The sequence below is a fragment of the Pseudoblastomonas marina genome (assembly GCF_014641655.1).
GTDB classification, from domain to species: Bacteria; Pseudomonadota; Alphaproteobacteria; order Sphingomonadales; family Sphingomonadaceae; genus Alteriqipengyuania_A; species Alteriqipengyuania_A marina.
Window position 1 is genome coordinate 1,328,349 of record NZ_BMID01000001.1, and the last position, 225,643, is coordinate 1,553,991.

215 protein-coding genes, 3 tRNA genes, 1 other RNA gene and 1 pseudogene (2 of these 220 only partly in view) are annotated in these 225,643 nt (G+C 65.4%); 73 read left to right on the forward strand and 147 right to left on the reverse strand.

Annotated features, from left to right (window positions below; translation table 11 throughout):
* The 10 genes from bioB to IEW49_RS06480 form a co-directional block, all read right to left on the reverse strand.
* Positions 1-368, reverse strand: the start of a protein-coding gene (gene bioB, locus IEW49_RS06435; protein WP_188641901.1) for a biotin synthase BioB. 646 nt of this gene lie to the left of the window's left edge; 368 of the gene's 1,014 nt are visible here — the first part of the coding sequence; it begins with the start codon at positions 366-368; the stop codon falls past the left edge of the window.
* A 317-nt stretch (positions 369-685) separates the two neighbouring features.
* On the reverse strand, positions 686-2,845 hold the full coding sequence (gene scpA, locus IEW49_RS06440) for a methylmalonyl-CoA mutase (RefSeq protein ID WP_188641902.1): 2,160 nt from the start codon (positions 2,843-2,845) through the stop codon (positions 686-688).
* Positions 2,846-2,882: 37 nt separating this feature from the next.
* The gene (locus IEW49_RS06445) at positions 2,883-3,668 is read right to left on the reverse strand and encodes an enoyl-CoA hydratase-related protein (RefSeq protein WP_188641903.1); all 786 of its coding nucleotides are present in this window, start codon (positions 3,666-3,668) and stop codon (positions 2,883-2,885) included.
* 47 nt (positions 3,669-3,715) lie between these two features.
* Positions 3,716-4,171 (reverse strand): methylmalonyl-CoA epimerase, encoded by a 456-nt coding sequence (mce, locus tag IEW49_RS06450; protein ID WP_188641904.1) that lies wholly within the window; start codon positions 4,169-4,171, stop codon positions 3,716-3,718.
* On the reverse strand, positions 4,168-4,641 hold the full coding sequence (locus IEW49_RS06455) for a hypothetical protein (RefSeq protein WP_188641905.1): 474 nt from the start codon (positions 4,639-4,641) through the stop codon (positions 4,168-4,170). Before IEW49_RS06455 ends, mce begins: the two co-directional genes overlap by 4 nt.
* Positions 4,638-6,170 (reverse strand): acyl-CoA carboxylase subunit beta, encoded by a 1,533-nt coding sequence (locus tag IEW49_RS06460; RefSeq protein ID WP_188641906.1) that lies wholly within the window; start codon positions 6,168-6,170, stop codon positions 4,638-4,640. The genes IEW49_RS06455 and IEW49_RS06460 overlap by 4 nt, the downstream gene beginning before the upstream one ends.
* A 59-nt stretch (positions 6,171-6,229) precedes the next feature.
* Positions 6,230-7,252, reverse strand: a complete 1,023-nt coding sequence (locus tag IEW49_RS06465; RefSeq protein WP_188641907.1) for an NAD-dependent epimerase/dehydratase family protein — start codon at positions 7,250-7,252, stop codon at positions 6,230-6,232.
* 43 nt (positions 7,253-7,295) lie between these two features.
* Complete coding sequence (gene gorA, locus IEW49_RS06470) at positions 7,296-8,648, reverse strand: glutathione-disulfide reductase (RefSeq protein WP_188641908.1); 1,353 nt, start codon at positions 8,646-8,648, stop codon at positions 7,296-7,298.
* 10 nt (positions 8,649-8,658) lie between these two features.
* The gene (locus IEW49_RS06475; protein ID WP_188641909.1) at positions 8,659-9,645 is read right to left on the reverse strand and encodes a calcium/sodium antiporter; all 987 of its coding nucleotides are present in this window, start codon (positions 9,643-9,645) and stop codon (positions 8,659-8,661) included.
* 61 nt (positions 9,646-9,706) lie between these two features.
* Positions 9,707-11,089 (reverse strand): DEAD/DEAH box helicase, encoded by a 1,383-nt coding sequence (locus IEW49_RS06480; protein WP_188641910.1) that lies wholly within the window; start codon positions 11,087-11,089, stop codon positions 9,707-9,709.
* Between the two features lie 377 nt (positions 11,090-11,466).
* Here IEW49_RS06480 and IEW49_RS06485 point away from each other — a divergent pair, with 377 nt between their 5' ends.
* On the forward strand, positions 11,467-11,652 hold the full coding sequence (locus IEW49_RS06485; protein ID WP_188641911.1) for a hypothetical protein: 186 nt from the start codon (positions 11,467-11,469) through the stop codon (positions 11,650-11,652).
* 192 nt (positions 11,653-11,844) lie between these two features.
* On the opposite strand, the gene pgi is transcribed toward IEW49_RS06485, so the two are convergent.
* Entirely contained in the window at positions 11,845-13,368 is a 1,524-nt protein-coding gene (pgi, locus tag IEW49_RS06490; RefSeq protein WP_188641912.1) for a glucose-6-phosphate isomerase, read from the reverse strand.
* Positions 13,369-13,490: 122 nt separating this feature from the next.
* Here pgi and lepB point away from each other — a divergent pair, with 122 nt between their 5' ends.
* From lepB to IEW49_RS06510, 4 genes are read left to right on the forward strand one after another with little or no spacing between them, the layout of a single operon-like run.
* Positions 13,491-14,324, forward strand: coding sequence for a signal peptidase I (gene lepB, locus IEW49_RS06495; RefSeq protein WP_188641913.1), 834 nt, complete (start codon positions 13,491-13,493; stop codon positions 14,322-14,324).
* Complete coding sequence (rnc, locus tag IEW49_RS06500) at positions 14,279-15,001, forward strand: ribonuclease III (RefSeq protein ID WP_373282520.1); 723 nt, start codon at positions 14,279-14,281, stop codon at positions 14,999-15,001. The genes lepB and rnc overlap by 46 nt, the downstream gene beginning before the upstream one ends.
* Positions 14,994-15,911, forward strand: a complete 918-nt coding sequence (era, locus tag IEW49_RS06505; protein ID WP_188641914.1) for a GTPase Era — start codon at positions 14,994-14,996, stop codon at positions 15,909-15,911. The genes rnc and era overlap by 8 nt, the downstream gene beginning before the upstream one ends.
* Positions 15,908-17,407 carry an ArnT family glycosyltransferase gene (locus tag IEW49_RS06510; protein ID WP_188641915.1) on the forward strand — a complete coding sequence of 500 codons (1,500 nt, stop codon included), beginning with the start codon at positions 15,908-15,910 and terminating at the stop codon, positions 17,405-17,407. The genes era and IEW49_RS06510 overlap by 4 nt, the downstream gene beginning before the upstream one ends.
* On the opposite strand, the gene IEW49_RS06515 is transcribed toward IEW49_RS06510, so the two are convergent.
* From IEW49_RS06515 to plsY, 4 genes are all read right to left on the reverse strand, one after another.
* Positions 17,404-17,586 (reverse strand): hypothetical protein, encoded by a 183-nt coding sequence (locus tag IEW49_RS06515; protein WP_188641916.1) that lies wholly within the window; start codon positions 17,584-17,586, stop codon positions 17,404-17,406. The genes IEW49_RS06510 and IEW49_RS06515 overlap by 4 nt on opposite strands.
* Positions 17,583-20,153 (reverse strand): type I DNA topoisomerase, encoded by a 2,571-nt coding sequence (topA, locus tag IEW49_RS06520; RefSeq protein ID WP_188641917.1) that lies wholly within the window; start codon positions 20,151-20,153, stop codon positions 17,583-17,585. The genes IEW49_RS06515 and topA overlap by 4 nt, the downstream gene beginning before the upstream one ends.
* Positions 20,154-20,568: 415 nt before the next feature.
* Positions 20,569-21,663, reverse strand: coding sequence for a DNA-processing protein DprA (gene dprA / locus IEW49_RS06525; protein WP_188641918.1), 1,095 nt, complete (start codon positions 21,661-21,663; stop codon positions 20,569-20,571).
* Positions 21,660-22,259, reverse strand: a complete 600-nt coding sequence (plsY, locus tag IEW49_RS06530) for a glycerol-3-phosphate 1-O-acyltransferase PlsY (protein ID WP_188641919.1) — start codon at positions 22,257-22,259, stop codon at positions 21,660-21,662. The genes dprA and plsY overlap by 4 nt, the downstream gene beginning before the upstream one ends.
* Before the next feature lie 104 nt (positions 22,260-22,363).
* Here plsY and murI point away from each other — a divergent pair, with 104 nt between their 5' ends.
* From murI to IEW49_RS06550, 4 genes are all read left to right on the forward strand, one after another.
* Positions 22,364-23,176 (forward strand): glutamate racemase, encoded by an 813-nt coding sequence (gene murI, locus IEW49_RS06535; protein WP_229658108.1) that lies wholly within the window; start codon positions 22,364-22,366, stop codon positions 23,174-23,176.
* Positions 23,177-23,259: 83 nt separating this feature from the next.
* Positions 23,260-24,480: a 5-aminolevulinate synthase gene (gene hemA, locus IEW49_RS06540; RefSeq protein ID WP_188641921.1), complete on the forward strand. Its 1,221-nt coding sequence runs from the start codon at positions 23,260-23,262 to the stop codon at positions 24,478-24,480.
* Positions 24,481-24,483: 3 nt separating this feature from the next.
* Positions 24,484-24,762 carry a YdeI/OmpD-associated family protein gene (locus IEW49_RS06545; protein WP_188641922.1) on the forward strand — a complete coding sequence of 93 codons (279 nt, stop codon included), beginning with the start codon at positions 24,484-24,486 and terminating at the stop codon, positions 24,760-24,762.
* 107 nt (positions 24,763-24,869) lie between these two features.
* A complete protein-coding gene (locus IEW49_RS06550; protein WP_188641923.1) occupies positions 24,870-27,086 on the forward strand; it encodes a putative bifunctional diguanylate cyclase/phosphodiesterase in 2,217 nt (738 codons plus the stop codon).
* A gap of 1 nt (position 27,087) precedes the next feature.
* Here the strand turns inward: IEW49_RS06550 and IEW49_RS06555 are convergent, their stop codons facing one another.
* From IEW49_RS06555 to IEW49_RS06580, 6 genes are all read right to left on the reverse strand, one after another.
* Positions 27,088-27,327: a hypothetical protein gene (locus IEW49_RS06555; protein ID WP_188641924.1), complete on the reverse strand. Its 240-nt coding sequence runs from the start codon at positions 27,325-27,327 to the stop codon at positions 27,088-27,090.
* Positions 27,328-27,423: 96 nt separating this feature from the next.
* Positions 27,424-28,230 (reverse strand): universal stress protein, encoded by an 807-nt coding sequence (locus tag IEW49_RS06560; protein ID WP_188641925.1) that lies wholly within the window; start codon positions 28,228-28,230, stop codon positions 27,424-27,426.
* A gap of 70 nt (positions 28,231-28,300) precedes the next feature.
* Entirely contained in the window at positions 28,301-29,515 is a 1,215-nt protein-coding gene (locus IEW49_RS06565; RefSeq protein WP_188641926.1) for a type III PLP-dependent enzyme domain-containing protein, read from the reverse strand.
* Positions 29,516-29,691: 176 nt separating this feature from the next.
* Positions 29,692-30,864, reverse strand: coding sequence for a carboxynorspermidine decarboxylase (locus IEW49_RS06570; RefSeq protein ID WP_188641927.1), 1,173 nt, complete (start codon positions 30,862-30,864; stop codon positions 29,692-29,694).
* On the reverse strand, positions 30,864-31,388 hold the full coding sequence (locus tag IEW49_RS06575) for an O-acetyl-ADP-ribose deacetylase (RefSeq protein ID WP_229658109.1): 525 nt from the start codon (positions 31,386-31,388) through the stop codon (positions 30,864-30,866). The genes IEW49_RS06570 and IEW49_RS06575 overlap by 1 nt, the downstream gene beginning before the upstream one ends.
* Before the next feature lie 4 nt (positions 31,389-31,392).
* On the reverse strand, positions 31,393-32,604 hold the full coding sequence (locus IEW49_RS06580) for a saccharopine dehydrogenase family protein (protein WP_188641928.1): 1,212 nt from the start codon (positions 32,602-32,604) through the stop codon (positions 31,393-31,395).
* Positions 32,605-32,829: 225 nt separating this feature from the next.
* Here IEW49_RS06580 and IEW49_RS06585 point away from each other — a divergent pair, with 225 nt between their 5' ends.
* The 3 genes from IEW49_RS06585 to IEW49_RS06595 are packed head-to-tail and all read left to right on the forward strand — an operon-like array spanning position 32,830 to position 34,721.
* Entirely contained in the window at positions 32,830-33,783 is a 954-nt protein-coding gene (locus IEW49_RS06585; protein ID WP_188641929.1) for a threonine ammonia-lyase, read from the forward strand.
* A gap of 57 nt (positions 33,784-33,840) precedes the next feature.
* Positions 33,841-34,290, forward strand: coding sequence for an MAPEG family protein (locus IEW49_RS06590; RefSeq protein WP_188641930.1), 450 nt, complete (start codon positions 33,841-33,843; stop codon positions 34,288-34,290).
* A gap of 5 nt (positions 34,291-34,295) precedes the next feature.
* Complete coding sequence (locus IEW49_RS06595; RefSeq protein WP_188643122.1) at positions 34,296-34,721, forward strand: MAPEG family protein; 426 nt, start codon at positions 34,296-34,298, stop codon at positions 34,719-34,721.
* 8 nt (positions 34,722-34,729) lie between these two features.
* Here the strand turns inward: IEW49_RS06595 and IEW49_RS06600 are convergent, their stop codons facing one another.
* Genes IEW49_RS06600 through IEW49_RS06625 form a run of 6 tightly spaced genes read right to left on the reverse strand, consistent with a single transcriptional unit; the run spans position 34,730 to position 40,872 of the window.
* Positions 34,730-35,935: a class I SAM-dependent RNA methyltransferase gene (locus tag IEW49_RS06600; protein ID WP_188641931.1), complete on the reverse strand. Its 1,206-nt coding sequence runs from the start codon at positions 35,933-35,935 to the stop codon at positions 34,730-34,732.
* Positions 35,932-37,344 carry an NAD(P)H-hydrate dehydratase gene (locus IEW49_RS06605; protein WP_188641932.1) on the reverse strand — a complete coding sequence of 471 codons (1,413 nt, stop codon included), beginning with the start codon at positions 37,342-37,344 and terminating at the stop codon, positions 35,932-35,934. The genes IEW49_RS06600 and IEW49_RS06605 overlap by 4 nt, the downstream gene beginning before the upstream one ends.
* On the reverse strand, positions 37,337-37,696 hold the full coding sequence (locus IEW49_RS06610; RefSeq protein WP_188641933.1) for a hypothetical protein: 360 nt from the start codon (positions 37,694-37,696) through the stop codon (positions 37,337-37,339). The genes IEW49_RS06605 and IEW49_RS06610 overlap by 8 nt, the downstream gene beginning before the upstream one ends.
* Positions 37,693-38,409, reverse strand: coding sequence for an N-formylglutamate amidohydrolase (locus IEW49_RS06615; RefSeq protein WP_188641934.1), 717 nt, complete (start codon positions 38,407-38,409; stop codon positions 37,693-37,695). The genes IEW49_RS06610 and IEW49_RS06615 overlap by 4 nt, the downstream gene beginning before the upstream one ends.
* Positions 38,406-39,218 carry a 4-(cytidine 5'-diphospho)-2-C-methyl-D-erythritol kinase gene (locus IEW49_RS06620; RefSeq protein WP_188641935.1) on the reverse strand — a complete coding sequence of 271 codons (813 nt, stop codon included), beginning with the start codon at positions 39,216-39,218 and terminating at the stop codon, positions 38,406-38,408. The genes IEW49_RS06615 and IEW49_RS06620 overlap by 4 nt, the downstream gene beginning before the upstream one ends.
* 7 nt (positions 39,219-39,225) lie before the next feature.
* Entirely contained in the window at positions 39,226-40,872 is a 1,647-nt protein-coding gene (locus IEW49_RS06625; RefSeq protein WP_188641936.1) for an electron transfer flavoprotein-ubiquinone oxidoreductase, read from the reverse strand.
* Between the two features lie 85 nt (positions 40,873-40,957).
* On the opposite strand from IEW49_RS06625, the gene IEW49_RS06630 reads away from it, so the two are divergent.
* Positions 40,958-41,719, forward strand: a complete 762-nt coding sequence (locus IEW49_RS06630; RefSeq protein ID WP_188641937.1) for a uracil-DNA glycosylase family protein — start codon at positions 40,958-40,960, stop codon at positions 41,717-41,719.
* A 6-nt stretch (positions 41,720-41,725) separates the two neighbouring features.
* Positions 41,726-43,489, forward strand: coding sequence for a transglycosylase SLT domain-containing protein (locus IEW49_RS06635; RefSeq protein WP_229658110.1), 1,764 nt, complete (start codon positions 41,726-41,728; stop codon positions 43,487-43,489).
* Positions 43,490-43,548: 59 nt separating this feature from the next.
* Here the strand turns inward: IEW49_RS06635 and greA are convergent, their stop codons facing one another.
* The 3 genes from greA to carA all read right to left on the reverse strand — a co-directional run bounded on the left by greA (position 43,549) and on the right by carA (position 48,617).
* Positions 43,549-44,016: a transcription elongation factor GreA gene (gene greA, locus IEW49_RS06640; protein WP_188641938.1), complete on the reverse strand. Its 468-nt coding sequence runs from the start codon at positions 44,014-44,016 to the stop codon at positions 43,549-43,551.
* Positions 44,017-44,118: 102 nt separating this feature from the next.
* The gene (gene carB, locus IEW49_RS06645; protein ID WP_188641939.1) at positions 44,119-47,451 is read right to left on the reverse strand and encodes a carbamoyl-phosphate synthase large subunit; all 3,333 of its coding nucleotides are present in this window, start codon (positions 47,449-47,451) and stop codon (positions 44,119-44,121) included.
* Positions 47,451-48,617, reverse strand: coding sequence for a glutamine-hydrolyzing carbamoyl-phosphate synthase small subunit (gene carA / locus IEW49_RS06650; RefSeq protein ID WP_188641940.1), 1,167 nt, complete (start codon positions 48,615-48,617; stop codon positions 47,451-47,453). Before carA ends, carB begins: the two co-directional genes overlap by 1 nt.
* 158 nt (positions 48,618-48,775) lie before the next feature.
* Between carA and IEW49_RS06655 the strand changes: the two genes are divergently transcribed.
* The 6 genes from IEW49_RS06655 to IEW49_RS06680 all read left to right on the forward strand — a co-directional run bounded on the left by IEW49_RS06655 (position 48,776) and on the right by IEW49_RS06680 (position 55,891).
* A complete protein-coding gene (locus IEW49_RS06655) occupies positions 48,776-49,228 on the forward strand; it encodes a GatB/YqeY domain-containing protein (protein WP_188641941.1) in 453 nt (150 codons plus the stop codon).
* A gap of 54 nt (positions 49,229-49,282) precedes the next feature.
* Positions 49,283-50,023: a hypothetical protein gene (locus tag IEW49_RS06660; protein WP_188641942.1), complete on the forward strand. Its 741-nt coding sequence runs from the start codon at positions 49,283-49,285 to the stop codon at positions 50,021-50,023.
* A gap of 49 nt (positions 50,024-50,072) precedes the next feature.
* The gene (dnaG, locus tag IEW49_RS06665; protein WP_188641943.1) at positions 50,073-51,989 is read left to right on the forward strand and encodes a DNA primase; all 1,917 of its coding nucleotides are present in this window, start codon (positions 50,073-50,075) and stop codon (positions 51,987-51,989) included.
* Positions 51,955-53,973, forward strand: coding sequence for an RNA polymerase sigma factor RpoD (rpoD, locus tag IEW49_RS06670; RefSeq protein WP_188641944.1), 2,019 nt, complete (start codon positions 51,955-51,957; stop codon positions 53,971-53,973). The genes dnaG and rpoD overlap by 35 nt, the downstream gene beginning before the upstream one ends.
* Before the next feature lie 155 nt (positions 53,974-54,128).
* Positions 54,129-55,544, forward strand: a complete 1,416-nt coding sequence (locus IEW49_RS06675; RefSeq protein WP_188641945.1) for a PAS domain-containing protein — start codon at positions 54,129-54,131, stop codon at positions 55,542-55,544.
* Between the two features lie 17 nt (positions 55,545-55,561).
* The gene (locus IEW49_RS06680; protein ID WP_229658111.1) at positions 55,562-55,891 is read left to right on the forward strand and encodes a response regulator; all 330 of its coding nucleotides are present in this window, start codon (positions 55,562-55,564) and stop codon (positions 55,889-55,891) included.
* A gap of 29 nt (positions 55,892-55,920) precedes the next feature.
* On the opposite strand, the gene IEW49_RS06685 is transcribed toward IEW49_RS06680, so the two are convergent.
* Together IEW49_RS06685 and IEW49_RS06690 are read right to left on the reverse strand one after the other, a co-directional pair.
* Positions 55,921-57,177, reverse strand: a complete 1,257-nt coding sequence (locus IEW49_RS06685) for a sensor domain-containing phosphodiesterase (RefSeq protein WP_188641947.1) — start codon at positions 57,175-57,177, stop codon at positions 55,921-55,923.
* Between the two features lie 120 nt (positions 57,178-57,297).
* Complete coding sequence (locus IEW49_RS06690; protein ID WP_188641948.1) at positions 57,298-59,004, reverse strand: M20/M25/M40 family metallo-hydrolase; 1,707 nt, start codon at positions 59,002-59,004, stop codon at positions 57,298-57,300.
* A gap of 115 nt (positions 59,005-59,119) precedes the next feature.
* Between IEW49_RS06690 and rpiB the strand changes: the two genes are divergently transcribed.
* The 7 genes from rpiB (at position 59,120) to IEW49_RS06725 (ending at position 63,201) form a co-directional block, all read left to right on the forward strand.
* Entirely contained in the window at positions 59,120-59,554 is a 435-nt protein-coding gene (gene rpiB / locus IEW49_RS06695; RefSeq protein ID WP_188641949.1) for a ribose 5-phosphate isomerase B, read from the forward strand.
* A complete protein-coding gene (gene glyA / locus IEW49_RS06700; protein ID WP_188641950.1) occupies positions 59,551-60,855 on the forward strand; it encodes a serine hydroxymethyltransferase in 1,305 nt (434 codons plus the stop codon). The genes rpiB and glyA overlap by 4 nt, the downstream gene beginning before the upstream one ends.
* A 2-nt stretch (positions 60,856-60,857) precedes the next feature.
* Positions 60,858-61,091, forward strand: coding sequence for a hypothetical protein (locus IEW49_RS06705; protein ID WP_188641951.1), 234 nt, complete (start codon positions 60,858-60,860; stop codon positions 61,089-61,091).
* Complete coding sequence (nrdR, locus tag IEW49_RS06710; RefSeq protein ID WP_188641952.1) at positions 61,092-61,568, forward strand: transcriptional regulator NrdR; 477 nt, start codon at positions 61,092-61,094, stop codon at positions 61,566-61,568.
* Positions 61,552-62,289, forward strand: coding sequence for an RNA methyltransferase (locus IEW49_RS06715; protein ID WP_188641953.1), 738 nt, complete (start codon positions 61,552-61,554; stop codon positions 62,287-62,289). Before nrdR ends, IEW49_RS06715 begins: the two co-directional genes overlap by 17 nt.
* A gap of 59 nt (positions 62,290-62,348) precedes the next feature.
* Entirely contained in the window at positions 62,349-62,636 is a 288-nt protein-coding gene (locus IEW49_RS06720; protein WP_188641954.1) for a hypothetical protein, read from the forward strand.
* Positions 62,637-62,754: 118 nt separating this feature from the next.
* The gene (locus IEW49_RS06725) at positions 62,755-63,201 is read left to right on the forward strand and encodes a hypothetical protein (protein ID WP_188641955.1); all 447 of its coding nucleotides are present in this window, start codon (positions 62,755-62,757) and stop codon (positions 63,199-63,201) included.
* A gap of 36 nt (positions 63,202-63,237) precedes the next feature.
* Here the strand turns inward: IEW49_RS06725 and IEW49_RS06730 are convergent, their stop codons facing one another.
* A complete protein-coding gene (locus IEW49_RS06730) occupies positions 63,238-63,552 on the reverse strand; it encodes a chorismate mutase (RefSeq protein ID WP_188641956.1) in 315 nt (104 codons plus the stop codon).
* 230 nt (positions 63,553-63,782) lie between these two features.
* On the opposite strand from IEW49_RS06730, the gene rpsD reads away from it, so the two are divergent.
* A complete protein-coding gene (rpsD, locus tag IEW49_RS06735; protein ID WP_188641957.1) occupies positions 63,783-64,397 on the forward strand; it encodes a 30S ribosomal protein S4 in 615 nt (204 codons plus the stop codon).
* Positions 64,398-64,550: 153 nt separating this feature from the next.
* A complete protein-coding gene (locus IEW49_RS06740; protein ID WP_188641958.1) occupies positions 64,551-65,636 on the forward strand; it encodes a hypothetical protein in 1,086 nt (361 codons plus the stop codon).
* A gap of 2 nt (positions 65,637-65,638) precedes the next feature.
* Here the strand turns inward: IEW49_RS06740 and IEW49_RS06745 are convergent, their stop codons facing one another.
* From IEW49_RS06745 to IEW49_RS06775, 7 genes are all read right to left on the reverse strand, one after another.
* Positions 65,639-67,624, reverse strand: coding sequence for an alpha/beta hydrolase family protein (locus IEW49_RS06745; RefSeq protein ID WP_188641959.1), 1,986 nt, complete (start codon positions 67,622-67,624; stop codon positions 65,639-65,641).
* 125 nt (positions 67,625-67,749) lie between these two features.
* Positions 67,750-68,466, reverse strand: a complete 717-nt coding sequence (locus IEW49_RS06750) for a M50 family metallopeptidase (RefSeq protein WP_229658112.1) — start codon at positions 68,464-68,466, stop codon at positions 67,750-67,752.
* Positions 68,463-69,584 carry a tRNA guanosine(34) transglycosylase Tgt gene (gene tgt / locus IEW49_RS06755; RefSeq protein ID WP_188641960.1) on the reverse strand — a complete coding sequence of 374 codons (1,122 nt, stop codon included), beginning with the start codon at positions 69,582-69,584 and terminating at the stop codon, positions 68,463-68,465. Before tgt ends, IEW49_RS06750 begins: the two co-directional genes overlap by 4 nt.
* A gap of 21 nt (positions 69,585-69,605) precedes the next feature.
* The gene (locus IEW49_RS06760) at positions 69,606-70,370 is read right to left on the reverse strand and encodes an ABC transporter permease (RefSeq protein WP_188641961.1); all 765 of its coding nucleotides are present in this window, start codon (positions 70,368-70,370) and stop codon (positions 69,606-69,608) included.
* Positions 70,367-71,305, reverse strand: coding sequence for an ABC transporter ATP-binding protein (locus tag IEW49_RS06765; RefSeq protein WP_188641962.1), 939 nt, complete (start codon positions 71,303-71,305; stop codon positions 70,367-70,369). Before IEW49_RS06765 ends, IEW49_RS06760 begins: the two co-directional genes overlap by 4 nt.
* A gap of 47 nt (positions 71,306-71,352) precedes the next feature.
* The gene (locus IEW49_RS06770) at positions 71,353-72,273 is read right to left on the reverse strand and encodes a DUF481 domain-containing protein (protein ID WP_188641963.1); all 921 of its coding nucleotides are present in this window, start codon (positions 72,271-72,273) and stop codon (positions 71,353-71,355) included.
* Between the two features lie 42 nt (positions 72,274-72,315).
* A complete protein-coding gene (locus IEW49_RS06775) occupies positions 72,316-73,707 on the reverse strand; it encodes a cryptochrome/photolyase family protein (RefSeq protein ID WP_188641964.1) in 1,392 nt (463 codons plus the stop codon).
* Between the two features lie 41 nt (positions 73,708-73,748).
* Between IEW49_RS06775 and IEW49_RS06780 the strand changes: the two genes are divergently transcribed.
* Positions 73,749-74,516, forward strand: a complete 768-nt coding sequence (locus IEW49_RS06780; protein ID WP_188641965.1) for a phosphatase PAP2 family protein — start codon at positions 73,749-73,751, stop codon at positions 74,514-74,516.
* Here the strand turns inward: IEW49_RS06780 and IEW49_RS06785 are convergent.
* From IEW49_RS06785 to IEW49_RS06800, 4 genes are read right to left on the reverse strand one after another with little or no spacing between them, the layout of a single operon-like run.
* Positions 74,491-75,462: a metal-dependent hydrolase gene (locus tag IEW49_RS06785; protein ID WP_188641966.1), complete on the reverse strand. Its 972-nt coding sequence runs from the start codon at positions 75,460-75,462 to the stop codon at positions 74,491-74,493. The genes IEW49_RS06780 and IEW49_RS06785 overlap by 26 nt on opposite strands.
* Before the next feature lie 18 nt (positions 75,463-75,480).
* Complete coding sequence (locus tag IEW49_RS06790) at positions 75,481-76,515, reverse strand: 2-oxoacid:ferredoxin oxidoreductase subunit beta (RefSeq protein WP_188641967.1); 1,035 nt, start codon at positions 76,513-76,515, stop codon at positions 75,481-75,483.
* Positions 76,499-76,909 carry a hypothetical protein gene (locus IEW49_RS06795; RefSeq protein ID WP_188641968.1) on the reverse strand — a complete coding sequence of 137 codons (411 nt, stop codon included), beginning with the start codon at positions 76,907-76,909 and terminating at the stop codon, positions 76,499-76,501. Before IEW49_RS06795 ends, IEW49_RS06790 begins: the two co-directional genes overlap by 17 nt.
* Positions 76,909-78,843 (reverse strand): 2-oxoacid:acceptor oxidoreductase subunit alpha, encoded by a 1,935-nt coding sequence (locus IEW49_RS06800; RefSeq protein ID WP_188641969.1) that lies wholly within the window; start codon positions 78,841-78,843, stop codon positions 76,909-76,911. Before IEW49_RS06800 ends, IEW49_RS06795 begins: the two co-directional genes overlap by 1 nt.
* 119 nt (positions 78,844-78,962) lie before the next feature.
* Here IEW49_RS06800 and IEW49_RS06805 point away from each other — a divergent pair, with 119 nt between their 5' ends.
* Complete coding sequence (locus IEW49_RS06805) at positions 78,963-79,922, forward strand: alpha/beta hydrolase (protein WP_229658113.1); 960 nt, start codon at positions 78,963-78,965, stop codon at positions 79,920-79,922.
* Positions 79,919-80,404, forward strand: coding sequence for an RNA pyrophosphohydrolase (locus IEW49_RS06810; RefSeq protein ID WP_188641971.1), 486 nt, complete (start codon positions 79,919-79,921; stop codon positions 80,402-80,404). Before IEW49_RS06805 ends, IEW49_RS06810 begins: the two co-directional genes overlap by 4 nt.
* Before the next feature lie 46 nt (positions 80,405-80,450).
* Here IEW49_RS06810 and IEW49_RS06815 read toward each other — a convergent pair whose 3' ends face one another.
* The 6 genes from IEW49_RS06815 to IEW49_RS06840 form a co-directional block, all read right to left on the reverse strand.
* Positions 80,451-80,978 carry a hypothetical protein gene (locus tag IEW49_RS06815; RefSeq protein ID WP_188641972.1) on the reverse strand — a complete coding sequence of 176 codons (528 nt, stop codon included), beginning with the start codon at positions 80,976-80,978 and terminating at the stop codon, positions 80,451-80,453.
* 1 nt (position 80,979) lies between these two features.
* On the reverse strand, positions 80,980-81,477 hold the full coding sequence (locus IEW49_RS06820) for a tetratricopeptide repeat protein (RefSeq protein ID WP_188641973.1): 498 nt from the start codon (positions 81,475-81,477) through the stop codon (positions 80,980-80,982).
* 59 nt (positions 81,478-81,536) lie between these two features.
* The gene (locus IEW49_RS06825) at positions 81,537-82,715 is read right to left on the reverse strand and encodes an RsmB/NOP family class I SAM-dependent RNA methyltransferase (protein ID WP_188641974.1); all 1,179 of its coding nucleotides are present in this window, start codon (positions 82,713-82,715) and stop codon (positions 81,537-81,539) included.
* 3 nt (positions 82,716-82,718) lie between these two features.
* On the reverse strand, positions 82,719-84,176 hold the full coding sequence (gene guaB, locus IEW49_RS06830) for an IMP dehydrogenase (RefSeq protein WP_188643125.1): 1,458 nt from the start codon (positions 84,174-84,176) through the stop codon (positions 82,719-82,721).
* 96 nt (positions 84,177-84,272) lie between these two features.
* On the reverse strand, positions 84,273-85,736 hold the full coding sequence (locus IEW49_RS06835) for a M20/M25/M40 family metallo-hydrolase (RefSeq protein ID WP_188641975.1): 1,464 nt from the start codon (positions 85,734-85,736) through the stop codon (positions 84,273-84,275).
* Positions 85,737-85,750: 14 nt separating this feature from the next.
* The gene (locus IEW49_RS06840) at positions 85,751-86,506 is read right to left on the reverse strand and encodes a 3-hydroxybutyrate dehydrogenase (protein WP_188641976.1); all 756 of its coding nucleotides are present in this window, start codon (positions 86,504-86,506) and stop codon (positions 85,751-85,753) included.
* Positions 86,507-86,597: 91 nt separating this feature from the next.
* On the opposite strand from IEW49_RS06840, the gene ypfJ reads away from it, so the two are divergent.
* Entirely contained in the window at positions 86,598-87,443 is an 846-nt protein-coding gene (gene ypfJ, locus IEW49_RS06845) for a KPN_02809 family neutral zinc metallopeptidase (RefSeq protein ID WP_188641977.1), read from the forward strand.
* A gap of 39 nt (positions 87,444-87,482) precedes the next feature.
* Here ypfJ and IEW49_RS06850 read toward each other — a convergent pair whose 3' ends face one another.
* A complete protein-coding gene (locus IEW49_RS06850; RefSeq protein ID WP_188641978.1) occupies positions 87,483-90,002 on the reverse strand; it encodes a penicillin-binding protein 1A in 2,520 nt (839 codons plus the stop codon).
* Between the two features lie 62 nt (positions 90,003-90,064).
* Positions 90,065-90,940 (reverse strand): N-acetylmuramoyl-L-alanine amidase family protein, encoded by an 876-nt coding sequence (locus IEW49_RS06855; RefSeq protein ID WP_188641979.1) that lies wholly within the window; start codon positions 90,938-90,940, stop codon positions 90,065-90,067.
* A gap of 441 nt (positions 90,941-91,381) precedes the next feature.
* Between IEW49_RS06855 and IEW49_RS06860 the strand changes: the two genes are divergently transcribed.
* Positions 91,382-94,102 (forward strand): Rne/Rng family ribonuclease, encoded by a 2,721-nt coding sequence (locus IEW49_RS06860; RefSeq protein WP_188641980.1) that lies wholly within the window; start codon positions 91,382-91,384, stop codon positions 94,100-94,102.
* A 39-nt stretch (positions 94,103-94,141) separates the two neighbouring features.
* Here IEW49_RS06860 and IEW49_RS06865 read toward each other — a convergent pair whose 3' ends face one another.
* Positions 94,142-94,840, reverse strand: coding sequence for an SDR family NAD(P)-dependent oxidoreductase (locus tag IEW49_RS06865; RefSeq protein WP_188641981.1), 699 nt, complete (start codon positions 94,838-94,840; stop codon positions 94,142-94,144).
* 229 nt (positions 94,841-95,069) lie between these two features.
* Here IEW49_RS06865 and IEW49_RS06870 point away from each other — a divergent pair, with 229 nt between their 5' ends.
* From IEW49_RS06870 to IEW49_RS06885, 4 genes are all read left to right on the forward strand, one after another.
* Complete coding sequence (locus tag IEW49_RS06870) at positions 95,070-95,852, forward strand: succinate dehydrogenase iron-sulfur subunit (protein WP_188641982.1); 783 nt, start codon at positions 95,070-95,072, stop codon at positions 95,850-95,852.
* Positions 95,853-96,326, forward strand: a complete 474-nt coding sequence (locus IEW49_RS06875) for a PaaI family thioesterase (protein ID WP_229658114.1) — start codon at positions 95,853-95,855, stop codon at positions 96,324-96,326.
* Positions 96,323-97,435 carry a cell division protein ZapE gene (zapE, locus tag IEW49_RS06880; RefSeq protein WP_188641983.1) on the forward strand — a complete coding sequence of 371 codons (1,113 nt, stop codon included), beginning with the start codon at positions 96,323-96,325 and terminating at the stop codon, positions 97,433-97,435. Before IEW49_RS06875 ends, zapE begins: the two co-directional genes overlap by 4 nt.
* Positions 97,436-97,515: 80 nt before the next feature.
* On the forward strand, positions 97,516-98,214 hold the full coding sequence (locus IEW49_RS06885) for a pirin family protein (protein ID WP_188641984.1): 699 nt from the start codon (positions 97,516-97,518) through the stop codon (positions 98,212-98,214).
* 11 nt (positions 98,215-98,225) lie between these two features.
* Here IEW49_RS06885 and IEW49_RS06890 read toward each other — a convergent pair whose 3' ends face one another.
* The 13 genes from IEW49_RS06890 to IEW49_RS06950 all read right to left on the reverse strand — a co-directional run bounded on the left by IEW49_RS06890 (position 98,226) and on the right by IEW49_RS06950 (position 115,037).
* A complete protein-coding gene (locus tag IEW49_RS06890) occupies positions 98,226-99,155 on the reverse strand; it encodes a crotonase/enoyl-CoA hydratase family protein (RefSeq protein ID WP_188641985.1) in 930 nt (309 codons plus the stop codon).
* Between the two features lie 182 nt (positions 99,156-99,337).
* Positions 99,338-101,233, reverse strand: a complete 1,896-nt coding sequence (locus IEW49_RS06895; RefSeq protein ID WP_188641986.1) for an XrtA/PEP-CTERM system amidotransferase — start codon at positions 101,231-101,233, stop codon at positions 99,338-99,340.
* A 10-nt stretch (positions 101,234-101,243) separates the two neighbouring features.
* Positions 101,244-102,791, reverse strand: coding sequence for an exosortase A (gene xrtA / locus IEW49_RS06900; RefSeq protein ID WP_188641987.1), 1,548 nt, complete (start codon positions 102,789-102,791; stop codon positions 101,244-101,246).
* Positions 102,788-103,984, reverse strand: a complete 1,197-nt coding sequence (locus IEW49_RS06905) for a TIGR03087 family PEP-CTERM/XrtA system glycosyltransferase (protein WP_188641988.1) — start codon at positions 103,982-103,984, stop codon at positions 102,788-102,790. The genes xrtA and IEW49_RS06905 overlap by 4 nt, the downstream gene beginning before the upstream one ends.
* Before the next feature lie 4 nt (positions 103,985-103,988).
* Positions 103,989-105,053: a FemAB family XrtA/PEP-CTERM system-associated protein gene (locus tag IEW49_RS06910; protein ID WP_373282483.1), complete on the reverse strand. Its 1,065-nt coding sequence runs from the start codon at positions 105,051-105,053 to the stop codon at positions 103,989-103,991.
* Complete coding sequence (locus tag IEW49_RS06915) at positions 105,050-105,937, reverse strand: XrtA system polysaccharide deacetylase (RefSeq protein ID WP_188641989.1); 888 nt, start codon at positions 105,935-105,937, stop codon at positions 105,050-105,052. Before IEW49_RS06915 ends, IEW49_RS06910 begins: the two co-directional genes overlap by 4 nt.
* A 19-nt stretch (positions 105,938-105,956) precedes the next feature.
* Positions 105,957-107,192, reverse strand: coding sequence for an XrtA/PEP-CTERM system-associated ATPase (locus IEW49_RS06920; protein WP_188641990.1), 1,236 nt, complete (start codon positions 107,190-107,192; stop codon positions 105,957-105,959).
* A 17-nt stretch (positions 107,193-107,209) separates the two neighbouring features.
* Positions 107,210-108,886: a preprotein translocase subunit YajC gene (locus IEW49_RS06925; RefSeq protein ID WP_188641991.1), complete on the reverse strand. Its 1,677-nt coding sequence runs from the start codon at positions 108,884-108,886 to the stop codon at positions 107,210-107,212.
* Between the two features lie 2 nt (positions 108,887-108,888).
* Positions 108,889-109,920, reverse strand: coding sequence for an AAA family ATPase (locus IEW49_RS06930; protein WP_188641992.1), 1,032 nt, complete (start codon positions 109,918-109,920; stop codon positions 108,889-108,891).
* 14 nt (positions 109,921-109,934) lie between these two features.
* Positions 109,935-111,461 carry an XrtA system polysaccharide chain length determinant gene (locus tag IEW49_RS06935; RefSeq protein WP_188641993.1) on the reverse strand — a complete coding sequence of 509 codons (1,527 nt, stop codon included), beginning with the start codon at positions 111,459-111,461 and terminating at the stop codon, positions 109,935-109,937.
* A gap of 37 nt (positions 111,462-111,498) precedes the next feature.
* Complete coding sequence (locus tag IEW49_RS06940) at positions 111,499-112,143, reverse strand: XrtA/PEP-CTERM system exopolysaccharide export protein (RefSeq protein ID WP_188641994.1); 645 nt, start codon at positions 112,141-112,143, stop codon at positions 111,499-111,501.
* Between the two features lie 174 nt (positions 112,144-112,317).
* Positions 112,318-113,538: a pyridoxal-dependent decarboxylase, exosortase A system-associated gene (locus tag IEW49_RS06945; RefSeq protein WP_188641995.1), complete on the reverse strand. Its 1,221-nt coding sequence runs from the start codon at positions 113,536-113,538 to the stop codon at positions 112,318-112,320.
* Entirely contained in the window at positions 113,535-115,037 is a 1,503-nt protein-coding gene (locus IEW49_RS06950) for an acyl-CoA ligase (AMP-forming), exosortase A system-associated (protein WP_268235646.1), read from the reverse strand. The genes IEW49_RS06945 and IEW49_RS06950 overlap by 4 nt, the downstream gene beginning before the upstream one ends.
* Positions 115,038-115,061: 24 nt before the next feature.
* Here IEW49_RS06950 and IEW49_RS06955 point away from each other — a divergent pair.
* The 4 genes and pseudogenes from IEW49_RS06955 to IEW49_RS06970 all read left to right on the forward strand — a co-directional run.
* Positions 115,062-115,937 (forward strand): annotated as a pseudogene (locus IEW49_RS06955) (GNAT family N-acetyltransferase); the annotation flags it as partial.
* A gap of 171 nt (positions 115,938-116,108) precedes the next feature.
* Complete coding sequence (locus tag IEW49_RS06960; RefSeq protein WP_188643128.1) at positions 116,109-116,417, forward strand: acyl carrier protein; 309 nt, start codon at positions 116,109-116,111, stop codon at positions 116,415-116,417.
* On the forward strand, positions 116,414-117,082 hold the full coding sequence (locus IEW49_RS06965; RefSeq protein ID WP_229658115.1) for an alpha/beta hydrolase family protein: 669 nt from the start codon (positions 116,414-116,416) through the stop codon (positions 117,080-117,082). Before IEW49_RS06960 ends, IEW49_RS06965 begins: the two co-directional genes overlap by 4 nt.
* A complete protein-coding gene (locus IEW49_RS06970) occupies positions 117,079-117,855 on the forward strand; it encodes a hydrolase 1, exosortase A system-associated (protein WP_188641998.1) in 777 nt (258 codons plus the stop codon). Before IEW49_RS06965 ends, IEW49_RS06970 begins: the two co-directional genes overlap by 4 nt.
* 4 nt (positions 117,856-117,859) lie before the next feature.
* Here IEW49_RS06970 and trxB read toward each other — a convergent pair whose 3' ends face one another.
* From trxB to IEW49_RS07050, 16 genes are all read right to left on the reverse strand, one after another.
* Positions 117,860-118,819 carry a thioredoxin-disulfide reductase gene (trxB, locus tag IEW49_RS06975; protein ID WP_188641999.1) on the reverse strand — a complete coding sequence of 320 codons (960 nt, stop codon included), beginning with the start codon at positions 118,817-118,819 and terminating at the stop codon, positions 117,860-117,862.
* A 71-nt stretch (positions 118,820-118,890) separates the two neighbouring features.
* Entirely contained in the window at positions 118,891-119,667 is a 777-nt protein-coding gene (locus IEW49_RS06980; RefSeq protein WP_188642000.1) for a tyrosine-protein phosphatase, read from the reverse strand.
* A gap of 135 nt (positions 119,668-119,802) precedes the next feature.
* A complete protein-coding gene (locus IEW49_RS06985; RefSeq protein ID WP_229658116.1) occupies positions 119,803-120,078 on the reverse strand; it encodes a DUF2254 domain-containing protein in 276 nt (91 codons plus the stop codon).
* Between the two features lie 19 nt (positions 120,079-120,097).
* Positions 120,098-121,411: a radical SAM protein gene (locus tag IEW49_RS06990; RefSeq protein WP_188643130.1), complete on the reverse strand. Its 1,314-nt coding sequence runs from the start codon at positions 121,409-121,411 to the stop codon at positions 120,098-120,100.
* A 32-nt stretch (positions 121,412-121,443) separates the two neighbouring features.
* The gene (locus tag IEW49_RS06995) at positions 121,444-121,662 is read right to left on the reverse strand and encodes a hypothetical protein (RefSeq protein ID WP_188642001.1); all 219 of its coding nucleotides are present in this window, start codon (positions 121,660-121,662) and stop codon (positions 121,444-121,446) included.
* Positions 121,659-121,832: a cbb3-type cytochrome oxidase assembly protein CcoS gene (gene ccoS / locus IEW49_RS07000; RefSeq protein WP_188642002.1), complete on the reverse strand. Its 174-nt coding sequence runs from the start codon at positions 121,830-121,832 to the stop codon at positions 121,659-121,661. Before ccoS ends, IEW49_RS06995 begins: the two co-directional genes overlap by 4 nt.
* Complete coding sequence (locus IEW49_RS07005; protein ID WP_188642003.1) at positions 121,829-123,964, reverse strand: heavy metal translocating P-type ATPase; 2,136 nt, start codon at positions 123,962-123,964, stop codon at positions 121,829-121,831. The genes ccoS and IEW49_RS07005 overlap by 4 nt, the downstream gene beginning before the upstream one ends.
* On the reverse strand, positions 123,961-124,407 hold the full coding sequence (locus IEW49_RS07010) for a FixH family protein (protein WP_188642004.1): 447 nt from the start codon (positions 124,405-124,407) through the stop codon (positions 123,961-123,963). Before IEW49_RS07010 ends, IEW49_RS07005 begins: the two co-directional genes overlap by 4 nt.
* Positions 124,404-125,990, reverse strand: a complete 1,587-nt coding sequence (gene ccoG / locus IEW49_RS07015) for a cytochrome c oxidase accessory protein CcoG (RefSeq protein ID WP_188642005.1) — start codon at positions 125,988-125,990, stop codon at positions 124,404-124,406. Before ccoG ends, IEW49_RS07010 begins: the two co-directional genes overlap by 4 nt.
* Positions 125,977-126,888, reverse strand: a complete 912-nt coding sequence (gene ccoP / locus IEW49_RS07020) for a cytochrome-c oxidase, cbb3-type subunit III (RefSeq protein ID WP_188642006.1) — start codon at positions 126,886-126,888, stop codon at positions 125,977-125,979. Before ccoP ends, ccoG begins: the two co-directional genes overlap by 14 nt.
* Positions 126,878-127,042, reverse strand: a complete 165-nt coding sequence (locus tag IEW49_RS07025) for a cbb3-type cytochrome c oxidase subunit 3 (protein WP_188642007.1) — start codon at positions 127,040-127,042, stop codon at positions 126,878-126,880. The genes ccoP and IEW49_RS07025 overlap by 11 nt, the downstream gene beginning before the upstream one ends.
* The gene (gene ccoO, locus IEW49_RS07030) at positions 127,039-127,791 is read right to left on the reverse strand and encodes a cytochrome-c oxidase, cbb3-type subunit II (protein ID WP_188642008.1); all 753 of its coding nucleotides are present in this window, start codon (positions 127,789-127,791) and stop codon (positions 127,039-127,041) included. Before ccoO ends, IEW49_RS07025 begins: the two co-directional genes overlap by 4 nt.
* A gap of 10 nt (positions 127,792-127,801) precedes the next feature.
* Complete coding sequence (ccoN, locus tag IEW49_RS07035) at positions 127,802-129,412, reverse strand: cytochrome-c oxidase, cbb3-type subunit I (protein ID WP_188642009.1); 1,611 nt, start codon at positions 129,410-129,412, stop codon at positions 127,802-127,804.
* Between the two features lie 142 nt (positions 129,413-129,554).
* Positions 129,555-130,328 (reverse strand): helix-turn-helix domain-containing protein, encoded by a 774-nt coding sequence (locus tag IEW49_RS07040; RefSeq protein ID WP_188642010.1) that lies wholly within the window; start codon positions 130,326-130,328, stop codon positions 129,555-129,557.
* A gap of 83 nt (positions 130,329-130,411) precedes the next feature.
* Positions 130,412-132,388: a putative bifunctional diguanylate cyclase/phosphodiesterase gene (locus IEW49_RS07045; protein WP_188642011.1), complete on the reverse strand. Its 1,977-nt coding sequence runs from the start codon at positions 132,386-132,388 to the stop codon at positions 130,412-130,414.
* Positions 132,389-132,554: 166 nt separating this feature from the next.
* A complete protein-coding gene (locus tag IEW49_RS07050; protein ID WP_229658117.1) occupies positions 132,555-133,208 on the reverse strand; it encodes a GNAT family N-acetyltransferase in 654 nt (217 codons plus the stop codon).
* Positions 133,209-133,359: 151 nt separating this feature from the next.
* Between IEW49_RS07050 and IEW49_RS07055 the strand changes: the two genes are divergently transcribed.
* On the forward strand, positions 133,360-133,962 hold the full coding sequence (locus IEW49_RS07055) for an SDR family oxidoreductase (protein WP_188642012.1): 603 nt from the start codon (positions 133,360-133,362) through the stop codon (positions 133,960-133,962).
* 111 nt (positions 133,963-134,073) lie between these two features.
* On the opposite strand, the gene cueR is transcribed toward IEW49_RS07055, so the two are convergent.
* Positions 134,074-134,466: a Cu(I)-responsive transcriptional regulator gene (gene cueR / locus IEW49_RS07060; protein WP_188642013.1), complete on the reverse strand. Its 393-nt coding sequence runs from the start codon at positions 134,464-134,466 to the stop codon at positions 134,074-134,076.
* Positions 134,463-136,817 (reverse strand): heavy metal translocating P-type ATPase, encoded by a 2,355-nt coding sequence (locus IEW49_RS07065; RefSeq protein ID WP_268235622.1) that lies wholly within the window; start codon positions 136,815-136,817, stop codon positions 134,463-134,465. Before IEW49_RS07065 ends, cueR begins: the two co-directional genes overlap by 4 nt.
* A 205-nt stretch (positions 136,818-137,022) precedes the next feature.
* On the opposite strand from IEW49_RS07065, the gene IEW49_RS07070 reads away from it, so the two are divergent.
* From IEW49_RS07070 to IEW49_RS07080, 3 genes are all read left to right on the forward strand, one after another.
* Complete coding sequence (locus IEW49_RS07070; RefSeq protein ID WP_188642015.1) at positions 137,023-137,733, forward strand: VV20781 family protein; 711 nt, start codon at positions 137,023-137,025, stop codon at positions 137,731-137,733.
* Between the two features lie 114 nt (positions 137,734-137,847).
* Entirely contained in the window at positions 137,848-138,900 is a 1,053-nt protein-coding gene (locus IEW49_RS07075) for a sensor histidine kinase (RefSeq protein WP_188642016.1), read from the forward strand.
* Complete coding sequence (locus IEW49_RS07080) at positions 138,897-139,646, forward strand: LytR/AlgR family response regulator transcription factor (protein WP_229658118.1); 750 nt, start codon at positions 138,897-138,899, stop codon at positions 139,644-139,646. Before IEW49_RS07075 ends, IEW49_RS07080 begins: the two co-directional genes overlap by 4 nt.
* A 96-nt stretch (positions 139,647-139,742) precedes the next feature.
* On the opposite strand, the gene IEW49_RS07085 is transcribed toward IEW49_RS07080, so the two are convergent.
* From IEW49_RS07085 to IEW49_RS07120, 8 genes are all read right to left on the reverse strand, one after another.
* Positions 139,743-140,348, reverse strand: a complete 606-nt coding sequence (locus IEW49_RS07085; protein WP_188642017.1) for an outer membrane protein — start codon at positions 140,346-140,348, stop codon at positions 139,743-139,745.
* 222 nt (positions 140,349-140,570) lie between these two features.
* Complete coding sequence (locus tag IEW49_RS07090) at positions 140,571-142,088, reverse strand: pepsin/retropepsin-like aspartic protease family protein (protein ID WP_188642018.1); 1,518 nt, start codon at positions 142,086-142,088, stop codon at positions 140,571-140,573.
* Between the two features lie 186 nt (positions 142,089-142,274).
* On the reverse strand, positions 142,275-144,062 hold the full coding sequence (locus tag IEW49_RS07095; protein WP_188642019.1) for a tetratricopeptide repeat protein: 1,788 nt from the start codon (positions 144,060-144,062) through the stop codon (positions 142,275-142,277).
* Between the two features lie 1,020 nt (positions 144,063-145,082).
* Positions 145,083-145,159 (reverse strand) — tRNA-Met (locus tag IEW49_RS07100).
* A 78-nt stretch (positions 145,160-145,237) separates the two neighbouring features.
* Positions 145,238-145,768: a 2'-5' RNA ligase family protein gene (locus tag IEW49_RS07105; RefSeq protein ID WP_229658119.1), complete on the reverse strand. Its 531-nt coding sequence runs from the start codon at positions 145,766-145,768 to the stop codon at positions 145,238-145,240.
* Positions 145,755-146,726: an endolytic transglycosylase MltG gene (mltG, locus tag IEW49_RS07110; RefSeq protein ID WP_188642021.1), complete on the reverse strand. Its 972-nt coding sequence runs from the start codon at positions 146,724-146,726 to the stop codon at positions 145,755-145,757. Before mltG ends, IEW49_RS07105 begins: the two co-directional genes overlap by 14 nt.
* A gap of 4 nt (positions 146,727-146,730) precedes the next feature.
* Positions 146,731-147,993: a beta-ketoacyl-ACP synthase II gene (fabF, locus tag IEW49_RS07115; protein WP_188642022.1), complete on the reverse strand. Its 1,263-nt coding sequence runs from the start codon at positions 147,991-147,993 to the stop codon at positions 146,731-146,733.
* Between the two features lie 97 nt (positions 147,994-148,090).
* The gene (locus tag IEW49_RS07120; protein ID WP_006834437.1) at positions 148,091-148,327 is read right to left on the reverse strand and encodes an acyl carrier protein; all 237 of its coding nucleotides are present in this window, start codon (positions 148,325-148,327) and stop codon (positions 148,091-148,093) included.
* A gap of 152 nt (positions 148,328-148,479) precedes the next feature.
* Between IEW49_RS07120 and IEW49_RS07125 the strand changes: the two genes are divergently transcribed.
* The gene (locus IEW49_RS07125) at positions 148,480-150,459 is read left to right on the forward strand and encodes a serine hydrolase domain-containing protein (protein WP_188642023.1); all 1,980 of its coding nucleotides are present in this window, start codon (positions 148,480-148,482) and stop codon (positions 150,457-150,459) included.
* Between the two features lie 96 nt (positions 150,460-150,555).
* A complete protein-coding gene (locus IEW49_RS07130; protein ID WP_188642024.1) occupies positions 150,556-150,987 on the forward strand; it encodes a ferritin-like domain-containing protein in 432 nt (143 codons plus the stop codon).
* Positions 150,988-151,069: 82 nt separating this feature from the next.
* Here the strand turns inward: IEW49_RS07130 and aspS are convergent, their stop codons facing one another.
* Positions 151,070-152,887, reverse strand: coding sequence for an aspartate--tRNA ligase (gene aspS, locus IEW49_RS07135; protein WP_188643133.1), 1,818 nt, complete (start codon positions 152,885-152,887; stop codon positions 151,070-151,072).
* Positions 152,888-153,048: 161 nt separating this feature from the next.
* On the opposite strand from aspS, the gene rnd reads away from it, so the two are divergent.
* From rnd to IEW49_RS07150, 3 genes are all read left to right on the forward strand, one after another.
* Positions 153,049-154,239, forward strand: a complete 1,191-nt coding sequence (gene rnd, locus IEW49_RS07140) for a ribonuclease D (protein WP_188642025.1) — start codon at positions 153,049-153,051, stop codon at positions 154,237-154,239.
* Positions 154,240-154,319: 80 nt separating this feature from the next.
* Entirely contained in the window at positions 154,320-155,216 is an 897-nt protein-coding gene (locus IEW49_RS07145) for a hydrogen peroxide-inducible genes activator (protein ID WP_188642026.1), read from the forward strand.
* A 529-nt stretch (positions 155,217-155,745) separates the two neighbouring features.
* On the forward strand, positions 155,746-156,156 hold the full coding sequence (locus tag IEW49_RS07150; RefSeq protein WP_229658120.1) for a response regulator: 411 nt from the start codon (positions 155,746-155,748) through the stop codon (positions 156,154-156,156).
* Here IEW49_RS07150 and IEW49_RS07155 read toward each other — a convergent pair.
* Complete coding sequence (locus IEW49_RS07155) at positions 156,153-157,232, reverse strand: sensor histidine kinase (protein ID WP_188642028.1); 1,080 nt, start codon at positions 157,230-157,232, stop codon at positions 156,153-156,155. The genes IEW49_RS07150 and IEW49_RS07155 overlap by 4 nt on opposite strands.
* A 490-nt stretch (positions 157,233-157,722) precedes the next feature.
* Between IEW49_RS07155 and IEW49_RS07160 the strand changes: the two genes are divergently transcribed.
* The 3 genes from IEW49_RS07160 (at position 157,723) to IEW49_RS07170 (ending at position 160,508) form a co-directional block, all read left to right on the forward strand.
* A complete protein-coding gene (locus IEW49_RS07160) occupies positions 157,723-158,634 on the forward strand; it encodes an ATP-grasp domain-containing protein (RefSeq protein ID WP_188642029.1) in 912 nt (303 codons plus the stop codon).
* 17 nt (positions 158,635-158,651) lie between these two features.
* Complete coding sequence (locus tag IEW49_RS07165) at positions 158,652-159,653, forward strand: LLM class flavin-dependent oxidoreductase (protein ID WP_229658121.1); 1,002 nt, start codon at positions 158,652-158,654, stop codon at positions 159,651-159,653.
* A gap of 231 nt (positions 159,654-159,884) precedes the next feature.
* Complete coding sequence (locus IEW49_RS07170) at positions 159,885-160,508, forward strand: cation efflux transmembrane domain-containing protein (protein ID WP_188642031.1); 624 nt, start codon at positions 159,885-159,887, stop codon at positions 160,506-160,508.
* A 249-nt stretch (positions 160,509-160,757) separates the two neighbouring features.
* Here IEW49_RS07170 and pgsA read toward each other — a convergent pair whose 3' ends face one another.
* Positions 160,758-161,351 (reverse strand): CDP-diacylglycerol--glycerol-3-phosphate 3-phosphatidyltransferase, encoded by a 594-nt coding sequence (pgsA, locus tag IEW49_RS07175; RefSeq protein WP_188642032.1) that lies wholly within the window; start codon positions 161,349-161,351, stop codon positions 160,758-160,760.
* 125 nt (positions 161,352-161,476) lie between these two features.
* On the opposite strand from pgsA, the gene IEW49_RS07180 reads away from it, so the two are divergent.
* A complete protein-coding gene (locus tag IEW49_RS07180) occupies positions 161,477-162,802 on the forward strand; it encodes an MFS transporter (RefSeq protein WP_188642033.1) in 1,326 nt (441 codons plus the stop codon).
* On the opposite strand, the gene IEW49_RS07185 is transcribed toward IEW49_RS07180, so the two are convergent.
* The gene (locus tag IEW49_RS07185) at positions 162,790-162,984 is read right to left on the reverse strand and encodes a hypothetical protein (protein ID WP_188642034.1); all 195 of its coding nucleotides are present in this window, start codon (positions 162,982-162,984) and stop codon (positions 162,790-162,792) included. The two genes, IEW49_RS07180 and IEW49_RS07185, sit on opposite strands and share 13 nt — an antisense overlap.
* Before the next feature lie 128 nt (positions 162,985-163,112).
* Between IEW49_RS07185 and IEW49_RS07190 the strand changes: the two genes are divergently transcribed.
* On the forward strand, positions 163,113-164,777 hold the full coding sequence (locus tag IEW49_RS07190; RefSeq protein WP_188642035.1) for a thiamine pyrophosphate-dependent enzyme: 1,665 nt from the start codon (positions 163,113-163,115) through the stop codon (positions 164,775-164,777).
* 52 nt (positions 164,778-164,829) lie between these two features.
* On the opposite strand, the gene IEW49_RS07195 is transcribed toward IEW49_RS07190, so the two are convergent.
* Together IEW49_RS07195 and IEW49_RS07200 are read right to left on the reverse strand one after the other, a co-directional pair.
* Positions 164,830-165,000 (reverse strand): CsbD family protein, encoded by a 171-nt coding sequence (locus IEW49_RS07195; protein ID WP_188642036.1) that lies wholly within the window; start codon positions 164,998-165,000, stop codon positions 164,830-164,832.
* Positions 165,001-165,115: 115 nt separating this feature from the next.
* Positions 165,116-165,544: an EVE domain-containing protein gene (locus IEW49_RS07200; RefSeq protein ID WP_229658122.1), complete on the reverse strand. Its 429-nt coding sequence runs from the start codon at positions 165,542-165,544 to the stop codon at positions 165,116-165,118.
* A 59-nt stretch (positions 165,545-165,603) separates the two neighbouring features.
* Here IEW49_RS07200 and IEW49_RS07205 point away from each other — a divergent pair, with 59 nt between their 5' ends.
* From IEW49_RS07205 to IEW49_RS07230, 6 genes are all read left to right on the forward strand, one after another.
* Positions 165,604-166,542, forward strand: coding sequence for an isopenicillin N synthase family dioxygenase (locus IEW49_RS07205; RefSeq protein WP_188642037.1), 939 nt, complete (start codon positions 165,604-165,606; stop codon positions 166,540-166,542).
* A gap of 79 nt (positions 166,543-166,621) precedes the next feature.
* A complete protein-coding gene (locus tag IEW49_RS07210) occupies positions 166,622-168,292 on the forward strand; it encodes a putative bifunctional diguanylate cyclase/phosphodiesterase (RefSeq protein WP_229658123.1) in 1,671 nt (556 codons plus the stop codon).
* 60 nt (positions 168,293-168,352) lie between these two features.
* Positions 168,353-169,168, forward strand: coding sequence for a diaminopimelate epimerase (dapF, locus tag IEW49_RS07215; protein ID WP_188642038.1), 816 nt, complete (start codon positions 168,353-168,355; stop codon positions 169,166-169,168).
* On the forward strand, positions 169,168-170,349 hold the full coding sequence (locus IEW49_RS07220) for a MiaB/RimO family radical SAM methylthiotransferase (RefSeq protein WP_188642039.1): 1,182 nt from the start codon (positions 169,168-169,170) through the stop codon (positions 170,347-170,349). The genes dapF and IEW49_RS07220 overlap by 1 nt, the downstream gene beginning before the upstream one ends.
* On the forward strand, positions 170,346-171,266 hold the full coding sequence (gene ftsY / locus IEW49_RS07225) for a signal recognition particle-docking protein FtsY (RefSeq protein WP_188642040.1): 921 nt from the start codon (positions 170,346-170,348) through the stop codon (positions 171,264-171,266). Before IEW49_RS07220 ends, ftsY begins: the two co-directional genes overlap by 4 nt.
* Complete coding sequence (locus tag IEW49_RS07230) at positions 171,266-171,910, forward strand: inner membrane-spanning protein YciB (protein WP_188642041.1); 645 nt, start codon at positions 171,266-171,268, stop codon at positions 171,908-171,910. Before ftsY ends, IEW49_RS07230 begins: the two co-directional genes overlap by 1 nt.
* Before the next feature lie 10 nt (positions 171,911-171,920).
* Here the strand turns inward: IEW49_RS07230 and IEW49_RS07235 are convergent, their stop codons facing one another.
* The 10 genes from IEW49_RS07235 to IEW49_RS07280 form a co-directional block, all read right to left on the reverse strand.
* Positions 171,921-173,882, reverse strand: coding sequence for a potassium transporter Kup (locus tag IEW49_RS07235; protein ID WP_188642042.1), 1,962 nt, complete (start codon positions 173,880-173,882; stop codon positions 171,921-171,923).
* A gap of 103 nt (positions 173,883-173,985) precedes the next feature.
* A complete protein-coding gene (locus IEW49_RS07240; protein ID WP_188642043.1) occupies positions 173,986-174,645 on the reverse strand; it encodes a tetratricopeptide repeat protein in 660 nt (219 codons plus the stop codon).
* On the reverse strand, positions 174,645-175,055 hold the full coding sequence (locus IEW49_RS07245) for a cytochrome c-type biogenesis protein (protein WP_188642044.1): 411 nt from the start codon (positions 175,053-175,055) through the stop codon (positions 174,645-174,647). The genes IEW49_RS07240 and IEW49_RS07245 overlap by 1 nt, the downstream gene beginning before the upstream one ends.
* Complete coding sequence (locus IEW49_RS07250; RefSeq protein ID WP_188642045.1) at positions 175,052-175,582, reverse strand: DsbE family thiol:disulfide interchange protein; 531 nt, start codon at positions 175,580-175,582, stop codon at positions 175,052-175,054. Before IEW49_RS07250 ends, IEW49_RS07245 begins: the two co-directional genes overlap by 4 nt.
* Complete coding sequence (locus IEW49_RS07255) at positions 175,582-177,519, reverse strand: heme lyase CcmF/NrfE family subunit (protein ID WP_188642046.1); 1,938 nt, start codon at positions 177,517-177,519, stop codon at positions 175,582-175,584. Before IEW49_RS07255 ends, IEW49_RS07250 begins: the two co-directional genes overlap by 1 nt.
* Positions 177,516-177,971 (reverse strand): cytochrome c maturation protein CcmE, encoded by a 456-nt coding sequence (gene ccmE, locus IEW49_RS07260; protein ID WP_188642047.1) that lies wholly within the window; start codon positions 177,969-177,971, stop codon positions 177,516-177,518. Before ccmE ends, IEW49_RS07255 begins: the two co-directional genes overlap by 4 nt.
* Positions 177,968-178,111 carry a heme exporter protein CcmD gene (ccmD, locus tag IEW49_RS07265; RefSeq protein WP_308419697.1) on the reverse strand — a complete coding sequence of 48 codons (144 nt, stop codon included), beginning with the start codon at positions 178,109-178,111 and terminating at the stop codon, positions 177,968-177,970. Before ccmD ends, ccmE begins: the two co-directional genes overlap by 4 nt.
* Complete coding sequence (ccmC, locus tag IEW49_RS07270; protein WP_188642048.1) at positions 178,108-178,827, reverse strand: heme ABC transporter permease CcmC; 720 nt, start codon at positions 178,825-178,827, stop codon at positions 178,108-178,110. The genes ccmD and ccmC overlap by 4 nt, the downstream gene beginning before the upstream one ends.
* Positions 178,828-178,865: 38 nt before the next feature.
* Positions 178,866-179,930 carry a Leu/Phe/Val dehydrogenase gene (locus IEW49_RS07275; RefSeq protein WP_188642049.1) on the reverse strand — a complete coding sequence of 355 codons (1,065 nt, stop codon included), beginning with the start codon at positions 179,928-179,930 and terminating at the stop codon, positions 178,866-178,868.
* Positions 179,931-179,974: 44 nt separating this feature from the next.
* A tRNA-His gene (locus tag IEW49_RS07280) sits at positions 179,975-180,051 on the reverse strand.
* A gap of 205 nt (positions 180,052-180,256) precedes the next feature.
* On the opposite strand from IEW49_RS07280, the gene IEW49_RS07285 reads away from it, so the two are divergent.
* Positions 180,257-180,889, forward strand: a complete 633-nt coding sequence (locus IEW49_RS07285; protein ID WP_188642050.1) for a prolyl hydroxylase family protein — start codon at positions 180,257-180,259, stop codon at positions 180,887-180,889.
* Positions 180,886-181,203, forward strand: coding sequence for a TraR/DksA family transcriptional regulator (locus IEW49_RS07290; protein ID WP_188642051.1), 318 nt, complete (start codon positions 180,886-180,888; stop codon positions 181,201-181,203). The genes IEW49_RS07285 and IEW49_RS07290 overlap by 4 nt, the downstream gene beginning before the upstream one ends.
* 90 nt (positions 181,204-181,293) lie before the next feature.
* On the opposite strand, the gene rpmE is transcribed toward IEW49_RS07290, so the two are convergent.
* From rpmE to pyrH, 10 genes are all read right to left on the reverse strand, one after another.
* Entirely contained in the window at positions 181,294-181,524 is a 231-nt protein-coding gene (rpmE, locus tag IEW49_RS07295) for a 50S ribosomal protein L31 (RefSeq protein ID WP_188642052.1), read from the reverse strand.
* A gap of 97 nt (positions 181,525-181,621) precedes the next feature.
* Positions 181,622-182,077, reverse strand: a complete 456-nt coding sequence (fabZ, locus tag IEW49_RS07300; RefSeq protein WP_188642053.1) for a 3-hydroxyacyl-ACP dehydratase FabZ — start codon at positions 182,075-182,077, stop codon at positions 181,622-181,624.
* Positions 182,078-182,139: 62 nt separating this feature from the next.
* Positions 182,140-182,814, reverse strand: coding sequence for an OmpH family outer membrane protein (locus IEW49_RS07305; RefSeq protein WP_188642054.1), 675 nt, complete (start codon positions 182,812-182,814; stop codon positions 182,140-182,142).
* Positions 182,814-185,528, reverse strand: a complete 2,715-nt coding sequence (gene bamA / locus IEW49_RS07310; RefSeq protein ID WP_188642055.1) for an outer membrane protein assembly factor BamA — start codon at positions 185,526-185,528, stop codon at positions 182,814-182,816. Before bamA ends, IEW49_RS07305 begins: the two co-directional genes overlap by 1 nt.
* A 166-nt stretch (positions 185,529-185,694) precedes the next feature.
* Positions 185,695-186,834, reverse strand: a complete 1,140-nt coding sequence (gene rseP, locus IEW49_RS07315; RefSeq protein WP_229658124.1) for an RIP metalloprotease RseP — start codon at positions 186,832-186,834, stop codon at positions 185,695-185,697.
* Between the two features lie 3 nt (positions 186,835-186,837).
* On the reverse strand, positions 186,838-187,995 hold the full coding sequence (dxr, locus tag IEW49_RS07320; RefSeq protein ID WP_188642056.1) for a 1-deoxy-D-xylulose-5-phosphate reductoisomerase: 1,158 nt from the start codon (positions 187,993-187,995) through the stop codon (positions 186,838-186,840).
* Positions 187,992-188,681 carry a phosphatidate cytidylyltransferase gene (locus IEW49_RS07325; protein WP_229658125.1) on the reverse strand — a complete coding sequence of 230 codons (690 nt, stop codon included), beginning with the start codon at positions 188,679-188,681 and terminating at the stop codon, positions 187,992-187,994. Before IEW49_RS07325 ends, dxr begins: the two co-directional genes overlap by 4 nt.
* The gene (gene uppS, locus IEW49_RS07330; protein WP_229658215.1) at positions 188,671-189,312 is read right to left on the reverse strand and encodes a polyprenyl diphosphate synthase; all 642 of its coding nucleotides are present in this window, start codon (positions 189,310-189,312) and stop codon (positions 188,671-188,673) included. The genes IEW49_RS07325 and uppS overlap by 11 nt, the downstream gene beginning before the upstream one ends.
* Positions 189,313-189,463: 151 nt before the next feature.
* On the reverse strand, positions 189,464-190,021 hold the full coding sequence (gene frr / locus IEW49_RS07335; RefSeq protein ID WP_188642058.1) for a ribosome recycling factor: 558 nt from the start codon (positions 190,019-190,021) through the stop codon (positions 189,464-189,466).
* Between the two features lie 3 nt (positions 190,022-190,024).
* A complete protein-coding gene (gene pyrH / locus IEW49_RS07340; RefSeq protein ID WP_188642059.1) occupies positions 190,025-190,750 on the reverse strand; it encodes a UMP kinase in 726 nt (241 codons plus the stop codon).
* 148 nt (positions 190,751-190,898) lie between these two features.
* On the opposite strand from pyrH, the gene IEW49_RS07345 reads away from it, so the two are divergent.
* Positions 190,899-192,128: an MFS transporter gene (locus IEW49_RS07345; protein WP_188642060.1), complete on the forward strand. Its 1,230-nt coding sequence runs from the start codon at positions 190,899-190,901 to the stop codon at positions 192,126-192,128.
* Positions 192,129-192,210: 82 nt separating this feature from the next.
* Here IEW49_RS07345 and tsf read toward each other — a convergent pair whose 3' ends face one another.
* Both tsf and rpsB read right to left on the reverse strand, forming a co-directional pair.
* Positions 192,211-193,134 carry a translation elongation factor Ts gene (gene tsf / locus IEW49_RS07350; RefSeq protein WP_188642061.1) on the reverse strand — a complete coding sequence of 308 codons (924 nt, stop codon included), beginning with the start codon at positions 193,132-193,134 and terminating at the stop codon, positions 192,211-192,213.
* Between the two features lie 125 nt (positions 193,135-193,259).
* Positions 193,260-194,003 (reverse strand): 30S ribosomal protein S2, encoded by a 744-nt coding sequence (gene rpsB, locus IEW49_RS07355; RefSeq protein ID WP_188642062.1) that lies wholly within the window; start codon positions 194,001-194,003, stop codon positions 193,260-193,262.
* 353 nt (positions 194,004-194,356) lie between these two features.
* On the opposite strand from rpsB, the gene IEW49_RS07360 reads away from it, so the two are divergent.
* Entirely contained in the window at positions 194,357-194,596 is a 240-nt protein-coding gene (locus IEW49_RS07360) for a hypothetical protein (RefSeq protein ID WP_188642063.1), read from the forward strand.
* On the opposite strand, the gene pssA is transcribed toward IEW49_RS07360, so the two are convergent.
* The 7 genes from pssA to IEW49_RS07395 all read right to left on the reverse strand — a co-directional run bounded on the left by pssA (position 194,538) and on the right by IEW49_RS07395 (position 199,059).
* Positions 194,538-195,326, reverse strand: coding sequence for a CDP-diacylglycerol--serine O-phosphatidyltransferase (gene pssA / locus IEW49_RS07365; RefSeq protein ID WP_188643139.1), 789 nt, complete (start codon positions 195,324-195,326; stop codon positions 194,538-194,540). The two genes, IEW49_RS07360 and pssA, sit on opposite strands and share 59 nt — an antisense overlap.
* A gap of 28 nt (positions 195,327-195,354) precedes the next feature.
* A complete protein-coding gene (locus tag IEW49_RS07370; RefSeq protein WP_188642064.1) occupies positions 195,355-196,104 on the reverse strand; it encodes a phosphatidylserine decarboxylase in 750 nt (249 codons plus the stop codon).
* 100 nt (positions 196,105-196,204) lie between these two features.
* Positions 196,205-196,987, reverse strand: coding sequence for a sulfite exporter TauE/SafE family protein (locus tag IEW49_RS07375; protein WP_188642065.1), 783 nt, complete (start codon positions 196,985-196,987; stop codon positions 196,205-196,207).
* Between the two features lie 6 nt (positions 196,988-196,993).
* A complete protein-coding gene (locus IEW49_RS07380; RefSeq protein ID WP_188642066.1) occupies positions 196,994-197,410 on the reverse strand; it encodes a DUF6691 family protein in 417 nt (138 codons plus the stop codon).
* Positions 197,410-197,856, reverse strand: coding sequence for a YeeE/YedE family protein (locus IEW49_RS07385; protein ID WP_188642067.1), 447 nt, complete (start codon positions 197,854-197,856; stop codon positions 197,410-197,412). Before IEW49_RS07385 ends, IEW49_RS07380 begins: the two co-directional genes overlap by 1 nt.
* On the reverse strand, positions 197,853-198,779 hold the full coding sequence (locus IEW49_RS07390) for an MBL fold metallo-hydrolase (protein ID WP_188642068.1): 927 nt from the start codon (positions 198,777-198,779) through the stop codon (positions 197,853-197,855). The genes IEW49_RS07385 and IEW49_RS07390 overlap by 4 nt, the downstream gene beginning before the upstream one ends.
* A gap of 194 nt (positions 198,780-198,973) precedes the next feature.
* Positions 198,974-199,059 (reverse strand) — tRNA-Tyr (locus IEW49_RS07395).
* A 200-nt stretch (positions 199,060-199,259) separates the two neighbouring features.
* Between IEW49_RS07395 and IEW49_RS07400 the strand changes: the two genes are divergently transcribed.
* Positions 199,260-200,000 carry a TrmH family RNA methyltransferase gene (locus IEW49_RS07400; protein ID WP_188643140.1) on the forward strand — a complete coding sequence of 247 codons (741 nt, stop codon included), beginning with the start codon at positions 199,260-199,262 and terminating at the stop codon, positions 199,998-200,000.
* 70 nt (positions 200,001-200,070) lie between these two features.
* Here IEW49_RS07400 and IEW49_RS07405 read toward each other — a convergent pair whose 3' ends face one another.
* The 8 genes from IEW49_RS07405 to hrpB form a co-directional block, all read right to left on the reverse strand.
* A complete protein-coding gene (locus IEW49_RS07405; RefSeq protein WP_188642069.1) occupies positions 200,071-200,343 on the reverse strand; it encodes an HU family DNA-binding protein in 273 nt (90 codons plus the stop codon).
* A 159-nt stretch (positions 200,344-200,502) separates the two neighbouring features.
* A complete protein-coding gene (gene lon / locus IEW49_RS07410; protein ID WP_188642070.1) occupies positions 200,503-202,893 on the reverse strand; it encodes an endopeptidase La in 2,391 nt (796 codons plus the stop codon).
* Between the two features lie 227 nt (positions 202,894-203,120).
* Positions 203,121-203,546: a hypothetical protein gene (locus tag IEW49_RS07415; RefSeq protein WP_188642071.1), complete on the reverse strand. Its 426-nt coding sequence runs from the start codon at positions 203,544-203,546 to the stop codon at positions 203,121-203,123.
* 79 nt (positions 203,547-203,625) lie between these two features.
* Complete coding sequence (locus tag IEW49_RS07420; RefSeq protein WP_188642072.1) at positions 203,626-203,964, reverse strand: YbaB/EbfC family nucleoid-associated protein; 339 nt, start codon at positions 203,962-203,964, stop codon at positions 203,626-203,628.
* A 4-nt stretch (positions 203,965-203,968) separates the two neighbouring features.
* Positions 203,969-205,801, reverse strand: coding sequence for a DNA polymerase III subunit gamma/tau (locus IEW49_RS07425; protein ID WP_229658127.1), 1,833 nt, complete (start codon positions 205,799-205,801; stop codon positions 203,969-203,971).
* A 64-nt stretch (positions 205,802-205,865) separates the two neighbouring features.
* An RNA gene (ffs, locus tag IEW49_RS07430) (signal recognition particle sRNA small type) lies at positions 205,866-205,960 on the reverse strand.
* A gap of 42 nt (positions 205,961-206,002) precedes the next feature.
* Entirely contained in the window at positions 206,003-206,281 is a 279-nt protein-coding gene (locus IEW49_RS07435) for an ETC complex I subunit (RefSeq protein WP_188642073.1), read from the reverse strand.
* Between the two features lie 14 nt (positions 206,282-206,295).
* Complete coding sequence (gene hrpB / locus IEW49_RS07440) at positions 206,296-208,728, reverse strand: ATP-dependent helicase HrpB (protein ID WP_188642074.1); 2,433 nt, start codon at positions 208,726-208,728, stop codon at positions 206,296-206,298.
* Positions 208,729-208,796: 68 nt separating this feature from the next.
* Between hrpB and IEW49_RS07445 the strand changes: the two genes are divergently transcribed.
* Positions 208,797-208,955 (forward strand): hypothetical protein, encoded by a 159-nt coding sequence (locus IEW49_RS07445; protein ID WP_188642075.1) that lies wholly within the window; start codon positions 208,797-208,799, stop codon positions 208,953-208,955.
* Here the strand turns inward: IEW49_RS07445 and IEW49_RS07450 are convergent.
* The 7 genes from IEW49_RS07450 to IEW49_RS07480 all read right to left on the reverse strand — a co-directional run bounded on the left by IEW49_RS07450 (position 208,952) and on the right by IEW49_RS07480 (position 216,162).
* Positions 208,952-209,965 (reverse strand): polyprenyl synthetase family protein, encoded by a 1,014-nt coding sequence (locus IEW49_RS07450; RefSeq protein ID WP_188642076.1) that lies wholly within the window; start codon positions 209,963-209,965, stop codon positions 208,952-208,954. The two genes, IEW49_RS07445 and IEW49_RS07450, sit on opposite strands and share 4 nt — an antisense overlap.
* Positions 209,966-210,035: 70 nt before the next feature.
* The gene (locus IEW49_RS07455; RefSeq protein WP_188642077.1) at positions 210,036-210,821 is read right to left on the reverse strand and encodes a hypothetical protein; all 786 of its coding nucleotides are present in this window, start codon (positions 210,819-210,821) and stop codon (positions 210,036-210,038) included.
* A 119-nt stretch (positions 210,822-210,940) separates the two neighbouring features.
* A complete protein-coding gene (locus tag IEW49_RS07460) occupies positions 210,941-212,770 on the reverse strand; it encodes a hypothetical protein (protein WP_188642078.1) in 1,830 nt (609 codons plus the stop codon).
* A 43-nt stretch (positions 212,771-212,813) separates the two neighbouring features.
* Positions 212,814-214,325, reverse strand: a complete 1,512-nt coding sequence (locus tag IEW49_RS07465; RefSeq protein WP_373282488.1) for a sensor histidine kinase — start codon at positions 214,323-214,325, stop codon at positions 212,814-212,816.
* Entirely contained in the window at positions 214,273-214,953 is a 681-nt protein-coding gene (locus tag IEW49_RS07470) for a response regulator transcription factor (protein ID WP_188642079.1), read from the reverse strand. Before IEW49_RS07470 ends, IEW49_RS07465 begins: the two co-directional genes overlap by 53 nt.
* A 100-nt stretch (positions 214,954-215,053) precedes the next feature.
* Entirely contained in the window at positions 215,054-215,353 is a 300-nt protein-coding gene (locus IEW49_RS07475; RefSeq protein ID WP_188642080.1) for a PepSY domain-containing protein, read from the reverse strand.
* Positions 215,354-215,430: 77 nt separating this feature from the next.
* The gene (locus IEW49_RS07480) at positions 215,431-216,162 is read right to left on the reverse strand and encodes an SIMPL domain-containing protein (RefSeq protein ID WP_188642081.1); all 732 of its coding nucleotides are present in this window, start codon (positions 216,160-216,162) and stop codon (positions 215,431-215,433) included.
* A gap of 109 nt (positions 216,163-216,271) precedes the next feature.
* Between IEW49_RS07480 and IEW49_RS07485 the strand changes: the two genes are divergently transcribed.
* Both IEW49_RS07485 and IEW49_RS07490 read left to right on the forward strand, forming a co-directional pair.
* Complete coding sequence (locus tag IEW49_RS07485; RefSeq protein WP_188642082.1) at positions 216,272-217,852, forward strand: amidohydrolase family protein; 1,581 nt, start codon at positions 216,272-216,274, stop codon at positions 217,850-217,852.
* A 44-nt stretch (positions 217,853-217,896) separates the two neighbouring features.
* Positions 217,897-219,696, forward strand: a complete 1,800-nt coding sequence (locus tag IEW49_RS07490) for an ABC-F family ATP-binding cassette domain-containing protein (protein WP_188642083.1) — start codon at positions 217,897-217,899, stop codon at positions 219,694-219,696.
* 3 nt (positions 219,697-219,699) lie between these two features.
* On the opposite strand, the gene IEW49_RS07495 is transcribed toward IEW49_RS07490, so the two are convergent.
* Entirely contained in the window at positions 219,700-219,960 is a 261-nt protein-coding gene (locus tag IEW49_RS07495) for a hypothetical protein (protein WP_188642084.1), read from the reverse strand.
* Between the two features lie 75 nt (positions 219,961-220,035).
* On the opposite strand from IEW49_RS07495, the gene IEW49_RS07500 reads away from it, so the two are divergent.
* On the forward strand, positions 220,036-220,749 hold the full coding sequence (locus tag IEW49_RS07500; protein ID WP_188642085.1) for a CDP-alcohol phosphatidyltransferase family protein: 714 nt from the start codon (positions 220,036-220,038) through the stop codon (positions 220,747-220,749).
* On the opposite strand, the gene IEW49_RS07505 is transcribed toward IEW49_RS07500, so the two are convergent.
* The 3 genes from IEW49_RS07505 to IEW49_RS07515 all read right to left on the reverse strand — a co-directional run bounded on the left by IEW49_RS07505 (position 220,734) and on the right by IEW49_RS07515 (position 223,028).
* Positions 220,734-221,207 (reverse strand): DUF6456 domain-containing protein, encoded by a 474-nt coding sequence (locus IEW49_RS07505; protein WP_188642086.1) that lies wholly within the window; start codon positions 221,205-221,207, stop codon positions 220,734-220,736. The two genes, IEW49_RS07500 and IEW49_RS07505, sit on opposite strands and share 16 nt — an antisense overlap.
* 757 nt (positions 221,208-221,964) lie before the next feature.
* The gene (locus tag IEW49_RS07510) at positions 221,965-222,111 is read right to left on the reverse strand and encodes a hypothetical protein (protein ID WP_188642087.1); all 147 of its coding nucleotides are present in this window, start codon (positions 222,109-222,111) and stop codon (positions 221,965-221,967) included.
* Complete coding sequence (locus tag IEW49_RS07515; RefSeq protein ID WP_188642088.1) at positions 222,111-223,028, reverse strand: IS1595 family transposase; 918 nt, start codon at positions 223,026-223,028, stop codon at positions 222,111-222,113. Before IEW49_RS07515 ends, IEW49_RS07510 begins: the two co-directional genes overlap by 1 nt.
* 99 nt (positions 223,029-223,127) lie before the next feature.
* On the opposite strand from IEW49_RS07515, the gene IEW49_RS07520 reads away from it, so the two are divergent.
* Both IEW49_RS07520 and IEW49_RS07525 read left to right on the forward strand, forming a co-directional pair.
* Entirely contained in the window at positions 223,128-223,700 is a 573-nt protein-coding gene (locus tag IEW49_RS07520; protein WP_188642089.1) for a helix-turn-helix domain-containing protein, read from the forward strand.
* On the forward strand, positions 223,697-224,884 hold the full coding sequence (locus IEW49_RS07525; RefSeq protein ID WP_188642090.1) for a glycosyltransferase: 1,188 nt from the start codon (positions 223,697-223,699) through the stop codon (positions 224,882-224,884). The genes IEW49_RS07520 and IEW49_RS07525 overlap by 4 nt, the downstream gene beginning before the upstream one ends.
* Here IEW49_RS07525 and secF read toward each other — a convergent pair.
* Positions 224,881-225,643, reverse strand: the 3' portion of a protein-coding gene (gene secF / locus IEW49_RS07530; RefSeq protein ID WP_188642091.1) for a protein translocase subunit SecF. 215 nt of this gene lie beyond the right edge of the window; the window shows 763 of its 978 coding nt (coding positions 216-978); its start codon lies off the right edge, out of view; it ends in the stop codon at positions 224,881-224,883. The two genes, IEW49_RS07525 and secF, sit on opposite strands and share 4 nt — an antisense overlap.

Here is a 225,643-nt window from a genome sequence, read left to right on the forward strand (position 1 = left end):
CGCACGCCCTTCACGATCTCGACGATCTTGGGCATGTCGCGGTCCTTGGGATTGCGCCAGGCGGCGCCCATGCAGAACCGCTGCGAGCCTGCATCCTTCGCCTGCGCCGCCGATTGCAGCACGCGCTGCACGTCCATCAGCTTGGTCGCCTCGACGCCGCTATCGGCCTTCACCGACTGCGAGCAGTAGCCGCAATCCTCCGGACACCCGCCGGTCTTGATCGAGAGCAGCGTGCAGAGCTGCACCTGCTCGGGCGGATGGAACTCCCGGTGGACCGTGGCCGCGCGAAACAACAGCTCGGTGAAAGGGAGGTCGAAAAGGTCCGCGATTTCCTCGCGGGTCCAGTCGGTGCGGATGTCAGCGGGCATTATCGCCTCATTTTCTTGAAGTAATGGTGGACCATGAGTGACCACGTCCCCAGCGAAACGCAAATCAGGACGATTCTTGGCCATATCGGTGGCTCCGCCGTGGCAGATGGATTGGAAAAACTAATCAGTGCATATACCAGCACGGTAACCACGAACCACACCAGCGTCCCGCCAACGATATTTGCCCAAGCAACGAAAGGCTTCATTTCTCATTCCAATTGTCATTGCGAGCATAGCGACGCAATCCAGGGCGACTAAGCGCCGATCCTGGATGCCGCAGCGACTTCGTCACTTCCCAATGATGAAACCTGAAAGAGTCACTCCGCCGCCTCGTCCAGATCCTCACCCGCTGGCGGCATATTGTGGCCGAGCAGGCGCAGCACGTCCGCCGCGCATTCGACCACGTTGCTGCCCGGGCCGTAGATGCCCTGCACGCCTGCATCGCGGAGGAAGTCGTAATCCTTCTGCGGGATCACGCCGCCGGCGATCACCTTGATGTCGGCGCGGCCCGCATCCTTCAGCAGGCCGATCAGTTCGGGGATCAGCGTCTTGTGACCCGCCGCGAGGCTGCTCGCGCCGATCGCGTCGACCTCGTTTGCGATCGCCATGTCGCGGGTTTCCTCGGGCGTCTGGAACAGCGGGCCGGAGACGACCTCGAAGCCCATGTCGGCGAAGGCGGATGCAATCACGTTGGCGCCGCGATCGTGGCCGTCCTGGCCCATCTTGGCGACCATCAGCTTGGGCGCGCGGCCCAGGCGGCGCTCGACCGCCTTCACGCCCGCGACCACCTGCGCATAGCGATCGTCGTCGGCATAAGCCTCGGAATAGACTCCGCGCACCGGGGTCGGGCTGGTGTCGTAGCGCCCGAAAGCGTCTTCCATCGCCTCGCTGATCTCGCCCAGGGTTGCGTCGTGCCGCGCGGCCTCGACCGCGAGCGCGAGGAGGTTGCCCTCGCGCTGGGCGGCGCCGCGCGCCAGCGCATCGAGCGCGGCCTTGCAGGCGAAATCGTCGCGCGCTGCACGCACCTTCTCGAGCCGCGCGATCTGGCTCTGGCGGACCTTGTGGTTGTCGATATCGAGCGTGTCGATCTCGTCTTCCTTGTCGCGGCGGTACTTGTTCACGCCCACGATGACGGTCTCGCCCCGATCGACGCTCGCCTGCTTGGCGGCGGCGGCTTCCTCGATCGCCGCCTTGGGCTTCCCGCTGGCGACGTATTCGGTCATGCCGCCCGCAGCCTCGACCTCGTCGAGCATTGTCTTCGCCTCGGTCACCAGCGCATCGGTGAGGCTCTCGATGTAGTACGAACCACCCAGCGGATCGGCGACATTGGTGATGCCGGTCTCTTCCTGGATCACCAGCTGCGTGTTGCGCGCGATGCGGGCGGAGAAATCGGTCGGCAGCGCGATCGCCTCGTCGAGCGCGTTGGTGTGGAGCGACTGCGTACCGCCGAGCACCGCCGCCATCGCCTCGATCGTGGTGCGGATGACGTTGTTGTAGGGATCCTGCTCCTGCAGCGAGACGCCGCTGGTCTGGCAGTGCGTGCGGAGCATCTTCGACTTGGGGTCCTGCGCCCCCAGCCCTTCCATGACATCGTGCCACAGGTGCCGCGCGGCGCGCATCTTGGCGATCTCCATGAAGAAATTCATGCCGATGCCCCAGAAGAAGCTGAGGCGCGGCGCGAAGGCATCGATGTCGAGCCCCGCATCCATCGCGCGCTGGGCGTATTCCTTGCCGTCGGCGATGGTGAAGGCGAGCTCCTGCACCGCGGTCGCCCCGGCCTCGTGCATGTGATAGCCACTGATCGAGATCGAGTTGAAACGGGGCATGTGCTTAGAGGTGTAGGCGATGATGTCGCGCACGATCCGCATGCTCGGCTCGGGCGGGTAGATGTAGGTGTTGCGGACCATGAACTCCTTGAGAATGTCGTTCTGGATGGTCCCCGAAAGTTTCTCCTGGCTGACCCCGCTGCGCTCGGCCGCGACGATATAGAACGCCATCACCGGGATCACCGCGCCGTTCATCGTCATGCTGACCGACATCTCGTCGAGCGGGATCTGGTCGAACAGGATCTCCATGTCGCGCACGGTGTCGATCGCCACCCCAGCCTTGCCGACATCGCCGACCACGCGCGGGTGGTCGCTGTCGTAGCCGCGATGGGTCGCAAGGTCGAAGGCGACCGACAGGCCCTTCTGACCCGCGGCGAGGTTGCGACGATAGAAGGCGTTCGATTCCTCGGCGGTCGAGAAGCCCGCATATTGCCGGATCGTCCACGGCCGACCGGTATACATCGAGGCGTAGGGCCCGCGGGTGAATGGCGCCATGCCGGGCACGCCGGGATCGAGTCCCTCGGTATCTTCGGAGGTGTAGAGCGGCTTGACGTCGATCCCCTCGGGCGTGTGCCAGGTGAGATCGCGGCCCTTCACTTCCTTGTCGGCCTTGGCTTTCCAGTCGTCGTAGGTCGGTGTCTTGTCGGTCATGCCACGCCCTTAAGCACAAAGGTCGCGCGCGGGAAAGCTACTCCCCCTTGAACTCGGGCTTGCGCTTCTGGAGGAAGGCCATGCCGCCCTCGATCGCGTCCTTGCTGTCGCCCGCGCGGTGCTGGCCGAGCGCTTCCTGGTGGAGCGCGCTGGGCAAATCGTGCTGCAAGGCGTGCATGATGTTGGCGCGCATCTGGCCGAGCGCGAGCGTCGGGCCGTTGGCGAGCCGCGCGGCGAGCGCGCTCGCCTCGTCGATCAGCGCATCGTCGGCGACCGCCTTGTAGATCAGGCCCCAGTTTTCGGCCTTTTCGGCGCCGATCTTCTCGCCGAGCATCATCATCTCGGTCGCCCGCGCCTTGCCGACGAGGCGCGGGAGCATCCAGCTCGCCCCGCCATCGGGCACGAGGCCGATATTGACGAAGGCCTGGAGGAAATACGCGCTCGCACCCGCGATCACGAAATCCGCCGCCAGCGCGACCGAACAGCCGATCCCAGCCGCAGGCCCGTTGACCGCCGCGACGATCGGCACGCGGCACTGCGCCATCTGCACCATCAGCGGGTTGTAGCTCATCGCGAGGCTGTCATAGGCGCCGCGCCCGCCCGAGACCGGCCGGTCGCGCTTGGCCGCGAGATCGGCGCCCGAACAGAAGGCCCTCCCCTCGCCCGTGATCAGCACGCAGCGCGCCGCGCCCGGATCGGCCAGCACGTCGCGCAATTCGACCGCCATTTCGGGCGGCATCGCATTGAGCCGCTCGGGCCGGTTGAGCGTGATCGTGGTGACGGGTCCGTCTGCTTCGACGCGGATATGTTCGTAATCGGGCATGTTCTCTCCTGAGTCCCTCTCCCCGGGCGGGGTGAGGAGCGCTTCGATCAGTTCGACCAGTGCGCGTCGCCCTTGGGCGTTTCCATGATCTCGGTCAGCTGGCCCATCATGTCCTTCGGGTGGAGGAAGAAGATCGGCGTGCCGTGCGCGCCGATGCGCGTGGGGCCGAGGATGCGCTTGCCCATCTCCTCGAACCACTTGCGCGCGTCCTCGATATCCTCGACCTCGTAGCAGACGTGGTGCTGCGCCCCGGCGGGGTTCTTCTCGAGGAACTTGGCGATCGGCGAGTCCTCGCCCAGCGGCTCGATCAGCTCGATCTGCGTGCCCTTGCCGAGTTCGCCCGCGGCATCGGGCGTATCGACGAAGCAGACCTTCACCCCCTGCGCCTCGAGATCGAACGGCTCGTGGAACTTCGTCGCGCCCATCACCTCACGGTAATAGCGGATCGATTCCGCGATCGAGGGCGTCGCGACGCCGATATGGTTGAGACGGCCGAGTTTCATAAGATATTATCCCAAGCATTAAGCGCCAGAAACAAAGTTAAGCCACTGATAAGAATGTTCCAAATCATCGAGGCCACAAAACGTCGAGGCTGCTTTTTATAGACGTACGGCCCAAAGGCCATGCTCATCAAAGGCAATACTTTCCCTGTTATCGCCCCTCGAACCGTGATCAAAAGCGCGAGTGGAAAAAACGCTGCAATCAGAAATGGGACAAACTTTGGGGAACGTGCAATTCTCTCAGCCCACGGTGTCCACAAGAATGCGGCCATTAAAAACGCAGCAACCCCAAGCAGTACCGCAGCAGAGTTCTGCCATCTTTTTCCTAGATCCTCACAGTCTGCAACCGAAGGTTCACCATCTGCCACTCTTGCATCGTGTCCGGAAGTTCGTTGAATCAAAATGTAACCGATAAACAGCAACGCAATCGTTATCGCGACCTTCGCGACTGGGAATTCGATCGTATCAATCACAACGGAATATTATCGTGCTTTTTCCACGGGTTCTCGAGCTGCTTCCCGCGTAGCTTCCTCAGCCCCAGCGCAATCCGTTTGCGGGTCGAGTGCGGGTAGATCACCTCGTCGATATAGCCGCGGCTCGCCGCGACGAAGGGGTTGGCGAAGCGGTCTTCGTACTCCTTGGTCTTTTCGGCGATCTTTTCGGGATCGTCGCGGTCCTGGCGGAAGATGATCTCGACCGCGCCCTTCGCGCCCATCACCGCGATCTCGGCGGTGGGCCAGGCGTAGTTGAGATCGCCGCGCAAATGCTTCGACGCCATCACGTCGTAGGCGCCGCCATAGGCCTTGCGGGTGATCACGGTGATCTTGGGCACGGTCGCCTCGGCATAGGCGAACAGCAGCTTGGCGCCGTGCTTGATGATGCCGTTGTGCTCCTGGCTCGTGCCGGGGAGGAAGCCGGGCACGTCGACGAAGGTCAGGATCGGGATGTCGAAGGCGTCGCAGAAGCGCACGAAGCGCGCGGCCTTCTTCGACGAATTGATGTCGAGCACGCCGGCGAGCACCATCGGCTGGTTCGCGACCACGCCCACGGTGCGCCCTTCCATGCGGCCAAAGCCGCACAGGATGTTCGCTGCGTGCGCGGGCTGGATCTCGAAGAAGTCGCCCTCGTCGAGCACCTTCCGGATCACCTCGTGCATGTCGTAGGGCTGGTTGGCGTTGTCGGGGATCAGCGTGTCGAGGCTGGGTTCCTCGCGCTCGATCGGATCGGCGGTGGGGCGCTCGGGCACCTCTTGGCGGTTCGACAGCGGCAGGTAATCGATGAAATCGCGCGCCGCGAGCAGTGCCTCGATATCGTTTTCATAGGCGATATCGGCCACGCTGGTCTTGGTCGTGTGGGTCACCGCGCCGCCCAGTTCTTCCTGCGTCACCTCCTCGTTGGTGACGGTCTTCACCACCTCGGGCCCGGTGACGAACATGTAGGAGCTGTCCTTCACCATGAAGATGAAGTCGGTCATCGCCGGGGAATAGACCGCCCCGCCCGCACACGGGCCCATGATGAGGCTGAGCTGCGGCACCACGCCCGAGGCGAGCACGTTGCGCTGGAACACCTCGGCATAACCGCCGAGCGAGGCGACGCCTTCTTGGATGCGCGCGCCGCCCGAGTCATTCAGGCCGATGACGGGCGCGCCGACCTTCATCGCCATGTCCATCACCTTGCAGATCTTTTCCGCGTGGCGTTTCGACAGCGAGCCACCGAAGACGGTGAAATCCTGCGAATAGACGAAGACCAGCCGCCCGTTGATCGTGCCGCTGCCGGTGACCACGGCGTCACCGGGGATCTTGCTGTCCTGCATCCCGAAATCGACGCAGTCGTGTTCGTCATAGGTGTCGAGTTCCTCGAACGAGCCCTCGTCGAGCAGCACGTCGAGCCGCTCGCGCGCGGTCAGCTTGCCCTTGGCGTGCTGCGCGTCGATCCGCTTCTGTCCCCCGCCCATCCGGGCGGCTTCACGGCGGCGTTCCATTTCGGCGATATTGGCGGACATGCGCTCTCCCTTGTTCGCTGCGGAGCGGTTAGAGCGAGGACCCGCCGCAGGTCAACTCGTCAGAGCTTCACCACCCCGTGCGAAATCAGGCTTTGCGCGCAATCGACGATGGTCTCCTCGACCGGGCGGGTTTCCCAGCCGAGCTCGTCCCTGGCGTGGCTCGTATCGAGGTCGCGGGTCTTGCCCAGCTCGTTCATGATCGAGCGCAGCCCCGGGTTCACGAGCGCGATCGCCTTCACCATCCAGTTGGGCATCACGCGCTTGGGGACCTTTTTCGTGTGCTCGGCAGGCAGCCTGGCGCGGAGCACATCGGCGATCTCGATCAGTTTCATGAACCTGCCCGAGGCGATGAAGCGCTCGTTGGCGAGACCCGGCTCCATCAGGCAGCGCACGTGCAGGTCGGCACAATCGCGCAAATCGACCACCCCGAAACCGAGATCGGGCGCCATCGGCATCGATCCGTCGAGCACCTGCTTCATCGCCACCACCGAGGGCGAGAAATCGGGCGTCTCGATCGGTCCCAGCACCAGCGCGGGATTGACCGAGACGAATTCCATCGTCCCGCCATTGGCGAACATCCAGTCGCGCGCGGCGCGCTCGGCGATCGTCTTCGACTTGGCATAGGGCGTGACGTCGGGGTGGGTGATGTCGGTCCAGGCGCTCTCGTCGACGCGATAGGACTTTTCGTCGCGGCCATAGGCGATCGCGGCGACCGAGCTGGTCTGGACGAACCGTCTGACTCCCGCCTGCTTGGCAAAGCGCAAGGCGCGGATCGTGCCTTCGCGCGCGGGGACGATCATCTCGTCCTCGTGCCTGGGCGTGCGGGTCGAGATCGGCGAAGCGACATGGGCGACCGCGTCGCAATCCGCATTCGCCTCGGCCCAGCCGGCATCGTCCATCAAATCGGCCTGGAAGATCTTGAACTTGGCCGCACCGACATCGAAGCGATCGCGCAATCCGTCCTCGCTCTTCCTGCGATCGCGCACCGTGGTATGGACCACGTGCCCGGCCTCGAGCAGCTGGTCGATGATCTCGCCGGCGATATAGCCTGTGCCGCCGGTGACGAGGATGGTCTTGGGCATGTCGGGTCCTCCGTGTGCGCCCCCGTCTAGCACCGATCCGCCCTCACCGCATCAGCACGAGTTCCTCGGCCATCGTCGGGTGGATCGCGGTGGTCGCGTCGAAATCGGCCTTGGTCAGCTTGGCCTTCACCGCGATCGCCGCCGCCTGCATCATCTCGGGCGCTTCGGGCGCGATCATGTGGATCCCGACGATCCGGTCGTCCTCCGCGTCGCATATCATCTTGAACAGAGAGCGTTCGTTGCGACCCGCGAGCACGTTTTTCATAGGGCGGAAATCGGACTGGTAGACCTTGACCCCTCCGAGCTTGTTGCGCGCTTCGCCCTCGGTCATCCCGACCGCGGCGATCGGCGGGTGGCTGAACACCGCGCTGGCGACGCAATCGTGATCGACCGCGCTGGGCTTGTCGCCGAACACCGTGTCGGCGAAGGCCTGGCCCTCGCGGATCGCCACCGGGGTCAACTGGATTCGGTCGGTGCAGTCGCCGACCGCATAGACATGATCGAGATTGGTCTTCGAGAAGCGATCGACCAGCACTTCGCCGTGATCGCCCAGTTCGACGCCAATCTCCTGCAGCCCGAGATCCTTGGTGTGCGGCACGCGCCCGGTGGCGAAAAGGACGCAATCGACCTCGAGATCGTCGTGGTTTGTCATCGAGACGCACAGCGCACCGTCATCGGTCTTCTCGATCCCGCGGAACTCGGCGTTGAAGCGGAAATCGATGCCCTTCATCATGCTGATCTGCAGCAGCCGGTCGCGCACCGCCTCGTCGTATCCGCGCAGGATCACGTCGGTGCGGTTGATGATCGTGACCTTGCTTCCGAACTCGTTGAAGATCCCGGCGAACTCGTTGGCGATGTATCCCCCGCCCGCGATCAGCACGCGCCTGGGCATCTCGTCGAGATGGAATGCCTCGTTGCTGGTGATGCCGAGTTCGTGCCCGGGGCAATCGGGAATGCGCGGGGTGGCACCGGTGGCGATCAGGATATGCTTCGCGGTGACGACCTTGCCGCTCGCGAGCGTGATCTCGTGCTCGCCGGTCAGCCTCGCCTTCTCGTGGAACAGTTCGACATCGTGGTTCTCGAGCGTTTCCGTGTAGAGGCCGTTCAACCGGTCGACATCGGCGAGCACCGCGTCGCGCAGCTTGACCCAGTCGAAGCTCTTGCCCTCGATGCTCCAGCCGAACTTTTCGCAATCCTCGAGGTCCTCGGCGAAATGCGCGCCGTAGACGAGCATCTTCTTGGGCACGCAGCCGCGGATCACGCAGGTCCCGCCAATCCGGTATTCCTCCGCCAGCGCGACCTTCGCGCCATGTGCCGCCGCGACGCGGCTCGCACGCACGCCGCCCGAGCCGCCGCCGATGGTAAAAAGATCGTAGTCGTAGTCGGTGTCGGACATGTGAGCCTTCCTAGAACCGGAGCAAGCCGGCAGTGAAGAGGATGAAAAGCACGTAGGAGGCGAGCAGCACGCCGCCTTCGCGCCTGCCGAGCCTGCCGCCGGTATAGGCGAAGACGATCGCGGCGACGGCAGCGGCCAGCAGGATCCACAGATCGGTCTGCAGGATGCCGCCGGGGATCGGCCCCGGCGCGACGAGGCCGGTAATCCCGCCGATGAAGAAGATGTTGAAGATGTTCGAACCCAGCACGTTGCCCAGCGCGATATCCCCCTGCTTGCGGATCGCGGCGATGATCGTGGTGGCGAGTTCGGGCAGCGAAGTCCCGGCGGCGACGATGGTCAGCCCGATCACCGTGTCCGACACACCGAGCCGTCCGGCGATATCGACCGCTGCGTCGACCAGCACCACCCCGCCCGCGACGATCAGCGCCATCCCCACGAGGAAGAATCCGCCCGCGCTCCACAGCGAACCGCTCGGCTCGTCATGCGGCAGCAGCGCGGGGTCGGCGCCCTCGACGGCCAGCGCGCGGTCGCCCGCGGCGCCGTGGACCCCGGTCGCCTCCTGCTTGAAGGCAAGCCAGAGATAGGCCGCGAGGACCACCAAGAATCCCGCACCGGCCCAGCGATCGAGCCCGATCGTCTGCCCCGCGAGCATCAGCAGCAGCACCCCGCCGACCCCGACCATCCCGTCGCGCCACAGCACGCTGTGCGACATCACGGCCGGCGCGATCAGCGCGGCCGCGCCGAGGATCATGAGCGTGTTGGCGATGTTCGAGCCGACGATATTGCCGAGCGCGATCCCCGGCGAACCGGCGAGTGCGGCCTGCACGCTGGCGGCGAGTTCGGGCGTCGAGGTACCGAGACCGACGATGGTCAGCCCGATCAGCATCGGCGACAGGCCGAGCCGTTCGGCGATCCGCACCGCGCCGCGCACCAGCAATTCGCCACCTCCCACCAGCAGGACGAAGCCGAGCAGCAGGAACAGGATGGTGGCGGTCATTGCTTATCGCTCTCCGGGCTTGTTGGCGCGGGTCAGCGCCTGACAAGCCGGCTAGGGCGGGTCAAGTATTGTTGCGACCGCCGCGACGGTTGCGGCGACGGTTTCCGCCTCCGCCCTGTCCACCCGAGCGCTGGCCACCCGAGCGCTGTCCGCTGCTCTGGCCCTGCGGCTTGCCGCCACGACCGCCGCCGGGCTTGCGCTGTCCGCCGCCCTGGCGCGGCTTGACGTTCGCACGCGGGGCGCGCTGGCCCGGAGGGGCGCGCTTGGTCGGGCCGACGCCTTCGACCACCGCGCGGAAATTCTCCGGCAGGTCGAGCCGTTCGAATTCGGCATCGGTCGTCTTGCGGATGTCCTTCAGATAGGCGCGTTCGTCTTCGGCGCACATCGCGATCGCGATCCCGTCCGCCCCGGCGCGCGCGGTGCGGCCGATGCGGTGGACATATTGTTCGGGCACGTTGGGCAGCTCGTAATTGATCACGTGGCTGACGCCCGGGATGTCGATCCCGCGTGCGGCGACATCGGTCGCGATCAGGATCGGCGTCTTGGCACTCTTGAACTCACCCAGCGCACGCTCGCGCTGCGGCTGGCTCTTGTTGCCGTGGATCGCATTGGACGGGATGCCGCACTGAGAGAGCTTCTTCACCATCCGGTCGCAGCCATGCTTGGTCCGCGCAAAGATCAGCACGCGCTCGAACTTGCCGGGCACCGGATGTCGCTCGGACAGGATCATCTCGAGCAGCGTCTGCTTCTCGTCCTGCTGGACCATGAAGAGGTACTGGTCGATGCGTTCCGCGGTGGTGGCCGCAGGCGTAACCGACACGGTGACGGGGTTGTTGCAATATTTGCCGACCAATTCCTTGATCGCGGTCGGCATGGTGGCGCTGAAGAACAGGGTCTGGCGGTCCTGCGGAACCAGCTGGCTGATCTTGCGAAGCGCGTGGATGAAGCCGAGGTCGAGCATCTGGTCGGCTTCGTCGAGGACGAGGATTTCCACGCCGGAAAGGTTGAAGGCCTTCTGGTCGATCAGGTCGAGCAGGCGGCCCGGCGTGGCGACGAGGATATCGGTGCCGCGATGCAGCTTGTTGCGATCCTTGTTGACCGAGGTGCCGCCGACGATGCTGTGCACCTTGAGCCCGGCGAGCGCGCCGTAATCCTTGGCGGATTCGGCGATCTGCCCGGCAAGTTCACGCGTCGGCGCGAGCACCAGCATGCGGCAGGACTTGAACGGCGTCTGGTTGTCCGCCTCGCGCAGCCGGTCGATGCTCGGGAGCATGAACGCGGCGGTCTTGCCGGTGCCGGTCTGGGCGATGCCCAGCAGGTCGCGCCCTTCGAGCACGGGCGGGATCGCCTGCGCCTGGATCGGGGTGGGTTCGGAATAGCCCTTGAGATCGAGCGCCTGGAGGACGGGCTGCGAGAGCCCGAGTTGGTCGAATGTAGTGGTCATGTAGAGTTTTTAACTCGCAATATATGCGACGCGCAGAGACACAGCTCGCGCGGCGCGGGGGTAAAAAACCGCCCGCGTGAAAAGGGAAGTCTGGGAGATAGGACCGAAGCGCGCCGGGGCTCGCCATAAAGGCCGCCGCTTCACGCTGGCTGGCGCTTCGATGGGAGCCATGTGGTGCAGTGCAGCACGAAAGTCAATCTCTATTGCCTTTGTGCAATGCACAACAGGCTTGGCGAAAGGGCGCCGATGCACTAGCGTCAGCAATATTCCGGCCACCGAAACGCGCTGCCGGAACTGAGAGACGATACCGCGCTCCCGCATGAAGGAGCCGCCATGTCGCCGCAATTTGTCCGCCATTCTGCAAGAACGCGATCGTCATGACGGTCCGGCTCATGATCGCCTATGCGCTGATCGCATTGCTGGTAGCCTTTGCAGGCGTGGTGATCTGGAATATCCGGCAACATTCGCCGCGCCAGACCCGCCTGCGAATGCGCGAGCGCCAGAAGGAACAGACGCGCAAGGCACGCGAGCGGCGGGAGGCGGGCGAAGGTGGCGATGCCTGATCCCGAAACCCGCGGCGCCGCCATCGAATGCGCCCGCACCGCCAAGGCGCTTGCGCTCTACGCGAAGCTCCCGGGCACGCTCGCTCGACCGATCCGGCCGCAACCGATTTCCCGGGTAACGAACGAGGCTCGCTCCTTCTCTTCGTAGGCGATAAGCTCGACGAAGATCTTCTTTCAAAATCGAACCGTGGCTTACCCCAATCCCGCCGCATCGAGCAGCGCGCTCGTACTCGCATCGAAATCCCCCTCGTCCTCTTCCATCGCGCGGGCGATCTGCTTGCCGAGTTCGACGCCGAACTGGTCGAAGGGGTTGATGCCGAGCAGCACGGCACTGGCGAAGGTGCGGTGTTCGTGGAAGGCGATCAGCGCGCCGAGCGTGGCGGGGTTCAATGCATCGCACAGGATCGTCGCGCTGGGGCGGTCGCCGGGATAGGCGCGCGCGCCCCCCAAATCTTCATCGTCGCTTTCCTTGCCCGCCATCAGCGCCGCGCCCTGCGCGAAGCAGTTCATCAGCAGGATCTCGTGATGCGCGGGGTCGAGATCGTGGCCGGGCGCGATGCTGGCGATGAAATCGACCGGCACGAGGTGCGTGCCCTGGTGCAATAGCTGGAACACCGCGTGCTGCGCGTCGGTGCCCGTCCCGCCCCATGTGATCGGCGCCGTGGGACCGTGGACCGGCTTGCCCTCGGCGGTGACGCGCTTGCCGTTGCTCTCCATCTCGAGCTGCTGGAGATAGTCGGGCAACAGCCGCAGCCGCTCGTCATAGGCGAAGACGGCGCGGGTCTGGCTGCCGCGCAGATGGGTGTAGTAAAGATCGGCGAAGGCGGCGCGCAGCGGCAAATTCTCCAGCCCATCGACCTCGCGGAAATGCGCATCCATCGCGCCTGCGCCTTCGAGCATCGCGGCGAAGCCCTCCCAGCCCAGCGCGAGCGCGACCGGGAAGCCGATCGAGCTCCACACCGAATAGCGCCCGCCGACCGTGTCGCTGAAGGGCAGGATCCGCGTCTCGTCGACGCCCCAATCGAGTGCGGCCTCGGGATTGGCGGTGAGCGCGACGACGCGGCCCTGCGGGTCGGACACGCCGCCCTCGCCCATCCAGTCGAGCACCGACTGCGCATTGGTCATCGTCTCGATCGTGGTGAAGGTCTTCGAGGCGATCGCGAGCATCGTGGTTCCCGGGTCGCAGGCCTTGAACGCCGCCTTCAGCGCATTGCCGTCGACGTTCGAGACGACATGCACGTCGACCTTCGCATCGTCTCTTGCCAGCGCATCGAGCGCCAGAGCCGGACCGAGCGCCGAGCCGCCGATCCCGACATGGATCAGGTGCTTCACCTCGCCGAACGCGCCGGCATGGATCGCCTCGACCAGCCCGCGCATCCGCATGTGCAGCGCATCGGCCAGCGCCACGGCCTCGTCCGCCCCGTGCCCGCGCTCGGCCGTGTGTTCGGCGGCGCGTTCCTCGGTCGGGTTGACCACTTCGCCCGCAAACAGCGCGCGGCGCTTGTCGGCAAAGCCCATCGCCTTGGCGAGCTTGGCGAAAGCTTCGCCATGCGCGTCGTCGAGATGGGTCTTCGACCAGTCGAACCGGATCCTCCCGCCCGGCAGGTCGAGCGCCTGCGACCAGTCCTCGACGCGTCCCTTCTCCTCGAACAGCGAAGCCAGCTTGGGCTTGTCGAGAAGGGTCAGTTCTTTCCAGATGGCTTGGGGATCGCTCACGCACAGGGCTCCGTTCGAGTGGACACGCCCCAACGCCTAGTGGCGTGCGCCGGTCGAATAAAGGCCTCATTCACGGCGCGCATGCTTGATTTTCGCGCGCAATGGCGACACGGCAGCGCGCGATGAACGAGACCGCCAAAACCCCCGTCGAAACGGAAGCCGATACGCCCGAAAAGCCCGAGAAGAAGGAAGACAGCCTCTTCGTCTTCGTGCTCAAGCTCGCGCTCGTCGTGTTCATATTCCGCAGCTTCTTCTTCGCCTCGCATTCGATCCCGAGCGAATCCATGCTGCCCAAGCTGTGGAACGGCGATTACCTCGCGGCGAGCAAGTGGTCCTACGGCTACACGCGCTATTCGCTGCTGTTCGAACCGCCGGTGGGCGACTGGCGCATCTTCGGCAGCGAGCCCGAGCGCGGCGATATCGCGGTGTTCAAGCACCCGGTCAGCTACGAGGACTACATCAAGCGCGTGATCGGCCTGCCGGGCGACCAGATCCAGATGCAGGGCGGCGCGCTCTACATCAATGGCGAGGCGGTAAAGCGCGAGAAGGTCGGCGAATTCATCCAGCCGATGTCGGGGAACACGACCTGCGCGGGCGCGCAATTCCGCAGCACCGGCGACGATGGATCGCGCATCTGCCGCTACGAGCAATACCGCGAGACGCTGCCCAACGGCGTCACCTACATGACGCTCGATTTCGGTCGCTCGCGCTATGACGACACGCAGGTCTTTGTCGTGCCCGAAGGCCACGTCTTCATGATGGGCGACAACCGCGACAATTCACTGGACAGCCGCGCACCGGCGGTCCCGGGCGGCGGGGTCGGCTTCGTGCCGGTCGAGCTGCTGCTGGGCAAGGCGCAGGCGCGGATCTGGTCGACCGACGGCAGCGCCGAATACGTCCTGCCGTGGACCTGGTTCACCGCTGCAAGGTGGGACCGCATCGGAGACGGGCTCTGACCCGCCCCGCCCTGTCCGACGAGACGCGCGATTACCTGCGCGCGCTGGCGGGTGGCGAGCTGGGTGACGAGGACGTCTGGATCGACGCGCTGACCCATGGATCGACCGGGCAGAAGCGCGATTACGAACGGCTCGAATTCCTCGGCGATCGCGTGCTCGGCCTCGCCGTCGCGCACTGGCTCTACGTCCACGACCACCAGGCCGAGGGCAAGCTCGCCCAGCGTCTCGCCGCACTGGTCAGCCGCGGGACCTGCGCCGATATCGCCCGCGCCTGCGGCCTTGCCGACCATATCCGCCTCGGCAAGCAGGCGCGCGACGATGGCGGGGCGGACAGCGACAACATCCTCGGCGACGTAATGGAATCGGTCATCGGCGCGGCGTTCGTGACCGGCGATTTCACCCGCGCCAGCGCGATGGTCGAACGGCTGTGGGCCGATACGCTGTCGGGCAAGACCGGGCGTTCGAAACACCCCAAGAGCGCGCTACAGGAATGGGCCGCGGGCAACCAGAAGCGCCCGCCGCGTTATTCGGTGGTGGACACGTCGGGTCCCGACCATTCGCGCAGCTTCACGGTGCGCGTCGAAATCCACGGAGTCGGCTCGATCGAGGCGACCTCCAACAGCAAGCAGGACGCCGAAACCCAGGCGGCGAGAAAGTTCATCGAGACCCATGGCTGACGACAAGAACCAGAGCGGGCAGAGCAAGTGCGGCGTCGTCGCCGTGATCGGTGCGCCCAATGCGGGCAAATCCACGCTGGTCAACCAGCTGGTCGGTCAGAAGGTCGCGATCGTCTCGCCCAAGGCGCAGACCACCCGCACGCGGCTGATGGGCATCGCGCTGCACGGACCGACCCAGATCATGCTGGTCGACACGCCCGGCATCTTCGCCCCGCGCCGCCGGCTCGACCGGGCGATGGTCTCCGCAGCATGGGAAGGCGCCGAGGAGGCCGATGCCGTCCTGCTGCTGGTCGACCCGATCAAGCAGCGCCGACACGAGCTGATGCCGCTGCTCGAACAGCTGAAGGACCGCAAGGAGCGGAAAATCCTGGTGCTCAACAAGGTCGACAAGGCGGTCAAGGAACCGCTGCTGGCGCTGGCGCAGGAACTGACCGGCATGGTCGATTTCGACGAGGTGTTCTTCGTTTCCGCGCTTTCCGGCGACGGCGTGCCCGAGCTGAAGGAAGAACTCGCCAAGGCGATGCCCGAGGGCCCGTGGCATTATCCCGAGGACCAGGTCTCCGACGCGAGCGAGCGCCTGCTCGCCACCGAAGTCACCCGCGAACAGCTCTACAAGCAGCTGCGCGAGGAACTGCCCTATGACAGCATGGTCCGCCCCGAAAGCTACACCCATCGCGAAGACGGCAGCGTCGAAATCCGCCAGCAGATCCTCGTCCAGCGCGACAACCAACGTTCGATCGTGCTCGGCAAGGGCGGCAGCATGATCAAGTCGATCGGCGAAGCCGCGCGCAAGGAGCTGTCCGAGATCCTCGGCCAGAAGGTCCACCTCTTCCTCCATGTGAAAACACAGGAAGGCTGGGACGAGGATCGCGAATTCTACGAGGAAATGGGGCTGGACTGGTCGAAGTGACCGCCGCACCCGCCGATCGCGCGCACCATGCCGCGCCGAACCTGCCGCGGCCTTGGTATGCCGACGGGCGGGTGTTCCTGATCCTGCTGCTCATCACCGCGCTGACCCGTGCGGCCAGCTTCGGGAACCCGGTGCTCTACAATGACGAGCAGTTTTACCTGCTCGTCGGTAGCCGGATGCTCGAGGGCGCGCTCCCCTATGTCGAGCTGTGGGATCGCAAGCCGATCGGACTGTTCTTCATCTATGCGGCCACCAGCGCGCTCGGTCCTTGGGACGTGCTGCAATACCAGGTGGTCGCCGGCCTGTTCGCGGGCACGACCGCGTGGGTGATCTATCGGATCGCACGGATGATCGCGCCGCCCGACGGCGCCTTCATCGCCGCCGCCTGTTACCCGATCTACCTCGCCGGGTTCAGCCTCGTCGGCGGACAGGCACCGGTGTTCTACAACCTCTTCGTCGCGCTCACCGCATGGTGGCTCGCGCGGCGCTATCGCGACGGCAACGTGCACAAGCTGTTCTTCGGCGGTTGCCTCGCCATGCTCGCGCTCGGCAGCGCGATGCAGGTAAAGTACACGGTGGTGTTCGAGGGCATCTATTTCGGCCTCGCGCTGCTGTGGCTGGCTCACCGCGTCGGCCTCCACCGCTGGAGCATCCTGCCGATGGCGCTCGGCTGGGTCGGCTGCGCGCTGGTGCCGACCGCGATCGCGCTCGGCTGGTACGCCCATCACGGCGACATGGAAGCCTATTTCTACGCCAATTTCGTCTCGATCTTCGAGCGCGAGAGCGGCATTTCAGGCCCGCTGATCCGGCTGCCGGTGCTATTGTTCTTCCTCAGCCCGCTATGGCTGCTGATGCTGTGGGCGCCACAGAAGCTCGGGCTCAAATACCACGGCACGCCGGTGCTCGATTTCGTCACCGGCTGGGCGATCGCCGCGTTTGCCGGGTTCATGATCATCGGGACCTATTACGACCATTATGTCGGCCCGTTGCTGGTCCCGTTCTTCGTGCTCGGCGCGCGCGCGCTCGGTCTGCATGGCCTGCGCCGCAAGCTCGCGATCGGGGTAGTGGTGTTCGGGGTGGCCTGCACCATCCTCCACACCGTGATCCGCGTCCAGATCGACGGCTCGCGGGAGGAATTCGCGGCGGTCCGCGACACGGTGGCCGAGGCGATCGCGCCGGACGACTGCATCTACGTCTACGAAGGCGACGTCGCGCTCTATCACGCCACCGGCGCCTGCACGGTGACGCCCTACGTCTTCCCGACGCACCTCAACAGCTTCAAGGAAGAACACGCGCTCGGCATCGACACCATCGCCGAGATGGAACGCATCGTAGCCGCGCGCCCCAAGGTGATCGTCAAGATGGCCGAGCCGTACAACGATCCCGACAATGCTCGCACCCGCGCGGTGCTCGAGGAGGCGCTGGCGGCGAGATACGAGCGCACCGCCGCCCTGCCCCGCGGCACCCGCGAAGTGGAGATCTGGGTCCGCCGCTAGCGCTTCTTCGCGATCGCGACCTTGTTCTTCTTGGCGAAATCGCGGGTCGATTCCTCGCTCCGGCCCAGCGCCTTGGCAATCTGCTTGAGCCCCTGCCCCTTCCCGGCCAGCACTCGCAGCTGGCCGGCCTCGTCGGGGCGCCAGGGCTGTTTGTGGCGCTCGAACCGCTCCTTGCTCATTTCTCGGCCGCCTTCTTTTTTGCCGGAGCCTTTTTCTTGGCTGCAGCCTTTTTCTTGGCCGGTGCCTTCTTCTTCGCCGGGGCCTTCTTGCGGCCCTTCTTCTTGGCCGGCCCCTTGGCGACGCGCTCGTCGATCAGGCGGATGGCGTCTGCCTCGGTCACGTCCTCGGGCTTCATGTCGCGCGGGATCGTGGCGTTGGTGGTGCCGTCGGTGACATAGGGACCGTAGCGACCCGGCAGGACCTTCATCTCGGCCTCGGACACCGGGTGCTTGCCGAAGGTCTTGATCGGCTCGGCCTTGGCGCGCCCGCCGCCCTTGCGATTGGCGGCTTCGGCCAGCAGCGTGACCGCGGCGTTCATGCCGGTGTCGAAGACATCGCGGGTCGATTGCAGCTTCGCATACTTGCCATCGTGCCTGAGGTAAGGCCCGTAACGGCCTATGCTTGCTTCGATATCATTGCCTGTCTCGGGATGCTGGCCGATCACGCGCGGCAGCGAGAGCAGCTTCAGCGCCCATTCGAGATCGAAGTCGTCGAGGTCCTTGGGAATCGAGGCGCGCTTGGCGTCCTTGCCCTCACCCAGCTGGATGTAGGGTCCGAATCGCCCGGTCTTGCGCTCGACCTCGAGACCGGTCTCGGGATCCTTGCCCATGATGGTATCTTCGGCCGGATCTTCGCCATCGGCGCCCGGCTGGGCGAAACGGCGGGTGAACTTGCATTCGGGATAGTTCGAGCAGGCGACGAATGCACCGTACTTGCCACCGCGCAGCGCGAGCCGCCCGTCCTGGCAGCGCGGGCACAGGCGCGGATCGGTCCCGTCCTCGCGCGGGGGGAACAGGTAATCCTCGAGGAAGCCATCGAGCACCTCGGTGACTTCGGAGGGCTTGCGCTCCATCACCTCGTCGCTCTTGGGCTTGAAGTCGCGCCAGAAGGCTTCGAGCACCTTCTTCCACTCGGCGCGCCCGCCCGAGACCTCGTCGAGTTCGTCCTCCATCCCGGCGGTGAAATCGAACGCCACGTAACGCGTGAAGAAGCGTTCGAGAAAGGCGGTCAACAGGCGCCCGCTTTCCTCAGCGTGGAAGCGGTTCTTCTCCATCCGCACGTAATCGCGATCGCGCAGCGTCTGGATCGTCGAGGCGTAGGTCGAGGGACGCCCGATGCCGAGCTCCTCGAGCCGCTTGACCAGCGAGGCCTCGGAAAAGCGCGGCGGTGGCTGGGTGAAGTGCTGGGTCGCGATCACCTCGCGCTTCGCGGGCGCATCGCCCTCGCGCAGGAAGGGCAGCAACCCGTCCTCGTCCTCTTCGTCGCCCCGCTTGTCGATGCCTTCCTCGTAAAGCGCGAGGAAGCCGGGGAACTTCACCACCTGGCCGTTGGCGCGCAGGCCGTGCTGGCCGGTCGCATCTTCGAAATGGACGGTCGTGCGTTCCAATCGCGCCGAGGCCATCTGGCTTGCCAGAGCGCGCGTCCAGATCAGCTTGTAGAGCTTTTCCTCGTCGCCGCGCCCGGCCTTTTCCTTGATGAAATCGGTCGGCCGGATCGCTTCGTGCGCTTCCTGAGCATTCTTGGCCTTGGTCTTGTACTGGCGCGGTTTTTCGGGGAGGTAATGTCCGTCGTAACGGCGCGTGATGGCCTTGCGCGCACTGGCGATCGCGCTGCCTTCCATCGAGACGCCGTCGGTACGCATGTAGGTGATCGCGCCCGCCTCGTAGAGCGACTGCGCGAGCCGCATCGTGTGGCTGGCCGAAAAGCCGAGTTTTCGCGCGGCCTCCTGCTGCAGCGTGGAGGTCGTGAAGGGCGGAGCGGGGCTGCGCTGCAACGGCTTGGTATCCACGCCGACGACGCGGAATTCGCTCTCTTCGACCGCCGTCTTGGCCTTGCCCGCAATGCCCTCATTGCCGAGCGAGAGCTTTTCGAGCTTCTCGCCCTCGAACTTGACCAGCCGCGCGTCGAAGCCGGTGCCGTCCTGCTCCATCTTGGCGACGACCGACCAGTATTCGTCGGACTTGAACGCCTCGATCTCGCGCTCGCGATCGACGATCAGCCGCAATGCGACCGATTGCACGCGGCCCGCCGATTTCGCGCCGGGCAGCTTGCGCCACAGCACGGGCGAAAGCGTGAAGCCGAACAGGTAATCGAGCGCGCGGCGGCCGAAATACGCGTCGATCAGGTCCTGGTCGAGCTGGCGCGGATGCTCCATCGCATTGGTCACCGCCTGCTTGGTGATCGCGTTGAAGGTCACCCGCTCTACCTCGGCGGGCAGCGCCTTACGCTTCTTCAGCAGGTCGAGCACGTGCCAGCTGATCGCCTCCCCCTCGCGATCGGGGTCGGTAGCGAGGATCAGGCGGTCGGCCTTCTTGGCCGCATCGGCGATCGCCTTGACCTGCGAGCGGTTGCGCTGGTCGGCATAGACCTCCCAGTCCATTGCGAAATCCTCGTCCGGGCGCACGCTGCCATCCTTGGGCGGCAGGTCGCGGACATGGCCGTAGCTGGCGAGGACCTTGTAGTCCTTGCCGAGGTATTTCTCGATGGTCTTCGCCTTGGCCGGCGATTCGACGATAACAAGCTGCATTGGAGTTCGGGCAGTCCCTTACGTGTGTACGTGTACGTACGCGCGATGGTCAGGTGGCGGGATGATTCGTCAAGCGCGGAAATTGATACTATGCCGCGTTCTGCATGGTTCGGGATCAAAAAAAGGCGACGAGTCAGAGGGCTCGCTCCGTACTCAGTCGGGCCCTTCCACTGCTCGCGTCCATCCCATTTGGGGCGGCGCTGATCATTCAGACATGGTTTCTAACTGCTGAGAAATTCAGAGAGTGTAGCCAGACGCGGACGATCATCGTCCAGCTTCGCGGTGCCACTGCCTGCCTTTCCGAATTCGAGCACTCGATCTATCAATCGACACAAGCGGGAATCGCGGTGATCGCAGTCCTAGCGGCATTCTACATCATCAAAATTCGCAGGAGATTTCGTACTAACTCCAGCGATTAATTCCGAAGACTAATTTTACCCCCCGCATGCCTCTCCAGTCTGCCCGCAAGCTCCAGCTCCAGCAGCGCCAGTTGCACCGCCGCAGCCCCCTCGCCCGACTGACGAATCAACTCGTCGACCGCCACAGGGGCGGTGGTGAGCCAGTCGGCGAGTTCGGCGGGTTCGGCTTCGGATAGGTCCTCGGCCGGCTCCCACATCGCTCCGCTGGCCTCGCGGAAGGTGCTGCGCGGGTTGCCGTCGAAGCCGGAGAGCAGTTCGATCACGTCCTCGGGCGTCTGAACCAGCACGCCGCCTTCGCGGATGAGCTGGTTGCAACCGTGGCTGCGCGCGTCGAGCGGGCTACCGGGGATCGCCATCACCTCACGCCCCGCCTCGCCCGCCAACCGCGCGGTGATCAGCGAACCCGATTTGGGAGCGGCCTCGACCACCAGCGTGCCCGCGGCCAGCCCGGCGATGATGCGGTTGCGCGAGGGGAAGTGCCGCCCGCGCGGCTCGGTACCGGGGGGCTGTTCGGCAATCAGCAGGCCCTCGTTGGCGATCCGTTCCTGCAGTTCTGCGTGCTGCGGCGGATAGGCGATATCGATTCCGCTCGCGATGACCCCGATAGTAGAGGGCATGGCGCCTTCGTGGCTCGCCCCGTCGATCCCGCGCGCGAGGCCCGAAACGACGGTCCAACCCTCGGCCGCCAACTTCGCCGCGAAATCGCGTGCCAGCTTGACCGCCGCCGCACTGGCATTGCGTGCGCCGACCATCGCCACGCAGGGCTTCGCCGCCAGTGCCGGATCGCCGCGATAGGTCAGGATCGGCGGCGCGCTGTCGAGCTCGGCCAATAGCGGCGGGTAATCGGGCTGGTCGTGGAACAGGTATCGCGCGCCGGCCTTCTTAACCGCCGCGATCTCTCCCTCGACCTTGCCGACCGGCGTGGGGGTAATTCTTCGCCCGCCGCGCTGCGCCAGATCGGGCAGTCCCTCGATCGCCCTGGCAGCGGTGCCGAAGCGCTGGAGCAATTGCCGGTAGCCCACCGGACCGACATTGGGCGAGCGCAGCAGGCGGATGCGTGCGAAAGCCTCGTCACGGGTGAGCGCGCTCACGTCTTCGAACCGACCTTAGGTTCCTCACCCTTGAGCAGCCGCCCGATATTCGCGCGGTGGAGCCACAGAACGAGCACCGCGATCACCGCCAGCGCGATGAACGCTTCGGTCTCGCCCGCGAACCACGCGGCCACCGCCGTGACCACCACCGCCGTCATTCCCGCCAGCGAGCTGATCCGCGTCACCGCGAGGACGCCGAGCCAGGCGATCGCGTATACCGCACCCAGCATCCACGCGAGACCGAAGGCGACGCCGGCATTGGTCGCCACGCCCTTCCCGCCCCTGAAGCCGAGCCAGACCGGGAAACAATGGCCCAAAACGGCGGCGACGGCGGCATAGGGCACCGTATCCTCTCCGAACGCGAAGCGCGCGATCAGCACGCCCGCCAGCCCCTTGAGCAGGTCGAGCAGCAAGGTCGCCGCGCCGAGCTTCTTGCCCCCGGCGCGCAACACGTTGGTCGCGCCGATATTGCCCGAGCCCTGCGCGCGGACGTCGCCCAACCCCGCCGCCTTGGTCAGCAGCAGGCCGAACGGGATCGAACCGACGAGGTAGGCGGCGAGCATCGCTAGCCCGGTTTCGGTGTTGAATTCGAACATCTTGGCCTCCCCGTGCGCCCCGAGCTTGTCGAAGCGCGGCTGTCCTGCTTATGCGCAACGCTAGTAGAAACAACTGTCCTTCGACAAGCTCAGGACGAACGGAATTGGACATTTCACAAGCGACCGCGCCCATCCTGCTGTTCGATTCCGGCGTCGGCGGATTGTCGGTGCTCGAGGCCGTGCGCCGCGAACTGCCCGATGCACCGGTGGTCTATGCCGCGGACAATGCGGGCTATCCCTACGGCACCAAGAGCGAGGCGCAGATCGCGACGCGGATCCCGGCGCTGCTCGGGCGGCTGGTCGAACGCTACCGCCCCCGCCTCGTCGTGATCGCCTGCAACACAGCCTCGACCATCGCGCTGGAAGACGTCCGCGCCGCGCTCGACCTGCCGGTGGTCGGCACAGTGCCCGCGATCAAACCCGCCGCCAAGCTGACCGAGAGCGGCGTGATCGGCCTGCTCGGCACCGAGGCGACCGTGCGCCAGGCTTATGTCGATGCCCTGGCGCAGGATTTCGCCAATGGCTGCATCCTGCTGCGCCACGGCTCGGCCGAGCTGGTGGCGGCGGCGGAGGAAAAACTCCACGGCGGCACCCCCGACCCGGCGGTGTTCGAACGCATCGCCAGCGCCTTCCGCCAGCAGCCCGGAGGCGAGCGGATGGACACGGTGGTGCTCGCATGCACCCATTTCCCGCTGGTCGAGGACGAATTGCGCGCCGCGCTGGGCCCTGATCCTCGGCGCATGCGCTTCGTCCACGGGGCCGAAGGGATCGCCCGGCGGGTCGCCCACCTGCTCGAAGGCCAATCATTCACCCGCGACCGCCCCGACCGGCTTGTCCTGACCGCGCCCGACGAACGTTTCTCCGCGCTCGAACCCGCGCTCGCCCGCTACGGCCTCGAGGCGTGCGAAACCCTCTGAATTCTTGCGAGTCGTTCGCAAAGACAATCCTTCTAATCGGCGGGTTACGGCGCTAGTGCACCGCGCACGGAATCGATGCACCGATGAACTACCAGCATATCTTCGACCAGGCGATCGAACGCCTCCACGAGGAAGGGCGCTACCGCGTCTTCATCGACATCCTGCGCAACAAGGGCGCCTTCCCCAACGCACGCTGCTTCGCCGGGCATAACGGCCCGAAACCGATCACCGTGTGGTGTTCGAACGACTACCTCGCGATGGGCCAGCACCCCAAGGTGATCGAGGCGATGGAAGAGGCGCTGCACGATGTCGGCGCGGGTTCGGGCGGCACGCGCAATATCGGCGGCAACACCCACTACCATGTCGAGCTCGAGCACGAGCTGGCCGACCTCCACGGCAAGGAAGGCGCGCTGCTCTTCACCAGCGGCTACGTCTCCAACGACGCGACCCTGTCGACGCTTGCCAAGCTCCTGCCGGGCTGCGTGATCTTTTCCGACGAATTGAACCATGCGAGCATGATCGCCGGGATCCGCAATTCGGGCTGCGACAAGCGGGTGTTCCGTCACAACGATCTCGACCATCTCGAGCAATTGCTCGCCGCCGAGGATCGTGACGCGCCCAAGCTGATTGCGTTCGAAAGCGTTTATTCGATGGATGGCGACGTCGCCCCGGTCCACGCAATCTGCGACCTCGCCGAGAAATACAACGCGCTGACCTATGTCGACGAGGTCCACGCGGTCGGCATGTACGGCAAGCGCGGCGGCGGGATCACCGAGCGCGACGAGGCCGCGCACCGGATCGACATCATCGAGGGCACGCTGGGCAAGGCGTTCGGCGTGATGGGCGGCTACATCGCGGCCGACAAGAAGATCATCGACTGCATCCGCAGCTACGCCCCGGGCTTCATCTTCACCACCTCGCTCTCCCCGGTGCTGGTCGCGGGCGTGCTGGCCTCGGTCAAACACCTCAAGGCTTCCAGCGAGGAGCGCGACGCGCAGCAACTCGCCGCCGCCCGGCTCAAGGCGCTGATGGCCGAAGCCAACCTGCCGGTGATGGACAGCACCACGCATATCGTCCCGCTTATGGTCGGCGATCCGGTGCGCGCGAAGAAGATCTCGGACATCCTGCTCGCCGAATACGGCGTCTACGTGCAGCCGATCAATTTCCCGACCGTGCCGCGCGGCACCGAGCGCCTGCGCTTCACCCCCGGCCCCGCGCACAGCGAGGAAATGATGCGCGAACTCGTCGCCGCGCTGGTCGAGATCTGGGACCGGCTCGACCTGGAACTGCGCCAGGCCGCCTGATCCGTGCTTGCGGTTGCCGACTCCGACTTTCGCCACCGTACACCTCCCGAACTCAAGGTCATGCTCGACGCCAGCCCCGAACTGGCCGAAAAATGGCACGCGCTGACCGCGCTGGCGCGCAACGAATGGATCTGCTGGACGATCTCGGCAAAGCAGGAGGCGACGCGCGAAAAGCGCCGTGCGCGGCTGCGCGAGGAGATACTCGAGGGCAAGAAGCGCCCCTGCTGCTGGCCGGGATGCCCGCACCGCCGCGAATCCGCGAGAAAATTCGTCGATGCCTGACACGATCTCGGCGCGACAAAGCGAAAATCGTTAGGCGAATGGAAACCTTACCGTGACATTGCCTTGGGGCGGTGCGCGTAAAAGGACGCCCCCGCACAGGGACGACGATGGCATTTTTCCGAAATCGAGGCAGCGCTGCCGAGGTTCCGACGCATGCGGATGCGGGCGGTCCCGAGTTTGCGGATGCGGCTGGTTTCACCGATGCGAAGGCGCGGCTCGAAGTGCTCGACGATTTCGAGCGCACTGGAATTGCGTGGATCTGGGCGACCGACGGCGACGGCAAGCTGATCTACCTGTCGCCCGGCGCGGCAGAGCATCTCGGCGTCGATCCGTCGCAATTGTTGGCGCAGCCCTTCGCCTCCCTGTTCGAAACCGATCCCGACGATCCCGACGGCCGCTCCTCGCGCCCGCTCAAATTCCAGATCAAGGCGCGGGGCAAGCTGACCGACGCCGTGGTGCGTTGTATGCTTCCGGAAACCAAAACCGGAACGCAGAAATGGTGGCAGGTCTCGGCCCACCCCAAACTCGACCCCGAGGGCAACTTCCTCGGCTATCGCGGCGCGGCGAAGGACGTGACGGTCGAATACAACCGCAAGCTCGAGGACAGCCGCCTCGCCGAATACGATTCGCTCACCGGCCTGTTCAACCGCCACCGGATGAGCCGCCGGATCGACAGCGTGCTCGCCGCGTTCAAGACGGCCAAGCGCAATTGCGCGCTGATGATGCTCGACCTCGACAAGTTCAAGCAGGTCAACGACACGATGGGCCACCAGGCCGGCGACGAGCTGCTCAAGACCGTCGCCGAGCGCCTGACCTCAATCGTCGGCGATCGCGGCGAGATCGGGCGGCTGGGCGGCGACGAATTCCAGATCATCCTGCCCGATATCGACGATCGCGGGAAACTTGGCGAGCTGGCCGACAAGATCATCCAGATCGTCTCGCAACCCTATCCGATCGACGGCAAGCGCGCTGTCATCGGGACCTCGGTCGGGATCGCGATCGCGCCCTATGACGCGCTTGAGAGCGAGGACTTGATCCATGCCTCCGACCTCGCGCTCTATGCCGCCAAGCACGGTGGGCGCGGCCAGTTCCGCTTCTACTCGGCCGATCTCAAGGACGAGGAGGAGGAACGCCAGGAGCTGCTCGACGATTTGCGGATCGCGCTCAACGAAGACCAGCTCGAGCTGCATTACCAGCCGGTCGTCCAGTGCGACAATTCGATGGTCGTCGGTTTCGAGGCACTGATGCGGTGGGAGCATCCCGAGCGCGGTCCGGTGCCGCCATCCGCTTTCATTCCGGTCGCCGAAAGCAGTGCACTGATCAACCAGCTCGGCGAATGGGCGCTGCGGCGCGCCTGCGAGGATGCCAAGGCCTGGCCGAAATCGGTCCGCGTCGCGGTCAACGTCTCGGCCAAGCAGTTCGCGCAGAAGGGTTTCGTCAGCCTCGTCACCAACGCGCTCGCGGCGAGCGAGCTCGATCCCGATCGGCTCGAACTCGAACTGACCGAGAGCGTGTTCATGGGCGATAGCGAGACGGTCGAGGAAACCTTCGACCAGCTGAAGAAACTCGGCGTGCGCATCGCGCTCGACGATTTCGGCACCGGCTATTCCTCGCTCAGCTATCTGCGCGCCGCGCCGTTCGACAAGCTCAAGGTCGACAAGAGCTTCGTCGACTCCTGCACCCTGCAAGACCAGAACAGCGCCAAGATCATCGCCGCGATCATCGGCCTGTCCGACGCGCTGGGCATGGATGTGACGGTCGAGGGCGTCGAGGCGTTCGACCAGCTCGAACTGGTCAAGTCGAAGGGTGCAAAATATATCCAGGGCTGGCTCTACTCCAAGGCGATGCCCGCCGCCGAGATCGCCGAGCTGATCGAGGCCGACGAGTTGCGGATCGAACCCGACGGCCCGGAGACCCACCGGCCCGATCGTCGCTCGGTCTATCGCCGCATAGGCGTGATCCACGAGGATCATCGCTACACGGCGGTGATGCGCGACCTCTCGACCACCGGCGCGCTGGTCGAAGGACTGGTCGGGGTGCCGGAGGGCGAGCCGATCGTGCTCGATCTGGGCGGCGGCCAGCTCGCCGTCGGTGTGGTCAAGCATTCCAAGGAAGAAAAATTCGGGGTCGAGTTCGAGGCACCGCTGGTGTCGGACGGTGCGGGGGGCCTGTGCACCCGCCACCGGATCAGCCCCTATGCCCTCGCCGCCGCCGGCATGCCGCTCGAAGCGTTGCCGCAGGGTGCGGAGACCAAGGGTATCGTGCCCGAACAGCCGAAAACCCCGCGCCGCTTCATGGAAGTGGTCGTCGGCGGGGCCGGATAGGTCAGGTCCACTCCGTGCAGGTGATGCTCGGGCTGTAACCTTCCCACAGCTTGCAATATCGGACCGCCCCGTTCGAGGCGTGCAGGAAATAGGTGTAGGTCTCGTCCTTCCGCAGCACGGTGATCGTGTCTCCGCCGGCCGCATCCTGGCGCTGCGCCTGCGCCGCCCCCATAGCGGTGCCCGACACAACGAGGACAGCGATCGCCGCGACGGTATTGCGGCCCAGCCTCTTCAAATCCACGGCAGACTCCTTCGCAGATGCCCACCGCTCGAATAGGACGGGCGAGAAGCGATGAAAACGGTCCGATTCTGACGCGCTCGCGGCGCGGCCGCCGCGCTAGGCGTCCTTCGCGGGCGGAAAGACCAACACGTCGGCATCGAGTTCACGCAGGAGGTCGCTGGTGGTGCTGCCGAGCAGCGCCTGGCGGAAGCCGCTGTGACCGTGCGAACCGATCGCGATCAGCTGGCAATCGTGCCGCTCGAGCGCGCGTGCGATCACCCGCCCGGTCTCGCCCTCGACCGTCTCTCCCTCGAGGTGGTCGTGGTCGCGGGTGAATTTCGCCATCTCGGAGTCGACGTGCTCGCGCAGTTCGTCGCGGATATATTCGGCCTTCTGCCAGCCGTCGAAGGGGACGTGATAGGCGTGCACGGCATGGAAATCTGCCTCGGGCAGCAGCGCCTGCGCCTGGTCGAGCACCTGCCGCGAGGCCTCGGAAAAATCGGTGCCGACGAGGACGCGCCGATACGGCCCGGATGCACGCCGCTTGACCACCAGCGTCGGGATTTCGCTGTACCGCAGCACGTGATCGACCGCGGTGCCGAGGAAGTAGTCGCCGACCGAATTGTAGCGCGCGACGCCCATCACCAGCAGCGATGCGCCCGAATCGCGCACCGCGCCGATGATCGCCTCGGGCACGGTCCCGCTCGGACACAGCAGCTCGACCTCGCAATCGGCGTCGCGGACGAGCTCGCGCAATTGCCGTTCGAGTCGCTTGCGATCGGCCTGCGAATTCTCCGACAATTCGGTCGCGTGAATTACCTTGAGCGGGCGCGAGAGCTGCTCGGCGAGCAGGATCGCACGATCGACCGCGCGGTCCGAACGGGCGCTGAAATCGGTGGCGACGACGATGGGGCCTGCGGTCATCTGCTGTCCTCCTGGAATCGAAGATCGGACATCAGGCTAGAAAACCGCGCTGTCGCGCACAAGGGGACTATCAGCGCAGGCTCACCACGTTGTCGCGACGCACGATCTCGCGATCGTCGCGATAGAGGCTGGCCATCGGTTCGTCGGTCGCGGTCACCACGGTCGCGCCGCCGAAGCCGTTGAAGCCCGTCTTCATCGTCGCACCATAGGCGCCGATCATGCCGATCTCGATATAGTCGCCGGCACCGATATCCTCGGGCAGCAGGAACGGGCCGGCCATGTAGTCGGCATCGTCGCAGGTCGGGCCGTAGAACGCGAATTCGCGATAGGTCTCGGCATCCGTCGGAGTGCCGTCGTCGCCCAGTCGGCGGACGGGGAAGCGCCAACCGACATGCGCGGCGTCGAACAGCGCGCCATAGGCGCCGTCATTGATGTAGAGCTCGTCGCCGCGGCGACGGTCGACCCGCACGATCAGCGAATTGTACTCGGCCGACAGCGCGCGGCCGGGCTCGCACCACAATTCGGACGAATAGGAGATCGGGAGCGATTCGTTGGCATTGTGGATCGCGCCGAAGAAGTCTTCGAGCGGCGGCGGCTCCATGCCGGGGTAGACGCTCGGGAACCCCCCGCCGACATCGATCACGTCGACCGTGACCGAGGCCGCGACGATCGCCGCGCGCACGCGCTCCATCGCCTGCACGTAGGCGAAGGGCGTCATCGCCTGGCTGCCGACGTGGAAGCAGATGCCGAAGGTGTCGGCGACCTGCCGGGTCGCCTGCAGTAGCCCGGTGGCGTCCGCGAGGTCGATCCCGAACTTGCTCGCGAGCGAGAGCTGCGCGTGCTCGGACGAGACCCGCAGCCGCACCAGCAGCGCGAGATCGGCGGCGTCGTTGCCGGCCTCGTCGCGGGTCGCTGCGACGATCTTGTCGAGCTCCTCGCGGCAATCGAGACTGAACACCTTCACGCCGTGCTCGTGATAGGCCTCGGCCACTGCGCGCGCGGTCTTGACGGGGTGCATGAAGCACAGCGTTGCCTGCGGCAGGATCGAGCGCACGAGGCGCACCTCGGCGATCGAGGCGACGTCGTAATGCGTCACCCCGGCATCCCACAGGACGCGCAGCAGGTCGGGCGAAGGATTGGCCTTCACCGCGTAAAGCGACTTGCCGGGGAACTTCTCGACGAAGAAACGCGCCGCGCGCCGGGCCGCGTGCGGCCGGTCGAGGATCACGGGCTCGTCGGGCTCGAGGGCGTCGACTACAGCCTTGGCGTCAGGGAAATGGTGCAATTCAAGGGACCCCCAAAACGGTTTGTTAAACCATGAAACGACAAGCTGCCTTGCGGTTAGGAAGTCCCCTTGGGGCAGCGGAAGCGCGCATATAGAGCCGTTGCGCGCAGATGCAAGCGCGAAACATGCAGGTTCGTACGGTCAATGGCGTCGCGCGGCCATGCGTTCCGAGATCGTCAGCTCAGCCGATCGCGGAAATCGCGATAACCGAACTTGCGGATCTGCTCGAGCTGGTCGGTCTGGCTGTCCCACAGCCAGATCGAGGGCAGCGGCACGCCGTTGAAGGTCGTGGTCTTGACCATCGAGTAATGCGCCTGGTCGAGAAAGGCGAAGCGCGCACCCGGCTCGCATTTGCCGGGCATGACGTAATCCCCGATCACGTCGCCCGCGAGGCAGGACGGACCGCCGAAGCGGACCGGGCTCCCCTCCCCCTGCTCGCCCAGCATGGCGGGGCGATAGGGTGCCTCGATGACGTCGGGCATGTGGCAGGTGGCGGAGACGTCGGTGATCGCCAGCGGGATTTCGTTGACGTGGGTGTCGAGCACGGTGCCGACGAGGATACCCGCATCGAGCGCCACCGCCTCGCCCGGTTCGAGATAGATCTCGCAGCCAGTGTCTTCCTTGGCGTCCTTGAGGAATTCGATCAGTTCCTCGCGCTGGTAATCGGCGCGGGTGATGTGGTGCCCGCCGCCCATGTTGATCCAGTCGAGCTGGTCGAAATAGGGTTCGATGGCGTCGAACACCTTGTCCCAGGTGCGGTGGAGCGGCTCGAAATCCTGCTCGCAGAGCGTGTGGAAGTGGATCCCGTTGACCCCCTCCATGTGCTCATCGGTCAGCTGGTCGAGCGGGAAGCCGAGCCGAGAATGCGGCGCGCACGGATCGTAGCGCGGCACTTCGCCCTCGGGCGATTGCGGGTTGATCCGCAGGCCCACGTCGAAATCGTTGCCCTGCGAGCGCGCCTGCTCGAGGATCAGCGCCGCGCGCGCGATCTGCTGCGGCGAGTTGAAGATCACGTGGTCGGACAGGCGGCAGACCTCGGGAATGTCTTCGGGCTTGTAGGCCGCGCTGTAGGTCGCGATCTCGCCGTCATAGTGTTCGGAGGCGAGCAGCGCTTCCCACAGGCCCGAGGTGCACACGCCGTCGAGATATTCCCCGAGCAGAGGCGCAACGCTCCACATGCTGAACGCCTTCAAGGCCGCCAGCACCTTGATGTCGGCCTCGTCGCGGATTTCGGCGAGGATCCGGCAATTGTCGCGCAGCTTGGCCGCGTCGATCACGAAGGAGGGGCTGTCGACCCGCGACAGGTCGAATTGGCGGAAGGCGCCCGGATCGCCTGCTCTGGTTTCCATCAGTATTCCTCCAATGCCGTGTCGAAGGCCGACTTGGCGTCATCGTCGAAGCAGACCAGCGCGATACGCTCGAAGCAGTCGGTCCGTTCTTCCAAAAAACCTGCAATCGATTCCACCGCGACTTCAGCCGCGCGGTCCAGCGGATAGCCGAATATACCGGTCGAAATCGCCGGGATTCCGACTGTCCGCGCCCCCACTTCGACAGCACGCTCGAGCGATTGGCGGTAGCAGCTGGCGAGCAGTTCGGGCTCGCCATTGCCGCCGCCGCGCCAGACGGGGCCGACGGTGTGGATGATATGCTCCGCCGGGAGTCGGTAGCCCTTGGTGGTCTTGGCCTGCCCAGTCTTGCAACCGCCAAGCAGTCGGCATTCGTGGACGAGATCCGGCCCGGCGGCACGATGGATCGCGCCATCGACGCCGCCGCCACCGAGCAATGAGGAATTGGCCGCGTTGACGATAGCGTCGAACTCCATCGTCACGATGTTACCGCGGACGGCCTCGATCAGCGTCGAACCGATCTTCACGCGATCAGAAATCGACCGGGCGGTCGAGTTCCTTCACCTGATAGGGCAGGCCCTGTTCACCGAGCATGTCGAGGAACGGGTCGGGATCCATCTGCTCCATGTTGAACACGCCGTCGCCCTTCCACTTGCCGGTCAGCATCATCGCGCTGCCGACCATGGCGGGGACGCCGGTGGTGTAGGAGACCGCCTGGTTGCCGGTTTCCTCGTACGCCTTTTCGTGGCTGCAGATATTGTTGATGTAGAAGGTCTTCTCGCCCGATCCGTCGAGCGCCTCGCCGGTCGCGATCACCCCGATATTGGTGTTGCCCTTGGTCGTCTCGCCGAGGCTTTCGGGCTTGGGCAGGACTGCGGCGAGGAATTGCAGCGGGATGATTTCCTGGCCCTTGTACTTGATCGGGTCGATGCTCGTCATGCCGACATTCTGCAGCACGGTAAGGTGCTTGATGTACTCGTCGCCAAAGGTCATCCAGAAGCGACCGCGCTCGAGTTCGGGGATGAACTTCGACAGGCTTTCGAGCTCCTCGTGATACATCATGTAGGCCGCGCGCGCGCCCACGCCTTCGAAGTCGAACACCATCCGCTTGCCCATCGCAGGGGTCTCGACGAACTCGCCGTTTTCCCAGTGGCGCGCGGGCGCGGTGACTTCGCGGATATTGATTTCCGGATTGAAATTGGTGGCGAAAGCCTGGCCGTGATCACCGCCATTGCAATCGAGGATGTCGAGCTGGCGGATGGTCTTGAGCTTGTGCTTCTTCAGCCACATCGCGAACACGCTGGTGACGCCCGGATCGAAGCCCGAGCCGAGCAGCGCCATGATGCCCGCCTCCTTGAAGCGGTCGTGATATGCCCACTGCCAGTGATATTCGAACTTGGCCTCGTCCTTGGGCTCGTAATTGGCGGTGTCGAGGTAATCCACGCCGGTTTCGAGGCAGGCGTCCATGATCGGCAGGTCCTGGTACGGCAGCGCGAGATTGACCACGAGCGAAGGCTCGATCTTGCGGATCAAATTGACCATCGCGGGCACTTCCTCGGCGTCGATCTCGTAGGTCGCAACCTCCTGCCCGGTGCGTTCCTTCACGCTCTCGGCGATCGCATCGCACTTGCTCTTGGTGCGGCTGGCAAGGTGGATCTCGCCGAAAATGTCCGCATTCATCGCCATCTTGTGCACGCAGACCGAGCTCACGCCGCCCGCGCCGATCACCAATACCTTGCTCATGTTCGCTCCGTAGATTTCGTATGTGGCGCCCACATAAGGGAATGCGCCGACACCGCAACATGATCCGACGCTTTCCTACCGCGCCGCGAACGGGCAAAAGGTGCGGATGGAAACACTTGCCCTTTCATCGCGAATTCCGAACGCTGGCGCGCTTTCGATCCGGGAAATTTTCTTGCCTGGACAGTGTAACACGCGGTCCATCCGTGGCGCAGGAGCGACGAGCCGATGAGCGGGCAGCGCCAACCCACCCGCGCGGGCGTGCAGGCCGCGGCCGACAAGATCGCCGCCAGGCTGCCACCCACGCCGTTGCTCCCGGTCGAGCACGACGATCTGCGCTTCCACGTCAAGGCAGAGTGCCTGCAGCCGATCGGCGCGTTCAAGATCCGCGGCGGCTGGCACCGGCTGACCGACCTGTCGGCAGAAGAGCGTGCGGCGGGCGTCGTCGGCGTGTCGAGCGGCAACCACGCGCAGGGCGTCGCCTGGGCCGCCCGCGAACTCGGTATCGCGGCGACGATCGTGATGCCGGAGGATGCGCCGCAGGTGAAACTCGACCGCACCCGGGCGCTGGGCGCGGAGGTCGTCACCTACGACCGCATGACCGAGGACCGCGAGGCGATCGCGCGAGGCATCGCCGGCGAGCGCGGCGCGACCTACGTCCACGCCTATGCCGATCCCTGGGTGATCGAGGGCCAAGGCAGCGCCGGCATCGAGATCACCCGCCAGCTCGGCCGCCAACCGTCGAAGCTGGTCGCCTGTTGCGGCGGTGGCGGCCTGTCCGCCGGTCTCGCCCTCGCCTGCCCCGACAGCGCGATCGCGCTGGTCGAACCAGAGGGCTGGGACGATGTCTGCCGCAGCCTCGAGACGGGTGAAATCCAGTCGATCGACGACCCGCCGCCGACCGCCTGCGACGCGCTCCAGACCTTCGCCACGCGCCCCATCAACTTCGACATCCTGCGTGAGCGCGCAAGCGAATGGGCGCGCGCCACCGAGGTCGAGATCCGGACAGCCCAGCGCTTCGCCTTCGCGCACCTCCGGCTGGTGCTCGAACCGGGCGGCGCGGCCGCGCTCGCGGCGGTGCTCGCGGGCAAGATCGCGGTCGACGGGGACGCAGTCGTCCTGCTCACCGGCGGCAACACGGATGCGGCGAGCTTCGCCGCTGTACTGGGGTCGACGGACTAGGTTGCTTTTCGCCACCGCAGACCTAGTCTGCCGGGCAAAACAGGGAAGGGATTTCAAATGCAGGCGCAAATGCTCGCACCGGCCGCGGTGCTCGTCTTCTGGTCGATCATCATGCTGGTCTGGATGGCGGGCACCCGCTTTCCGGCGATGGCGAAGAGCAACGTCGATTTGAAGAATGGCCCTCCGGGTGGGCGCGGACAGGATCTCGAGGCGGTGCTGCCGCGCGAAGTGCAGTGGAAATCGCACAATTACGCGCACCTGATGGAACAGCCGACGATCTTCTACCCGACCGTCATCATCCTCGCGATGATGGGCGCAAACGGCCTCGATGTGGCGCTCGCCTGGGCCTATGTCGCGATCCGCATCCTGCATTCGATCTGGCAGGCGACGGTTAACCGCATCCCGGTGCGCTTCCTGATGTTCCTGCTCTCGACGCTGGCGCTCGCCGTGCTCGCGCTGCGGGCGCTGTCGGTGACGGTGTTCGCCGGCACGGACCTGATCCAGTGACGGGAATGGGAATCCTCCAGCCGGTCGTCGCGCTCGCCGGCTGGACGCTGGTGATGTGGCTGTGGATGTACGCCACCCGCCTGCCCGCGATGAGCAAGGCGGGGATCGCGCCCGACGATGCGCGCGATACCGGCGGGCTCGGAGGTCGTCTGCCCCCGCAGGTCCAGTGGAAGGCGCAGAACTACAACCACCTGCACGAGGCGCCGACCGTGTTCTACGCGGTGGCGATCGTGCTTGTGATCGTCGGTCAGGGCGACGGGTTCAACCTCTGGCTCGGCTGGGCCTACGTGGTGCTGCGCGTGCTGCACTCGCTGGTACAGGCGACGATCAACAAGGTGGCGGTACGCTTTGGCCTGTTCACGCTGTCGACGCTGGTGCTGATCGCGCTCACCTTCCACGCGGCGATCACGGTGTTCGACATCCACTTGTAAAGCCCGCGCTAATCGCGGACGAACAGGCTCGCGAGCTCGATATGGGTCGACCACAGGAACTGCCCCACCGGGCGTAGCTCGGCGCAGCGCCAACCCGCCTCGACCAGCGCCTTGCAATCGCGCGCCCAGCTCGCCGGGTTGCAGCTGACATAGGCGATCCGCGCGAGCTTCGCTGTCGGCGGCACCTGGGCGAGCTGCTCGACCTGTGCCCGCGCCCCGGCGCGCGGCGGATCGAGCACCACCATGTCGCAGCCGGCCACCTCTTCGGGTCGCAGCGGGTTGCGATAGAGATCGCGGTGCAGCGCGTGGACCGCGCGCTTCGACGCGCTTGCCGACGCCTTGCAGGCCAGATGCGCATCGCGCGCCGCCTCGACCGCGAGGACCTTGGCCGAAGCAGCGAGCGGGAAGGTGAAGGTCCCGAGGCCCGCGAACAGGTCGGCGATCACCATGCTGCCCTGCGCCCACTCGACGACCGTGCCGACCAGCGCCGCCTCGCCCTGCGGCGTCGCCTGCAGGAACGCGCCGTGCGGCAGCGCGACAGGTACCCCGCCGAGCGTGATCGTGACCGGCTCGGGCTCCCAGCGGTTCTCGGGCCCCAGCCCGTCATCGATCGCGAGCCGCGCGACACCGTGCTCGCCGGCGAAATCGAGCAGCGCCTCCTCCTGCTTGAGACCCTCGACGCGCAATCCCTTGATCAGGCAGTCGACGCCCTGGTCCGCCAGCGTCAGCGTGATGTCGACCGCGAGCTTGCCCGGGAAGCCTGCCAGCAGGCCGCGCAACGGCTCGACCATCGCGAACAGTGCCGGGTCGAGCACGTGGCACTCGGCGAGATCGATCAGGCGATGCGACTTCTCCTCGCGGAAGCCGATCAGGATACCGCCGCCCGCACGCATCGCGTGCAGCGTCGCGCGGCGCCTTGTGCGCGGCGGTGAGAGCTCGGCGGAACACACTTCGCCGACCGCGATCCCCTGCCCCCCGGCCGCCATCGCCGCGCGTTCGCGCACGAACTGTTCGAGCGCGGCACTGTCGGCCTGCTGCAACTGGCATCCGCCACATTGGGGAAAGTGGCGACATGGAGGCGCAACATGGTGCGGTCCAGGCACGATCGCGCCGTCGCCGGACACGTGATCGCCGGTGACGGCTCCGCGGACATGACGGCCCTCGGCAGTGACGCCTTCGCCCCGCGCGGCGATGCGGACGATCGCCTCGCTCATCGGGCAACCGCCAGCGCCGATCCGAGCGCCGCCGAGACGCGGTCGGCCAGCTCGCCGGCGGCAAACGACGGGCCCGCCAATCGCGCGGCTTCGGCATGCAGCCACACCGCATCGCACGCGGCGTCGAACGCGTCGGGGTCCTCGGACACCGCGCGCCGCGCCAGCGCGATCCCGGCGAGGACGTCGCCCGAACCCGCGACCGACAGCCAGCTGGGCGCGCGTGGTGCGCAGACGCAGTGCCCGTCGGGCGAGGCAATCACGGTGTCGGGGCCCTTGGCGATCACGATCGCGCCGTATGTGTCGGCGACCCGCCGCGCGCGGTCGAGCCTGCTGCCGCGCGCTTCGATCCCGCCATGCTCCTCGAGCGCCTGCAACTCGCCCTCATGGGGGGTGAGGATATTGTCGTCCCATTCGCGCTCGAAGCGGGTCGCGGACGGGGTGATCAGCCGCAACGCGTCCCCGTCGATCACCAGCGGTATCCCGGCCGCCAGCGCGCGCTGCAGCCTCCGCGAGGCGTCCTGGTCGCGACCCAGCCCGGGGCCGACCAAGGCTGCGTCGATCCGCTCGTCCGATAACGCGTGTTCGAGATCGCCGTCGACCTGCACGATATCATGCGGCACCGCTGCCGTCTCGTCGCTCGCCAACTGCACGAAGCCCGCACCCGCACCCTGAGCCGCCCGCGCGGCGAGCAGCGAAGCCCCGGGCATCGCACCCCCGACCACCAGCGCCAACCCGCGCGAATATTTGTGCGCGTCGGCCCGCGGTGCCTCGATCTGCGGTCGATCGAGTGTTTCGGCGCGATGGCGGATATCGCCGAGCCCGATATCGACCGTCCGCAGCGAGCCGATATGCGCCGCCGCCGGCAGGAGGAAATGCGCCGGCTTGAGCGCGCCGAGAGCCAGCGCGAGGTCGTAGGAGGGAATGTCGTCGAACAATGCGCCATCGTCGCTCGACACCCCGCTCGGCAGGTCCACCGCGACCGACTGCCCGTGCCTGTTGGCGAGCCTGTGGACAAGCTGTTGAAGCTCTGCGGACAAACCGCGAGAAAGACCGGTCCCGAACAGCGCGTCGACGAACACGTCGCCGCCGTCCTCGCTCCACTCCTCGGACACCGGATCGCCCCATTCGGCGCGCGCCGAGCGGGCCGCATCGGTCTTCGGCGCGAGCGGGGCGACTACCGAGACCTTCGCGCCAAGCTCGCGCAACCGGCGCGCGATGACATAACCATCGCCGCCATTATTCCCCGGGCCGCACAGCACGGTCGCACTGCGCCCTGCCGACATGCGCCAGATCCAGTCTGCCGCGCCCTCGCCCGCGCGCCGCATCAGCGTGTCGACCGAGGTACCACCCCCGATCGCCGCCCGCTCGGCGTCGCGCATCTCTTCGCCGGTGACGATCGGCTCAGCCATCGTCGTCGGGCACGGCAATGAAGGGTATCCGGTAGCGATCGCCGCCGACGGTCAGGAGCAGCCAGTCGCCTTCGATCCGCTGGCTCGAACTATCGGCGCCATCGGCAGCGACCAGGCCGCCCCCACCCGGGTCGAGCACGAACCTGCGGAAGCCCCCGTCGGGGTGATGCAGGACGACATCGTTACCCTTGCGCTCGACGACGCACTTGCTGTCGAAGCTTTCGCTCCCGCCGAGCGCGCAGGCGATTGTTTCGCCGGTGGGAGCGGCCGCGGGTTCGCCGCTCTCCGCCCCTTCGTTGGGCTGCGAACAGGCGACAACGAGGAGCAACGGAAGAAGGGTCAGGCGTTTCACATCAACTCCATCGCTATGCGGTTGCAGACGCGGTGCAGGCGCTCGGCCCATTCGGCCTGGCCGTCGGCACGGTCGATCAGGTCCTGTCGCACCTCGAGGTAGAGGTAGGGGCGGCCCGGTTCCTCGGCATGGCGCAGGATCGTGGCATTGTACACCGCCCCCGAATAGGGCTGCTGGTCGCCGACGAGAAAGCCTTCCTCTTCCAGCAAGCGCTTCGCGATCATCGCCCCGCGATCGTCATGGTCGTAGAGCACCCCGCATTGCCAAGGCCGCTCGCTGTCGTCGGTAGCCATCCGGGGCGTGAAACTGTGCAGGAACACGGTGAGCGCTGGCGGAGTCGCTTCGAGCTGGCGTTCGAGTTCGCCATGGAACGGGTGGTGATATTCCATCAGCCGCGCCGCGCGGTCGATATCGACATTGCCGGGAATGGCGCGCCCGTCGCTCCTTTCGGGAATCGCAGCGGGATCGTCGGCGCGTCGATTGAGGTCCACCACCAACCGGCTGTATTCGGCGATGAAAGCTGCCGTACCGGGCTTCTCCGCCATCAGTTCGGCGATCTCGGCAACCCCGATATCGTAAGCGATGTGCTGGTTCATGTCGGCCTCTTCGATCCCGAGATCGAGACCTTCGGGCACGCGGCGTCCGCCATGATCGCAGACAACCATTACCCCGCCGAACCTGGGCTCTCCGACAATCCGCGCGAGCTTGCTCATCGCAGGCTTCCCGCCAGCTGCCACCAATCGGGATTCGAGGCAGCGATGGCCGCCGAAGCGGCGTCGCGCGTAGCCGCGTCGTCGAACAGCGCGAAACAGGTCGCGCCCGAGCCCGACATGCGCACGAGCCATGCAGGCGTGTCGCGCAGCACGCCGAGCACATCATCTATCACCGGGCAGAGCGACAGCGCCGGGGCTTCGAGATCGTTTCGCCCCGCAAGCGTAATTTCGCGCGCCGTGCCGCCGGGCAGCGCACCGCGATCCTCGCCGTCCCACGCCGCGAAGACCGGCCCGGTGGCGAGCGGTGTGCGCGGGTTTACGAGCAGTACCGGCGTGCCCTCCAGGTCCTGCGGCCCGGGGTCGAAATCGGCGCCGGTGCCGCGACCGAACGACGTCTCGCTCTTCACGCAAACCGGGACGTCGGCACCGAGCGTGGCGGCGCGCGCCTGCCAGTCGTCGGGCCAGCCATGCATTCGCTCGACCAGTCGGAACACCGCTCCGGCATCGGCCGACCCCCCACCGAGCCCCGCCGCTACGGGCAAGTTCTTCTCGAGCGTCAGCGCCATACCCTCGGCGCGCGGCAGCTTGCCCAGCGCGCGCATCACGAGGTTGTCGAACGGATCGTCGAGCGCCCCGGCGAATTCGCCCATGACTTCGAGACGATCCTCCACCGCGTCGCGGGCGGTCAGCTCGTCGCCCGCATCGACGAAGGCGAACAGCGTCTCGAGTTCATGATAGCCATCCTCGCGCCGCCTGCGGACATGCAGCGCGAGGTTGATCTTGGCATAGGCGGTTTCAGTCAGCGCCACCGGCGCATCACATGTTCGGATAGTTAGGCCCGCCGCCGCCTTCGGGCACGGTCCATTCGATGTTCTGCAGCGGGTCCTTGATGTCGCAGGTCTTGCAGTGGACGCAGTTCTGCGCGTTGATGACGAACTCTGGATTGTTTTCCTCGACCCCGGTGAATTCGTACACCCCTGCGGGGCAATAACGCTGAGACGGCCCGGCATAGACGGGCAGGTTGTAGTTCACGGGGATGTCCGGGTCCTTGAGCACGAGGTGGCTCGGCTGGTCTTCCTCATGATTGGTGTTCGAGAGGAACACCGAGGACAGGCGATCGAAGCTGATCACGCCGTCGGGCTTGGGATAGTCGATCGGCTTGAAGAGGTCGGCGCGCTGCAGAGCCTCGTTGTCCGGATGATGCTTCATCGTGATCGGCAGGCCGATTTTTAGCGTGCGCATCCACAGGTCCGCACCCGCCAGCACCGTGCCCAGCGCGCCGCCGAACTTTGCGACGAGCGGTTCGGCGTTCTGCACCAGCTTCAACTCGGTCGCGATCCAGCTGTCGCGGACCGCTTGGTCGTATTCGGACAGGCTGTCCTGCGCACGCCCGGCCTTGATCGCGGCGGCGGCGGCTTCGGCGGCGAGCATCCCGCTCTTCATCGCGGTGTGGGTGCCCTTGATCCGTGGCACGTTCACGAAGCCAGCCGAACAGCCGATCAGCGCGCCGCCCGGCATGTCGAGTTTGGGCACCGACTGCCAGCCGCCCTCGTTGATCGCGCGCGCGCCGTAGGACACGCGCTTGCCGCCCTCGAGCACCTCGCGGATAGCCGGATGCTGTTTCCAGCGCTGGAATTCCTCGAACGGGTAGAGATAGGGATTCGCATAATCGAGCGCGGTAACGAAGCCCAAGGCGACCTGCCCGTTGGCCTGGTGGTAGAGGAAGCCCCCGCCCCACGCCTCGTTTTCGGACAGTGGCCAGCCCTGCGTGTGGATCACGCGGCCCGGCACGTGCTTGCCCGGCTCGATGTCCCACAATTCCTTGATGCCGAGGCCGTAGGTCTGCGGCTGCGCGTCGGCCCGCAGGTCGAATTTTTCGATCAGGTGCTTGGACAGGTGCCCGCGCACGCCCTCGGCGAAGAAAGTGTACTTGCCGTGCAGTTCCATGCCCTGCTGGTAATCGGGCTTGTGGCTGCCGTCCTTGGCGATGCCCATGTCGCGGGTGGCGACGCCCTTCACATTGCCCTTGTCGTCGAACACGACCTCGGCGGCGGGGAAGCCGGGGAAAATCTCGACCTCGAGCGCCTCGGCCTTTTCGGCGAGCCAGCGGCACAAATTGCCGAGCGAGCCGGTGTAATTGCCGTCGTTGGAGAACAGCGGCGGCATCAAGAGGTGCGGCAGCTCGGTCTTGCCGCCCTTGGTCAGGATCCAGTGCTGGTTGTCGGTGACCGGCACCTCCGCCAGTGGACAGCCGTCGTCCCGCCAGTCGGGCAATAGCTCGTCGAGCGCCTTGGGATCGATCGTCGCGCCCGAGAGGATATGCGCGCCGATCTCCGAGCCTTTCTCGAGGATACAGACCGAAAGGTCCGCATCGACCTGCTTCAGCCGAATCGCCGCCGCCAACCCGGCGGGGCCGCCGCCGACGATGACGACGTCGTATTCCATCGATTCGCGTTCGCTCATGCTTCGCCTCTTGCACGTGTTAAGGTGTGCGGCATGCCTTGACCCGCGAGCCCCCGCGGGGTCAAGGGTGTCGCACGGGAACCCTATGGCCGAACCACGCGAAAATAGCGCCGAAAAGGCGATGGAAGCCGTTATCGGCTGGTGGCGCGAAGCCGGGGTGGACTACGCCTATTCGGACGATGCGAGCGGTTTCCTGGCCGAACCCGAACCCGACGCGGCGGAAGAAGGCGAGCCAGCGCCGGTGCCGGTCCCGCCCAAACGCAAGCCAGAGCCGGAGAAACCCGCCGGGCCTTCGCTGGGCGCGCCCGAGGACTGGCCGACAACGCTGCACGCCTTCCGCGAATGGTGGATCAGGGCTCCCGAGCTCGATGCCGGCGCGACCGGTGGTCGGATAGCGCCCATCGGTGCGGCAAGGCCGGAGCTGATGGTGCTGGTCGGCCAGCCCGAGCGCGAGGACCGCGACAGGCTGTTGTCGGGCCCCGACGGCAAGCTGCTCTCGGCCTTCCTGCGCGCAGCCGGGCTTGACGAGGAAAAGGTCTATCGCGCCGCGATCCTCCCGCGCCACGATCCGGCGCCCGACTGGCAGGCGCGCCACGCCGCCGGTTTTGCAGCCTTGGCATGGCGCCATATCGCGCTGGTGCGGCCCGAGCGCCTGCTGGTCCTCGGACAGAACGTCCGGTCGATTTTGCAGCACGATCCGGCGCAACGCGATGTCGGCTTACGCGGTCTTAACCAAGATGGGCTAGAGGTCCCAATCCTCGCCGGAATGGGCTTGGCTGCGATGCGCAAGGCACCGCGCACCAAGGCGAAGCTCTGGCGGGATTGGTTGGAGTGGACAGGACACTAGGCGTATATGCCCAATCTTCGGCTCGGCACGATCGGCATGGCAGCGGCGGCGGCGATCACGACGATCCCCACCGCGGTTTCGGCCAATACCAGCACCGTCAGTTACTACCAGGCGCTGGCGGAGAGCCCCCGCGTGCCGGCGCTGCTGTCGGCCGAGGACCGCGCCTATTACACCGAGCTGTTCGCCGCGATCCGGCGTGAGGACTGGCCAAGGGTCGAGGAACTGCTCGCCCAAGGCGATCGCGGCCCGATGCACCAGCTCGCAATGGCCGAATACTATCTCCACGCCAATTCGCCTGAAATCCCGCTCGACCGGCTGAACGACTGGCTCGCCCGCGGGACCGATCTCCCCCAGGCCGCACAGATCGGCCGGCTCGCGATCCGGCGCGGGGCCGCGCAATTACCCGACCTGCCGGGAACCCGGCGCTTTTCTTCGACCGGCTACAGCCCGAAGCGGATCAAGCCGCGCTCGGTCGCAGACGGTTCGTTGCCTTCCGACGTCGAAGTGCGCATCCGCGACGCGATCACCAATGACGATCCGGCCGGCGCGCACGCACTGCTCGACGAGGTCGACCCGCAACTGGGGTCCGATGCGCGCGCCGAATGGCGCCAGCGCGTTGCGTGGAGCTATTATATCGAGAATCGCGACACCGAAGCGCTCGCGCTTGCTCGCACGATCGAACAGGATGGCGGCGGCGCATGGGTCGCCGAAGGCTGGTGGGTCGCCGGTCTTGCCGCATGGCGTCTGGGCGATTGCGCCACCGCCGCCGACGCGTTCCAGCGCAGCGCCTATTGGTCGCAGAACGAGGAATTGAGTTCGGCCGCGCTCTACTGGCAGGCGCGCAGCCACATCCGCTGCCGCCAACCCGACCAGGCGCAGGGCCTGCTCCGCGATGCGGCCAATCGCGACGAGACGCTCTACGGCATGATCGCCGCCGCTGCGCTCGGCACCCAGCTGCCCGATCCGCATTACGGCCCCGATTTCTCCGCCGAGGACTGGCGCGAGCTTTCCAGGCTGCCGAACGTCCAGCTGGCGGTGAAGCTGGTCGAGCTCGATCGCGAAGGCCTGGCCGACGAGGTACTGCGCCACCAGGCCAAGATCGGCGACCCAAAGCAGCACCGCGCCCTCACCCGCCTCGCCCGCGAACTTGGCCTGCCGCAGACCCAGATCTGGATGGCCCACAACGCGCCGTCGGGCGGCGGTTACGAACCCGCGGCGCGCTATCCGGTTGTCCGGTGGCAGCCTGTCGGCGGCTGGCGGGTCGACCCTGCCCTCGCTTTCGCCCACGCATTGCAGGAATCGAATTTCCGCACCGCTGTGGTCAGCCCGGCAGACGCCAAGGGCCTGATGCAGATCACCCCGATCACGGTGCGCCAGCACGCCCCCTCACTCGGCATGAACGCCGGTGCCGTCGACCTGACCGATCCGCGGGTCAACCTTGCCTTCGGCCAGCGCAACCTCGAAATGCTGCGCGATACCTCCGCCACACGCGACAACCTGCTCAAGATCATGGCCGCCTATAATGCCGGTCTGACCCCGATCACCCGCTGGAACACCGAGATCGTCGACCAGGGCGATCCGCTGCTGTGGATGGAATCGATCCCCTATTGGGAAACCCGCGCCTACGTCTCGATCGTGCTCAAGAACTACTGGATGTACGAACGCCAGGCGGGCGCATCCTCGGCCAGCCGGATGGCGCTCGCCAATGGCGAATGGCCGCGCTTCCCCGATGCACGCGGATCGGGTGGAGCCAGCGCCGCAAGCCGCTGATGTGAAAAAGGGCGCCCCCTCGCGGGAACGCCCTCCATCGAATTGCGTGATTCAGCGACTCAGACGAAGGCGACTTCGTCGACGAGATAGAACTTGTCGCCCGAAGGCACGGTGACCTCGATCTCGTCGCCCTTGGTCTTGCCGATCAGCGCGCGCGCAAGCGGGCTCGAATAGGTGATCCGGCCCTTCTTGGCGTCTGCCTCGGCCGGGCCGACGATCTGGTATTTGACCGGCTTGTCCTCATCGTCGAGCAGCGTGACGGTCGCGCCGAACACGATCTTGTCGCCCGACAAGGTGGTCGGATCGATGATCTGCGCACGGCTGATCTGGTCCTCGAGCTCGCCGATCTGCGCCTCGACCTGGCCCTGGCGTTCCTTGGCGGCGTGGTATTCGGCATTTTCCGACAAGTCGCCATGCGCGCGGGCTTCCTCGATCGCCTCGACGATCTTGGGGCGTTCGGCACGCAGCGCCTTGAGGTCCGCGGTCAGCTTTTCGTAGCCTTCCGCCAGCATCGGGACTTTATCCATGGTCTTCCGTCCTTCCGGGCGAATTCCGTCAAAAGCCCGCTCTCCGCCCGGTACCGAAGCACTAAGACGGCCGATTGTTGCAGTTTTCGGGAAGTTCGCTCTTTATTCGTCCGGGCTATAATAGTGTTGCAGCGCGCGCACTTCAAGCTCCCGCGAACCAAGCGCCTCGATCGCCTCCACCGCGGCCAGCCCGGCCGAGGCGGTGGTGTAGTAAGGCAACTTCAGTTCGAGCCCCGCTTGGCGGATCGATTGCGAGTCCTTGAGCGATTGCCAGCCCTCGGTGGTGTTGAGGATGAGGGCGATCTCGCGGTCGACGATCGCATCGACGATGTGCGGCCGCCCTTGCGCGACCTTGTTCACGCGTTCGACCGAAAGGCCCGCTTCGGTGAGAAAATCGTGCGTGCCGCCGGTGGCGACCACCTCGAAGCCCAAGGCGAGCAATTTCTTCACCCCGGGCAGGATGATCGGCTTGTCGGTGTCCTTGACCGAGACGAACACCTTGCCGTCCTTCGGCAGCTTCACGCCTGCGCCCATCTGCGACTTGGCGAAGGCCATCGCGAAATCGCGGTCGAGCCCCATCACCTCGCCGGTCGATTTCATCTCGGGCGAAAGCACCGGGTCGGTCCCGGGGAAGCGCGCGAAGGGGAACACCGCTTCCTTGACCGCGATGTAATCCATCTTGCGCCGGATCTTCGGCAGGTCAGCGAGCTTTTCGCCGGCCATCACCCGCGCGGCGAACTTTGCGATCGGCTGTCCGATCGCCTTGGCGACGAAGGGGACGGTGCGGCTTGCGCGCGGGTTGACCTCGATCAGGTAGACCTCGCCGTCCTTGACCGCGAACTGCACGTTCATCAGGCCGACCACGCCGAGCGACATCGCCAAGGCCTCGGCCTGGCGTTCCATCTCCTCGATGATCTCGGCCGGGAGCGAGTGCGGCGGCAGGGTGCACGCGCTGTCGCCCGAATGCACGCCGGCCTCCTCGACGTGCTGCATCACGCCCGCGATCACGACCTGCTCACCGTCGCACAGCGCATCGACATCGCATTCGACCGCATCGCGTAGATACTGGTCGACCAGCACCGGGCTGTCGCCCGAGACGCTGACCGCGGTGCGAATGTAGTCGTCGAGCTGGGCTTCGCTGTCGACCACTTCCATCGCGCGCCCGCCGAGCACGTAGGAGGGGCGCAGCAACACCGGGTAGCCGATCCGCGAGGCCCAGGCGGCGGCCTCGTCGCGGTTGCGCGCGATGCCGTTCATCGGCTGCTTCAATTTCAGCTTGTTGACGAGCTTGGCGAAGCGTTCGCGATCCTCGGCAAGATCGATCGCGTCGGGACTAGTGCCGAGGATCGGGATGCCCGCCTTTTCCAGCGCTCCCGCGAGCTTGAGCGGGGTCTGTCCGCCGAACTGCACGATCACGCCGACGAGTTCGCCGTTCTCCTGCTCCTTGCGCAGGATCTCGAGCACGTCCTCGGCGGTCAGCGGCTCGAAATAGAGCCGGTCGGAGGTATCGTAATCGGTGCTGACCGTCTCCGGGTTGCAATTGACCATGATCGTCTCCAACCCGGCCTCGCTGAGCGCGAAGCAGGCGTGGACGCAGCAATAGTCGAACTCGATCCCCTGCCCGATCCGGTTCGGACCGCCGCCGAGGATCACGATCTTGCGGCGGTCGGATGGTGCGGCCTCGTCCTCGGGCTCGCCGAAGCTCGGAGCCTCGTAGGTCGAATACATGTAGGGCGTGATCGCCTCGAACTCGGCGGCGCAGCTGTCGATCCGCTTGAACACCGGGCGCACGCCGAATTTCTCGCGCAGCTTGCGGACTTCCTCTTCGGAGGTCGCCCCGGCCATCGCGCGCAGGGCGTCGTGAAGCAGGCCAGAGGAACGCGCCTGCGTCTCGGCCATGCCGCCCGCCACGCCGACGCTGCGCACCGCGAGCGTCGCCAGCCGCCGGTCCGAAAAGCCCATCGACTTTATCCGCCGCAATTCTTCGGCGCTGCGCGGCAGGCCCTCATGCGCGATCATGCTCTCTTCGTAGACGATCGCTTCGATCTGGCGGAGGAACCACGGGTCGTAATGCGTGACCTCGTGGACTTCCTCGACGCTCAGCCCCTCGCGGAAGGCCTGCGCAACCTTGAGCAACCTGTCCGGCGTGCGCTGCGAAAGCTCGGCGACGATCCGGTCCTTCGCCATGCCTTCCAAAGGCAGATAGCGGTTGAAGCCGTCGAGATCGGTTTCGAGCCCGCGCAGCGCCTTCTGCATCGATTCCTGGAAGTTGCGGCCGATCGCCATCACCTCGCCGACCGACTTCATCGCGGTCGACAGCGAATTGTCGGCGCCCTTGAACTTCTCGAACGCGAAGCGCGGGATCTTGGTGACGACGTAGTCGATCGTCGGCTCGAAGCTGGCAGGGGTCGCGCCGGTGATCTCGTTGGTCAACTCGTCGAGCGTGTAGCCGACGGCAAGCTTCGCCGCGACGCGCGCGATCGGGAAGCCGGTCGCCTTCGAGGCGAGCGCCGAGGAGCGCGAAACGCGCGGGTTCATCTCGATCACAATCAGGCGGCCATCCTTGGGATTGACCGCGAACTGGACGTTCGAACCGCCGGTCTCCACGCCGATCTCGCGCAGCACCTCGATCGAGGCGGTGCGCATGATCTGGTATTCTTTGTCGGTCAGCGTCAGCGCGGGGGCGACGGTGATGCTGTCCCCGGTATGCACGCCCATCGGATCGACGTTCTCGATCGAGCAGATGATGATGCAATTGTCCGCCCGGTCGCGGACCACCTCCATCTCGAATTCCTTCCAGCCGAGCAGCGATTCCTCGATCAGCACCTCGGTCGTGGGGCTGGCGTCTAGGCCCGAGCGCACGATCCGCTCGAACTCGGCCTTGTTGTAGGCGATGCCACCGCCGGTGCCGCCGAGCGTGAAGCTCGGGCGGATGATGGCCGGAAGCCCGGTGCGTTCGAGCACCTTGAACGCCTCGTCGACCGAATTGGCGATGCCCGAACGGGCGCTTTCGAGACCGATCTTGTCCATCGCCTCGCGGAACAGCTGGCGGTCCTCGGCCTTGTCGATCGCCTTCGCATCGGCACCGATCATCTGGACGCCGAATTTCTCGAGCGTGCCGTCCTTGTTGAGTGAGAGCGCGCAATTGAGCGCTGTCTGCCCGCCCATCGTCGGCAGCACCGCGTCGGGGCGTTCCTTCTCGATGATCTTGGCGACGACCTCGGGGGTGATCGGCTCGATATAGGTCGCATCGGCGAACTCGGGATCGGTCATGATCGTCGCCGGGTTCGAATTGACGAGGACGACGCGATAGCCCTCCTCCTTCAACGCCTTGATCGCCTGCGTGCCCGAATAATCGAACTCGCACGCCTGCCCGATCACGATGGGGCCCGCGCCGATGACGAGGATGGAGGAAATGTCAGTGCGTTTGGGCATTATCCGAGCATCCCAACGAATTTCTCAAAGAGATAAAAACTGTCCTGCGGGCCGGGGCTGGCTTCGGGGTGGTACTGGACGCCGAAGGCGCGCTTGCCCTTGATGGCGATGCCGCAGTTCGAGCCGTCGAACAGCGAGATATGGGTTTCCAGCACGTCGTCGGGCAGCGTGTCGTTATCGACCGCGAAGCCGTGGTTCATGCTGGTTATCTCGACCACGCCTGAATCGAGCCGCTTGACCGGGTGGTTCGCGCCGCGGTGGCCCTGGTGCATCTTGGTCGTCTTCGCCCCCGCCGCGATGGCGAGCATCTGGTGGCCGAGACAGATGCCGAAGATCGGCATGTCCTTGTCGAGCAATTCGCGGATAACCGGCACCGCATATTCGCCCGTTGCCGCCGGATCGCCGGGGCCGTTGGAAAGGAACACGCCGTCGGGCTTCTCCGCCATAACCTGTTCGACGGTTGCGGTTGCGGGTAGCACCGTCACCCTCGCCCCGGCGCGTACGAGGTTGCGGTAGATATTGTCCTTCGAGCCGTAATCGATCGCGACGACGTGGGGCTTGGCATCGCGGGGCGCGCGGCCATAGCCCTTGCCCAGCGTCCAGGCGCCGCCTTCCCAGTTTTCCTGCTTCTCGCGGCTGACGCGCTTGGCGAGGTCCATGCCCTCGAGGCCGGGCCATTCGGCGGCGCGCTTTTCCAGCGCCTTCAGGTCGAACTTGCCGTTGGGCGCATGCGCGATCACCGCGTTGGGCGCGCCCGACTGGCGGATGCGCCGGGTCAGTGCGCGGGTATCGACACCGGCGAGTCCGATCTTGCCGTGGCGCGCCATCCAGGCGGTGAAATCCTCGGCGCTGCGGAAATTGCTGGGCGCGGTGATATCCTCGCGCACAACGCAGCCCAGTGCGGCCTCGACCTTGCTCTCGATATCCTCCTCGTTCGCGCCGACATTGCCGATATGCGGGAAGGTGAAGGTGACGATCTGCTTGGCGTAGGAGGGATCGGTCATCACCTCCTGATAGCCAGTCATCGCGGTGTTGAAGCACACCTCGCCGACCGCCTCGCCGGTGGCGCCGAATCCCTTGCCCCAGATATGGGTGCCATCCGCCAATACGAGGACGCCGGTGGCCCCGGCTGGCGGGCGCGCGTGGCGAAAGGCGGATAGGGCCATGTTTGGGGCGCTCCGTTAAGCAGTTGTCCGGCGATGTCGCTAAGTCGTGACCGCTAGGGAAGCGCCTCCCGCCGGTCAAGCTGTCAAAACGCGTTTCATCGCCTATATCGCCTCCATCCGGCGATCCGCCGCAATATTTCCACAGGAACGAGAGACCCATGATCCGCGAGAACCTCAAAGCCGCCCAGATCGAAGCGATGAAGAACAAGGACAAGGCGCGCCTCGGCGCGATCCGCATGATCCTGGCGAAGGTAAAGGACCGCGATATCGAGCTGCGCACCGCCAGCGAACAGCCCGACGACGACGTGCTCGTCACCGAAGTGCTGATGAAGATGGCCAAGCAGCGCCGCGAATCGATCCAGATGTTCGAAGACGGCGGCCGAGCCGAAAAAGCAGCCGAGGAACAGGCCGAACTCGACGTGATCGAGGACTTTCTGCCCAAGCAGATGGACGAGGGCGAGATGAAGGCCGCGATCGCGCAGGTGAAGACCGATGTCGGTGCCGAGAGCATCAAGGACATGGGCAAGGTCATGGCCGAGCTGAAGACGCGCCATGCCGGGCAGATGGATTTCGGCAAGGCCAGCGGGCTCGTCAAAGCGAGTTTTGGTTAACCGGAACCGCCTTGCTCTCCCGTGAGTCGTAACGGCAAACAGGGGAGAAATCGCATGATCCGCACCGCAATCCCGCTCGCAGCCTGCGCAGCGCTGGCGCTGGCCGCCTGCGCCGAGGACCCGAGTACGGTCGCAGGTACCGACGAGACCGATCTCGACAACGTCGACACCGAGTCCGAGCGCGAGGCCGCAGCGGCTGCGCTCGAAGCGGGCGATTTCGCCAATCTCGAACTCGGCGCGAAGATCGTCGGGCCACAGGGGCCAGAGGTGAAGACCACGCTGTCGAACGACGCCGGTATCTTTGCCGACATCACCTCCTACGTCGCCTGCCCCGCCGAGATGTCGACCTGCGACCCCGCCACCGCACCGCGCGGCACGGTCTACACCTATGTCCACATCGTCTATCCGGGCGAAGACAACGATCCGACCACCGGTGCGGGCGACGGCGCGGATTCGTCCGATGTAGAACGCGCCACGCTGTTCCGCATGAACCGCCCGGCCACCGGATTCACGGGCACCGCCGGGTATGCCAAGGCAGAGGCGCTCGCGGCGATCGGCGAGAAGGCCGATATCGTGATCACCTGCGACGACGGTGCGCTCGCATGGACGATCTCGGCCGGTGACGGCGGCAACCAGTGGGAAGCGAGCGAGCCGCTGACCTTCTATTGGCAATCGACCGTCCCGCCCGCCGGCCCCGCTAGCGCCTACGCGATCGACGCCGACGGTATCCGTGCGACCGGCGACGGCCCCTATCCGGGCGACGGACAAGGCTCGGCCAACGCCTGCCTTGGGTGATCGGACACACTCGACTTTAGCGGGCTGCGGCGGCTAAACGTGGAGGGCAATGCTCTCCCCCCAATGGCTCGATCAACTGCGCAACGCGATCACGCTGTCCACCCTGATCGGGCGGACGGTGAAGCTCCAGCGCGCGGGCCACGAGTTCAAGGCGTGCTGCCCGTTTCATGACGAGAAGACGCCGAGCTTTTACGTCAACGACCAGAAGGGCTTCTACCATTGTTTCGGCTGCGAGGCGCATGGTGATGCGATCCGCTGGATGACCGAGCAACAGGGCCTCCAGTTCATGGACGCGGTGAAGGAGCTGGCGCTGATCGCCGGGATGGACGTGCCCGCGCCCGACCCGCGCACCGCCAAGCGGCAGGAAGAGGCCAAAGGCCTGCGGGATCTGATGGACGCCGCGCAGACCTGGTTCCGCGCCAATCTCGACGGATCGCAGGGGGCCGAGGCGCGCGCCTATCTCGAACGACGCGGCATTTCGGCCAGGACGATCGAAATCTTCGGCTTCGGTTACGCGCCCGAGGATCGCACCTCGCTGGGCAAGGCGCTGAGCGATTATCCCAAGGAGATGCTGGTCGAAGGGGGCCTGCGAATAGAGGTCGAAGGCAAGGAGCCCTACGATCGGTTCCGCGGGAGGCTGATGCTGCCGATCCGCGACCCGCGCGGGCGGGTGATCGCGTTCGGCGGGCGCATCCTGAAGGATGTCGAGGGCGCGCCCAAATACCTCAACTCGCCCGACACGCCGCTGTTCGACAAGGGGCGCAACCTCTACAATTTCGACCGCGCCGGTCCGCTCGCGCGCAAGAGCGGGCGGTTGCTCGTGGTCGAAGGCTACATGGACGCGATCGCCTGCGCGGCGGCGGGGATCGAGGAAGTCGTCGCGCCGCTCGGCACCGCGCTGACCGAGCACCAGCTCGGACTGCTGTGGCGCGTGGTCGACGTGCCGATCCTGTGCCTCGATGGTGACAGTGCTGGCCAGCGCGCGGCGATGCGCGCGGTGAGCCGTGCCCTTCCCCTGCTCGCTCCAGGCAAGAGCCTGCGGATCGCGGTGCTGCCCAAGGGCCAGGACCCCGACGATCTGCTCAGGGCGCGCGGCAAGGGCGCCCTCCTCGAGGTGATCGAACAGGCGCGCCCGATCACCCAAGTGCTGTGGGATCACGAAAGCGCCGCGGGGCCGCTCGACACACCCGAGCAGAAAGCCGGCCTCAAGGCGCGGCTGATGGAGCATGTCGACGCGATCGCGCATCCCGACATCCGTTCGCTCTACAAACGCGAACTGATGGATCGGTTCTCGGCCTATGCCTTCCCGCGCCGCGAGTTCAAGCCGCGCCAGTTTCAGCCGCGCGGCAAGTGGTCCGGCAAGCCCGCACCCGCGAGCCGCCCCTCCGCTTCGAGCGCTTCGCGCCTGTCGGCCGCATCGGGCGGAGGATTGCGCGACCGGCTGGCCAATGCGGTGCTCGCCGGGCTCGAACGTTTCCCCGATGAAATCGACCGCCATGCCGAGGCGATCGCAGGTGTCGAATTCGCTCTGCCCGAACAGCGCGCTACGGCGACTCGCCTTTTGGAGCGCGCCGCGCTTGACACGGAAGGGCAAACGCCCACATTGGGCGAACCGGACCAAGAACCGCCCGCGCAACGAACACAAGCGGGGCTACCCTTGTCCTTCCTGGCCGACGATGCAGACCCCGCACAAGCGGTGAGCGATCTGGCCGAGGCTGTGGCGCTGCTGGTCGAACGACCGGCGCTCGACGCAGCACTCGCCGATGCCGCCGCCCGGTTCGACACCGATCCCGAGGGAGCATTTGCCGATCAGCAGCGTTTGCTGACCAGGAAGCAGGAATTCGAGGAGCGTTTGCGGCAGATATCGGCCGCACGCGCGACGGAGCCGGCTAACGGCTCCGCTGGCGATGAAATTTTATTGCAGGGCGAGCATGGCGACCAAAACCAAGGACAAGAGCGCGAATGAAGACGCGCCCCTGATCGATCTCAACGAGGCGTCGATCAAGAAGCTCATCAGCAAGGCCAAGAAGAAGAGCTACATCACGTATGATGAGCTCAACGAGGCCCTGCCGCAGGACCAGATGACGTCCGAGCAGATCGAGGACGTGATGTCTTCGCTCAGCGAGATGGGCGTGAATATCGTCGAGAGCGACGAGGAGGCCGAGGCCGAGAAGGAGCGCCAGCAGGAGCAGGTCGCGGAGATCTCGGGCGGCGACGACAAGAACAAGCAGAACGTACCCGCGCCCAAGAAGAAGGCCAGCAACGAACGCACCGACGACCCGGTGCGCATGTACCTGCGCGAAATGGGCGCGGTCGAATTGCTCAGCCGCGAGGGCGAGATCGCTATCGCCAAGCGGATCGAATCGGGCCGCGACATGATGATCCTCGGCCTGTGCGAGAGCCCGATCACCTTCCACGCCATCATCCAGTGGTCACAAGCGCTCAACGACGAGGAAATGCAGCTGCGCGAGATCCTCGATCTCGATGCGATGCTTTCGAAAGAACCGCCCGCCGACAAGATGAACGACGATGACGACGGCGACGACGACGGCGAGATCACCGAGGATTCCGCCGGTCCGACCATCGTCGACGACGACGATGACGACGATTCGGACGAGGACGGCGACGACGAGGACGGCGACGGCGAAAACGGCAAGAAGAAGGACGAGGAAGAGGAGGACAACACCCTCTCGCTCGCCCAGATGGAAGCCGCGCTGAAGCCCGAGGCGCTCGAGCGCTTCGGCCGCATCACGGACCTGTTCAAGAAATTCGAGAAGATCCAGGCCGAGCGCGTAGACACCCTCGCCCGCGGCGACGAGTTCTCCGCCGCGAAGGAGAAAAAATACGAAGACCTGCGCGAGCAGCTGACCGCCGAGGTCGAAGCGGTGCAGTTCCACGCCACGAAGATCGAATTCCTGGTCGACAATCTCTATGCCTTCAACCGCCGCCTGATGGCGCTGGGCGGCCAGATCCTGCGCCTCGCCGAGCGGCACAAGATCAAGCGCATCGACTTCATCAAGGCCTATGAGGGCAACGAGCTCGACGAGGGCTGGCTCGCCCAGATGGCGAAGACCGACAAGAAGTGGAAAGCCTTCGCCGAGAAGGAAGAAGCCAATGTCGAGCGCATCCGGTCGGAAATCGCCGATATCGCGGCGAATACTGGCATGGCGCTCCCCGAATTCCGCCGCATCGTCAACATGGTGCAGAAGGGCGAGCGCGAGGCGCGCATCGCCAAGAAGGAAATGGTCGAGGCGAATCTGCGCCTGGTGATTTCCATCGCCAAGAAATACACCAATCGCGGGCTGCAATTCCTCGACCTGATCCAGGAAGGCAACATCGGCCTGATGAAGGCGGTCGACAAGTTCGAATACCGCCGCGGCTACAAGTTCAGCACCTACGCGACGTGGTGGATCCGGCAGGCGATCACCCGTTCGATCGCCGACCAGGCGCGCACGATCCGCATCCCGGTCCACATGATCGAGACGATCAACAAGCTCGTCCGCACCAGCCGCCAGTTCCTGCACGAGGAAGGCCGCGAGCCGACCCCTGAGGAAATGGCCGCGCGCCTTTCGATGCCGCTCGAAAAGGTCCGCAAGGTGATGAAGATCGCCAAGGAACCGATCAGCCTCGAAACGCCGATCGGCGACGAGGAGGATTCGCATCTCGGCGATTTCATCGAGGACAAGAACGCGATCATCCCGGTAGATGCCGCGATCCAGTCCAACCTCAAGGAAACGGTGACGCGCGTTTTGGCGAGCCTCACCCCGCGCGAGGAACGCGTGCTGCGCATGCGCTTCGGCATCGGCATGAACACCGATCACACGCTCGAGGAAGTCGGCCAGCAGTTCAGCGTTACCCGCGAACGTATCCGCCAGATCGAGGCCAAGGCTCTGCGCAAGCTCAAGCACCCGAGCCGCAGCCGCAAGATGCGCAGCTTCCTGGACCAGTAAGCGCTTCGCCAACCAGGCAGGCCTGGCAAATTACCCGCTAGTCGGAACCGCCACTCACCTCGCGGATTGCGAAGGTGCGCCCGAACGAACGTGTCGCACCTGCGCAGCCATGTTGCGCAGATTGGAGGGATCGTCATAGCCATGGTGTTGCTTACGTGACCATCGATTTCGAGAGCCTACTTGCGCACTCGCCGAACCCCTATGTCGTGCTCGCGCCCGATCTCAAGATCGTCTGGGCGAACCACGCCTATCTGCGCGTAACCATGCGTGAACTGGACGATATCGCCGGTCTCTCGATGTTCGAAGCTTTCCCGAGTGAGGGCGAGAGCTACCGCCAGCTAAAGGATTCGTTTGATCGGGTGCTTGCGACCGGTGAACCGGACGAGATCGCCCATATCCGCTATGATATCCCCAACCGCGACGGTTCGACCGAAACCCATTTCTGGAGCGCAACGCACACGCCGATCCTCGATGCCGGAGGCGCGGTCGAACTGATCCTCCAACACACAGTCAACGTTACCGAGCTCAAGGAGCTCCGTCGCCTGCGCGATTCGACCGGTGTGCTCGAACGCGCGCGCACGGTCGAGGAACGGTATCAGGGTGCAGCCGCCGAGCGCGAACGGCTGCGCAACCTGCTCGAACAGGCACCCGGCTTCGTCGCCATCCTGACTGGACCCGAGCATCGCTTTGCCATGGCTAACGCGGCCTACCGCGATCTCGTCGGCAATCGTGAATTGATCGGACTGACGGTAGCCGAAGCGCTGCCAGAGGTCATCGAGCAAGGCTTCGTCGAAACACTGGACCGGGTGCATTCGGAGCAGGAACCCTATTTCGGCAGGCGCGAACCGGTTTCGTTTATCGATCAGCTCGACGGCAAGTCGCACGACGCTTTTCTTGAGTTCATTTTCCAGCCGATCTTCGAGCCCTCGGGCCAGGTCGCTGGCGTGTTCGTGCAAGGGCACAACGTGACCGAGGAGGTCGAAGCCGAAGAACGCCAACGCATCCTGATCAATGAGCTGAACCATCGCGTGAAGAACACGCTCGCCGTGGTCCAGGGGCTCGCCCGCCAGTCGTTCCGCAGCGATGATCGCAACCCCGGGCTGCAAGCGTTCTTCGCGCGGCTCGCTACCTTGGCGGGTGCGCACAACATGCTGACCGAGTCGAACTGGGCGTCGGCCGACATTTCCGACATCGTGGTCAAGTCGCTTGCGGCGAGCGTCGGCAGCGAGACCGAGCGTGTGTCGCTCGACGGGCCGCAGATCACGCTCGATCCTCAAGCCGCGGTCGCGCTCGCCATGGTGGTCCACGAACTCGCCACCAATGCACTCAAATACGGCGCGCTTTCGAGCAGCACGGGCCGTATTTCGATCTCCTGGGACGAAGTCGAGCAAGACGAAAATCGCATGCTGCAATTCGACTGGCATGAAAGCGGCGGACCGTCGGTTGAAAAGCCCGAGCAAACCGGTTTCGGGACGCGGCTCATCGGGCGGGGCCTGGGTGGCCGGCGCGATCACGGATCGATCGACTACAATAGCGAGGGACTGCATTGCAGCATCGAGGCCGAAATATGAAACTCGAGGATCGCCTCATGCTCATCCTCGAAGACGAGCCGATCATTGCTTTCGATCTAGAAGACGCGCTGCTTGCTGAAGGCGCCGAGGTCGCCGTGGCCGCCACCAACGATCAGGCACTTGCAAGCATTGTGGAAAAGGATTTCGGGGGCGCCATCCTCGACGTCAATCTTCACGGCGAGACGAGCTACATCGTCGCCCATGCCTTGCGCGACAAGGGCATCCCCTTCGTCTTCGCCACGGGGTATGGCGACGCAGCACACCCCGCCGAACTGGCGCATGTTCCCACGGTGACGAAGCCCTATTCGATCGATGAGATCAGGCGGGCGTTTGCGGCAATGGCTTGACTTCCTTGGGCTTTAGACCCGGAAGGCGATTAGCTTGCAGCGACAGCGTTGTGCCCGTGAACCGCGAAGTAGGCGGGAATGTCCCCAGCCGGGATCGGCTTGGAAAAATAGTATCCCTGTCCGTAGCTAACGCCGATTTCCTTGAGCATTTCGAGTTCCTGGGCGTTTTCGATCCCTTCGGCGATCACGTCGGCACCGATCGCCTTGGCGAAATGGACGATCGCCTTGGCCATCGCCTGCCGCGCGAGATCGGTGTGAATCTCGCGAGTTAGGCTCATGTCCAGTTTGAGCAGGTCGGGGGCGAGGTCGACGAGGTAGCGCAATCCGGCGTAACCTGCACCGACATCGTCAACCGCGATCCGCGCGTGCTGGCGGATTTCCGCGAGCGCGTCGCGCAGGGCCGCGAAATCGCTGACCTGCTCGTGCTCGGTCAGCTCGATCACGACCTTACGCCCCGAATAATGGCGCAACAGCCGCGCGATCTCGCCGCTCATCACGGTTTCGGGCGACGCGTTGACCGAGATGTAGGCCTCGCTCCCCGCCAGGCTATCGGCATCGAGCGCGCTCTTGATCGCTGCTAGTTCGAGCTCGAGCCCGCGACCGACCGATTTCGCCTCCTCGAACCATTTTTCGGGACTGCGCCGGTCTGCATCTTCGAAGCGTGAAAGACTTTCGACCCCGACGACGCGCAGGCTGGACAAATCGTGGATCGGTTGCTGGTAGGTCGAGATCCCGCCTTCCGCGATGACATCGCAGATCTTGCGGTCGAGCCGGTTCGCTTCCTCGTCCCGTACGAGCGACGTCTCGATCATCTCACCGGCGAGTTTGCCGAAAGCACGCAACACATCCATGTCGCGTTCCGATACGCTCCGGTCGGCGGTCCGGCTGAGACAGCAGAAGCTGCCGAACACTTCGCCATTTGACAGACGAAGCGGAACGTTGAGGTGGCAGCCGACCGGCAGCATTTCGGTGATCGGCAGTGCCTTGGCGAACTCGTGATCGGCGGCATCGCGGATCAGCTCGGGCAATCGACCTTCGAGGATGTGCCAGCAGAAACTCTCTTCGCGCGGCTCGCTGAATCCGGGGCCCATCGGAAGGTCGAGCTCAGTGTCGACATACATCAACTCGCGCCGGTCGCCGTCGATATAGCGGCCGACGAAGGCGATTTCGGCACCCAGGTGGGTCCGGGTTGCCTTGAGGATACGCTGGATCGAGTCGTTCTCGATCGCCTCGAATCGAAGCGGCTGGGCGCCATCCGGCAGGGCTACGTGGAGGTCGCCGTTCATGCGCGTCTCCTAAGCCCAACTGGTAAAGAAAGGATATAGAATGGTTCGTTCAGCCTCGCGGGATTTTCCGATCATTCGTGTCGGTAAACGGGCGATCTGGGGCGGATGTCGCGCGATCTATCATCCCGGCTTCAGCGGGGAATAGGCCGCGACGCTCGGGGGAACGGGATCGAAGCGGACCCACAGCGCCACTGCCGTCGCCCCCAGCAACAGGACAATCGCGACGATATGCGGTTGCGGGATTCGGGGCCAAAGTGGGAGCCAGCAAAGTATGCCGATCGCTGCCGGCAGCATCGCGCCATAGGGCATGGTCGGGCCTACGCCCTGCATCACCTGGAAGCCGAGTGAAAGCATGTATCCGGTCACCAAGGCAGCGACGATGGCGGCAGCCAGCCTGCCCCACCGATCGTCCGCCAGGCTTCGCACGGCTGCGGCGATGCCGATCAGCATCACCGGCACGACGATGACATAGGCTGCCGTCGGGGCCATCGCCTGACCGGCGATCGCCAGCAACGCGATAAGCGTCGCGGCACCCGATCGCTGGGCGAAACCGGTCGTCCCCCTGCCCCACAAGGCGACTGCGAGGCCGAGCACCACGAGCAAGGCCATCGTGGTCAGCTTCGGAATCGCGGCGAGCCGGTCGTAATAGCCCGCGCCCGTCCCGGCCCCCGAAACGAGGTTGAGACCGTACAGCAGCACGCCACCGACGAGGATCAGCGCCGCCATCCGCCCCACTCCGCTGACGAACCCTCTTTCTGTTCGATCGCGCCGCCACCAGGCGAGAGCGTATCCGCCGATCCCAAGCACCAGCATGACCCAGCCGATCCACGGCGAATAGACGATCGTCGCCAGTCCGAACGCATCGAAGAACACCGCATCGCCCGTTTCCCGAGGAAGCGTTGCGGCATTCGCCAATGCGAGCGCGAGGGCGTGGGTCTGGCCGAGCATCTGGTTGAGTGAACCGCGATCGAGGTTCTCGGGCGTCGAGAGCGGCGAGTGGTAAAGCCCAGAGCGACCGATGAAGGCGATATTGAAGGCCGCGTAGCCACCACGGTCGAGCGCCGCGCTCAGGTCCGTATCGTTGGGCAGGACCGAGTAGATATAGGTCGCCAGCGACGAAGTGGACGGATGATCGACCGTTCGGGCGTAGACCCGCGCCACCTCGGCATTTCCGGGCGAGGTTTGGAACATGCTGGCGACACCGCCGCCACCGCGCGCCTCTAGATTGACGATCGCGCCGATCCGCTCCGCCAGCGGGTTCTCGCCGAAGAATTGCCGTGCCCCGACGAGACCGAGTTCTTCGGCGTCGGTCAGCACGACCACGATATCGCGCTCCACCGGGCCCGCCGCAGCGATCGCGCGCACCGTTTCGAGGATCGAGGCAACCCCTGCGGCATCGTCCGACGCGCCGGGCGAACCCCAGACGCTATCGTAATGCGCCATCAGCGCTACCGCCGGCAGCGTGGGATCAGCCCCCGGCAGGACCCCGATCACGTTGACGAATTCGGTCGGCGTTTCGCTGCTTTTGTCGCGCCAGTAATCGAGCTTGGCCTGTCCCGCCTCGTCGAGCGTGCCGCTCACCGTCTCGACCGAGAGTCCCATCGCCTCGAGTTCGCCGACCAGATAGTCGCGGACCACGGCATTGGTCGTGCTGCCGGTCGGATGCGGCTGCGCCGCGATCCGTTCGACATGCGCAAAAGCGCGCTCGGTCGACGGCTCGACGGGATTGCTGGTTGCGGTGTCCGGCGCGGGCGGCGTGGTCGCCATTATCGCCAGCACCACTGCGACGACCATCGCCGCCACGAACCACACGACACGCTGCTTCATCGTCCTCTCCCTGTCGGGCGCACAGGAGACCGAAAAGCACGCCCGCGTCAATGCGTGGTCGAAAAAGGCAGCATCCGGGGTGGAGGGAATCGCCGCGTGCGACTATGTCGGCCCCATGCGTATCGCCATTGCTTCCGACCATGCCGCCATCGAGATGAAAACCCAGCTACGCGAGTGGCTGATCGAGGAAGGGCACGAAGTCGCCGATCTCGGCCCCGACAGCCACGACAGCGTCGATTACCCCGATTTCGGCTACAAGCTCGCCGGTGTCGTCGCCGATGGAACCGCCGAGCGCGGGATCGCGCTGTGCGGCTCGGGCATCGGCATCTCGATGTCGGTCAATCGCAACCCCAAGTGCCGCTGCGCGCTGGTGTCCGAACCGCTCTCGGCCACGCTCGCCCGCGAACACAACGATGCCAATTGCCTCGCCCTCGGCGCGCGGCTGACGGGCCTCGACATGGCAAAAGCCTGCGTCACCGCCTTTCTCACCACCGAATTCGAAGGCGGGCGCCACCAGCGCCGCGTCGATAAGCTGTCGGAGCCCAAATGAACGTCGAACGGACCGCAACGAAGCCCGCTGGCTTCTTCACCGAGAATCTCGAAACCGCCGATCCGGCGGTCCATGCCGCGATCCGCAAGGAATTGGCGCGCCAGCAGGACAAGATCGAGCTGATCGCGAGCGAGAACATCGCCAGCCTCGCCACGCTGCAGGCGACCGGCAGCGTGTTCACCAACAAGTATGCCGAGGGCTATCCGGGCAAACGCTATTACGGCGGCTGTGACTATGCCGACGAGGTCGAGTCGCTCGCGATCGAGCGCGCCAAGGAACTGTTCGGCTGCAAGTTCGCCAACGTCCAGCCCAATAGCGGCAGCCAGATGAACCAGGCGGTGTTTCTCGCGCTGCTCCAGCCCGGCGACACCTTCATGGGGCTCGACCTCAATTCGGGTGGGCATCTGACCCACGGCTCGCCGGTGAACATGAGCGGCAAGTGGTTCAATCCGGTAGCGTACGGCGTGCGCGAGGAAGACGAGCTGATCGACATGGATCAGGTCGCCGCCACGGCCCGCGAGCACAAGCCCAAGCTGATCATCGCCGGCGGCACCGCCTATTCGCGCGTGTGGGACTGGGCACGATTCCGCGAGATCGCCGACGAAGTCGGCGCCTACCTGCTGGTCGACATGAGTCATATCTCGGGCCTGGTCGCGGGCGGCGCGCACCCCTCGCCGATCCCGCATGCGCATGTCGTCACCACCACCACACACAAGTCGCTGCGCGGACCGCGCTCGGGCGTGATCCTGTGGAACGACGAGGAGCTGACCAAGCCGATCAACATGGCGGTCTTCCCCGGCATGCAGGGCGGCCCGCTGATGCATGTCGTCGCGGCCAAGGCGGTGGCGTTCGGCGAAGCGCTGCAGCCCAGCTTCCGCGCCTATGCCGATGCCGTGGTCGCCAATGCCCGCGCGCTCGCCGCGAGCCTCGAAAAGCATGGCCTGCGCGTCGTCTCGGGCGGGACCGACAACCACTCGCTGCTGGTCGATCTCTCGGCAAAGGACGTCACCGGCAAGGACGCGGAGAAGGGCCTCGATCGCGCCTGGCTGACCTGCAACAAGAACGGCATCCCGTTCGACACCCGCAGCCCTTTCGTCACCAGCGGCATCCGCCTCGGCACTCCGGCCGGGACGACGCGCGGTTTCGGTGAACGGGAATTCGAGACCATCGGTCGATTGATCGCTGACGTGGTCGAAGGAATGGCGCATAACGGGGCCGAGGGCGATGCCCAAGTGGAAGAGCGCGTGCGCGGCGAAGTAGCCGCGCTTTGCGCCGCCCACCCGATCTATCCGGAGATGTGACCATGACCGACCGCGACCCCAAGGACCCCCGCCACCAGGATCACGACCTGCTGCCCGATGCCAAGGCCGAGATTTCGGGCATGGCGAAGCAGGGCATGCAGCACCCTTCGACCAAGCCGGTATTGCTCGGCGCGGCCGCCGGAGCCGTCGCGGGCGCGATCCTGCCCGTGATTGGCCCCGTCGTCGGCGGCTTAGCGGGCGCGGGGATAATGCTGTACAAACGGTTGCGTCCATAGATGCGCTGCCCCTTCTGCGCGCATGAAGACAGCCAGGTAAAGGATTCGCGCCCCACAGAGGACAACACCGCGATCCGCCGCCGCCGCCAGTGCAGCCAGTGCGGTGCGCGCTTCACCACCTTCGAGCGCGTGCAGCTGCGTGACATCACCGTGGTCAAGACCGGAGCCGATGGCGAGGAAGGCCGCCGCCAACCCTTCGACCGTTCGAAAATCGAGCATTCGGTGCTGCTTGCCTGCCGCAAGCGCGACGTCTCGCGCGAAAAGATCGACCAGCTCGTCTCGGGCATCCAGCGTCAGGTCGAAACCGCCGGCGACAGCGAGATTTCCTCGCAGCGCATCGGCGAAATGGTGATGGACGGGCTGCGCCAGCTCGACAGCGTCGCCTATATCCGCTTCGCCAGCGTCTATCGGGATTTCAGCGAAGCGCGCGATTTCGAGGAATTCGCCAGTACGGTCCGCGATGTCGGCGGCGAATAATCAGCCCGTAATCGTGCTCGTCCGGCCACAACTGGGCGAGAATATCGGCAAGGCCGCGCGCGCCATGCGCAATTTCGGCCTCACCGAGATGCGGCTCGTCGCCCCGCGCGACGGTTGGCCCAATCCGGCCGCTGGCCCCGCCGCTTCGGGCGCCGACGACGTGCTCGAAGGAGCGAGGGTGTTCGACAGCCTTGGCGAGGCTGTGAGCGATTGTGCGCATGTCTATGCCACCACGGTGCGCAAGCGCGGGGTGACCAAGCCGGTCGTCACGCCAGAAGAGGCTGCGCACGCGATCCATGCCGACAGCGGGCGCAGCGCGCTGGTGTTCGGACCCGAGCGTTCGGGGCTCGAGACCGACGACGTTGCGCTCGCCCGGACGATCCTGACCGTGCCGATCGACCCCGAGTTCGGTTCGCTCAACCTCGCGCAGGCCGTGATCCTGTGCGCCTACGAATGGTCCAAGAACGCCGAAGGCCTGGTGCAGCCGACACATGAAGACGCCCTGCCCCCGGCCTCGCAGGAAGAGTTCGACGGTATGTTCGAGCAACTGGCCGCGATGCTCGAGCCGCGCGGCTATTTCCTCCCGCCCTCGCGCGCCGATGCGACCCGGCGGACCTTGCGCACGATGCTGACCAAGCCGGGCTGGAACCATCTCGAGGTGCGGACCATGCGTGGTGTTTTGTCCTCACTTTCCAAAGATAAACGCCCAACCGACGGGTGAAGGTTTGACGCTCGATCGCCGAGCCTCCACACCATCACCCTGAGTTCAAGGAGTCGCAAATGTCCAAGCTTTCCCTCGCCGTAGCCGCATTCGTTTTCGCTGCGAGCCCCGCTGCGTTCGCCGCGCAGGCCAACCCCGAACAGGAAAGCGAGCAGGAAGTCGCCGCTACCAAGGAAAAGCAGGACTCCGAGAAGCGCGAGGCCGACGAGGCGGACCAGAAGAAGATCTGCAAGCGGATCAAGAACATGGGGAGCCGGTTCAGCCAGAAGGTCTGCATGACGCGGGCCGAATGGGACGCCGAACGTCGCGGCACGCAGGATTCGATTCGCGATAGCAAGCGCGACTGATCGCGGGACTTTGCGGGATCAAGCGCTCCATGCGCGAATTCGTCATCAATTGACGGGACGATGCTATAAGCGCATCATTAAAGGGAATTAACCGGAGATTTTGTCACTGGAGATTCCCATGCGCCAATTCCGCCTCCCCGTTCCCGCCCTTCTCTTCGCCACCCTGCCTGCGCTGGTGGCGGCGCCAGTCGCCGCATTTCAGAGCGCACCGCAGGATGCTCCCGCCGCAGAAGAAAGCCAGCCGTCGACGACGGTAGCCGGAGAGGAGCCGACGGAGACCGAGGCTGTCGCGCAGGCCGACGGTGACACGGCGACCAAGCCGGATCAGAAGCTTGTCGTGTCGGGCGAGAAGGAAAAGACGGTCTGCCGCAACGTGACCGCGGTCGGATCGCGCGTCCCGCAGCGCGTCTGCCGGACCATGTCGACGGCCCGTGAGGACCGGTTGGCAACGCGCGAGGTCATGCAGGAACTGCAGCAGGACGGCGCACCGCTAAGCGAGAACGAAGATCTCTACAACGAGGCGGCGGCACAGGTCGGGGACGAGAGCCAGTCCCGCCCGCGCTGACCGGCCGTGCATTGCCGGACCCGCATCCGGCCCGTGTCAGGCGTTGCGGATAGTGTCGAATTCGTTGAATTCGTAGGCGATCGACGCCTCGACCAGGCGATCCCAGATATCCTCCAACGGGGCCTCGGGGAGCCCGGCATTGCGGGCATCGGCCACGGCATTTTCAATCACTTCGCGCTTGCGCGCCTCGTCGCGCACCGCGCTGCGATCGGGCTTGATCCGGGCGGCTGCGCGCATGTAGCCGAAGCGCCGTTCGAGCAGCGCCATGATCTGGCGGTCGGTCGCATCGACCCCGGCGCGCACTTCGGGCATCGAGGAACAGTCCTCGGGGAGTTTGATTGCGTCGTTCATGGCGCCCCCCTGCCCCGCGCGGCCTCGCCTGTCGAGACTTGACCGGTCGCGCTTTCTTGCTAAATGGGCGCCTCGCTTCGCGCGACTTCCATTAAGTCGAACGAATTTGGCCCCGCACCCCGGTGAAGCGGTGGCCGCGTCAGGGATTGAGCCCTGGCGGTGCGATGCCGGGTTGAATGGCCAGCAGGGGAATCGTCCTTGGGCTGGTCCGCAACTTTTGGAGAAGACTCATGTCGAAGCGCAAGAGCGCCAAGTACAAACTCGACCGCCGGATGGGCGAAAACATCTGGGGTCGCCCGAATTCCCCGGTCAACAAGCGTTCCTACGGTCCCGGCCAGCACGGCCAGCGCCGCAAGGGCAAGATGTCCGACTTCGGCCTGCAGCTCCGCGCCAAGCAGAAGCTCAAGGGCTATTACGGCGACGTCACCGAGAAGCAGTTCAAGGCGACCTACAAGAAAGCCGCCGCGATGAAGGGCGACACCGGCCAGAACCTGATCGGCCTGCTCGAGCAGCGCCTCGACATGGTCGTCTACCGCGCCAAGTTCGCCCCGACGATCTTCGCCGCGCGCCAGATCGTCAATCACGGCCACATCAAGCTGAACGGCGTGAAGACCAACATCCCCTCGGCCCGCGTCAAGGTCGGCGACGTGATCAGCCTCGGCGACAAGGCCAAGGATATGGCGCTGGTCATCGAAGCGCAGAGCCTGCCCGAGCGTGAAGTGCCCGATTACGTCGTCGCCGAAGGCAACGACGCGGTGACCTTCACCCGCGTGCCGAAGCTCGACGAAGTGCCCTACCCGGTCACGATGGAACCGAACCTGGTCGTCGAATTCTATTCGCGCTGATCGGTTTCCCAGCCAGATGTTCGAAAGGGCGGTCCCGCGGGGCCGCCCTTTTCGTTTGCGAGGTCGCACCGGCTATTCGTCAGAAAGTGTGGGTTTACCCGGCTTGCGCCAACTGCAAGGTTTTCCCTGCTCGAATTACGAGGGGAGAGCACATTGACCGCAATCCATTCTTTCATCACGCGAATTGCGCTGGCTATCGCTGCACTGGGTTTTTGGGCTCCGGCGCACGCACAGACGCTGCCGACCGACATAGAAGCGGTATTCACCGATCCCGATATCCAGCGCTACCCGGTCTATTACGCCCGGACGCCGGCCGATTCGGCCGAAGCCGTGCTCGCGGCGCGCGATATCGTCGGCGACAATAGCGAGGCGGCGAAGAAATACGGCGGCTTTCCGTTCACCAGCCGCACGCTCTCGGACGAGGGGATCGAGGGCACGCCGAGCTACTGGCTTGCCAATTTGCCGACCGAGGTCGACGGGGTCGAGCTCGTCCTCAAGTTTCGCGGCATCGACATCGCCGACCGGCGGCACAACCCGCTCCAGTTCATGCTCGGCAACAGCCCCGATGGCTATCTCTGGCTGGGAATCGACCAGGAAGGAGAGCTGTTGATTTCCAAGCGCACCCGCGAAGGCTGGGACGACTACGTCGAGACGGGCGAGTTTCCCGCAACGATCGACTGGGCCGCCGACAACGAACTCCATGTCATCTGGCTCGAATCGGGGCGCTATTTCGTCAAGCTCAATGGCAAATCGCTTTTCAGTGGCGATGCGCGCGGGGCGATCCCCGCCGATGTACCGTTGATCGGGCGCAGCAACCGGATGGTCGTCCGCGGCGAAATCGCGTTCGAGGAAATCCTGCTCAACCAGTTGATCGTCGCCGATGGCGAAGATTCCGACCCGATGCCGCCGGGGCTCACCTTTGCCGAAGTGCTCCAGCTGGCCGATGCCGCCTTCGCCGGCGAGGAAACCGCTGCGACCCGCGCATTCTATATATCGCAGGAACTCGACCTGCGCGAACGCGCAGCGCTCGCACTCGGCGCGGAATCAGGTGCCCCTGGCCTTCCCGGTGGCCTTGTCATGACGCTCAAGGTCGGCCCGGACGGTCGGGTCTACCGGGTCGAAGGGGCGAATGCGGGCGCGCTGTCGCCGGTCAATCCCGGTCTCGCCGCGATCGCAGCCCGCCTGCCCGAAGGCTGGCGCTACGATCGCGAACGCGAATGGCTGGTGCCGCCCCGCTGAGTTCAGTCGCCCAGCGCCTCGGACAGGAAACCGTCGATCGCGAGCAGCATCTTCTTGCGCGCCTGGCTGTCGCGGATGCCGTGCTCGAGCCCTTCGAACTCGATATAGGTGACCGGCTTGCCGGCGTCCTCGAGCCTGTCTTCCATCTTGCGCGACTGGTTATGCGACACGTTCCTGTCGAGCGTCCCGTGCACCAGCATAACCGGTGCGGCAAAGCGATCGGCATGTCGCGCCGGGCTCCCCGCCTCGATATGCGGGCCGTCACCGACGAAACGATCGACCAGGATCGAATGGGTGTAGGGCTGCGCTTCGCGGCGCAGGTCCTGCAGGTCGGTGACCGGCGCGATTGCCACCACCGCATTGTAAAGCTCGGGATCTAGCACCTGCGATTGCAGCGCCGCGTAGCCGCCATAGGACCATCCGGCGATCGCGAGCTTGTCCGCGGATGCGATTCCCTCGGACACCAGCCAGCGGCCCGCGTCGTTGACATCGCCCACCGCGGTTTCCCAAGCCTTGAAGCCATTGCGGCCGAACCACGCCTGACCATAGCCCGCCGAGCCGCGGTAATTGGGTTGGAGCACGGCATAACCGCGCGCCACGAAGAATTGCACCAGCCAGTCGAAGCCCCATTCGTCGCGGGCGCTGGGCCCGCCATGCGGCAGCACGATCGCGGGCAGGCCCTTTCCATCGGAGCCCGGCGGCAAGGTGAGGTATGCGGGAATCTGGGTGCCGTCCCGAGCGGGAAAGGTGACTGGCCGCATCTCGCCCATCGGCTTGTTCACGAGATAGTCGCGCATCGGCAGCAGCGGTTCGAGCTGCATCGTGTCCTTGTGGAACATGTAGAGCATGCCCGGATCGGTGTCGCTCGAGGCGATCAGCAGCAGCTTGCTCTCGTCCGCATTCGCCCCGACGATGTCGACCAGCGGATTGCCCGGTAGCGCCTTCTCGAGTTCGCTCGCGAGCCCGCCGAGTTCGCTGTCGAAATATTCGACCGCGCGTTTCTCGGTCGCATAGCTCGCGCCGACGACGCGGCGCTTGCGACCGATGCGGATCAGGCGGTCGACGTCGACGTCGTCGCGCATCATCACGACGCGTCCTTCACCGCTACCGTCGAGCTTGACCTCGACGATCGCGTCGTAGCCGCCGATGGTATCCCATCCGTAGACCACGTTGCGTTTCGAATCGACGGCGGCCGGCACGAAGTCGGTTCGCTCCTTACCGTCGATCGTCACCTGTTCGAATTCGCGCCAGCCATCGTCTCCGGCGGGGCGGTAATAGTACATCCGACGGCCGAGGAGCGTCCCGTCGCCCCGCCGTGCGCTGAGGACCTTGAGCCGCACGCGCCCCGTCTCGTCGGCGACAAAGGCGCTGGCCTTGTCGTCGGGACGTTCGACGACCTTGCGACGGCGGTTGGTGATGTCGACGGCATCGACCCCGAGGCCGGACTCCTCGTTTGCGAGACGCGTGCCGACGGTCATCTCGGGCACGTAGTCGCGGGTCATGAGAATGTTGTTTTCTTCGCCGGGGACGTCGAGCGCGACGATCGAGCCGCCATCCTGCCGGAACCCGAGCGCGCGAAAGCTGCGGCTCTGGGTAAGTACCTCGATATCGCTGCCGTCTTCATTGAAGGAGAAGATGCGCGAGAACCATAGGAGGACCCCGTCGTCGCGCTCGACCGCTCCGTCGAGCTCGCACACGAGCCGTGCTTCGGTAGCCCAGTCGCAGGACGTGATATCTCCGTTCTGCTCGGTGTTGCGCATGATGCTCTGCATCTCCGCGCCGCCGGCGAGGTCGATGACCTTCACCACCTCGCCATGGGTGGAATCGGGCGCGACGATCGCCAGCTTGTTCCCCGAAGGCGAGAGGCTGATGTCGAGGATCGACGGTCGCGCACCGTAACGCGCGGCAAGTTCTTCGGCATCCTGCGCAGCAACAGGCGTGACGATGGCAGCCGCAGTCGCGGCCAGAATGGCTTTGCAGATTTTCATGAGTTTCCCCGACCCAATTCCCGTTTTACCGGGCGAGCTTAGCAAAACACGGATCGATTGGAAGGGCCTGATATCGACGGCCTATACCGGCGGTTAACACTACTTTCGCAACAAGGCGCGAAGCCTCACCGGAGCGCGCGCCGCAGGCTCCACCACAGCAGCAGCGCTATGCCGAGGCTGATCGCGCCGCCCCAGAACCAGTAGGGCAGGACCAGCGCATCCGCGATCACCTGCGTGTCCGAGCGCTGCGAGATTCCGCCGACCACGCCACCGGCGGTGAAGAGATAGCCAAGATGCTGCCAGGTGCTGATCGCGGCCTCGACGCCGAGCACCTGGACGCCGAAGCGCGACCAGTCGCGCGAACCCTTCCACGCGAGTGCGAGAAGGGCCGCCCCGAACGGCGCGAGCACGGCGAGGCCGACGAGGCTACGCACCCAGATCAGGCAGGAAGCGAGCAGCGCCGCGCCGAGGATCGACAGTGCGATGCGGCTGGACTTCGCCGTGCGCGAGGCAAGGATCAGCCCGGCGCCCGCAAGCGGCGGCCCGAGCGGCCCGCCCGCAGCCACCAGCGCATCGGCAAAGCGCGATTGGTCCACCGGCGTGCGCGACAGCGACTGGCCCGACCCGTCGGCATAGATCACCAGCCGTTCGAATTCCGACCCGGTGAGCATGCTCGTCAGGCCATGGCCCATTTCATGGAACCAGGTCGCGAGGATGGTGAAGGGATAGAGCACAATGCTGCCGATCGCGGTCTGCCACAATAGCAGCGAGAGCAACCCAATCACCACCAGCAGGCCCGCACGCTGTTCGCGTGTCTGCCGACCGATATCGAACCGCGTCACGTGCAATAATCCCGCCGGAAGTCGGAGGCGAAGGTCGCGAAACGCCCCTCGCCGATCGCATCGCGCATCGCCTGCATAAGCTGCTGGTAGAAGGCGATATTGTGCTCGGTCATCAGCATCGCGCCGAGGATTTCGCCCGATTTGACGAGGTGGTGGAGGTAGGCGCGGCTATAGGTGCCGCAGGTGTCGCACGAACAGCGATCGTCGAGCGGATCGGTATCCTCGGCAAAGCGGGCATTGCGCAGATTGATCGGACCGTTCCAGGTGAACGCCTGGCCATTGCGGCCCGAACGGCTCGGCAGTACGCAATCGAACATGTCGACCCCGCGCTCGACCGCACCGACGAGATCGTCGGGCTTGCCGACACCCATCAGGTAACGCGGACGGTCCTGCGGAAGCTGGCCGGGCGCGAAATCGAGCGTCGCGAACATTGCCTCCTGCCCCTCGCCCACCGCAAGCCCGCCGATCGCATAGCCATCGAAGCCGATCTCTGTGAGCGCCTCGGCGGAACGCTGGCGGAGCTTCTCGTCGAGCGCGCCCTGCTGGATCCCGAACAGCGCCGCACCCTCGGCATGCTCGCCCCCGGCATCGAAGGCATCGCGGCTGCGCTTGGCCCAGCGCATCGACATCTCCATGCTCGCCGCGATCTCGTCGAGCGGCCGATCGGCACGCGGGCATTCGTCGAACGCCATCACGATGTCGGAGCCCAGCAGGCGCTGGATCTCCATCGACCGCTCGGGCGTGAGCATGTGCTTCGAACCGTCGAGATGGCTGCGGAACTCGACCCCCTGCTCGGTCAGCTTCCTCAGGTCGGACAGGCTCATCACCTGGTAGCCGCCGCTATCGGTCAGGATCGGGCGGTCCCAGCTCATGAACTTGTGCAGGCCACCCAGCCTGGCGACACGCTCCGCCCCGGGGCGGAGCATCAGGTGGTAGGTGTTGCCGAGGATGATGTCGGCGCCGGTCTTGCGCACGGTCTCGGGCTTCATCGCCTTGACCGTCGCGGCGGTGCCGACCGGCATGAAGGCGGGCGTGCGGATCGAGCCGCGGCGCATCGCGATTTCGCCCGTGCGCGCGGCGCCGTCGGTGGCGTGGATGGTGAACTGGAAGCGGGTCATTGCGAGCTCGCGCCTAGCCCGTCACGCGCGCAGTCGCCAGCCCGTGCGGAAGATATAGGCCACGATCGCCACGCACAGCGCGAGGAAGCCGAGCGTGATCGCGAAGCTGATCCAGATATCGACATCCGCGCTGCCGTAGAAGGTCCAGCGAAGCCCGCTGACGAGGTAGACGATCGGATTTGCAAGCGCGATCGTGTCCCAGGGCTGGGGCAACATGTCGATCGAGTAGAACGTTCCGCCCAGGAAGGTCAGCGGGGTGAGGAACAGCATCGGGATGATCCCGAGCTTCTCGAAATTGTCCGCCCAGATGCCGAGGATGAAGCCAAACAGGCTGAAGGCCGCGGCGACCAGCATGATGTAGACCACCGCGAGCAGCGGATGCGCGATCGAATAGTCGACGAACAGGCGCGCGGTGACGAGGATGATCGCCGCAAGGATCAGGCTCTTGGTCATCGCCGCGCCGACGAAGCCGATCAGCGTTTCCGCCACACCCACGGGGGCGCTGAGCAGCTCGTAGATCGTGCCGGTGAAGCGCGGCATGTAGATGCCGAAGCTCGAATTGCTGGTGGTCTCCCCCAACAGCGTCAGCATCAGCAGGCCGGGAATGATGAAGGCGCCGTAATCGACCCCGCCGAGATCGGGCATCCGTCCGCCGATCGCGGCGCCAAAAACGATGAAATAGAGCGAGGTCGTAAGCACCGGGGCGAGCACCGACTGGAAGGCCGTGCGCAGGAAGCGCATCAGCTCGCGGGTGTAGATCGACCAGGTCGAGCGCCAGTTGATCATGCGACCGCCTCCTCACCAAGCAGCGAGACGAAGATGTCCTCGAGGCTGCTGTCGCGGATATCGATCCCGATGTAGTCGATTCCCTCGGCAAGCAGCGCCTTGGTCAGTTCGGCGACCTCTTCCTTGCCCTTCCCCGTACCGTCGCCGCCGCGGTAGCAGAGCGAGGTGCCGTCCTTTTCGAGCTCGACCGGGAAACGCGCGATCGCGGGCGGGATTTCCGTCAATGGCCGGCCGAGCGCGATATGCGCTTCGGTACGCCCGAGCCGCGCCATCATCGCTGCCTTCTCGTCGACCATCACGATTTCCCCGCGATTGATCACCCCTACCCGGTCGGCCATTTCCTCGGCCTCCTCGATATAGTGCGTGGTCAGGATGATGGTGACGCCGCGCGCGCGCATCTCGTCGATGATCGCCCACATGCCCTTGCGCAGTTCGACGTCGACCCCCGCGGTGGGCTCGTCGAGGAACAGCAGGTCGGGTTCGTGCGCCAGCGCCTTCGCGATCAGCACGCGGCGTTTCATCCCGCCCGACAGCGCCATGATCCGCTCGTCGCGCTTGTCCCACAGGCTGAGGCTCTTGAGGATCTGCTCGATCCGCGCGGGGTCGGGCGCGAGGCCAAACAGGCCGCGCGAATAGGCGACCGCACGCCGCACCGGCTCGAACATGTCGGTCGAAAGCTCCTGCGGCACGAGGCCGATCCGCCGGCGTGCTTCGCGCCAGTCGGTCGCAAGGTCGTGACCGAAGGCGCGGATCGAGCCCGAGGTCGGGCGGACGAGCCCGCACACCGCACCGATCAGAGTGGTCTTGCCCGCGCCATTGGGCCCGAGCAGCGCGAAAATCTCGCCCTTGCGGATCGTCAGGTCGACATCGTCGAGTGCCTTGAGGCCGCCGGCATAGACCTTGGTCAGCCCTTCGATCTCGAGAATTGCGTCCATCGCATGGAGGCTAGCTGCCGGGCACCCTCTGGGGAAGTGGAATCGCGTCAGAAACCGTAGACCAGCGTGAAGCGCGTGATCGTGTCGGTATCGACCTTGCCCACCGGCGGATCGCTTTCATAGTCGACCTGGTACGAGACCCGCGTGCTCAAGCGATCGGTCACGCCGAACTCGAGCCCGGTGAGCGAGGACAGCGTGGTGTTGTTGCTCGCGACGACCGCGCTCGCATCCTGCGTCGCGGTGATGCGGTCCGCGACCTTCCAGTCGGAATCGACCGCGGCAAGCCCGGCGAGCCGCTCGCGGTCGGGCTCGGCGATGAAATCGGTGTAGCGCCATGCGGGGCCCGCGCGCAGCGCGAGCGAGATGCCGTCGCCGTCGATCGACGACCAGCCGAGACCGCCCGAAACGATGTAGCGCGCCGAAAAACCCGAAATCCGGTCGCGCTCGAACTGGGTGAGGCCATAGGCGAACAGGTTGTCACCCAGTTGCAGGCGCGGCTCGTAAGCGGCGAGGAAGCGCTCGCGGGTCACCACGCCCCGGCTCTCCTGGTAATCGGCATTGCCGCGCAGCAGGTGGGTCCAGTCGGCACCCTCGCGTTCGAGCCGCAGTGCCGCAGTCAGCCCGATATTTTCGCTGTTCCCGGTCGAGCGGAAGGCCCCGACCTGGCCTTTCCCGCCCCAACGCTCGAAGATTCCGGCGTTCTCGATCGCTTCGCGCTCGGCCGCCGCCTGCTGCTGCGCGGCAGCCTCCTGACCGGTGCGGAAGGCAGTTTCGAGCGCATCGATCTCGGCCGCATCCTCGGGATGGGTCTGGCGCGCGAGCTCGATCACGGTCGCGACCTTGGCCGGGTCGCCGCTGTCGATCGCGGCCTCGATTATCGCACGCACGCCTTCGGGCAGATCGAACGCGGCGGTAGGTGTGGCGGTGAGCGCCAGAACGGCGGAAAAGAGGGTCAGGGTCTTACGCATGACGCACCCCCTAGCCGCGCCCCGCGCAGCTAGTCCACCCGCCTATTTGGCGGCGCGATGGGCTTCCAGCGCCCGTTCCCGCGCTTCCTTGTGACCGATCATCTTGGCCGGGTAGTCGCCGCGCTCTTCGTCGGGCGGATCGTGGATCTCCTGGTCACCCAGCTCGGCGAGTTCGGGGACGTATTCGCGGATATAGCCCGCCGCGTCGAACTTCTCGCTCTGGGTCAGCGGGGCCATGATCCGCACGAACATGTTGCTGTCGACCCCGGTGCCGCTGATCCACTGCCAGTTGACGCCATTGTTGCCGTAATCGGCATCGACGAGGCAGTCCCAGTACCACTGCTCGCCATACCGCCAGTCGATCAGCAGGTGTTTGACGAGGAAGCTGGCGCAGATCATCCGCACCCGGTTGTGCATCCAGCCGGTCTGCCACAGCTGGCGCATCCCGGCATCGACGATCGGATAGCCGGTCATGCCCTTCTGCCAACATGCGAGGTCCTCGCGGATCAGGTGCCCGGAATCGGGGTTCCGCCACAGCTTGCGCTCGTCATATTCGCGATAGCTCTCGCGCGCATAATCGGGGAATTGGCAGATCACGTTCTGCGCGTAATCTCGCCAGACGATCTCCTTGAGGAAGGTCTGCCAGCCGTCCGAGCGCAGGTCCTTGAGCCGGTGATAGATTTGTACGGGTGAAATCTCGCCCCAGTGGAGATGCGGTGAGAGGCGCGAGGTGATGTCCTGCGAAGGCAGGTTGCGGCCCTCGTCGTAATCGGCGACCTCGTCGACCCACCATTCGAGCCGCGCGTGGGCGGCATCCTCGCCCACCTCCCAGAAATCGCGCAGGCCGCCCGCCCAGTCGGGCTCGGTCGGGAGCAGGTCGAAATCGTCGAGGTCGTCGCTCTCGGGCCAGCTCTCGGGCGAATGCAGCGTCGCGGGCGCGTCGAGTGCATCGCGCGGCGGCAGACATTCGAGCAGCGAACGGGCGAAGGGCGAATAGATCTTGTAGGGATCGCCCGAACCCGTCGTCACGCTGCCCGGCGGCATCAGGTAATTGCCGTCGTGGAGCACCAACTCGCATTGGTCACCGAGCGCGTCGGCGAGTTCGTCCTCGGCCTCCTTCCACCAGGGTTCGTAATGACGATTGGCGTGGATCGCGCCTGCTCCCATTTCGTCGGCAATCGCGGCGAGCACCTGCGGGGCATCGCCCTGCCGCAAGACGATCCGAGAGCGGCGGCTTCCCAACGACTTGCCGAGGCTTTCGAGCGAATGGTGCAGCCACCAGCGCGAGGCGCCGCCATAGGCATGGTCGCCCGCGCGGTCGTCGTCGAGCACGTAGACCGGGATCACCGGGCCGATTTCGGCGGCGGCATGGAGGGCGGGTTGGTCGACGAGGCGCAGGTCGCGCCGCAGCCAGACGATCTGGGGAGAACTCATGGCGTCGGAACGGGATCACCCCGTTGGCGGTTCCAACGGGCATGGATGAACACAAGAAGGGCGAGGTCACGCCCCACGACCCCACCGTCCCTGCCGATACCATCCGGCTGCCCGAACGCGGCTTCGGGATCGACCGGAAGAAGGCGATCATCGCCGCCGCGATCTGCTGGGCCGGCTGGGCGGTGGTGGTCTACCTCGTCACCAATGGGCTCACCGGCGGCTTCGACCAGTGGGGCCTGATGTCCTACCGCACCGGCGAGGAACTGGGCCCGCGCGGTCCCGAGCTGGTGTTCGAAAGCGTACGCGACGTCACGGCGCTCGGCGGCGTGTTCCTGCGCAATTTGTTCGCCATCGCGGCGGTGGTCGCGCTGCTGTTCCTCAAGCTGCGCCGTGAGGCGGTGATCTATGCGCTGACGGTCGCAAGCGGCTGGCTCGCCAATACCGGCATGAAGCTTCTGGTGGGCCGCGAGCGCCCGCAGATCGTGCCGCATCTGACCGAGGCGGGCGGCGAGAGCTTCCCCAGCGGCCACAGCTTCAGCGCGGCGGTGGTCTATATCGGCATGGCGATCGCCTTTGCCGCGCTCAGCCGCCGCCACTCGGTGCGCTACACGGTGATCGGCTTCGCCATGGTCCTGAGCGCGATGGTTGCGTGGAGCCGCGTGATGCTCGGCGTCCACTTCCCCAGCGACGTCACCGCGGGCTGGCTCGGCGGCGCAGGCTGGGCGTTCCTCGCCGCGGCGCTGTTCTACGCCCCAGCCAAGGCGGCGGCGGACAGCGAGACTGTCAGGAAGATGGATCCGTCGGAATAAGCCTTTCCGACTGAGATTTCGCTAGCAAAACGGAAAAACGACCTCGTGCACTTGGGTGATAGTACCGGGCATCGCGAACAACAATTCGGCCCGACTCATCGCATTCCAGAAACGGAACTCGAGACCAGAAGAGGAAGGCGCTCACTTCGCTGTCGGATGCGGGAACGCTGGCTGTGCCACATTGTGAAGCATCGAACGCAGGTGGTTGCTCCGTAGAACCAAGGACACCGTCGATGATGGTTTGAGAAAGGATGAGCGGCGGTCGCTCGTCTAAGACACCGCTATTGGGAATGATCAACTCGCGCTCCCAGAATGCGAGCGGAACAGGCGAGGCAATCGCCTGATCGAAATTCGCTCCCCTAACATTCTCAGCATGCCAAGTGATTATCGCATTTGTACCGATATAGGCCACTGCAGCGGCCATCGCGACTTGGCCAGCCTTCCGCCAATCCCCACCATGCTTCTCGCGCCGGAGCGACAGCCACAGGCCGATGCCGAGGATCGCCCAGAGCCACACGTCGATGATGAACAGCACGTCGCCGTAGAACCAGCGGCTCGAGAACGGCTCGAGCAGGCGGATACCGTAGACGTTGAGCCAGTCGAGCACCGGGTGGGTAAGGCAGCCGATGAAGGACAGCGCGTAGAGCCAGCCGAAATGCACCGGCAGCCGCCCCTCGGGCCGCTTGCCGCGCCGCGCCTGCCAGCGATCCCAGCCATAGAGCAGCCCCGCCAGCACCAGCGGCAGCAGCACCCAGGCGATGGGCCCATGCGTGATCCCGCGCCGAAAGCCGAGATGCTCGGCGCCCTCGAGCCACAGGAAGCAGGCCGCATCGACATCGGGCAGGTTCGCCCCGATGATGAGCGCGGGCATGGCGAGCCCGGTCTTGCGCTTGAGCCCCGCCTGTCCGATCACCGCGCCGACGAGGCTATGGGTTAGGTTATCCATGCCCCCGCCGGAAACTGCCTACTGCGGATCCTGCGCGGTGCCGTCGACGGTCCAGGTCTGGCCCGAGCCGAGGAGCTTGGCGAGATCGGCCTGCTTGCCTTCGCTGGCGCGCGCGCGGTCTTCGATCACGGCGGTCTCGAAGGTCGGGTGCGGATCGTCGTAGAGCACGCCGAGAGCCATCGGGAACGGGCCGAACGGCATCTCGACCAGCATGTGCGCGATCGAGCGGTTCTTGACGTCGTGGACGATCACGCCCGCCGCTTCCCAGTCACCGTCGGTCACGTCAACCACTTCGAGGCTCAATGTCTCGCGGTTGAGCGTGATGCCCTTCGTGTCGCCCGCGAACAGCATCGGCTTGCCGTCCTCGAGCCAGAGCTGGCGATCCTCGGCGCCCTTGGGGGCGGCGAAATCGTCGAACACGTCCTTGTTGTAGACGATGCAGTTCTGGAAGATCTCGATGAAGGCCGCGCCCTGGTGTGCGTGGGCGGCCTTTAGGACGTCGGGAAGGTGCTTCGATACGTCGAACCCGCGGCCGACGAAGCGCGCGCCCGATCCGAGCGCGAAGGCGGCGGGGCGCGCCGGGTGGTCGTAGCTGCCCAGCGGAGTCGAAGGGCTACGCGTGCCCTCGCGGCTGGTGGGCGAATACTGGCCCTTGGTGAGCCCGTAGATCTCGTTGTTGAACAGCATGATCTGCATGTTCACGTTGCGCCGCAGCACGTGCATCAGGTGGTTGCCGCCGATCGACAGCCCGTCGCCGTCGCCGGTCACCAGCCAGATGTCGAGTTCAGGATTGGCGAGCTTGGCTCCGGTCGCCACCGCCGGCGCGCGGCCGTGGATCGTGTGGAAGCCGTAGGTCTCCATGTAATAGGGAAAGCGGCTCGAACAGCCGATGCCGGAGATGAACACGGTCTTCGCCGGATCGCAGCCGAGCTCGGGCAGCGTGCGCTGCACGGCCTTGAGGATCGCGTAATCCCCGCAGCCCGGACACCAGCGGACCTCCTGGTCGGTGACCCAGTCCTTAAGCGTGGTTTCGATATTAGCTGGGGCGTTCATTTTGCTTTGACTTTCCCATTAGATAGGCATGCAGGAGGACGTGCAGCCCCACACCTGCGTAAACTCCGGAAAAAAACTTCCAGATGTAATCGTCCGATCCACCTAGGAGTGGGGCAACCCAAGGCATCAACCCCAATCCGACAAGGGCGATAATCGTCGAGCGTATTCGTTTTTCTGATTGTTCTTTACCATAGCCGTCGGCGAACATCCGACGAACGATAGGTAGGAGCAGGATCCCCATTATCATGGCAACGACTAGCCCTATCGACATCGCGAGAACCGAACTGTTTTGAGCTTCACCTAGCGAAGCAGCCCACTGCCCGGTCATGTAGAACGGAGCAGCGAGAACCAAGAGCGCGAATAGCAACAACGCGGGAGGAGAAATCCGCGACATCAGTCAGCCTCCGTGCTGGGAAGTTGCTGATCGTTGGCCGGGACCTCGCCGCCTTCGTTCCCCTCGATATCATCGAAGAACTTGCCGATCGCCGCTTCGAGCTCGGCGATCTGGAAGGGCTGGCCGCTGGTCTTGGTGAGCGGAATCGCGTCGATAAGGTACTGGTCGCGCAGCACGGTCTTGAACTGGCCGGTGTTCATCTCGGGCACCAGCACGTGGTCGTAGCCGCGCAGCAGCTCGCCGAGATTGGCGGGGAGCGGCCAGATATGGCGGACGTGAATCTGCGAAACGTCGCAACCCTTGGCGCGCGCGCGGCCCACCGCCTGGTGGATCGGGCCGAAGGTGCTGCCCCAGCCCACCACCGCGAGCTTGCCGCCGGGTTCGCCGAGGCAGACGTCCTGGTCGGGTACGTCGACGCCGAGCACCTTGTCGCGGCGGGCATCGGTCATCCGCTGGTGGTTGTCGGGTGCGTAGTCGATATGACCGGTGCCCTCGGCCTTCTCGATCCCGCCGATGCGGTGCATCAGGCCGGGCGTGCCGGGCTTGATCCACGGCCGCGCGCCGTGCTCGTCGCGAGCGTAGGGGAGCAGTTCCCCCTCCTCTTTTGGGCCCTGCTTCTCGGTGGTGAACTTGGCCGGGAACGGCGTGTAGTCGGCCGGGTTCGGCACTTTCCACGGCTCGGCGGCATTGGCGATATAGCCGTCGGTCAGCAGCATCACCGGGGTCATGTACTTGACCGCGATGCGCACCGCCTCGATCGCGCAATCGAACGCGTCGGACGGGCTGCGCGCGGCCACCACCGGCATCGGCGCATCGCCGTTGCGGCCATAGACCGCCTGGTAGAGATCGCTCTGCTCGGTCTTGGTCGGCAGGCCGGTCGACGGCCCGCCGCGCTGCGAATTGACCACCACCAGCGGCAGCTCGGTCATGATCGCGAGGCCCATCGCCTCGGTCTTGAGCGCGATGCCCGGGCCCGAGGACGAGGTGACGCCGAGGCTCCCCGCCCAGCTCGCGCCGATGGCGGCGCAGATCGCGGCGATCTCGTCTTCGGCCTGAAAGGTCGTGACGCCGAATTCCTTCAGCCGCGCGAGGTGATGGAGGATCGCGGAGGCGGGCGTGATCGGATAGCCGCCGAAGAACATCGGCAGTTCGGCCAGCTGCACGCCTGCGACGAGACCGAGGCTGATCGCCTCCGCGCCCGTCACCGTGCGATAGAGGCCCGGTTCGCTCGGCACCGGCGGCAGTTCGACCTGCTTGAGCGGACCGGCGATCTCGGCGGTCTCGCCATAGGCGTGGCCCGCATCGAGCGCCGCGATATTGGCGTCGGCGATCTCGGGCTTCCTGGCGAACTTCTGCTTGAGCCAGTCGTGGATCGGCTTGCGGTCGCGGTCGAACATCCACAGCGCGAGGCCGAGGGTCCACATGTTCTTCGAGCGCAGCGCATCCTTGTTGCCGAGGCCGAACGGCGCGACCGCCTCGATCGTGCGCGCCGAGATGTCGAAGGCCAGCAGGTCGTATTTGGCCAGGCTGCCGTCTTCGAGCGGATTGGTCTCGTATTCGGCCTTCTGGAGGTTGCGCTTGGTGAAGGCGCCGGTGTCGGCGATAATCAGACCGCCGGGCTTCAATGACTTCAGGTTCACCTTCAGCGCGGCCGGGTTCATCGCCACCAGCACGTCGGGCGCGTCCCCCGCGGTATTGATCTCGCGGCTGCCGAAATTGATCTGGAACGCCGAGACGCCGAACAGCGTGCCCTGCGGCGCGCGGATTTCCGCCGGGAAATCGGGGAAGGTCGCGAGGTCGTTGCCCGCCAGCGCGGTCGAGAGCGTGAACTGCCCGCCGGTCAATTGCATCCCGTCGCCGGAGTCGCCGGCAAAGCGGACGACGATGGCGTCGGGAGCTGCGGGAGCGTCGGAATTGTGTACTGCGGTGGCCATGAATGTCCCGTTGGTTGGCCAGCCCCTATGCTCCCGACTGGCGGCGCGGACAACCCTGCTTTCCTCCTCCGGAACACCGCGTTAAGCGAGCGGTTGAAAGCCTCGACAGGAGAATTTGCGTGACCGATACCGAACACTACGTACGCGACGACGTCGCCGGCTTCCTCGCCATGCTCGAACAGATGGGCCGACCGGGGGTCGAGGAACTGCCGGTCGAGCAAGGGCGCGCGGGGATGCGCGCGCTGGGCGCGATCGCCGAGGCCGAGCCGCGCGCGCTCGCGGTGATCCGCGACCTCACCTGCCCCGGCCCCGAAGGCGAGATCCCGCTGCGCTTCTACGATACGCAGGAAGAGCGCGCGCCCGGCCCGGTGGTGGTGTTCCTCCACGGCGGCGGCCACGTGATCGGCGATCTCGAAGTCTATCACTCGCTCTGCACCGAGATCTGCGCCACGCTCGACCTGCCGGTGATGTCGGTCGACTATCGCCTCGCGCCCGAGCATCCCTTCCCCGCCGCGCCCGACGATTGCGAGGCGGCGGCGCGCTGGATCGCGACTTCTCCGGAGGAACTGGGCCGGGAATTCACCGGGCTGGTCATCACCGGCGACAGCGCGGGCGGCAACCTCACCATCGTCACCACCCATGCACTCGGCGTCGAGCCGGCCGAGGTGCCGGTGGTGCTGCAGGCGCCGATCTACCCGATCGCGGGCGATATCTCGCAGACGGCGAGCTTCCGCGATTTCGCCGAAGGATTCCTCCTCACCGGCGCGGCAATGAAATGGTTCAGCGACCAGTATCGCGGCGATCCGCTCAGCCACCGCATGTTCCCGCTGCTCGAGGAGGCGGAAAACGTGCCGCCCACCGTTGTGATCACCGCCGGGCTCGATCCGCTGCGCGATTCGGGGCGCGAATACGCCCAGCACCTGATCGAACGCGGGGTCGATACGACCTATCTTGAGGCGCAAGGCAACATCCACGGCTTCGCCACGCTTCGAAAGGCGATGCCCAGCGCGCAGAACGACGTCGGCGCGCTGCTCGACGCGATGCACCTGCTGCTGCGCCGCCACGGACACGTCGCATGAGCACCGCCAACAAGGACGCGACGCAGTATCGCCCCTGCGTGGGCGTGATGCTCATCAACGGCCACGGCCAGGCCTTCGTCGGCAAGCGGATCGACACCAAGGAGGGCGACTGGTGGCAGATGCCGCAGGGCGGCGTCGACGAGGGCGAGGACCTGCGCGAGGCCGCCTATCGCGAACTGCACGAGGAAACCGGCGTCCGGCGCGAGCATGTCGAGTTCGTCGCCGAGACCGAAAACGAGCTGTTCTACGACCTCCCGCCCGAACTTCACGGCAAGCTATGGGGTGGCAAGTATCGGGGCCAGCGCCAGACATGGTACTGCGCGCGCTTCCTCGGCACCGACGAGGACATCGACCTCGAGGCGCATTCGCATCCCGAATTTTCCGAATGGCGCTGGGTCGAGCGGGCCTCGCTGCCCGAGCTGATCATCCCGTTCAAGAAGCCCGTCTATCGCACCGTGGTCGAGGAATTTCGCGACATCTGAGAAAGACCTATACTGCGTTCGGCATCACTATCATTTGCGGCTGGTCTCAGGTGACGTGCATGACCTCGTTGTAAACGTTCCCTTCCTTCCCGCCGAGATACTCGATTTCCAGCGGGTTCCCGACCGCGCTCCCCTGCGGCCTGAGAAAACGGACGAGAAACAGGTGGCGCGTGCGGACTAGGCCGCAGCTTGATATTACGCCCGGTTGGCTTTCCTCGTTGATCGCAACGAAAATATCGTTGTCGACCAGAGTGATAGAAACGAATTCTCGCCTGATCTCCGGATCTAAAAACAATTGACCGAATAGCGCCTTTCCGTGTGAGACATCTCGTGAAAAACGGATTTCCTTACCCTGGGAAGGATCGAAACTCCGGAATTCAGCGGGCGGTCCGTAGTCCGAGAGAAAAGCGGCTTCGTCACGCCGCCACCAGGCTTGAAACATGCGGCGAACGAGGCCGATCCGCCCACCACTGATTCCAGGTTGCGGACCATTGGTCATGCACGCTGCTGCGGGGTTCGCGGACAACGCAAATGGCGCCACCGCAAGCGAAACAATTGCAGAGCGGCGCTTCAACTCAATTCTCGCTGGTGCGCTCGTCGACCGGGACCGAAGCCATCTGCGGCGCGCTCTCGCGTTCGACGATCAGCGCCGACAGCTGCACCGCCGCGGCGCAATTGCCGCAGATCGCCTCGGCGCGGGCAAGGCTGTCGCGGGCGCGGTCGAAGGCCCCCTTCTCGGCCAGCGCCATGCCTTCGCCCGCCAGCGCGGTGACATTGCGCGGCTCGGCGTCGAGCACCACGCGGTAATATCGGATCGCCTTGCCCGGCAGGCCCTTGGCGCGCATCGCCTCGGCTAGCGAGAGATAGGCTTCGAGATTGCCCGGCTGGATCGCCAGCGCCGCCTCGAACGCATCGACCGCCGGTACGATCTCGCCTGCGGCCAGCGCCGCGCGGCCATCCTCGACGAAGGCCTGCGCGCGCGGATCGGGCTCGGCACGTTGCGCGGCGATCAGCGAGCTGGCGGTCAGCGCGAAGGCGGTCGAAAGCGCGAGGGCGGCGGGGGTAAAGCGCATGATCTGCTCCCAAAGGGTGTGCGTGAGGCGAGACGGCTCGTCCATTTGCCCGCTTGCTATCACGGCGAAACAAAACCTGCGATGAAAAAGCCGTCGGTTCCATCGTGATAGGGCGTCAGCCGCCGCCCGACGCCGCGCGCGCGCCCGGAAGGCAGGTCGATCGGCTGGGCGCTCCAGTCCTGATGGCGCGCAAGGAAGGCCGCAGCACGATCGGCGCCCTCCTCGTCGAGCAGCGAGCATGTCACGAAATGCAGCTTCCCGCCCGGGCGCACCAGCCTTGCCGCGAGGTCGAGCAGCATGTCCTGCGTGGCGGAAAAGGCGGCGAGCCGTTCGGGGGTCAGGCGCCAGCGCGCCTCGGGCTTGCGCCGCCAGGTGCCGGTGCCGCTGCACGGCGCGTCGACGAAGACGTGGTCGACCTGGCCGGCGATGTCGGACAGCGCTTCGAGCTCCTTCTTCGGATCGAGCAGCCGGGTCTCGATCATGGTCGCCCCCGCCCGCTCGGCGCGAGGCGCGAGCCGTGACAGGCGCGTGCGATCGATATCGCTGGCGACGATGCGGCCGGCATTCTTCATGATCGCGGCAAGGTGCAGGCTCTTGCCGCCAGCCCCGGCGCACAGGTCGAGCACCGTCTCGCCCTGCTCGACGCCGGCGGCGATACAGGCAAGCTGCGAGCCGGTATCCTGGACCTCGACCAACCCGTCGCGCCAGGCCGCATCCTGCTCGATCGGCGAACCCGGAGGGAGCCGCAGGCCCTGGGGCGCGTCGGTTTCGACCGCTTCGAAGGGAAGCTGGATCGATGCGCGCGAGGCCTTGAGAGCATTGACGCGCAGGTCGAGCGGAGCGCGTTCGAGCAGGGCATCGGCTTCGGGTCCGGCGATTTCGGATGCTGCGAGCCGCGCGACCAGCCAGTCGGGCGCGACCCCGCATTTCGCCGCGCCCTCGCCCTTGGCGATCGGCGCGGGGCCGTAATCCGAACCGTCGAACAGGTCCTCCGGGAGCAAACCGCTTTCGACCAGTCGCAGCATCGCCGCGCGTCCGCTTTCGGGCACCGGTCCGCAGGCGCGGATCGCGTCGTAGACGAGATCTCGGATCGCGCGGCGGTCCTTCGATCCGGCGAAACGGTGGCCCCGAAACCACTCGGCCAGGATGCGATCGGCGGGCGGGCCGCCAGTGGCAGCCGCCTCGATCACATTGTCGAGGATTTCGATCGCCGACTGGACCCGGGCGGCGGGCCTCATGGCTCAGCGCGTCGGGTAATTGGGGGCTTCGCGGGTGATCGCGACGTCGTGGACGTGGCTTTCGGCGAGTCCGGCATTGGTGATGCGGACGAACTGCGCCTTGTCGTGCAGTTCGGGGATCGTGCCGCAGCCGGTATAGCCCATCGCCGCCTTCACCCCGCCGACCAGCTGGTGGACGACTTCGCCCGCCGGGCCCTTGTAGGGGACCTGGCCCTCGATCCCCTCGGGGACGAGCTTGAGCGCGTCGGAGACGTCCTGCTGGAAATAGCGGTCGGCGCTGCCGCGCGCCATCGCACCGACGCTGCCCATGCCGCGATAGGCCTTGTAGCGACGCCCCTGGTAGAGGAACGTCTCGCCCGGTGCCTCGGCGGTCCCGGCGAGAAGCGAGCCGACCATCACGGTCGATGCGCCCGCCGCCAGCGCCTTGGCCGCGTCGCCGCTGGTCCTGAGGCCGCCATCGGCGATCACCGGCACATTGGCCTCGGCCGCCGCTTCGGCGCTGTCCATCACCGCGGTCAGCTGCGGCACGCCGACACCCGCGACCACGCGGGTGGTGCAGATCGAGCCCGGGCCGATGCCAACCTTGACCGCGTCCGCCCCGGCATCGATCAACGCCTTGGTAGCCTCGGCGGTGGCGACGTTGCCGGCGATGATCTGGACCGAATTGGAGAGCTTCTTGACCCGCTCGACCGCGCGCGAGACCTCCTTGTTGTGGCCGTGCGCGGTGTCGATCACGATCACGTCGACTTCGGCGTCGATCAGCATTTCGCTGCGCTCGAAGCCCTTGTCGCCGACGGTGGTCGCGGCGGCGACCCGCAGGCGGCCGTTCGAATCCTTCGTTGCGTCGGGATAGGTGACCGCCTTCTCAATGTCCTTGACCGTGATCAGCCCGACGCAGTGCTCGGCCTCGTCGACCACGAGCAGCTTCTCGATCCTGCGCTGGTGGAGCTGGCGGCGCGCCTCTTCCTGGCTGACCCCGACCTTGACCGTGGCGAGGTTCTCGCTGGTCATCAGTTCGCGGACCGGCTGGCGCGGATTGTCGGCAAAGCGGACGTCGCGATTGGTCAGGATGCCGACGAGCTTGCCGCGCTTGTCGACCACCGGGATACCGCTGATCTTGTGCTGCGTCATCAGCGCCTGTGCCTCGCCCAGCGGGGCGTCGGGCAGGATCGTGATCGGGTTCACCACCATGCCGCTTTCATAGCGCTTGACCGCGCGCACCGCGGCGGCCTGTTCCTCGTTGGTGAGGTTGCGGTGGAGCACGCCGATACCGCCCAATTGCGCCATGACGATCGCCATGTCGGCCTCGGTCACGGTGTCCATCGCGGAGGATACGACCGGGATGTTGAGCGAGATTTCTCGGGTCAGGCGGGTGCGCGTATCGGCCTGGCTCGGCAACACCGAGCTTTCCGCCGGGCGCAGCAGCACGTCGTCGAAAGTCAGTCCGAGCGGTATTTCAATGGCCACGCGTAATTCCTCTAGCGGCAGATTCGTGGCGGCCCATGTAACCGCACCGGGAACCTGCCGCTAGGGGCGAAGCCGGAAAACTTCGAGAGATTATTCGCCCGCGCCGTCCTCGAACGCCCAACCCTCGGGCTTCGAATAGAGCGCTTCGGTGGCCCAGTGGCGCATCAGCGCGACATAGACCGGCACGTCCTCCGCCGCGCCGCCGAGTTCGAAACCTTCCCAGATTTCGTCGTTGGCGCGGTGATAGCGGGTCGACATGAAGGCATCGAGGATGTCCTTGTCGCCGAACGAACTGCTGACCAGCACCGAGGGCACGCCCCGGTTCATGAGTGCCCAGCCATCCTGGCGGCGGACGTAGAGGTCCGATTCCTCGCCGACTTCGACCGTGCGGCCGAGCGATGCTGCGACACCCTCGATCGAAGCGTCGAGCGGGGTCCGCTTCCAGCCGATCACCGTGAGCGGCTTGCCCTCGGGCGCGATCGAAATCATGTCGATATTGAGCGCGGCATGGATCTGCGCGAGCGGGACCGGCGGGTTCTCAGCGAAATAGCGCGCGCCCAGCAGGCCCATCTCCTCGGCGGTGGTGCCGAGGATATAGACGTCGCGTTCGAGCTGCGGGCCCTGCGCGAGCCGGCGCGCGGTCTCGAGCATCGCGGCGATGCCCGAGGCATTGTCCGCCGCGCCGTTGCAGATCCGGTCCTCGTCGTCGGGCGCGCCGCATTCGCCGGTGTGGTCCCAATGCGCCAGCATCACGATCGCGCCAGCCTCGGGCCGCGAGCCCGGCAGCTTGCCGATCACGTTGGAGGAGGTGAAGTCACGACCGGTGGCGGTGTAGGTACCCGATACCTTGCCGCTGAGCTCGCCGCCCAGCGCCGTCTTCAGCTTCTCGGCGGCTTCCGGACCGACGACGATGAAGTTGGGACCGCCGGCATCGTCACCGGCCTGCTTAAGGCTGACACGCTCGCGCGTCGCGCCGGGACGAAACTGCTCGACCATCGCCGCGGGCGCGAGAATGATCGCACCGCGCGCGCCTTCGGCCACGGCGGTCTGCGCCAGCGAACGCGCCAGCGAGAAATCGTTGAAGACGAGCAGCTTGCCGTCGACGCCTTCGTCGACATCGTCGGCGCTGGCGACGGTCACCAGTTCGACATCCGCGAAATCGGTATTGCCCTGAAGCGCGAGCAGGTCGTTGCTCGTGATCTCGGTCCCCGCCGCGGTCACGGTGAGCTTGGGCGCCATCGCCGCGGTGAACGGTACTTCCTGTTCGAAGCTGCCGTTCCAGCCCGGCTCGAAGCCGTATTCCTTGAGCTTCTCGACCTGGTAGGCGACTGTCATACGACCGCCTTCGGTGCCGGGCTTGCGGCCCAGGTAGTCGTCGCTGGCGAGGATGCGGATGTGATCGAGCAGGATCGTCTCGGTGTCGGCCTGCGAGGGGACGTCCACCGCGCCGGCGTCGATCGGCATGGTGGTTTCCTGCGCGGGTTCGGCCTGGAACGCGACGGCGGGTTGCGCGAGCGCCAGCAGCGGCAGGGCAAGGATTGCAAGCTTCTTCATCGTGGTCAGTCCCTTCACTGGGCGGTCCAGCCGCCATCGATACTCCAGTTCGCGCCGGTGACGTTGCCCGCTTCCTCGCGGCACAGGAACGCGGCGAGCGCCCCCACTTCCTCCGGCTGCACGAAACGCTTGGTCGGCTGCTTGGCGAGCAGCACGTCGTTGATCACTTCGTCGCGCGAGAGGTTACGGGCCTTCATCGTGTCGGGGATCTGGTTTTCGACGAGCGGCGTCCAGACATAGCCGGGCGAAATGCAATTGGCGGTCACGCCGCTCTGCGCGAGCTCGAGCGCGACCGTCTTGGTCAGCCCGTCGAGCCCGTGCTTGGCGGCGTTGTAGGCGGTCTTGAACGGCGATGCGGTCTTCGAATGCGCGCTCGCGGTGTTGATGATGCGTCCCCACCCCTGCTGCTTCATGTGCGGTACGGCGAGCCGGATGGTGTGGAAACAGGCGGTCAGGTTGAGCGCGATCACCTTGTCCCATTTCTCGACCGGGAATTCCTCGACCGGAGAGACGTGCTGCATTCCGGCATTGTTGACGAGGATATCGACCGGGCCGTGCTCCTCCATCATCGCCGCGATCGCGTCGGGATCGGTCAGGTCGGCGCCCGAATGGACGGCATCGAGCTCGTCGACGAGTCTTGCGATCTCGCCTTCATCGCCAAAGCCATTGAGCACGATCTGCGCCCCCTCGGCCCGCAGGGCGCGGGCCACGGCGAGGCCGATGCCGGATGTCGATCCGGTGATGAGTGCGCGTCGTCCTTCGAGAAACATTATCGTCCCTTGGCTGTTGTGAGTCGAAACGGTCCATCGCGCTTGGCGCGCGCGCTGTCCACAACAAGGGCCGGATGCAGGGGAGAAAATCATGCGGCTCAACCCGTTCGACACCAGCAAGATCGACGTGCGCGGAGGCGGCGGCGGCGCGGGCGGCAAGCTCGGCTGCGGCGCGATCGTGATCGCGATTCTGGGCGCGGTCTTCTTCGGGCTCGACCCGATGACGACGCTCTCGACGATCGGCTCGGTGCAGGAATCCACCGGGAGCAGCCAATCGGATGTAAGCGAAGAGGAATTGTGCAGCCAGAATACCTATTCGCGCGAGGCGTGCAGCGCGCTGCAATCGCTCAATGAGACCTGGGCTCCCGAGTTCCGCGAGGCCGGTATCGAATTCCGGCAACCCTCGCTGACCTTCTATTCGGGCGGCGTACGTTCCGGCTGCGGCGCGGCGAGCAGCGCGGTTGGTCCGTTCTACTGCCCGGCGGACCTCGGCATCTACATCGACACCAGTTTCTACGACCAGCTCGCGCAGATGTCGGGCGAACAGGGCGATTTCGCGCGGCTCTACGTGATGGCGCACGAATACGGCCACCACATCCAGAACCTCACCGGCCTCGCGAGCCAGATTCGCAGCGCCCAGCAGCAGGATCCGCGGCGGGCGAACGATTTGCAGGTGCGGATGGAATTGCAGGCCGATTGCTATGCCGGCGTGTGGGCAGCGAAGAACCGCGGCGCGATCGAGGAAGGCGACCTTGAGGAAGGCATGAACGCCGCCGCCTCGATCGGCGACGATGCGATCATGGAGCGGTCGGGCCGCGGGGTGAACCCCGAAGCCTTCACCCACGGGACCAGCGCCCAGCGCATGCAATGGTTGCGTCGCGGTTTCAGCACCGAGGACGAAGACCAGTGCGATACCATCGCGGATCTGCGGGTGTGAGTTGAGGTTGCGGGCGCGCTGAAGTCTCGTGCCCACCTATCAATAAATCCCGCCCTGCTCCTCGGCGAAATCTTCCTCGATCACCTGCTCCTCGGCAGGCGCAGTGCGGCGCGGGCTGGGATTGCGGATCGCGCGGACCGCGGCGATGATCGCCTGGCGGCGGCTGTCGAACAGGTCGGCATCGGCGCGGCGCGGCGGCTCGGTATCGGCCTTGAAGGCTTCCCAGATCACCTGCGCGCGGCGGTCCTCGCCCGGCGTGCCGGCAAAGACGCGCTTGCCCGACAGGCGATCGATCCGGATCATGCGGATGTCGGACGGCGCGACGAACGGCTCGGTGCCCCAGCGATCCTTGGTTTCCTCGATCAGCTGCCGCACGATCGGCGCGGCATAGGTCCCGCCCTGGACGTATCCGCCCAGATCGCGCGGATTGTCGTAACCGATATAGACCCCGGCCACGAGTTGCTGCGATCCGCCTACGAACCACACGTCGGTCGGCCCGTTGGTGGTCCCGGTCTTGCCGAACAGCGGGATATCGAGGCTCGCGAGCGTCAGCGCGGTGCCGCGCTGGACCACGCCGCGCAGCATGTGGGTGGTCTGGAACGCGGTGCCCGGGTCCATCACCTGCTTCCCGCGCGGGGCGAAGCGCGGCATCGGCTTGCCGTCCCATTCGGCCATGTTGCAACCGTCACAGCGGCGCTTGTCCGCGCGCCAGATGACCTTGCCGGTACGATCCTGAACGTAGTCGATCGGGCTCGCTTCGTACTGGACGCCGTTATTGGCGAGCGCCGAATAGGCGTTGACCATGCGGGCCACGGTGGTCTCGCCCGCGCCGAGCGCGAAGGAATAATAGGGGTCGTAATCGCCGATCCCCATTCGCTTGAACGTGCCGGTGACGTTTTCCATGCCGACCGCGTCGGCGATGTGGATGGTCATCAGGTTGCGCGACTGTTCGAGCCCCCAGCGCATCGTGTGCGTGCCGCCACCCGAACGGCTGAAGTTGCGGAAGCATTTCTCGCCCAGCTGCGCGCCCTGCCAGACGCAGAAGGCCTTGTCGTCGACCATGCTGGCGGGCGTCATCCCGCGATCGAGCGCGGTGGCGTAGACGAACGGCTTGATCGTGGAACCCGGCTGGCGTTCGGCCTGGGTCGCGCGGTTGAACGAGCCGAGCCGCGCGTCGAACCCGCCCTGCATCGCGATGATGCGCCCCGTCTGCGGCTGCTGGACCAACAAGCCGCCCGAGATCGCGGGGACGTATTCGAGGCGGAAACTGGTTTCGCCCTGCTTCGTCGCGGCGACGACATCGCCCGGCTTGAGGCTGGAGGGCGCGCGCGACAGTGAACCTTCGTCGCCATTGGTGAAGGCGATGCGCGGCGCGCTGCCGCCCTCGGTGATGACGCCGACGCGCCAGTCCTGGTAATTGATCCCGAGATTCGACGAAGCGAGCTGGCTGGCGAGATCGCCATTGTCGGGATTGAGCGTCGCGATCGGCCCGGCGAAGCCCCGCCCGCCGTGATAACGCAACAGCCCACGGCGCAGCGCATCGCGGGCGGCGTCCTGGACCTCGCGATCGAGCGCGGTGCGAACCCACAGCCCGCCGGCATAGACGCTGTTGGGCCCGTCCTCGGCCTGTTCGCCGTATTCCTCGATCAGGATGCGGCGGACTTCCTCGAGATAGTAACCGGCATCGGCGCGCTGGATGTTGGTGCTCCCGCGCACCAGGCCGAGCGGCTGGGCCTTGGCGGCGGCGATTTCTTCGCGCGTCGCCCAGCCATTGCGCTCCATCCGGTTGAGGACGGTCGCGCGCCGCTGCAGCGCGAGGTCTTCATAGCGCGCGCGACCATAGCGTTCGGGCGCCTTGGGAAGAATCGCGAGGAATGCCGCCTCGTGTAGCTCGAGTTCGTCGAGGTCCTTGCCGAAATAGGCGCGGCTCGCCGCCTGCACCCCGAAGCTGCGGCGGCCGAGCGGAATCTCGTTGAGATAAAGTTCGAGGATTTCCTGCTTGGTCAGAACTTCCTCGATCCGCTGCGCGAGCACCATCTCGCGCAATTTGCGCGTCACCGAATATTCGTCGCCGAGGAGGATGTTCTTGGCGACCTGCTGGGTGATCGTCGACCCCCCGACCGCGCGCTGGCCCGAGCCCGCCTTGGTCGCGTAGTCGAGCACGGCGTTGAGCGTACCGGTAATGTCGACCCCGCCATGGCTCCAGAACGTCTCGTCCTCGGCCGCGAGGAAAGCGTTTATCACCGGCTCGGGAAAATCGCCGAACTGCAACTGTACGCGCCGGTCGCGAGCGTAGGAGTGGACGACCTCGCCATCGATCCCGCGGACCATGGTGGGCAGCTGCGGCTGATAGGTCACCAGCGTCTTCGCATCGGGCAGGTTGCGCATGAGCGCGACCCACAGGGCGAGCGCGAGGATCAGCAGGCCGAGCCCGATTCGGGTCAACCAGCGAAACCGGCGGCTCGTCGCCCATTGTTCGCGAAAGCCCTGCCACAGCACGCCCGGGTCGCGGGTCGCGCGGTATCTGAGATAGGCGAGGAAAGGCTGCGTCTCTTCCATTGCGATCTCGCTTTAGCGCCGCGGCGCTGCAGCGCAAATGAATGTCGCCGAACCGTGAGCGGTCAAAGCGCGGCCTGGCGCGCGAAGTAGATCCGGATCGTGCGCGCGAGCAAATCGGCGATCGCGCGCTGTCCCTCTCCCGTCGCCAGACGCGCGGCGTCCGCTTCGTTGGAGATGTACCCGGCTTCAAACAGGAGCGAGGGCAGGTCGGGCGAGCGCAATACGGTAAAATTGGCCGACTGGACCGGCCTCCCGCGCAACGGCACGTCACCCGCTTCGCGCACGATCAGCTCGGCGAGTTCGCGACTACGGGCCTCGGTTTCGCGCTGCGACAGGTCGACGAGGATCGCGTTGATCGAATCCTCCTGCTCGGACAATTGCACGCCATTGACCGTCACGCTGCGGTTCTCGCGCTCGGCGAACGCCTCGGCCTGCGCCGAAGATCCTTCCTCGGACAACAGATAGGCGGTCGCCCCGGTGGCAGCGTCGTTTTCGGCGGCGTCGGCATGGATCGAGACGAACAGGTCGGCGCCAAGTCGCCGCGCGATATTGGCGCGCTCCTCGAGCACGAGGAAACTGTCGTCGTCGCGGGTCATGGCAACGCGGATCCCGCCTTCGGCCAGCAACCGGTCGCGGACCGCGAGCGCGATCGCCAGCGTTACGTCCTTCTCGCGCAGGTCGTTGCCCACCGCTCCTGGATCGCCTGCCCCGTGACCGGCGTCGATCACCACCAGCGGGCGCGAGGAATCCTGCGGCCCCTGCACCGGCGGGAGCCCGATTTCGCCGCCCGCATCTGGCAATTGCAGGCGCACGACGTATTCGCCCGCGGGCTCGGCCGTGCGCACGCCCGCACTGCCGCGCATTACGAGCGCCGCCACGCCCGCCAGCAGGCCGAGCGGGATCGCGATGATGAGAGCGAGGAGGACCCGGCGCGTCATGGTGCGCCCAGCCTTAGCGGCTTGGCGGAGCCGCGCAAATTCCGCGCGCGCCGCTATGAACAATGCTTGTGGCACGGACAACGCGCTGCTAGTCCTGCTGACACCGGGGGAAATCCCCGCCGACACAGAATACTCGGCACCGGTCGCGCATTTCCCGCACGGGAGATCGTACCGTCCGCCGCAACAGGTTGATGCAGGTGACTTCAGGAACGATGACCGGAAACAGCGCGCAGGGCCTTGCAGCCCTTGCGGCGTTCGGCACGTCCCGCCTCGCAGACACGCACACCGCCGCCGGATCCTTCCGCGGCTTTTATCCGAACGTCCGGCACCACGCGGCGGCACATGCCCGCCATGCGATGCCGGCCCTCATGACATTGCACCCGCCCGCCCTGCCCCTTGCCCAGCAAGGTGCGCCGCCGTCGGGTGCACGGAGAATATTCAATGCCCACGCGTATGCTAATCGATGCGCGCCACCCGGAAGAAACGCGGGTCGCGGTACTTAAAGGCAACCGGATCGAGGAGTTCGATTTCGAATCCTCCGATCACAAGCAGATCAAGGGAAATATCTACCTCGCGAAGGTGACGCGGGTCGAACCGAGCCTTCAGGCCGCGTTCGTCGATTTCGGCGGCAATCGCCACGGCTTCCTCGCCTTCAGCGAAATCCACCCCGATTATTATCAGATCCCGGCCGAGGATCGTGCCGCGCTGATCGCCGAGGAACAGGAGGCGGCCGAAGAAGAAGCCCGCCTGCGCGCCGAAGAGGAAGAGCGCGGCGAAATGCCGGGCGACGAATACGACGCCGACGACGAGACCGGCGAAAGCCTGGTCGAGGAAATCGCCGAAGATGGCCTCGAGGAAATCGACGGCAGCGAAAAGGACAAGGTCGCCACCCTCGAGGAAGGCGAAGCAGTCGAAGACCACGACGACGATGAAGACGAGGACGACGATTCCGACGAGGATGACGATTCCTCGAACGGTCGCAGGTCCCGCGGTCGCAAGGGCGGTCGCGGCAAGGGTGGCAAGACCGGCAAGGGTCGCCGCCAGGGCCGTGCCCGCGCCAAGGAAGTCGACGAAGTCCGCGAACGTCGCCGCGCGCTGCGTCGCCGCTACAAGATCCAGGACGTCATCCAGCGCCGCCAGGTCCTGCTCGTCCAGGTCGTGAAGGAAGAACGCGGCAACAAGGGTGCCGCGCTGACCACCTATCTCAGCCTCGCGGGCCGTTACACCGTGCTGATGCCCAACAGCAGCAGCGGCGGCGGCATTTCGCGCAAGATCAACAATGCGGGCGACCGCAAGCGGCTGAAAAAGGTCGTCGGCGACCTCAGCCTGCCCAAGACGATGGGCCTGATCGTCCGCACTGCCGGGCTGTCGCGCACCAAGACCGAGATCAAGCGCGACTTCGATTATCTCGCCCGGTTGTGGGACGAGATCCGCGAGAAGACGTTGGGCTCGGCCGCGCCCGCGCTGATCCATTCGGACAGCGATTTGATCAAGCGCGCGATCCGCGACGTCTACAATCGCGAGATCGAGGAAGTGCTGGTCGAGGGCGAGGAAGGCTACAAATCGGCCAAGGCCTTCATGAAGCTGCTGATGCCGAGCCATGCGCGCCGGGTGAAAGCCTATTCGGACCCGGTCCCGCTGTTCCAGCGCTACGGCGCCGAAGACCAGCTGCGCGCGATGTACGACCCGCAGGTCCAGCTCAAGTCGGGCGGCTATCTGATCATCAATCCGACCGAGGCGCTGGTCTCGATCGACATCAACTCGGGCCGTTCGACCAAGGAGCACGGGATCGAGGCGACCGCACTCCACACCAACCTCGAGGCGGCCAAGGAAATCGCCCGCCAGCTGCGCCTGCGCGACATGGCCGGGCTGGTCGTGATCGACTTCATCGACATGGATTACAATTCCAATGTCCGGAAGGTCGAACGTGCGATGAAGGACGCGCTCAAGAACGATCGCGCGCGGATCCAGGTCGGCCGCATTTCCGGCTTCGGCCTGATGGAGATGAGCCGCCAGCGCCTGCGCACCGGCGTGCTCGAGGCGACCACCCGCGAATGCCCGCATTGCGACGGCACCGGCCTCGTCCGCACCGCCTCAAGCTCGGCACTCAGCGCGCTGCGCCTGATCGAGGACGAGGCGGCCAAGGGCAAGGGCACGGTGATCAAGCTCTATGCGAGCCAGGAAGCCACGATCTACCTGCTCAACGACAAGCGCGGCGACCTGGCCGAAATCGAAGAACGCTATGGCGTCACCGTCCATGTCGTGCCCGAGGGCGAGGACGAAGGCGCCAAGATGCGGGTCGAAAGCGCGGGCCCCAAGCCAGCCTCACGACCGAAATTCGAGCCGATCGTCGAAGATGACGAGCCCGAAGACGACATCATCGAAGACGATTTCGAAGACGAGGACGAGGAAGACGATCGTCCGAAGAAGAAGTCGCGCAGCCGTGGCGGTCGCGGCCGCAACAAGCAGCGCGGCGGCAAGCCAGACAAGACACAGGATGACGGCGACGACGTCGAAGACGACAATTCCGGCGAACGCGGGAGCGACGACGATGAAGACGGCGAAGGTCGTCCGAAGAAGCGCCGTCGGCGTGGGCGTCGGGGCGGTCGCGGACGTGGTCGCAAGAAGGATACGCCGACGGGTGAAGACGCCGAGAACCTCGAGCAGGTGAGCGAGCAGCTCGACGACGATATCGCGGTCGTGGCCGGTCCCGAGGACGAACCCGTCGCCGCAGAAGCCGCGGCCAAGGAAGACAAGCGGAAGCGCACGCGTCGCAAGCCCGCGGCCAAGAAGTCCGACAAGGGCGGCGAGGAAGCGGCCGAAGACGCCAAGCCCGAGGAGAAGCCCAAGCGCACCCGTCGCAAGAAGGCCGACGACGCCGAGGTCGCTCCCGCGCCCGAGGAGAAGCCGAAGGCGAAGCGCGCTCCGCGCAAGACGAAGGCCGATACCGAAGATGCCCCGGCCGAGGACGCCAAGGCCGAGGAAAAGCCCAAGCGCGCGCGCAGGAAGCCTGCGGCCAAGAAGGCCGATGCCGAGCCGACCGCGAAGAAACCCGCCGCCCCGGTGGCCGAAGCGCGCGAAACCGAAAGCGCCGCAGCGACGGTGGAAGACAAGCCCGCCAAGCCGCGCCGCGGCTGGTGGCAGCGCACTTTCGGGGAGTGATCCGGCTGGGAGGGCGCGTCGCGAGGCGCGCCCTCCCCGCTAGTAAGGCAAACGCTCGCCGTCGAAGGCGATCAGCGATCCACTGTCCTGCGGCGTCACCGCGTCGATTACCGCCAGCAGGTCGCGCGCCGCCTCTTGCGGAGGCCGCACCTGGCCCTCGGGCAGGCCCTGCTGGAACGGTTCGCTGAGCGCGGTGTCGACCGTGCCCGGATGCAGCGCGACGACCGCCGCCTGCTTGTGCGTGCGGGCGAGCTCGATCCCGAAATTCTTGACCAGCATGTTGAGCGCGGCCTTGCTCGCGCGGTAGGAATGCCATCCGCCGAGACCGTTGTCGGCGATCGACCCGACCTTGGCGGAAATCGCCGCGAACACGCCGCGCGCCTTGCGCGGTAGCAACGGAAGCGCGTGCTTGGCGATCAGCGCGGGCAGCACGGTGTTGATCCGCAGCACCTCGCCCATCGCCGCCGCGTCGAGCGCGCGATAGCTCTTTTCGGGACCGGTGCCGCCGGGCAGGGTCAGAACCCCGCTCGCCACGATGACCAGCGTTGCCTCGCCGACCCGCGCGAGTTCGCCTGCCAGCCAGTCCTCGTCGAACGGATCGCCGACATGCGGGACCACGGTTTCGAGTCCGGGCATTGGGGTGCGCGAAAAGGCATGGACCGCCTCGCCGCGCGCTGCCAGCGCCTCGACCAGCGCCGCGCCGATCCCGCCATTTCCACCGAAAACCATTGCCGTCATCTATCGCTGTCCTCCAACCGTCCGGTGTCGTATCTCTGACGCATGGGCCCCGGTTTCTATCCGCTTGGCTTCGGGAAAATCGATGGCGTTGATCGGTGAGATAAATTGTCCCCCCGAGTGTGGTCCAAGCGGTCCGTATCTCCCCTGCGCGTATCTCTCCGCCCTCCCCCTTGCCGCGCTGGCCACAGGCGCTAGATAGGGCCGCACCCGCAAGGATTCCGGATAGATCATGGCTACTTTCACGCTCCCGAAGAACTCGAAGATCCGCAAGGACGGCAAGACCTACAAGGCCGAGGGCGCAAAGCGTGTGCAATCGTTCAAGATATATCGCTACGATCCCGACAGCGGCGAGAACCCGCGTTACGACACGTTCGAGATCGATCTCGACGATTGCGGGCCGATGGTCCTCGACGCGCTGTTCAAGATCAAGAACGACATCGATCCGACGCTGACCTTCCGCCGCTCGTGCCGCGAGGGCATTTGCGGGTCGTGCTCGATGAACTTGAACGGCAAGAACGGCCTCGCCTGCACCACCGCGATCGAGGATCTGAAGGGCGAGATTCGCATCACCCCGCTGCCGCACATGGAAGTGGTCAAGGACCTGGTCCCCGATTTCACGTATTTCTACGCGCAATACGCCTCGATCCGCCCGTGGCTGCAGACCGTCAGCCCAACGCCCAATGGCAAGGAGCGGCTGCAATCGCCCGAACAGCGTGAACAGCTCGATGGCCTCTACGAATGCATCCTGTGCGCCTGCTGCTCGACCGCGTGCCCGTCCTACTGGTGGAATTCGGACAAGTTCCTCGGTCCCGCGATCCTGCTTCAGGCCTATCGCTGGATCGCCGACAGCCGCGACGAGATGACCGGCGAGCGGCTGGCCGAGCTCGAAGACCCGTTCAAGCTCTATCGCTGCCACACGATCATGAATTGCGCGAATGTCTGTCCCAAGGGCCTCAGCCCGGCCAAGGCGATCGCCGAGATCAAGAAGCTCGAGGTGGAGCGCACCGCGTAAGTGAGCGATTCACCGCCGTCGTTCATCGATTACCGCGCTCTCCCGGAAAGCGAGACCGGCGAGCCCGGCTGGCATAGCTGGAACCTCGAGGACACTACCCGCTACAATACCGCCGTGCTCGGCCCGATGTGGGTCCGGCGCGAGGACGAGCAGTGCCGGTTGCGGATGTTCCCACAGCGCCACCACACGAACCTGGGCGACAACATCCACGGCGCGACCACGCTCGGCCTGATCGACATTGCGCTGTTCGCGACGATGCACGTCCTCGGAAGCGGGCATGACGGGTTCGCAGTGACGGTCGAACTCTCGACCCAATTCGTCGGGGCCGGCGATCCCCAACGCCCGCTCGATGCGGTCAGCGAGATCGTGCGCGAGACCGGCAGCATGCTGTTCGTGCGCGGGACCGCGCTGCAGGACGACGACGTCGTCGCGAGCTACTCGGGGATCGTCCGCAAGCTGAAATCGCAGGCATGAGCGGAATGCTCGCCGAGTACGAGGCGCTCGTCGCGCGCGGCGAATTGCAGCCCGATGCGGACCAGCGTGCCGCCGCCGAACGGCTCGAAGCGCTCCAGCGCGCACTCGAAAGGGGCGGCGAAGGCGGCTTCTTCGGCAGGCTGCTCGGTCGCGCGCCGCAGGCCCCGCGCGGCGTGTATATGTGGGGCGGGGTCGGTCGCGGGAAGTCTATGCTGATGGACCTGTTCGTAGCCACGCTCGGGATCGAGCAGAAGCGGCGAGTCCACTTCCATGCCTTCATGCTGGAAGTCGACGCGATGATCCGCGAGGAGCGCGAACAGCAGGCCCAAGGCCCTGTGGGGCGCGTCGCGAAGCGGATCGCGGCCGATGTCCGCTGCCTCGCATTCGACGAAATGGTGGTCAACAACACCGCCGACGCTGCGATCATGGCGCGCCTGTTCACCGCTCTGATGGTCGATGAAGGCGTAACGGTGGTCACGACCAGCAACCGCCCACCGCGCGATCTCTACAAGGACGGCCTCAATCGCTCGCTGTTCCTGCCCTTCATCGACCTCGTGCTGGAACGGCTCGACGTGTTGCCGCTGAACGGTCCGACCGACTACCGGCTCGACCGGCTGGGCAGCATCGCAGCCTGGCACACCCCGCTGGGCGATGCGGCGACCGCGCAGGTCCGCGAAGCCTTCTTCCGCCTCACCGACTACAAACCCGAAGATGCCGCGCATGTCCCGTCCTGCGAGCTCGAGCTGGGTGGCGGTCGCACCCTGCACGTCCCCAAGGCGCTGAAGGGTGTCGCCGTGTTCAGCTTCAAGCGGCTGTGTGGCGAAAATCGCGGCGCGTCGGACTATCTGGCGATCGCGCGCGAATTCCACAGCGTGATCGTTGTCGGGATCCCGCAAATGGGCCCCGAGATGCGCAACGAGGCGATCCGCTTCACCAAGCTGGTCGACGCGCTCTACGAGCTTCGAGTCAAGCTGTTCGTCACCGCCGATGCCGAGCCAGAAGCCCTTTACGTCTCCGGCGACGGCGCGTTCGAATTCGACCGCACCGTGAGCCGCCTGAAGGAGATGCAGAGCGCCGACTACATGGCTCTCGGCCACGGCGAAGACTGAAACCCTCTTGCGGTCCGAAGCCGGGCCACTACATTATCGATAATTCCGGCGTAAACACCTCGCCGATGCAGGAAAAACCGATGATCGATATCCGTCCGTTCGATAGTCTGGGCCACGCCGACCATGGCTGGCTCGATGCCCGCCATCACTTCTCCTTCGCCAATTACCACGACCCCGAGCGCATGGGCTGGGGCGCGATTCGCGTGTGGAACGACGATACGATCGCGGCGCGTTCGGGCTTCCCCCCGCACCCGCATCGCGACATGGAAATCGTCACTTTCGTGCGGACCGGGGCGATCTCGCACAAGGATTCGCTCGGCAACCAGGGCCGCACCGCCGCGGGAGACGTGCAGGTGATGAGCGCCGGCACCGGCATCACCCATGCCGAGTACAATCTCGAGGACGAGGCGACGACGTTGTTCCAGATCTGGATCATGCCGACCCGCACCGGCGAAGCGCCCGGCTGGGGCCAGCGCGAATTCCCGAAGGCAGGCCGCGAGGGCGGTTTCGAAATCCTCGCCAGCGGCACGCCCGATGAAGACGGCGCGCTACCGATCCGCACCGATGCCAAGGTTGTCGCGGCAACGCTCAAAGCGGGACAGTCGGCCGAATGGCGCACCGACGGTTCGCGCCATCAATACCTCGTCGCGCCGACTGGCCGGATCCGGGTCAACGGCGTCGAGGCGCAACCGCGCGATGGTGTTGCCGTGACGGGTGAAGACACGATCACGGTCGAGGCGCTCGGCGACGCCGAAGTGGTGATGGTCGACGCCCGCTGAGGGCTTGCCGGTCAGGCGGCGCGCGACCTGTCGGCCAGCCGCGACTGGGCCGAGGCGAGCCGCTGCATCAGCTTGAGATCGCTCGGCGAGAGATCGAGCGCGGCATCGGCCCACAGGTCGACGATCTGGCAGAGCTCCGCCAGTGGGGTCGGGGCCGAAATGCGCGTCGCTTTCTTGGCCGCGACCAGGCCGGGATGGCGGCGCTCGGACTTGACCATGAACTCGCGGGCCGCCTCGACGCCCTGCCCGTCCTCGACCAGCACGTCGACGATGCCGAGATCGTACATCTGCTCGGCGTTCCACGTCTCGTTCGAGAGGATCAGGCGGTCGGCCATCGCCGAGCCCAGTTTGCGCGTGAGGATGGCGTGCGCGCCCATGCCGGGGAACAGGCCGAACATAATCTCCGGCAGGCCGAAGGTCGCGCTGCGTTCGGCGATGATGAAATCGAAGCTGAGCAGCGCCTCGAACCCGCCGCCGAGCGCCTGCCCCTGGACTAGTCCGATCGTGATCAGCGGCAGGTCGAGCGCGCGGATATTGCGTTCGAGGATGCGCACGCAGCGATAACCGTAATGGCGCAGGCCGTCCCGATCGCCGCGCCGGATCAGCTGGGCGAAAAGCTCGAGGTCGCCGCCGAAGCAGAACACGCCGGGCGCACGACTGCCGAGCAGCAAATAGCGCAGTGGCAGCTTCTCCGGCCCGAAATTCCGGCCGATCAGGTCCTGCCAGCGCTCGAAATCGCCGAGCATCGGCGGGGTGAAGCTGGGCCGCCCGGTGGGACGCATGAAGGTCCACAGCGCAGCGATCTTGTCATCGTAGAGAACGTCGAGCTCGTCGAGCGACGTCAGCGCTTCGGGCACGGCAAGACGCCGGTTCGCCCGTTCGATCAGCGCATCGGCACCATTCGGCTTGGCGTTCGCAAAGACCGGCTTGGTTTCGCGCATGTCGTTCCCCATTCCATCCATGGCGATCTCCGATCTGCCTGGCCCGCTGGACAAGACCGCCGATACACGCTGCGATCCCGACTTAGATGCCCCAAGGCTATTCTTTACGGAGTCGTCATGGCAAGGAAAAATTAACCAAGACTTTGGAAGTGTGCCAAAATCAGGCAATTACTTTCGGAAAATTAGCGCGGATCGATCCGCGACAGGGCTTTTTCGAGCATCAACATCTGCCACAGAACGCGCGAATTATCGGCGCGACCCGCAATATGTTGTTCGACGAGGCGTGAAAGCGGTTTCTCCTGAAACCAAGCGGTGCGCGAAAGCCACGACCCGCGCGCAATCTTGCGCGCCTCCTGCGCCAGGGGGCCCCGCAGCCAGTGCGCGATCGGTGTCACGAAGCCCTGCTTGCGTCGGTAGAGGATGTCGTCGGGCAGGTAGCGCTGCATCGTTTTCTTGACCAGCCACTTGCCCTCGCCTCGACGCAAACGGTGCCGTTGCGGCAGGCGCGCGCCGAATTCCACAAGGCGATGGTCTAGCAAGGGTTCGCGCGCCTCGAGCCCGGCCGCCATGCTCGCGCGATCGACCTTGGTCAGGATGTCGCCCGGCAGGAAGAACTTGAGATCGGCATATTGCGCGGCATCGAGCCCGGTTCGAGCGGGCGCATTGCGCATCATCTCCTCGACTACGGTTTCGGCGCGGTAATCGCCGCGCGCGCGGTCGAAGTCCTCGGTAAAGAGCGAGGCGCGCACCGCCGGCGGCGTGACCCCGACCGCCCGGGCATAGGCCGCCGCGCCATCGCCGGCGAGCGACTGCAGGGTCGATTTGGCGCGCAGCTTCTGGGGCAGCCAGTCGGCCCTGGGATAGAGATTCCCGAGGGTGCCGAAGAGCGGCTCGCGCAGGCTCCCCGGCAATATTGCTCGGACCCGTTCCTCGGCCGCGTGGAACTTGTGCCGTCGATAGCCCGCAAATGCTTCGTCCGCGCCGTCACCCGAGAGCGCCACCTTCACGTGCTCCCGCGCAAGCGTCGAGACCGCGAGCGTCGGCAATGCCGAAGCATCGGCGAACGGCTCGTCGTAAATCCCCGCGAGGCGATCGACCGCCGACCAGTCGTCTGGCGAGACCGTCCGCGCGTGGTGATCGGTTCCGAACAGTTCGGCGACCTTGCGGGCATGTGCGCTCTCGTCGAGCGCGGCGACATCGAAGCCGATCGAACAGGTCGTCGCCGGCGCAGCGCTCGCTTCTGACATCAGCGCGACGACAGAGGAGCTGTCCACCCCGCCCGAGAGGAACGCGCCTAGCGGCACGTCCGCCACCATCCGGCTCCCTACCGCCTCGCGCATCAGGTGGAGCAGCTCGGCCTCGAGGTCGTCGCTCTTCCCGCGCGCCTTCTCCGCGAAACTGACGTCCCACCATTTGCGCTGCGCGGGCAGCGCTGCGTCGTGACCGGCCAGCAGGAAGTGTCCCGGCAGCAGCTTGCGGACGTGCTTCAGGATCGAGCGGTGCTCGGGCACGAAGCCCCAGGCGAGATAGTCCTCGACCGCCAGCGGATCGACTTCGCGCGGGAGCAAGGGATGCGCGAGCAGCGCCTTCATCTCGGATGCGAAGGCGATGCTACCGTCGGGCAGGTCGGCGATGTAGAGCGGTTTCACCCCCAACCGGTCGCGCGCGAGGAAGATTTGCCGCTGGTCGAGGTCGTAGATCGCGAAGGCGAACATGCCGTGCAACCGCTGCAGGCAATCGGGGCCCCAGCGCTGCCAGGCGGCGAGGATGACCTCGCTGTCGCCATCGGTGCGGAAGCGCGCGCCCTGTTGCTGCAATTCGCGCCGCAGCGCCCGGTAGTTGTAGATTTCGCCGTTGAAGGTGAGCATCGCGCGACCGTCGGCCGAGGGCATCGGCTGCGGCGATCCTTCGAGGTCGATGATCGACAGCCGGCGATGGCCGAGCCCGACCCCGGGCGCGGTCCACACCCCCGAGCCATCGGGACCGCGATGCTCCAGGGCATCGCACATCCGCTCGACCCGCGCGGGATCGACCGGCTTGGGCGTGCCATGATGAAAAATCCCCGCGATCCCGCACATGGGCGTTCGCCTAGCCGCCCGCCGTCAAGCGGTCCAGCCATGTCCCGAGCGGACCGGTCGCTTCGCGGAAATCGGCGATAATGGCCGCCGCCTCGTCAGGGGCGCGGGTCTCGGGCGACAGCACCAGCATCGTTACCGGGCGCGGATCGAGCAGCAGGCGATCGCGCATCGCGGCGAGCTTGAGCGCGGCGCGGCTGCCGGTCAGCCGGTCGCCGACCCGGTAGAAGGTCGCGGCAGCGCGGCCCTGTCTTCCCGCGCCGAGCAACATCTCGCTCTTGGCGTCGGCGATCGGGGCGCCCGCACCGTTGAACGCCCAGTCGGACGCAGGATCGAGCGCGCCCTGCCCGAAGGCGCCGGGCTCGGCACCTTCGCGCTGCGCGGCATAGAGCGCGACGAACACGTCGAGCGTCCGGCCTTGCCCGTCGCGATAGCGGCCGAGCAGGCGATGCTGCGCCCCCGCGGCCTTCGGCTCCCACGCCAGCGCGGGCGCGTAGTCGATCTGCTCCCACCCCTCGACCGCGGGGAGATCGATCCGTTCGGGTACCGACGCTTCCATCGCATTGGCGGCACCGGCCCAGAGCTGCACCGCAAGGACGATTGCACCCGTCGCCAGCAGCAGGCGCAGAGGTCGCGCCTGCCCGCGCGAGAGTGGTCCGAGATCGCGTGCTGCGATCGCCTCGGCATCGATCATCGGGTCGTCGGCCTCGCGATCGAAGAACTTCCACGACAGCGCGAGCACCAGCACCAGCACCAGCGCGAAGAACACCCAGCCATAGACGATGTGATCGAACCCGGCGGCGAACTCGACGCCTTGCGACTGCGCGATATAGATCGTGCCCCAGGCGCGGATCCCGTTTGCGACGATCGGCACCACCACGGCAAAGGCCATGAAGCCCGCGCGGCGCCACCAGCTCCGGAAGAACAGGTTCGCGACGAAGGTGGCGAAGGCGACCATCGCGACGAGGAACTTGACCCCCGAGCACGCCTCGGCGACCTCGAACACCCCGACCGGGGTTTCGATGAATACCCCGTCGATGATCGCGGGCACGCCGCTCGCATGGACGAGGCCGATCGAGATTTCGGCGGTGATCATCTGCAGCGCGGGCACCAGTTCGTCGCCGAACGGAACGAGGAACATGAGGTAGGCCAGCGGGAACAGCAGGCCGAGCGTCACGCGCGGCCCGAGCAGCGCGACGGCGCTCGCCGGCAGCAAGGCCACGGCGCCGAAATGGCGGAAGAGGTTGAAGCCCGAAAACGCGCCCAGAAGCCAGACGAGCGCCGCGCCGCCGACGAGGACCAGGCCAGGCCACCAAGCATGCGGTTCCAGCTGACGCAATTGCGGCCAACGCAGGCTCACCAGCCAGGCCGAGATGAGCGGCACGAACAGGATGTGGTTGTAGGTCGAGGCGTTCCACCACTGGTCGGCCATGTCGGCCCAATCGGGCATGAACAGGACGATCAGCGCGAGCCAGCTCGCCACGAGCCGCGCGGCGGGGCCACGCCATGTAGCGGGCAGGCTATCCCAGATGGCGCGGCGGCGGGCGGCGAGCTCGCTCATGCCGGTGCCTCCCTGCCCATCAATCCGGGAAGCGCCGCCAGCGCCGATTCCCAGCTCGCGTGCTCGACCACCCAGCGACGCGCGTTACTGCCCATCTCCCGGCCGCGCGGCAGGTCGACCGCCAAACGATCGATCGTCGCGGCGAATTCCTCGTCGCTGCGGGCGATCGCGAAATCGCGCCCGTCTTGCGCGGGTATTCCCGTAGCTGCACCCTCGCTTAGGACACAGGGCAGTCCCATCGCCATCGCCTCGAGCACCTTGTTCTGTACCCCGCGCGCAACTTCGAGCGGGATGACGGCAATATCCGCCCCCCACAGATAATCCCGGATATCGGCAACCGCACCCCATACGCAGACATGCTCGCTTTTGAGAGCGCGGACTTCCGGTGTTGGATCGCGGCCGACGATGTGGACCGATACCTCTTCGCGCAGTAGCGGATGGATGCGCTTCGCCAGGCGTTCCGCGGCGGCGACGTTGGGCGGATAATCCATCTGGCCGGTAAAGATCAGCCGCGGAATCTCCTTCCCGACCAGCGGGTTCACCTTCACCCGCGCCGGATCGAACAGCACCGTGTCGATCCCGTTGCGAAGCACGCGGATATCGGCGTCGCACCCCTCGGGCAGGCGCTCGCGGAACAGTGCGGCCTCTTCCTCGGTCACGAGCAATGCGTGATCGGCGCGGGCGGCGAATTCCGCTTCGAGCGCCCGCAGCTTTTCTGCCTCTCGCCGCCAGATCGGTGCCATCGCGCCGCCATCCTGGGCATAGGCTTCGAACTTGGCACTATCGACGTCGACGAAATCGACCACCAGCCGCCCTTCGAAGCGATCGGGCAGGTATTGGGTCATCTGGCCCGAGAATACGTAGATCGCGTCGACCTGCCGCGTGGCGAGCGTGCGTTGGACCCAGCGCCGGAGCTTGCGTGACCCGAAGGTCGCCTCGCTCACCGGGCGTCCGGTCGCAAGCGCCCTGAACCCGTCGAGGGGCAGCGCCCCCTTCCGGTCGGCGAGGCAATGACTTTCGGCGACCGCTGCCAGCTCCTGCTCCTGCGCCCGGTCGGCGGCGTTCTCGGCGAGGCAACCGACATGGACCGGCGCGAGCTTGGCCAGCGCCTTCAGGACATGGTGCGAGCGAATCTTGTCACCGCGGTTCGGCGGAAACGGGATCCGATGCGCGAGGAAGAGGATGTCACCCATCGCGTCAGGCCAGCCCGGTGGCGATCCACGGACCGATCCGGTTCGCCACGGGGAGCGGTAGCTTCCGCCACAACCGGATCGCGAGCCCGTGCTTCTCGCTCGTCGGATCGGCATCGCGGCGTTCGGCACCCGGCGCGGTCCAGCTGGCGTAGGACAGCGGTTCGGGCTCAAACCCCCAGTTCTTCTTGAACGCGAAGGGCCCGCTGCCGGTCTTCGAGCGACCGAAATCGAAGCGTGTACAGCCGCGGCTCCGGGCATGCCGCATCAGCTCGAAATACATTCGTTCGTTGGCACGCAGGTTCCGGGCTGCCCAGGTCCCGCCCCCCCAATAGGGCATGACCGTGCCGCGATGGTAGAAGCTCAGCACGCTGGCGACCGGCTCGTCCTGGTGCCGGACGGTGAGGATATCGGCATCGTCGCCGAAGCGGTCGAGCATCTCTTCGAAGAGCGCGCGCGGGAAGACCGGCGTACCGAGATTGCGGACGCTGGTCGCATAGACCGCGTAATGCGCATCGCGCTCGCGCCGTCCGCTGCCGATCTCGATCGCGAAGTCCTGCTTCAATCCCTTGCGGATTTCGGCGCGCTGCTTGCGCGGGATGGCGAGCAGTTCGGCCTCTTCGTCGGCGGCGAGGTCGCGTGCGAAATTGGCATGGCTGTCGGTGCGGATCGACCAGCCGGCGCGCGTTTGCGGCATGGCACCGCCGCGCAATTCGACCGTCGGGCAGTTTTCGCGAAGCGCCAGCTCCTCGAGCGCGGCGAAGAACGGCGCCGGGCGCGCGTCCGCGCGCAGCAGCACACCGCCCCCGACCCCGAAGCCAGAGGCGGCGATCATGCGTCCGAAGACCGGCGAGTGGATAATGTTGAACGGCACGACCCCCGCGACGCCCTGTGCATCTTCGGCCACCAGCACCTCGGCGCGGTGTCCGGTCGCGGCCTCGACCGCCCGCGACCAGGCAGGGCGGTGGAACAGCTGTGCGGCAGGATGATCGGCCACGAAACGCGCGGCGGCCGCATCGTCCGGATCGGCGATCCGGAGCGCGCAGCTATCGGCGGCGAACGGCATGGTCACGCCGCCAGGTCGGTCGCGCGCCCGGCCTCGCGCGCGGCGAGCACGTCCATCCGTCCCCAGTGAAATTCGCGCACCAGCTGGCGCAGCTTGTCGCCCATCTTGTCGAGATTGGTGTAGTGGCGCAGCTTCGATTTGAGCGGTGCGCCCTCGAGCCGCGGCTGGCCCGGATCGATTTCCCACGGGTGGAAGTAGAAGACCGCGGGGCGGTTCTCGCGCCGGTTGACCTGGCGGATCGCCCAGCGCGAAAAGGCATAGGGCAGCACTCGAAAGAAGCCGCCGCCACCCGCGGCGAGGCGTCGCCCGGCGAATTCGGCGGTCGTGACGGGGATCTCGACGAGGTTCGAATAGGCCAGCGGGCGGAAGGCGAAGCGCGGGGCCTCGCGCCAGCCATAGTGATCGTGCACCACCGGCGCGACCGAGGAACTGTAGGCGTAGCCCTGTTCGGCCAGCACCATGTAGGCCCACGGGGTGCGCGCATCGATCGAGAAGCTTGGCGCGCGGTAGCCGGTCACCGCAAACCCGGTCGCGTCCTCGAGCACGGCCTTGGTCCGTTTCAGGTCCTCGGCGAATTCTTCCTTGGTCAGCGTGAAAACGCGCGCATGATCCCAGCCGTGGCTGGCGATCTCGTGGCCGTGTTCGGCGATCCGGCGCATGACGGCCGGATGCCGCTTAGCGACCCAGCCCAGCGTGAAGAAGGTCGCCTTGACCTCGGCCTCGTCGAACATTTCGAGGATCGCGTCGACATTGCGTTCGACCCGGTCGCCGATTTCGCCCCAGTCGCCGCGATCGATCACGTTCTCGAACGCGCCGACCTGAAACCACTCCTCGACGTCGACGGAAAGTCCGTTGGTCGGCCCGGTCGGAGAGTGGCGCGGCGTGTCCATGGCTCAGCCTATATCGCGATCAGGCGATCTTGCGCGAATCTTCACCGCCTTCGATCCATTCGATCAGCATGGTGAGCGTATGGCGGAGCGTCTGCTCCTGCTCGGTCAGGCGCTCGGACAGGCGGTCATTCGCTTCCTCGAGTGCCGCACAGCGCGCTTCGAGCGTGGCGATGGCGCGCGCGGCGTCGGGATCGGCTTCCGCGCCGAGCTGCTCCAGTTTTGCCTCGATCCGCGCGATCGCCTCGCGCGCCTCGTGGTCGCGACCCGCCCCGTTTTCCGCCGGTGCCGCGGTCAGCGAGGCGAGCCGTTCGGCCAGCTGGTGCAGCACGTCCTGCGTGTTCGCCCCTCGCACAGAAGAGGCTTCGGCCGCAGCGGCCTTTTCGACCTTGGTCGGGGCATGGACGGGCTTTTCCTGGCGTTCGGCGTGATCCTCGACCGCCGAATGGCCTTCGCTCTCCATCTCGTCGAGCACGCGATCGAACATGTCGAGGTCGATCGTGTCGGTTTCCTCGACCGACGCGGCGAGCAGCAGGCGCTGGCAGATCTGGTTGATCCGGCGCGGAACGCCCTCGCTCGCCTGGTAGAGCGCGGGGAAGACATCGTCGGTGATTTCGGGCCGCCCTTCCCAGCCGACCACCCGCAGGCGGTGGAGCACGTATTCCTCGACCTCGTCCTCGCCCATCGGCGTCAGGTGGTGCGAGGCGATCACGCGCTGGCGCAATTGCTCGAGGCTCTGGGCCTCGATCTTCTGCCGAAACTCGGGCTGGCCGAGCAGCAGCGTCTGCAGCAGCGGATGCGCGCCGAGCTGGAAGTTCGACAGCATGCGCAATTCCTCGAGCGCGCCGATCGAAAGGTTCTGCGCCTCGTCAACGATCAGCAGGCAGCGGCGGCCTTCACGCGCCTCGTCATGCAGGAACGCCTCGATCGCGCCCAGCGCACGCGGCTTGTCCCCGCTCGGCAGGTCGATCCCGAAGGCATTGGCGACCACTGACAGCAGGTCCTTGTCCTCGAGCGAGGTGGTGACGATCTGCGCCGCGGTCAGCCGCGCCGGGTCGATCTTCTTCATCAAGTGCGCGACCAGCGTCGACTTGCCCGACCCGATTTCGCCGGTGACGACAACGAAGCCCTCGCCCTGCGACAGCCCGTAGCCGAGATAGGACAGCGCCTTCTTGTGCGTCACGCTCTCGAAGTAGAAATCGGGATCGGGCGCGAGCGCGAAGGGGCGCGCTTTGAGGCCGTAATATTCTTCGTACATGCTTCAATGCCCCTGGATCAGAACGAATAACGCAGGCCGAGCCGTGCCGAGGCGGTCCAGACATCGACCGCGTCTTCCAGCTCGACGCCGTCGATCCCGACCGCCGCCGTGGCGGAAAGGTTGTCGATCAGCTCGCGATAATAGGCTGCCTGTGCGCCGATTGCACCATTCAGGCCACCACCGGCCTGATCTGCCGCATCGAACAGCGAGAGATAGGCGTTGGTGGAATAGCCCGACCGGCGATCGATCTTGCCGCCGAGATAGGCAGTGGTGAAATAGGTCTCGTCGATCAGGCCATCGAGGTCGGCGAACACCGTTCCCTGCGATCCGATCAGCTCGCGCCGCTCGTAGCCCGCGGCGATCCCGGCCTGAGCGGTGCCGAGATCGACATTGTAACCGGCCGATACGCCCCGCGCGCGATAGGCCGCGGCGCGCAAATTGCCGAAGGCCCCGCTCACGCAATTGCCGCCCTCGGTACCGATCACGCAGCCCGACAGTTCGCCGGTGACCGGGTTGCGGATCACCCCGAAATCGGTCGGCAGCGAGGCGAGCGAATTGACGAGGCTGCCGCCGAAGCCGGTGACCGTGTCGTAGACCCCGACATTGAGCGAGGTGCGCGAGGTCGGCTGCCAGCTGAAGCTGCCGGTCAAGCTGAGCGTGCCGTATTTCTTGCCGATCGTCGCCTGCAGCGCGGTCCGTCGGCTCGGGCGCCAGAGGACCCCTGCATCGTAGATCACGCCCTCGACATCGTAGGCGAGGATGCGCGGCGAAGCGGGATCGGTGACGAAACGCCCGTCGGGCCCGATCACGGGATCGCCGGCAGCATCGCGCAAGGCGTCGCGTCCGGAGACCTCGACATCCTCGTATCCGACCCCAGCGACGAAGGCGAGCGTGGGCGAAACCGGGAGCGTTACGTCGGCGCGCAGCCGGATGTCCTCGACCCGCTGGTCGAGATTGGAGACGTCCTCGCGGTAATAGGAGCCGCCGACGCCGACGCCCACGGGGAGGACCCCGCCGGGAGCCGACGCGACCCGCGCGGTCGCCTGGTGGGTGGTGCTCTCGTCGAACAGGTCGACGCGGTCGCCGGTGGTCGCCGAAACGATCGCGTTCGGCGCTTCGACCTTGCTGTGGCCCGCGCGATAGGAAGCCTGCGCGGTCACGTCGCCGACCCGGGTCTGGACGCTGGGACCGGCATAGACCGAATAGACCTGGCTGACGCTGTCGCCGATATCGAGCTGTCCGGGAAAGGCGGCACCGTCCGTCCGCGTGCGGGTGGCGAGGCCGCCGGCCTCGATCTGGAGCGTATCGGGCACGACCGCGACGGCCACGCGACCGATCCCGCTCACCGTGTCGCTATCGCCGATGTCGTCGTCCCACTGGATGCGGCGCTCGTAGCGCAGCGACAGCCCGCCCTGCACGCGGCGGGCCGCGGCGGTCATGTCGACTCCGGCGGCGAGCACCGAATAGGTCGCGACGTCGTCGCCGGGACGGATCTGGAACAGCGCGACCTGCTGGGCCTCGATATAGGGCGTGATCGAATAACGCGGTCCGCGCCGCGTGGAGGCGGAGATATCATCGTCGGTGCCGGTGTCCTCGTCGACCACACTTTCCGCGCCGATCGCTTGCGCCTGAAGCGGCGTCGCGGTGATCGCGGCCAGTGCTACGGCGCCCGAAAGCAGGGGTACGATACGCATGGTCACACCTCGTATCCGTAGTAGGAACCGAAACGACGGCCCGAAGGGCTGAACTGGACGGCGTTCAGCAACAATTCGATATCCTTGCAGCCCGACAGCAGCGAAACGGTGTCTTCAAGGGCGCTGCGACCGGTCGTATCGGCCCGGCACACCACCAGCGTCTGTCCGACCAGCTTGGCGAGCTCGGCCGCAGGCGAAGCCGCCAAAGCGGGTGGGCTGTCGAAAATCACGATCCTTTGCGCCGCACCACGGCCCAGGCTTTCGATCGTTTCGCGCGCGTGGCGCGTGGTCAGGTATTCGGTGTCCGATCCAGTGCTGCGCCCGGCGGGAAGCACGTTGAGCCCCGGCAGGTCGGTCGGAATGACGCAGTCGGCGATATTCATGTCGCGATCGACCAGCGCGTCCATCAAGCCGGGCCCACCCTCGAGGCCGAGGGTCGAAAGCACCGAGGGCTTGGCGAAATCGGCATCGACGAGAAGCACTTCGCTTTCCTTCTCGGCCGCAATGGCGAGCGCGAGATTGGTCGCGCAATAGGTCTTGCCCTCACCCGGCAGCGGGGAGGAAATGAGCACCCGGTTGGCCTTGTTGCGAAGCCTGGGATCGTCGCTGCCGCGCAACATCGTCGATTTCGCGAACAGCTCGCGCTTCACGATCCGGAATTCCTCGAGCAGCGCGCTGACCGAACCGTCAGGCACGATCATCCCGGTTTCGTGGAGCAGGTCGCGATCGAGCGCTTGCGGCTTGCCCGAGAAGACCAGCGGCGGTCCGATCGGCGCGCGCTCGTTGCGCGGCGCATCGTCCTTGGTTGCAGGCGCTTCGTCGGAAGCAGAGGCGGCCGGTGCGGCGGCCGGTGCGGCGGCCGGTCGTGCGGGGTGCCGCCGCTTGTCGGGCACCGGGATATCGGGCAATTTGGGCGAGGCGAAGCCGTCGAAACCGAACCGCGCCGAAGCGCGCTCGAGCAGCGAGGGCTGTGCCTTGTCGCGCGGCTTCTCGTCGCGCGCCTCGCCCTGGCGAATGGGGGTCTGGTCGTTCATGTCGTCCTTCTCCCTCACGCCACCATGCCACGCTGGATGAACTCGGCCGCAAGCAGCAGCACGCAGACCCCGGCGAGCGCACCGCTGCCGGCGTAGAAGAGCTTGAGCCGCTTGGCGCGCAACGCGCGGCCCGACTGCGTCCAGGTATGGGTGATCGCCCCGAGCACCGGCAGGCCGAGCGATTTCTCGAGCTGCGCGGTGGTGGCGAAAGTCGAGCGAAGCTGGCCGATCACGAAGGCTGCTGCGATCCCGGCACCGATCCCGGCAATCAAGACGCCGATCAACAGCAGCGGACGATTGGGCGCGGCGGGCGAAACGGGCGTCGTCGGCGGGTCGATGACCTGGAATTTCACCGCGCTGCGCTCGGTCTCGACCTGCCCGCGCAGGCGCAGTTCCTCGCGGTCGCGCAGGAGCTTGTCGTACTGGTCCTTGAGCACATCGTAATCGCGCCCGATGCGTTGCGCCTCCGCGGCGAGCTGCGGGTTGCTGAACTGCTTGGACGAGAGGTCAGCGACTTCGGCCTGCAGCCCGGCCTTGCGCGTCTGCAATGCGAGCACGCTGGCCTGCCGGTCGGCGCGAAGCGATTCGAGCGTCGAATAGGCCGGGTTGAGCTGGCCCTGGGCGCCCCCACCGCCGGCGGCCCGCGCCTGCGCTTCCATGCTCGCGATCTGGTTCTTCTGGGCGATCACGTCGGGATGATTGTCGGTCAGACCCCGGGCCCGCATCGCGGCGAGATCGGCCTTGGCCCGGGCGACCGAACCGGCGATCGAATTGTCCGCCCCGCCGCCAACGATCCGGCGCGGCGTCGAGGCGAGCTGTGCGTTAATCGCGCTGAGCGCGCTCTGCGCCGCAGCGAGATCGGCTTCGACCGCACGCAATTGCGACCGCGCCGCTTCGAGCCGCTGGACGAGGGCACCGCCGCCGAGCGCGAACTCGGGGTTGGAGGATTCGAACGCGAGACGGCGCTGTTCTGCCGCTTCGAGCTCTTTCGAGCGCTCTTCCAGCTGCTGGTCCATGAAGGCCAGCGTCTCGGTCAGTTCGCCGCGGCCACCGGCGAGGTTTTCCTCGCGGAAGATATCGATCATCTTCTGGACGATATCCTGCGCCAGCAATGCGTTTTCGGAATCGGAGAGGCTGCTGTCGCCACTTTGCCCCGTGATGACGAACAAATTGTCCTGCTCGCTCGATACCTCGATGTTGTTCGACAGGGCGAGGACGGCGCTTTCCATCTCGCGCGCACTGTTCACGTCGTCCCCGAGCCGGGTTGAACGCACCACCTTCTCGAGATTGAGCGCACCGGTCAGCGTCTGGCGCACGCGATCGATTTCGCGGCGGCGGTCCTGGACCCCGATCCCGACCTGCTGCGCGAGCGGGTCTTCGAGCTGGACGAGGATGCGGCTGCGCGATTCGTAACTGTTGGGGACCAGCGCGACGAGGATCCAGCCGAGCGTGCACGTGCCCCACGCCACCGCGAGCGCGAGCCACTTGCGGCGCCAGACGGTGAACGCAGCCGCGCGCAACTCGTCGTAGATGGAGGACATGCCGTTCATGGTTCCTGGCCGTTCACCCGGGGCGCCCTCAGAACGCGCTTTCGGGGATGATGATGACGTCGCCCGGCATCAGCAGCACGTTGGCGCTGCTGTCGCCGTCCTTGAGCAGGTCCGACAGGCGCAGCGAATATTCGCGCTGGGTGCCGGCGGTCTTGTCGAAGCGGATAAGCTTGGCCTTGTTGCCGCTGGCATATTCGGACAGGCCGCCGACCGCGATCATCGCGTCGAGCACGGTCATGTTCGCGCGATAGGGGATCGAGGCGGGTTTCTCGGTCGCGCCGACGATGCGGATCTGCTGGCTGAAGGTGCCGGCGAACTTGTTGACGATAACCGAAACCAGCGGCTCGTCGATATATTGGGACAGCGCCAGCTTGATGTCCTCGGCCAGCATGGTCGGGGTCTTGCCGACCGCAGGCATGTCCTGGATGAGCGGGGTCGTGATGCGCCCGTCCGGACGGACCTGGACCTTCGCGCCGAGCTCCTCGTTGCGCCAGACGAAAATCGTCAGCTCGTCGAGCGGGCCGATGACATATTCCTCGCCCGGCCCCTCCTGCAAGGCGACGAAACGCGCTGGCGGCAGCTCGGGAGCGCCCGAAGTCCCGCTGCACGCGCCGAGCGCGAGCGGGGCAAGCAAGAGTGCGAACAGCGCGGCTACTCGGGTTCGGATCGTCATCGCTTACACCTTGTTTTCCGATACCTTGCCGCACGCACGCCGAGAGCGAACGGGCCGCAGGCCGGGTTTTCTGTATGTGGGCTATCGCGGAAAATGGTGAACATAGCGTTAGCCTTGGGTGGCCTAACGCTTGGATTCCCTGTGATTCTGCGATCCAGTCCCGTTTCGGGACGCTTATACGAGCATTTCGCGCGCGGGGCCATGCCCGAGAAAGTGCATCGGGCTGGCGGTGGCTCCGTAAGCCCCTGCGCAGAAGATCGCGATCGGATCGCCGACCTCGGCCCGCGGGAGATGCGCCTGCGTCGCCAGCCGGTCGAGCGGTGTGCAGAGGCAGCCGCAGATATTGACCACTTCCTCAGGCTCGGCGTCGACCCGGTGCGCCACGGCGATCGGATAGTTGCGCTTGACCACCGCGCCGAAATTGCCGCTCGCGGCGAGCTGGTGATGGAGCCCGCCATCGATGATGAGGAAGGTCTCGCCCTGGCTTTCCTTCCGGTCGACGACCCGCGTCAGGTACACCCCGGCCTGCCCGACGAGGTAACGTCCGAGCTCGAGTACCAACCGCGTGCCCGGAAGCACGTCCGCCGCGGCGATCTCGTGCAGCTTCTCGCCCACCGCGTACAGATCGAGCGGCTCGTCCCCCGCGAAATACGGGATGCCGAATCCGCCGCCGAGATTGAGCTTGGGCAGCGTGATCCCGGCCTCGTTCGCCAGCCGACGCGCGAGATCGATCGTATTGCGCTGTGCTTCGGAAATCGCGTCGGCGTCGAGCGACTGGCTCCCGGCGAAGATGTGAAACCCCTGCCAGTCGACCCCGGCATCGACAACGCGCCGCGCCAGCCCCGCCGCCTTGTCCGCATCGACCCCGAAGACCTTCGCCCCGCCCGACATCTTCATCCCCGAGCCGCGCAGCTCGAAATCGGGATTGACGCGGATCGCCAAGCGCGGCGCGCGCCCGAGGCGTTCTCCGATCGCCAGCGCGCGGTCGGCCTCGCCCGCGCTTTCGCAATTGAGCGTGACCCCGGCCTCGATTGCCGTACGCAATTCCTCGTCGCGCTTTCCCGGTCCGGCAAAACTGGTGCGGCGCGCGGCAATCCCGGCCTCGTCGAGCAGCAGCCATTCGCCTGCCGAAGCGATATCGAACCCATCGACCAGCGGTTCGATGAATTCGAGAAGAGGCGGCCAAGGGTTTGCCTTTACGGCATAATTTAGCTCGATCCTGTCAGGCAGAGCGGTTCGCAAAGCTTCGATCCGCTTGGCGATCATATCGCCCGAATAGAGGAAAATCGGCGTGTCACCGGCCTCGGCCAGCCACTCCGATATCTTGACGCCGCCAAGCGCCAATTCGCCGTCGACAGCCGCAAATCCGGCGGGGACCGGCCCGAGCGGCTTCATGACGCCAACTCCGCCAGGACCCGCTTGCGGTCGAGCTTCCCATTGGGCGTATGTGGCAGGCTATCGCGCCATTTTATGACATGGGGCTGCATGAAAGTCGGCAATTCTTTCCGCAGGATATCGGATAGTTCTTCGGCTCGTTCGACATCGGCGGAAACGACCAGCGCGATGCGGTGGCCGAGTGCCTTGTCGGGCAGTCCGAAAGCGATCGCCTGACGTACCAATCCGCTTCCCATCGCCGCCTCCTCGATTTCCTGCGGGCTGATCCTGTTGCCCGAGGATTTGATCATCGCGTCGTCGCGTGCGACGAAATGCAGGTCGCCGTCGGCATCGCGGCGCATCCGGTCCCCTGACCATACCGCGGTCCCGCCATATTGCGATGCGCGCGGCGCCGGTCGAAAGCGCTCGGCGGTCTTCTCCGGCGCCTGCCAATAGCCTTGTGCAACCAGCGGTCCGCATTGCACCAACTCGCCCTCCACGTCCGCTGCAACCGGCTCGCCCGCAGGATCGACCACGAACAGTTCGGCATGCGGGACTGCCCGGCCCACCGAAGTGGGTTTCGCATCGACCAGCGCCGGATCGAGATAGGCCGCGCGAAAGGCCTCGGTCAGGCCGTACATCGAAAACAGTGCGGCGTCCGGGAATTGGTCACACAGCCGCCGCACCAGCGCTTCGCCCATCGCGCCCCCGGTATTGGTGAGCCGGCGCAACGATGCCTTGGCGTCGTCCGGCCAATCGAGGGTCAGCAACTGGTGCCATAGCGGCGGCATTCCGCCGAGCGTGGTGATGCGGTGCTCCTCCACGGCCTTCATCAGGTCGCGCGGGAACAGGTAATCGAGCGGCACAACGCTGGCCCCCGCATACCAGGCCGACAGCAACTGGTTCTGGCCGTAATCGAAGCTCAGCGGCATCACGCCCAGCACCCGGTCCGACCCTTCGAGCGCGAGGTATTGCGCCACGCTTTCGGCCCCCAGCCACAAATTGGCATGGCTGAGCATCACGCCCTTGGGCCGCCCGGTCGATCCGCTGGTGTAAAGCAACGCGGCCAGGTCGTGCGGCGCGCCTTCGCCCGGTTCCAATCCATCCGACAGCGCGTCGGCCTCCTCGAGCGCGACCCGTTCGTCGACGATCTCCCCCGCGAAATCGCCCGGTTCGAGGGTCACCAGCCGACCGTGATTGCCGACCAGCAATTCGGCCCCGCTATCGGCCAGGATGTGCGCGACCTGGCTGCGCTTGAGCAGCGGGTTGATGGGCACATGGACGAGCCCGGCCCGCGCCGCCGCAAGCGGCATCACGCAGGTCAGCCGGCCTTTCGCCGCCCAGCTCGCCACCCGCGCTCCCTTCTCGACACGCCGCGCCAGCCACGCCGCGAGCCGCGCGACGTTGCCCTCGAGCTCGGCATAGCTCAGCACGCGATCGCGCAGCCGCAGGGCCGGCGCGTCGGGCTGGCCCATCAATGCGAGGTGGTCGAGCGGACGCGATGGCGGTAAGGGTCGCAGTTGAGGGGGCCTTTCGAACCGGCGATGACTGTCGCAATCGAGTATTTCGACGATATCGGCAAACTGCAAGCCGATCCGCGCGCCACCCTCGCTCTGGCGCAGGCGCACGCGCCGTTCGATCGGCCCGAATGGTGGGCGCTGTTGCAGCGCGAATGCGGCATCGATCCGATCGTCGCGCTCGCCGTAGACGGCGAGCGGGCCCTGGTCTGGCCGCTTGCTCGCACCGGCAGGTCCTCGCGATCGCTGGCGAATTTCTACAGCTTCACGGCCCGGCCGCTGGCCAGCGGACCGGATGCGCTCGCCGAGCTCATCGCGCCACTGGCCCGAGATCTAAGGCGCCGATTCTCTCGCCTGACGCTCGATCGCCTCCCGGTCGAAAGCGGCGTCGTCGAACCGCTGTGCGAAGCACTGTGTGTCGCGGGATGGTCGGTCTCGTGCGAGCAGGACGACACCAATCACTGGCTCGATGTCGACGGGCGCACTTTCGAGGATTACTTCGCGGCACGGCCGGGGCGACTGCGCACCACGATCGCGCGCAAGGGCAGGAAGGTCGTGACCGAAACCACCCGCTTCGTCGACGACGCTCGTTGGCGCAGCTACCAGGACATCTACCGTGCCAGCTGGAAGCCCGAAGAGGCATCCTTCTCCTTCTGGCGCGCCTTTGCCGAAGCCGAGGCAGCGGAGGGACGATTGCGGTTCGGTTTCGCCTACGACTCCGATGAGCGCCCGATCGCGGCGCAGCTATGGACCGTCGAGCACGCCACCGCCTACATCCACAAGCTCGCCCACCTTCCCGATGCCGAGCGCCTCTCGCCGGGTTCGGTGCTGACCGCGACGATGATGCGCGACGCGATCGACGAGGACCACGTGAAGACGGTCGATTTCGGCACCGGGGACGATGGCTACAAGCGCGACTGGATGGAAGGTGCGCGACCGCGCTACCGGATCGAGGCACATGATCCGCGCCATTGGCGCAACTGGCCTGTGCTGGTGCGGAACGCTTTGAAAGCCCGGCTTGCCGGAGGGGAAAAGGGCGGTTACAGGCCCGCCAACGCCGCCGAGGGAGCTCCGATGGCCACCAGCCATGCCACCGAAAATGCGATAGAAAGCGCGATCGACGATCCCGTCGGCGCCAAGCTGCGCCAGGTCCTCGCCGATATCCTCGCGCTCGACGCCGAGCGCGTCGCCGCATTCGATGCCGAGACTGGCCTCTTCGGGCACCTGCCCGAGCTCGACAGCCAGGCCGTCGCCACGCTGCTCACCGAGATCGAGGATCGTTTCGGGATCGTGATCGACGACGAGGATGTCGATGGCGAGATGCTCGAGACGTTCGGCGGGCTGCGCGATTTCGTGCGCGCCAAATGCGCGGCGGCGGCTTGATCGCGCGCTATGCCGCAACCGGGGCCCCCCCCCCGGAATACACCTTTGCCATCGACCGCGCCCGCACCAGCCGGCTGCTCATCGTCCCGCCGCTGTTCGACGAGATGAACAAGATGCGCCGTCTCCTCGTCGAGACGATGCGTCGGCTCGATCGCGCCGACATCGACAGCTTCCTGATCGACCTGCCCGGGACGAACGAGAGCACTGCAGAACTCGACCGGCAGGATGCGGAGGGCTGGCAGGGCGCCGCGAGCGCCGCCGCGGAGCACTTCCGCGCCACCCATGTCCTCGGCGTGCGCGGGGGCGCGATGTTCGTTCCCGTCGACCTCCCCGGCTTGCTCTATGCGCCGGTCGCCGGTGCGCAGACGCTCAACCGGATGCTGCGCAGCCGCACCATCGCCGCGCGCGAAGCGGGGCGCGAGGAAAACGCCACGGTGCTGCTCGAGCGTGGGCTGCGGGATGGAATCGATCTCGCCGGATACCGGTTGGGGGCATCGATGATCGCGGCTCTCACCCAGCGCCACGTACCCGTCCGACCGGGTCTTGCGACGATCGACCGCGACGCGGTCGGCGGCGGCGGGATGTGGCTGCGCGCCGAACCCGGCGACGCGCCCGAACAGGCCGATGCGCTCGCGGCCATCGTTGCGAGGGAGCTGACCGCATGACCCGGCGGCACCTCTCCTTCACGGTCGGCGATGACGCGTGTCTCGCCACACTCGACGAAGGTCCACGCCCTGTCGGCCTGCTCATCGTCGGTGGCGGGAACGAGATCCGCTCGGGCCCGGCAGGAATCCAGGCCGCGCTCGCAACGCGGATCGCGGCGCGCGGGTTTCCGGTGTTTCGCTACGACCGGCGCGGTATCGGCGACAGCGAGGGCGAGAATCGCGGCTATCGCGGCGCGGGGGACGATCTCGCCACCGCCCTCGCCGCGTTCCGCACCGAGGCCCCATCGGTCGAGCGGATCGTCGCGTACGGGAATTGTGACGCCGCGAGCCTGCTGATGCTCGAAGGCGGTGGAGGTGCCGATGCGCTCGCGCTGGCGAATCCGTGGACGTTCGAGGACGATGAAGCGCCCGAGACCAACCCGCAAACGCTACGCGCGCATTATCGCCGGCGCCTCAAGAGCGGTTCGGCGATCAAGCGCGTTCTGCGCGGCGAGGTGAAGTTCGGCGCGGTGGTGAAATCGCTTCTCGCCATGCTCCGCCCCGCCCCGAAGCCCTCCGGTCTGGTCGACGATCTGCGCACGGGGTTGGCTCGGTTCGAGGGCCCGGTGTCGATCCTGATCGCCGGGCGCGACCGGACCGGTCAGCAATTCCGCGGCAGCTGGCCCAAATTCGATCGACGGATTGCCGTTTGCGACGACGCATCGCACGCCTTTATCGAGCCAAAGAGTCTCGAATGGCTCGAAGAAAGGCTCGCCAAGCTTCTGGAAGAATAACGGATTATTCCGCCGCTTCCTTCGCGCTGAATTCCGCGGTTGCGAGGAAACGCTCGGCATCGAGCGCCGCCATGCAGCCGGTCCCCGCCGCGGTCACCGCCTGGCGATAGGTATGGTCCATCACGTCGCCGCAGGCGAAGATGCCGGGGATCGCGGTCTTGGGCGTGCCGGGCTCGACCAGCAAATAGCCGCTCTCGTCCATCGGCAGCTTGTCCTTGAACAGCTCGGTCGCGGGCGCATGGCCGATCGCGACGAAGGCACCGTCGACCTCGAGTGTCGATTCCTCGCCCGTCTGCGTGTCGCGCAGGACGAGGTGCGTGAGCTTGTCGCCGCCCTCGAACCGCTCGACCGTCTTGTTCCACAGCGGGGTGATCTTGTCGTTGGCGAACAGGCGATCCTGCAGGATTTTCTCGCTCCGCAGCTCGTCGCGGCGGTGGATCAGCGTGACGTCGTCCGAATGGTTGGTGAGGTAGAGCGCTTCCTCGACCGCGGTGTTGCCGCCGCCGATCACCGCGACCTTCTTGCCGCGATAGAAGAACCCGTCGCAGGTCGCGCAGGCCGAGACGCCCTTGCCGCCCAGTTCGGCCTCGCCCGGCACCGACAGCCATTTCGCCTGCGCGCCGGTGGCGATCACCAGCGTGTCGCCGACATATTCGTCGCCGCCATCGCCGATCGCGCGGAACGGGCTGCCCTGGTCGGTGACGACCTCGGTGATCGTGTCCCACATCATCCGCGTGCCGACATGTTCGGCCTGCGCCTGCATTTCCTGCATCAGCCACGGGCCCTGGATCACGTCGCGAAAGCCGGGGTAGTTCTCGACATCGGTGGTGATGGTCAGCTGGCCACCGGGCTGGATGCCCTGGACGACGATCGGCTCCATCCCTGCGCGCGCGCCGTAGATCGCGGCCGAAAGCCCCGCCGGGCCCGAGCCGATAATAAGCATTTTGGTCTTGTGAACTGCCATGACTACCCGTCGATTTCGTGTGAAGGGCCGAGATAGTTGCGCGCGGCCTCATGCGCAAATCCGCATCCGACTTATTCGCAGAGGTGTCCCCGCATTTTCGCCTTCATTTCCTCGTCGACGCCCCAGCGGCGTTCGAGATAGGCGTCGATCGAGCCTTCGGCTTCGACCAGCGAGGCGCGCGCGGCCTCGAGGAAGGCGGGTTCGACGCCCATGATCACGCGCCCCGCTTCCGCATCGCGCATGCCGTATTTCTCCCCCACCATCGACAGGCCGTGCGCGATCCGTTCCTCGTTGTCGGGCGCCGAATTGGTCAGCAGGTAATCCTGCATCCGGTCGTCGGGATGGACGCCGAGCGCATGGAGCACGAGGTCGCAGGCGATCCCGGTGCGGTCCTTGCCCGCCGCGCAATGGACGAGGCTCGCGCCCTTCCCTTCGGCGAGCGCGGCGAAATAGCGCGGGATGACCGCGTTCAAACCTTCGCGCTCGGGCAGTGCGGCGTAGAGGTCGATCATCGCCTGCCGCGCGCTGTCGACGTCGAGCGCGCCCTTTACCGCTTCCATGTGCGGCGCAAGCCCGGCGGTTTCGCCTTCGAAGGCGATCACTTGGGCATCGAAGCGCTCGGACCGGCGGCTCGGCCACTTGGCGCGCTCCCTGGTTCCCCGCAGGTCGACGACATGCGCCAGCGCGAGTGCATCCAAGGCTTCGAGATCGGCATCGCTGGCATCGGCCTGGTGCCCTGCCCGCCATAGCAGGTCGCGCTTCACCCTGCCGCCCCCGGCGCTTTCGAACCCGCCGAAATCGCGGACATTGTGGATCTTGTCGAACCGGCGAAACGGCGAGGCGGGCATGGCGGACTTTCGGGGCAAATGGAGGGGGAATGCGACGATTGCGGGCGCCGTAACACCTGCAAGAGCGCATTTCGATCCATCTTTCGCCCGGATGTGTTGCCTCGCCGTCAGCAAGTGCACGAACCCGGCAACGCCTCACGCGGCGGCGTCGGTCACCGTATTGGCCTCGCCGCCGATGACGAGCATCCAGATCAGCAGGCAGCCGATCCACCCCGCATTGAAGGCGATAAGTGCCAGCCACACGCTCCCTTTCGATGCGCGGCGTTTGCCGGGACCACGAACCATCTCGCCATCGGCACGCCCGGAAAAGGTCGCAGCCAGATCCTGCAGATGCAGTAGCAGCCAGATGCCTGCCACCAGGCTGATCACGGCGAGGACGCCCATCAGGGCGGGAAAGAACCAGAGCGGCATGTGTCAGTCTCCCTGTTTGCTAGACCGCCGAACTGAAGCGGCGCTGGGACATCTTGCGATGCGGGTCGAACAATGCGGCGACGGTGCGCGCATAGGGCAGCCCGTCGGGTTCGATGGTCAGGCGGTCGTCGTGCAACGACACGAGGCCGCGATCGATGAAAGGCTCAAGCCCACCCCGCACCTCGTTCAGCAGGCATGGCGGCAATCGGGCTTCGCCGCGACACAGCAGCGCCTCGATCGTATCGCCGCGAAGGCGCTCCTCGGGCGAACGGTGGATGCCCCTGTCGGCGCATAACCTCCCTGCGCCCGCGCGCATCCGGTAGCGACCGCTGTTCTTTTCGTTCTGCGCCAGCAAATGCGGAAATAGACTGATAGCCGACGCGCCGAGCCCCACGAGGTTGGGGGCGTCGTCTTCGGTGAAGCCCTGGAAATTGCGGCGGAGCTGCCCAGAAAGGGCCGCATGCGCGAGCGGGTCGCCGCCGGGCAAGGCGAAGTGATCGAAGCCGACGGGCGTGTAACCGTGGGTGACGAGATAGCCGTAGCCGAACGCCGCCATTTCGAAGCGCTCGGCCTGGTCGGGCATGTCGCTCGCATCGATCGCCCGCTGGCGCGGCACGATATGCGGGACGTGCGCATAACCGAACAGGGCGATCCGGTCGGCCCCGAGCACGCGCGTCCGATGAAGGCTGTCGAGCAGGTCTTCGCGCGACTGGCCCGGCAGGCCGTACATCAGATCGAAATTGAGCGAGCTCACGCCCGCTTCGCGCAGCCAGTCGGTGGTCCGGACGATCAGGTCCTCCGACTGGACCCGCCCGATCCGCTGCTGGCAATGCGCGGCGAAGGTCTGCACGCCGAGGCTGGCGCGTTCGACGCCCACGGTCTCGAGGGTCGACGCCCATTCGCGGGTCATCGTGCGCGGATCGAGCTCGATCGAATAGACCGGATCGGTGAGGTCGAACCGGGTCGCCAGCGCCTCGACCAGGTGCATGAAGTCGCTTGGCGCGATGGCATTCGGGCTGCCACCGCCGAACGCGACCCGCCCTACCCTCGTACCGGCGGGAAGCAGCGCAGCGACGGTCTCGATCTCGCGGTGCAGCGCGGCGAGATAGGATTCGAGCCGGTGCCGTCGTCCCGCCGCCCCGGTGTTGCAGCCGCAATAGAAGCAGATCTTCTCGCAGAAGGGGATGTGGAGGTAGAGCGATACGTCGCCCGAGACGGTTTCGAGCGCCTGGCGGTAGTCGTGGGTGCCGAGCGCGCCGAATTCGGCGGCGGTGGGATAGCTGGTGTAGCGCGGCACCGGCGTAGCGAGCAGGTCGGGATGATAGGTCCACATGCCCCTCGCTTTGGGCGAGGCGTGGACCTCAGTCATTGCGCTGGATCAAATTGCTTGCGGTTGCAGGCCGCGTGACATGCCTTGGCGTGGCACGGAGCGTCCTTCACCGGCCTGGGGGCCTCGCGGGGAATTTCGATCGTCACCACCTCGTCGCTGCCGCAAGGCGCGAAGGAAATCCGGTCTTTCTCGGCCGGCAGGGGGCCGAGCAAAGCAGGCAGGAGCACCACGAGCGCCGGATAGAACGCATTCACGAGGTTTCCTCCTCGCCGACGTTCTCGCCCTCGTCCTCGTCGATGAGGATGCGATTGGCCGCGCCGTCGAGATCCTCGAACTGACCGTCGCGCATCGCCCAGAAGAAGAAGGCGAGGCCGAGCGCCCCCATCCCGAGCGCGATCGGGATGAGATAGGCGAGCACGCTCATGCCACGTCGTCCTTAGCCGCGCGCGCCAGTCGCAGCGAATTTCCGACGACCACCAGCGAGCTCAGCGACATGGCGATCGCGGCGATCAGCGGCGTGACCAGGCCCGCCAGCGCCAGCGGGACGGCGAGGACGTTGTAGCCGATCGCAAACCCGAAATTCTGCCGCACCACCGCCATCGTGCGCCGCGCTACCTGAACGGCCAGCGCCACGGGCATCAGCCGCTCGCCGATGAAGACCGCGTCGGCCGCCTGCTGGCTGACGTCGCTGGCAGTGCCCGGAGCGATCGAGGCATGCGCCGCGGAGAGCGCCGGTCCGTCATTGAGCCCGTCGCCCACCATCAGGGGGCGTCGCCCTTCGGCTTTCATTGCCTCGAGTGTGGCGAGCTTGCCGGCCGGGTCGATCGCGCCGCTCCCGGCGATTCCCAGCCCCGATGCGATCTCGGCCACGGCCCGGTCACCGTCGCCGGAGATGATGGAGGGGTCGAGCCCCAGCACTCGCAGGCGGGCCACCGCATCGCCGGCATCGCTGCGCAGGCGATCGGCGAAGGCGATGGAGGCGACCCGATCGCCGATCCGAAGGTCGACCGCGGGGACGGCGCCCGCGCCTTCGGGCTTCTGCAATGCCACCGCTTGATCGCCGTGGCGGCCCGACATGCCTTGGCCCCCACGCTCGACGATGGCGGTGACCTCGGCGGGCCGGACATCGCGCTCGGCCAATGTCCTTGCCAGTCCCACGCTGAGCGGGTGGCGACTGGCCTGGGCCAGCGCGAGCGCAACCGATTGCTGCTCGGCGTCGAGCGCATCCACCTCGGCCCGCAGTTCCCCCAGCGTCAGCGTGCCGGTCTTGTCGAAGACGACCGTATCGACTTCGGCAAGCCGTTCGAGCGCACTGCCGTCCTTGACCAGCAGGCCCCTGCGGATGAGCGCGCCCGAGGCGACGACCTGCGCCGCCGGGACCGCGAGCCCCATCGCACAGGGACAGGTGATGATCAGCACCGCGATCGCGATCACGAGCGACTGGTGCCATCCCGCGCCCGCGATCATCCATCCCACGAAGGCCAGCGCCGCGAGCGAATGGACCGCGGGGGCGTAGAGGCGCGAGGCGCGATCGGCGATCCGGACATAGCGGCTGCGCGACTGGCCCGCCTCGTCCATCAGCCGGGCGATCTCGGCAATCGCGGTATCGCTGCCGGTGGCGGTGATGCGGACGCGGATCGGATCGAGCAGGTTGGTCGCCCCGGCATGGACGTCGGCTCCCTCGCCGACCGGAACGGGCACGCTTTCCCCGGTGAGCAGCGAATTATCGATCGCCCCCCTGCCCTGCTCGACGACACCGTCGGCGGCGAGCGCCTCGCCCGCCGCCACGAGCATCACCATACCCGATTCGAGCCTATCCGCGTCGAGCCGGGCGATCGATCCGTCCGCCTGCACCACGCCCGCGCTGCGCCCCATCCGCCCCAGCAGCGCCTTGATGCCGGCGCGGGTTCGGTTGCGCATCGTCGCGTCGAGCGCGCGGCCTGCGAGGAGGAAGAACAGCAACATCACCGCGCTGTCGAAATAGGCATGCTCGCCCCCGGAGAGCGTCTCGTGGATACTGAGGCCCGTCGCGAGCAACACGCCAATCGAAATCGGCACGTCCATGTTGGTCCGGCGGTAGCGCAGCGCCATCGCCGCCGAGGCGAAGAACGGGCGCCCCGAATAGGCGATCACCGGGATCGCGATCAGCGCCGAGAGCCAGTGGAACAGCTCGCGCGTCACCCCGCCCGCCCCCGACCAGACGCTCACCGAGAGTAGCATGATGTTCATCATGCCGAAGCCGGCGACCGCGAGCGCTCGGAGCAGCGCCTTCGCTTCGCTATCGTCCTGCGCCAGTGGGTTTTCCGCGAGCGCCTGCGCCTCGAAGCCCAGGCGGCGCAGCTCCTCGACCAGGCTCTCCTCGTCGAGGCGCGGATCGTGTTGCACCGCGACCCGCTTGGCGGAGAAATTGACGCGGGCGTTCGCGACCCCCTCGAGTTCGTTCAATCCGCGCTCGATCTTGGCGATACAGCCGGCACAGCGCATCCCCGGCACGGTGAAGCGCGTGTCGAGCAGATCGTCTGTTCGAGGCGCATCGATGGCGACGGGCGCGTTCATTCGAGACGCAGTTCGCGGGTCCAGCGATCGGCGCCCGAACTGATCGTCACGCGCACGATCCAGCGACCGGCGGGTATCGCCTCGGCCGATCCATAGGCCCCGCCGCCCTCACCGAGCAGGACGACCTCACGTGTCCCAGGCTGGCCCAGCGGGCGGCGCAGTCGGGCGGCTATCTCGGCCCCGACCGGAACCCCCGCGACGGTCGCGCGCAGGCGTCCTTCGGCATCGCGCGAAACATCCGCCGACCAGCCGAGTTCGTCCTGCGCGCGGGCCTCTTCGAGCCAGCCGTTGAACTTCTGGCTGGCGACATAGGAATTCTCGACCACCACCCCGCCGAAGCCCTGGGTGGCGAGCGACGCCATGTAGAAATTGACCGCCATCACGATCCCGAAACCGCCGACGAGGATCGCCGCCATGTGCCTGCCGGTGAATTGCTGCCTCATTGGTCGTCTCCCGGGGCCGAGAAGCGAGTCTCGACGGCATCTGTCTCGCGTTGTTCGTCCTGCGACGTGACCCGGAACGTGAAGTCCCGCGCCGGCGTGCCTGCCGGCACCATGACATAAGCGCGCACCGTTTGCGTCTGGTCGGCCGGCACGGTGACGGTCTGCGCGGACGCTGCATCGGCACGGCGGATAGTGTCGGACCACATGAGCGCGCCGGGCAGATCCTCGATCGAGAGTTCCATATCGCGCGGGCGGCTCTCCATGTTGCGCAGCTTAAGGGTGTAGGAATTGCGCACCGAGCCGTCGCTCATCAGCATGAAGGGCGGGTTGCGATCGGGAGAGACCGTCAACTCGGTATGGCTGCGCACCCCGAGCAGGAAGAGGAGCGCCAGCCCGATGCTGCCCCAGATCAGCGAGTAGGCCACCGTGCGCGGTCGCAGCAGCGTGCGCCAGGGCGAACGCGGGGTCTCGCCCTTGGCCTCGCGCTCACAATCCTCGAGCGTGGCGTAATCGATCAGCCCGCGCGGACGGCCGATCTCGGCCATCACCTTGTCGCAGGCGTCGATGCACAGCGCGCAGGTGATGCAGCCGATCTGCGGACCTTCGCGGATGTCGATCCCGGTCGGGCAGACCTGCACGCATTGCATGCAATCGATGCAATCGCCGAATGCCTCGGGCTGCTTCTTCGCCTTCTTGAGGCTGCCGCGCGGTTCGCCGCGCCAGTCCTTGTAGGTGACGATCAGCGACTTCTCGTCGAGCATCGCGCTCTGGATGCGCGGCCAAGGGCACATGTAGATGCACACCTGCTCGCGCATGAACCCGCCGAGCGTCACCGTGGTCAGCGTCAGGATAGCGACCGTGACGTAGGCGATCGGTGCCGCCTCGCCGGCGAAAAAATCGCGGAACAGCGTCGGCGCGTCGGCGAAATAGAGGATCCAGGCGCCGCCGGTGATCAGGCCGATCAGCGCATAGATCGTCCACTTGAAGCCACGGCGGAAGACCTTGCCCCAGGTCCATGGGGCGCGGTCGAGCCGGATGCGCGCATTGCGGTCGCCGTCGATCAGCCGGTCGACATGCTGGTAAAGGTCGGTCCAGACCGTCTGCGGGCAGGCATAGCCGCACCACGCGCGACCCACCGCACTGGTGACGAGGAACAGGCCGATCCCGGCCATGATCAGCAAGCCTGCGACGAAGTAGAATTCGTGCGGCCAGATCTCGATCCCGAACATGTAGAAGCGGCGATTGGCCATATCGACCAGCACCGCCTGGTCGGGCGCATAGGGCCCGCGGTCCCAGCGCAGCCACGGCGTGACGTAATAGATGCCGAGCGTCACCAGCATCACGAACCACTTGAACCGGCGGAAGGGGCCGTCGATCCGCTTGTTGTGGACCGGTTCGCGCGGCTTGTAGAGCTTTTCCTGCAGGTGCTGGCGCGGCGGCTCGTGCGGCTCGTGGCGACGCGCGGCCGCACCCGGTTCGGCTACCGCGCTGCTGACGGGCTCGTTGGTCTTGGCGAGACCGTCCTCCACGACGACCGAACGGTCGCGCTCGGCCTTGCCGCCGGGATGGTCAGGGTTGTTCATCTACCTCGACCTCGGGATCCTCGGCGACTTCGACGAAGTCCTCCCCCCCACCGAGCGAGTGGACGTATGCTGCCAGCATCTTGATGGTGACCGGGTCGAGCCGCCCTTCCCACTTCGGCATCATGCCCATGCGCGGGTTGAGGATCTGGCGCATGATCGCTTCCCGGCTGCTGCCGCGAAGCCAGATGGCATCGTTCAGGCGCGGCGCACCGACCGCACGATCGCCTTCGCCCGACGCGCCGTGGCAGGCCACGCAGGTATCGGCATAGAGCTGGGCACCGGCAGGGCTCGTTTGGCCCTTCCCGCTGAGCGACAGGACATGCGAAACCAGCGCGTCTAGCTGGGCCGGGTCGAAAGCTCCCGCGAACGGGGGCATCTGGCTCGTGCGGGTCTCGTCGTGGCCGGCCTGCCGGATGCCGTGGGTCAGCGTGTATTCGATCGCCTTGAGATCGCCGCCCCACAACCAGTCGTCGTCGTTGAGGTTGGGATAGCCGAGTTCCTGGCTGCCCGCCGCGCCCGAGCCGTGGCACTGGCTGCAATTGACCTTGAAGGCCGCCCGGCCGCCCGCGACCGCCTGCGCCATCAGGGCGCTGTCTTCGGGCAGGCGCTCGATCGGGACGCGCGCCAGCGCTTCGCGGACGCTTTCCCGCGCCAAGTCGGCCGCATCGATTTCCTTGGCCAACTCGCCGCGGCTCGACCAACCGAGCACGCCCGCAGTCGCCTTGTCGACCAGCGGCCAGGCCGGATAGGCTATCACATAGCCGACCGAGAACAGGATCGTGAGATAGAACGTCCACAGCCACCAGCGGGGCATCGGCGTGTCGAGTTCCTCGATCCCGTCCCATTCGTGGCCGACCGTTTCTGTGCCGGTCGGTTCATCGATGCGCTTATTCTCCATCGATACCATCCTTGAAAATGGAGCGCGCCGCGGCGCGATTGCGGTTCTTCGAACCGGGCCGGAAGGGCCAGGCGCACAATGCCAAGAAGATGAGCAGCATTACGACTAGGCCGTAGCTGTCGGCGAAGTGGCGCAGGGTGTCGTAGAAGCTCATCGACCCTTCTCCTGCGCGAGCTCTTCCTGCGCGGCGGCGCTATCGACATCGATCAGCGTGCCCAACATCTGGAGGTAGGCGACCAGCGCATCCATCTCGGTGATGCGGTCGGGGTCACCATCGAAATCGCGCACCTGGGCCTTCGGATAGCGCGCAAGGAAATCGTCCACATCGCCGGCGACATCGGGATCGGCCTGCAACATCAGGTCGGCCATCGCCCGCCCGATATCTTCGTCCGAATAAGGCACCCCGACGCGGCGCAGCGCGGTCAGCTTGGCCGCCGGATCGCCGATCTCGAGCGGGTTTTCGGCGAGGAAGCCGTATTGCGGCATGATGCTTTCGGGCACCACGCTTTGCGGATCCTCGAGGTGCTGGACATGCCATTCGTCGGAATACCTTCCGCCGACGCGGGCCAGGTCCGGGCCGGTCCGCTTGGACCCCCACTGGAACGGGTGGTCGTACATGCTTTCGGCGGCGAGGCTGTAATGGCCGTAGCGTTCGACCTCGTCGCGGAACGGACGGACCATCTGGCTGTGGCAGGTGTAGCAACCCTCGCGAACATAGATGTCGCGGCCCGCCTGCTCGAGCGGGGTATAGGGCCGCATGCCGTCGACCTTCTCGATCGTGTTCTCGAGGTAGAAAAGCGGGGTGATCTGCACGATCCCGCCGATCGCCACAGCGATGAAGGTGCACACCGCCAGCAGGGTGATGTTGCGTTCGAGTTTCTTGTGCTTGTCGGCCATGCTCATCGGTCGGCTCCTATTCGGCAGGCACTGCGGCGGGACGATCGACGATCGGACGGTCGGCTTCGGGATCGTAGGACGCGTCGGTGAGCGGCTTTTCTTCGCGCAGCTTGCCCGCCAGCGTCATCCAGACGTTGTAGCTCATGACCAGGGCACCGCCGAGGTAGAGGAGGCCACCGAAGGCGCGCATGATGAACATCGGGTGGAGTGCGGCGACGGTGTCGGCGAAGCTGTTCACGAGGTAGCCGTCGGCCCCGTATTCGCGCCACATCAGCCCCTGGGTGATGCCGGCCACCCACATGCTCGCGGCGTAGAAGACGATGCCCAGAGTCGCGAGCCAGAAGTGCCAGTTGATCATTCGCAGCGAATACATCCGCTCGCGCTTCCACAGCCTCGGGACGAGGTAGTAGACGCAGGCGAAGGTGATCAGGCCGTTCCAGCCGAGCGCGCCCGAATGGACGTGGCCGATGGTCCAGTCGGTGTAGTGCGAAAGGCTGTTGACGCTCTTGATCGACAGCATCGGCCCTTCGAAGGTGCTCATGCCGTAGAAGGCCAGCGCCATCACCATCATGCGGATGATCGGATCGGTGCGGACCTTGTCCCACGCGCCGTTCAAGGTCATCAGCCCGTTGATCATCCCGCCCCAGCTGGGCATCCACAGCATCACCGAGAACACCATGCCGAGCGTCTGCGCCCAGTCGGGCAGCGCGGTGTAATGGAGGTGGTGCGGCCCGGCCCAGATGTAGAGGAAGATCAGCGACCAGAAGTGGATGATCGAAAGGCGGTAGGAATAGACCGGTCGCTCGGCCTGCTTCGGCACGTAATAGTACATCATCGCGAGGAAGCCGGCGGTCAGGAAGAAACCGACCGCGTTATGGCCGTACCACCATTGGACCAGCGCATCCTGCACGCCCGAGAAGAGGACGTAGCTCTGCGAGCCGACAAGGCTCACCGGGACGGCCAGGTTGTTGACGATATGGAGCATCGCGATCGTCACGATGAAGGCGAGATAGAACCAGTTCGCGACGTAGATATGCGGCTCATGCCGGCGGATGATGGTGCCGATGAACACGATCGCGTAGGCAACCCAGACGATCGTCAGCCACAGATCGACATACCATTCGGGCTCGGCATATTCCTTCGACTGGGTGATCCCGAGCAGGTAACCGCTGGCCGCGAGGACGATAAACAGCTGGTAGCCCCAGAACACGAACCGCGCGAGCGAGGGAAAGGCCAGCTGGGTGCGGCAGGTGCGCTGGACGACATGGAAACTGGTGGCCAGCAGGGCGTTGCCGCCGAAGGCGAAGATCACTGCGCTGGTGTGCAGCGGCCGGACCCGCCCGAAATTGAGGTAGGGTTCGAAATTGAGCTGCGGAAAGGCCAGCTGCATGGCAATGAACAGGCCGGCAAGAAGCCCGACGACGCCCCAGAACATGGTCGCGACGACGCCCCAGCGGACGACGTCGTCATCGTAGCGCGAGGGTCCTTCGGGCATCTTGAAGAAGCTTCGACCACTGGTTACCGGATCGAACCGGACCGCACTCATCCACATCAGCGCGAAGGCGATCACGGCGACGATCGTGGCTTGCGCCGCGAAGGCGCGGTCGGCCGCGGTCGCAACCGCCATGACAGCCAGGATCGTGATAATGAACCAAAGGCCCGTGCGGGCTAATGCCGATTCTGCTTGCACCAGATTCTCCGTCCGTTTTGCCAGCGGGTAGGACCGGGCGCCCCGCGCTTCATTGATCCATGTCAAATTGAATAAATATTCATGCCGCGACCGGCAGATGCCCCGCTCTCGCATCGAGCCCGGCGAGATCGTGCAGCTTGACGATCGACCGACCGGAGGTTTCGAGCAGCCCGAGATCGCGCAGCTCGCCGAACTGGCGGCTGACGGTTTCGATCGTCAGGCCAAGGCTGTCGGCGATGTCGCGGCGCGACATGGGAAGGTCCAGCACGCATCCGCCGTCCTGCGGCGCGCCGATCCGTTCGGCCATGGTCGCGAGAAAGCTCGCGACCCGTTCCTGCGCGGATTTGCGCCCCAGGATGATCGATTTCTCGCGACTTCGGTCGAGCGCCCGCAACGCCCGCTGCAACACCTCGTTGAGCAGGCCCGCCTCCGCGCGCGCTGCCAGCATGAAGGCCGCGGCCGGAAAAGTGACGAGCGCGCATGGCTGCAAGGCGACGAGAGTATAGGCATGCGCGGCGCGCGCCGGCACCGAAACGAGATCTCCGGCAAAGTGAAACGCCACGATCTGTTCGCGCCCGTGCGTGGCATGGGCGACCAGCTTGGTTGCTCCGCTGGCTACGAAGACGATCTGGTCCTCTCCCGTCTTGGCCAAGGGCGCCTTTCCGGTCGCGGCGCCATCGAACCGCGCCAGCGAGCGGAATCGCGCAAATGCCCGGTCGCAAATTCCGCACGGCAGGATCGCCGAAGCGAAGCGATCGAACTGTTCGCTCGTTGTCGACAAGCCGGGGCTGTGGTCGCTGCTCATGGCCTGCGGATAGGACCAGCGCAGCACCACGTCCTTGATTTGCGTCAAACGCCCGCCGCTCCGCGCGAATCCGCCCGCGCCAATTGCAGCGCGCACACCGCTTGCGACCAACTCGCGGCGTGGATTCCCGGCTAGCTTGCGTTCGAGAGGCGCCGCAACTTGAACGGAGACGGCTCTCCACCGAGGCCGAGCGTCTCCAACATGGCTTCGCTCGTGCTCGGCTTTCCGAGACAATAGCCCTGGACGAAATCGCAGCCCATCGCCTGCGCGATTTGGAGCTGCTCGTTGGTCTCGACATGTTCGGCGACGCATTTCGCGCCCGCCGCATGGCACAAATTCACGAGTCCGAGCAGGATCTGCCGCGATCGTTCGCTCTCGAGGACGTTCTCGAGAAGCGAACCGTCGAGCTTGATCGTGTCGAACGACAGCTCGCGCAGATAGGCCACCGACGCATAGCCCGATCCGAAATCGTCGAGCGCAATGATGAAGCCGTGATCCGACAGCTTCTTCAACTCCCTCTCGGCGAATCCGAGATCGGCCAGGATCGCCGTCTCCGTCACTTCGAACTGGATCCGCTGCGGCGCCATCCCGTGTTTCTCGACGATGCGGATGATCCGTTCGGAGGCAGCCGAGCGCCCCAGCTGGACGGCACTGAGATTGAACGACAGCGAAAGGTCTTCGGGCCAGTGCGTCGCGATCGAAACGGCTTTCTCGAACAGGCTTTCGTTCAGGCGATCGATCTCGCCGAGGTCTTCGGCCACGCGAATGAACTCGTCGGGGGTCACGAGGCCCAGGTCCAGGCTGTTCCAGCGCGCGAGGGCCTCCGCGAACACGGGGGCCTCGGTCTCGATCTCGAAGATCGGCTGGAAATGAATCTCCATCTCGTCGATGGCGGCTCCGGAAAGGATCAGCGTCTCGATTTTCGTGCGTCTCTGATCGGCCTCGAACTGGGGTAGATCATAGAGATGCCAGGTACCTCTTTTCGATGCCTTCGCCTTGTAGAGCGCCGAGTCCGCCTGGCGGAAGAACTCGCTCTCCGACCAGCTGAACGGTCCTGCCTCGGTAACCCCGCAGGAAGCGCCCACGATCAGTTCCTTGTTTTCCCATTCGACGGGCTCACTGGCCAGGCTGCAGATTTTCTCGGCCGCCGCTGCGAGTCCTTCTTTCGGCAAGCCGTTCGGCCAGAATACCGCGAATTCGTCACCCCCCAGGCGAGCCACGAGCGCCTGATCGCCGAATGACTGCGTCAGCCGCCCGGCATATTCCCTGAGGATCGCGTCACCTGCGGCATGCCCGAAAGTATCGTTCGCGGACTTGAAACCGTCGAGATCGCAGATGGCGAGCACGCTTCCGCCGCCCGAAATCGGGCCGCGAACGATGGATTTCTCGATTTCCTTCACCAGCCGCCCGCGATTGGCGAGGCCGCTCAAGGCGTCTTCGTCCGCGCGCTTGATCGCGTCGAGCTCCGCCACGACGGCCCGGTTGCGCTCGCGGACGATCGCGATCTGGCCATGAACGAGGCGCGACAGCGCAAGTCCGTGTTCGTGCAACAGCCAGGTCACGAGCAGGAGGACTAGCACCAGGCTCACCGCAACCCCTCGCATCGAGGCATTGCCCATCGCGAACAGGCGCACGGCGACCGGGATCCCCAGGATCAGCAACGGGATCACCGCCGCCCGCGGGAAACTGGCCAGGCCATAGGCCGCCCCGAGCGCCGCAAGCACGCTGTAGAGCAGGATCGTCATCGTCTCGTCGGGATATCCGGTGATCAGCGACTGCGCCCAGATCGAGAAACCGAAACTCAGGATGACGGTGAACACCACCATCTTGATGAGTTCCCGGCGGATCTTGGCGAAATCCTCGATCGGCTTCTGGAACACGATCCAGTAGATCATTCGACCGAGGAGAATGCCCGACAGCAACGTGATCGGCGAGAGCCACCGGAGTTCGTCGCCGTTGGTCGCAACATGCATGCCGACCAGATTGACGAGAGCCACCGCGTAGAGCAGCGGGATCTGCCGCCGCAGGTTCTCGAACGTCCCCACAATCTGTTCGCGCTGCTCGCGCAAGCTCTTCGCCGGAAAGAGAAATTGCAGGACCCAATGCATCTGGTCCGCCATATACGCGAGAAATAGTTTTTTGGTTAAAATTCGGGTCGATAGTTATCTATTTGAATGAGTTTGTTGCGTGGCAGCGAGGCCTTGAAGTGCTCTCCTGGCGAAATGTCGAAATCGACCGAGCGCAGGCATTCAAGGCACTCGAGCGGCACGCGGCTCAGCCCTCGCCGGCTTCGAACGCTGCGAACACGTCCGCTATTCCAGGTACGTCCGACACTTCCCGGAGCGATGCGAGGGCCGGCTCGATCTCGATATCGAAGATGGTGACGCCGCTTTCCCGATGCACGTGGTCCGCGCCCAGCGACTTGGCGAGCAGGATGGCCGCCCTGTTCTCGGGCAGGATGTGCACGGTCAGCTTTTCGAGGTCTTCGCGGCGGCAATCGAGCAGCAGCACCGTCGACAGCAACCTGGCGATGCCGCGCCCCTGATATTCGTCGATCACCGTGACGGAGAATTCGGCCTGCCCGGGATCGTCCGCGTCGCGAAACGCATGGACCACTCCGAGCGCAGGTTGCCCCGGTTCATCGCTGGCAATCGCACCCCACGCGATATGATCGTGTCCGTCGACATCGAGCAGTGCGTCGATCACGTGCTGGGGCGGCTGACGCATGCCCGAGAAGAAACGCAGGTAGCGCGACTCCGTCGACAGCTTGGCGATGCCTTGGGTTAGACGCTGCTCGTCGTCCTTCCGAACCGTCCGGATGCACACCGCAGTGCTGTCATTCAGCCGCGTATGAATGATCATGCCGCCACTCGTGTCCCGATCTGCGCGCCCCTCGATGATGATGCGCGAGATCGTCCGGCCGATCAACTCACCCGAGCGCTGCCTTGGTCGTCGCGCGGGTCGTCGCAGCCGCGCACCGTCTGCCCGCAGGCGCTGCAACCTCGCGCCGTCCCATCGATTGATGGAATGTACCCGCGCCCGCAATGGGCCGCGACCCATTCAAACAGGGAACGACACCATGAATATCCTGATCGCCGGCGCGACCGGCAACACCGGCGCCCGCCTCGTCCGCAAGCTGAAAGACGGTGGTCACACGCCGATTGCGATGCATCGCGCGTCTTCGGACACCAGCGTCCTGCCCGATGATGTGAGCCTGCGCGAAGCCGACCTCACCGACCTGCCCGACGATGTCTGCGCGGATGCCGACGTCGTGGTGTTCGCCGCCGGATCGGGGGGTGATACCGACGAGGAGATGACCCGCAAGGTCGATCGCGACGGGGCCATGCGTTTGATCGACATCGCGGCCGAACAAGGGGTACGACGCTTCGTGATGCTGAGTTCGGTCGGGGCCGGCGATCCCGACCCCGAGTCCGATCTCGCCCCTTATCTCGAAGCCAAGCATGCAGCCGACGAGCACCTCAAGCGCTCGGGCCTCGACTTCACGATCGTGCGCCCGGTCGCGCTCACCGACGACGGCGAAACCGGCAATCTCCGGTTGGGCGACGATGTCGACCCGCAAGGCAAGGCCGCGCGCGGCGATGTGGCGGCGATCATGGCGCGTGCCGTGGGCGACAATTTTTTGGCGGGAAAAACTTTCCTGCTGGAGACCGTCTACGACTGACGCGGAGCCGGACCGAATGCCGGTTGCGGATGGCAGTGTACGAAGTCTCTTCCTCCCTCGCAGGGGAAAGACTTCATCGCCAATATTGCAGATGTCGCTCGCTTGGATCGATTAGTCCTGGCCAGCCATGACGTCGATGATCGGACATCCGGGTCGATCGTCGCCATGGCAGTTCTCGGCAAGGTGCAGCAGGCTCGATCGCATGGTTGAGAGCGCTTTGGCTTTCCGCCCCAGTTCTTCGGCCTTGGCCAAGGCAAGCGACTTCACTTGGGCGCTCGCACGGTGCTCGTCTCCCCACAGGTCGAGCAATTCGCCGATTTCCTGCATCGTGAAGCCAAGGTCGCGCGCGTTGGCGATGAAATTGAGGCGCTGCACGTCGGCATCGGAATAGTCGCGATAGCCGCTGTCCCGGCGCAGGGGCGCCGGGATCAGGCCGATCTTCTCATAATGTCGGATCATTCGTTCGGAGATCCCCGACTTCTTCGCTGCGCTTCCGATGTTCAAATCCTGGCCCTCCTCAAGCGGAGCGAATTGGCGATCACGCTCACCGACGACAGGGACATGGCCGCCGCCGCGATTACGGGTGAAAGCAGGATCCCGAAATGCGGGTAGAGAATTCCCGCCGCTATCGGAACTCCGAGCGCATTGTAGCCGAAGGCGAAGACGAGGTTCTGGCGGATATTCGCCATCGTCTTCGCACTGAGCGTGCGAGCGCGCGTGATGCTCGTCAGGTCGCTGTTGAGCAAGGTCACCCCTGCACTCTCGATCGCCACATCCGTCCCGCCGCCCATGGCGATGCCGACATCGGCCGCGGCGAGCGCGGGGGCGTCGTTCACTCCGTCGCCGGCCATGGCGACGATGCGGCCCTCATCTCGCAGCTTCTCGACGACGTCCTTTTTCTGGTCGGGCAGCACGTCGGCTTCGACCATTTCGATCCCCAGCCTGCGGGCGACCGCCATGGCGGTGCGGCGATTGTCGCCGGTCAACATGACCACCGTCACCCCATCGGCCCGAAGCGACGCGAGCGCCTCCGGCGTGGTCGGCCTCACCCGATCCGCAACGGCGACCACCCCGGCCGGCGCGCCATCGATGGCCACGAGCACAGCTGTCGCACCATCATCGCGAAAGGCATCGGCACGATCCGAAAGCTCCGCAACCTCGATTCCGCGTTCGGCCAGCATGAGGGCATTGCCGATGACGACTTCGCGACCTTCGACGGTGGCCTGCACACCCTTGCCGGTGGGCGAGGTGAAATCGCTCGCCTGGGGAATGTCGATTGACCGGCGGTCGGCTTCCCTCAGGATCGCCTCTGCCAACGGGTGTTCGGAGGCCTGCTCGACCGCTGCGACGAGGCGGAGCAGGCCATCCTCCCCGATCTTGCCGATCGCTTCGACCGCCACCACGGAGGGTCTCCCTTCGGTCAGCGTTCCGGTCTTGTCGACGACCAGCGTGTCGACCTTCTCGAGACGTTCGAGGGCTTCGGCGTTCTTCACCAGCACGCCGAGTTCAGCGCCGCGTCCGACGCCGACCATGATCGACATCGGCGTGGCCAGGCCGAGGGCACAGGGACAGGCGATGATCAGGACCGCGACGGCCGCAACCAGGCCGTGGGCCAGCCGCGGCTCGGGCCCGAACACCGCCCAGGCGGCAAAGGCCGCCACGGCGATCACGAGGATGAGCGGCACGAACCATCCCGCCACCTGGTCGGCGAGCCGCTGGATCGGCGCACGCGAACGCTGTGCCTCGGCCACCATCTGGACGATCCGCGACAGCAGCGTGTCCCGGCCGACTTTCTCGGTGACCATGACCAGGGTGCCCGTGCCATTGATCGTTCCCCCGATGACGGTATCGCCAACCGCCTTGGCAACGGGAATGGGCTCCCCGGTGACCATGGCTTCGTCGACCGCCGATGATCCTTCGGTCACCGAACCGTCGACCGGGATCTTCTCTCCCGGACGGATACGGAGCACGTCGCCGATCACGAGCTCCTCTATCGCGACTTCCCGATCTCCTTCGGGGGTCACCATCCGCGCCGTCTGCGGAGCGAGTCCGAGGAGGGCCTTGAGCGCGTCGGAGGTGCGTTCGCGCGCGCGCAGCTCGAGCACCTGACCCAGGAGGACCAGCACGGTGATCACCGCCGCCGCCTCGAAATAGACCGCTACCGACCCATCATGGGCCCTGAACGCCGCCGGGAAGACCTGCGGCGCGAATATGGCGACGACGCTGTAAATCCAGGCCACGCCCGTCCCCAACGCGATGAGCGTGAACATGTTGAGGTTGCGGGTGCGGATCGAGTCGGCAGCTCGCACGAAGAACGGCCACCCGGCCCACAGGACGACCGGTGTCGCCAAGGCAAACTGTATCCACCCCGAGAGTCCCATCGGAACGAGCTGGTGAATCTGGGAGAACATGTGCCCGCCCATCTCCAGCACGAAGACGGGCAGCGCCATCGCCAGGCCAATCCAGAACCGGCGGGTCATGTCGACCAGTTCCTCGCTCGGCCCGGCATTCGGATCGACCAGTTCCGGTTCCAGCGCCATGCCGCAGATCGGGCACGATCCCGGATGATCCTGCCTTATCTCCGGATGCATCGGGCAGGTCCACATGGTTCCCTCCGGCGTATCTTTCTCCTCGACCGCTGGGCGATCGCTCAGCCAGCGCTCCGGATCGGAGATGAATTTCTCGCGGCAATGGCCGCTGCAGAAATGGAATTCCTGCCCGGCGTGTTCGGCGTGATGCGGGGTTGCCGCCGGATCGACGGTCATCCCGCAGACAGGGTCGATAGCTTGGGCGACGCCGTGTTCGGCGTGCGAGTTTGCACCGTGGCGATGGTGGCAATGATCGTGATCTTGCATCGGCGTTTCTCCTTGGCCGATGACACATATGAACCCTGACATCATGTCAGGGTCAAGCGTAATCAGCGGGCGAAGGACATCTTCGTCGCAGGATCGTCCAAGTTCAGCGACGGATCCTCCTCATCGCGAGTGAAAAAGGGAAATGTCGAGCTCGCCTCCATGCTCGCCATCCCGGCCCAGCAGGGCTTCGCTCAAGGTTTGCCCGATGCGCATACTCCAGTTGTTGATTCCCGTAGCGTTGCTCGGCGCCTGTTCGATCGTCGAACCGGCGCGGATGCGACTGCCGAGCGATCTTGCCGAGACCTCGGTCCGACAGCCCTTTGCCGGTATCGGCGGCGGCACCCGTGGCCGCTTCGAAGTCGGCGCATATCACGGTTCGTTCACACGGTCCGAACGGCGGCTCGCGGTCTTCGATGTCTTCTTGAAGAATCATGGGCACACGTCATTCGTGGTGTCCGGGCCCGCCATCGGCAGCACGATCGAAGCCGCCTGCAAGGTGAGCGAGAAGCGTATAGACCTCGGCATCGCCGAGTTCGAGACGCGGCCGATGGCCTATCGCTGCGATTTCACCGCTGATGGACGCCCCTTCCCGGCCCGCTTCGAACTCCAGGAAGTCCGGCGCGGTCTCGGCGGAGCGCTGTCGCGCCGCGAGCGGCACGGCGAGATTGCGCTGGGCGGTGAAACGGTGCAAATTCGCTCGATCCACAGACTTGACGGGTCGCCGATCGAAATGGCCAATCCCATCGGATACGTTTTCGAGCAGGAGGGCGAGCCGGTCGGAGCGGTCGAGCTCAACGGTGCGCCCGTACTGTTCCTCGCAGATGGCCGCGACAGCGGGCTCGCGCGAACGATTACCGTGGCGGCCACGAGCCTGGCGGTCTTCTGGGACCCGGCCAACAGCGCGCTGGACGACTAGATGGCCAGCATCCCCTCCGTTCCTGTCTTGCCACCCGAGCCCAGCCGGAATGGCGCCGTAGCGCCTCAGCTTCTTGGATTGTCCCTCACGCGGCAACGGCGGCGCACGCTGGGATTGATCGCATTGATCTGGTTCGCCTGCGGGACGTTGTATCTCCTGCCCTACATCCTGCGCGGCAATGACGGCTTCGACCTGCCTGCCGTGCTGTCCCATTACAGCGTCTCGGCGGTCGGGCTTGGATTTTCGTTTCTTCTGCTGGGGCTGACGACACGGTTCCGGACGATGGGCAAGTCGGTCGGTTTCGCGAGTTCGGCGCTGGCTGTCCTGCTGCTCGCCGGTACGCTCGCTGCTGTAGATATTGCCCTGTTCGACGGGATCCATGCTTTCTTCGGACGCGAACATGGCGCCAGTGTTGCCTATGCCGTCAAATGGTCCGGGAATTTCGCGATATTCGTCTCGCAATACTCGTTGATCGCGGTCGCGTTCTGGACGCTCGAAACGCTCGAGGCACACCGCTTGCAGCAATGGGAATTGCAGGAGGCACGCACGCAGGCTGCCCAGGCCCAGTCGCTCGCGAACCGCGCGAAGCTGTCCGCGCTGCGTTACCAGCTCAACCCGCACTTCCTGTTCAACACTCTCAATTCGATCTCGTCGCTCGTGGTCACGAAGCGCAATGCGGATGCGGAGTTGATGCTCACCAGTCTTTCGGAGTTCCTCCGCACGACGCTGGCAGGCGATCCCAATGCCCCGCAAACGCTCGAGGGAGAACTCGAGACGATCGATGCCTATCTGGGGCTCGAGCGGATCCGGTTCGGCGACCGGCTCGATCTCAGCATCGATTGCCCGCCATCGCTGCGCGACGCGCAGCTGCCGCATTTCCTGCTGCAACCCTTGGTCGAGAACGCGGTCAAGCATGGGCTTGCGCCGAGCGAGACGAAGGTATCCATCGCGATTTCGGCACGCGCGCATGGGACCGAGCTCGTCGTCGCCGTGGAGAACGATTGTTCGGTTTGCAACGCCTCCGAAGGCGGCACCGGGGTCGGATTGCGCAATGTCCGCGACCGCCTCGAAGCCGTCTATGGGCAGGACGGCAGGCTGGAGACGATCCAGCGCGAAGCCGGCTTCATCGCCATCGTCCGCTTGCCGCTGGAATTTCCTTCGGAATGACCCTGCGCCTGCTCATCGTCGACGACGAAGCACTCGCCGTCGATCGGTTGCGCGAGCTTCTCGGCGCCATCGAAGATGTCGAAATCGTGGGCACGGCCAGCAATGCGCGCGACGCAGGTGCCGCCATCGCCAGCCTGAGGCCGGACCTCGTGCTCTTGGACATCCAGATGCCCGGCGGCAGCGGGATGAGCCTCGCCTCCGATCTGCCGCAGGACGAACGACCCGAAATCGTGTTCGTTACGGCCTTCGAGAACTTTGCCCCCGATGCTTTCGCAGTGGATGCGGCGGACTACCTGCTCAAGCCGGTGCGGTTCGATCGCCTGCGGCAGGCCATAATCCGCGCCCGACGCCGGATCGATCTGGTAGCCGCCGCGGCGCGTGGCGAAGCACTGACCGGCGAACCCGACACGTTCGTTCGCGAGATATGGGTGGCAGTGCGCGAAGGACAGGCGCGGCTCGATGTCGACCAGATCGAATGGATCGAAGCCGCAAAGGACTACGTGCTACTTCACACCGCGACCCGCAGCTACCTGCACCGCATCTCGATGAACGCGCTCGAAACGGCGCTCGATCCCAAGGCACTGATGCGGGTTCATCGCTCGGCCTTCGTGAGACCGAGCCTCGTCGAACGCATCGAACGACCCGGCAAGGGCAGCGTGAACCTGGTCCTGCGCGACGGCGTCGTCGTCCAGGTCGGGCCGAGTTATGTCAAGGAAGTGCTGAAAGTCTTCGGCCGCGCGGCTTGATCGCCGAGCCGGATCCTTTGTCGCAAGAAAAAGCCCGCCCGGCTTTCACCGGGCGGGCGTGCTCCCGAGGTCCAGGGGGGATGGACGGGGTTTGCCTCAGAAGCGGAGGCCGGCGGTCAGCATGACCTGGTGACGGCTGGTTTCCAGTTCGGTGTCCGAAAACGACCCGTAATCGGAGTAACGGTATTCGAGGCGCGCGAAGGGCTGCCCCAGGTCGAGTTCGACACCCGCGCCGAGGCGGAAACCATTGACGGTATCGCTTTCCGAGACGGTTTCGTCGTCGAGGGTGTAGGTCGCCGAAATGCGCTGGTTCGAATAGCCGCCCTTGGCAAACAGCATCACCTTGTCCGACACCGGGAAGCCGACACGCAGGCCGGCATAGAGATCGCGGCCGACGGACAGGGTCAGTTCGTCACCCTCTTCGAGGATGTCGGTTCCGGTGGCGCTGACCGAACTTTCGGTCACTTCGCCTTCGACGCCGACGACCAGACCGCCGAGGTTGAAATCGTAGCCGAACGCGAGGCCATAGACGGCGCCGTCTTCCGCTTCGCTGTCTTCTTCGGTGTCAGCATCGAAACTGTCGTAACCGGCGGTGGCCGCCACCCACGGACCGGTGAACGCTCCTGCGTCCTGGCAGAGTGCGGGTGCGGCAAAACCGAGCGAACCGACGAACATCGCGGTCGCAAGCAGAGTAGTCTTCATTTCATCAATCCCTCACTTGGTGACGCATTCGTCACGGATTCTCGAAACGCCGAGGAATTCGGTGCTCCGGGAATCGCAATGGGATTTCGGCGCAGTTTTGGCGCGCCTGCATAGCCCAGCTCGGTCCAATCATCGCCCAAAGGCCAAATCTGCGACGAAACCCGATTTTCCGGCGACGAAACCGATCTTCCGATCGCGCGAGGCGAGACTTGCTGCCGAACCTTAGGGAACCGGCACGAGGCGTATGTCGTCGCCAAACCGGCGTCGAAGCACTTCGACAAGCGGCCCGCGATGGTCGGCCCCGACCGCGAAGAGAATTCTCCCGCCAACGTCCGGTCTCGCCCGCTGGAAAAAGGACACAGCCGCAATTGCATTCTCGGCGATCCGTCGGTCTCGTTCGGCATAGAAATTGGTCAGGCGCGCGAACTGCGTTGCTTCGAGCAACTCGGCGAGCGCACGGTAATATGCCGACGTCGCGAGATCATACCGCCCATCGTTCAACGACGCTGCGGTCGCGCTCTCCAGAATGCGCCGCTGGCGCGCCTGCGCTTCGTCGACCTTGGGCGAACGCCACGCATCATCCTTCTCGAGCAAACGTTGAAGGCGGATGATTTCGCTCTGCTCGCCCCAATAATTCAACGGCACGGGGCGACCCTCGAGATCTGCACCCAGCCAGTCGATACCCACGATGCGATCGCGATAGCGGAGCGCAAGCTCGCGCATTTCGAGCGGATAGTTGCGCGCGAGATAGTCGTCGCCGCGGGCGAGATCTTCTTGCCTGATCTCCGTGCCCACCAGGTCGGGGTCGAACTCTGCCACGAGCGAATAGAGGTCCTCGTAGGAATAGCGCGGATTGTCGACATGCCCCCCATGCATGGTCGCAACCACCATGATTTCGACGGGATGCCCTTCGGCCTTCTCCCTTTGATCCAGCCACACCTTCCGGTTCGGAAAATCGGTGACGATCAGGAAATTGCGAAGGAGGCCTACCCCGACATTCGCCGCGACCTGCAAACTCTCGGAAACGTGAGCCTTCACATTATGGAAGGTCACGCCGGCAATCGTGAGTTCCGGCACGCGAACTACGAGTCGGCCCACCTCACCGCCGATCCCTCCCCCGGGTTCGACTCCCACCGGCTCCAGGCCGAGTTCGCGGGCAAGCGCCGCCGAAACGAGCAGCCCGGTTCCGTTGCCGAGGTCGAAATCGGCCCGAACGACGGTGCTCTCGCCAAACGTCACGGGGATCGTCTCGATACCATGCGTGCTCTCGAGCTGCAGCGCCTCACCGGCACGCGCGCCCTCGGCTGCGAGCCATTCGATCGTGCCGCCCTCGATGTCGATCGAAAGCGGCCCCTGGTCGAAGAACTCGCGGCCCAGGATCACAGGCACGGCCGAGCCCACCAGGCGACGTTCGATGTCCGACAGATCCATCACCGCCACCACCGGGGGATCGATCCTGCGGCCGAGCGCGCCGAGCCGAACACCTTCAATGAGTCTGGCGGTCGTGGTGGCTGCGCCGGTTCCTCGGGCGGTGACTTCCTCACCCCCACCAAGCCCCAGATCATCGACAAGGGGTCGGTTGATGACCGTCAGCTCGGCTCCGCTGTCGAGCAGGGCGACCGTATCGGTTCCCTCGACCTCGATCGCGAGGAAAAGCCGATCGCCTCGGACGACGAGATCCTGGGCCTGGGCGCCAATCGATGTGCACAACGCTATTAAAGCGAGCAGAATCCGGGTCATCTGCCGGACCTAACCCCGGTCATTCACCGGGCAAGGGGCAATCGACCAACGCCGTTTGCCCGGGCCCCAGCCACCCGAATTTGTGTCGGAATTGGGTGGAAAGCGGCCAAAACAGCGTGCTCATCAGATCTTGCATTTGAACCGAAAGCACTGCTCATGAGTGAGCGATATGCTGCCTTCCTTCGGTCAAAAGCTTCCGCTGCGATTGCGCTCGGCAAGCGCCCACGCCACTGCGACTTCGCCGGTGAAGGTTGGGCGAAACTTGCGTATTTCGGCTTGAGCTGCCGCGCCGAATTCGCCGAACGAGCCTACCCTTGCAAGGATGCCGCGCTCGGCCTCACGATAGAGACTACGCGCTTCGCCAAAAAGCGACGCATTTCGGGCCAAGAATTCGGCAAAGCGGGTGTCGCTTTCAATGCGTGCCAAATGCCCGGGCGGGAACATCTCGTTCCGCAGCAACCGCGCCTTTCGGAACAACTGTTCCGCCTCGGCGTCACGCCCAATTCGGCTGAGCGAAACCGCCATGAACAGACTGATGGAAGTGACATTGAGCTTGCCGGCGGAGCCCGCTTTTGCCGCATAATCCATCGCTTTGCGAAATGGTGCAATGGCGTCTTCGTGACGCCCCTGTTCAGCCATGGACAGGGCAAGGTTCTGGTAAATCGCCGACCCTAGCGACGGGTCTTCCTCATCAGGGTCTAACAATTCTGCTGCCTCCCGCAGAAGTGCTTCCGCCCTCGCATATCGCCCGGCCTGCGCCATTACACCTGCGATATTGACGAGCAGCCTAGGCCTCGAGACTACCGGATTGCCCGCGGCTTCGGCCAATAAGCGATTGAGGATCACCTCGGCCTGATCTGTGCTGTCTTGCAGGGTCAGCATGATGGCGAGCTGGTTATAACTGTTCAGTATGGCGGGGTGGCTCCGCGGCAGTGCGCGCTGACGCTTCTCCAGAGCGGCGCGGGCTAGTTCCTCGCCTTCTTCATAACGGCCTTGTATGCTTAAGACATTCGCCAGATCGGCTTCGATATTCGCCATTTCGAGCAAATCGGCCGGTCGCTCGGCGCTTCGCAATTCCAGCACCTTGCGATACGACTGCTCGGCCTTGTCGAACCGTTCGGTAGCTTCGAAAATTTGCCCGAGTTGATGGTGTAGGTCGGCAACCACGGTGGGGTCCGCTGAGGGTTCGGCTGTAGTCAACGACAGTGCTCGTCGCGTCGCCGCTTCCGCCTCGATCATTTTGTCTTGCCAGCCATAGGCACGACCCAATTCACGATATGACAGGGCAATTTTTTCATTCGCATCGGGCGTTGCACATTCGTGAAACGCAATCGCCCGACGCAGCATCACCTCTGCATCGGCATATCGTCGATCGTTTAGATGGGAGAGACCGACAACGTCATAAGTGTCGCCTAGGGTCGGAGCGTCCAGGTCGAAATTGGCGGCTGCGATAGAGTCAGCTTGCTTGTTGTAGTCGCGGGACTCGGTTGCCCTGCCTGTCTCGAAAAGCACCTTCGCGACAAAGCGGAGACGATTGGCGACCGTGTCCTTCACCTGGTCGCGCTTCGGAAAATTTATCGCCACAGCAGCGCAGAATTCTTCTTCGGCCTCCCGGAGATCCCCTGTTTCGAGATAGTAAATTCCGAGGCGATAATGCCCCCGCTCGCGATCGGGATGGTCGGCAGGCAGCCACCGTTTGGCCATCTCGATCGTGCGAGAGGCAGATTCGCGGAGCGCCGGCATATCCCCGGTTTCCGCTGCAATCGCGCCCCTTGCCTGAATAAGGTCGAGACACTCATCCGCTTCCGGCTTGGATGCCTCGCACCGAGCCAGCGCTTCTTCGATCAATGCGCGAGAGGTAGCGAAATCGTTCGCTTGAAAAGCCTCTACCGCGCCCTCCGGGAAGGCCCAGCGGTCGCTCTGCTGCGCTGAAGTAGGTGTCGCGAACACCAGAACAAAAATGAGCAAAGCCAACCGCATATCTTTTCTGTAGGGCCTGCTTGCCTACCGAACAACACGGTCAAAGACTGATGAATTCATTTTGGTGCTGCGAGCGTCAGAAATCGGGTCGTTAGCGGAATGCCCGGTTTCGAGGTCGTATACCTACATGGCAGGCACAGCCGCGCGTTGCACCTGACGGTCTACAGCGATTTTGGAACCTATTCAAAAGTAACGGGCCGTTTTCGGTCGAGTCTACAGCAGGAATGGCGGAACTCTGCGATTGCCTTCAGCTTGGGAAGCTTACGATCTACCCAGTTGATGGCGGAGGGACTCGAACCACAGCACCCGGGTTGTAATCGGTGCAATCGGACTGCTCGATTAGGAACATAACTCCATCATCGCGAGCGTTCATCAATCGCGAAATTCGAGCACCGTCCCGCGATAAGGAACGAAGTTCCCCGTTGGATCCAAGAACCCTGCCCCGATCTTGTTGGCATGGAATTGGGCGGCGCTGAGCGTCGGATACCATTTCCCACGCCTACCATTGGCGATGTAGCGATATTGAGTCATAGATAGCCGAGACGCGCCGCAAGCCATTCAGTTTCCGACGGAAAAACAAATGTTGAGGTTCGGCCCGCACTTCGTGGTTCTTGGTTCTATCAGCTCCATTCTGAAGACCGAGCACCCACATATCGACGCGGCAGCGCGTGAAATTTCTCTGTTGCACCGTGCGTGGAACAGTCGCGAAGCTCGCCGGTTGATCGAACATGAGGGGCGATAGCAGCATTCAACCCAGAAAACTTTCCGAGAAAGACCTGGAAATCTTGCGGCGCTTTGAGACTGCCGTCCGCAGCCTACGGGGCTATCGTCAACCGAAGAAGCCTTGATCGCTCGTCGCCAAATTTGTCGGGTGAGATCCACCGTCAACGGGGAGACGTCGCCGCCATCCAGGCGCGTGCGGTCGGTCACGACTTGCTGGCAGGAGACAGTTTCCCGCTCGAAGCGATCTACAATTAATGAAGGCGATGCCCAGACTGCTGCCCGACCGAAAATTGGTAGCGGAGGAGGGACTCGAACCCCCGACACGCGGATTATGATTCCGCTGCTCTAACCACCTGAGCTACTCCGCCCCATGGGCGCGCCGGGCGACCCCGATCGTCTCGGAACCGGCGGGCGAGGCGCGCACTTACGGCGCGTTTGCCCCGCGGTCAAGCGCGCGAAAGGCCGCGGAACGGATAGCCCCTTACAAGCTCCCACGGACCGCCGCGATAGCGGTGCAGTTCGAGCGCCGGGAACTGGAAATCGCGCGGCTTGAAGACCGCCTCGAGTTCCTCCTGCAATGCTTTCGCCCGATTGTCCGAAACCTTGTTCTGGATCGTGATATGGAGCTTCTTGCCGCCCTGGTCCTGCTGAGTCAGCAGGCCGTGGAAGCGGTTCTGCAACTCGTCGCGAATCCGGTCCATCCCCTCGCTCTCGACCTTGATCGCGGTCCCCCCGCCGAGGTTCATGACCCCGGTCACACGGGCATCGACCGGGCCGTATTGGCCGGCGAGCACCGCGCAGCAGCCCTTCACTTCCTCGAGCGCGAAGGCCGGCAGCGCGTGGAACAGCGTCACATGCGCATCGAGAAAGTTCTGCTTGCGCGGAAAATGCGCCCGCCGCAGGCCCGTGGCCCAGGCACCGACATCGCGCGACAATTGCGCGGTCATGATCAACGGTGCGTCGTCAGAGTTCTCCACGTGCCCTCCTGATGGCAAACCATTTTTCCACATTGGCCCGGTGCTCTTCGTATGTCGAAGCGAACACGTGACCGCCGGTGCCGTCGGCGACCATGTAGACCGCATCGGTTTGCGCCGGATTGAGCACCGCGGCGATCGATTCGCGACCGGGATTGGTGATCGGCCCCTTGGGCAGCCCGACCATCGAATAGGTGTTGTAATCGTTGACCGCGTCGATCTCCGACTGGAGGATCCGGCGCCCCAATGGCTTGCCCCGCGTGATCGGGTAGATGATCGTCGGATCGGCCTGGAGGCGGATCCCCTGCTTGAGGCGGTTCGAATAAAGCCCCGCGACCATCCGCCGCTCGGAGGGCACGCCGGTTTCCTTCTCGACGATCGAGGCGAGGACCAGCGCTTCCTCGGGGGTCGCGACCGCCAGGTCGGTGCCGCGTTTCTCCCATTCCTCGGCCAGCACCCGGCGCATCGCGGCCTGCATCCGCCGGACGACGTCGGCGCGCGGCTCGCCGCGTTCGAAACTGTAGGTCTGCGGCAGGATCGTGCCGTCTTCGGGCACGTCGATCTCGCCCACCAGCAGCGGGTTCGCCATCAGCCGCTCGTACACGAGGATCGAGGGCAGCCCCTCGGGGATCGTGATCATGCGATTGATCACGTCGCCGTCCTGCATCAGCTGAAGCAGGCGCGCCGGGCTGGCCCCGGCGGGAAAGGAGAACTCGCCCGCCTTGATCGGGGCGTTGCCGCCGAGGATCTTGGCCCGCAGCAGGAAGCCGTCGGCGGAGGAGAGCAAGCCCTCCTCCTCCATTTTTTGGGCGACACTGGCGAGGCTCGAGCCATGGGGCACGACGAAGTTGCGATCCTCGTCGAGCGGGCCGTCCGCGTACCAGGGCAGCAGGATGAAGCCCAGCAGGGCCAGGCCCGCGGCCAGCAATGCGAAGCCGAACAGGACGCCGCGGCGCTTCATGGTGTCAGTCCCCGACCGCTTTCATCACCAGCGAGGCATTGGTCCCGCCGAAACCGAAGCTGTTGTTGAGCACCGCCTTCACCTCACGCTTCTTCGCGGTGTGCGGCACCAGGTCGACGCCTTCGGTCCCCTCGTCCGGATTGTCGAGGTTGAGAGTCGGCGGAACGATCTGGTCGCGCATGGCGAGGATGCAGAAGATCGCCTCGACCGCGCCCGCGCCGCCGAGCAGGTGTCCGATCGCCGACTTGGTCGAGCTCATCGAAGCCCCGCCCAGATCGTCGCCCAGCACGCGCTTGACCGCGGCGAGTTCGATCGTGTCGGCCATGGTCGAGGTGCCGTGGGCGTTGACGTAGTCGATATCGCCCGGCTCCATCCCTGCCTTCTTCAGCGCCATCCGCATGGCGAGTTCGGCGCCCTTGCCCTCGGGATGCGGCGCGGTGACGTGGTAGGCATCGCCCGACAGGCCGTAACCGACCACTTCGGCGTAGATCTTCGCGCCGCGCGCCTTGGCGTGTTCGTATTCCTCGAGCACGAGCACCCCCGCGCCCTCGCCCATGACGAAGCCTTCGCGGTCCTTGTCGTAGGGGCGGCTCGCCTCGGTCGGCCGGTCGTTGTAGCTGGTGTTGAGCGCGCGCGCTTGCGCGAAACCGGCCACGCCGAGCGGATTGACCGTCGATTCGGCCCCGCCCGCCAGCATCACGTCGGCATCGCCGTCCTTGATCATGCGTGCGGCGTCGCCGATCGAATGCGCGCCGGTCGAACAGGCGGTCACCACCGCGTGGTTGGGGCCCATCAGCCCGTACTTGATCGAGACCTGGCCCGAGATGAGGTTGATCAGGCGGCCATGGACGAAGTGCGGGGACACACGGCCCGGACCGCGCTCGTGCAACACGATCGACTCGCTCTCGATCCCCGGCAGGCCGCCGATACCCGAACCGATCGAGCAACCGGTGCGCTCCTTCAGCGCGTCGTCCATGTCTTCGAGGCCGGCATCCTCGAGCGCCTGCCCGGCCGCGTCGATCCCGTAGACGATGAACGGATCGACCTGGCGCTGGACCTTGTGATCGACCCGCTTGTCGGGATCGAACCCGAATTCGTGGTCCTTGTCCTTCACCTCGCAGGCGATGGTGCACTTGTGACCTTCGGTGTCGAAGCGCGTGATCGACGCCGCCCCGCTCTTGCCCGCGATCAGGTTCTTCCACGAGGTTTCGACATCGCCTCCCAGCGGGGTAACGAGTCCCAGCCCTGTAACGACCACTCGACGCATTCACATTCTCCGAAATACAACAGGCCCGGCCCGCGATGGGGTCGGGCCTGTCAGGCCGCGTCGCCGGTCAGCGCGCGGTAAGTGGCAGAAAAGGCGCTTAGCCCTTGTGCTCTTCGATATACTTGGTGGCATCGCCGACGGTGGTGATCTTTTCGGCCGCATCGTCGGGGATTTCGACACCGAATTCCTCTTCGAAGGCCATCACCAGTTCGACGATGTCGAGGCTGTCGGCACCAAGATCATCGATGAAGCTGGCTTCCTGGGTCACCTTGTCGGCTTCGACGCCGAGATGTTCGACGACAATCTTCTGCACGCGGTCGGCGGTATCGCTCATGTACGGCCCTTCTCTTGAATAGGGGTTTTTGAATTGCCTTGCGCCCTAATGAACGAGGGCGCGCAAGGCAAGGGGCAGGGATGCCCCGCCGTCAAATTGACCTGCCACGGATTCACTGTAACCTCGCGACAAACGACAGGGAGATCAACCGCATGAAACGCCTCGCCTTTGCCAGTTCGGTTCTGCTGGCCGCCGCTTCGCCCCTTCCGCTCGTCGCGCAGGAAGCCGCTCCGCAGGAACAGGTCGAGGCGATCGACACCGGAACGGGCGCGCAGATGGCACCGATTCCCGGCTGGATGCGCGACGCGCGCGACGGAATCCTGGTGTTCACCGCCCCCGAAGGCGATGCGACCGCCGCGGTGCTGGGCGTGGACGAGGCGGAAAATGGCGAAGCCGCCGTCGCCGCGGCCTGGGCGCGCCTCGATCCCGGCTTCGACCGCGAGGTGCTGATCGCGCAGGAACCGCCCGCACGCGACGGCTGGGACCAGATCACGGTGGTGAACTACAAGACCTCGCCCGAAGAGAAGCTCGCCGTCCAGGGCGTCGCCCTGCGCAAGGGCGATACGTGGACCGTCGTGCTCATCAACGGTGCGCTGGCCACGATCGCCAAGCGCGGTGCGCAGATCAACCAGGCATTCGGTTCGCTCCGGCCGACCGACTACGAGCGGGAAAGCTTCGCCGGGCGCGATGCGCACCAACTCACCCCCGAACGGATCGCGGAACTGACCGACTACGTCACCCGCGCGATGGAGGGGCTCGAGATTCCCGGAGTCGGCTTGGCGCTGGTGCAGGACAACCGGATCGTGTGGGAGGGCGGACTCGGGACCACCGGGAGCGCCGGAGCCCAGCCCGTCGACGAAAATACGAGCTTCATGGTCGCGTCGAACACCAAGGGCATGGCGACACTGCTGCTCGCCACGCTGGTCGATGACGGCAAGCTCGGCTGGGACCAGAAGGTCACAGACGTCTATCCCGAATTCCGGCTCGGCAGCGCCGAAACGACCGACAGCGTGCGCGTCGAACACTTGATCTGCGCCTGCACCGGCCTGCCGCGCAAGGACATGCAGTGGGTGATGAACACCAGCCGCGAGACGCCCGCGAGCGATACCTTCGTCCAACTCGCGGCGACCGAGCCGACCAGCGGGTTCGGCGAGGTGTTCCAGTACAACAACCTGATGGCGAGTGCGGCAGGCTATATCGGCGGCCACCTCCTCTATCCCGACATGGAAATCGGCGCCGCTTTCGACCGCGCAATGGACGAGCGCATCTTCGAACCACTCGGAATGGAGCGCACGACGTTCGATTATGCGGCGGCGATGGATGACAACTGGGCGCGGCCGCATGCTCGTGGCTTTTCCGGCGAGGTCCAGGCCGCGCCGATGGATTGGAACTACATGGTCTATCCCTATCGCCCCGCCGGCGGGGCCTGGTCGACCGCGCACGACATGGCGCTCTACGCGCTCAACGAATTGCGCGAAGGCACGCTGGAGGACGGAACCGATCTGGTCTCGGCCGGAAACCTGCTCAAGCGGCGCGAGCGCTACGTCGCGACCGGCGAGGACAGCTGGTACGGTATGGGGCTGATGGAATCGGCCAATCTCGGCAAGTCGATCTACATGCACGGTGGCAGCCTGATCGGCTTCAAGAGCAACTTCTGGTTCATTCCCGAAGATGGCGTCGCAGCGGTCCTGCTGACCAATTCGGACACCGGACAGGGCCTTCTGGGCCTGTTCCAGCGCAAGCTGCTCGAAGTGCTTTATGACGGGAACAAGGAGGCCGAGGAAAGCCTCGCCGCTGCGGTCAGCCTGGGTGCCGAAGCACGCGAAAAGGCTCGCGAGGGCATCGTCGAGAAGGGCGATCCCGAAACCCTTGCCGCGCTTGCCTCGCGCTATGTCAGCCCCGAGCTCGGCCCGCTCTCGATCAGCCGCGAGGACGATACCTACTACGCCACGCTGACGTCGGGCAAATCCGCGATCGGTACGAAGGCGAATGACGACGGGACCGACTCGATCATCATGATGACCCCGGGCTTCTTCGGCTTTCCGTTCGTCATCGGCGAACAGGACGGCAGGCGCACGCTGAAGCTGCTCGACGCGCAGCACGAATACGTGTTCGTCGAGGAGACCGGTTGAAGCGAGCCATGCTTGCGTCCCGACGCCGCGAAGCACGGACCCACCGCGCGTCTGAGCGGTTGGTTAGGTGTATTCCAAACTGAAGGGACGCACACCATGACCAGTACCGTTTTCAAGAGCCTCACCGACACCACCTTCGATTCGGTCGAGGGCTATCGCAAGGCAGCCGAAAAAGCCGACAATCCTCAGCTCGAGCAGGCGCTGAACCAGCGTTGCCAGCAGCGCGAACAGACGCTTCGCCAGATGAACGCCCAGCTCGAACAGCAGGGCGAGGAGCTAGTTACCAAGGGCACCGTGGCGGGCGAAGCCCACCAGATGTGGGCAAGCATTACCAGCGCCTTCGAAGAAAACGACGAAGCCGCCGCCCAGCGCGTCGAGGAAGGCGAGGACTACATCGCCAAGAAGTTCAGCGAGGCGCTCGAAAGCGACCAACTCGAAGCCCAGGAGCGGCAGGTCGTCCAGCAGGTCTACGACGAGATCCGCCAGGGCGAGCGCTTCGGAGACGTGATCGCGCACCAGCAGAGCTGAGCGCACCGCCTGTTCCGACGAAAAGGGCGCGGGAGGAATCCCGCGCCCTTTTCACGTCGAAGGAAGCACCCTCTCGGGCAGATCAATCGCCGATATTGTCGACCCGCGCCTTTTCCGCATCGTCCGCCTTGGGCGGGTCGATCGTGCGGATATGCACGTCGCGAAGCTGGCGGGGGCTGACCACGCTGGGCGCGCCCATCATCAGGTCCTGCGCCTTCTGGTTCAACGGGAAGGCGATCACTTCGCGGATATTGGGTTCGTCGGCGAGCAGCATCACGATGCGGTCGATCCCCGGGGCCGAACCGCCATGCGGCGGCGCGCCGAGCTTGAAGGCCTCGATCATTCCCGAGAAGTTCGCGTCGACCTCTTCCTGCGAATAGCCGGCGATCTCGAACGCCTTGTACATGATCTCGGGCTTGTGGTTCCGGATCGCGCCCGAGGACAGCTCGTAGCCGTTGCAGACGATGTCGTATTGCCAGGCGAGAATTTCGAGCGGGTCCTTGTTCTCCAGCGCTTCCATCTCGCCCTGCGGCATCGAGAACGGGTTGTGGCTGAAATCGATGCGCTTCAGTTCCTCGTCGTATTCGAACATCGGGAAATCGACGATCCAGCAGAACTTGAAGCAGCCCTGCTCGATCAGCTCGAGTTCCTCGCCCACGCGGGTGCGCGCGGCACCGGCGAGCTTGGCGGCGTCCTTTTCCTTGCCCGCGGCAAAGAACAACCCGTCGTTCTCGCCGAGGCCGAGCTCGGCATAGAGTTTCTCCATGCCCTCGGTGCCGTGGTTCTTGGCGATCGGGCCGCCGAACTCGCCGCCCTTGCGGGTGACGTAGCCGAGCCCGGCGAAACCTTCGCGCCGCGCCCAGTCGTTCATCTCGTCGAAGAACTTGCGGCTCTTTTCATGGGTGTTCGGTGCCGGGATCACGCGGACGCGCCCGCCGCCGCCCACGATCTTCTCGAACAGGCCGAAGCCCGATTTCTCGAAGTGGCTCGTGACGTCCGAAATCTGCAGCGGGTTGCGAAGGTCGGGCTTGTCGGTGCCGTATTTGAGCATCGCCTCGGCATAGGGGATGCGCGGGAATTCGCCCGCGGGGGTCACGCTCTTGCCGCCGGAGAACTCCTCGAAAACGCCCGCGAGCACCGGCTCCAATGCCTGGAAAACGTCTTCCTGCGTGACGAAGCTCATCTCGAAGTCGAGCTGGTAGAATTCGGGACTGCGATCGGCGCGCAGGTCCTCGTCGCGGAAGCACGGCGCGATCTGGAAATAGCGGTCGAACCCGGCGACCATCAGCAGCTGCTTGAACATCTGCGGCGCCTGGGGGAGCGCGTAGAAACGGCCCGGGTGGAGGCGGCTCGGCACGAGGTAGTCGCGCGCGCCCTCGGGACTCGAAGCGCCGAGGATCGGGGTCTGGAATTCGGAGAAGCCCTGATCGATCATGCGCCGGCGCAGGCTGGTGATGACCTGGTTGCGCAGCATGATGTTCGCGTGAACCCGCTCGCGCCGCAGGTCGACGAAGCGGTATTTGAGCCGCGTTTCCTCGGGATAGTCCTCCGCCGAATTGACGATCAGCGGGAGGTCGTCGGCGCGGCTCTGCACGGTCACGTCGCGCGCGAACACCTCGATCTCGCCGGTCGGAAGGTTGGGGTTCACCGCCGCATCGGCGCGCGCCTTCACCACGCCGTCGATCGTGACGACCGATTCCAGCTTGATCCTGTCGAGCACGGGCAGCGCGGGGCTGTCCTCGTCGGCGACGATCTGGGTGATCCCGTAATGGTCGCGCAGGTCGACGAACAGCACGCCGCCATGGTCGCGCTTGTTGTGCACCCAGCCCGACAGGCGAACGGTGGCATCGACGTCGGCCTTGGTCAGCGCGGCGCAATTGTGGGTACGATAGGCGTGCATGAGGACTCTTTCCATTTCGGACGATATGGCGCTAGAGGCGCGCGAATTTCTTGGAATGGCGCATAGGCGCTTTGCGCGCGCGTCAACAGGGGAAGCGACGGCTTTTGTCAAGCTGCGTGACCCCGCCGGGCGGTGAACCGTCCACACGAGTGAAGGACAAAATGAAGATACACCCCCTCATCACCACCACCGAAGAACTCGCGAAGCTCTGCAAGCGGCTCGCCGAGCACGATTTCGTCGCGGTCGACACCGAATTCATGCGCGAGAACACCTATTACCCGCTCCTGTGCCTCGTGCAGCTCGGCAACGAGGAAGAGGCCGCGGCGGTCGATCCGCTCGCCGACGGGATCGACCTCACCCCGATGCTCGACCTGCTGTGCGAGAACGACGAGGTGCTCAAGGTCTTCCATGCCGGCGGGCAGGACGTGGAAATCTTCTACAACCTCACCGGCGGCACCCCGCAGCCGATCTTCGACACCCAGATCGCGATGATGGCGATCAGCCAGTCCGAACAGATCGGCTATGCCAACCTCGTCGAAAGCTGGCTCGGCAAGACGGTCGACAAGGGCGCGCGCTTCACCGACTGGAGCCGCCGTCCGCTGACCGACCGCCAGCTCGAATACGCGATAGGCGACGTCACCTATCTCGCCAAGATCTTCCCGATGATGCTCGAGAAGCTGGTCAAGACCGGACGTGGCGCGTGGCTCAACCAGGAGATGGAAAAGCTCGCCGATCCGGACAATTACGCGGTCGACCCCGAGCAGAGCTGGAAGCGGGTGCGCGCCAGCGGGCGCAACCCCTCCGTGCTGGGCCGGCTGAAGGCGCTGGCCGCATGGCGCGAGCGCGAGGCGCAGGACAAGGACATCCCGCGCGGACGCATCGCGCGCGACGAGACCATTGCCGACCTCGCCAGCCACCCGCCCAAGACCCAGAAGGATCTCGCCAAGGTGCGCGGCCTGTCCAAGACCTGGGCCGAGAACGAGATCGGCAAGCGGTTGATGAAGACGCTGGCCGGCGCCCAGCCGCTGCCCGAGGACGAACGCCCCAAGCGCAAGGTCGGGGCCCCGCTGGGCAAGGAAGGCGCGCTGGTCGCCGACCTGCTCAAGCTGCTGCTCAAGATCCGCTCGCGCGAAATCGACGTCGCCTCGCGCCTGCTGACCAAGTCGGACGAGCTCGAGGCGCTCGCCGCCGGGCAGCGCAAGGACCTGCCGATCCTCGAGGGCTGGCGGTTCGAGGTGTTCGGCCGCGACGCGCTCGAACTGGTCGAGGGCCGGACCGGCTTCGCGGTCGAGAACGGTCGGCTCAAGATGAGCAAGATCAGCGATGCACCGCCGGAGGGCCCGCAGGGCTGACCCCTTCGTCGACGCGGCAAGTGCCGGGGAAGGAAGGTGCAACACTTGCCGTCCGCCTGCGGGTCGAATAGCGCCGTCGCATGACGATTCACCTGCCGACCCTGCGCCAGCTGCAATATCTCGTCGCCCTGCACGAGCACGGCCATTTCGGCCGCGCGGCCGATGCCTGCTCGGTCTCGCAGTCGACGCTGTCGGCGGGCCTGCGCGATCTCGAGACCGCGCTCGAGGTGACGCTGGTCGAACGCACGCGGCGCTCGACCCGCTTCACCCCGCTCGGCGAGCAGATCGTCGCCAAGGCACATCGCGTGCTGCGCGAGGCGGAGGAACTGTCCGATCTCGTCCAGGCCAGCGGCAAGCCGCTGTCGGGGCAGATCCACATGAGCGTGATTCCCACGATCGCGCCGTTCCTGTTGCCACGCATGCTCCCGCGCCTACGCCGCGAACGCCCCGAGCTCAGCCTGTTCCTGCGCGAGGAAACCAGCGCCGACGCGATCGAATCGCTCCATCACGGGCGGGCCGATTGCGTGCTGCTCGCGCTCCCCTACCCCACCGGCGAGACCGAGCAGGAGATCATCGAGCTCGACGCGCTCTACGTCGCCTTCCCCGGCGACGATCCGCGCGAGCCGCCCGAGATCATCAAGCCCGAATTCATCGACGAGGGCCGGTTGCTGCTGCTCGAGGACGGCCACTGTCTCAAGGACCACGCGCTGGCCGCCTGCAACCGCCCAGAACTGCGCGCCTCGGCGACGATGATCGGCACCAGCCTGCACACGCTGGTGCAGATGGTCGACAACGGTCTCGGCGTCACGATGCTGCCCGAAATGGCGCTCGATGCGGGGATCCTCGAAGGCACCAGCGTGATCGCGCGCCCGCTCAAGTCGGACACTCCCAACCGCGAAATCGCACTGGTCTGGCGCAAGGGTTCGCCGCGGGGCGACGAATTCAGGCTGCTGGCCGAGGAATTGCGCGCGGGCTGAACGACTGCAGCTTTCGCCGCTATGCCCTCGAGAAGCGAACCGACCGCTAACGACCCGATTTCGGACGTGTTCTTTCGGGCTTAAATCAGGCTAAATGAATAGAAAACGCGCCCATTCTGAAAGGGTTGGCATTGCTTGCATGCCGAGCACCATCTCCGGATGGGGGTCGCCCTATGGGCTGCGTTTTCATGGTCCAAGCCCTATGGGCGAAAGCCAACTGGCCTGGAGAGGGACTGGGAACCTTCGTCACACTGACGATTTGGGTGATAGCTATCAGTCGCTTTGCCCATCATCGAAGCGCCTGACTTCGGCTTCCCACCTATGTTTGACCGATTTTCCGGCGGAGCGACGTGCCAAGAACGGATTGGAAACCGATGATTGGGTGGGATCCCGAAAGATTGCCGATCGCGACTAATTTCATCCCGCCATGATGTCAGTTCATCTATAAGCGAGACCGAACGGATGGCGGTTCGGCTCCCAATTTAGCATGTGCCCCGCTAGCACCCTCCCAACGAACTCTTCTGGCACCATGATGACCAACATTCTGATAGTCGAAGATGAATTCCTGATCGCATTGGAAATGGAAGAGGTCGTTCGCGATCTCGGGCATGTCTGCGTAGGCGTCGCCGATAATCGGGAGGCGGCATTGGCATTGGCGAGCGATGCGGTGGACGTTGCCCTTATAGACGTAAATCTCGCCGATGGCGCCACAGGCCCAATGATCGGGGCGACCCTAGCCAATGACTACGGCATCCACGTTGTCTTCATCACTGCCAATCCCAGCCAGCTTGGGGAAGGAGTGGAAGGGACTCTCGGTGCGGTGGAGAAGCCGGTCGACTTAGAAGCCCTCTCGGAAGTTCTGGATTTTGTGATCGCCTTGGATCGCGGGCACTCCAAGCCTAGTCTGCCGGAGAGGCTCCGATTGTTCCGAATGGTTTAGGCGTTCTCAATCAAACGATTGCGATTAAAAACCATTGAAATTTCCAGACCGTGTTCGGTCCAACGCCTCTCATAACTACCGCCCAGTTGCTGGCTTATCGCAAGATCGATCAGTCGCGTGCCGAACCCAGAGAGCGGCTCTTCTAACGTGCCCCCCTTTCCGCTGGTTTCTTTCCACTCCAGACGAATTTCATCCTCGACCTCCACAAGTTCGAGGCGAACCTTTCCGGCGGATGTCGATAGAGCCCCGTACTTCATCGCGTTGGTTGCAAGTTCGTGGAAAATTAGCGCGACGGGAGTCGCTGACTTGCTGCCGATCACGGTGTCGCCCCCGAGGACGGAGATGCGTCCTTCGGAGAAGGCCGGATAAGCCTCGAAGATCGTTTCTAGCAAATCCGACAACGTCACTACGCCGAGACTGGGCCGAGATTTTTCGGAATGCGGACGCACGATTTCGTGAGCACGTCCGAGGGCCTTGATGCGTCCGAGAAGTTCGCTGGCGTGCTCACCGAATGCATCTCTCGCTCGCGCCGTCAGACTGATCAGGCTCGATATGATCGCGAAGATGTTCTTGATCCGGTGGCTGAGCTCCTGACTAAGGATCTCATTCTCCAGTGCCGCGCGCTTCTGGTCTTCGATATCGGTACATGTACCGATCCAGCGCTGAATGATGCCGTCGGTACCGATGATCGGATAGGCACGTCCGAGCATCCAGCGATATTCACCGGTATGATGCCGCAAACGATATTCGACTTCGTAGGGCTCGCCAGTTTCCAGACTGTGATTCCATTTTGCCCAAGCTTTGGGTTGGTCCTCTTCGTGGAACATTCCTGCCCAACCCTCGCCGTCGGTCGAGCCGACCGACACGCCAGTGAATTCATACCAGCGTGCATTGTAATAGTCGTGGGAGCCGTCGGGCAGAGTTGACCAGACCAACTGTGGCATGGTGTCTGCAAGGGCATGGAAGGCATCGCTAGCAGATTGAAGCGCATGCTCTTCACCAAGAGGAAGTTCAGCAGTGAGATCGGCGGGGTCGCGCTTCGCGAGCCGAAATGCGCTGATGGTTTCGGCATTCATCTGCAATAATCTTTCTAAACCCTAATTTCCCCTATTATTGCAACCGCCGTTCCTTCCGTCGAGGGAAGATTTCGATTCAGGAGCGGATTTTGCCCGACAGGTTTCGCGTAAGTTGAGACCAGCAAACCTCGCACTTGCCCCATATATCTCGAAGAAAACCCAGCTCGAGAACGACACGATTTCCTGAAGTCTCAAGACCGGAGGGTTTGTCTTAGTGAATGTCCGCCTTCCACCCATTTTGCGACGCGGACACCGAGCTAGCGATGTGCCAGGAGCGGACCGACCGAAAACGACCCGATTGCGGACTGTCCGGCTTGGGCTGAATTTCCCTAGAAATTGCCATGCTGCCAATGGCTCGACATCGCGCTTGCCGGTTCCGAATCCGATAAGCGCCATCGCTATTTCTGAGGTCAACGCGTGGGGGAAGCGTTTAAAGGACCCAGATCTTCTGATGCGCCGACGTTGAGTTCCATTCCCCAAAGGATAGCCCATGCCGGATTTGGCCCTGTTTTACGACCATGCCGAATGGCTCATACCTTTGCAGCGAGTGCTCGATGCGAGGGGTGTCGATTATGTCGGTATCGATGTCGCGGGTCATTGCTTTGATCCTGCCCACATAGCTCCGCCGGCGCCGATCATTTTCAATCGCATCTCTATGTCGAGTTTCAAGCGAACGGCGGACCATCCCATTTTCTATGCCGACGCATTGCTTGGAGCGTGGGAGCGAGCGGGAGCGAGGATCATCAATGGTGGCGAAGCTTTCGCGATCGACCATAACAAAGCGCGGCAGCTCGAAATTATCGCAAGCCTAGGCCTGAAGGCCCCGGATACCCGCGTCGTCCGCCGCCGCGAGGACATGGCCGCCGCTGCGCAGACAATCGGCTTCCCGCTACTCGTCAAGGGTAATATCGGCGGCGCAGGGGCGGGCATAGTTCGCTTCGACAGCGCTTCGGAACTCAAGGCAGCTGCCCTGCCCGACAGCATCGACAAGGTCTGGCTCGTCCAAGGCTACCATACGCCGCAAGATGGCCACATCATTCGCTTCGAATTCATTGGCGAGACGTTTGTCTATGCCATCGCAGTGGACGGCGGCGGACAATTCGACCTTTGTCCTGCCGATGCCTGTGTCAGCACGCCTGGGAAGCCGGTCGTGACGATGACAAAGTTCGAGCCTTCGGAAGAGCAGATCGAAGCCGCCCGGTCGCTAGTGCGCGCCGCTGGCATCGATGTAGGGGGCTGCGAGGCTCTGATTGACCAGGCAACTGGCGAGCTCATTTTCTATGACATCAACGCGTTTTCGAACTTCGCGGCCAACGCGGTAGAACTCCTTGGGTTCGATCCTCATGAGCAGTTGGCGGATATGCTCGAGGCCGAGATCACCGTGCTGAAGGAGACCGCGTAGTGCGCTATGGATATTGGATGCCGGTTTTCGGAGGCTGGCTGCGCAACGTCGAAGACGAAGGGATGGAAGCGAGCTTCGATTATGTGAAGCGCCTCGCCATCAATGCAGAACGCATCGGCTTCGATCTGACACTGATTGCCGAGCTTTACCTTAACGACATCAAGGGGGTGGATGCGCCTGCACTTGATGCCTGGTCGACTGCTGCAGCTCTCGCCGCGCTCACCGAACGACAGGAGCTGATGGTGGCAGTGCGGCCCAATTTTCATCAGCCGGGCCCCTTCGCCAAGACCTCTGCCAATATCGACCGCATTGCCAATGGGCGACTGTCGCTCAACGTTGTGTCCAGCTGGTGGGCGCGCGAGGCAGAAATGTTCGGACTGGACTTCGACCAGCACGACGACCGCTATGCGCGCACGTCGGAATGGATCGATGTCGTGGAGGGGCTATGGAGCGGGGAACCCTTTTCCTACGACGGTGACATCTATTCGACGAACGAAGCCCGGGTCGTTCCTTCCCCCGTGCGCAAGCCGCCGCTCTATGCGGGCGGAGAGAGCGAGGCAGCCAAGTCGCTCATCGCCGAAAAGTGCGACGCTTACGTCATGCATGGGGATGACCCGGACGTGGTCGCATCAAAGATCGCCGACATGGCGGAGCGGCGCGTAACGGCTGAGCGCGAGCCGCTATCATTCGGAATGGCGGGTTTCGTCATCGTTCGAGACAGCGAAGCGGAAGCGCAGGCTGAGCTCGATCGGATACTCGAAATGAAAGATGTCCCGCCCGGCTACGACAATTTCGATCAATGGCTGGCTGGGACCGAGCTCGAGCGCGAGTTGAAAATCCGGGAATACGCGGTGTCCAATCGCGGCCTGCGTCCAAACCTTATCGGCACTCCCGAGCAGGTGCGCCAACGCATCGCGGATTTCGAAGGTGCCGGCGTAGATCTTCTATTGCTGCAATTTAGTCCGCAATTTGAGGAGATGGAGCGCTTCTCTGTCCAGGTGATGCGGCACACTGAATGATGGCCAGCTGATCACACAGACTGGCCTGCAGCGATTCTGGATAGTGGCATTCTATGCCCTCCCATGTTGGGACTAATTCAGCCGGGCCCTAAGGCGACATTTCTTTTCGCATTCGCAGGTCAGCTTTCGACCTGCTTGGCGACGCTTTCGCCGAGCTAGCGATGTGCCAGGAGCGGACCGACCGCTAACGAACCGGTTGCGGACGTCCACTGTCGCAACCACATAGCCAGCATGTCGGCCGATTGCTGTTCCGCCAAGTCCACCGAACTTGAAAAGCTTGCCCTCCAGCGCGAGCAGCGGCGCGTGCTCGTGGTCGTGCTCGCCATCAACGCCGTGATGTTCGTGCTCGAATTCGGCGCCGGCGTGATCGCCGGGTCCACCGCGCTTATGGCCGATGCCTCCGACATGCTCGGCGATGCGGTGGTTTACGCGGTTAGCATCTATGCCCTCGCGCGCTCGGAGCGTTGGAAGGCGGGGGCAGCGATGCTCAAGGGGGTGGTGATTCTATGCCTCGGGCTCGGGATCGCGGTCAACGTGGCACTCAAGATCGAGAGCGGCGTGCCGCCGTCCTCGACGCTGATGGTGGCGTTCGGCACCTTGGCGCTCGCCGCCAACCTCGTGTGTTTCCGCCTCCTCACCCGATTCCGGCACCAGGACGTCAACATGGCGAGCACTTGGGAATGCTCGAGGAACGACCTGATCAATAACTGCGGCGTGCTGCTCGCCGCCGCGCTTGTCTGGTGGTTCGCCTCGCCTTGGCCCGACATCGCGATCGGTGGTGTGATGGCGTTGATATTCCTTCGCTCCGCCGTTCGCGTGATCGCCGACGCTGCACCGCAATTGCGCGCGACCTGAAGTCCGCTTCTCTCCCACCAGCCGCGATCAAGCGCATTTTCCTACATCGTCGCAAGCTGCCATCATGGCGGGATGGCATCGATCCACTTTCGCTGTCGGCCCTCAGCCTCGCCTCGCCTTCGCCACGCGGGCGCGGAGACGGTCGCGGCTAAGGTTACACCCGGGCCCGCAAGAACGCGCGCAAGTGACTGCAATCGCTTGGGTTTTTCGAACGGCGAAGTTTTGCTAACACCCCCGGTCGGCGGTCCATCAATCCATGTGCTTGAGGCCGACGCGGAGGTAGTCCCAGCCGGTGACGACCGTGAGCAGCGCCGCCGCCCACAGCGTGGCGAGGCCGACCGTGTGCGGCACGTTGGCTTCGAGTTCGCCCAGCATCACCGTCCATTCGGGCAGGCCGCGCCCGAGGATCAGCGAGCCGAGCGCCAGCAGCTGGAAGGTCGTCTTCCACTTGGCGAGGCGGCTGACGGGCATCGAGATCTTCAGCGGGCCGAGGAATTCGCGCAGGCCCGAGACTGCGATCTCGCGGATCAGGATGATCAGCCCGGCGACCACATGCGCGTCGCCGACATAGGGCCCGCGCAGCACGCCCTGCGCCGCCAGCGTGAGGATGACCGCGGCGACCATGATCTTGTCGGCGATCGGATCGAGGAACTGGCCGAGCTTCGACACCGTCCCGCTCGAGCGGGCGAGATAGCCGTCGAAATAATCGGTCAGCGCCATCAGCGAATAAAGCGCGAAGGCGAACAGGTACCCCGTGGTCCAGTTGGGCCACCACATCAGCGCCACCAGCAGCGGCACCATCACGATCCGCGTCAGCGTCAGGATATTGGGCAGGTTGAGCATGGCGCGCGGACGATCCCCTGGTCTTTCCGCGTCCGCCTTAACAGGGGGATGGACGCTGCAAAAGCCTTGTGCTGCAGGCTTGAACCGTTACGGACGGCGGCACCAAGGGGCTATCGGGAAGCGACATGACGACATCCACGCACCTCGTGCGGACACGGCGGTTCGCCCCGCTTTTCGTCACCCAATTGCTCGGCGCCTTCAACGACAATCTCTACAAGAACGCGATGGTGCTGTTCGTCGTCTACAGCATCTACAATTCCGAAAGTGCCGAGGCGAGCTTCTCCGCCCTCGCCTCGGGTATCTTCATCATCCCGTTCTTCCTCTTCTCCGCGCTCTCCGGCCAGCTTGCCGACATGCGCGACAAGGCGAAGATCATCCGCATCGTGAAGCTGTGCGAGATCGGCATCATGCTGATCGGCGGCGCCGGGCTGCTGATGGCGTGGCAGGGCATCGCGATCGACCTTTTCGCGATCCCGCTGATGCTCGCCGCGCTGTTCGCGCTCGGCATGCATTCCACCTTCTTCGGGCCGATCAAATACGCGATCCTGCCCCAGCACCTGCACAAGGAAGAAGTGCTCGCGGGTACCGGGCTGGTCGAGGCGGGGACCTATATCGCGATCCTGTTCGGCACGATCCTCGCTGGCTGGATCCCGGTCGAGGTAGCGGCAATCGCGACGATCGCGACCGCGGTGATCGGCTACGTCGCCGGGCGGCAAGTGCCCGAAGCGCCGCCGCTGATGGAACCGGAAAAGCTCGACTGGAACGTGTGGCGCGCCTCGAAAAGGCTGATCGGCGACACGCTGGTCGACAAGCGCGTGTTTCTCGCCATCGTGGCGATCAGCTTCTTCTGGACGATCGGCACGGTGCTGTTCATCCAGTTCCCGCCGCTGGCCAAGAACGTGCTCACCGCGAGCAAGGAAGTGGCGAGCCTGTTCCTCGTGATCTTCTCGATCGGGGTCGCGATCGGATCGGTCTCGATCAACGCGCTGCTCAGGGGCAAGGTCTCGGCACGCTATTCGCCGATGTCGGTGATCGCGATGGGCGGTTTCGTGGTGATCTTCTATTTCGTCTGCCAGCTGTGGCAGCCGCTCGAAGGCGGCGCGCTGCTCGATGCCGAAGGCTTCGTCCATCAGCGCATGGCGATCCCGCTGATGCTCGCGCTGCTCGGCATCGCGGTGGCGGGCGGGATGTTCGTGGTCCCGCTCTACGCCTTCCTCACGACCTTCGTGGAAACCTCGCAGGCCGCGCGCACGATCGCCGCCAACAATATCGTCAACGCGCTGGCGATGGCGGTGGGCTCGCTGGTCGCGATCGGCCTCAGTGCGGCCGGGGTCCCGATCGTCGAGCAGGTCCTGCTGAGCGCGGCGATGTGCCTGGTCTCGGCGTGGCTCGGCGCGATCCTCTACAAGGCCGAAATCGCCGCCGAGGCGCCGCCCGCTCAGGAAATGTAGAGGAGCGTCGCGACGAAGCAGGCGACGTAGAAGTGGACGAAGGTCCGCGCATCCTGCCGCGTGATCCACGGTCGTGTGGCCGTCGTCTGCGGCGGTACCGGAATGCGAGTGACATGGCGGGGCAGCGACATCCGGAACGGGTGCCGTGCACCCTCGTCGGTAAGGACCAGTGCTCTTCTCATGTCGGGGCTGTTAACGCTTCGGTAACCATGTGGCTCCCGCGTTAACCATGTTTTTTCGAACTGCACAGGCTTGGGACAGTCTGCTTCGCAATTGCACCGTTCCGCCGGATCGCTAGAGCATGCGTCCCATGACAGAACATTCCAAACTCGCTGGCCGCCTGTTGGTCGATTGCCTCCTCGAACAGGGCTGCGACCGGATCTTCACCGTCCCCGGCGAAAGCTTTCTCGCCGTGCTCGACGGGCTCCACGATGTGCCCGCGATCGACACCGTGGTGTGCCGCCAGGAAGGCGGCGCAGCGTTCATGGCCTGCGCCGACGGTGCAATGACCGGGCGACCGGGCGTGTGCTTCGTGACCCGCGGCCCGGGCGCGACCAATGCCAGCATCGGGGTCCATGTCGCACACCAGGATTCACAGCCGATGATCCTGTTCGTCGGCGACGTCGATCGCGGGATGAAGGACCGCGAGGGCTTTCAGGAGCTCGATTTCCAGGCCGTGTTCGGACCGATGTGCAAATGGGCGGCGCGGATCGACGATGCGGCGCGCATTCCCGAATATGTCGCGCGTGCATGGTCGGTCGCGATCGCCGGACGCCCCGGCCCCGTCGTGCTCGCCCTCCCCGAAGACATGCTGCGCGAGGAAATCGAAGGCATCGCCCCCCGTCCGGCCGTGGTTCGCCCCGCGCAGGCCGCCTGCCCCGACGCGATGGGTGCGCTGATGGCTATGCTCGGCGACGCGGTCGCGCCGATCGCGATCGTCGGCGGCGCCGGCTGGAATGCCAAGGCGCGCGATCACTTCACCGCTTTCGCCGAAGCGGTCGGGCTGCCCGTTGCGGGGGCCTTCCGCCGGCAGGACGCAGTGCCCAATTCGAGCAGCGTGTGGGCGGGCAATCTCGGCTACGGCCCCAATCCCAAGCTGATCGAGCGGGTCCGCGCAGCAGATCTCGTGATCGCGGTCGGGGCGCGACTCGGCGAGGCGACGACCGACGGCTACGAACTTCTCACCCCCGACCATCCCGACCAGACGCTGGTCCATGTCCACCCCGATCCGGAAGAACTCGGCCGGGTCTACCGGGCCGACCTCGCGATCTGTGCCGACATGGCGGAGTTTTCCGAAAGCGCCGCGCTGTTGGCCGACGAGGTGATCGATTTCGACGCCGGGGCCGAGGCGCATCGCGAGTGGATCGACTGGTCCACTCCGCAGGACAGCGGGACGAGCGGGCTCGACCTCGCGCTCGCCGTCAAAACGATGCGCGAGCTGCTGCCTGCCGATGCGATCATCTGCAACGGGGCCGGCAATTTCTCGGGCTGGTGGCACCGCTACTGGCCGTATGAAGGCTACCCCTCACAGCTTGCTCCGACCGCGGGTGCGATGGGGTACGGCGTCCCCGCCGCCGTCGCCGCCGCGCGGCGTTTCCCCGATCGCAGCGTGGTCGCGGTGGCGGGCGATGGCGATTTCCTGATGAACGGACAGGAACTCGCGACCGCCGCCGCGCTCGATCTCGACCTGCTCGTGCTCGTGATCGACAACGGGGTCTACGGCACCATCCGCATGCACCAGGAACGCGACTACCCCGCGCGGGTCTCGGGTACCACGCTCGCCAACCCCGACTTCGCCAGGTTCGGCGAGGCCTTCGGCGCATGGACCGCGACCGCGGACGACAATGCCGGATTCGATGCGGCGATCAAGGAAGCGGCTGGGCGCTCTGGCCTACGACTGATCCATTGTCGCACCGAAATCGAGAACCTCGCCGCCTCGGGTTTGAAGCTCAGCACGCTGCGCAGCCGGGCATAGAAAAGGCCGCCCCGGTTTCCGGAGCGGCCTTTTCCTGTCGATCGCAGTGCGATCAGATGTCGTTGCCGAGCTTGCCTTCGACTTCGCCCTTGAACTGCTGGGCCTTGCCCTTGGCTTCCTGCTCGCGCCCTTCGGAGCGGGTCTCGGGATCGTTCGACTGCTGCTTGATTTCGCCAGCCGCTTCGTTGGCGTTGCCCTTGATCTTCTCTTTCAGTTCACCCATTAGAATTTCCTTTCAGCTTCAACGGCTTGATTGCCGCATTGTGAAAAGAAAACGGGCGACCGGAGAACGCGTTTCCGCTCCGGCGACGAACCGAGACTCGCATGCGACCGTGCGATCAGATGCCGGCCATTCCGCAGATGATCGACCATTCCTCTGGGGTGATTTCCGCGACCGAGAGCCGCGAAAGCGTCACCAGTTCGCAATCGGCTAGACTGGGTTCGGCCTTGATCTGCTTTAGCGTTACCGGCTTGGGCAGCTTGGTCTTGGGCACGACCTTCACCGCCGCCCATTTCCCGGTCTCGTCGGTCGGGTCGAGGATGTCGGCAACGCTGATCTCGCAGATGCCAACGATTTCCAGCCCCTCGCGCGAGTGGTAGAAGAACGCCTGCTCGCCGACGCGCATGGCGGCGAGGTTGTTGCGGGCGCGATAGTTGCGCACCCCGTCCCAGGTGCCCTCCTTTTCCGCGACCAGGTCGTCCCAGCCGTATTTGAACGGCTCGGACTTCATCAGCCAGTAGCGGGGATTTTCGGGCAGATTGCTCATGAAATTTCTCTCCGGGGTGCTATGGGGCGCGCCATAACCAGTTGAATCGGACTTTGCCAATGCCGCTCGAAACCCTTCCCGTCCTCTCGCTCGAGGCCCCCGCCGGCCAGTTCTCGCAGGATATCGGCGACAGCTTCCGCACCTTCGGCTTCGCGATGGTCAAGGATCACGGGATCGATTCCGACCTGATCGATCGCGCCTGGAAGCTGACCGCCGAGTTCTTCGCCCTCCCGCGCGAGGAGAAGCACCGCTATCACCTCGAAGGCATGGCCGGTGCGCGCGGCTACACCCCGTTCGGGACCGAGATCGCCAAGGATGCGAAGGCACACGACCTCAAGGAATTCTGGCATGTCGGCCGCGACCTGCCCGAAGGCCACCCGCTGGCCGACAGCCAGCCCAACAATATCTGGCCCGACGCGCCCACCGGCTTTCGCGAGACGATGGAAGAACTCTTCGCCGCGTTCGACGAGACCGGGGCGAATATCCTGTCGCGGATCGCGGTCTATCTCGGCCTCGAGGAAAACTGGTTCGACGGCCCGATCGAGGACGGCAATTCGGTGATGCGCCTGCTGCATTATCCGCCACTCGGCGACGATGCCGAGGAAGGCGCGATCCGCGCCGGTGCGCATGAGGACATCAACCTGATCACCCTGCTGCTCGGTGCCGAAGAAGCCGGGCTCCAGCTCAAAACCCGCGCCGGCGAATGGCTCGACGTGTCACCGCCCGACGGTGCGCTCGCGATCAATGTCGGCGACATGCTCCAGCGGTTGACCAACCATTACCTGCCTTCGACCACCCATCGGGTGCTCAACCCCTCGGGCGAGCGCGCCAAGCACAGCCGCTATTCGATGCCGTTCTTCCTCCACCTGCGCAGCGACTACCGCTTCGCAACGCTGCCGCAGTGCATTTCGGCTGAAAATCCCGATCGCTACCCGGAAAGCATCACCGCCGACGACTATCTGAAGCAGCGCTTGCGCGAGATCGGCCTGCTCAAATAACCGCGGATTCCCGCCGCGTTTAACAAAAAATAAAGCTTAAGCGGCTAGCCCCTCGGTCGTGTTTCAAGGGGGTAAGGCGTTGTCTGCTAGAAAAGCAAAGCCCGTCGACAGCAAATCCCAGGCCGATCGCGATCTCATCGCGCTCGGCATCGCCGCGGCCGCCATCATCATGTTCCTTGGCACCGGCAGCGCCGTCCTGCCCCAGATCGTGCGCGCCCAGCTCGAAGGGATCGCGGGCCCCGATACGGTGCTGACCAACGCCCTGCTGCTCAACATCGCGCTGATCATTTTCGGCTGGCGCCGCTATCGCGAGCTGCGGGTCGAAGTCCAGGAACGCCGTGCCGCCGAAGAACAGGCGCGCATACTGGCCGAAACCGATCCGCTGACCGGCTGCCTCAACCGCCGCAGCCTCAACAAGCAGACCGACCGCCTGATCGCCACCTGCGAGGATGGTGACGATGCGATCGCGTTCCTGATGATCGATCTCGACAACTTCAAGACGATCAACGATGTCAACGGACACCGCGCCGGAGACACGGTGCTGAGCGAGATTACCGAGCGAATCAGCTCGATCCTGCCCGAAGAAAGCCTGCTGGCCCGACTTGGCGGGGACGAGTTCGGCTGCGTGGTAAGGTTCGAGAGCGATCATCCGCAGGTGGTCGACGACCTTGCCAAGCGGATCATCGAACGGATCTGCAAGCCGATCGCGCACGAGGACATCGCGCTCGATATCACCGCCTCGATCGGGCTCGCGCGGAGTGATTCCGGCCGTCCCGGCAGCGACGGCTCGACCGATGCGGCGAGCCTCATGCATTTCGCCGACATCGCGATGTACCACGCGAAGAAGCACGGCCGGAACCGCTACTACTGGTTCGAACACCAGATGGAGCACGAGCTGCGGTTCCGCAGCCAGCTCGAGGCCGGGATCCGCCGCGGGCTGCACGAGGACGAGTTCGAACCCTATTACGAACAGCAGATCGACGTCGCGACGGGCGAACTCGTCGGTTTCGAGATGCTGGCACGGTGGAACTCGCCCCAACTCGGGATCGTCAACCCGGACGTCTTCATTCCGATTGCCGAGGAACTCGGCGTGATCGGCGAATTGTCCGAACAGCTTATCCGCAAGGCACTCGACCACGCGAAGGAATGGGACGAGGATTTGACGCTGTCGGTGAACATATCGCCGGTCCAGCTGCGCGATCCTTGGTTCGCACAGCGCCTGCTCAAGCTGATGGTCGAAGCGAATTTCCCCGCCAACCGCCTCGACGTGGAAATCACCGAGACCTGCCTGCACGAGAATATCGGCCTGGTCCGCTCGCTGGTTTCGAGCCTCAAGAACCAGGGCGTCACCGTGAGCCTTGACGATTTCGGGACCGGCTACAGTTCGCTGGCGCAGCTGCGCTCGCTCCCCTTCGACCGAATCAAGATCGATCGCAGCTTCGTTTCGAACCTGCCCGAGGACCAGGAAGGCATGAAGATCGTCGAGGCGATCACGTCGCTGGGCGACGGGTTCGGCTTGCCGATCACCGCCGAAGGGATCGAAAACGAGCAAGTGCTCGCCAAGCTGCGCGGCCTCGGCAATTTCAAGGGCCAGGGCTACCTCTACGGTCGCCCCGAGCCAGCCGACCTCATTCGCACCCGGTTGCGCAAGCTCGACCGGCTGCGGAAGGAAAACCCCACCTTCAAGACCAATGTCGTCGACGGTGCGGTCGCGTTTCGCAAGGATGCCGGCTCGGTCGTCAAGGGCTGAACGCTCCCGTCGTCCGGATGCTGGACCTGCCGGGTCCAGCCGCCTACTAGACCGCGCATCATGCGTGTCGATTTCACCAAGATGCACGGGCTCGGTAACGACTTCGTCGTGATCGACCAGCGTGCGCGCGAAAACGTGCACATGGACCGCGCATTGGCGGCCGCCCTCGCCGATCGCAACACCGGCATCGGCTGCGACCAAGTGATCCTGCTCGAACCGTCCGAAGTCGCCGATTTCCGCATGCGGATCTTCAACGCCGATGGCGGCGAGGTCGAGGCCTGCGGCAACGCCTCGCGCGCGATCGCGCTATTCCACGGCAGCGCCGCCCGGATCGAAACCGGCGGCGGGCTGCTAGAGGTCACCCCCGGAAATGGCGGCGCGGCGGTGGCGATGGGCCGACCGCGCTTCGGCTGGGAGGATATCCCGCTCGACTACGCGATGGACACGAGCGAAATGCCGCTCTCCTGGGACGGGCTCGAACGCCCCTTCGCGGTCAATGTAGGCAATCCGCACGCGGTCTTCTTCGTACCCGCGATCGAGGACGTCGAGCTCGGCTCGCTCGGCCCGACGATCGAACGCGATCCCGTCTTTCCCGAAGGCGTCAATGTCGGCGTCGCGAGCGTGGCTTCGCGCGACCGCATCTCGCTGCGCGTGTGGGAGCGCGGCGCCGGGCTGACCCGCGCCTGCGGCACCGGCGCCTGCGCCGCGGTGGTCGCCGCGGTCGAACGCGGTCTCACCGATCGTATTGTCACCGTCGCCTTGCCGGGCGGCGAGCTCGTCATCTCCTACGATGAAGACGGGCAGATCACCATGCGCGGGCCCGCGAGCGAAAGCTTCCGCGGCAGTTTCGATCCCGCCGATTACGGTGCCGCCTGATGGGCGCGCACGTCGTCACGCTGGGCTGCCGCCTGAACCTTGCCGAAAGCGAGGAAATCCGCAGCATTCTGTCGCGCGAGGACGACCTCGTGGTGATCAACAGCTGCGCGGTGACGAGCGAGGCGGTGAGGCACACCCGCCAAGCGATCCGCCGCGCGCGGCGCGAACACCCGGGAGCGCGCCTGCTGGTGACCGGCTGCGCGGCCGAGACCGAACGCGACCAGCTCGCCGCGATGCCCGAGGTCGACGGCCTCGTGCCCAATGCCGAAAAGCGCGATCCGCGGCGCTGGAACGTCGCGCCCGAAGGCGTCCTCGCCCCGGAGCACACCCGCGCCTTCATCGAGATCCAGAACGGCTGCGATCACAGCTGCACCTTCTGCATCATCCCGCAGGGCCGCGGGCGCAGCCGCTCTCGCCCGATCCCGGAGGTTGTCGCCGATATCGAGCGCCATCTAGACCGCGGCGCGGCCGAAATCGTGCTCACCGGGGTCGATGTCACCAGCTGGGGGCACGACCTGCCCGGTGAACCGCCGCTCGGTACACTGGTAGAGGCGATCCTCGCCCGCCTCCCGGAGGTCCGCCGCTTGCGGATGTCCTCGGTCGACGGGATCGAGCTGGACGATACCCTGCTCGACCTGCTTGCGCACGAGCCGCGCATGATGCCGCATGTGCACCTCTCGCTGCAGCATGGTCACGATTTGATTCTCAAGCGGATGAAGCGGCGCCATAGCCGCGCCGACGCGGTCTCGCTGGTCGCGTGGCTCAAGGCGCGCCGGCCCGAGATCGCGATCGGTGCCGACCTGATGGCCGGCTTCCCGACCGAGAGCGAAGAAGCACACAAAGCCAACCTTTCGATCATCGGCGAGCTCGACATCGTTCACGGCCATATCTTCCCGTTCTCGCCACGCCACGGCACGCCGGCTGCGCGGATGCCGCAGGTCGACGGCCTGACGATCAAGGCGCGCGCCAAGGCGCTTCGCGGAGAGGTCGCGCGGGTTCGTCGGGAATGGCTCGAAAGCCGCGTCGGGATCGCGCAGGACGTGCTGGTCGAAAAGGGCGGAGTCGGCCATGCCCCCGATTTTGCGCCTTTCAGGGTCGGAGACGGACCCCATAGTGCATCGGAGCCCGGCGAAATCGTGCGCATCGCACCGAGCAAAGTTGAAGAAGGAATGCTGGTTTGAGCCTGAGTTGGTCCGAACGCCTGACGGGCGGCTTCAAGAAAACGTCGGAGCGCCTCTCGGGCAATCTCGCCGGGCTCGGCGGGACGACGAAGCTCACCCCTGCGCAGCTCGACGAGATCGAGGACGCGCTGATCGTTTCCGACCTCGGCCCGCGCGCCGCCGCGCGGATCCGCGACAAGCTGGAGGAGCATCGCTTCGAAGGCGGTGCCGACGAACGCGCGATCCGCGAACAGGTCGCGGTCGAGATCGCCGAAATCCTGCGACCGGTGGCCAAGCCGCTCGAAGTCACGGCTTTTCCCCGCCCGCAGGTGATCCTCGTGATCGGGGTCAACGGCAGCGGCAAGACCACCACCATCGCCAAGCTCGGCCACCTGTTCCAGGAGGACGATTACGAAGTCATGCTGGCGGCGGGCGACACCTTCCGCGCAGCCGCGATCGGCCAGCTGAAAGTCTGGGGCGAGCGGCTCGGCGTACCGGTGGTCGCGGGCGCTGAAGGCGGCGATCCCGCCTCGATCGTGTTCGACGCGGTTAAGCAGGCAACCGATATCGGCACCGACGCACTGATCGTCGACACCGCCGGCCGCCTCCAGAACAAGCGCGAGCTGATGGACGAGCTAGCGAAGATCCGGAAGGTGCTCGGCAAGCTCAATCCCGAGGCGCCGCACGACGTCGTGCTGGTGCTCGACGCGACAAATGGCCAGAACGCACTCTCGCAGATCGAAGTTTTCAAGGAGATGGCGGGCGTGACCGGGATCGTGATGACCAAACTCGACGGCACCGCGCGTGGCGGCGTGCTGGTCGCCGCGGCCGAGCAATACGGCCTCCCTGTCCACGCGATCGGCGTCGGCGAGAAGATGGATGACCTGCGCCCCTTCGACCCCGACCTCGTCGCGCGCGTCATTGCGGGAGTGGCTTGATGACCGATACCCCTGCCCCCAAGCCCAAGTCTGGCCTCGCCAACCTGCTGGTCGATTACGGCCCGATCATCGTCTTCTTCGGCGTCTACAAATATTTTGCCCCCGAGGGCGATAACCCGATCCAGAACGTGATCGCGGTAGTGTGGGGCACCGGCGCCTTCATGATCGCAGCGGTCGCCGCGCTGCTCTATTCCAAGTTCAGGCTCGGCAAGGTGTCGCCGATGCTCAAGCTGTCGACCGCGCTGATCGTGTTTTTCGGCGGGCTGACCGTTATCCTGCGCGATCCTGTCTTCGTCCAGCTCAAGCCCACGCTGATCTATGCCGGATTCGGCATCGCGCTGCTGGTAGGCGTGTGGCGCGGCCACGCGCTGCTTAAATACCTGCTCGAAGCGGCGTTCGAAGGGCTCGACGCGGAAGGCTGGCGCAAGCTGTCCCTGCGCTGGGGCGTGTTCTTCCTCTTGCTAGCCGTCACCAACGAGGTGCTGCGGCTGCAGTTCGATTTCGAAACCTGGCTCGCAGCGAAGCTGTGGCTGTTCCTGCCCGCGACCTTCCTCTTTACCTTTGCGCAGGTCCCGATGCTGCTAAAGCACGGTCTCGCGGTCGAAGAAGACGCGTTGAAGGACAAGCCGCATACGGGGGAATAATTCCCCAGGACTAGATCTTCAGCTGGCTGCCCAGTTCGACCACGCGATTGGTCGGCAGGCGGAAGAAGTCCATCGGCGTCGCAGCATTGCGCAACATCCACGCGAACAGCTTTTCACGCCACAGCGCCATGCCCGGATTGTCCGAGGCCAGCAGCGTCTGGCGCGAAAGGAAGAAGCTGGTCTTCATCAGGTCGAACGGCCCGCCGCACAGATCCTGCGCGGTCAGCGCCTTGGGCAGGTCGGTTTCCTCGACGAAGCCGTAATGCAGGACCAAGCGATAGAATCCGTCGCCTAGGTCGATCATCTCGCAGCGGTCGGCAGGATCGACCACCGGCACGTCTTCCACCTGCACCGTCAACACCACCACGCGCTCGTGCAGCACCTTGTTGTGCTTGATGTTGTGAAGCAGCGCCGATGGCACGCCCTTGCTCGCAGACGCCATGAAGATCGCTGTGCCCGGCACGCGCTTGGCCGACGAGCGCGCGCTCTTGGCGAAGACTTCGAGCGGCAGGCCGCTTTCGGCCATGCGTGCGCGCATCAGCTTACGTCCCCTCGCCCAGGTGGTGAGCATGGTGAAGACCACCCCACCCACGACCAGCGGGAACCACCCGCCATCGGGGATCTTGGTCAGGTTCGCGGCGAAATAGGCCCCGTCAACCACCAGGAACAGCAGAACCACCGGCGCGGCATACCACCACTTCCATTTCCACACGCCGACCAGCAGCACCGCCATCAGCAGCGTATCGATCGTCACCGCACCGGTCACCGCGATGCCGTAGGCGCTCGCGAGGTTGGACGAGTCCTGGAAGGTCAGCACAAGCAGGATCACCGCCACCATCAGCGCCCAGTTGACGACCGGGATGTAAATCTGCCCGGCCTCGGTCTCGCTGGTGTGGCGGATCGACATACGCGGGATAAAGCCGAGCTGCATCGCCTGGTGGGTGATCGAGAACGCGCCCGAGATCACCGCCTGGCTGGCGATGAAAGTCGCCATGGTGGCAAGAATCACCAGCGGCAGACGCAGTTGTTCAGGCGCCATCAGGAAAAACGGGTTGCGGACTGCTTCTTGCGCCTCGGCCAGCGGCAGCGAGGCGATCATCGCCGCCTGGCCGAAATAGTTGAGCAGCAGGCACGGCATGACGAAGCCGAACCACGAGAGCCGCATCGGCCCGCGTCCGAAATGCCCCATGTCCGAATACAGGGCTTCAGAACCGGTCACCGCGAGGACCACGGCACCCAGCGCGAGGAATGCAACGAAGCGATCGGTGATGAAGAACTGGATCGCATAATAGGGGTTGAGCGCGGCGAGGATTTCGGGGTGGCCGACGATCTGGATCGTGCCGAGCGTTGCGATCACGCAGAAATACACCACCATCACCGGGGCGAAGAGCTTGCCCACCGTTGCCGTCCCGCGCTTTTGCAGCAGGAACAGGAACACGAGGAGAAACAGCGCGATCGGAATGACAAGCGGATCGAGAGATTCATTCACCACCGTGAGCCCCTCAACCGCGGAGAGGACGGAAATCGCCGGTGTGATCATGCTGTCGCCGTAGAACAGCGAAGTTGCAAAGACGCCGAGAAGCACGACGAGCCATGCCCATCGGCCCCCTTTCATACGGCGCGAGAGCAGCGCAACCAAGGCGAGGCTGCCACCCTGCCCGTTATTGTCCGCGCGCATCAGGATGGTGACGTACTGGATCGCGACGACCAGCAGCATCGACCAGAAAATCAGGCTGACGACGCCGTAGATGTGCAGCGCGTCGACCGGGATCGAATAGTCGCGCTGCGCCGAAAAAGTCTCGCGGAAGGCGTAGAGCGGGCTTGTGCCGATATCGCCGAACACGACGCCGATCGCGCCGAGCGCGAGTGCACCCTTGGTCGCACCCTTGCGATGGCCGCCATTGGCGGTCCGGTCCTTGGCGGCCCCGGAATCGCCGGGTTCGGGAATGTTGTCGCTGGTGCTAGCGCTCATCGCAGTGCCTGTTGCTGGCCGACTCGAAGTGCGGATGCGGTCGATCCCGCAGGCGCGAAGGCGCGCGCTCTATCACCACGCGGCAGCCAGGGCAAACGTGCGTTCATTCCGTCTCGCTTCGGGGCGATTCCGGCATCCGGCGAGCGCGCTCGAGCATCATGCCGAGTTGCGCCACCCGCGCCTCCATCACAGCGCGTGCGGGTGTGCCCTCTTCGGTACGCTCGAGCGCGAGCGCCCACAATTCAAGCACTCGATCGAATTCGCCCGCGGTGAGCCAGCCGACGCCGAGGAAGAAATAGGGTGCCGGATTGGCCTCGTCGGCGATCGCGGCGCGGCGATAGGCCTCGGTCGCAGCCTCAGTGAGATTGCCTTCGGCCTCCGCGAACAGGGCGTTGCCTAGCGCGGTCCAGGCCTCGGAATCCTGGGGGTTTTCGCGCAGGTAGCCATTGAGGAGACCGGCCGCGTACTCGAACCGTCCATTGCGGGCGAGTGCATCGGCGGTGACGATCTCGCGGGTCGGCGAGATCGCTTCGTCCTCGAACTGGCGGCGCGCCTCGACCAGTGCGGCTCCATCGTAGCCGGCCTCGCTCGTAAGTTGCTTGGGCGCACCCGCCTGACCGGGTTCCGATTGCAAGGCATAGCCGGCAGCCCCGAGCACCAGCGCCGCGGCGACAGCTTCCCACGCGCCGCGCTCGAGCTTGAGCACGACCACCAGCGCCGCCATCACCAGCACCACGAACAGGATGATCGGGATCCACGCCATCAGCCGCGTCCCTTGCGCCGGATCCGGCTCCAGGCAAGCCCGCCGACCGCGAGCAGGATCAGCAGAGGCCCGGCGAAGAGCGGCCAGGTCGTGGTGTCGAGTTCGGGTTCGAAGGTAACGTAGGCGCCATAGCGTTCGACCAGCCAGTCGCGGATTTCGTCCGGGCTTTGGCCTTCCGCAATGCGCTCGCGCACGAGGCTGCGCATGTCGGCCGCCATCGGCGCGTCACTGTCGGCGATCGACTGGCTCTGGCAGGTGATACAGCGCAGCGAGTGCATGAGGTCGCGCGCCGCAGCTTCCTGCGCCGGATCTTCCAGCTGGCGATCGGCATAGGGACTCGTCACCGCAGCTTCCTGCGCCGCTAGCGGTTGCGCGACAAACGCCAGCAGCAGGGGTGCCAGCCACTTCATCGCGACGCCTCCCGCCACTTCTCGATGATTTCCGGCACCTGTTCGGGGCGGATCTCGCCGATATGCTGGTAGCGGATCACCCCCGCACCATCGACGATGAAGCTTTCGGGCACGCCCGCGCTGCCTAGCATCACCTGGAAGCGGCCATTCGGATCGGCCCCGATGCGCTGGAACGGGTCGCCATATTGCGCGAGGAAGGCCTGCACCTGGGCCGGCGTATCGCGCACTGCGACCGCATCGATCGGCACGCCGGCTCGCGCGAGTTCGACCAGCTGCGGGTTCTCGACCCGGCAGGGGATGCACCAGCTCCCGAACACGTTGATCATCCGCGCCTCGCCCGCTCGGAAATCGGCGCGCGAGAGGCCCGGACGACCGGCAATCTGTGGGTCGAGCGCGAATTCGGGGAGCTGCTGGCCGACCAGCCGACTGGGGATGTCGCGCGAAGGAGGCGCGACCAGCGCCCAGATCGCCAGGCCTGCGAAAGCCACAAAGATCACCAGCGGGACCCAGATGAAGAGCTTGCGCATCAGGCGACCTCCCGCCGTTGGGTGGCGCGCCCTACGGCGATCGACCGGCGCAAGGCCGAGCGTGCGCGGCCCGACAAGGCCAGCAAGCCGCCCAGCGCGACCAGCAGCGCACCATACCAGATCAGCGTAACGAAGGGTTTCCACCACAGGCGGACCTTGCGCTTGCCGCTTTCGGCGGGCTCGCCGAGCACCGCGTAGAGCTGCCCGTTCCAGCGCGTCCACAGCGCGGCTTCGGTGGTCGTCTGCGGAGGCGACCAGAAGCTGCGACGCTGCGGGGAGAGGATCGTTGCGATCGCGCCGTCGCGCGAAACGGCAAGCTCACCCTCGATTGCGGTCCAGTTGGGCCCGGCTACGGGTATGGTGCCGCGCAGCGTCACGTCCCATCCGCTGATCCGCGTGCTTTCGCCGGGGGTCAGCGACACAAGGCGTTCCTCGATGAACGCGCTTTCCGCCGAGGCGCCGGCGAGCGTTACCGCGAGCCCGAAATGCGCGACCACCATGCCCCATAGCGTCAGCGGGGCGCGCCATGGCTTGCGGCGAGCCAGCGGCAACAGGCTGGCGAGCGCGAGGCCGGCGGCAAGCACGAGGCCGGTGCCCGACAACAGCCCCGCCCTGCCGTCGATCACCACCAGCAGCGCCACGAAAGCCATCGCCGCGAATGCGGGGGCGAGGCGCTGGACCACCGGGGTCCATTTCGTGTCGCGCCAGCGCAGCAGCGGGCCGACCATCATCGCCAGCACCAGCGGGAAGAAGAAGATCGCGCCGACCGGGTTGAAATAGGGCGGTCCAACCGACACGCGCGTCCCCATCGACTCGGTCAGCAACGGGTAAAGCGTGCCGAGCAGCACGATCCCGAGCAGCGCGGTCAGCAGCACGTTGTTGACCACTAGCGAGGCCTCGCGGCTCTTCCAACTGAAGCGCGATCCCTCGGCGATCTTGCCCGCCCGCAGCGCGAACAGCGCAAGCGCACCGCCGATGAAGATTCCGAGCAGGACGAGGATGAAGGTCCCGCGCTCGGGGTCGACGGCGAAGGCGTGCACGCTCGTCAGCACACCCGAACGGACGAGGAAGGTCCCGACCATCGCCATCGAGAAGGCGACCACGGCGAGCATCACCGTCCACACGCGCAAGGCATCGCGCGAGGCGAGCACGCTGGTCGAATGGAACAGCGCCGTCGCCGCCAGCCACGGCATCAGCGAGGCGTTCTCGACCGGGTCCCAGAACCACCATCCGCCCCAACCGAGCTCGTAATAGGCCCACCACGAACCGGCGGCGATCCCGAGTGTCAGGAACACCCAGGCGGCGAGCACCCAGCTGCGCATCGTGCGCGCGAAATCGCGCCCGACCTCGCCGGTCACCAGTGCGCCGACCGCAAAGCTGAATGCCACCGAGAGCCCGACATAGCCGAAGTAGAGAGTCGGCGGATGGAAGGCGAGACCCGGGTCCTGCAGCAGCGGGTTGAGCCCGTTGCCCTCGACCGCGGGGGTCGCGAGCCGCTCGAACGGGTTCGAACTGATCAGCAGGAACGCGTAGAAACCCAGGGTCACGATCGCCTGCGCGCCGAGCGTGGCGCGCATCGTTGCGACCGACAGCCGCCGTTCGAACAGCGCCACCAGTGCGCCCGAGAACGCCATCACCATCACCCACAGCAGCATCGAGCCTTCGTGGTTCGCCCATGCGCCCGACAGCTTGTAGACGAACGGCTTGGCCGAGTGCGAATGCTGCGCGACCAGCGCTACCGACAGGTCGGTGCGTGCGAACAGCCATACCAACATCGCGAAGGCAAAGGCAGCGAGCAGCCCCTGCATCACCGCGACCGGCCGGATCGCCTCCCCGAGCACCGCCGCGCCGCGCCCGGCAAGGATCGCCGCGAACAGCTGGAATCCGGACAGGCCCGCAGCGAGCCACAGCGCCAGCAGCCCCAGTTCTGCGATCACTTTGTGGTCTCCGCGACCGCAGCCTTGGCCTGCGCGGCAGTCATTTCTTCGAGTTCGCGTGGCACGTAGTTCTCGTCATGCTTGGCGAGCAGCGTATCGGCGACGAAGGTCCCTTCCGGTGTGAACCGTCCCTCGGCCACGACGCCCGATCCCTCGACGAACAGGTCGGGCAGGATGCCGCGATAGCGCACCGGGACCTGCGCCTCGCCGTCGTGCACGGTGAACAGGATCGAGACTCCGTCGTCTGCCTGTCCGAGCGATCCCTCGAGCACCATGCCGCCGAGGCGGATGTTCTGGCCGACCGCGGGCGGATCGCTCTCGACCTGCGCGGGCACGTAGAAATAGCTCGCCTGGCTGCGCAGCCCCCACATGGCGAGCAGCACCGCGCCGACGAGCGCGACGAGCGCGACGCCGAGCAACGCCATCCGCTGGTGCTTCGGTTTCCAGCTCACTTGCGCCTGGCCTCCTCACGCCGCTTCTCGGCGCGACGCATCGCGACCCAGCTCCAGCCGACCAGCGCCAGCGTCGCCAGCGCCGCAACGGCGTAGGCGGCGAGCACATAGGGCCACTGGTCGATCGATTCGCGGATCATGGCTGCATCGCCTTGCGGCGCAGCCGCGCCTCTGCCTGGCTGTGGGCGAGGATCGCGCGCATCCGCGCCAGCAGCACCCCGCCGAAGATGCAGGTGAATCCGAGCACTGCGATGCCGAGCGGCCACAGGAACGCCGCGTCGATCGACGAGGTGCCCGCGGTGATGCTCGCGCGCTGGTGCTGGGTTTCCCACCATTCGACCGAGCGGTTGATGATCGGGATGTTGATCGCGCCGACCAGTCCGAAGATCGCCGGGATCCGACGCGAAGCCTCCGATTGCGCGGCGCCGTTCGACAGCGCGATATAGCCAAAATAGAGGAACAGCAGGATCAGGAAGCTGGTCAGCCGCCCGTCCCATACCCACCACACGCCCCAGGTCGGTCGCGCCCAGATCGAGCCGGTGGCGAGGCAGATCGCGGTGAAGCAGGCGCCGGGCCAGGCAGCGGCCCGCGCGGCGATGTCTGCGAGCGGGTGACGCCACACGAGATAGGCGAAGCTCGCCCCCGCGATCGTGGTCCAGCCGGCCATGCCGAGCCACGCTGTCGGCACGTGCACGAACAGGATGCGCACGGTTTCGCCCTGCAGTCGTTCGGGCGGGACTTGCGTCAGGCCCCAGGCCAGCGCTCCGCCCGCCAGCACGAGGCCGACGACCAGCAACACCGGCGTGAGCCAGCGCGCAATCTTCAGGAAACGGGCAGGATTGGCATATCCGTGCATGGTGCGGCCTTAGCGGCTTTCGCGCCCTCGCCCAATGTCTATCCGCGCCCGATCAGTTCTTGCGCGCGGGCGTCGGCGATCTCGGCCGAAGTCCGGCCCGAGCTGGCGGCCTCTTCCCAGATCGACACCAGCCGCCCCGGGATCTCGGCGATCCGCTCGCGCACTTCGGCGACATCGACTTCGCGGTTTTCGGTCTTGGCGAAATATTCGCTCGCGACCGAAATGATCCCGCCGGCATTGATGACGTAATCGGGGGCATAAAGGATCTCGCGCTGGGCGAGCAGCTTCCCGTGTTCTGGGCGCGCGAGCTGGTTGTTCGCGCCGCCCGCCACGATCGGGGAGCGCAGCGCGGCGATGCTGGCATCGTCGAGCACGCCGCCCAGCGCGTTGGGGCTGAACACGTCGCATTCGACCTGCATGATTTCGTCGGTCGAGACGATTTCGGCACCGAGCTCGCTGGCGAGGTCGTTCGCGCCGTCGGCATCGATATCGGCGAGCGTCAGTTTCGCTCCGTCCTTGGCAAGAAGGCGCGCCAGCCGTCCGCCGACGCTCCCGGTGCCCTGGATCGCGACATGGACGCCGTCCATGCTGTCGCGGCCGAGCTTGAACTTCGCCGCGGCCTGGATGCCGAGGAATATCCCGAAGGCGGTGAACGGGCCGGGATCGCCGCCCGCATTGTCGCCTTCGGCCGGGAGGCCCGAAACGAAGGAGGTGCGTTCGGCCACGGCCTGCATGTCGGCGACCGAAATCCCGACATCCTCGGCGGTGACGTAACGACCGCCGAGGCGTTCGACCGCATCGCCGAAGGCGGCGAGCATTGCGGGCGTCTTGGTGCGGTCTTCGTCGGCGAGGATCACCGCCTTGCCGCCGCCCATCGGCAGGCCGGCCATGGCATTCTTGTAGCTCATCCCGCGCGACAGGCGCAGGACGTCCTTCACCGCGTTGGTCTTGTCGGCATAGTGCCAGAAGCGCGTGCCGCCCGCGGCGGGGCCGAGATGGGTCGAATGCAGCGCGATGATCGCGCTAAGCCCGCTGGCGTGATCGCGAACGAAATGGACGACCTCGTGATCGTCGTAATCGGGCAGGTCCCAAAGTGCGCTCATCACGCCTCTCCCTATCGGGGCACGCTGCGATTGAAGGGGGCGGATGGGGCGATCGAGGGGTCTCGAACCCCCGACCTCCGGTACCACAAACCGGCGCTCTAACCAACTGAGCTACGATCGCCATACCGCCGCAAAAGCGTGCCGAAAGGCCCGCTTAGGCACGTCGCGTTCCCCGTTTCAAGCAAGGAATTGCGAGGCGCGCGCCTGTTGCACAGCGGGCCCGATTTGGGAAGTAAAAAGTGCCTCGCAACCCGATTATCGCAATATTGTGTCGTGCCCGGAATCGACCGGTTGGCGAGCGGCCTGCGAGTCGGTATCCACCGGGCATGCATTCGGCCGGCGAGACGACTCCGGAAATCCTGCGCGCCCATCCCGGCGTCAGGCATGCTCCCACGCCCAAGCTCGACCTGTTCATGGTCGACGATTTCCTGCCCGACGAGCTGTGCGATGCACTGATTGCGCTGATCGAGGCCGATCGCCGTCCCTCTACCGTGGCGGATTACAATGGCGACGTGCATTTCCGTACCAGCGAGACCTGCGATCTCGACGTGACCAATCCGCATGTCGCCAAGCTCGAGCGCCGGCTCGACGCTTTTCACGGCATCGACCCCGCGCATGGCGAGACCCCGCAGGGCCAGCGTTACGCGGTGGGGCAGGAATTCAAGCAGCACACCGACTGGTTCAATCCCGACGGGGAAGACTGGGAGAGATATTGCAGCGTCGCGGGCCAGCGCACCTGGACCTTCATGATCTACCTCAACGATGTCGAGGCCGGTGGCGGCACGCGGTTCAAGGCAATCAGGAAGACGGTGCAGCCCAAGAAGGGCAAGCTGCTATGCTGGAACAACCGCAAGCCCGACGGCAGCGGCAACGTCAACACGCTCCATCACGGCATGAAGGTGCGCAGCGGCGTGAAATACGTGATCACCAAATGGTATCGGGAAAGGCCATGGCAATGAGCGACTACAGCGAACTCGAACAACAATTGCGCACCCGGCTCGACGAGCTGATCGAACGCGCCGACGTGATCGAGGACGATCTGCGTCATCCGCTCGAATCGGACCTCGACGACCAGGCGATCGATCTAGCCGACGACGAGGCACTGGCGGGAGTCGACGATGTCCTCAAACAGGAGATCGCGCAGGTCCGGATGGCGCTCTACCGGATCGAGAAGGGCACTTACGGCCGGTGCGCGGTGTGCGGCGAGGAGATCGCGATCGAGCGGCTCCGCGCGAGGCCGATCGCCACGCGCTGCGTCCGCCACGCTAGTTGACCGAAAAGAGAGCGGCCAAAAAATAGAAAGGGCGGCCCCGTCGGACCGCCCTCCCCGGCCGATCTTGCGATCGGCAAGCTGTTGAAGCGCTTACTTCTTCTTGAGCGAGAGCCCACCGAAACGCTTGTTGAACTTGTCCACGCGACCGCCCTTGTCGAGCAGACGCTGGCCGCCGCCGGTCCAGGCCGGGTGGCTCGTCGGGTCGATGTCGAGCGTCAGGGTGTCGCCTTCGCTGCCCCAGGTGGAGCGCGTTTCGAACTCGGTGCCGTCGGTCATCTTGACCTTGATCGTGTGGTATTCGGGATGCGTATCGGTCTTCATGTCATATCTCCGCTAACGGACCGGTTCCGACCGGCCCTCGGATGATGGAATTTCGGTGAAGCGCGCCGTTAATCGCGGGCGCGCGAAAACGCAAGCACTATGCGGGAGGATCCGCGATCATCGCGGTGAACTCGACATTGCAGGTTGTCTTGCCCTCGACGCTGGCCTCGCCCTTGAACTTGTATACGCGGCTGCGCTTCTGGACGAATTCGACCTTGAGGTCGAGCAGGCAACCCGGCTCCACGGGGGCACGGAACTTGGCGTTCTCGATCCCCATGAAATAGACCAGCTTGCCCGTACCCGCGAGTTCGAGCGTCTCGATTCCGAGGATCGCGGCGGCCTGCGCCAGCGCTTCGACCTGCAGCACGCCGGGCATGATCGGACGGCCCGGGAAGTGCCCCTGGAAGAATTCCTCGTTGAAAGTCACGCCCTTCACGGCGTGAATGCGCTCACCCTTCTCGAGCTCGCGCACCCGGTCGACCAGAAGCAGCGGATAGCGGTGCGGAAGCGCCTTCAGCACCTTGGTAATGTCGAAAGACGTATCGTCCGCCATGGTTGCCCCTTGTCGGATGGATTCAACGATCGGCCCGCCCCCGCGCGGGGGGCGGGAACCGATTACATGCGCGAGTCGCCGGTGGTCTGCGGCTGCTGCTGCTGCTGTGCAGCCTGCTGGGCGGCGGCCATCAGCAGCTGCTGGACCTGCTGGAACACCGCAACCGCCTGACGGCTCGGCTGCCAGTCGGCAGGAATAGCGGTCTGCACGCTGGGCAGAGCGGTGTTGATCGCGGTCACGACCTTGGGCGTGATGTCCGCACCCTGCTGGGCGTAAAGGACGCTGTCGGGCGACAGGAGCACGGCCACGCCGTCCTGCGTCACGATCTGCTGCACGGTCGTGCTGTACTGGCGCAGGATCTGCTCCACGGCATAGACGCGCGCGCGGTCGATCTGGTTCTGCAGGCCGGCGATCTCCTGGTCGAGCTGAGCGTACTGCTGCGCCTGCGGCGTGCCCTGCGCGGCGCGCTGCTCGTTCTCGTCGAGATTGCCGTCGCTGTTGGTGTCGAGCTGCTGGAGCAACGTGTTCTGCTGCTGCTGGCGCTCCTGGATCGTGGTGCGCTGCGTCTGGTAGGTCGCGGCAATCTGCTGATAGGCGGACTGGAAGGCCTGCGTCTGCGCGACCGCGGCGGGGGCGTTCACGATGGCGATGGAGCCCTGCACCTGCGCGGCGGCGGGAGTCGCGGCGGCGGCCCCGGCGGTCAGCGCGAGTGCGGCGGTAAGTGCTTTGAATTTCATTAGAATTGCGTTCCTACATTGAATGTGAAGGCCTTCGTGTCGTCGCCTTCCTGCTTGACCAGGACGTGGGCGAAGTCGATCCGGAAGGGACCGAAAGGCGAGTTCCAGTTCACGCCGACGCCGATCGCCACGCGCGGTGCAGCGGTGTCGCCGACATATTCCTCGACAAAGGGCGGGATCGTACTGCCGATCGCCGTATTGGCGGAGCCGTCCGGCGCCAGCGGATTGGTCGTGATGGAGGTTTCGGGCGTTCCGTCGCCGTTAGTATCGAACACCTGGCTGAACAGGGGATTACCATCGGTGTCCCGGCGCGGCAGGAAGATGCCGTCCGGGAACGGACTTTGCTGGAGGATCGGATCGCGCAGCCCGAAGACCGCGCCGACATCGGCGAAGATCGACGGCCGGAGCCCCAGTTCGCGCGCACCCGATCCCAGCGGGATCTCGAGTTCGGCCCGGCCGAGGTAGTAGGCCTTGCCGCCGAGGGCATCGTCGACCACGCGCTCGCGGTCCTGCAAGGGCACGCCGACACCGTTCTCGTCGGCGATGATCGGACGGCGGATCACGCGCGGACCGATGCCGCGGATGTCGAAACCGCGGATCTGTCCTTCGCCGAGGAAGAAGCGGTCGGTCAGGCGAACGTCGTCGGTGCCGGGGATCCCGCGATCGTCGAACGAGCGGATCGCACCGCCTTCGCCCCTGAGGGAGAAGATGAAGCCGTTGCCGAGCGGGAAGTATTGCGACGCGTTGAGGCGCAGGCGCAGGTAGTTCACATCGCCGCCGAGGCCAGCGAAATCGGCATTGAAGGTGACCAGCTGGCCCTTCGACGGACGGACGCGGTTGTCGAGACGGTCATAGACCACCGACGCACCGAGGATCGAGCTGACCCGATTGCCGAGCGAATCGCACAGGTAGCGACCGGCCAGCAGCGGTTCGCACGACGGCACGCCGTCGCCATCGAGGTCGGAGAAGAACTGGCTCTCGTCGACCGTCACGTCCTCGAAATTGAGCGTGTAGCGACCGAGCGCCGAGATATATTCGGTGATCGGGATGCCGAGCCGCGCCTGCAAGCCCGCGGTCTGCTGCTCGTAAGTGGTGTTTCGCAGGTTGCGGAAACCGTTGTCGAGATCGCGATAGTAGATATCGATCCCGGCCGAGATGTTGCGATCGAACACGTAGGGTTCGGAGAAGCTCAGCTGCGCACTGCGCGAATAGCCAGAATAGCTCGCGCTGACGCCGACCGTCTGGCCGCGCCCACGGAAGTTCTTCTGACGGATCGAGCCCTGGAAGATGAACTGCTCGATCGACGAGAAGCCTGCCGAAAGCTGGAGTTCGCCGGTCGGCTTTTCCTCGATATTGGCTTCGAGCACGATCCGGTCGGGCGCGCTGCCCGGCTTCTGTTCGACTTCGAAGCCTTCCTGGAAATAGCCCAGCGAATTGATCCGCGCATTGGTGCGCGCGATCGCGAAGGAATTGAACGCATCGCCCTCGACCACACGGAATTCGCGGCGGATGACCTTGTCCTGCGTCAGCGTGTTGCCGTTGATGTCGATGCGTTCGACATAGACCCGCGGCGCCTCGTTGATCAGGAAGGTCACGTCCATCGTGCCGGCTTCCTTGTTCCGCTCGAACTGCGGACGGACGTCGGCGAAGGCATAGCCGAAGGCACCGGCGGTTTCGGTCAGCTGTTCGACCGTGTCCTCGACCGCCTGCGCGTCGTACCAGTCGCCGGTGCTCATCGGCAGCTGGCTCGTCAGGACGCTCGAGTCGAAATCGCGGATCTGGCTGTCGACCTTGACGTCGCCGAACTTGTAGCGCTCGCCCTCTTCCACGACGTAGGTGATGATGAAGTCGCGCCGGTCGGGCGTGAGCTCGGCCACCGCCGAGACGACGCGGAAGTCGACATACCCGTTGGTGAGGTAGAACTTGCGCAGGTTCTGCTGGTCGAAGGCGAGGCGATCGGGATCGTAGCTCGTCCCGCTCGAGAAGATGCGCAGGAAGCTCGCTTCCTTGGTCACCATCTCGCCGCGGAGGTCACCGTCGGAGAACACCTCGTTGCCGATGATGTTGATCTTGCGGACCTTGGACTTGGGACCTTCGTCGATCTCGAAAATCACGTCGACGCGGTTCTGGTCGAGCATCACCATCTTGGGCTCGACCGTGGCGGCGAAGCGGCCCTGGCGCTTGTACAGCTCGATGATGCGGTTGACGTCCGCACGCACCTTGGCGCGGGTGAAGATCTGGCGCGGCGACAGCCGGATTTCGGGCAGGATCTTGTCGGGCTTGAGCCGGTCGTTGCCCTCGAAGATGATGCGGTTGATCACCGGGTTCTCGACCACGGTGATGACGATGTTGCCCTGGTTATTGCGGATCGTGAAATCCGCGAACAGCCCGGTCGCCGCGAGGTCCTTGAGCGCCTGGTCCGCCGCTTCGGGCGTATAGGGCTGGCCGTTGCGCAGGCGGATGTAGGATATGATCGTGTCGGGCTCGAGCCGCTGCGCACCGATCACCGCGATCGAGCGGATGATGTCGGGCTGCGCCTGAGCGGGCTGCGGCGCGGCAGTCGGCGTCGGTGCGGGGGTCGGCGCGGTCTGGGCGCCGGTGTCCTGCGCCAGCGCGATGCCAGGCATGCCGGCCAGTGCGGTTGCGGCGAGAAGCGAGGCGACGGAGCGCGTCTTCAACGTGAAACGATCCCGTCCGGAAACTTGAGCGGTCATAAGGGTCCCGATTGCAGATTTTGCGCCGACGCCCCGGGCCGGCCAGTAAAGTCGCGCGTTGTTGCCGACGGGCCCAACGCACCCGTCGCCCCTTGCCCGAAGCGTGTGAGAGTATCAAGTTCGCGTCGCATCTGCGGCGCAGGCCCTCCCCGAATTTCCGCCCCGATCAACCGCCGAAGATCGGCAGCGAGGCGATATCGTTCACCGTGACGAACAGCATCAGCGCGAGCACGAAGGCTAGACCGGTGCGGAACGCCCACTCCTGACCGCGGGGACCGATGGGTTTCCGACGGACCGCTTCGGCCGCGTAGAAAGCCAGGTGCCCGCCATCGAGGGTCGGGATTGGCAGGAGGTTGATGAATGCCAAGTTAAGCGAGATCAGGGCGATGAAATTGACGAAGGCGAGCGCTCCGAGGGTCATTTGCTCGCCCGAATACTTGGCGATCTTGATCGGCCCGCCGAGTTCCTTGACCGAGCGCGTCCCGCTCACGATCTGGCCGATCCCGGTGATCATCATGTCGACGATCAGCACGCTCTGGCGCCCTGCCATGCCGATCGCCTCGATCGGACCGACGGGAACGAATTCGGGCGGGCTCGGCTCGGCCATGATCCCGATCAGGCCGATATCGCTCTTGTTGCCGAACTCGTCGGTGATGCTTTCGCGCCGCGTGGTGACGGGGATGCCGACCCGCTCGCCATCGCGCATGACATGGACCGTGATCTCGGTCCCGGGGCGATAGAAGATTTCGCGCTGCACCTCGCGATAGGTCTCGGTCTCGACATCGTCGACCGCGACCACCCGGTCCCCGATCCGGATCCCGGCATCGCGCGCGGGCGATTGCTCGGCATAGCCGGTGACGACGCTCTCGTTCTCGACGTCGCCGGGCACCGGCTTGCCGTAAATCATGAAGAACGCCGCGAAGATCAGCACTGCGACCAGCAGGTTTGTGACCGGGCCCGCGAGCACGATCAGGCTGCGCTGCCACAGCGGCTTCAAATGAAACTGCTCGCTGCGCGCTTCGGGAGCGACAGCATCGAGCGCATCCTTGTCCGGAATGCTCGCCGGGTTCATGTCGCCTGCGAACTGGACGTAGCCGCCCAGCGGGAGCGCGGAGAGCTTCCAGCGCGTGCCGCGGCGGTCGGTCCAGCCGGTCAATTCCCTGCCGAAACCGATCGAGAAGGCCTCGGCCTTCACCCCGAACCAGCGACCGACGAGGTAATGACCCAGTTCGTGCACCAGCACGAGCGGGCCGAGCACCAGCGCGAAGGCGAGGATGTAGATCAGGAGGTTGGGGCTATCGAACACGGATCAAAGGCTTTCCAGTACGGCACGGGCGGTGGCACGCGCGCTTTCGTCCAGCATCGTAACGTCGTCGAGCGAGTTCGGTGCCGGATCGTCCTGGTGCCGTTCTAGCACGACCTCATTAACACAAACGATATCGGTGAACTTGCAGCTCCCGTCGAGGAACCGCGCCACCGCGACCTCGTTGGCGGCATTGAGCACGCAGGGTGCGCCCCCACCTGCCTGCGCCGCCTCGCGCGCGACCCGGGTGGCGGGGAAGCGCTCCTCGTCGGGAGCCTCGAAGGTGAGCGTGCCGAGCGCGGGCAGATCGAGCGGCTCCATCGGCGTGTCCATCCGGTCGGGCCATGCGAGCGCGCTGGCGATCGGGACGCGCATGTCCGAAGGGCCGAGCTGAGCCAGCGTCGAGCCGTCGCGATATTCGACCATCGAATGGATCACGCTTTGCGGATGGACCACGATATCGAGCCGGTCGAGACCAACCGGGAACAGGTGGTGCGCCTCGATCAGTTCGAGGCCCTTGTTCATCATCGTCGCCGAATCGACGCTGATCTTGGCGCCCATATCCCAATTGGGATGCGCGACCGCCTGCGCCGGAGTCGCGGCCTCGAGCTCGGCCTGGCTCCAGCCGCGCAACGGGCCGCCGCTGGCGGTCAGGGTAATGCGACGGACGTCCTCGATGCGGTTGCCCTGGAGGCACTGGAAGATCGCATTATGTTCCGAATCGACCGGCAGCAGCGTCGCGCCGTGGCTCCGGACGGCGGCGGTCATGACGCCGCCCGCCGAGACCAGCGCTTCCTTGTTCGCCAGCGCGACCGCCCCGCCCCGTTCGATCGCCGCCATGGTCGGCCTGAGGCCCGCGCAGCCGACGATCGCCGCGACCGTGACGTCCGCTGGGCGCGCCGCGGCCTCGACCAGCGCGGAGGTGCCGCCGGCCGCCTGGATGCCGCTATCGCCGAGCGCGTCGCGCAGGTCCGAAAGGCAGCTCTCGTCTCCGACCACGGCGATCTCGGCGCCGAACTCCCGCGCCAGCTTGGCCAGTTCGGCCGCGCTGCAATTGGCAGTCAGCGCGACGACCCGCCAGCCGGCGCGGTTGCGCCGCACGAGGTCGAGCGTCGAGGATCCGACCGAGCCGGTCGCGCCGAGAATGGAAATCGAACGGGTCATGGGTGGGCGGCCCACAGAAAATACGAGGCGATGGCAACCGGCAGCATGCCGTCGATACGGTCGAACACACCGCCATGGCCCGGGATGAGGCGCGAGGAATCCTTCACTCCTGCGCGCCGCTTGAGCCAACTTTCGAAGAAGTCGCCCGCCTGCGCGAGCACTGCGAGCGCGGCGCCGATCGCGAAGGCGATGAACAACATCGACCGCAGCTCGAATTCGCCGGTATTGTAGACGAATGCGCAGGCCGCAACGAGCCCCGCCGCGATAGCTCCGCCGACAAGGCCCGCCCAGGTCTTGGACGGGCTGATCCGGGGCGCGATCTTGGGGCCGCCGATCGTCCGCCCGCTGAAATAGGCCCCGGTATCGGTCGCGATCACCACCGCGATCACGCCGATCACCACCGCGACGGGCAGTATCGCGAGCGCGTAGCCGGCGAGCGCGATATAGGCCGCCCCCGCGAACACCGCTAGCGTGGCGGCAGGGCCCCGCCCCCATCCGCGCCGGACGAGGCGGCTGAATTCGAAGAAACACGCTCCCGCGACGAGCGCGACGAACACGTGCCACACGCTCCCTCCGGCCCACAGCGCGCCCGCCGCCAGCACGATCATCACCACTGCCGATGCGGCGCGCACCGGCAGGTCGCTGGTCTTCACCGCGCCGGGGACGGGTTCGCTCTCACCGGCCACCGAAACGGCGCTCCCGGTTGGCGAAGTCGTCGAGCGCGGCGCGAAGGTGATCGGGGGTGAAATCGGGCCACAGCGTGTCGACGAACATCATCTCGGCATAGGCCGCCTGCCACAGCAGGAAATTCGACAGGCGGACTTCGCCGCTGGTGCGGATCAGCAAGTCGAGATCGGGCAGCGCCGCGGTGTCGAGGTTTTTCGCGATACTCTCGGCGGTAATCTCCCCCGCGTCCGCAGCCGTGGCCGCGGCGCGCGCGATTTCCTGCTGCGAGCCGTAATTGAGTGCCACGGCAAGCGTGCGGGTGCCGTGCTTCGTGCGCTCGAGCGCATCCTCGAGCAATTCGACGATATCGGGCGCAAGTCCTTGCCAGTCGCCGATAATATGGAGCTTCACGTCGTTCTCGATGAACTCGGGCAAGTCCGATTTGATGAACTTCCGCATGAGGTTCATCAGGTCGTCGACCTCGTCCTCGGGGCGCTTCCAGTTCTCCGAGCTGAAGGCGTAGAGGGTCAGGCACTCGAGATCGATGTCCTTCACCGCGCGCACGATCGCGCGCACCGCCTCGACCCCGCGCTTGTGCCCCATCGCGCGCGGCAGGTGCTTGCGCTTGGCCCAGCGACCATTGCCGTCCATGATGATCGCGACGTGTCTGGCGCGGTTTGCGGTCAGGGAACGATACTCCACATCCGTTCGTGCCGAGCCGGTGGCGCCGTACGCCCTCTGCGACTGCGTAGCACGTTTGCGCGAACGCCCCGAGCCAAGCTCGGGACGAACCCGGAAAAGCTCACTGAGTGAGGATTTCCTTTTCCTTCTCCTCGGCGGCCTTGTCGGCCTCGGCGACATATTTGTCGGTCATTTCCTGGACCTCGGTCTCGAGACGCTTCTTGTCGTCCTCGCCGATTTCCTTCTTCTTCTCGTCGTCCTTGATGTTTTCCATCCCGTCGCGGCGGACGTTGCGGATCGCGATCCGCGCCTTCTCGGCATATTGCCCGGCGAGCTTGGCGAGCTCCTTGCGGCGCTCCTCGGTCAGGTCGGGGATCGGCAGACGCACGGTCTGGCCGTCGGTCTGCGGGTTGAGACCGAGCCCGGCCTTGGTGATGCCCTTTTCGACCGCCGAGACATTGGCCTTGTCCCACACCTGCACCGCGAGCATGCGCGGTTCGGGCGCATTGACCGTGGCAACCTGCTGGAGCGGCATCAGCGAACCGTAGACCTCGACCTGCACCGGATCGAGCAGCGAGATATTGGCGCGGCCCGTGCGCAGGCCCGAAAGGTCGCTCTTGAGCGCCTCGACCGCGCCTTTCATCCGGCGTTCGAGATCGGATTTGTCGTATTTGGCCATCGCTCAGCCTTCCTTTGTCTTGACTATGGTCTGCACGCCTTCGCCCGACAGGACCCGCGCCAGATTGCCCTTCTCGCGGATCGAGAAGACGACGATCGGGATGTCGTTGTCGCGGCAGAGCGCCACGGCCGAGGCATCCATCACCTTGAGATTGTCCGAGAGCACACGGTCGTAACTCACGGTTTCGAAACGTTTTGCGTCCGCGTTCTTCTTGGGATCGCTATCGTATACGCCGTCGACGCTGGTGCCCTTGAGCAGCGCGTCGCAGCGCATTTCGGCCGCGCGCAAGGCAGCCCCGCTGTCGGTGGTGAAATAGGGCGCGCCGACGCCGGCGGCGAAGATCACCACGCGGCCCTTTTCGAGATGCCGTTCGGCGCGACGGCGGATCACCGGTTCGCACACCTGGTCCATCTGCACCGCGCTCTGTACCCGGGTTTCGACGCCCAGCTGCTCGAGCGCATTCTGCATCGCGAGCGCGTTCATCACCGTCGCCAGCATGCCCATGTAATCGGCCTGCGCCCGGTCCATGCCCTGCGCCGCGCCCGCCATCCCGCGGAAGATATTGCCGCCGCCGATCACGAGGCAGATTTCGAGCCCGGTTTCCTTGGCGGTCTTCACCTCGCGCGCGAGCTCCTGCACGAAGCCGGGATCGATCCCGAACTCCTGCTCGCCCATCAGCACCTCGCCCGAGAGCTTCAGGAGGATGCGTTTGGCGGAGGTGAGCGGCATGGATGGTTTTTCCGTTTTCTGGCGGGCTTGCGGCTCCTTAGCCATGATTGACGGACACGCAAAGGGAAAGGGGGCGCTGTGAGCGCGAGAGGCCGAGGAGGCGCACTGCGCTGGCGAATGGCAGCGCTCGAGCCTATAGCGCGCGGCCATGATTGCCGCGTTCAACCAGGTCCGTACCTTCCTCCTTGCGATCTTCATGATCATGGCGGGCAGCGGTTTCCTGTCGACGCTGCTCGCAGTGAGGCTCGAGAACGACGGCACGGCGGCGCCGCTGATCGGCCTCGTCGGCACGGCCTATTTCGCGGGTCTGACGGTCGGATCGCTTCGGGTCGGCGGATTGATCGCACAGATCGGTCATATCCGCTCGATCGCGGCGTTCGTTTCGGTCTTCTCGGCGAGCAGCCTGTCCTATGCGCTGTGGCAGGACGTCGCTTTCTGGGCGGTGTTGCGCTTTATCGACGGCTTCGCGATCGCGGGGGTGTTCGTCTGCCTCGAAAGCTGGCTGAGCGAGCGCACCGACACACGCACCCGCAGCTCGGCGCTCGCAGCCTACATGGTGGCGCTCTATCTCGGCCAGGCGATGGGGCAGTTCCTGCTCAATATCGGCGAGGACGCCCCCGCCCTGCCCTTCATGTTTTCGGCCATCCTGCTGTCGTTGGCGCTGCTACCGGTGGTGCTGACGCGGGTCCCCCAGCCCGACATCGGCGAATTGCAGCCGCTCTCGGTCAAGCGCCTCTATGCCATTTCGCCGCTGGGGATGATCGGGACTGCGGCGACCGGACTGATGCTCGGCGCTTTTTATGCCCTTGCCGCGGTGTTCGTGCGGCGGATGGGGCTGAGCCTTGCCGACGTCGCCTTCTTCACCTCCTGTGCGATCGGCGGCGGGGTGCTGTTCCAGTGGCCGCTCGGCTTGCTGTCCGACCGGTTCGACAGGCGCAAGGTGATCGTGGCGATCTTTCTAGCCGCGGCGCTGGTCGCCAGCGCGATCGCGCTGGTCGGCGACCATCGCGGCCTGCTGTTCGTGCTCGGCAGCCTGTTCGGCGGTGTCGCTTTCGCGCTCTATCCGCTGTGCGTCGCGCATACCAACGACCATATCGAGGCGCATGAGCGCGTCGGGGCGAGCGGCGGCCTCGTCCTGCTCTATTCACTCGGCGCGGTGGCGGGACCTCTGGTCGGCTCGCTGGCGATGGCAGTGGCCGGACCGGCGGGCCTGTTCGGTGCGATCGGCGCGACCGCGCTGCTGGCGACCGGCTTCGGCCTGTGGCGCGTATATGCGGCCGATCCGGTTCCGAGCGAGGACCAGTCCGCCTTCCAGAGCATCCCGCGCACCAGCGCCGTGGCGCTGGGGGCGGAAGAAGAGAGCAGCGAGGGCCGGTAGGTTTACGCCGCCCGCTACGGCGCGAACGAAAACGGCCGCCGGATCGAAACCCGGCGGCCGCTCGATTCGGTTTCGGAAAGGATCAGCCCTTCATCGCGGCGGCGACTTCGGCGGCAAAATCCTCTTCCTTCTTCTCGATGCCTTCGCCCAGCTGGAAGCGGACATAGTCCTTGAGGACGATGTCCTTTCCGGCGTCCTTGCCGGCCTGCTTCACGACTTCGGCGACGGGCGTCTTGTTGTCCATCACGTAGATCTGGCTGAGCAGCGCGTTTTCCTTGGCGAATTTAGCGATCGCGCCGTCGACCATCTTTTCCTGCACCGCTTCGGGCTTGCCGCTTTCGGCAGCCTTTTCCTGCGCGATGGCGCGTTCACGCTCGATCACGTCCTGGTCGAGCCCTTCGGCGTTGAGCGCCTGGGGGAACGCCGCGGCAATGTGCATGGCGAGCGACTTGCCGAGCGGTTCGAGCACGTCGGCGCCGGCTTCGCTTTCCAGCGCCACGAGCACGCCGATCTTGCCGAGGTTCGGCGCGATCGCATTGTGCATGTAGGGCACGACGACGCCGTTCTCGACCGAGATCGTGCGCATGCGGCGGATCTGCTGGTTCTCGCCGATCGTCGCGACGTTGTTGGTCAGCGCATCGCCGACCGTGCCGCCACCGGGGTAATCGGCCTTGCGCAGCGCTTCGATGTCGTCGCTGTCGGACTGCAGCGCGACCTGCGTGGTCTTGTTGACGAAGTCCTGGAACTGGTCGTTCTTGGCGACGAAGTCGGTTTCCGAGTTGACCTCGACGGCCACGCCCTTGGTGCCTTCGACGGCGACGCCGACAAGGCCCTCGGCCGCGGTACGGCTCGACTTCTTCTGCGCGGCGGCAAGGCCCTTGGCGCGCAGCATGTCGACCGCGGCTTCCATGTCGCCATCGGTTTCGGTGAGCGCCTTCTTGCAATCCATCATGCCCGCGCCGGTCCGTTCGCGCAGGGCTTTCACGTCAGCGGCGGTATAGGCCATGAGGTGAATCCTTTATTAGCTGTGGTGTGAGGCGCCGGGGTCCTCTCGAAAGATCATCGAGTGATCGCCCGGCGCACTGGAATGTGTTTGTGACGCCGGCGTCACCCGGCGCCCGAAACGTTCGCTCAGGCGGTCGCTTCTTCGGCCGGCGGGTTCGCCATGTCGCCGGCGTCGGCGCCCTGCGAACCGCCCTTGCCCGCGCGCGCCGCTTCGGCGATCGCATCGCAATAGAGGCGGATGGCACGCGCCGCGTCGTCGTTGCCCGGGACGGGGAAGGCGATACCGGTCGGATCGGTGTTGGTGTCGAGCACCGCGACCACCGGGATGCCGAGCACGGCGGCTTCCTTGATCGCCAGGTCTTCCTTGTTCGCGTCGATCACGAACATGACGTCGGGCAGGCCGCCCATGTCGCGGATCCCGCCGAGCGAAAGCTCGAGCTTGTCGCGCTCGCGCGTCAGCTGGAGGATTTCCTTCTTGGTCAGGCCGCTCATCTCGCCGCCGAGCTGCTCGTCGAGCGCCTTGAGGCGCTTGATCGACTGGCTGATCGTCTTCCAGTTGGTCAGCATGCCGCCGAGCCAGCGGTGGTTGACGAAGTGCTGGCCCGAGGAGAGCGCCGCTTCGCGGATCGCGTCCTGCGCCTGGCGCTTGGTGCCGACGAACAGCACCTTGCCGCCCGCGCGGGCGGTCTGCTCGACGAAATCGAGCGCGCGCGCGAACAGCGGAACGGTCTGCGACAGGTCGATGATGTGGATGCCGTTGCGCGCGCCGAAGATGTACGGCTTCATGCGCGGGTTCCAGCGGTGGGTCTGGTGGCCGAAGTGCGAGCCGGCCTCGATCAATTGCTGCATCGTGACGGTGGGAGCCGCCATAGGGAATTCCTTTCCGGTTGTGCCTCTGGGAAGCTGGAACCCGAGCGGTTGGCCCGCGGCGAGCACCGGTATGTCAGCGCTTCCCATGTGGATTTTCCGCCGATCGCCGGATGCGGAATGCACCCGATTCATCTGCGGATGCGCGCCCTTAGCGGGGATGGGACACGATTTCCAGCCCGAATTTCGTCGCAAACCCGATTCGCCTGGCCGCGATTTCGGTTGACAGAACAGGAACAGTTATGGAACAAAAAGGAAACTGATGGAACAGATTGCGGAACTGCCGACCATCCGGCGCCGTTTTCGATCCGTAACATGCCGGGAATAACCCCGCTTCAAGCGTAGGAAATCCAGAGATGACCTCCATTCTGATCACCGCCGTGATTGCCGCCGCCGCTTCCTTCGCGCTCTACATGTTGGTTCGCGATACCGGCTACCTGGTGGCGAAACATGGCGAATGGCAGGGGAAGCTCGCCCGGATCGACCGCGATTCGCTGCGTGATCCCGCCGCCTTCACCTTGCGCGCGCCGTGCGATGCTAAGCGGGGTGTTCCGGCGCGTCCTTCGTCGCCGCGGCCTCTGCGCGCTGCCGCCTGATCCGGCGATAGCGCAGGATGCTGTACGGCACCGTCGCGAGATAACCGATACTGATCACCGACAGTGCGATCCACGGCTCGAGGATCAGCGCGGCAACCACCAGCCCCGTCAGCAGCAATAGTTCGAGCCGGATGCTCCGGCGCGGCCGCAGCGAGGTCCAGCTGAGCGTGGCGGTATTCGAGATCATCAGGAACGCGATCACCACCAGCCAGATCGCGACGAACACCGGCTCGCGCAGGACCGGATTGTCGGTCTCGAGCCACAGATACATCGGCAGGAAGGCGACCCCTGCCCCTACCGGCGCAGGCACCCCGGTCAGGAAGCCGGCGGATTTGTGGGGTTGTTCGTCGGTATCGATCTGCGCGTTGAAACGCGCCAGCCGCAAGGCGCAGGCGACCGCCACCGCGAGCGCGGCGAACCAGCCGATCCGCGGCAGGAACTGCAGCGACCACAGGTAGATGATCAGCGCCGGGGCGACTCCGAAGCTGAGCGAATCGGCCAGGCTGTCGAGTTCGGCCCCGAATTTGGACTGGGCATTGAGGAAACGCGCGGTGCGGCCGTCGAGCCCATCGAGGATCCCTGCAGCGAACACCAGCAGCACCGCCGCATCCCAATCCTGCATGATCGCGGCGCGGATCGCGGTCAGACCGAGACACATTGCCGCCGCGGTGATCGCATTGGGAATGAGCGTGCGCAGCGTCAGCCCGCGAACTTCGCGTCGACGCCCCATTCCCTGCGGCTTGCTCACGTCGACATCCTCACTGGGAGACACCCTCGATCAGCGGCTGCTGGCTCATCTCGGCGATCACGGTTTCGCCCGCGACCATCTTCTGCCCGAGCACCACGCGCGGTTGCGTATCGCGCGGGAGGTAGACGTCGACCCGGCTGCCGAAGCGGATCAGCCCGACGCGCTGGCCCGCTGCGACGGTGTCGCCCGGCTTCACGAACGGCACGATCCGGCGTGCCACGAGGCCGGCAATCTGGGTGAAGCCCACGCGCCGGCCGTCGGCGCGTTCGACGAGGATGTGCTGGCGTTCGTTCTCTTCGCTCGCCTTGTCGAGATCGGCGTTGAGGAACTTGCCGGGGACATAGATCACCCGCTTGATCGTCCCCGCCATCGGCGAGCGATTGATGTGGACGTCGAACACGCTCATGAAAATCGAGACGCGGGTCACCGGCTCTTCGCCGAGCCCTTCGCCGCCCTGCCCGTCATCGCTCACCAGCTCGGCGGGCGGCGGGACCTGTTCGATCAGCGTGACGAGGCCGTCGGCCGGTGCGACGATGTTGTCCTCGCCCTGCGGGGTGACGCGAACCGGATCGCGGAAGAAGGCGAGCACGCCCAGCGACAGGAAGGCGAGCGGCCAGGCCAGGGTTTCCCAAGCGAGGAAGGCGAATACGAGGCTCAGCCCAAACACGGCGAGGCCGTATTTGCGGCCTTCGGGATGGATCGCGGGCCAGCTCCAGCCGGCTTCGCCATTCCCGCGGTTATCGACGATCTGTGATGACATGGTCATGGCCTTTAAGAGCGCATGGGCCGCACCACAAGTTCCCGCGCGATGCAGTCCCGAAGCGACACCGTCCCGCTGTGCGACAATCGCTCGCCTATCGCTAGACGCCGAGCGCGGAGGCGCTCTGCCATAGCATATAGGCCGCCACGACGAAGATCAGCCCGGCAAACACCGTCTTGAGGTGCCCGCCACCCGAAAGCCGACGCGCGGCGAGCGTGCCGAGGAAGCTTCCGAGCACGCCGCCGACGATGAAGACCAGCGCCAGCTCCCAGTTCACGAGCCCCGAAAAAGCGTAGTTGGCCGCCGTCGTCAGCCCGAACGCGGTCACCGCGACGAGGCTGGTGCCGACCGCTGCGATCATCGGCATCCGCGTCGCGGCGATCAGTCCAGGGACGATAAGGAATCCGCCGCCGATCCCGAAGAACCCGCTGACGACCCCGGCGCCGAGCCCGTAGCCGATCACCTTCGGCGCATTTGCGCGGGTCAGGTCCGCGCCCGTCTCGCCCGCGTCCTTGCGCGAGCGCAGCATCAACGCACCGACCACGATCATCAGGATCGCGAACAGGAACAGGAGGCCCTGCCCGTCGAAGTTCTTGCCCGCGGTCGAACCGCCGAATGCACCGAGGATCCCGGCCCCCGCGAACAGCAGTCCTGCCTTCCAGCGGACATTGGCGACGCGGGCGTGCTGGAGCAGGCCGGTCGCCGCATTGGCGGCGACCGCCAGCGCACTCGTCCCGATCGCGACATGCGGCTGCGAGACCCCGACGAGGTAGACCATCAACGGCACGGCGAGGATCGATCCGCCCCCGCCGACCAGGCCGAGCGAAAAGCCGACCAGCCCGCCCGACAGCGCGCCGAGCACCCATTGCATCGTATCGAGCATCGGCGCCTAGGCCCGCTTGCGATCGAGGAGCGCGAACACGGCCATCCCGGCAAGCATCGCCGCAACGAAGATCAGCGCTGGCCGGAAGGCGGTGCCGAGCGATGCGATCGCCGGCCCTGGACACAGGCCGGCGAGGCCCCAGCCAATCCCGAACAGCGCGGCTCCGCCGAGCAGGCGGCGATCGATCGCCCGGGTTCCGGGCAGGTGGAATTCGGCCTCCGCGATCGGCGCCGCCATTCGCGCCTGGACGAACCATGCGAGCGCCATCACCAGCATCGCCCCGCCCATCACGAAGGCGAGCGTCGGGTCCCATTCGCCGAACAGGTCGAGGAAGCCCCGCACGCGCGAGGGGTTCATCATGCCCGAGAGCGCGAGACCGAAGCCGAAAATCGCTCCGGACAGGAGAGCAAGAAATGCACGCATCACCATGCTCCTCCCGCAGCGTTGACGATCGCGACGGTCGCGAATCCGGTCGCCATGAAAGTCAGCGTCGCGACGATCGAGCGCTTGGACAGGCGCGACATGCCGCACACGCCGTGGCCGCTGGTGCAGCCGCTGCCGAGCCGCGTACCGAATCCGACCACGAGCCCGCCCGCGACCAGCCAGCCCCAGCCGGGCGGGAAATCCGCCTCGACCGGGCCGACCGTTTGGGCGAACACCACTGAGCCGACGACAAGTCCGACGACGAACAGCGCTGCCACCAGCCAGGGCGTACCCGAGCGGTTGAGGAGGACGGCGCGCGAAAGCATGCCGGACACGCCGGCGATGCGGCCGGTGCCCAGCAGCATGACGAGCGCCGCGAGGCCGATCAGCAGCCCACCCACGAACCCTTCGAGCGGGGCGGCTTCGGGAAAACCGGGCAGCATCATACCGCGTTCACCGGAATCTTGATGTAGCTCACGCCGTTCTCCTCCGGATCGGGCAGGCGACCGCCCCTGATATTGACCTGCACGCTGGGCAGGATCAGCTTGGGCATCGCCAGCGTGCTGTCGCGCTCGGTGCGCATGGCGACGAATTCCTCTTCGGTGGTGCCGTCCTTCACATGCACGTTCTCGTCGCGCTGCTGGCCGACGGTGGTCTCCCACGCATAGTCGTCACGCCCCGGTGCCTTGTAGTCGTGGCACAGGAATATCCGCGTTTCGCGGGGGAGCTCGAGCAGGCGCCGGATCGAGCGGAACAGCTGCGCCGCATCGCCCCCGGGAAAATCGGTTCGCGCGGTGCCGAAATCGGGCATGAAGATCGTGTCGCCGACGAACGCCGCATCGCCGACGATGAAGGCCATGTCGGCCGGGGTGTGGCCGGGCACATGCAAGGCGATCCCCTCGAGCTCGCCGATCGCGAAGGTGTCGCCATCGTCGAACAGGCGATCGAACTGCGATCCGTCGCGTTCGAAATCGGATCCGGCGTTGAATATCTTGCCGAACACGTCCTGCACCCGGATGATCTCACGCCCAATCGCAAGCTTCCCGCCGAGCTTGTCCTGCAGGTAGGGCGCAGCGGAAAGGTGATCGGCATGGGCGTGGGTTTCGATCAGCCAGGTGACCGACAGCCCGTTCTGTTCGATATATTCGACGATCCGGTCGGCCGAGCCGTTCGAGGTCCGGCCGGAGGCCGCCTCGTAATCGAGCACCGAATCTATCACCGCCGCCTCGCGCGTGGCGGGATCGTGCACGACGTAGCTGATCGTGTTGGTCGCCTCGTCGAAAAACCCCGCAATCGTGGGGCGTTTGCTCTTTTCGGCCCGCGCGCGCTCGATCTGTTCGGCGGCGGCGGCCAGCGCTGTGTCTGCCATGGTCATTGCTCCTCTGCCGATGATATAATGTATCATTAGAAGAAGTCCAATCGGTGGTGCCGATCAGTGAGATTTTCATGGACACAGCGCCAAATCGATGCGTCGGTCAAGGCCCGTCACGCCCGCTTCGCGTGCATGTCGCGCAGGTGCCGCGCTCTTGGCGGTCGTCTTTCGATGTCAGTCTGGTGTACCGGTGGTGGACAGGGCTGGATTCGAACCAGCGTACGCTTGCGCGGGCAGATTTACAGTCTGCTGCCTTTAACCACTCGGCCACCTGTCCATACCGGTGTCGGAAGCGGGCGGACCCGCTGGTTCGGCAAGCTCCGGAGAGCCTCGCGCGACCGAGAGGCGCCCCATTGGCGAAGCCGCGCTTGCCTGTCAATGGGCTCGCTGGCAGGGACCGCCGCATAACGACAGGCAAGGAACGATATCGTGGGCAAGAAGGGCAAGGAACGAGTGCTGCGCGGACGCGCCGGGCGGATGAAGGGCGGTCGCGGCAGCGGGCGCGCGGGCAAGGGTGCGGTGCGGCTTTGGGGGCGGCACGCGGTCGAGGCCGCGCTGAAGAACCCGGCGCGCCAGCATCGCAAGCTGTGGGCGACGCACGAGGCGATCGAGGCGCTCGACGGCGAACTCCCGCACGACTTCCCGATCGAATATGCCGACAATCCCGATCTCGACCGGTTGGTGTCGCGCGATGCGCCGCACCAGGGGATCGTGCTCGATTGCGAACCGCTCGAGACGGTGTTCCTCGAAGATGTGCTACACGGAGATCCCTCTCGCCCGCTGGTGGTGCTCGACCAGGTCACCGACCCGCACAACGTCGGCGCGATCCTGCGTTCGGCGGCCGCGTTCGACGCTTGCGCGATCCTCACCCAGGACCGCCACTCCCCGCCCGAGGGCGGCGCGCTGGCGAAGGCCGCCTCGGGCGCGCTCGAAACGGTGCCGTGGGTCCGCGCGGTCAACCTCGCGCGCGCGCTCGACCAGGTCGCGGACGCCGGGTACTGGCGACTCGGCCTCGCGGGCGAAGCCGAGGCGACGCTCGGCGAAGCGCTCCCCGCAGGCCCCGTGGCGATCGTGCTTGGCGCCGAAGGCCCGGGCATGCGGCACAACATTGCCGAACATTGCGACGCGCTCGCTCGCCTGCCGATCAGCGAGACGATGGAAAGCCTCAACGTGTCGAACGCCGCCGCGGTCTCGCTTTACGCCATCGCTGCGCGCTGAAATCACGCGCCCATGAAAAAGGCCCCGCCGGATCGCTCCGGCGGGGCCTCTCAGTTCGCTGGAACGCGTCTTAGTTGACGGCGTCCTTGAGGCCCTTGCCGGCCTTGAACTTCGGCTGGTTGGACGCCTTGATCTGCATCGTTTCGCCGGTGCGCGGGTTGCGCCCGGTCGAAGCCTTGCGATGCGCGACCGAGAAGGTCCCGAAACCGACGAGGCGAACTTCCTCGCCCTTGCCGAGCGAATCCTGGATCGCATCGAACACGCCCTCGACGGCTTTCCCCGCATCGCTGCGAGACAGGCCGGAATTGTCGGCGACGGTGCTGATCAGGTCATTCTTGTTCATGAAGCTCCCCCTAGAAGTTGGTTTGAATACGTACCCCGGTGGAATCACCGTGGGGCGAAGCCGCGAATTGAGACTTTTTTCGAAGCGCTGTCAAAGGTCAATTCGCCCGAAAACCGCCGAAATACAGCGAATAGTGCGATAAAGCGTTGCGCCGGGGTCTCAATGGGCGGTCGGAGGGGGCGTCACAGCGCCCGCGGGATAGAGCGGCTGGCTCGCGAGATCGTCGGCCTCGGTCCACTCGATCGCCTCGAGCGAATCGGTCAGCGCGCGGGCCAGCACCTCGTCGACATGCTTGACCGGCACGATTTCGATCCCGTCCTTGATGCGGTCGGGAATCTCGGCGAGATCCTTCTCGTTCTCCTCGGGGATCAACACGGTCTCGATCCCGCCGCGCAGCGCCGCGAGCAGCTTTTCCTTCAATCCGCCGATCGGCAGCACGCGGCCGCGCAGCGTGACCTCGCCGGTCATCGCGACCTCGGGACGCACCGGAATTCCAGTGAGCGTCGAGACGATCGAGGTGACCATCCCGATCCCCGCGCTCGGCCCGTCCTTGGGTACCGCGCCTTCGGGCAGGTGGATATGGATGTTCTTGCGCTGGAAGATCGACGGCTTGATGCCGTATGCCGGCGCGCGGGCCTTCACGAAGCTGAACGCCGCGGCGACGCTCTCGTTCATCACCTCGCCGAGCTTGCCGGTGGTCTTGATGTCGCCCTTGCCCGGCGTCGTGACGCTTTCGATCGTCAGCAATTCGCCGCCGACCTCGGTCCAGGCGAGACCCGTGACGGCGCCGACCTGCGCCTCGTCCTCGCTGCGCCCGTAGCGGAATTTGCGCACCCCGGCGAAGTCGCCGAGATTGTCCGCGGTGATGGTGACGCTGTCGGTTTCCTTTTCCAAGATCTTGCGCAGGCTCTTGCGTGCCAGCCGAGCGATCTCGCGTTCGAGCGTGCGGACGCCCGCCTCGCGCGTGTAGTGGCGGATCAGCGCGCGCAGGCCCTCTTCGGTGAGCTCGAATTCGCCCTCGGTCAGCCCGTGGTCCTCGATCTGCTTGGGCAGCAGGTGGCGCTGCGCGATCTCGACCTTCTCGTCCTCGGTATAGCCCTCGAGCCGGATGATCTCCATCCGGTCGAGCAGCGGCTGCGGCAGATTGAGGCTGTTCGCAGTGGTCACGAACATGACGTCCGAGAGGTCGATATCGAGCTCGAGATAGTGGTCCTGGAACTTCGCGTTCTGTTCGGGATCGAGCACTTCGAGCAGCGCCGAGGCCGGATCGCCGCGGAAATCCTGGCCGAGCTTGTCGATCTCGTCGAGCAGGAAGAGCGGGTTAGAGGTACCCGCCTTCTTCAGATTGGTGACGATCTTGCCCGGAAGCGAGCCGATATAGGTCCGGCGGTGACCGCGGATTTCGGCCTCGTCGCGCACGCCGCCCAGTGACTGGCGCACGAATTCGCGCCCCGTGGCCTTGGCGATCGACTTGCCGAGCGAGGTCTTGCCGACGCCGGGCGGGCCGACGAGGCACAGGATCGGACCCTTGAGCTTGTTGGTACGCGCCTGCACGGCGAGATACTCGATGATGCGGTCCTTGACCTTGGCAAGGCCGTAATGATCGGCATCGAGCACTTGCTGCGCTTCGCCGATATCCTGCTTGAGCTCGGACTTCGCGCCCCAGGGCAGGCCCAGCAGCACGTCGAGATAGTTGCGGATGACGGTCGCCTCGGCGCTCATCGGCTGCATGCTCTTGAGCTTCTTGAGCTCGGATTGCGCCTTGTCCTTGGCTTCCTTGGTCAGCTCGAGCGAGTCGATCTTTTCCTGCAGCTCGGCCAGCTCGTCGCCGTCCTCGCCCTCGCCGCCGAGCTCGTTCTGGATCGCCTTCAACTGCTCGTTGAGGTAATATTCGCGCTGGGTCTTCTCCATCTGCCGCTTCACGCGGCCGCGGATCTTCTTTTCGACCTGGAGCACGCCGAGTTCGGCCTCCATGAAGGAGAACACCATCTCGAGCCGCTTCATCGGGTCGATCTCGCTCAGGAGCGCCTGCTTGTCCGAGACTTTGATGTTGAGGTTCGCGCCGACCGCATCGGCGAGCAGCGAGGCATCGTCGATCTCGGCCAGGTCCTGCCCGGCATCGTCGGTCAGCTTCTTGTCGAGCTTGGCGTATTCGCCGAACTGCTCGATCACCTGCCGCATCATCGCGGCGACTTCGGTGCCGCCGGCCGACACGGTCTCGAGTTCCTCGACCGAGGCGACGATCCTGTCGCCATCGAGCCGGAGCGATTCGAGCCTGGCGCGCTCGCGTCCCTCGACCAGCACGCGCACGGTGCCGTCTGGCAGCTTGAGCATCTGCACCACCTCGGCGATCACGCCGACGGTGTAGAGATCGTCTTCGTCCGGATCGTCGCAGGCCGGATCGAGCTGCGCGAGGAGGTAGATTTCCTTGTCGTTCTCCATTGCCGCCTCGAGCGCGGCGACCGACTTGTCGCGGCCCACGAACAGCGGCACCACCATGCCGGGCAGGACGACGATGTCGCGCAGGGGGAGAAGAGGGAAGAGTTTCATGCTAGCCGTCCAGTATATCTAGGCGCGCTCTGGTTAGCGCGCCGTTTCACCGGAGATATGGGAAGCCCGCCGCCCGCCCGCAATGCCGAGTGCGCGCCTAGCTGTGGACCCGCGCCGACGGCGGGGCATGGACCGGGTGCTACACTGTCCAGGCGAAGGAATCCGCAAAGGCAATCGACGCGCGTTATGCAGCCAATCTGCACGAGCGCGCGCCGGTAGGAAAGCGACTAGCCGAAATCCCTGTTTTCGGCGGCCGCGCCGGGCCGATAGGCCTCGAAATAGGCGACGTATACGCTCCGGACGGCATTGCCAGCGGCATCGCGCGCCGGCGCAAAGCGGGCGTGTTCGACGATGCTGGGGCACAATTCCTTGCCATAGGCGGGGCCGCCCTGTTCGAGCGCCAGCGGCAGGCATTCGCCGACCGTGCCGTCGGCTTCGATCATCAGCCCGATCTTCATCGCCGGGCGCGCCTCGAAGCGGGAAAAGCCCGCGGTTTCACGCACGAACACGCGCTGGACTTCGGCGGGATTCTGCCATTCCGCCTCGATGGCAGGCGTCATCGGCTCCACGCGCACGTCGCTCTCGTCCTGCGCCACCACAGGCGCCGCGAGCAGTGCGATCGAAAGTGCAATCAGTCCGGATTCAAGGCGCATCGGCTTTCTCCCTCTTCGGTTTCCCGTCTCGACCCTGCGGCAAACCCTTGCGATCGCCCGATTAACCGGACGTGAGTCGCTACATCCCCGGCATTTTGAAGCCCGGAGGCAGGCCCATCCCGCCCTGGATCTTCTCCATCTCGGCGGCGCTGGCGGCGTCGGCCTTCTGGCGGGCGTCGTTGAACGCAGCGGCGACGAGGTCTTCGACCATCTGCTTTTCTTGCGGAGTCATCAGGCTCTCGTCGATCGTCACGCCGATCACGCGGCCCTTGGCCGAGCACTTGACCTTGACCATCCCGCCGCCGGCGACGCCCTCGACCTCGATCTCCTCGAGCTTGGCCTGCGCATCGCTCATCTGCTGCTGGATCTTCTGCGCCGCTTCCTGCGCGGCCTTCATCATCTCTTCCATCGACTGCATGGTATCAGGCTCTCTTGCTGAATGTGGTTTCGGTGCCAGAACCGTCGTCGACGATCTCGGCATCGGGGAATGCCGCCAAGGTGGCCTTTACCAGCGGCTGTTCAAGCGTTTCTCGACGATCCGCCTCCTGCGCGGCATCGGCGCGTTCCTTGAGGCTCGGCGCGGCCTCGCCCCAACTATCTTCGGCGCCCAGCTCGACCTGCCAGCGCTTGCCGGTGACGGTGAGCAGAGCGTCGCGCAGTTCGGGGCCGAGATCGCCCGAGAAACCCGGGGCGAGCGCATAGGTCAGCTTGCCGTCCTCGAGCGCGATCACCCGCACCCAGCCGCGCATGTTCTGCGCCGCGAGCAATTCGCCCGAGGCCTCGACCTGCGCGACCAGGTTTTCCCAGTCGGGTGCCGCGGGAGCCTGGGCGGTTGCGGCAGGGGCATCGGAGGAGGCCGGCGCGGCCTGCGGAGCCCCGCCGCCAATATTCGCACCGCCCTCGGCGATCATCTTCGCGAGCTCGCCCGGATCGGGCAGGTCGGCGGCGTGGAGCACGCGCAGCAAGGCCATCTGCGCGCTGGCGAGCGGATCGGGTGCGGCGCGCACTTCCTCGTAGCCCTTGAGCAGCAATTGCCACAGGCGATGGAGCTGGCCCGCGGGCACGCGCTCGGCATAGCCCGCAATCGCCGTGCGCTCTTCCTCGCTCGCGGCATTGGGCACGCGCCCGCCGACCTGCGCCACGGTGGCGCGGTGGGCGAAATTCATCACCGCGCGCAGCATGGCGAGCGGTTCGACCCCGAGCGCGAACTGGCGGTCGATCTCGTCGAGCAGCTTCTCGGCATCGGCCTCGAGCAGCGCGTCGAACAATGTCCGCGCCGCGCCGCGATCGGCCAAGCCGAGCATTTCACGCACCTGCGCCGCGGCGATCGTCCCCTCGCCCGCGAGGTCGGCATGCGCGATCGCTTGGTCGAGGATCGAGAGGCCGTCGCGCACCGATCCTTCGGCGGCGGCCGCGACCATGGCGAGCGCCTCGTCCTCGGCCCCGACCTGCTCGGCTTCGCACACCCGTGCGAAATGCTCCTTGAGCAATCCGGTCGGAATGCGCCGAAGGTCGAAGCGCTGGCAGCGCGACAGCACCGTGATCGGCACCTTGTCGACCTCGGTGGTCGCGAAGAGGAATTTGACGTGCGGCGGCGGCTCCTCGAGCGTCTTCAGCAACGCATTGAAAGCATTGCGTGAAAGCATGTGAACTTCGTCGATGATGTAGATCTTGTAGCGCGCCGAAACCGCAGCATAGCGCACCGCCTCGATAATCTCGCGCACGTCGTCGACGCCGGTATGCGAGGCGGCGTCCATCTCGATCACGTCGATATGCCGGCCTTCGGAAATCGCCACGCAGGGCTCGCACACGCCGCACGGATCGATCGTCGGCCCGCCCTCGCCATCGGGCCCGATGCAATTGAGCGCCTTGGCGATCAGCCGCGCGGTCGAAGTCTTCCCGACCCCGCGCACCCCGGTCATCAAAAAGGCGTGTGCCAGCCGGTCGCGCGCGATCGCATTGCCAAGGGTCTGGACCATCGCATCCTGCCCGATCAGCTCGGAAAAGGTCTGGGGCCGGTATTTGCGCGCGAGCACGCGATAGGGCTGCGCGTTGGCAGGTGGCGCCTTGGCGGGCGACGTTTCGGACTTGGTTTCGGTCGGGGCCGGCGCGGCAGGCGGCTCCTTCGCCACCGGCGGCGCCGGTTCGGGCCCGCCGAACATCGAGTTTTGCCCCGCCGCCTCGAGCTCGGCAGCGGTCGGCTTCGGCTCCTCTTCGGTGGGGAGCGCGGGTTCGTTCGGATCGGAATCGGTCACGCGCCAACGCTAGCGACTGGCGCGGGGCTTGTCGAAGCAGAGAATCGTCGATGTCGTGAAAAAATCAAAAGGAGCCGGGCGACCCGTCGCAATTCACCTGGGCTGCTTCCTTCCGGACCTGACCCGGTGAGCGAACGCAAACGTCCACCCGACTCCCAGCGCCCATATGGCGAGGGTCGGCGTAACTTTCAAGCGTTGCGCTTAGCGAAAATTGTCGGCGTAGGCCTGGATCTTGAGCGTCTTTTTGGGCGTCTGGTGGACGCGCGCAGCGATCCCGTGCTTGGCGGCGTATTCCTGCGCCGCTTCACAGGTGGGGAATTTGAGCACGACCTGCACCTGCGTGTCGCCGCTGCCGGTCCAGCCCATCAGCGGATCGGCACGGCGCGCCTCGGCGGGCCCGAATTCGAGCACCCACTGATCGGTCTGCGCCTTGCCCGATTGCATCGCGCTCTTGGGACGTTGGTAGATTCTCGCGGCCATGCGGCTCCCCTAATTCAGCCACCCGATTTTGCAAAGGCGTTCTTGGTCTTCAAACTCGGCTGTTCGGCCCACGGTTCCTCGGGCCAGCGGTGCTTGGGATAGCGGCCCTTCATGTCCTTGCGCACGTCGCTCCAGCTACCGCGCCAGAAGGCCGGCAGGTCGGCGGTCGATTGCAGCCGGCGCCCGGCCGGGCTGGTGAGCTTGATAAGCAGCGGCACCGCCGCCTCCCCACGCCCGATCACCGGGTGCGAATCGAGCCCGAATAGCGCCTGCACCCGCACCTCTGCACTCGGTCCTGCCGGATCGGCATAGTCGATCGCATGGGTGGTCCCCGCCGGGCTGGTGAATTGGCGCGGCGCGACCGAATCGAGCCGCTGGCGGTCGTCCCAATCGACGAGGCCGAGCGCGGCGTCGGCGAGACGCCCGGGCGCGATGGCGAGGTCGCGACGATTTTCGAGTAGCGGCGCGAGCCACTGGTCGCCGCTTTCGGCCAGTGCCTCGGGCGACAGCGCCTCGATCCCGGCATAGCGGGCGCGGGCCAGCAGGGTCGGCGGCAGGAGCTCGGCGATCGTCTCGCGCGCCTTTTCGAGCAGGAAGGCGGCGACCGCCTCTGCGTCGGGATTCGGATCGGGTTCGCTCGCCAGCGTGATCGCGCCGAGCCGGCGTTCGAGCTTCGCGCGGACCTTGCCTTCCTGCCAGGCTAGCGTCGAACGGCGATCGAATCGCTCGGGAAGCCATTGTTCGAGCGCTTCGAGCGTCAGCGTGGCCGCCGCCATGATCCGCGCTTCCTTGGCCCTCCCCTGCGCATCGCCGATCGCGAGCCAATCGGAGCGCGCGAGCGGGCTGGCGGGATCGAGCCGGTAGCCGCGCCCGCCTGCGCTGATCCAGTATTCGCCCGATTGATCGCGCCGCCGCGCGATGTTCTGCGGCAACCCGGCTGCGAGGATAATCCCGAGCGGGGGAGACGATGCCTGGGCCGGTTTGGCGAGTTTCCCGACGCGCTTCGCCCAGCCCTGCGCCAGCCGCCGATGCGCATCGGCCTTGCCGCCGCGCTGTCCGTTCCAGCGCGACAGGCGCTGCTCCAAATCCTCGCCCCGTCCGCCGAGCGTGCGATCCTGCAGCAGGGCGACCAGCTTCGCCGCGTCCTCGCCCACGCCGTGTTCCGCCCCGAACAGCAGCATCGCGCCGTGCTGCGGGCCCATCGGAAGCTGGGCGAGCGACCTGCCGCGCGGTGTTATGCCGCCCTCCGCTTCGAGCGCATCGAGCGCCATGAGCCGTTCGCGCGCGCTCGCCATCGCCGCTACCGGCGGCCGATCGAGCCAGGCGAGCTGGTCGGCGCTCGCGCCCCATTCGGCCAGACCCAGTGCGAGCGGGGCGAGATCGGCGGTCTCGACCTCGGGCGGATCGTAGGCCGGGCGACCGGCGTGCGCGGCAGCATTCCACAGGCGATAGGCAACGCCGGGGCCCTGCCGCGCGGCACGGCCCGCGCGCTGATCGGCGCTGGCGCGGCTTGCCTGCACGGTCACCAGCCGCGTGGTGCCCGCGGCCGGATCGAACTCAGCACGGCGCGAGAGCCCTGCATCGACCACGACCGAAACCCCGTCGAGCGTGACCGAGCTTTCGGCGATCGCGCTCGCCAGCACGATCCTGCGCCGGCCGTCGGGATCGCGCCGGATCGCCCCGCGCTGCCCCGCCGGATCGACCTGTCCGTGCAACGGCAGCACCGGCACGTCCGGAAGGCGCCTTTCGAGCCGTTCGCGGGTGCGTTCGATCTCGCCGAATCCTGGCAGGAAGGCGAGCAGGTCGCCCTCCTCGGCCTTCCACGCGGTCGCCACCGCATCGGCCATCGCGTCCTCGATCCGCAGCTCGGGCTTCGCGCCGAGCCATTCGATCCGCAGCGGATGCGCGCGGCCCTCGCTCTCGACCACCGGGGCATCGCCCATCAGCGCCGCGAAGCGGGCCCCGTCGATCGTCGCCGACATCACGACGATCCGCAGGTCCTCGCGCAGCGCGCCCTGGCTCTCGAGCGCGAGCGCCAGGCCGAAATCGCTGTCGAGATGGCGTTCGTGCGCCTCGTCGAACAGCACCGCAGAAACGCCCGCAAGCTCGGGATCATCGCGGATCGTGGCGACGAAGATCGCCTCGGTCATCACCAGCACGCGGGTGTTCGCCGAGCGCCTCGTGTCGAGCCGGGTGAGATAGCCGATCGTTTCGCCCGGTTTCTCGCCGCGCAATTCGGCCATCCGCTCGGCCGCTGCGCGCGCGGCCACCCGCCGCGGGCTCAAGAGAATCACCGTGCCCTCGCACCAGTCCTCATCGAGCAGCGCGGGGGCGACACTGGTGGTCTTGCCCGCCCCAGGTGGCGCGACGAGCACCGCCGACGACCGCGCGCGCAAATGCGCGAGCAGATCGGGCAGGACGTCGTGGATGGGGAGGTCTGCGCTCATTTCCAGCGGGTTCTTACATAGTCCTCGCAGGGATTCACAAACCCCGTGCATGTCCCTAGGGTCGCTGCATGCGCGAATTGCTCGAGATCGTGGTGGGGCTGACCACCGGGATCCTGATCAGCGGAATGCTGGTCGGGGTGGTGATCCTCGGCGCCTGTGCGCTCGCCGGGGGCGGTTGCTGGTATCTGTGGAAGCGCCGCGCAAGGGAGCGAGTCTCGAAGGACTAGAACCGGCGCGAGACCGCGAACAGCGCGGCTTCCTCCATCGCGTCGCGCGCTGCGTTCTGGCGGAAGCAGCCGATCGCGTCGATCGCGCGTTGGACGAAATGGCGCGCCCGTTCGCGGGTCGCCTCGACGCAATCGTGCTTGGCAATCAGCCGCACCGCTTCGGCGAGATCCTCGTCCGTCGAACGCCGCCCGGCGATCGCGTCCTTCCAGAACGCGCGCTCGGCCTCGTCGCCGCGGGCATAGGCGAGGATCACCGGGAGCGTCATCTTGCCTTCGCGGAAATCGTCGCCGCGGCCCTTGCCCATCTCGTCGGCACTCGAATCGTAATCGATCGCATCGTCGACCAGCTGGAACGCGATACCGAGATTGCGGCCATAGGCGTCGAGCGCCTGTTCCTCGGCCTCGCCGCGCTCGGCGACGACGGCGGAGATGCGGCAGGCGGCGGCGAACAGCGCGGCGGTCTTCGCGCCGATGATGTTGAGATAGCGTTCTTCGCTGGTTTCGATCTGGCGCTGCGCGGTGAGCTGGTCGACCTCGCCCGCGGCGATCACCGCGCTGGCATTCGAGAGGATCTTGAGCACCTTGAGGCTGCCGTCCTCTACCATCAGTTCGAAGCTGCGGCTGAACAGGAAATCGCCGACCAGCACGCTCGCCGGATTGCCGAAGACGAGGTTGGCGGTCTTCTTGCCGCGGCGCAGGTCCGACCCGTCCACCACGTCGTCGTGCAGGAGCGTCGCGGTGTGGATGAACTCGACGCTGGCGGCGAGCTTGTGGTGCCGGTCGCCTTCATATTCGAGCAGCGCCGCACTCGCGAGCGTGAGCATCGGGCGCATTCGCTTGCCGCCGCCGGAGATCAGGTGGCCGGCGAGCGTGGGGATCAGCGGAATGTCGCTCTGCATCCGGTCGAGGATGATGTGATTGACCGAATTCATGCCGCTCGCGGTCAGCGAGAGGAGCGGATCGAGCGAGGGATTTTCCCTCCGCGGAAGGGGAATAACGTCTGCAGACATGACAAAGCCGCCGTGCACACAGCCCGGCGGCTTTGCAAGAATATTGCGCGCAACGGCGCTTGCTACGAGATCAATCGGGTTCCTTGCGCGGAGCCCCGTTATTGCGGCTGGGTGCCTGGCGGCGTTCGGTGCGGGGTGCGGGCGCCGGTGCCGGCGTCGCCGCGCGGCGGGTGGGTGCCTGGGCCTGGGGACGGGCGGGTGCCTGCGCACTGGGCTGCGGCGCAGGTGCGGGCGCGGCGCGACGCTGGGACACCGGCGGGGTTACCGCCTGCCGCTGGCGGCGCTGCTGGACCTGCCGATCGACGGGCGCCGGACGGCTTTCGCTGACGCGGTCGCGGCCGCGTACGCCGCGTTCGATACCGCGCGCTTCGCGGCGATCGACCTCCTGCTGCACGCGCGGCGTGACCCGGCGCTGGACACTGCCCTGCTCGGCACCGCGCTGATCGGCGCGACGCTCTTCCCGGCGCTCCTCGCGGCGCTCGGCCCTGCGTTCGCTGCGCCGTTCCCCGCGGCGCTCGGCCCGGCGATCGCGGCGCTGGTCGCGATAGCGACCGTCGTCGCCGCGGGTGTAGCCCGCCCAGTTCTCGCGGATGTCGCGCGCGACGCTGCGCTCACGGTAATAGGCGCGGCGGCGTTCCCAGTGGCGGCGATGGCGGTCGGACCAGCGATGGCGCTTGCCCCAGCTGTCGTAGACGTAATAGCCGGTACCCGGGTAATAATAGCTGTCGTACCAGCCGTAATAGTAGTCGTCGTAATACGGGTCGTAATAGCCGTTGTCGTAATACGGGTCATACGGGTCGCCATACACGCCATAGAGACCCAGCGTGCTGCATCCGCCGAGCGTGGCAGCGGCCATAGCGACTATTGCGGGCTTGATGATGGATGTTCTCACGATAATTCCCCTGCCTGTTCGACGGTGCCTTCGTTCATAAAGAACGGGGGTTGAATGAACGATGAACTGAAGTCTCCCTGCGATCAGTCGTTCGCCGCGGTGTTCGAGGCTTGCTGCGCCAATTGCCAGTCGGTGGCCACGAGATTGCGGTAAATCCGGCTGAAGCGCCGGGCAAGGCGACTGGCCTCGAGATCGGTGGCCTGGCGCTCGGTCAGCGTCGCGATCCGGCGACCCGCATCGCGAAACCAGTGCCGCGCCGTGCGCGCCGAAGATGCGCGCAGGCTGTAGATTTCACCCAGCGCGCCCAACCGGTCGATCATCACCGGGCTACGATCGCTGAACTCGCGCCGCATCAGCGGCAGCATCGGCAGGAAACGCGCGATCGCCGCATCGACCTTGCCAGTCCCCGCCAGCGCTTCCGCCCCGCCGGTCTCGCACATCACGATATCGCCGCGATAGCCGGGGGCATGTTGCCGGAACAGGGCGGCGCAATTTTCGAACCGCGCCAACGCCTCGGCATGGCGCTGCTGGAGCAGGTAGATGCGGCCGAGCAGTCCTTGCGACACCGCTTCATTCGCCTTCAGCCAGCCTTCCAGCCCGGAGAATTCCCTGATTGCGGCCAACAACGCGATCTCGGCCTGCGGGGGATCGGCGAGCGTCAGGCTGCGCCCGCGGACATATTGGACCACGCCGCGCTGGAGAGCGAGGTCCGCTTTCGAACCAGTCAGGATCGCATCGGCCCGGGCGATCAACGGCGCGGCCTCGTCGGGACGGCCCAGGTCGAGGAACAGGTTGGCGAGCGCGGTCAGCGCGTCTGCGCGCTGCGCAAGGTCGCCGCTTCGATCGGCCAGCTCGAGCCGCGCCCGCGCGATATCGTCGGCCAGCGCGGGAAGGCCCGCATCGTAGGCCCATTTCACCAGTTCGCCGAGACGCTGGAGGCGCAGCGGAGGTGCGACCGCCTCGTATTGCGCCAGCGCCTGGCGCAGCAACGCCTCGGCCCGGTCCGCCCGCCCGATCCGGCTATTGAGGTCGGCCACGCGCATCATGTCCATCGCAATCTCGGCCGGATCGTCGCCCAGCTGCAGGCGATAATCGACGCGCTGCTGCATGGTGACGATCGCCGCTTCGAAGCGACCGGCATTGTCGTGCAGGTTGGTCTGGTTGAGCAGGCTGGCGACCAACAGTCCGTCGCCGAGATCGCCCCGTGCGCGATAGGTGTCGATGATCCGTCCATAAAGCGCCGTCGCCCGCTCGGCCTCGCCCGTCCCGGCCAGCGCATAGGCAAGGTCGAACAGCGGCACCGCCAGGCGATATCCATCCTCCTCGCTGCCCGTATCGACGCGCGCGAGATAGGCCTCCAGCAACGGGATCGCCTCCGCATGGCGGCCCTGCCAGCGCAGGATCGTACCGAGCCGAAGCGACCATTCGACGGCCAGCTCCTCGCGTTCCGCTTCGGTGAAATCGGAGAAGGCCAGTGCCTGGAGCGATTCGCGGCGCAGGCGTTCCGCCTCCTCGTAACGGCTGGCGGATTCCAGCGCGTGGGCATAATCGTCGAGCGACGTCGCCAGCAATTCGGGCCTCGAGGCGCGATAGGCCGCGATCGCGGCCTCGAAAGCGGCGAACCCCTCTTCCGTGCGCTCGCTGCGATCGAGCACCAGCGCCAGTTGCAGGCTGGCGTTGCCGGTCGCCCAGTGGAGCGGACCGAGCGCGGCGGTCCGCAGCGCAAGCGCCTCCCGGAAGCGGCGCTCGGCGAGTTCCTCATCCCCCGCTTCGCCTGCCGCCTGGCCTTCGCGCATCGCCGCGAGCGAACGTTCGATACGTGGCTCGGTTTCGTCGAGTTCGTAGGACTGAGCGTGGGCAGGCGCGACGCATAACGCGGCGACAGCGGCCAGCAGGAGGAAAATCTCGCGCATGCGCCGCCTTATTCCGTCCCCGGCGCGGAAAAAAGCGACCAGATCAGTCGTCGCGCGCATTCTTCGAGCGGGGCAGGCGAAGGACCACGTGCAGGCCGCCGAGGTCCTCGCTCTCGAGCAGCTCGGCGCCGCCGCCGTAGATCTCCGCCACGTCGCGCACGATCGCGAGGCCGAGGCCGGTGCCGGGCTTGCCGGTGTCTAGCCTCGCGCCGCGATCGAAGATCCGGATGCGGTCCTTTTCGGGGATGCCGAGCCCGTCATCCTCGATCCAGATGTCGCAGAAATCGGGATCGTCGGGCTGCGCGTCGACCGTGACGAAGACCGAACCGCCGCCATACTTGGCGGCGTTCTCGATCAGATTGCCGAGGATTTCGTCGAGATCCTGCCGCTCGATCGCGACCAGCGCCTGCTTGTTGCCGTCGAGGTCGAAGCGGGTGTCCTCGTAAAGCCGGGTCACCGCGCGCAACACGCTTTCGGCACTCGGCCAGACCGCGGCGCGCGACAGGCCGGTGGCGCGCCGCCCGACCGCGCGGGCGCGGGCCAGGTGGTGCTCGACCTGCCGTTGCATCACGCGGGTCTCTCGGTGGACCAGCTTGGAGAGGTCGGGATCGCGCGCGGTCGCCGCGTTTACCAGCACGGTCAGCGGGGTCTTGAGCGCATGCGCGAGATTGCCCGCATGCATGCGCGCTTCCTCGGCCTGCTTTTCCGAATGCGCGAGCAACCCGTTCAATTCGGTCACCATCGGCTGGACTTCGAGCGGGAGCGGCTCGGTGACGCGGTGCTCGTCGCCCCCGCGCATGCGCTGGATCGCACGCCGCACGCGCCGCAGTGGGGACAGGCCGTAATAGACCTGCAGCCAGGCTAGCAGGACCAGCCCGAAACCAAGGATGATGAACGACCAGAACAGGATCGAGCGGATCTCGGCGATCTCGGCCTCGAGCTCGGCGCGGTCGGCGGCGACCGCGAAGGTCCAGTCGCTGGCGCTGCCGGGCAGCGTGGTCGACCGCTCGACGATGCGGAGCCTCTCGCCCTCGAACTGATCGCTGTTGTAATAGACCGGCTCGGCCTGGGTATGATCGCTGCGCAGGGTCAGCGTGCGGTCCCACAGCGAGCGCGAGGGCCAGGGTTCCTTGTCGGTCCCGTCGATCTGCCAGTAGAGCCCGCTATTGGGTTCGAGGAATCGCTGGTCGCCGAGCACGCGGTTGAACCAGACGTCGCCCTCGGCATCGATTTCGGCCGAGCCGACCATCGAGGTGAGGATGTAGTTCAATCGTTCGTCGAGATTGCGCTCGAGCAGATTGGTGATGGTGCGGTCGAGCGCGAGACCGCCGACCAGCAGCAGGATCGTGATCCACCCCGCCGCGATCAGCATCATCCGCCGGCCGAGCGAGCCGGTGTGTTCGACGGGCTTGTCGCGATCGGGTGCCCCCGACGCCGCCGCCTCGGCCTCGATCCGCGCCTCCTCGCCCGTCGGCGTTACCGCCGCGGCAGGATCGCTCGGATCACGAGGCCCGGGGCGCGTCGGCGGGATCGTCGAGGCTGTATCCGAGGCCACGGATGGTCGTGATGACGTCCGCACCCAGCTTCTTGCGGATGCGGGTTACGAAGACCTCGATCGTGTTCGAATCGCGGTCGAAATCCTGGTCGTAGATATGCTCGATCAGCTCGGTGCGGCTGACCACCTTGCCCTTGTGGTGCATCAGGTAGGCGAGCAGCTTGTATTCCTGCGCGGTCAGCTTGACCGGTTCGCCGTCGAGCGTGACGCGCCCCGAGCGGGTGTCGAGCCGCACGTCGCCGGCGACCAGTTCGGGCGAGGTATTGCCCGAGGCGCGGCGGATGAGCGCGCGCAGGCGGGCGATGAGTTCTTCGGTCTGGAACGGCTTGGCGAGGTAATCGTCGGCCCCGGCATCGAGGCCGGCGACCTTGTCCGACCAGCTGTCCCGCGCGGTGAGCACGAGGACCGGGAACTTGCGCCCTTCCTTGCGCCACATGCCGAGCACGGTGAGCCCGTCGATCTCGGGCAGGCCGAGATCGAGGATCACGGCATCGTAATCCTCGGTGCTGCCGAGGAAATGGCCGTCCTCGCCATCGGTCGACAGGTCGACGGCATAGCCATTGCCTTCGAGCGTGGATTTCAACTGCTGGCCGAGCGTGGGCTCGTCCTCGACGATCAGGATCCGCATGGGTCTTGCAATTCCCCGGTTGGGCTTGTGTTCAGAGGCGCAGATGGAGGTTTGCGGATCAATGGTCAATGCGAGCGACATCGGCGTCCTCAGCCGCAAACTACCTGCGGATGCGCAGCACGCGCCCCGTGCGGGCGTCGACATCGACCCACACCACCTGCCGGTCGTCGAAGAATTTCAGGCGGTATACCTTGGCCGAATTGTCCCATTCGAAGGTGATGTATTCCATCCCCTTGCGCTCGAACTGGGGGACCACGCGGCGATGGATTTCATCGAGCGTGAGCTGGCGGCCGGCTCGCATTTCCTTGCGCGCCTCGACCTGCTCGTCGCGCGACTGCGCCTGCGCCGCCGAAGGCAGCGCGAGCGTCAGCGCGAGGGAAAGACCGAGAATGCGAAACATGATGCAAGCGTCCTATCGGGCGAGGCTTGAATGACCAGTGAATACCACTGCCACCGTCCCGTTCAGGTACAGTCGCGCTAGCGAGTCATCTCGTATTTGAGCCCCAGCGTTACCCCGGTCGCGACTTCGCCCGGTTCGACCGGGACCTTGGCATCGGCCGAAGCTTCGGCGGTGCGCACCGCCATCTGCGGCTGCGGTCCCGGGCCGTAGCCCTGGAAGCTTTCGGACACTTCGAGCAGGCGCACGCCGGAATAGCCCGCCATCCGCGCGAATTCCTCGGCCTGACGCAGGCCGCGCTCGAACGCCCGGCGGCGCGCGGTCGCCTTGGCCTCCACATCGTCCTCGAGCATGAAATTCGGCCCGTAGATGTTGTTCGCGCCCGCACTCACCAGCGCGTCGAGCACCTCGCCCGCACGGTCGAGATCGCGCAGCATCACCTGCACGTTGTTGTTGACCATGTAGCCGGTGAAGACCTGCTGTTCGTTCTCGCGGTCGTAACGGTATTGCGGGTTGAGGTTGAAATTGGCGGTCTGGATATCCTTGCGCTCGATCCCGAGCGCGCGCAGCCGTGCGACGATCCGCTCCATCGCGGCCGAGTTCTGCTCCAGGGCTTCGCGCGCGGTCGGTGCCTGCGTCTGCACGCCAGCGCCGATCTGCGCCACGTCGGGAGCAGAGCGGACGATCTCGTTGACCGAGAGCTCGACCACCGGGTTGGATACCTGGATCTGGATTTCGCCGGCCTGCGCCGGTGCCGCAATGGTGGCGGTGAAGGCGGTGGCGGCGAGAAACGGAATGGCAAAGCGCAACATGGGCGTGTCTCCTTGATATTGCAGCGATCCTGCACGAGGCCGAATTACGCGCGAGTGAATGCGCGCGTTCCGCTTTCCATCGGCTCGACGCTTGGTTAGGCAGGCGGGCATGACGACCTTTCGCACGATCCGCCGCCTGCTCCTGACCTTCGCCGCGCTCGCCTGGAGCGGGGCCGCCCTTGCCCAGATGCAGCCGATCCCCGATCGCCAGGCGGGCGAAGGCGAAGGCCCGTTCGAAAAGCTGATCGTGAAGGGTGCGATGATGATCGAGGGCTCGGGCGCGCCGCCCGAAGGCCCGGTCGATATCGTGATCGAAGGCAATCGCATCACCGCGATCGCGGGCAGCGACCGAGCCGACGAGGCCTATGCAGGCGCGCGGGTGATCGATGCCAAGGGCATGTACGTCCTCCCCGGTTTCGTCGACGTCCACGGCCATAACGGCGATCCGGACAAGGCGCCGCAGCCCTCCTACGGGTTCAAGCTGTGGCTCGCGCACGGCGTAACCAGCGTGCGCGGAGTGTCTTTCGCCGGCGACCTGACCGATCTCGACATGACCCGCCGCAGCGCCGCGAACACGATCACCGCGCCGCGGCTCTATCCCTATGCCGTTTTCGGATCGAAATGGGATCGTGGCACGCCCGACACCCCCGAAAAGGCGCGCGAATGGGTCCGCTGGATCAAGGAGCGCGGATATTGGGGCATCAAGTTCTTCAACAACGAGACCCCGCTCGTGCTCGAAGCCGCGCTCGACGAAGCCGAAGCGCAAGGCCTCGGCTCGGTCGCCCATCTGGGCCAGCGCGGTCTCGGCGAAGTCACCGCCAAACGCGCGGTCGAATTGGGCATGGACGGGATCACCCATTTCTACGGCCATTTCGAGAGCATCCCGCGCGAGGGCCAGCTCGCGCCCTACCCGGCGGACTACAATTACCGCGACGAGCAGTCGCGCTTCGGCGAAGTCGCATTGCGCGGCTACAACGCGGTCGAGCCAGGCAGCGAGACATGGGACGACTATGTCGACTTGCTCGTCGAAAGCGGCGTGACGCTGAGCCCGACCTTCAACATCTACGTCGCCAGCCGCGACGTGATGCGTGCGCGCAATCTCGACTGGCACACCCGCTACACGCTGCCCTCGCTGATGGATTTCTACCAGCCGAGCCTGACCAATCACGGCAGCTATTACCACGATTGGGGCACCGAGCAGGAGGTCGCGTGGCGGCACTTCTTCGTCAAGTGGATGGAGCTGACGAAGGATTTCCACGATCGCGGCGGACGCGTCACCGCGGGATCAGACCCGGGCTATATCTACCAGACCTGGGGCTTCGCCTATATCGGCGAGCTCGAAATGCTGCGCGAGGCAGGGCTCACTCCGCTCGAAGTGATCAAGGCCGCGACATTGAACGGCGCGCGCGAGATCTACGATGCGCGCGGCGAGGAGCCGCCGATGGGCCGGATCGCGGTCGGCAAGCTGGCCGACCTCGTGATCGTGCCCGAGAACCCGCTGGCGAACCTGAAAGTGCTCTACGGCACCGGCCACGACCGCCTGAACCGCGAAACCAACGAAATCGAGACCATCGGCGGCGTGCGCTGGACGATCAAGGACGGCGTGGTGTTCGATGCGCCCGCCCTGCTCGAGGATGTGGCGCGGATGGTCGAGGAGCAGAAGGCGGAGCGAGCGGTCGCGACCGACTGAGCGCGCTTGCTCCCTCCCCGCGCCTCGCCTAAGCGGCGCGGCCTATGGCCGAACCACCGATCTTGTCCTGGGAAGGACTGTCGCTCCAGCAGGGCGGCAGCTGGCTGTTCCGCGATATCGACCTCCATGTCGGGCCGCGCGATCGGCTCGCGCTGATCGGCCGCAACGGCGCGGGCAAGACCACGCTGATGAAGCTGGTCGCCGACCAGATCGAGGCCGATCACGGCAAGCGGACGATCCAGCCGCACACCCGCGTGGTGATGCTCGAGCAGGAGCCCGACTTCGGCCCGCACGACACGTTGATGGACTTCGCGCTGCACGGCGATGACGCGCCGCAGCCGTTCGAGGTCGAGGCGATCGCCGGACAGCTCGGCATCGACATGAGCCGCGATGCAAAGACGGCCTCGGGTGGCGAGAAGCGCCGCGCGGCGATCGCCCGCGCGCTGGCACAAGACCCCGACGTACTGCTGCTCGACGAGCCGACCAACCATCTCGATCTCGGTGCGATCGACTGGCTCGAAAGCTGGCTCCAGCGCTACAAGGGCGCGTTCCTCGTGATCAGCCACGACCGCACCTTCCTCGAGCGCCTGACCCGCGCCACGTTGTGGCTCGACCGCGGCTCGCTGCGGCGCAAGGAAATCGGCTTCGGCGGCTACGATGCCTGGATCGAGCAGGTCTATGCCGAGGAGGCGCGCGCGGCCGACAAGCTCGACGCCAAGTTGAAGATCGAGGCGCACTGGCTCGAACGCGGGGTCACCGCGCGGCGCAAGCGCAACCAGGGGCGGCTCGAGAAACTGTGGCAGATGCGCGCGCAGCGCGCCGCCATGCTCGCGCCCAAGGGCACCGCCAAGCTCGCGATCGAGGCCGACGACAGCAAGACCAAGGCGGTGATCGTCGCCGAGGGAGTCGCCAAGCGCTTCGAGACGCCCGATGGCGAACAGCGCACGATCATTCGCAATTTCGACCTGCGCGTGCAGCGCGGCGACCGGATCGGCATCGTCGGCGCCAACGGCGCGGGCAAGACGACACTCCTGAAGCTGCTGACCGGCGAGATGGAGCCCGACGAGGGCACGGTCACGCTGTCGAAGACCCTGAACGGCGTGATGATCGACCAGCAGCGCGCCCTTCTCTCGCCCGACAAGACGGTAAGGCAGGTGCTCGCCGAGGGCGGCGACTGGATCGACGTGCGCGGCAACCGCAAGCACGTGCAGGGCTACTTGAAGGAATTCCTGTTCGATCCCGGCCTCGTCGATGCCAAGGTCGGTACGCTGTCGGGCGGCGAACAGTCGCGCCTGTTGCTGGCGCGCGAATTCGCCCGCATCTCCAACCTGCTGGTGCTCGACGAGCCGACCAACGACCTCGATCTCGAAACGCTCGACCTGCTGCAGGAAGTGATCGCCGATTACGAGGGCACCGTGCTGATCGTCAGCCACGATCGCGATTTCCTCGACCGCACCGTCACGCTCACGCTCGGCCTCGACGGGAGCGGTGATGTCGACGTGGTCGCGGGCGGCTATGCCGACTGGGAGAAGAAGCGGAAGGTTCGCACCGACAACACCGCGCGGTCGAAGAAGAAGACCGCGCCACCGCCGCCACCGCCGCCGCCTCCCCCGCCGGGCAAGCTCAGCTACAAGGACCAGCGCGATTACGAGCTGCTGCCCGATCGCATCGCCGAGCTGGAAAAGGCGATCGCGCGCGGCGAGGAGATCCTTTCCGATCCCGACCTCTTTTCGAGCGATCCGGCCAGGTTCGAGCGCGTGAGCAAGGGCATCGGCACCGCCCGCGCCGAGAAGGAAGCCGCCGAGGAACGCTGGCTCGACCTCGCCGAACGGGTCGAGGGCTAGAATCTATTCCTCGTTGATCTTCTTTCCGACGATGCTTCCTACGAATGGTTTCGATTTTTCAGACTTCCATCCGAGAAATCTTCTTTCGCCTCTCACATCGACAGGATCAAAGAAGAACTGCCAAATCACCAAGGCTAAGATGATCGCAACCGCTGCTCCGAGCGGCATTCCGAAGAACACCGAGAGGAAGACCAGCCATCCAAAGCCGAGGTACAGACGACCTCGTGTCTTGCCTGCAAGGCCAATTCGGTCGGGAGCCTTCATCCATTCTGCCTAAACCATTGCCGCGAACGGGCCAATAGCTTGCACCCGCAGCACCACTCCGCGATAGGCGCTGTCATGAACGTGTCACGGGACGAACCCGACGAGATCGAACGGATCCAGCATACGCTGGTTACCCGCGCCGAACGCGCGGCGCTCGACTGGCTGTGCACGCGGCTGCCCCGATGGGTCACACCCGACAAGCTGACCCTGCTCGCGATCCTCGCCGCGGTGGGGATCGGGCTGTGCTACGTTTTCGCCGAGAGCGAACCGGCGCTGCTGTGGGTCGCGATCGGCCTGTTCGTAGTCCACTGGTTCGGCGATTCGCTCGACGGCAGCATTGCGCGCCATCGCAGCATCGAACGACCCAATTACGGCTTCTTCATCGACCACAGCTCGGACATGCTCGCCGGGCTGCTGATTCTCGGCGGATTGGGGCTCAGCCCGTTCGTGAAGCTCGAGATCGCGCTGCTGACGCTCGCCGGCTACTACCTCGTTTCAATCCACACCTTCCTGCTCGCCAAGGTCACCGGCGAGTTCCATCTCTCGCATGGCGGCCTCGGTCCGACCGAGATCCGCATCGCCTTCATCCTCGTCACGATCTGCATGATCGTGTTCGGCACCGACGTGCCGCAATGGCGCGGCTTCAGCCTGTGGGACGGCATCGTCGCCGCCTGCGGAGCGCTAATGATCGCGATCTACGTCACGCTCACGATCGCGATCGGCACCCGCCTGTCGGGCGAGGACAAGGCGCGCCTGGCGAAGAAGCGCGCCGATCAGGAAACGCGATAAAACCCGGCGACCCGGTCGAGCGCGAATTTGAGCACCAGCTTGCCGCTGCGCGCGGGCCAGGCGAGCGCCTTTTCGGCCGCCGGTAGCCCTTCGCCCGCGCAGGCCACGCTCCACAGCACGTCCGACAACCCGCTGCCCGCCGCCGCCATGGCGCCGTCGAAGCGCGCCTTCGCCGCCAGCTGGCGTTCGGTCGGATGGAGTTCGCGATCCGAAGCCGTCCCCCTTATGCGGACCGGATCCCACCGCATCGTCACTCCCGGCGCCAGCTGCGCGCGCTCGTAATCGGCGCGCAACCGCTCACCCGCCTCGAATTGCCGGTCGCTCAGGTGGCCGCGCGCATGAAGCCAGGTCAGCGGCGATTCGGCGAGGTTGACGGTCGCGCTGCGGCGTCCGCGGCGCGGTCTGTTGCGGGTCGCACCTTCATTCGTCAGTTCGCGTTCGGCCAGCACTCTCTTCATGCGAATCTCCTTCGCAATCGACTTGCCAAATCGGTTACATTGTAGGAAAGAAGAAGGCGTTATTATACGAGGCATACCCAAGCCTCGCGGGGGGTGCTAGATGACCGCTAGTCACCCACAATCCGCGAGGGAAGTTATGCGCTTTCATCTCATCTACCACGGGCAGCTCCCGTCGTCTGGCAATAAGGCAAAGCCAGAAGATGTAATGAGAATTAGGCGTGAGATTTCACCGCAGTTGAAATATCTATGGGAAACGCACCATGCTCTCTCCGTTCTCCGTGAGACTGCGGTTGTAAAGCGTGAAGGTGTCGGCACTCAGCGCATAGGACATGGCCTATCGCCTCGGCAGCTGGCTGAACAATATCCTAGTGAGTATGAACATTTGGCGGGGCCCTTGGCGGTCCGAGGCAAGTCCTACTTGCCTCTTGTCCGAGAGTCTTTGTCGCTATCCTGCGAGCTCTCGGTGCTTTTTCTCCGACAAGACGAGCCGGGGAAGCTCCTTACCCAAGGCGGGGATATAGACGGTAGGATGAAGTGCCTATTGGACGCGCTGCGTATGCCGAGCGGTGATGAGCAGGAGCGCGCGCCACCGCCTGAAGATCATCTTTGGTGCCTTATGGAGGGCGACGAATTGGTCACTCGGCTCGACATTGAAACTGACCGATTGTTGATCCCTCGCAGCGAACACCAGCATGAGGTCCACCTAGATATAGAAGTGACCATCAACGTCCTAAAAGTGGGGCATCATAACATGGCCCTACTTTGAAGATTGACGCACCAACGAATCAAGCGCCTCTTCGGCGTCGGTGGGGCTTAGTTCGCCAGCGGCGATCATTTTTTCGACCTCGGCCTTGAACCTGGCGCTTTGCTCGGCTTGCGTCTCTTTGTGCTTTTTCTTCGGCATCACGCCCTCGCAGAAGCTGTTTCGTAAGTGAGACGCTTGCCGACCACACCGCGCAACAGATTGTCGGCGCGTTCGGTGTCCTCGATACCGAGAGCAGAGCGGTTGCTGTAGCGGAAGTCAAACTCCGCGAGATAGCGGTGCAGATGCTTCTCGGAGCAGAACTGATACACGCCCCGCATCCCGCGCTTGAAGATGCTGAAAAAGCCCTCGATGTCGTTGGTGGTGCTACCACGGTTCACATAGTTGCCGATGCCGTGGAACACGGTCTTGTGGCCCTGATATTCGCGGCCCACGGCGCGGTAAAACACCGCTTCGTCGGTAACGAGGGTGGCTTCGCGCGAGACGTTCTCGCGGACAATATTGGCAACCTCGTCCTTCGCCATGCTGTTGGCGTCGATCGAGCGGACCTTGCCGGTGCGCTTGTCGAGCAGCGACACGACGCGCATCTTGTGACCGATACCGCGAGCGCGTACTTTGCCCTTCTTCTGGCCGATGTAGGTTTCGTCGGCTTGCACATCGCCGCCCTCGTCGCCGAAAATATCCATATCGGCATCGCGCATTGCCTCGCGGATGCGGTGCGACATGAACCAAGCGGTCTTGAGAGTAACGCCAAGGATGCGGTGAAGCTGGTTGCTGGAAATGCCCTTCTTGCTGCCAGCGACCAGATACATGGCCTGAAGCCACTTGTGCATCGGAACCTTGCTGTCTTCGAAAATGGTGCCGATCTTGACGGTGAACGGCTTACGGCACTGGTAGCACTTCCACAGACCGGTGCGGGTGGTCTTGCCTTTCAGCTTGCCGACGCGATCAACGCCGCCACAGTGCGGGCACACCGCGCCGTTCGGCCAAAGCCGTTCCTCGACATACTCATATGCCTTTTCCTCGTCATGGAAATGAGGGGCGGAAATGTTCGACATTGGTTAGCTCCTTGGTATGAAACTAACCTACCAGACATGCTGGGTATGTCAAGTATAATAACGCCAAAAAGAAACCGTATCTGATCGGAAGGCCGCCATATGATCAACCGCATCCGCGCCATTCGCAAGGACAAGGGCCTGACGCTCGCCGAAGTCGCGGAAGCCTGCGATCCGCCGACCACGGCACAGACGATCGGCCGGCTCGAAACCGGCATGCGCAACCTCTCGATCAAGTGGATGGACCGGATCGCTGCCGCGCTGGGAGTCGAGCCCGAAACGCTCGTCCGGTCCGAACAGGCCGCGCATCCGCAGATCGTCGCCCGGCTTACCGACGGCGGGGCCGAAGCAATCGCCAGCCAGCGCGACGCGATCCTGCCAACCGACCTCGGAGGAGGCGGCGCGCTGATGGTGCTCGCAATCGAGACCAGCCAGGGTGAATATCGCGCGGGCGACCAGCTCTGGATGCGGCAGATCGACCCCGACGAGGCGCAGCGCGCGGTCAATCGCGACGTGCTCGTTCCGCGCAAGGGCGGGCGTTACGCTTTCGGCCGGCTGATCGACCGCCAGGGCAGCCGCATCGGCCTGCTCCCGCCCGGCGCGGGCGAGCGCCAGATCGTGATCGACAGTCCGCCCTGGCTCGCGCTCGCCGAAATGGTGGTCCGCAAGCTGTGAAGCGCGTCCTCACCGTCTCCACCCTCTATCCCAACACCCACCGTCCGCGCTTCGGCGCGTTCGTCGCGCGCTCGATGGAAGCGCTGGCGAAGTACACCGAATGGGAAGTCACGGTCATCAACCCGATCGGTGTCCCGCCGGTGGCGCTGGGTGAATATGCCGAACTGAAGGAAGCTGCGGTCGACAGCGTGGACGGCGGTGTGCGGGTGCTGCGCCCGACCTTCCCGCTGATTCCCAAGGTCGGCGCGCGGATCAATCCGTGGGCGATCCGGCGGTCGGTTCTGCCGATCGCCGAGCGGCTCCATGCCGAACGCCCGTTCGACCTGCTCGACGCGCAATTCCTGTTTCCCGACGGACCGGCAGTGGCCGGCCTCGCCGAGCGGCTCGGCCTGCCCTTCTCGGTCAAGGCGCGCGGCACGGACGTGCATTACTGGGGGCTCGGCGGGCACAGCAAGAAGGCGATCCGCACCACGCTCGATCGCGCCGCAGGGGTGCTCGCGGTGAGCCTGGCGCTGGCGCGCGACATGCAGGGCCTCGCTCTAACAAGGCGTGAGATCGGGGTGCATTATACCGGTCTCGATCGCGACCTGTTCCGCCCGCTCGACCACGATTCGATGCGGCGGATGATCGCCGAGGAGTTCGGCTTGGCTATGCCCGACGACGAGCCGCTATTGCTCGGGGTGGGCGCGCTGCTGCCGGTCAAGGGTCACGATCTATCGATCCGCGCGCTCGGGCTGCTCGAACGGGGCCATCTCGCCCTGCTCGGCACCGGCGATCGGCGCGACGCGCTGGCAAGGCTCGCGCAGGATGAGGGGGTAGCCGATCGGGTCCATTTCCTCGGAGGGGTATCGCACGACCAGCTACCGGTGCTGCTGTCGGCCGCCGAAGTCTTGGTGCTGCCCTCGCAGCGCGAAGGGCTCGCCAATGCCTGGATCGAGGCGCTCGCCTGCGGCACGCCGATCGTCATCCCCAATGTCGGCGGCGCGCGCGAGGTCGTGCGCAGCAGATCTGCCGGACGCATCGTCGAGCGCACGCCCGAGGCGATCGCACAGGGTATCCGCGCGGTGCTGCTGGACCGGTACACGCGCCGCGAGGTAGCGGAAACCGTCGAGCAATTCGACTGGCGGGCCCATGCCGAAGCACTGGCCCGCCATTACGATGAGCTGATCGCGCGACGCGCCTAGCCGAGGTGGCGCGCAGCCTTTTCCTGCCGGTCGAGCTCGGTTTCCTCCGGCACGAAGCTGTGCGAATCGACCCCCAGCCAGATCAGGATCGGCGCGGCCATGTAGACCGAGCTGTAGGTACCCACGAAGATGCCGAGGAAGATCGCGGCGGTGAGGCCGAACAACGCCTCGGGTCCGAACAGCAGGAGCGGCAGCAGCGCAACCAGCAGCGTCAGCGAGGTCATCACCGTCCGCGCCAGCGTCTCGTTGACCGAGAGGTCGAGCAGTTCGGGGATCGGCATCTTGCGATACTTCTTCAGGTTTTCGCGAATGCGGTCGTAGACGACGATCGTGTCGTTGAGCGAATAGCCGATGATCGCGAGGATCGCGGCGATGGTCGTCAGATTGAACTCCATCTGGAAGATCGCGAACATCCCCAGCGTCAGCGAGACGTCGTGGAACAGTGCGAACAACGCGCCCACGCCGAACTGCCATTCGAAACGGATCCAGATGTAGAGCGCGATCGCCAGCATCGCGACCAGCAACGCGAGCTGCGCCTGGGTGAAGAACTCGCCCGAGACTTTGCCCGAAACGTTGTCGTTGCCGTCGAGCCTGAAATCGGAGAACTCGCTCTCGAGCGAGCCGACCACTTCGTTGGCGATGCGCTGCGCCGCCTCCTTGTCCTCCGCGACTTCGTCGGGCAGCCGGACGCGGATCGAGACCTGGTTGGGCTCGCCGAAGCGCTGGACGACGGGCGAGCCGTAGCCGAGCGATCCCACC

Excerpts from the sequence above, each read along its gene's own strand:
- IEW49_RS06810 (WP_188641971.1), top strand. The coding sequence starts at position 79,919 with ATGAGCACCGCCAACAAGGACGCGACGCAGTATCGCCCCTGCGTGGGC.
- IEW49_RS07230 (WP_188642041.1), top strand. The coding sequence starts at position 171,266 with ATGACCGATACCCCTGCCCCCAAGCCCAAGTCTGGCCTCGCCAACCTG.
- ccmC (WP_188642048.1), bottom strand. The coding sequence starts at position 178,827 with ATGCACGGATATGCCAATCCTGCCCGTTTCCTGAAGATTGCGCGCTGG.
- IEW49_RS06590 (WP_188641930.1), top strand. The coding sequence starts at position 33,841 with ATGCAGGCGCAAATGCTCGCACCGGCCGCGGTGCTCGTCTTCTGGTCG.
- ccoO (WP_188642008.1), bottom strand. The coding sequence starts at position 127,791 with ATGAGCATGGCCGACAAGCACAAGAAACTCGAACGCAACATCACCCTG.
- IEW49_RS07005 (WP_188642003.1), bottom strand. The coding sequence starts at position 123,964 with ATGAACGCGCCCGTCGCCATCGATGCGCCTCGAACAGACGATCTGCTC.
- IEW49_RS07025 (WP_188642007.1), bottom strand. The coding sequence starts at position 127,042 with ATGAGCTTCTACGACACCCTGCGCCACTTCGCCGACAGCTACGGCCTA.
- carA (WP_188641940.1), bottom strand. The coding sequence starts at position 48,617 with ATGGCCCTATCCGCCTTTCGCCACGCGCGCCCGCCAGCCGGGGCCACC.
- trxB (WP_188641999.1), bottom strand. The coding sequence starts at position 118,819 with ATGGCAGTTCACAAGACCAAAATGCTTATTATCGGCTCGGGCCCGGCG.
- IEW49_RS06770 (WP_188641963.1), bottom strand. The coding sequence starts at position 72,273 with ATGCGTAAGACCCTGACCCTCTTTTCCGCCGTTCTGGCGCTCACCGCC.
- IEW49_RS06725 (WP_188641955.1), top strand. The coding sequence starts at position 62,755 with ATGCGCCAATTCCGCCTCCCCGTTCCCGCCCTTCTCTTCGCCACCCTG.
- IEW49_RS07495 (WP_188642084.1), bottom strand. The coding sequence starts at position 219,960 with ATGAAGGCTCCCGACCGAATTGGCCTTGCAGGCAAGACACGAGGTCGT.
- IEW49_RS06705 (WP_188641951.1), top strand. The coding sequence starts at position 60,858 with ATGACCGACCGCGACCCCAAGGACCCCCGCCACCAGGATCACGACCTG.
- dapF (WP_188642038.1), top strand. The coding sequence starts at position 168,353 with ATGCGTGTCGATTTCACCAAGATGCACGGGCTCGGTAACGACTTCGTC.
- IEW49_RS06920 (WP_188641990.1), bottom strand. The coding sequence starts at position 107,192 with ATGTACGAAGAATATTACGGCCTCAAAGCGCGCCCCTTCGCGCTCGCG.
- pyrH (WP_188642059.1), bottom strand. The coding sequence starts at position 190,750 with ATGCCGCTCACCTCCGCCAAACGCATCCTCCTGAAGCTCTCGGGCGAG.
- pgsA (WP_188642032.1), bottom strand. The coding sequence starts at position 161,351 with ATGCTCAACCTGCCCAATATCCTGACGCTGACGCGGATCGTGATGGTG.
- ccmD (WP_308419697.1), bottom strand. The coding sequence starts at position 178,111 with ATGATCCGCGAATCGATCGACCAGTGGCCCTATGTGCTCGCCGCCTAC.
- uppS (WP_229658215.1), bottom strand. The coding sequence starts at position 189,312 with ATGGACGGCAATGGTCGCTGGGCCAAGCGCAAGCACCTGCCGCGCGCG.
- IEW49_RS07400 (WP_188643140.1), top strand. The coding sequence starts at position 199,260 with ATGAAGGGCGGTCGCGGCAGCGGGCGCGCGGGCAAGGGTGCGGTGCGG.
- IEW49_RS06985 (WP_229658116.1), bottom strand. The coding sequence starts at position 120,078 with ATGCCGCTCTGGTTCTTTCCCGCCCTGATGGGCGTCCTCGCCGTGATC.
- IEW49_RS07165 (WP_229658121.1), top strand. The coding sequence starts at position 158,652 with ATGCCGGTTTTCGGAGGCTGGCTGCGCAACGTCGAAGACGAAGGGATG.
- IEW49_RS07065 (WP_268235622.1), bottom strand. The coding sequence starts at position 136,817 with ATGCAAGATCACGATCATTGCCACCATCGCCACGGTGCAAACTCGCAC.
- IEW49_RS07305 (WP_188642054.1), bottom strand. The coding sequence starts at position 182,814 with ATGAAATTCAAAGCACTTACCGCCGCACTCGCGCTGACCGCCGGGGCC.
- IEW49_RS06625 (WP_188641936.1), bottom strand. The coding sequence starts at position 40,872 with ATGAGCGAACGCGAATCGATGGAATACGACGTCGTCATCGTCGGCGGC.
- lepB (WP_188641913.1), top strand. The coding sequence starts at position 13,491 with ATGAACGAGACCGCCAAAACCCCCGTCGAAACGGAAGCCGATACGCCC.
- IEW49_RS06730 (WP_188641956.1), bottom strand. The coding sequence starts at position 63,552 with ATGAACGACGCAATCAAACTCCCCGAGGACTGTTCCTCGATGCCCGAA.
- IEW49_RS06855 (WP_188641979.1), bottom strand. The coding sequence starts at position 90,940 with ATGACGCGCCGGGTCCTCCTCGCTCTCATCATCGCGATCCCGCTCGGC.
- topA (WP_188641917.1), bottom strand. The coding sequence starts at position 20,153 with ATGCAGCTTGTTATCGTCGAATCGCCGGCCAAGGCGAAGACCATCGAG.
- IEW49_RS07370 (WP_188642064.1), bottom strand. The coding sequence starts at position 196,104 with ATGTCATCACAGATCGTCGATAACCGCGGGAATGGCGAAGCCGGCTGG.
- IEW49_RS07010 (WP_188642004.1), bottom strand. The coding sequence starts at position 124,407 with ATGAGGCAGCAATTCACCGGCAGGCACATGGCGGCGATCCTCGTCGGC.
- IEW49_RS07235 (WP_188642042.1), bottom strand. The coding sequence starts at position 173,882 with ATGAGCGCTAGCACCAGCGACAACATTCCCGAACCCGGCGATTCCGGG.
- IEW49_RS06585 (WP_188641929.1), top strand. The coding sequence starts at position 32,830 with ATGAGCGGGCAGCGCCAACCCACCCGCGCGGGCGTGCAGGCCGCGGCC.
- IEW49_RS06930 (WP_188641992.1), bottom strand. The coding sequence starts at position 109,920 with ATGAACGACCAGACCCCCATTCGCCAGGGCGAGGCGCGCGACGAGAAG.
- IEW49_RS07520 (WP_188642089.1), top strand. The coding sequence starts at position 223,128 with ATGATCAACCGCATCCGCGCCATTCGCAAGGACAAGGGCCTGACGCTC.
- IEW49_RS06600 (WP_188641931.1), bottom strand. The coding sequence starts at position 35,935 with ATGAGCGAGGCGATCGTCCGCATCGCCGCGCGGGGCGAAGGCGTCACT.
- IEW49_RS06655 (WP_188641941.1), top strand. The coding sequence starts at position 48,776 with ATGATCCGCGAGAACCTCAAAGCCGCCCAGATCGAAGCGATGAAGAAC.
- xrtA (WP_188641987.1), bottom strand. The coding sequence starts at position 102,791 with ATGAGCGAGCTCGCCGCCCGCCGCCGCGCCATCTGGGATAGCCTGCCC.
- hrpB (WP_188642074.1), bottom strand. The coding sequence starts at position 208,728 with ATGAGCGCAGACCTCCCCATCCACGACGTCCTGCCCGATCTGCTCGCG.
- IEW49_RS06560 (WP_188641925.1), bottom strand. The coding sequence starts at position 28,230 with ATGACCGCAGGCCCCATCGTCGTCGCCACCGATTTCAGCGCCCGTTCG.
- IEW49_RS06835 (WP_188641975.1), bottom strand. The coding sequence starts at position 85,736 with ATGAAGAAGCTTGCAATCCTTGCCCTGCCGCTGCTGGCGCTCGCGCAA.
- rnd (WP_188642025.1), top strand. The coding sequence starts at position 153,049 with ATGAAGATACACCCCCTCATCACCACCACCGAAGAACTCGCGAAGCTC.
- IEW49_RS06635 (WP_229658110.1), top strand. The coding sequence starts at position 41,726 with ATGCCCAATCTTCGGCTCGGCACGATCGGCATGGCAGCGGCGGCGGCG.
- IEW49_RS06785 (WP_188641966.1), bottom strand. The coding sequence starts at position 75,462 with ATGGATAACCTAACCCATAGCCTCGTCGGCGCGGTGATCGGACAGGCG.
- IEW49_RS06595 (WP_188643122.1), top strand. The coding sequence starts at position 34,296 with ATGGGAATCCTCCAGCCGGTCGTCGCGCTCGCCGGCTGGACGCTGGTG.
- IEW49_RS07220 (WP_188642039.1), top strand. The coding sequence starts at position 169,168 with ATGGGCGCGCACGTCGTCACGCTGGGCTGCCGCCTGAACCTTGCCGAA.
- IEW49_RS06765 (WP_188641962.1), bottom strand. The coding sequence starts at position 71,305 with ATGGACGCAATTCTCGAGATCGAAGGGCTGACCAAGGTCTATGCCGGC.
- IEW49_RS07120 (WP_006834437.1), bottom strand. The coding sequence starts at position 148,327 with ATGAGCGATACCGCCGACCGCGTGCAGAAGATTGTCGTCGAACATCTC.
- IEW49_RS06940 (WP_188641994.1), bottom strand. The coding sequence starts at position 112,143 with ATGACGATCCGAACCCGAGTAGCCGCGCTGTTCGCACTCTTGCTTGCC.
- carB (WP_188641939.1), bottom strand. The coding sequence starts at position 47,451 with ATGCCCAAACGCACTGACATTTCCTCCATCCTCGTCATCGGCGCGGGC.
- IEW49_RS06865 (WP_188641981.1), bottom strand. The coding sequence starts at position 94,840 with ATGACGGCAATGGTTTTCGGTGGAAATGGCGGGATCGGCGCGGCGCTG.
- bamA (WP_188642055.1), bottom strand. The coding sequence starts at position 185,528 with ATGACCGCTCAAGTTTCCGGACGGGATCGTTTCACGTTGAAGACGCGC.
- IEW49_RS07190 (WP_188642035.1), top strand. The coding sequence starts at position 163,113 with ATGACAGAACATTCCAAACTCGCTGGCCGCCTGTTGGTCGATTGCCTC.
- IEW49_RS06925 (WP_188641991.1), bottom strand. The coding sequence starts at position 108,886 with ATGCGTATCGTACCCCTGCTTTCGGGCGCCGTAGCACTGGCCGCGATC.
- mce (WP_188641904.1), bottom strand. The coding sequence starts at position 4,171 with ATGAAACTCGGCCGTCTCAACCATATCGGCGTCGCGACGCCCTCGATC.
- IEW49_RS06680 (WP_229658111.1), top strand. The coding sequence starts at position 55,562 with ATGCTCATCCTCGAAGACGAGCCGATCATTGCTTTCGATCTAGAAGAC.
- IEW49_RS06790 (WP_188641967.1), bottom strand. The coding sequence starts at position 76,515 with ATGAACGCCCCAGCTAATATCGAAACCACGCTTAAGGACTGGGTCACC.
- ccoP (WP_188642006.1), bottom strand. The coding sequence starts at position 126,888 with ATGGAGAATAAGCGCATCGATGAACCGACCGGCACAGAAACGGTCGGC.
- fabF (WP_188642022.1), bottom strand. The coding sequence starts at position 147,993 with ATGCGTCGAGTGGTCGTTACAGGGCTGGGACTCGTTACCCCGCTGGGA.
- IEW49_RS07160 (WP_188642029.1), top strand. The coding sequence starts at position 157,723 with ATGCCGGATTTGGCCCTGTTTTACGACCATGCCGAATGGCTCATACCT.
- IEW49_RS07390 (WP_188642068.1), bottom strand. The coding sequence starts at position 198,779 with ATGGCAGACACAGCGCTGGCCGCCGCCGCCGAACAGATCGAGCGCGCG.
- IEW49_RS07080 (WP_229658118.1), top strand. The coding sequence starts at position 138,897 with ATGACCCTGCGCCTGCTCATCGTCGACGACGAAGCACTCGCCGTCGAT.
- IEW49_RS06760 (WP_188641961.1), bottom strand. The coding sequence starts at position 70,370 with ATGATCAACTGGCGCTCGACCTGGTCGATCTACACCCGCGAGCTGATG.
- IEW49_RS06915 (WP_188641989.1), bottom strand. The coding sequence starts at position 105,937 with ATGGACACGCCGCGCCACTCTCCGACCGGGCCGACCAACGGACTTTCC.
- IEW49_RS07125 (WP_188642023.1), top strand. The coding sequence starts at position 148,480 with ATGAAACGCCTCGCCTTTGCCAGTTCGGTTCTGCTGGCCGCCGCTTCG.
- IEW49_RS07290 (WP_188642051.1), top strand. The coding sequence starts at position 180,886 with ATGAGCGACTACAGCGAACTCGAACAACAATTGCGCACCCGGCTCGAC.
- IEW49_RS07385 (WP_188642067.1), bottom strand. The coding sequence starts at position 197,856 with ATGATGCTGCCCGGTTTTCCCGAAGCCGCCCCGCTCGAAGGGTTCGTG.
- IEW49_RS07500 (WP_188642085.1), top strand. The coding sequence starts at position 220,036 with ATGAACGTGTCACGGGACGAACCCGACGAGATCGAACGGATCCAGCAT.
- IEW49_RS07490 (WP_188642083.1), top strand. The coding sequence starts at position 217,897 with ATGGCCGAACCACCGATCTTGTCCTGGGAAGGACTGTCGCTCCAGCAG.
- mltG (WP_188642021.1), bottom strand. The coding sequence starts at position 146,726 with ATGAAGCGCCGCGGCGTCCTGTTCGGCTTCGCATTGCTGGCCGCGGGC.
- IEW49_RS07240 (WP_188642043.1), bottom strand. The coding sequence starts at position 174,645 with ATGGCGTGGATCCCGATCATCCTGTTCGTGGTGCTGGTGATGGCGGCG.
- IEW49_RS06860 (WP_188641980.1), top strand. The coding sequence starts at position 91,382 with ATGCCCACGCGTATGCTAATCGATGCGCGCCACCCGGAAGAAACGCGG.
- frr (WP_188642058.1), bottom strand. The coding sequence starts at position 190,021 with ATGGCCAAATACGACAAATCCGATCTCGAACGCCGGATGAAAGGCGCG.
- ccoG (WP_188642005.1), bottom strand. The coding sequence starts at position 125,990 with ATGAACAACCCTGACCATCCCGGCGGCAAGGCCGAGCGCGACCGTTCG.
- IEW49_RS07470 (WP_188642079.1), bottom strand. The coding sequence starts at position 214,953 with ATGCGGATCCTGATCGTCGAGGACGAGCCCACGCTCGGCCAGCAGTTG.
- ccoN (WP_188642009.1), bottom strand. The coding sequence starts at position 129,412 with ATGGCGGTTGCGACCGCGGCCGACCGCGCCTTCGCGGCGCAAGCCACG.
- IEW49_RS06465 (WP_188641907.1), bottom strand. The coding sequence starts at position 7,252 with ATGCCCAAGACCATCCTCGTCACCGGCGGCACAGGCTATATCGCCGGC.
- IEW49_RS07505 (WP_188642086.1), bottom strand. The coding sequence starts at position 221,207 with ATGAAGAGAGTGCTGGCCGAACGCGAACTGACGAATGAAGGTGCGACC.
- IEW49_RS07480 (WP_188642081.1), bottom strand. The coding sequence starts at position 216,162 with ATGTTGCGCTTTGCCATTCCGTTTCTCGCCGCCACCGCCTTCACCGCC.
- IEW49_RS06615 (WP_188641934.1), bottom strand. The coding sequence starts at position 38,409 with ATGAGCAAGCTCGCGCGGATTGTCGGAGAGCCCAGGTTCGGCGGGGTA.
- IEW49_RS06480 (WP_188641910.1), bottom strand. The coding sequence starts at position 11,089 with ATGACCACTACATTCGACCAACTCGGGCTCTCGCAGCCCGTCCTCCAG.
- IEW49_RS06795 (WP_188641968.1), bottom strand. The coding sequence starts at position 76,909 with ATGTCGCGGATTTCTCCTCCCGCGTTGTTGCTATTCGCGCTCTTGGTT.
- rpoD (WP_188641944.1), top strand. The coding sequence starts at position 51,955 with ATGGCGACCAAAACCAAGGACAAGAGCGCGAATGAAGACGCGCCCCTG.
- IEW49_RS06715 (WP_188641953.1), top strand. The coding sequence starts at position 61,552 with ATGTCGGCGGCGAATAATCAGCCCGTAATCGTGCTCGTCCGGCCACAA.
- IEW49_RS06980 (WP_188642000.1), bottom strand. The coding sequence starts at position 119,667 with ATGCCCGCCTCGCCGTTTCGCCGGTTCGACAAGATCCACAATGTCCGC.
- IEW49_RS06690 (WP_188641948.1), bottom strand. The coding sequence starts at position 59,004 with ATGAAGCAGCGTGTCGTGTGGTTCGTGGCGGCGATGGTCGTCGCAGTG.
- IEW49_RS07460 (WP_188642078.1), bottom strand. The coding sequence starts at position 212,770 with ATGCGCGAGATTTTCCTCCTGCTGGCCGCTGTCGCCGCGTTATGCGTC.
- IEW49_RS07130 (WP_188642024.1), top strand. The coding sequence starts at position 150,556 with ATGACCAGTACCGTTTTCAAGAGCCTCACCGACACCACCTTCGATTCG.
- IEW49_RS07485 (WP_188642082.1), top strand. The coding sequence starts at position 216,272 with ATGACGACCTTTCGCACGATCCGCCGCCTGCTCCTGACCTTCGCCGCG.
- zapE (WP_188641983.1), top strand. The coding sequence starts at position 96,323 with ATGAGCGGAATGCTCGCCGAGTACGAGGCGCTCGTCGCGCGCGGCGAA.
- IEW49_RS06475 (WP_188641909.1), bottom strand. The coding sequence starts at position 9,645 with ATGACCGCCACCATCCTGTTCCTGCTGCTCGGCTTCGTCCTGCTGGTG.
- IEW49_RS07090 (WP_188642018.1), bottom strand. The coding sequence starts at position 142,088 with ATGACCCGGATTCTGCTCGCTTTAATAGCGTTGTGCACATCGATTGGC.
- aspS (WP_188643133.1), bottom strand. The coding sequence starts at position 152,887 with ATGCACGCCTATCGTACCCACAATTGCGCCGCGCTGACCAAGGCCGAC.
- IEW49_RS06780 (WP_188641965.1), top strand. The coding sequence starts at position 73,749 with ATGGATGAACACAAGAAGGGCGAGGTCACGCCCCACGACCCCACCGTC.
- greA (WP_188641938.1), bottom strand. The coding sequence starts at position 44,016 with ATGGATAAAGTCCCGATGCTGGCGGAAGGCTACGAAAAGCTGACCGCG.
- IEW49_RS06960 (WP_188643128.1), top strand. The coding sequence starts at position 116,109 with ATGGCCACCAGCCATGCCACCGAAAATGCGATAGAAAGCGCGATCGAC.
- IEW49_RS07445 (WP_188642075.1), top strand. The coding sequence starts at position 208,797 with ATGCGCGAATTGCTCGAGATCGTGGTGGGGCTGACCACCGGGATCCTG.
- IEW49_RS06485 (WP_188641911.1), top strand. The coding sequence starts at position 11,467 with ATGACGGTCCGGCTCATGATCGCCTATGCGCTGATCGCATTGCTGGTA.
- IEW49_RS07405 (WP_188642069.1), bottom strand. The coding sequence starts at position 200,343 with ATGAACAAGAATGACCTGATCAGCACCGTCGCCGACAATTCCGGCCTG.
- IEW49_RS07375 (WP_188642065.1), bottom strand. The coding sequence starts at position 196,987 with ATGCTCGATACGATGCAATGGGTGCTCGGCGCGCTGTCGGGCGGGCTG.
- IEW49_RS06460 (WP_188641906.1), bottom strand. The coding sequence starts at position 6,170 with ATGTCCGCCAATATCGCCGAAATGGAACGCCGCCGTGAAGCCGCCCGG.
- IEW49_RS07085 (WP_188642017.1), bottom strand. The coding sequence starts at position 140,348 with ATGAAGACTACTCTGCTTGCGACCGCGATGTTCGTCGGTTCGCTCGGT.
- IEW49_RS06550 (WP_188641923.1), top strand. The coding sequence starts at position 24,870 with ATGGCATTTTTCCGAAATCGAGGCAGCGCTGCCGAGGTTCCGACGCAT.
- IEW49_RS07475 (WP_188642080.1), bottom strand. The coding sequence starts at position 215,353 with ATGTTTCGCATTCTCGGTCTTTCCCTCGCGCTGACGCTCGCGCTGCCT.
- IEW49_RS06515 (WP_188641916.1), bottom strand. The coding sequence starts at position 17,586 with ATGAGCAAGGAGCGGTTCGAGCGCCACAAACAGCCCTGGCGCCCCGAC.
- IEW49_RS07195 (WP_188642036.1), bottom strand. The coding sequence starts at position 165,000 with ATGGGTGAACTGAAAGAGAAGATCAAGGGCAACGCCAACGAAGCGGCT.
- IEW49_RS06945 (WP_188641995.1), bottom strand. The coding sequence starts at position 113,538 with ATGAAGCCGCTCGGGCCGGTCCCCGCCGGATTTGCGGCTGTCGACGGC.
- IEW49_RS07170 (WP_188642031.1), top strand. The coding sequence starts at position 159,885 with ATGTCGGCCGATTGCTGTTCCGCCAAGTCCACCGAACTTGAAAAGCTT.
- IEW49_RS07155 (WP_188642028.1), bottom strand. The coding sequence starts at position 157,232 with ATGAATGCCGAAACCATCAGCGCATTTCGGCTCGCGAAGCGCGACCCC.
- IEW49_RS07510 (WP_188642087.1), bottom strand. The coding sequence starts at position 222,111 with ATGCCGAAGAAAAAGCACAAAGAGACGCAAGCCGAGCAAAGCGCCAGG.
- fabZ (WP_188642053.1), bottom strand. The coding sequence starts at position 182,077 with ATGGCGGACGATACGTCTTTCGACATTACCAAGGTGCTGAAGGCGCTT.
- IEW49_RS07435 (WP_188642073.1), bottom strand. The coding sequence starts at position 206,281 with ATGGCCGCGAGAATCTACCAACGTCCCAAGAGCGCGATGCAATCGGGC.
- rpmE (WP_188642052.1), bottom strand. The coding sequence starts at position 181,524 with ATGAAGACCGATACGCATCCCGAATACCACACGATCAAGGTCAAGATG.
- scpA (WP_188641902.1), bottom strand. The coding sequence starts at position 2,845 with ATGACCGACAAGACACCGACCTACGACGACTGGAAAGCCAAGGCCGAC.
- IEW49_RS06850 (WP_188641978.1), bottom strand. The coding sequence starts at position 90,002 with ATGGAAGAGACGCAGCCTTTCCTCGCCTATCTCAGATACCGCGCGACC.
- IEW49_RS06895 (WP_188641986.1), bottom strand. The coding sequence starts at position 101,233 with ATGTGCGGGATCGCGGGGATTTTTCATCATGGCACGCCCAAGCCGGTC.
- IEW49_RS06685 (WP_188641947.1), bottom strand. The coding sequence starts at position 57,177 with ATGAACGGCGACCTCCACGTAGCCCTGCCGGATGGCGCCCAGCCGCTT.
- IEW49_RS06905 (WP_188641988.1), bottom strand. The coding sequence starts at position 103,984 with ATGGGTGACATCCTCTTCCTCGCGCATCGGATCCCGTTTCCGCCGAAC.
- IEW49_RS06775 (WP_188641964.1), bottom strand. The coding sequence starts at position 73,707 with ATGAGTTCTCCCCAGATCGTCTGGCTGCGGCGCGACCTGCGCCTCGTC.
- IEW49_RS07250 (WP_188642045.1), bottom strand. The coding sequence starts at position 175,582 with ATGCGCAAGCTCTTCATCTGGGTCCCGCTGGTGATCTTTGTGGCTTTC.
- plsY (WP_188641919.1), bottom strand. The coding sequence starts at position 22,259 with ATGTTCGAATTCAACACCGAAACCGGGCTAGCGATGCTCGCCGCCTAC.
- IEW49_RS06840 (WP_188641976.1), bottom strand. The coding sequence starts at position 86,506 with ATGTTTCTCGAAGGACGACGCGCACTCATCACCGGATCGACATCCGGC.
- IEW49_RS07200 (WP_229658122.1), bottom strand. The coding sequence starts at position 165,544 with ATGAGCAATCTGCCCGAAAATCCCCGCTACTGGCTGATGAAGTCCGAG.
- IEW49_RS07070 (WP_188642015.1), top strand. The coding sequence starts at position 137,023 with ATGCGCATACTCCAGTTGTTGATTCCCGTAGCGTTGCTCGGCGCCTGT.
- rpiB (WP_188641949.1), top strand. The coding sequence starts at position 59,120 with ATGCGTATCGCCATTGCTTCCGACCATGCCGCCATCGAGATGAAAACC.
- dnaG (WP_188641943.1), top strand. The coding sequence starts at position 50,073 with ATGCTCTCCCCCCAATGGCTCGATCAACTGCGCAACGCGATCACGCTG.
- IEW49_RS07055 (WP_188642012.1), top strand. The coding sequence starts at position 133,360 with ATGAATATCCTGATCGCCGGCGCGACCGGCAACACCGGCGCCCGCCTC.
- IEW49_RS07450 (WP_188642076.1), bottom strand. The coding sequence starts at position 209,965 with ATGTCTGCAGACGTTATTCCCCTTCCGCGGAGGGAAAATCCCTCGCTC.
- IEW49_RS06885 (WP_188641984.1), top strand. The coding sequence starts at position 97,516 with ATGATCGATATCCGTCCGTTCGATAGTCTGGGCCACGCCGACCATGGC.
- IEW49_RS06445 (WP_188641903.1), bottom strand. The coding sequence starts at position 3,668 with ATGCCCGATTACGAACATATCCGCGTCGAAGCAGACGGACCCGTCACC.
- IEW49_RS07345 (WP_188642060.1), top strand. The coding sequence starts at position 190,899 with ATGATTGCCGCGTTCAACCAGGTCCGTACCTTCCTCCTTGCGATCTTC.
- IEW49_RS06990 (WP_188643130.1), bottom strand. The coding sequence starts at position 121,411 with ATGTGGACCTATCATCCCGACCTGCTCGCTACGCCGGTGCCGCGCTAC.
- dxr (WP_188642056.1), bottom strand. The coding sequence starts at position 187,995 with ATGACCCGTTCGATTTCCATTCTCGGCGCGACCGGCTCGGTCGGATCC.
- tsf (WP_188642061.1), bottom strand. The coding sequence starts at position 193,134 with ATGGCCTATACCGCCGCTGACGTGAAAGCCCTGCGCGAACGGACCGGC.
- IEW49_RS06970 (WP_188641998.1), top strand. The coding sequence starts at position 117,079 with ATGACCCGGCGGCACCTCTCCTTCACGGTCGGCGATGACGCGTGTCTC.
- pssA (WP_188643139.1), bottom strand. The coding sequence starts at position 195,326 with ATGGGGCGTCGACGCGAAGTTCGCGGGCTGACGCTGCGCACGCTCATT.
- IEW49_RS06890 (WP_188641985.1), bottom strand. The coding sequence starts at position 99,155 with ATGCGCGAAACCAAGCCGGTCTTTGCGAACGCCAAGCCGAATGGTGCC.
- IEW49_RS06720 (WP_188641954.1), top strand. The coding sequence starts at position 62,349 with ATGTCCAAGCTTTCCCTCGCCGTAGCCGCATTCGTTTTCGCTGCGAGC.
- IEW49_RS07455 (WP_188642077.1), bottom strand. The coding sequence starts at position 210,821 with ATGGCCGCTGCCACGCTCGGCGGATGCAGCACGCTGGGTCTCTATGGC.
- gorA (WP_188641908.1), bottom strand. The coding sequence starts at position 8,648 with ATGTCCGACACCGACTACGACTACGATCTTTTTACCATCGGCGGCGGC.
- IEW49_RS06580 (WP_188641928.1), bottom strand. The coding sequence starts at position 32,604 with ATGAGCAAGGTATTGGTGATCGGCGCGGGCGGCGTGAGCTCGGTCTGC.
- IEW49_RS06870 (WP_188641982.1), top strand. The coding sequence starts at position 95,070 with ATGGCTACTTTCACGCTCCCGAAGAACTCGAAGATCCGCAAGGACGGC.
- rpsD (WP_188641957.1), top strand. The coding sequence starts at position 63,783 with ATGTCGAAGCGCAAGAGCGCCAAGTACAAACTCGACCGCCGGATGGGC.
- IEW49_RS06745 (WP_188641959.1), bottom strand. The coding sequence starts at position 67,624 with ATGAAAATCTGCAAAGCCATTCTGGCCGCGACTGCGGCTGCCATCGTC.
- ccoS (WP_188642002.1), bottom strand. The coding sequence starts at position 121,832 with ATGAGCGTGCTCGCCTATCTCATCCCGATCGCGCTCGGGATGGGGGCG.
- IEW49_RS07515 (WP_188642088.1), bottom strand. The coding sequence starts at position 223,028 with ATGTCGAACATTTCCGCCCCTCATTTCCATGACGAGGAAAAGGCATAT.
- lon (WP_188642070.1), bottom strand. The coding sequence starts at position 202,893 with ATGAAACTCTTCCCTCTTCTCCCCCTGCGCGACATCGTCGTCCTGCCC.
- IEW49_RS07205 (WP_188642037.1), top strand. The coding sequence starts at position 165,604 with ATGCCGCTCGAAACCCTTCCCGTCCTCTCGCTCGAGGCCCCCGCCGGC.
- IEW49_RS07380 (WP_188642066.1), bottom strand. The coding sequence starts at position 197,410 with ATGCGTGCATTTCTTGCTCTCCTGTCCGGAGCGATTTTCGGCTTCGGT.
- rpsB (WP_188642062.1), bottom strand. The coding sequence starts at position 194,003 with ATGGCGGCTCCCACCGTCACGATGCAGCAATTGATCGAGGCCGGCTCG.
- IEW49_RS07145 (WP_188642026.1), top strand. The coding sequence starts at position 154,320 with ATGACGATTCACCTGCCGACCCTGCGCCAGCTGCAATATCTCGTCGCC.
- IEW49_RS07180 (WP_188642033.1), top strand. The coding sequence starts at position 161,477 with ATGACGACATCCACGCACCTCGTGCGGACACGGCGGTTCGCCCCGCTT.
- IEW49_RS07275 (WP_188642049.1), bottom strand. The coding sequence starts at position 179,930 with ATGAGCGCACTTTGGGACCTGCCCGATTACGACGATCACGAGGTCGTC.
- IEW49_RS06800 (WP_188641969.1), bottom strand. The coding sequence starts at position 78,843 with ATGGCCACCGCAGTACACAATTCCGACGCTCCCGCAGCTCCCGACGCC.
- IEW49_RS07150 (WP_229658120.1), top strand. The coding sequence starts at position 155,746 with ATGATGACCAACATTCTGATAGTCGAAGATGAATTCCTGATCGCATTG.
- IEW49_RS07285 (WP_188642050.1), top strand. The coding sequence starts at position 180,257 with ATGCATTCGGCCGGCGAGACGACTCCGGAAATCCTGCGCGCCCATCCC.
- IEW49_RS06660 (WP_188641942.1), top strand. The coding sequence starts at position 49,283 with ATGATCCGCACCGCAATCCCGCTCGCAGCCTGCGCAGCGCTGGCGCTG.
- nrdR (WP_188641952.1), top strand. The coding sequence starts at position 61,092 with ATGCGCTGCCCCTTCTGCGCGCATGAAGACAGCCAGGTAAAGGATTCG.
- IEW49_RS06570 (WP_188641927.1), bottom strand. The coding sequence starts at position 30,864 with ATGGAAACCAGAGCAGGCGATCCGGGCGCCTTCCGCCAATTCGACCTG.
- IEW49_RS06935 (WP_188641993.1), bottom strand. The coding sequence starts at position 111,461 with ATGTCCTCCATCTACGACGAGTTGCGCGCGGCTGCGTTCACCGTCTGG.
- era (WP_188641914.1), top strand. The coding sequence starts at position 14,994 with ATGGCTGACGACAAGAACCAGAGCGGGCAGAGCAAGTGCGGCGTCGTC.
- IEW49_RS07185 (WP_188642034.1), bottom strand. The coding sequence starts at position 162,984 with ATGAGAAGAGCACTGGTCCTTACCGACGAGGGTGCACGGCACCCGTTC.
- IEW49_RS06825 (WP_188641974.1), bottom strand. The coding sequence starts at position 82,715 with ATGAGGCCCGCCGCCCGGGTCCAGTCGGCGATCGAAATCCTCGACAAT.
- IEW49_RS06820 (WP_188641973.1), bottom strand. The coding sequence starts at position 81,477 with ATGCGCTTTACCCCCGCCGCCCTCGCGCTTTCGACCGCCTTCGCGCTG.
- IEW49_RS07245 (WP_188642044.1), bottom strand. The coding sequence starts at position 175,055 with ATGAAGTGGCTGGCACCCCTGCTGCTGGCGTTTGTCGCGCAACCGCTA.
- IEW49_RS07045 (WP_188642011.1), bottom strand. The coding sequence starts at position 132,388 with ATGCATTGGGTCCTGCAATTTCTCTTTCCGGCGAAGAGCTTGCGCGAG.
- IEW49_RS07360 (WP_188642063.1), top strand. The coding sequence starts at position 194,357 with ATGACCTCCATTCTGATCACCGCCGTGATTGCCGCCGCCGCTTCCTTC.
- IEW49_RS07420 (WP_188642072.1), bottom strand. The coding sequence starts at position 203,964 with ATGCAGTCGATGGAAGAGATGATGAAGGCCGCGCAGGAAGCGGCGCAG.
- IEW49_RS07415 (WP_188642071.1), bottom strand. The coding sequence starts at position 203,546 with ATGCGCCTTGAATCCGGACTGATTGCACTTTCGATCGCACTGCTCGCG.
- IEW49_RS06630 (WP_188641937.1), top strand. The coding sequence starts at position 40,958 with ATGGCCGAACCACGCGAAAATAGCGCCGAAAAGGCGATGGAAGCCGTT.
- tgt (WP_188641960.1), bottom strand. The coding sequence starts at position 69,584 with ATGACCCGCTTCCAGTTCACCATCCACGCCACCGACGGCGCCGCGCGC.
- IEW49_RS06605 (WP_188641932.1), bottom strand. The coding sequence starts at position 37,344 with ATGGCTGAGCCGATCGTCACCGGCGAAGAGATGCGCGACGCCGAGCGG.
- ypfJ (WP_188641977.1), top strand. The coding sequence starts at position 86,598 with ATGCGGCTCAACCCGTTCGACACCAGCAAGATCGACGTGCGCGGAGGC.
- glyA (WP_188641950.1), top strand. The coding sequence starts at position 59,551 with ATGAACGTCGAACGGACCGCAACGAAGCCCGCTGGCTTCTTCACCGAG.
- hemA (WP_188641921.1), top strand. The coding sequence starts at position 23,260 with ATGAACTACCAGCATATCTTCGACCAGGCGATCGAACGCCTCCACGAG.